Origin of the sequence: Streptomyces sp. NBC_01261, assembly GCF_036226385.1 — a bacterium.
In the GTDB taxonomy this organism is placed as follows: Bacteria; Actinomycetota; Actinomycetes; order Streptomycetales; family Streptomycetaceae; genus Streptomyces.
Map to the genome: position 1 here is coordinate 9298358 of NZ_CP108463.1, position 230686 is coordinate 9529043.

194 protein-coding genes, 7 pseudogenes and 2 CRISPR repeat arrays (2 of these 203 cut by a window edge) are annotated in these 230686 nt (G+C 68.1%); of the genes and pseudogenes, 81 read left to right on the plus strand and 120 right to left on the minus strand.

Going from position 1 to position 230686, the window contains the following annotated elements; all coding sequences use genetic code 11:
* Window positions 1–3741, plus strand: partial view of a polymorphic toxin-type HINT domain-containing protein gene (locus OG226_RS41350; protein WP_329351882.1) — the 3' portion only. Its footprint begins 3267 nt before the window's first position; 3741 of the gene's 7008 nt are visible here — the last part of the coding sequence; its start codon lies beyond the left edge, outside the window; it ends in the stop codon at window positions 3739–3741.
* Complete coding sequence (locus OG226_RS41355; protein ID WP_329351884.1) at window positions 3741–4223, plus strand: SMI1/KNR4 family protein; 483 nt, start codon at window positions 3741–3743, stop codon at window positions 4221–4223. Before OG226_RS41350 ends, OG226_RS41355 begins: the two co-directional genes overlap by 1 nt.
* 191 nt (window positions 4224–4414) lie before the next feature.
* Here the strand turns inward: OG226_RS41355 and OG226_RS41360 are convergent, their stop codons facing one another.
* On the minus strand, window positions 4415–5584 hold the full coding sequence (locus tag OG226_RS41360) for an ISAs1 family transposase (protein WP_329351885.1): 1170 nt from the start codon (window positions 5582–5584) through the stop codon (window positions 4415–4417).
* A 453-nt stretch (window positions 5585–6037) separates the two neighbouring features.
* Window positions 6038–6331 (minus strand): hypothetical protein, encoded by a 294-nt coding sequence (locus tag OG226_RS41365; protein WP_329351887.1) that lies wholly within the window; start codon window positions 6329–6331, stop codon window positions 6038–6040.
* Between the two features lie 48 nt (window positions 6332–6379).
* On the opposite strand from OG226_RS41365, the pseudogene OG226_RS41370 reads away from it, so the two are divergent.
* The 3 genes and pseudogenes from OG226_RS41370 to OG226_RS41380 form a co-directional block, all read left to right on the plus strand.
* Window positions 6380–7147: pseudogene (locus OG226_RS41370) on the plus strand (transposase); the annotation flags it as partial.
* A 258-nt stretch (window positions 7148–7405) separates the two neighbouring features.
* On the plus strand, window positions 7406–7981 hold the full coding sequence (locus tag OG226_RS41375) for a hypothetical protein (protein WP_329351889.1): 576 nt from the start codon (window positions 7406–7408) through the stop codon (window positions 7979–7981).
* A 78-nt stretch (window positions 7982–8059) separates the two neighbouring features.
* Window positions 8060–9181: an IS630 family transposase gene (locus OG226_RS41380; RefSeq protein WP_329348094.1), complete on the plus strand. Its 1122-nt coding sequence runs from the start codon at window positions 8060–8062 to the stop codon at window positions 9179–9181.
* A gap of 30 nt (window positions 9182–9211) precedes the next feature.
* Here OG226_RS41380 and OG226_RS41385 read toward each other — a convergent pair whose 3' ends face one another.
* From OG226_RS41385 to OG226_RS41410, 6 genes are all read right to left on the minus strand, one after another.
* A complete protein-coding gene (locus OG226_RS41385) occupies window positions 9212–9529 on the minus strand; it encodes an Imm51 family immunity protein (RefSeq protein ID WP_329348095.1) in 318 nt (105 codons plus the stop codon).
* A gap of 110 nt (window positions 9530–9639) precedes the next feature.
* On the minus strand, window positions 9640–10278 hold the full coding sequence (locus tag OG226_RS41390; protein ID WP_329353663.1) for an IS630 family transposase: 639 nt from the start codon (window positions 10276–10278) through the stop codon (window positions 9640–9642).
* Window positions 10164–10721 carry a helix-turn-helix domain-containing protein gene (locus tag OG226_RS41395; protein ID WP_329351499.1) on the minus strand — a complete coding sequence of 186 codons (558 nt, stop codon included), beginning with the start codon at window positions 10719–10721 and terminating at the stop codon, window positions 10164–10166. The genes OG226_RS41390 and OG226_RS41395 overlap by 115 nt, the downstream gene beginning before the upstream one ends.
* A 120-nt stretch (window positions 10722–10841) precedes the next feature.
* The gene (locus OG226_RS41400) at window positions 10842–11762 is read right to left on the minus strand and encodes a PIN domain-containing protein (protein WP_329351891.1); all 921 of its coding nucleotides are present in this window, start codon (window positions 11760–11762) and stop codon (window positions 10842–10844) included.
* Window positions 11763–12093: 331 nt separating this feature from the next.
* Window positions 12094–12357 (minus strand): hypothetical protein, encoded by a 264-nt coding sequence (locus tag OG226_RS41405; protein WP_329351893.1) that lies wholly within the window; start codon window positions 12355–12357, stop codon window positions 12094–12096.
* Window positions 12358–12460: 103 nt separating this feature from the next.
* Entirely contained in the window at window positions 12461–12817 is a 357-nt protein-coding gene (locus OG226_RS41410) for a DoxX family protein (protein WP_329351894.1), read from the minus strand.
* A 1333-nt stretch (window positions 12818–14150) separates the two neighbouring features.
* On the opposite strand from OG226_RS41410, the gene OG226_RS41415 reads away from it, so the two are divergent.
* Window positions 14151–14819, plus strand: coding sequence for a TetR/AcrR family transcriptional regulator (locus OG226_RS41415; protein WP_329351895.1), 669 nt, complete (start codon window positions 14151–14153; stop codon window positions 14817–14819).
* Between the two features lie 159 nt (window positions 14820–14978).
* Here OG226_RS41415 and OG226_RS41420 read toward each other — a convergent pair whose 3' ends face one another.
* The 5 genes from OG226_RS41420 to OG226_RS41440 all read right to left on the minus strand — a co-directional run bounded on the left by OG226_RS41420 (window position 14979) and on the right by OG226_RS41440 (window position 20212).
* Window positions 14979–15785 carry an amidohydrolase family protein gene (locus OG226_RS41420; protein WP_329351897.1) on the minus strand — a complete coding sequence of 269 codons (807 nt, stop codon included), beginning with the start codon at window positions 15783–15785 and terminating at the stop codon, window positions 14979–14981.
* Between the two features lie 13 nt (window positions 15786–15798).
* Window positions 15799–16977: an alpha/beta hydrolase gene (locus OG226_RS41425; RefSeq protein WP_329351899.1), complete on the minus strand. Its 1179-nt coding sequence runs from the start codon at window positions 16975–16977 to the stop codon at window positions 15799–15801.
* 464 nt (window positions 16978–17441) lie between these two features.
* Entirely contained in the window at window positions 17442–18074 is a 633-nt protein-coding gene (locus OG226_RS41430; RefSeq protein ID WP_329351901.1) for a TMEM175 family protein, read from the minus strand.
* A gap of 126 nt (window positions 18075–18200) precedes the next feature.
* The gene (locus OG226_RS41435; protein WP_329351903.1) at window positions 18201–19703 is read right to left on the minus strand and encodes an FAD-dependent monooxygenase; all 1503 of its coding nucleotides are present in this window, start codon (window positions 19701–19703) and stop codon (window positions 18201–18203) included.
* Between the two features lie 263 nt (window positions 19704–19966).
* Window positions 19967–20212, minus strand: coding sequence for a hypothetical protein (locus tag OG226_RS41440; protein ID WP_329351904.1), 246 nt, complete (start codon window positions 20210–20212; stop codon window positions 19967–19969).
* Between the two features lie 287 nt (window positions 20213–20499).
* On the opposite strand from OG226_RS41440, the gene OG226_RS41445 reads away from it, so the two are divergent.
* The 4 genes and pseudogenes from OG226_RS41445 (at window position 20500) to OG226_RS41460 (ending at window position 24158) form a co-directional block, all read left to right on the plus strand.
* Window positions 20500–21360: a rhamnogalacturonan acetylesterase gene (locus OG226_RS41445; protein ID WP_329351906.1), complete on the plus strand. Its 861-nt coding sequence runs from the start codon at window positions 20500–20502 to the stop codon at window positions 21358–21360.
* 67 nt (window positions 21361–21427) lie between these two features.
* Window positions 21428–22459: a pectinesterase family protein gene (locus OG226_RS41450; RefSeq protein ID WP_329351908.1), complete on the plus strand. Its 1032-nt coding sequence runs from the start codon at window positions 21428–21430 to the stop codon at window positions 22457–22459.
* Between the two features lie 245 nt (window positions 22460–22704).
* A pseudogene (locus tag OG226_RS41455) lies at window positions 22705–23611 on the plus strand (N-acetylneuraminate synthase family protein).
* A gap of 37 nt (window positions 23612–23648) precedes the next feature.
* Window positions 23649–24158 carry a hypothetical protein gene (locus tag OG226_RS41460; protein ID WP_329351910.1) on the plus strand — a complete coding sequence of 170 codons (510 nt, stop codon included), beginning with the start codon at window positions 23649–23651 and terminating at the stop codon, window positions 24156–24158.
* A 356-nt stretch (window positions 24159–24514) separates the two neighbouring features.
* On the opposite strand, the gene OG226_RS41465 is transcribed toward OG226_RS41460, so the two are convergent.
* The 4 genes from OG226_RS41465 to OG226_RS41480 form a co-directional block, all read right to left on the minus strand.
* Window positions 24515–25885 (minus strand): MFS transporter, encoded by a 1371-nt coding sequence (locus OG226_RS41465; RefSeq protein WP_329351911.1) that lies wholly within the window; start codon window positions 25883–25885, stop codon window positions 24515–24517.
* A 241-nt stretch (window positions 25886–26126) separates the two neighbouring features.
* Complete coding sequence (locus tag OG226_RS41470) at window positions 26127–26825, minus strand: TetR/AcrR family transcriptional regulator (protein WP_329351912.1); 699 nt, start codon at window positions 26823–26825, stop codon at window positions 26127–26129.
* 222 nt (window positions 26826–27047) lie between these two features.
* Window positions 27048–28607: a carotenoid oxygenase family protein gene (locus OG226_RS41475; RefSeq protein ID WP_329351913.1), complete on the minus strand. Its 1560-nt coding sequence runs from the start codon at window positions 28605–28607 to the stop codon at window positions 27048–27050.
* 105 nt (window positions 28608–28712) lie between these two features.
* Window positions 28713–30176: a benzaldehyde dehydrogenase gene (locus tag OG226_RS41480; RefSeq protein WP_329351914.1), complete on the minus strand. Its 1464-nt coding sequence runs from the start codon at window positions 30174–30176 to the stop codon at window positions 28713–28715.
* Between the two features lie 184 nt (window positions 30177–30360).
* Between OG226_RS41480 and OG226_RS41485 the strand changes: the two genes are divergently transcribed.
* The 3 genes from OG226_RS41485 to OG226_RS41495 all read left to right on the plus strand — a co-directional run bounded on the left by OG226_RS41485 (window position 30361) and on the right by OG226_RS41495 (window position 33288).
* Complete coding sequence (locus tag OG226_RS41485; protein ID WP_329351916.1) at window positions 30361–31254, plus strand: nuclear transport factor 2 family protein; 894 nt, start codon at window positions 30361–30363, stop codon at window positions 31252–31254.
* Between the two features lie 39 nt (window positions 31255–31293).
* The gene (locus tag OG226_RS41490; protein WP_329351917.1) at window positions 31294–31902 is read left to right on the plus strand and encodes an NADPH-dependent FMN reductase; all 609 of its coding nucleotides are present in this window, start codon (window positions 31294–31296) and stop codon (window positions 31900–31902) included.
* A 282-nt stretch (window positions 31903–32184) separates the two neighbouring features.
* The gene (locus OG226_RS41495) at window positions 32185–33288 is read left to right on the plus strand and encodes an FAD-dependent oxidoreductase (RefSeq protein ID WP_329351918.1); all 1104 of its coding nucleotides are present in this window, start codon (window positions 32185–32187) and stop codon (window positions 33286–33288) included.
* A gap of 125 nt (window positions 33289–33413) precedes the next feature.
* Here OG226_RS41495 and OG226_RS41500 read toward each other — a convergent pair whose 3' ends face one another.
* The gene (locus tag OG226_RS41500) at window positions 33414–34172 is read right to left on the minus strand and encodes an IclR family transcriptional regulator (RefSeq protein ID WP_329351919.1); all 759 of its coding nucleotides are present in this window, start codon (window positions 34170–34172) and stop codon (window positions 33414–33416) included.
* A 370-nt stretch (window positions 34173–34542) separates the two neighbouring features.
* Here OG226_RS41500 and OG226_RS41505 point away from each other — a divergent pair, with 370 nt between their 5' ends.
* Window positions 34543–35985 (plus strand): carotenoid oxygenase family protein, encoded by a 1443-nt coding sequence (locus OG226_RS41505; RefSeq protein WP_329351921.1) that lies wholly within the window; start codon window positions 34543–34545, stop codon window positions 35983–35985.
* 261 nt (window positions 35986–36246) lie between these two features.
* Here OG226_RS41505 and OG226_RS41510 read toward each other — a convergent pair whose 3' ends face one another.
* Genes OG226_RS41510 through OG226_RS41525 form a run of 4 tightly spaced genes read right to left on the minus strand, consistent with a single transcriptional unit; the run spans window position 36247 to window position 40241 of the window.
* The gene (locus OG226_RS41510; protein WP_329351922.1) at window positions 36247–37035 is read right to left on the minus strand and encodes an IclR family transcriptional regulator; all 789 of its coding nucleotides are present in this window, start codon (window positions 37033–37035) and stop codon (window positions 36247–36249) included.
* A gap of 43 nt (window positions 37036–37078) precedes the next feature.
* The gene (locus OG226_RS41515; RefSeq protein WP_329351924.1) at window positions 37079–37921 is read right to left on the minus strand and encodes a fumarylacetoacetate hydrolase family protein; all 843 of its coding nucleotides are present in this window, start codon (window positions 37919–37921) and stop codon (window positions 37079–37081) included.
* Window positions 37918–39702: a bifunctional 3-(3-hydroxy-phenyl)propionate/3-hydroxycinnamic acid hydroxylase gene (locus OG226_RS41520; protein WP_329351925.1), complete on the minus strand. Its 1785-nt coding sequence runs from the start codon at window positions 39700–39702 to the stop codon at window positions 37918–37920. The genes OG226_RS41515 and OG226_RS41520 overlap by 4 nt, the downstream gene beginning before the upstream one ends.
* Before the next feature lie 44 nt (window positions 39703–39746).
* On the minus strand, window positions 39747–40241 hold the full coding sequence (locus tag OG226_RS41525) for a VOC family protein (RefSeq protein ID WP_329351926.1): 495 nt from the start codon (window positions 40239–40241) through the stop codon (window positions 39747–39749).
* A gap of 575 nt (window positions 40242–40816) precedes the next feature.
* Here OG226_RS41525 and OG226_RS41530 point away from each other — a divergent pair.
* The 3 genes from OG226_RS41530 (at window position 40817) to OG226_RS41540 (ending at window position 46124) form a co-directional block, all read left to right on the plus strand.
* Complete coding sequence (locus OG226_RS41530; RefSeq protein WP_329351927.1) at window positions 40817–42055, plus strand: sensor histidine kinase; 1239 nt, start codon at window positions 40817–40819, stop codon at window positions 42053–42055.
* Window positions 42052–42726 carry a response regulator transcription factor gene (locus OG226_RS41535; protein ID WP_329351929.1) on the plus strand — a complete coding sequence of 225 codons (675 nt, stop codon included), beginning with the start codon at window positions 42052–42054 and terminating at the stop codon, window positions 42724–42726. Before OG226_RS41530 ends, OG226_RS41535 begins: the two co-directional genes overlap by 4 nt.
* 182 nt (window positions 42727–42908) lie before the next feature.
* Complete coding sequence (locus OG226_RS41540; protein ID WP_329351930.1) at window positions 42909–46124, plus strand: efflux RND transporter permease subunit; 3216 nt, start codon at window positions 42909–42911, stop codon at window positions 46122–46124.
* Between the two features lie 520 nt (window positions 46125–46644).
* Here the strand turns inward: OG226_RS41540 and OG226_RS41545 are convergent.
* The 8 genes from OG226_RS41545 to OG226_RS41580 form a co-directional block, all read right to left on the minus strand.
* Entirely contained in the window at window positions 46645–47829 is a 1185-nt protein-coding gene (locus tag OG226_RS41545; protein WP_329351932.1) for an FAD-dependent monooxygenase, read from the minus strand.
* A gap of 29 nt (window positions 47830–47858) precedes the next feature.
* The gene (locus OG226_RS41550) at window positions 47859–48779 is read right to left on the minus strand and encodes a fumarylacetoacetate hydrolase family protein (RefSeq protein ID WP_329351933.1); all 921 of its coding nucleotides are present in this window, start codon (window positions 48777–48779) and stop codon (window positions 47859–47861) included.
* Window positions 48780–48823: 44 nt separating this feature from the next.
* Window positions 48824–49894, minus strand: a complete 1071-nt coding sequence (locus tag OG226_RS41555; protein WP_329351935.1) for a cupin domain-containing protein — start codon at window positions 49892–49894, stop codon at window positions 48824–48826.
* Window positions 49895–50012: 118 nt separating this feature from the next.
* Window positions 50013–50915 carry a MarR family winged helix-turn-helix transcriptional regulator gene (locus tag OG226_RS41560; RefSeq protein ID WP_329351937.1) on the minus strand — a complete coding sequence of 301 codons (903 nt, stop codon included), beginning with the start codon at window positions 50913–50915 and terminating at the stop codon, window positions 50013–50015.
* 98 nt (window positions 50916–51013) lie between these two features.
* Complete coding sequence (locus OG226_RS41565; protein ID WP_329351939.1) at window positions 51014–51181, minus strand: hypothetical protein; 168 nt, start codon at window positions 51179–51181, stop codon at window positions 51014–51016.
* Window positions 51182–51558: 377 nt separating this feature from the next.
* Window positions 51559–51768 carry a hypothetical protein gene (locus tag OG226_RS41570; RefSeq protein ID WP_329351941.1) on the minus strand — a complete coding sequence of 70 codons (210 nt, stop codon included), beginning with the start codon at window positions 51766–51768 and terminating at the stop codon, window positions 51559–51561.
* Window positions 51769–51864: 96 nt separating this feature from the next.
* Window positions 51865–53469: an MDR family MFS transporter gene (locus tag OG226_RS41575; RefSeq protein ID WP_329351942.1), complete on the minus strand. Its 1605-nt coding sequence runs from the start codon at window positions 53467–53469 to the stop codon at window positions 51865–51867.
* A gap of 71 nt (window positions 53470–53540) precedes the next feature.
* On the minus strand, window positions 53541–54152 hold the full coding sequence (locus OG226_RS41580; protein ID WP_329351944.1) for a TetR/AcrR family transcriptional regulator: 612 nt from the start codon (window positions 54150–54152) through the stop codon (window positions 53541–53543).
* A 168-nt stretch (window positions 54153–54320) separates the two neighbouring features.
* On the opposite strand from OG226_RS41580, the gene OG226_RS41585 reads away from it, so the two are divergent.
* Window positions 54321–54524 carry a hypothetical protein gene (locus OG226_RS41585; RefSeq protein ID WP_329351945.1) on the plus strand — a complete coding sequence of 68 codons (204 nt, stop codon included), beginning with the start codon at window positions 54321–54323 and terminating at the stop codon, window positions 54522–54524.
* A gap of 234 nt (window positions 54525–54758) precedes the next feature.
* Here OG226_RS41585 and OG226_RS41590 read toward each other — a convergent pair whose 3' ends face one another.
* Window positions 54759–55589, minus strand: a complete 831-nt coding sequence (locus tag OG226_RS41590) for an IclR family transcriptional regulator (RefSeq protein WP_329351948.1) — start codon at window positions 55587–55589, stop codon at window positions 54759–54761.
* A gap of 162 nt (window positions 55590–55751) precedes the next feature.
* Here OG226_RS41590 and OG226_RS41595 point away from each other — a divergent pair, with 162 nt between their 5' ends.
* The 10 genes from OG226_RS41595 (at window position 55752) to OG226_RS41640 (ending at window position 65401) form a co-directional block, all read left to right on the plus strand.
* Window positions 55752–56639 (plus strand): SDR family NAD(P)-dependent oxidoreductase, encoded by an 888-nt coding sequence (locus tag OG226_RS41595; RefSeq protein WP_329351949.1) that lies wholly within the window; start codon window positions 55752–55754, stop codon window positions 56637–56639.
* Between the two features lies 1 nt (window position 56640).
* Entirely contained in the window at window positions 56641–57534 is an 894-nt protein-coding gene (locus tag OG226_RS41600) for an SDR family NAD(P)-dependent oxidoreductase (protein ID WP_329351950.1), read from the plus strand.
* Between the two features lie 111 nt (window positions 57535–57645).
* A complete protein-coding gene (locus OG226_RS41605) occupies window positions 57646–58764 on the plus strand; it encodes an LLM class flavin-dependent oxidoreductase (RefSeq protein ID WP_329351951.1) in 1119 nt (372 codons plus the stop codon).
* Entirely contained in the window at window positions 58761–59744 is a 984-nt protein-coding gene (locus OG226_RS41610; RefSeq protein WP_329351952.1) for an alpha/beta hydrolase, read from the plus strand. The genes OG226_RS41605 and OG226_RS41610 overlap by 4 nt, the downstream gene beginning before the upstream one ends.
* A gap of 385 nt (window positions 59745–60129) precedes the next feature.
* A complete protein-coding gene (locus tag OG226_RS41615) occupies window positions 60130–60651 on the plus strand; it encodes a flavin reductase family protein (protein WP_329351953.1) in 522 nt (173 codons plus the stop codon).
* 16 nt (window positions 60652–60667) lie between these two features.
* Window positions 60668–61450 (plus strand): IclR family transcriptional regulator, encoded by a 783-nt coding sequence (locus OG226_RS41620; protein WP_329351954.1) that lies wholly within the window; start codon window positions 60668–60670, stop codon window positions 61448–61450.
* A 376-nt stretch (window positions 61451–61826) separates the two neighbouring features.
* Complete coding sequence (locus tag OG226_RS41625; protein ID WP_329351955.1) at window positions 61827–62984, plus strand: hypothetical protein; 1158 nt, start codon at window positions 61827–61829, stop codon at window positions 62982–62984.
* Between the two features lie 188 nt (window positions 62985–63172).
* Window positions 63173–63874 carry a hypothetical protein gene (locus tag OG226_RS41630; protein ID WP_329351956.1) on the plus strand — a complete coding sequence of 234 codons (702 nt, stop codon included), beginning with the start codon at window positions 63173–63175 and terminating at the stop codon, window positions 63872–63874.
* Between the two features lie 145 nt (window positions 63875–64019).
* Window positions 64020–65201: a cytochrome P450 gene (locus OG226_RS41635; RefSeq protein ID WP_329351957.1), complete on the plus strand. Its 1182-nt coding sequence runs from the start codon at window positions 64020–64022 to the stop codon at window positions 65199–65201.
* Between the two features lie 5 nt (window positions 65202–65206).
* The gene (locus OG226_RS41640; protein WP_329351958.1) at window positions 65207–65401 is read left to right on the plus strand and encodes a ferredoxin; all 195 of its coding nucleotides are present in this window, start codon (window positions 65207–65209) and stop codon (window positions 65399–65401) included.
* 87 nt (window positions 65402–65488) lie between these two features.
* Here OG226_RS41640 and OG226_RS41645 read toward each other — a convergent pair whose 3' ends face one another.
* The 5 genes and pseudogenes from OG226_RS41645 to OG226_RS41665 all read right to left on the minus strand — a co-directional run bounded on the left by OG226_RS41645 (window position 65489) and on the right by OG226_RS41665 (window position 70631).
* The gene (locus OG226_RS41645; RefSeq protein WP_329351959.1) at window positions 65489–65704 is read right to left on the minus strand and encodes a hypothetical protein; all 216 of its coding nucleotides are present in this window, start codon (window positions 65702–65704) and stop codon (window positions 65489–65491) included.
* Between the two features lie 3 nt (window positions 65705–65707).
* Window positions 65708–66358 (minus strand): annotated as a pseudogene (locus OG226_RS41650) (ISAs1 family transposase); the annotation flags it as partial.
* Between the two features lie 298 nt (window positions 66359–66656).
* A complete protein-coding gene (locus OG226_RS41655) occupies window positions 66657–67571 on the minus strand; it encodes a PDR/VanB family oxidoreductase (protein WP_329351960.1) in 915 nt (304 codons plus the stop codon).
* A 301-nt stretch (window positions 67572–67872) separates the two neighbouring features.
* Window positions 67873–68952, minus strand: coding sequence for an MFS transporter (locus tag OG226_RS41660; protein WP_329351961.1), 1080 nt, complete (start codon window positions 68950–68952; stop codon window positions 67873–67875).
* A gap of 239 nt (window positions 68953–69191) precedes the next feature.
* On the minus strand, window positions 69192–70631 hold the full coding sequence (locus OG226_RS41665) for a carotenoid oxygenase family protein (RefSeq protein ID WP_329351962.1): 1440 nt from the start codon (window positions 70629–70631) through the stop codon (window positions 69192–69194).
* 249 nt (window positions 70632–70880) lie between these two features.
* On the opposite strand from OG226_RS41665, the gene OG226_RS41670 reads away from it, so the two are divergent.
* From OG226_RS41670 to OG226_RS41695, 6 genes are read left to right on the plus strand one after another with little or no spacing between them, the layout of a single operon-like run.
* Window positions 70881–72110: an aromatic ring-hydroxylating oxygenase subunit alpha gene (locus tag OG226_RS41670; RefSeq protein WP_329351963.1), complete on the plus strand. Its 1230-nt coding sequence runs from the start codon at window positions 70881–70883 to the stop codon at window positions 72108–72110.
* The gene (locus tag OG226_RS41675) at window positions 72110–72445 is read left to right on the plus strand and encodes a hypothetical protein (protein ID WP_329351964.1); all 336 of its coding nucleotides are present in this window, start codon (window positions 72110–72112) and stop codon (window positions 72443–72445) included. The genes OG226_RS41670 and OG226_RS41675 overlap by 1 nt, the downstream gene beginning before the upstream one ends.
* A 42-nt stretch (window positions 72446–72487) precedes the next feature.
* Window positions 72488–73852 (plus strand): Rieske 2Fe-2S domain-containing protein, encoded by a 1365-nt coding sequence (locus OG226_RS41680; protein ID WP_329351965.1) that lies wholly within the window; start codon window positions 72488–72490, stop codon window positions 73850–73852.
* On the plus strand, window positions 73849–75084 hold the full coding sequence (locus OG226_RS41685; protein WP_329351966.1) for a M24 family metallopeptidase: 1236 nt from the start codon (window positions 73849–73851) through the stop codon (window positions 75082–75084). The genes OG226_RS41680 and OG226_RS41685 overlap by 4 nt, the downstream gene beginning before the upstream one ends.
* Window positions 75085–75103: 19 nt before the next feature.
* Entirely contained in the window at window positions 75104–76447 is a 1344-nt protein-coding gene (locus OG226_RS41690) for an MFS transporter (RefSeq protein WP_329351967.1), read from the plus strand.
* Window positions 76448–76464: 17 nt separating this feature from the next.
* A complete protein-coding gene (locus OG226_RS41695; RefSeq protein WP_329353667.1) occupies window positions 76465–77859 on the plus strand; it encodes an aldehyde dehydrogenase family protein in 1395 nt (464 codons plus the stop codon).
* A gap of 223 nt (window positions 77860–78082) precedes the next feature.
* Here the strand turns inward: OG226_RS41695 and OG226_RS41700 are convergent, their stop codons facing one another.
* From OG226_RS41700 to OG226_RS41720, 5 genes are read right to left on the minus strand one after another with little or no spacing between them, the layout of a single operon-like run.
* Window positions 78083–78910, minus strand: a complete 828-nt coding sequence (locus OG226_RS41700) for an SDR family NAD(P)-dependent oxidoreductase (protein WP_329351968.1) — start codon at window positions 78908–78910, stop codon at window positions 78083–78085.
* Window positions 78907–79896 (minus strand): branched-chain amino acid ABC transporter permease, encoded by a 990-nt coding sequence (locus tag OG226_RS41705; RefSeq protein WP_329351969.1) that lies wholly within the window; start codon window positions 79894–79896, stop codon window positions 78907–78909. Before OG226_RS41705 ends, OG226_RS41700 begins: the two co-directional genes overlap by 4 nt.
* 11 nt (window positions 79897–79907) lie before the next feature.
* Entirely contained in the window at window positions 79908–80771 is an 864-nt protein-coding gene (locus tag OG226_RS41710; protein ID WP_329351970.1) for a branched-chain amino acid ABC transporter permease, read from the minus strand.
* Between the two features lie 31 nt (window positions 80772–80802).
* A complete protein-coding gene (locus OG226_RS41715; protein ID WP_329351971.1) occupies window positions 80803–82002 on the minus strand; it encodes an ABC transporter substrate-binding protein in 1200 nt (399 codons plus the stop codon).
* Window positions 81999–83657: an ATP-binding cassette domain-containing protein gene (locus tag OG226_RS41720; RefSeq protein WP_329351972.1), complete on the minus strand. Its 1659-nt coding sequence runs from the start codon at window positions 83655–83657 to the stop codon at window positions 81999–82001. Before OG226_RS41720 ends, OG226_RS41715 begins: the two co-directional genes overlap by 4 nt.
* Window positions 83658–83796: 139 nt before the next feature.
* On the opposite strand from OG226_RS41720, the gene OG226_RS41725 reads away from it, so the two are divergent.
* Together OG226_RS41725 and OG226_RS41730 are read left to right on the plus strand one after the other, a co-directional pair.
* The gene (locus OG226_RS41725; RefSeq protein WP_329351973.1) at window positions 83797–84582 is read left to right on the plus strand and encodes an SDR family NAD(P)-dependent oxidoreductase; all 786 of its coding nucleotides are present in this window, start codon (window positions 83797–83799) and stop codon (window positions 84580–84582) included.
* Window positions 84583–84632: 50 nt separating this feature from the next.
* The gene (locus OG226_RS41730; protein WP_329351974.1) at window positions 84633–85220 is read left to right on the plus strand and encodes a hypothetical protein; all 588 of its coding nucleotides are present in this window, start codon (window positions 84633–84635) and stop codon (window positions 85218–85220) included.
* Here the strand turns inward: OG226_RS41730 and OG226_RS41735 are convergent.
* The 3 genes from OG226_RS41735 to OG226_RS41745 all read right to left on the minus strand — a co-directional run bounded on the left by OG226_RS41735 (window position 85183) and on the right by OG226_RS41745 (window position 89629).
* Window positions 85183–86841: a sodium:solute symporter family transporter gene (locus OG226_RS41735; protein ID WP_329351975.1), complete on the minus strand. Its 1659-nt coding sequence runs from the start codon at window positions 86839–86841 to the stop codon at window positions 85183–85185. The genes OG226_RS41730 and OG226_RS41735 overlap by 38 nt on opposite strands.
* Window positions 86838–87203 (minus strand): hypothetical protein, encoded by a 366-nt coding sequence (locus OG226_RS41740; RefSeq protein ID WP_329351976.1) that lies wholly within the window; start codon window positions 87201–87203, stop codon window positions 86838–86840. The genes OG226_RS41735 and OG226_RS41740 overlap by 4 nt, the downstream gene beginning before the upstream one ends.
* Window positions 87204–87580: 377 nt before the next feature.
* Window positions 87581–89629 carry a streptophobe family protein gene (locus tag OG226_RS41745; RefSeq protein WP_329351977.1) on the minus strand — a complete coding sequence of 683 codons (2049 nt, stop codon included), beginning with the start codon at window positions 89627–89629 and terminating at the stop codon, window positions 87581–87583.
* Between the two features lie 189 nt (window positions 89630–89818).
* Here OG226_RS41745 and OG226_RS41750 point away from each other — a divergent pair, with 189 nt between their 5' ends.
* The 5 genes from OG226_RS41750 (at window position 89819) to OG226_RS41770 (ending at window position 96338) form a co-directional block, all read left to right on the plus strand.
* Window positions 89819–90235 carry a hypothetical protein gene (locus OG226_RS41750; protein ID WP_329351978.1) on the plus strand — a complete coding sequence of 139 codons (417 nt, stop codon included), beginning with the start codon at window positions 89819–89821 and terminating at the stop codon, window positions 90233–90235.
* 198 nt (window positions 90236–90433) lie between these two features.
* Window positions 90434–91741: a bifunctional glycosyltransferase family 2/GtrA family protein gene (locus OG226_RS41755; protein ID WP_329351979.1), complete on the plus strand. Its 1308-nt coding sequence runs from the start codon at window positions 90434–90436 to the stop codon at window positions 91739–91741.
* A 19-nt stretch (window positions 91742–91760) separates the two neighbouring features.
* Window positions 91761–94031, plus strand: a complete 2271-nt coding sequence (locus OG226_RS41760) for an ArnT family glycosyltransferase (RefSeq protein ID WP_329351980.1) — start codon at window positions 91761–91763, stop codon at window positions 94029–94031.
* Window positions 94032–94059: 28 nt separating this feature from the next.
* Complete coding sequence (locus OG226_RS41765) at window positions 94060–94803, plus strand: response regulator transcription factor (RefSeq protein ID WP_329351981.1); 744 nt, start codon at window positions 94060–94062, stop codon at window positions 94801–94803.
* Entirely contained in the window at window positions 94800–96338 is a 1539-nt protein-coding gene (locus tag OG226_RS41770; protein ID WP_329351982.1) for a sensor histidine kinase, read from the plus strand. Before OG226_RS41765 ends, OG226_RS41770 begins: the two co-directional genes overlap by 4 nt.
* A gap of 110 nt (window positions 96339–96448) precedes the next feature.
* Here the strand turns inward: OG226_RS41770 and OG226_RS41775 are convergent, their stop codons facing one another.
* Entirely contained in the window at window positions 96449–97045 is a 597-nt protein-coding gene (locus OG226_RS41775; RefSeq protein WP_329351983.1) for a TetR/AcrR family transcriptional regulator, read from the minus strand.
* 102 nt (window positions 97046–97147) lie between these two features.
* On the opposite strand from OG226_RS41775, the gene OG226_RS41780 reads away from it, so the two are divergent.
* Complete coding sequence (locus tag OG226_RS41780) at window positions 97148–98221, plus strand: alpha/beta hydrolase family protein (protein WP_329351984.1); 1074 nt, start codon at window positions 97148–97150, stop codon at window positions 98219–98221.
* A gap of 57 nt (window positions 98222–98278) precedes the next feature.
* Here the strand turns inward: OG226_RS41780 and OG226_RS41785 are convergent, their stop codons facing one another.
* The 7 genes from OG226_RS41785 to OG226_RS41815 form a co-directional block, all read right to left on the minus strand.
* Entirely contained in the window at window positions 98279–99520 is a 1242-nt protein-coding gene (locus tag OG226_RS41785; RefSeq protein ID WP_329351985.1) for an MFS transporter, read from the minus strand.
* Complete coding sequence (locus OG226_RS41790; RefSeq protein ID WP_329351986.1) at window positions 99517–100830, minus strand: amidohydrolase family protein; 1314 nt, start codon at window positions 100828–100830, stop codon at window positions 99517–99519. The genes OG226_RS41785 and OG226_RS41790 overlap by 4 nt, the downstream gene beginning before the upstream one ends.
* Complete coding sequence (locus tag OG226_RS41795; RefSeq protein ID WP_329351987.1) at window positions 100827–101141, minus strand: hypothetical protein; 315 nt, start codon at window positions 101139–101141, stop codon at window positions 100827–100829. Before OG226_RS41795 ends, OG226_RS41790 begins: the two co-directional genes overlap by 4 nt.
* 310 nt (window positions 101142–101451) lie before the next feature.
* Window positions 101452–103026 (minus strand): MFS transporter, encoded by a 1575-nt coding sequence (locus OG226_RS41800; protein WP_329351988.1) that lies wholly within the window; start codon window positions 103024–103026, stop codon window positions 101452–101454.
* 11 nt (window positions 103027–103037) lie between these two features.
* Entirely contained in the window at window positions 103038–104087 is a 1050-nt protein-coding gene (locus tag OG226_RS41805; protein WP_329351989.1) for an amidohydrolase family protein, read from the minus strand.
* A 277-nt stretch (window positions 104088–104364) separates the two neighbouring features.
* Entirely contained in the window at window positions 104365–105153 is a 789-nt protein-coding gene (locus OG226_RS41810) for a 2-keto-4-pentenoate hydratase (RefSeq protein WP_329351990.1), read from the minus strand.
* Window positions 105150–105782 carry a TetR/AcrR family transcriptional regulator gene (locus tag OG226_RS41815; protein WP_329351991.1) on the minus strand — a complete coding sequence of 211 codons (633 nt, stop codon included), beginning with the start codon at window positions 105780–105782 and terminating at the stop codon, window positions 105150–105152. The genes OG226_RS41810 and OG226_RS41815 overlap by 4 nt, the downstream gene beginning before the upstream one ends.
* Before the next feature lie 87 nt (window positions 105783–105869).
* Here OG226_RS41815 and OG226_RS41820 point away from each other — a divergent pair.
* From OG226_RS41820 to OG226_RS41830, 3 genes and pseudogenes are all read left to right on the plus strand, one after another.
* Window positions 105870–107063 (plus strand): annotated as a pseudogene (locus OG226_RS41820) (bifunctional 3-(3-hydroxy-phenyl)propionate/3-hydroxycinnamic acid hydroxylase); the annotation flags it as partial.
* A gap of 381 nt (window positions 107064–107444) precedes the next feature.
* The gene (locus OG226_RS41825; protein WP_329353668.1) at window positions 107445–108317 is read left to right on the plus strand and encodes an alpha/beta fold hydrolase; all 873 of its coding nucleotides are present in this window, start codon (window positions 107445–107447) and stop codon (window positions 108315–108317) included.
* Window positions 108314–109336 carry a VOC family protein gene (locus tag OG226_RS41830; RefSeq protein WP_329351992.1) on the plus strand — a complete coding sequence of 341 codons (1023 nt, stop codon included), beginning with the start codon at window positions 108314–108316 and terminating at the stop codon, window positions 109334–109336. Before OG226_RS41825 ends, OG226_RS41830 begins: the two co-directional genes overlap by 4 nt.
* A 185-nt stretch (window positions 109337–109521) precedes the next feature.
* On the opposite strand, the gene OG226_RS41835 is transcribed toward OG226_RS41830, so the two are convergent.
* Window positions 109522–109695 carry a hypothetical protein gene (locus tag OG226_RS41835; protein WP_329353760.1) on the minus strand — a complete coding sequence of 58 codons (174 nt, stop codon included), beginning with the start codon at window positions 109693–109695 and terminating at the stop codon, window positions 109522–109524.
* On the opposite strand from OG226_RS41835, the gene OG226_RS41840 reads away from it, so the two are divergent.
* Window positions 109615–110190: an LmeA family phospholipid-binding protein gene (locus OG226_RS41840; protein ID WP_329353670.1), complete on the plus strand. Its 576-nt coding sequence runs from the start codon at window positions 109615–109617 to the stop codon at window positions 110188–110190. The two genes, OG226_RS41835 and OG226_RS41840, sit on opposite strands and share 81 nt — an antisense overlap.
* 36 nt (window positions 110191–110226) lie before the next feature.
* On the opposite strand, the pseudogene OG226_RS41845 reads toward OG226_RS41840, so the two are convergent.
* From OG226_RS41845 to OG226_RS41920, 16 genes and pseudogenes are all read right to left on the minus strand, one after another.
* Window positions 110227–110511, minus strand: a pseudogene (locus OG226_RS41845) (IclR family transcriptional regulator domain-containing protein); the annotation flags it as partial.
* Between the two features lie 183 nt (window positions 110512–110694).
* The gene (locus tag OG226_RS41850; RefSeq protein WP_329351993.1) at window positions 110695–110847 is read right to left on the minus strand and encodes a hypothetical protein; all 153 of its coding nucleotides are present in this window, start codon (window positions 110845–110847) and stop codon (window positions 110695–110697) included.
* A gap of 185 nt (window positions 110848–111032) precedes the next feature.
* Window positions 111033–111701: a response regulator transcription factor gene (locus tag OG226_RS41855; RefSeq protein ID WP_329351994.1), complete on the minus strand. Its 669-nt coding sequence runs from the start codon at window positions 111699–111701 to the stop codon at window positions 111033–111035.
* Window positions 111698–113062 carry a sensor histidine kinase gene (locus tag OG226_RS41860; RefSeq protein ID WP_329351995.1) on the minus strand — a complete coding sequence of 455 codons (1365 nt, stop codon included), beginning with the start codon at window positions 113060–113062 and terminating at the stop codon, window positions 111698–111700. The genes OG226_RS41855 and OG226_RS41860 overlap by 4 nt, the downstream gene beginning before the upstream one ends.
* 25 nt (window positions 113063–113087) lie before the next feature.
* Window positions 113088–113969 carry an ABC transporter permease gene (locus OG226_RS41865; protein WP_329351996.1) on the minus strand — a complete coding sequence of 294 codons (882 nt, stop codon included), beginning with the start codon at window positions 113967–113969 and terminating at the stop codon, window positions 113088–113090.
* Window positions 113969–114901, minus strand: coding sequence for an ABC transporter ATP-binding protein (locus OG226_RS41870; RefSeq protein ID WP_329351997.1), 933 nt, complete (start codon window positions 114899–114901; stop codon window positions 113969–113971). Before OG226_RS41870 ends, OG226_RS41865 begins: the two co-directional genes overlap by 1 nt.
* A gap of 1319 nt (window positions 114902–116220) precedes the next feature.
* Complete coding sequence (locus tag OG226_RS41875; RefSeq protein ID WP_329351998.1) at window positions 116221–116427, minus strand: hypothetical protein; 207 nt, start codon at window positions 116425–116427, stop codon at window positions 116221–116223.
* A 285-nt stretch (window positions 116428–116712) separates the two neighbouring features.
* A complete protein-coding gene (locus OG226_RS41880) occupies window positions 116713–117273 on the minus strand; it encodes a hypothetical protein (protein ID WP_329351999.1) in 561 nt (186 codons plus the stop codon).
* 436 nt (window positions 117274–117709) lie between these two features.
* Window positions 117710–118537: an IS21-like element helper ATPase IstB gene (istB, locus tag OG226_RS41885; protein WP_329348409.1), complete on the minus strand. Its 828-nt coding sequence runs from the start codon at window positions 118535–118537 to the stop codon at window positions 117710–117712.
* On the minus strand, window positions 118538–119818 hold the full coding sequence (gene istA / locus OG226_RS41890; RefSeq protein ID WP_329348410.1) for an IS21 family transposase: 1281 nt from the start codon (window positions 119816–119818) through the stop codon (window positions 118538–118540). It abuts the gene before it with no gap.
* Between the two features lie 148 nt (window positions 119819–119966).
* Window positions 119967–120566, minus strand: coding sequence for a hypothetical protein (locus OG226_RS41895; protein ID WP_329352000.1), 600 nt, complete (start codon window positions 120564–120566; stop codon window positions 119967–119969).
* Between the two features lie 173 nt (window positions 120567–120739).
* The gene (locus OG226_RS41900; RefSeq protein ID WP_329352001.1) at window positions 120740–120916 is read right to left on the minus strand and encodes a hypothetical protein; all 177 of its coding nucleotides are present in this window, start codon (window positions 120914–120916) and stop codon (window positions 120740–120742) included.
* Window positions 120917–120948: 32 nt separating this feature from the next.
* Window positions 120949–121509: a hypothetical protein gene (locus OG226_RS41905; protein WP_329352002.1), complete on the minus strand. Its 561-nt coding sequence runs from the start codon at window positions 121507–121509 to the stop codon at window positions 120949–120951.
* A gap of 245 nt (window positions 121510–121754) precedes the next feature.
* Window positions 121755–122219 carry a hypothetical protein gene (locus tag OG226_RS41910; protein ID WP_329352003.1) on the minus strand — a complete coding sequence of 155 codons (465 nt, stop codon included), beginning with the start codon at window positions 122217–122219 and terminating at the stop codon, window positions 121755–121757.
* Window positions 122220–122372: 153 nt separating this feature from the next.
* Complete coding sequence (locus OG226_RS41915; RefSeq protein ID WP_329353672.1) at window positions 122373–123041, minus strand: hypothetical protein; 669 nt, start codon at window positions 123039–123041, stop codon at window positions 122373–122375.
* Window positions 123042–123149: 108 nt separating this feature from the next.
* Entirely contained in the window at window positions 123150–129632 is a 6483-nt protein-coding gene (locus tag OG226_RS41920; protein WP_329352004.1) for an RHS repeat domain-containing protein, read from the minus strand.
* Window positions 129633–130591: 959 nt separating this feature from the next.
* Between OG226_RS41920 and OG226_RS41925 the strand changes: the two genes are divergently transcribed.
* Both OG226_RS41925 and OG226_RS41930 read left to right on the plus strand, forming a co-directional pair.
* Window positions 130592–135571 (plus strand): LamG-like jellyroll fold domain-containing protein, encoded by a 4980-nt coding sequence (locus tag OG226_RS41925; RefSeq protein WP_329352005.1) that lies wholly within the window; start codon window positions 130592–130594, stop codon window positions 135569–135571.
* 2016 nt (window positions 135572–137587) lie between these two features.
* Window positions 137588–137770 carry a hypothetical protein gene (locus OG226_RS41930; RefSeq protein WP_329352006.1) on the plus strand — a complete coding sequence of 61 codons (183 nt, stop codon included), beginning with the start codon at window positions 137588–137590 and terminating at the stop codon, window positions 137768–137770.
* Window positions 137771–137945: 175 nt separating this feature from the next.
* Here OG226_RS41930 and OG226_RS41935 read toward each other — a convergent pair whose 3' ends face one another.
* From OG226_RS41935 to OG226_RS41945, 3 genes and pseudogenes are all read right to left on the minus strand, one after another.
* The gene (locus OG226_RS41935; RefSeq protein ID WP_329352007.1) at window positions 137946–138404 is read right to left on the minus strand and encodes an SMI1/KNR4 family protein; all 459 of its coding nucleotides are present in this window, start codon (window positions 138402–138404) and stop codon (window positions 137946–137948) included.
* A 137-nt stretch (window positions 138405–138541) separates the two neighbouring features.
* A pseudogene (locus tag OG226_RS41940) lies at window positions 138542–138967 on the minus strand (IS5 family transposase); the annotation flags it as partial.
* A complete protein-coding gene (locus OG226_RS41945) occupies window positions 138946–139080 on the minus strand; it encodes a hypothetical protein (RefSeq protein ID WP_329352008.1) in 135 nt (44 codons plus the stop codon). The pseudogene OG226_RS41940 and the gene OG226_RS41945, both read right to left, overlap by 22 nt.
* Before the next feature lie 575 nt (window positions 139081–139655).
* On the opposite strand from OG226_RS41945, the gene OG226_RS41950 reads away from it, so the two are divergent.
* Entirely contained in the window at window positions 139656–140141 is a 486-nt protein-coding gene (locus OG226_RS41950; RefSeq protein ID WP_329352009.1) for a hypothetical protein, read from the plus strand.
* An 821-nt stretch (window positions 140142–140962) separates the two neighbouring features.
* A complete protein-coding gene (locus tag OG226_RS41955; protein WP_329353673.1) occupies window positions 140963–142354 on the plus strand; it encodes a tetratricopeptide repeat protein in 1392 nt (463 codons plus the stop codon).
* 21 nt (window positions 142355–142375) lie between these two features.
* Here OG226_RS41955 and OG226_RS41960 read toward each other — a convergent pair whose 3' ends face one another.
* Complete coding sequence (locus OG226_RS41960; protein ID WP_329352010.1) at window positions 142376–144130, minus strand: helix-turn-helix domain-containing protein; 1755 nt, start codon at window positions 144128–144130, stop codon at window positions 142376–142378.
* 2492 nt (window positions 144131–146622) lie between these two features.
* Here OG226_RS41960 and OG226_RS41965 point away from each other — a divergent pair.
* Window positions 146623–146844, plus strand: a complete 222-nt coding sequence (locus tag OG226_RS41965; protein ID WP_329353675.1) for a DUF397 domain-containing protein — start codon at window positions 146623–146625, stop codon at window positions 146842–146844.
* A 249-nt stretch (window positions 146845–147093) separates the two neighbouring features.
* Window positions 147094–147921: an SAM-dependent methyltransferase gene (locus OG226_RS41970; protein ID WP_329353676.1), complete on the plus strand. Its 828-nt coding sequence runs from the start codon at window positions 147094–147096 to the stop codon at window positions 147919–147921.
* A 25-nt stretch (window positions 147922–147946) separates the two neighbouring features.
* On the opposite strand, the gene OG226_RS41975 is transcribed toward OG226_RS41970, so the two are convergent.
* A complete protein-coding gene (locus tag OG226_RS41975) occupies window positions 147947–148930 on the minus strand; it encodes a helix-turn-helix transcriptional regulator (protein WP_329352011.1) in 984 nt (327 codons plus the stop codon).
* Window positions 148931–150568: 1638 nt separating this feature from the next.
* Between OG226_RS41975 and OG226_RS41980 the strand changes: the two genes are divergently transcribed.
* Window positions 150569–150709: a hypothetical protein gene (locus OG226_RS41980; RefSeq protein WP_329352012.1), complete on the plus strand. Its 141-nt coding sequence runs from the start codon at window positions 150569–150571 to the stop codon at window positions 150707–150709.
* A 293-nt stretch (window positions 150710–151002) separates the two neighbouring features.
* On the opposite strand, the gene OG226_RS41985 is transcribed toward OG226_RS41980, so the two are convergent.
* From OG226_RS41985 to OG226_RS42010, 6 genes are all read right to left on the minus strand, one after another.
* A complete protein-coding gene (locus tag OG226_RS41985; RefSeq protein ID WP_329352013.1) occupies window positions 151003–151356 on the minus strand; it encodes a hypothetical protein in 354 nt (117 codons plus the stop codon).
* Window positions 151353–151841: a hypothetical protein gene (locus OG226_RS41990; RefSeq protein ID WP_329352014.1), complete on the minus strand. Its 489-nt coding sequence runs from the start codon at window positions 151839–151841 to the stop codon at window positions 151353–151355. The genes OG226_RS41985 and OG226_RS41990 overlap by 4 nt, the downstream gene beginning before the upstream one ends.
* Before the next feature lie 151 nt (window positions 151842–151992).
* Entirely contained in the window at window positions 151993–152364 is a 372-nt protein-coding gene (locus tag OG226_RS41995; RefSeq protein WP_329352015.1) for an NUDIX hydrolase, read from the minus strand.
* 261 nt (window positions 152365–152625) lie between these two features.
* Entirely contained in the window at window positions 152626–153849 is a 1224-nt protein-coding gene (locus tag OG226_RS42000; RefSeq protein ID WP_329347261.1) for an IS110 family transposase, read from the minus strand.
* A 559-nt stretch (window positions 153850–154408) separates the two neighbouring features.
* The gene (locus tag OG226_RS42005) at window positions 154409–155080 is read right to left on the minus strand and encodes a hypothetical protein (RefSeq protein ID WP_329352016.1); all 672 of its coding nucleotides are present in this window, start codon (window positions 155078–155080) and stop codon (window positions 154409–154411) included.
* Window positions 155070–155279 (minus strand): hypothetical protein, encoded by a 210-nt coding sequence (locus OG226_RS42010; protein WP_329352017.1) that lies wholly within the window; start codon window positions 155277–155279, stop codon window positions 155070–155072. Before OG226_RS42010 ends, OG226_RS42005 begins: the two co-directional genes overlap by 11 nt.
* Window positions 155280–155813: 534 nt before the next feature.
* On the opposite strand from OG226_RS42010, the gene OG226_RS42015 reads away from it, so the two are divergent.
* The 9 genes from OG226_RS42015 (at window position 155814) to cas2e (ending at window position 168548) form a co-directional block, all read left to right on the plus strand.
* Complete coding sequence (locus tag OG226_RS42015; protein ID WP_329352018.1) at window positions 155814–156374, plus strand: hypothetical protein; 561 nt, start codon at window positions 155814–155816, stop codon at window positions 156372–156374.
* Window positions 156375–156468: 94 nt separating this feature from the next.
* A CRISPR array of direct repeats spans window positions 156469–158876; the repeat unit is 29 nt; unit sequence CGGAACACCTCCGCTCGCGCGGAGCTGAC.
* Window positions 158877–159092: 216 nt separating this feature from the next.
* Entirely contained in the window at window positions 159093–161948 is a 2856-nt protein-coding gene (locus OG226_RS42020; RefSeq protein ID WP_329352019.1) for a CRISPR-associated endonuclease Cas3'', read from the plus strand.
* Window positions 161949–162178: 230 nt separating this feature from the next.
* Entirely contained in the window at window positions 162179–163753 is a 1575-nt protein-coding gene (gene casA / locus OG226_RS42025) for a type I-E CRISPR-associated protein Cse1/CasA (RefSeq protein WP_329352020.1), read from the plus strand.
* Between the two features lie 42 nt (window positions 163754–163795).
* Entirely contained in the window at window positions 163796–164482 is a 687-nt protein-coding gene (casB, locus tag OG226_RS42030; RefSeq protein ID WP_329352021.1) for a type I-E CRISPR-associated protein Cse2/CasB, read from the plus strand.
* A 67-nt stretch (window positions 164483–164549) separates the two neighbouring features.
* Window positions 164550–165722 carry a type I-E CRISPR-associated protein Cas7/Cse4/CasC gene (cas7e, locus tag OG226_RS42035; RefSeq protein WP_329352022.1) on the plus strand — a complete coding sequence of 391 codons (1173 nt, stop codon included), beginning with the start codon at window positions 164550–164552 and terminating at the stop codon, window positions 165720–165722.
* Window positions 165719–166549, plus strand: coding sequence for a type I-E CRISPR-associated protein Cas5/CasD (gene cas5e, locus OG226_RS42040; RefSeq protein WP_329352023.1), 831 nt, complete (start codon window positions 165719–165721; stop codon window positions 166547–166549). Before cas7e ends, cas5e begins: the two co-directional genes overlap by 4 nt.
* On the plus strand, window positions 166546–167217 hold the full coding sequence (cas6e, locus tag OG226_RS42045) for a type I-E CRISPR-associated protein Cas6/Cse3/CasE (RefSeq protein ID WP_329352024.1): 672 nt from the start codon (window positions 166546–166548) through the stop codon (window positions 167215–167217). The genes cas5e and cas6e overlap by 4 nt, the downstream gene beginning before the upstream one ends.
* The gene (gene cas1e, locus OG226_RS42050) at window positions 167214–168200 is read left to right on the plus strand and encodes a type I-E CRISPR-associated endonuclease Cas1e (protein WP_329352025.1); all 987 of its coding nucleotides are present in this window, start codon (window positions 167214–167216) and stop codon (window positions 168198–168200) included. The genes cas6e and cas1e overlap by 4 nt, the downstream gene beginning before the upstream one ends.
* A gap of 36 nt (window positions 168201–168236) precedes the next feature.
* Window positions 168237–168548 (plus strand): type I-E CRISPR-associated endoribonuclease Cas2e, encoded by a 312-nt coding sequence (cas2e, locus tag OG226_RS42055; RefSeq protein ID WP_329352026.1) that lies wholly within the window; start codon window positions 168237–168239, stop codon window positions 168546–168548.
* A 501-nt stretch (window positions 168549–169049) separates the two neighbouring features.
* Window positions 169050–172861: a CRISPR direct-repeat array (repeat unit 29 nt; unit sequence CGGAACACCTCCGCTCGCGCGGAGCTGAC).
* Between the two features lie 328 nt (window positions 172862–173189).
* On the opposite strand, the gene istB (OG226_RS42060) is transcribed toward cas2e, so the two are convergent.
* Together istB (OG226_RS42060) and istA (OG226_RS42065) are read right to left on the minus strand one after the other, a co-directional pair.
* Entirely contained in the window at window positions 173190–174017 is an 828-nt protein-coding gene (gene istB / locus OG226_RS42060; RefSeq protein WP_329348409.1) for an IS21-like element helper ATPase IstB, read from the minus strand.
* Window positions 174018–175298, minus strand: coding sequence for an IS21 family transposase (istA, locus tag OG226_RS42065; protein WP_329348410.1), 1281 nt, complete (start codon window positions 175296–175298; stop codon window positions 174018–174020). It lies immediately after the preceding gene.
* Window positions 175299–175359: 61 nt separating this feature from the next.
* Between istA (OG226_RS42065) and OG226_RS42070 the strand changes: the two genes are divergently transcribed.
* Window positions 175360–175935, plus strand: a complete 576-nt coding sequence (locus tag OG226_RS42070; RefSeq protein WP_329352027.1) for a CRISPR-associated endonuclease Cas3'' — start codon at window positions 175360–175362, stop codon at window positions 175933–175935.
* A 121-nt stretch (window positions 175936–176056) separates the two neighbouring features.
* Here OG226_RS42070 and OG226_RS42075 read toward each other — a convergent pair whose 3' ends face one another.
* Entirely contained in the window at window positions 176057–177247 is a 1191-nt protein-coding gene (locus OG226_RS42075; RefSeq protein WP_329352028.1) for a tyrosine-type recombinase/integrase, read from the minus strand.
* A gap of 202 nt (window positions 177248–177449) precedes the next feature.
* The gene (locus OG226_RS42080) at window positions 177450–178460 is read right to left on the minus strand and encodes a tyrosine-type recombinase/integrase (protein WP_329352029.1); all 1011 of its coding nucleotides are present in this window, start codon (window positions 178458–178460) and stop codon (window positions 177450–177452) included.
* Window positions 178461–178914: 454 nt separating this feature from the next.
* Here OG226_RS42080 and OG226_RS42085 point away from each other — a divergent pair, with 454 nt between their 5' ends.
* Window positions 178915–179145, plus strand: a complete 231-nt coding sequence (locus OG226_RS42085; RefSeq protein ID WP_329352030.1) for a helix-turn-helix domain-containing protein — start codon at window positions 178915–178917, stop codon at window positions 179143–179145.
* A 439-nt stretch (window positions 179146–179584) separates the two neighbouring features.
* On the opposite strand, the gene OG226_RS42090 is transcribed toward OG226_RS42085, so the two are convergent.
* From OG226_RS42090 to OG226_RS42130, 9 genes are all read right to left on the minus strand, one after another.
* A complete protein-coding gene (locus tag OG226_RS42090) occupies window positions 179585–180589 on the minus strand; it encodes a restriction endonuclease (protein ID WP_329352031.1) in 1005 nt (334 codons plus the stop codon).
* Window positions 180590–180781: 192 nt separating this feature from the next.
* Window positions 180782–181093 carry a hypothetical protein gene (locus tag OG226_RS42095; RefSeq protein ID WP_329352032.1) on the minus strand — a complete coding sequence of 104 codons (312 nt, stop codon included), beginning with the start codon at window positions 181091–181093 and terminating at the stop codon, window positions 180782–180784.
* Window positions 181094–181211: 118 nt separating this feature from the next.
* Window positions 181212–181370, minus strand: a complete 159-nt coding sequence (locus OG226_RS42100; protein WP_329352033.1) for a hypothetical protein — start codon at window positions 181368–181370, stop codon at window positions 181212–181214.
* A gap of 710 nt (window positions 181371–182080) precedes the next feature.
* The gene (locus tag OG226_RS42105; protein ID WP_329352034.1) at window positions 182081–182797 is read right to left on the minus strand and encodes a ParA family protein; all 717 of its coding nucleotides are present in this window, start codon (window positions 182795–182797) and stop codon (window positions 182081–182083) included.
* 186 nt (window positions 182798–182983) lie between these two features.
* Window positions 182984–183553, minus strand: a complete 570-nt coding sequence (locus OG226_RS42110) for a helix-turn-helix domain-containing protein (RefSeq protein WP_329352035.1) — start codon at window positions 183551–183553, stop codon at window positions 182984–182986.
* Window positions 183550–184851: a helix-turn-helix domain-containing protein gene (locus tag OG226_RS42115; RefSeq protein ID WP_329352036.1), complete on the minus strand. Its 1302-nt coding sequence runs from the start codon at window positions 184849–184851 to the stop codon at window positions 183550–183552. The genes OG226_RS42110 and OG226_RS42115 overlap by 4 nt, the downstream gene beginning before the upstream one ends.
* 834 nt (window positions 184852–185685) lie before the next feature.
* Window positions 185686–187575 carry a phospholipase C gene (locus tag OG226_RS42120; protein WP_328684787.1) on the minus strand — a complete coding sequence of 630 codons (1890 nt, stop codon included), beginning with the start codon at window positions 187573–187575 and terminating at the stop codon, window positions 185686–185688.
* Window positions 187576–187764: 189 nt separating this feature from the next.
* The gene (efeB, locus tag OG226_RS42125) at window positions 187765–188985 is read right to left on the minus strand and encodes an iron uptake transporter deferrochelatase/peroxidase subunit (RefSeq protein ID WP_328684788.1); all 1221 of its coding nucleotides are present in this window, start codon (window positions 188983–188985) and stop codon (window positions 187765–187767) included.
* Window positions 188982–190277, minus strand: coding sequence for an EfeM/EfeO family lipoprotein (locus OG226_RS42130; RefSeq protein ID WP_329352037.1), 1296 nt, complete (start codon window positions 190275–190277; stop codon window positions 188982–188984). Before OG226_RS42130 ends, efeB begins: the two co-directional genes overlap by 4 nt.
* A gap of 642 nt (window positions 190278–190919) precedes the next feature.
* On the opposite strand from OG226_RS42130, the gene OG226_RS42135 reads away from it, so the two are divergent.
* A complete protein-coding gene (locus OG226_RS42135) occupies window positions 190920–191153 on the plus strand; it encodes a hypothetical protein (protein ID WP_328684790.1) in 234 nt (77 codons plus the stop codon).
* A 99-nt stretch (window positions 191154–191252) separates the two neighbouring features.
* Here the strand turns inward: OG226_RS42135 and rocD are convergent, their stop codons facing one another.
* From rocD to OG226_RS42150, 3 genes are all read right to left on the minus strand, one after another.
* Window positions 191253–192479, minus strand: coding sequence for an ornithine--oxo-acid transaminase (rocD, locus tag OG226_RS42140; RefSeq protein ID WP_328684791.1), 1227 nt, complete (start codon window positions 192477–192479; stop codon window positions 191253–191255).
* Window positions 192476–193288: a dimethylargininase gene (ddaH, locus tag OG226_RS42145; RefSeq protein WP_328684792.1), complete on the minus strand. Its 813-nt coding sequence runs from the start codon at window positions 193286–193288 to the stop codon at window positions 192476–192478. Before ddaH ends, rocD begins: the two co-directional genes overlap by 4 nt.
* Before the next feature lie 123 nt (window positions 193289–193411).
* Window positions 193412–193915, minus strand: a complete 504-nt coding sequence (locus tag OG226_RS42150) for an Lrp/AsnC family transcriptional regulator (RefSeq protein ID WP_328684793.1) — start codon at window positions 193913–193915, stop codon at window positions 193412–193414.
* A gap of 77 nt (window positions 193916–193992) precedes the next feature.
* Here OG226_RS42150 and OG226_RS42155 point away from each other — a divergent pair, with 77 nt between their 5' ends.
* The 4 genes from OG226_RS42155 to OG226_RS42170 all read left to right on the plus strand — a co-directional run bounded on the left by OG226_RS42155 (window position 193993) and on the right by OG226_RS42170 (window position 198095).
* On the plus strand, window positions 193993–194742 hold the full coding sequence (locus tag OG226_RS42155) for a LytR/AlgR family response regulator transcription factor (RefSeq protein ID WP_329352038.1): 750 nt from the start codon (window positions 193993–193995) through the stop codon (window positions 194740–194742).
* A gap of 2 nt (window positions 194743–194744) precedes the next feature.
* Complete coding sequence (locus OG226_RS42160) at window positions 194745–195104, plus strand: hypothetical protein (RefSeq protein ID WP_328684795.1); 360 nt, start codon at window positions 194745–194747, stop codon at window positions 195102–195104.
* 5 nt (window positions 195105–195109) lie between these two features.
* Window positions 195110–196822, plus strand: a complete 1713-nt coding sequence (locus tag OG226_RS42165) for a sodium/solute symporter (protein ID WP_329352039.1) — start codon at window positions 195110–195112, stop codon at window positions 196820–196822.
* A 67-nt stretch (window positions 196823–196889) separates the two neighbouring features.
* Window positions 196890–198095, plus strand: a complete 1206-nt coding sequence (locus OG226_RS42170) for a sensor histidine kinase (RefSeq protein WP_328684797.1) — start codon at window positions 196890–196892, stop codon at window positions 198093–198095.
* 6 nt (window positions 198096–198101) lie between these two features.
* Here OG226_RS42170 and OG226_RS42175 read toward each other — a convergent pair whose 3' ends face one another.
* The 7 genes from OG226_RS42175 to OG226_RS42205 form a co-directional block, all read right to left on the minus strand.
* A complete protein-coding gene (locus OG226_RS42175; protein WP_019070924.1) occupies window positions 198102–198260 on the minus strand; it encodes a hypothetical protein in 159 nt (52 codons plus the stop codon).
* A 13-nt stretch (window positions 198261–198273) separates the two neighbouring features.
* Window positions 198274–200115 (minus strand): serine/threonine-protein kinase, encoded by a 1842-nt coding sequence (locus OG226_RS42180; RefSeq protein ID WP_329352040.1) that lies wholly within the window; start codon window positions 200113–200115, stop codon window positions 198274–198276.
* 25 nt (window positions 200116–200140) lie between these two features.
* Window positions 200141–201418, minus strand: coding sequence for a PASTA domain-containing protein (locus OG226_RS42185; protein ID WP_329352041.1), 1278 nt, complete (start codon window positions 201416–201418; stop codon window positions 200141–200143).
* 77 nt (window positions 201419–201495) lie between these two features.
* Complete coding sequence (locus OG226_RS42190) at window positions 201496–202446, minus strand: cytochrome c oxidase assembly protein (protein ID WP_328684800.1); 951 nt, start codon at window positions 202444–202446, stop codon at window positions 201496–201498.
* Window positions 202447–202609: 163 nt separating this feature from the next.
* Entirely contained in the window at window positions 202610–203635 is a 1026-nt protein-coding gene (locus OG226_RS42195) for a 6-phosphofructokinase (RefSeq protein WP_328684801.1), read from the minus strand.
* Window positions 203636–203837: 202 nt separating this feature from the next.
* Complete coding sequence (locus OG226_RS42200; protein WP_328684802.1) at window positions 203838–204566, minus strand: type 1 glutamine amidotransferase; 729 nt, start codon at window positions 204564–204566, stop codon at window positions 203838–203840.
* Between the two features lie 21 nt (window positions 204567–204587).
* Complete coding sequence (locus tag OG226_RS42205; RefSeq protein ID WP_328684803.1) at window positions 204588–205826, minus strand: Mur ligase family protein; 1239 nt, start codon at window positions 205824–205826, stop codon at window positions 204588–204590.
* Between the two features lie 154 nt (window positions 205827–205980).
* On the opposite strand from OG226_RS42205, the gene def reads away from it, so the two are divergent.
* A complete protein-coding gene (gene def / locus OG226_RS42210) occupies window positions 205981–206526 on the plus strand; it encodes a peptide deformylase (RefSeq protein WP_329352042.1) in 546 nt (181 codons plus the stop codon).
* Window positions 206527–206879: 353 nt separating this feature from the next.
* Here the strand turns inward: def and OG226_RS42215 are convergent, their stop codons facing one another.
* Window positions 206880–207524 (minus strand): TetR family transcriptional regulator, encoded by a 645-nt coding sequence (locus tag OG226_RS42215; protein ID WP_019070916.1) that lies wholly within the window; start codon window positions 207522–207524, stop codon window positions 206880–206882.
* A gap of 171 nt (window positions 207525–207695) precedes the next feature.
* Between OG226_RS42215 and OG226_RS42220 the strand changes: the two genes are divergently transcribed.
* Window positions 207696–208925, plus strand: coding sequence for an acyl-CoA dehydrogenase family protein (locus OG226_RS42220; protein WP_033278259.1), 1230 nt, complete (start codon window positions 207696–207698; stop codon window positions 208923–208925).
* Between the two features lie 136 nt (window positions 208926–209061).
* Here the strand turns inward: OG226_RS42220 and OG226_RS42225 are convergent, their stop codons facing one another.
* Genes OG226_RS42225 through OG226_RS42235 form a run of 3 tightly spaced genes read right to left on the minus strand, consistent with a single transcriptional unit; the run spans window position 209062 to window position 211874 of the window.
* On the minus strand, window positions 209062–209583 hold the full coding sequence (locus OG226_RS42225) for a cupin domain-containing protein (protein WP_328684805.1): 522 nt from the start codon (window positions 209581–209583) through the stop codon (window positions 209062–209064).
* 7 nt (window positions 209584–209590) lie between these two features.
* Window positions 209591–210805: a cytochrome P450 gene (locus OG226_RS42230; protein WP_329352043.1), complete on the minus strand. Its 1215-nt coding sequence runs from the start codon at window positions 210803–210805 to the stop codon at window positions 209591–209593.
* 4 nt (window positions 210806–210809) lie between these two features.
* Window positions 210810–211874, minus strand: a complete 1065-nt coding sequence (locus OG226_RS42235) for a type III polyketide synthase (RefSeq protein ID WP_328684807.1) — start codon at window positions 211872–211874, stop codon at window positions 210810–210812.
* A gap of 182 nt (window positions 211875–212056) precedes the next feature.
* Between OG226_RS42235 and OG226_RS42240 the strand changes: the two genes are divergently transcribed.
* Window positions 212057–212563 carry a transcriptional regulator gene (locus OG226_RS42240; RefSeq protein WP_329352044.1) on the plus strand — a complete coding sequence of 169 codons (507 nt, stop codon included), beginning with the start codon at window positions 212057–212059 and terminating at the stop codon, window positions 212561–212563.
* A gap of 132 nt (window positions 212564–212695) precedes the next feature.
* Here OG226_RS42240 and OG226_RS42245 read toward each other — a convergent pair whose 3' ends face one another.
* From OG226_RS42245 to OG226_RS42265, 5 genes are all read right to left on the minus strand, one after another.
* Entirely contained in the window at window positions 212696–212932 is a 237-nt protein-coding gene (locus OG226_RS42245; RefSeq protein ID WP_067428106.1) for a DUF6213 family protein, read from the minus strand.
* 25 nt (window positions 212933–212957) lie between these two features.
* On the minus strand, window positions 212958–214343 hold the full coding sequence (locus OG226_RS42250) for an NADP-dependent succinic semialdehyde dehydrogenase (RefSeq protein WP_329352045.1): 1386 nt from the start codon (window positions 214341–214343) through the stop codon (window positions 212958–212960).
* 74 nt (window positions 214344–214417) lie between these two features.
* Window positions 214418–214894: an NUDIX domain-containing protein gene (locus OG226_RS42255; protein ID WP_328684810.1), complete on the minus strand. Its 477-nt coding sequence runs from the start codon at window positions 214892–214894 to the stop codon at window positions 214418–214420.
* A complete protein-coding gene (locus OG226_RS42260; protein ID WP_328684811.1) occupies window positions 214891–216429 on the minus strand; it encodes an ATP-dependent DNA ligase in 1539 nt (512 codons plus the stop codon). Before OG226_RS42260 ends, OG226_RS42255 begins: the two co-directional genes overlap by 4 nt.
* Window positions 216430–216458: 29 nt before the next feature.
* The gene (locus OG226_RS42265; protein WP_328684812.1) at window positions 216459–217433 is read right to left on the minus strand and encodes an NAD(P)/FAD-dependent oxidoreductase; all 975 of its coding nucleotides are present in this window, start codon (window positions 217431–217433) and stop codon (window positions 216459–216461) included.
* 46 nt (window positions 217434–217479) lie between these two features.
* Here OG226_RS42265 and OG226_RS42270 point away from each other — a divergent pair, with 46 nt between their 5' ends.
* The 6 genes from OG226_RS42270 (at window position 217480) to OG226_RS42295 (ending at window position 222883) form a co-directional block, all read left to right on the plus strand.
* Complete coding sequence (locus OG226_RS42270) at window positions 217480–218061, plus strand: helix-turn-helix domain-containing protein (protein WP_328684813.1); 582 nt, start codon at window positions 217480–217482, stop codon at window positions 218059–218061.
* A 191-nt stretch (window positions 218062–218252) separates the two neighbouring features.
* On the plus strand, window positions 218253–219230 hold the full coding sequence (locus tag OG226_RS42275) for an NADPH:quinone oxidoreductase family protein (RefSeq protein ID WP_328684814.1): 978 nt from the start codon (window positions 218253–218255) through the stop codon (window positions 219228–219230).
* On the plus strand, window positions 219227–220435 hold the full coding sequence (locus OG226_RS42280; protein WP_328684815.1) for an acyl-CoA dehydrogenase family protein: 1209 nt from the start codon (window positions 219227–219229) through the stop codon (window positions 220433–220435). The genes OG226_RS42275 and OG226_RS42280 overlap by 4 nt, the downstream gene beginning before the upstream one ends.
* Window positions 220432–221505 (plus strand): acyl-CoA dehydrogenase family protein, encoded by a 1074-nt coding sequence (locus OG226_RS42285; RefSeq protein ID WP_329352046.1) that lies wholly within the window; start codon window positions 220432–220434, stop codon window positions 221503–221505. Before OG226_RS42280 ends, OG226_RS42285 begins: the two co-directional genes overlap by 4 nt.
* A gap of 179 nt (window positions 221506–221684) precedes the next feature.
* Window positions 221685–222548 carry a phosphatidylinositol-specific phospholipase C/glycerophosphodiester phosphodiesterase family protein gene (locus OG226_RS42290; protein ID WP_328684817.1) on the plus strand — a complete coding sequence of 288 codons (864 nt, stop codon included), beginning with the start codon at window positions 221685–221687 and terminating at the stop codon, window positions 222546–222548.
* 140 nt (window positions 222549–222688) lie between these two features.
* On the plus strand, window positions 222689–222883 hold the full coding sequence (locus OG226_RS42295; RefSeq protein ID WP_328684818.1) for a hypothetical protein: 195 nt from the start codon (window positions 222689–222691) through the stop codon (window positions 222881–222883).
* Between the two features lie 26 nt (window positions 222884–222909).
* Here the strand turns inward: OG226_RS42295 and OG226_RS42300 are convergent, their stop codons facing one another.
* From OG226_RS42300 to OG226_RS42315, 4 genes and pseudogenes are all read right to left on the minus strand, one after another.
* Window positions 222910–224061: a phosphodiester glycosidase family protein gene (locus tag OG226_RS42300; protein ID WP_328686582.1), complete on the minus strand. Its 1152-nt coding sequence runs from the start codon at window positions 224059–224061 to the stop codon at window positions 222910–222912.
* Window positions 224062–224223: 162 nt separating this feature from the next.
* The gene (locus OG226_RS42305; RefSeq protein WP_328684819.1) at window positions 224224–224583 is read right to left on the minus strand and encodes a DUF779 domain-containing protein; all 360 of its coding nucleotides are present in this window, start codon (window positions 224581–224583) and stop codon (window positions 224224–224226) included.
* Between the two features lie 106 nt (window positions 224584–224689).
* Window positions 224690–225073, minus strand: coding sequence for an ABC transporter permease (locus tag OG226_RS42310; protein ID WP_329353678.1), 384 nt, complete (start codon window positions 225071–225073; stop codon window positions 224690–224692).
* Window positions 225074–225169: 96 nt separating this feature from the next.
* Window positions 225170–225760 (minus strand): annotated as a pseudogene (locus tag OG226_RS42315) (ABC transporter ATP-binding protein); the annotation flags it as partial.
* A 199-nt stretch (window positions 225761–225959) separates the two neighbouring features.
* Between OG226_RS42315 and OG226_RS42320 the strand changes: the two are divergent.
* Complete coding sequence (locus OG226_RS42320) at window positions 225960–226349, plus strand: DUF7134 domain-containing protein (RefSeq protein ID WP_329352047.1); 390 nt, start codon at window positions 225960–225962, stop codon at window positions 226347–226349.
* A gap of 101 nt (window positions 226350–226450) precedes the next feature.
* Complete coding sequence (locus OG226_RS42325; protein ID WP_329352048.1) at window positions 226451–227026, plus strand: prolyl oligopeptidase family serine peptidase; 576 nt, start codon at window positions 226451–226453, stop codon at window positions 227024–227026.
* Between the two features lie 46 nt (window positions 227027–227072).
* Here the strand turns inward: OG226_RS42325 and OG226_RS42330 are convergent, their stop codons facing one another.
* Window positions 227073–227567 (minus strand): peptidylprolyl isomerase, encoded by a 495-nt coding sequence (locus OG226_RS42330; RefSeq protein WP_328684822.1) that lies wholly within the window; start codon window positions 227565–227567, stop codon window positions 227073–227075.
* Window positions 227568–227814: 247 nt separating this feature from the next.
* Between OG226_RS42330 and OG226_RS42335 the strand changes: the two genes are divergently transcribed.
* The gene (locus tag OG226_RS42335; protein ID WP_329353679.1) at window positions 227815–228441 is read left to right on the plus strand and encodes a GntR family transcriptional regulator; all 627 of its coding nucleotides are present in this window, start codon (window positions 227815–227817) and stop codon (window positions 228439–228441) included.
* A gap of 15 nt (window positions 228442–228456) precedes the next feature.
* On the opposite strand, the gene OG226_RS42340 is transcribed toward OG226_RS42335, so the two are convergent.
* The 3 genes in view from OG226_RS42340 to OG226_RS42350 are tightly spaced (at most 43 nt apart) and all read right to left on the minus strand, a layout consistent with a single transcriptional unit that may run on beyond the window.
* The gene (locus OG226_RS42340; protein ID WP_329352049.1) at window positions 228457–228795 is read right to left on the minus strand and encodes a cupin domain-containing protein; all 339 of its coding nucleotides are present in this window, start codon (window positions 228793–228795) and stop codon (window positions 228457–228459) included.
* Window positions 228792–229583, minus strand: coding sequence for a carbon-nitrogen hydrolase family protein (locus OG226_RS42345; RefSeq protein WP_329352050.1), 792 nt, complete (start codon window positions 229581–229583; stop codon window positions 228792–228794). Before OG226_RS42345 ends, OG226_RS42340 begins: the two co-directional genes overlap by 4 nt.
* 43 nt (window positions 229584–229626) lie before the next feature.
* Window positions 229627–230686, minus strand: partial view of an MFS transporter gene (locus OG226_RS42350; protein ID WP_329352051.1) — the 3' portion only. It continues 338 nt past the right edge of the window; the window shows 1060 of its 1398 coding nt (coding positions 339–1398); its start codon lies off the right edge, out of view — the gene reads right to left on this strand; it ends in the stop codon at window positions 229627–229629.

The following is a 230686-nucleotide window of genomic DNA, read 5'->3' on the forward strand; positions in this document are numbered from 1 at the left end:
AACGCCAAGTCGCAGTCCATCTACACCTACACCGACTACGCCTCGGGCCTGCCCACCAAGGTCTACGACGTCAACAACAAGATCACCGAGACCAGCTACGACGCCTTGGGCCGCAAGACCGCCACCTGGCTGCCGAACCGCTCCCACTCCGGAAGCCAGACCCCGAACTACACCTACGCCTACAGCGTCACCAACAACGCCCCGTCCTGGACGTCGATCTCGACCCTGAAGGCCGACGGAACCACCTACAACACCACATACTCCATCTACGACTCCCTCCTGCGCCCCCTGCAGACCCAGTCGCCGACCCCCGAAGGCGGACGTCTTCTCACCGACACCCGCTACGACACGCGGGGTCTGGCCTACAAGACCTACGCGGACGTTCTCGACTCCGCGAAACTCCCCAACGGCACCTACGCACGGGCCGCAGACGGCGGCGCGCCGAAACAGACCGAGACGGTCTTCGACGGTGCCGGCCGGGCCACCAGCAGCAGCCTGTACGTGTACGGCGTCAAGAAGTGGACGACGAGCACCAGTTACACCGGTGACTCCACCGCGACCACTGCACTGAACGGCGGCTCGGCGGTCCGCACGATCACCGACATCTTCGGCAACACCGTCGAGAAGCGCGCCTATGCGGGCACCGACCCCGCTGACGCCGCCTACGGCGCAGGGACCGGAGCCGCTTACACATCCACCAAGTACACGTACACCCTGGACGGCAAGCCCTTCACAGTCACCGGACCGGACGGCGCCCAATGGTCGTACGTGTACGACCTGTTCGGCCGACAGGCCTCGGCCACCGACCCGGACCTGGGCACCACGACCACCACCTACACGTCCCTGGACCAGACGGACACCACCACCGACAACCGCGGCACCCAACTGCTGTACGGCTACGACGTCCTGGGCCGCAAGACCGACCAGTGGCAGACCTCCAAGACCAACGCGAACAAGCTGGCCCACTGGGACTACGACACCCTCGCCAAGGGCCAGTTGGACGACTCCATCAGCTACGTCGGCGGCACCACCGGCAGCGCCTACACCCGCACGGTCACCAACTACGACACCCTCTACCACGCCACCGGTAGCCAGCTGACCCTGCCCTCCAGCGACCCGCTGGTCACCTCGGGCGCGATCGCCTCTGCGACGCTGGCCACCACCTCGTACTACAACATCGACGGCACCCAGCAGTACTACAAAGAACCCGCGGCCGGCGGCCTCAGCAGCGAGACCGTGGACTACGAGTACAACGACCTCGGAATGGTCACCAACGTCGGAGGTGCCACGGGCTACCTCCTGGCCACGGACTACAACGCGCTGGGCCAGGTCAACCGGTACATGCTGGGCACCTCCGAGGACTCCACCGCCAAGAAGGCGTACATCACCAACACCTACGAGCAAGGCACCGACCGGCTCACCCGCAGCCTCACCACCGACGCCAGCCGCAGCGTCCAGGACCTGAACTTCACCCACGACGACGCCGGCAACGTCACCTCCACCTTCGACACCGCCAACCTCTCCGGCACCGGCGCGACCGACTACCAGTGCTTCACCTACGACGGCTACCAGCGCCTCACCGACGCCTGGACCCCCTCCACCGCCTCCTGCGCCACCACCGGCCGCACCACCACCAACCTCGGCGGAGCCTCCCCCTACTGGACCTCCTACGGCTACACCAGCAGCGGCCTGCGCACCACGGAAACCGCCCACACCGGCACCGGAGACTCCTCCCGCACCTACTGCTACAACAACACCAGCAACCCCCACCGCCTCACCGCAACCACCACCGCCGCCTCCTGCACCGGGGTGAGCGCCACCTACGTCTACGACAACATCGGTGACACGACCACCCGTCCCAACGGCACCGACACCCAGTCACTGACCTGGAACACCACCGGAGCCCTCGACACGGTCACAGAGAAGTCCAGCACCGGCACCACCAAGAGCACGACCAGCCACGTCTACGACGCCAGCGGCACCCTCCTTATCCGCCGCAACACCAGCGGAGAGACCGTCCTCTACCTGGGTGCCACCGAGGTCCACCTGGACACCTCGACCACAACGGCCAAGTACTGGGCCCAGCGCTACTACAGCACCGGAAGCGCCACCATCGCCGTGCGCACCAACAAGAGCGGCACCCAGAGCCTCTCCTACCTCTCCGGCGACCCCCACGGCACCTCCACCCTCAGCCTCGACGCCACCACCCAGGCCGTCACCAAGCGCTACCTGACCCCCTTCGGAGCCGCACGCACCGGCGGCACCGGCGTCTGGGCCGACGACAAGACCTTCCTCGGCAAAACCACCGACCCCACCAGCAACCTCACCTATATCGGCGCCCGCGAATACGACACGACCACCGGCCGTTTCCTCAGCGTCGACCCCCTCCTCGACACCAGCGACGCCCAGTCCCTCAACGGCTACGCCTACGCCGACAACAACCCCGTCACCGGCAGCGACCCCACCGGACTGATGAATGTCCCGGATCCCGGGGGTGACAGCATCGGCCGCGCCGACGGGGACAAGCCTGCGGACACCAAAAAGAATTCCCACGGCAGCGGCACTGCCTCCTCCAACAGCCAGGGGGACGTCAACGACGGCGGGGGTGGCGCCTGGGGCTGGGTCAGTGATGTCGGCAAAACCATCGTAGGCCAGGCCAAATCGACCGTCGTCACCATCTTCGAAGCTCCCGTTCAGCAACTCATCACCGACAAGCACTGCTTGGTCGACGGTGACGGCTGCGCGGACATGCTCACCCAACTGCTCATGAGCTCCAATCCCGCCCTCGCCGGCGCGGCAGCGGTGACATCGCGCGGCAAGGAGATATACGGCGACTACGCGGACGGAAAGAGCGCTGAAGGCACCGGAAAGCTGATCTTCGACATAGCCCTCCTTCTGGGAACACGAGGCGCCGGCGCCGAAGCCGAGGGCGAAGTTGGTGCCAGCAGGGCGACAGAGTGCATGTTGAGTTTCACTCCCTCCACCCCTGTCCTGATGGCCGATGGCAAGAGCAAACCCATCGGCGACATCAAGACCGGCGACCAAGTCGAGGCCGCGGACCCCTCCAACGGCAAACACAAGGGCCCCCGTACGGTTACGGCCACGCACATCAACCACGACTACGATCTGGTCGATCTCAAGATCCAACTGGATAGCGGCAAGACGGAAACCCTCCACACCACGTTCAAACACCCCTTCTGGGATGACACCCTCCACACCTGGGTGCCTGCCGGCCAACTCGCCGCAGGCCACGCACTCAACACGGTCAGCAACCACCACGTCCACGTCACCGCCGTCACCCCACGACCTGGCGACCGCGACATGTACAACCTCACGGTCGAAGACCTGCATACGTACTATGTGCTGGCCGGGGCCACTCCAGTCCTGGTCCACAATTGTGGCGGAGCTGTCACGGGACACCCGACAACATGCGATTGCGCTAATGGTGGGGTACCGAAGGTGCGGAACGGCAAGCTCGCCGGAGATACCCATCCGAACACAAGTGTCCCGTTCGATGCGGATGGCTTCCCTGACTTCTCTGCATGGCGTCACCCGCAAGTGCCAGACGTTCGGATTCAGCTCACCGGTAGTCGATCGAAGGACTTCAGACTATCCAATCAGGCAGCAGGACTGCCTTCGACTCCGCCGGGCTACACGTGGCATCATCATCAGGACCCTGGGCTCATGCAGCTCATCGAGAGGCAAATCCACGCCGACACCGGGCATACCGGAGGTTTCTGATGGTGGATGTGTTTGAAGATAGCGACTACTACACCGGACCTCCGCTCGACGGCGACATGATCCGTCGAGCCGAGGACGACCTCGGCGTGCGCCTTCCTCGCAGCTACGTGGAGGTGCTACTCCTGCGGAACGGAGGAACCCCGCGACACCGCTGCTACCTCACTTCGTTTCCGACATCCTGGGCTGACGATCATTTCGAGATCAGCGGGATTCGAGGAATCGGCGGAACCTGGGGAATCGACTCATCATCTGGTCGGGGAAGCTCATATTTGATCGCCGAGTGGGAGTATCCGGAAATCGGTGTAGTGATTTGCGATACGCCTTCAGCCGGCCACGACACGGTAATGCTCGACTATTCCGAGTGTGGCCCCGAGGGCGAACCTGCCATCGCGTACATCGATGAAGACCGCGTCCCTCGGCGTGTAGCACAATCGTTTGGCGAGTTCCTCGCACGGCTAGTTCATTGCGGTTCGATTGATTAAGGTCGGACGAAACTGGACCGTAAAGAACTGGCCGACCATTCATTCGGTCGGATAACCGAAGGCCCCCTCCGCAATGCTGTTGCGGAGGGGGCCTTCGGTGTTTTGACGGCAACGGTGACGGCAACGTCAGCGGACGACTTCTGCGGCGGGTGGGTCACCAGGGTCTTTGCGTGAAGTGATCTTGTCCGGGTTCATCCGGTGAGGCCGAGGGCGGTCAGGGGTCGGAGTTGGTCGCGGGCGGTCTGGCGGAGGGCTGCGGCGATGTTGGTGTGGCCGTCCTGGCGGTGGACGCTGATGGCGAGGTTGCGCAGGCCGGCCATGGTGCGGGGCAGGGCGGCGGTGCGGACTTTGGACTCGTCCTCGCGAAAGGTGCGGTCGCGGACGTGGTGCAGCAGGTTCTCGATCGTCCAGTGTCCGCGGATCCAGGCAGCGAGTTGGGCGCCGGTTGCCGTCCCGGGCGGCAGGCTGGTGATCAGGCAGACGCGTTCGATGGTGAGCTTTCCGCTGGTGAAGTCCCGTCTCCAGCGCACGACTTGGAGAGCCTGCTTCGCGTCGGGGTAGTCGATGTGGGCGAAGGCGGCCGTCTTGAGCCTGCGGATCTCCTGGCGGTGGTGGGCGCGGGTGCGCTCGTAGTGGTCGAGGGTGATCTCGAGCCAGGGCAGGCGGCGGACGCGGTCGAACAGGCCGGGGTGGTTGGCCTTGACGTGGGCGATGTAGTGGGTGCCGCGCTCGCGCAGGTAGGTGCCGTGGGCGTGCTGGGTGTGCAGGGCGTCTGCGGTGATCACCGTGCCGGTCAGGTCGGGAGTGTCCAGCAGCGGGGCGAAGGCGGGGATCTCGTTGCTCTTGTCGGCGACCTGACGCTGGGCGAGGACGTCTCCGGTGTGGGTCATGGCGGCCAGCAGGGCGATGGCCGGCGAGGTGGCGGTGCGCGAACCGCGTACGGTCTTGCCGTCCACGGCGATCGGCCGCAGTACGTTCCCCGTGTCGGCGGGGCCTGTTCGGGCGGTGAGGAAGGAGCCGATCGCGGCGTCCAACGCGTCACCGTCCAGGCGGGCCGGCAGCCGGCGCACGGTGCCCGGGTGCGGCACCGGGATCCGGCCGGTCAGCGGGTCGGGCACGAAGCCCAGGGCTCGCAACGCCCAGCGCGGAGCGTCGGCGAGCCATTCACCGATCGCGGTCAGCGACCGTGCACCGGCCAGGACGCTCGCCGCGGCGGCCGACAGCAGCGGGACCAGCGGGTACAAACGGCCCCGGCGCCCCCTCGGGTCGGGCACGAGGGCCAGGTAGTGATGCAGGCGCACGGCATCAGCGACGGGCGCGGCAGCTTCGGCGCGGGCCAGTTGCTCCAGCGCGCTGGGCATGGGAGATGATGAGGGGGCAGGCACGGTCTCGCTCGGTTCTCATGGGTCTCGACAACCACATGATCACCGGCGCCGTGCCTGCTCTGTTCCCGCCCCCAGACCTGGACATGACGGCACGTCACGGATCAGCGCACCGAACCCGGACCGATCCGCTTCATGCAATGCCCTTGCTCCAACGCCGCTTCGTAGTACGCCGGAGGCTCGGGGCGGGGAAAGCGGGGATGGGCCGTGTGATCGGGCAACCAGTCCACGCAGATCCAGAATCCCTCTACCAGCCACCGCGGCAAGTCCTGCTGATCGCGTTGCTCGAACGTCTCGCATACCTGCCGCATGGCCCGCTCCAGCCTAAGAGTTGTCCCGCAACACCGGGCTCGACCGCAGTGACTGCTGCGCTGCCGACTCCCGTCTCTTCGCGCTGGGCCTCCAGGAAGATACGCGGCGCGTGGGAGGTGCTCAGTCCAGGGCATCGGTCACTGCCTCTGACACCATCAGCCCCGCTTCCTGGATCCGTTGACGCATGTCTCCTTCGTAGAGCCAGGCGCACGCCTCGATCGCTGGGTGGAGTTCGGCGAGGATCAACGCCGCACGCTTCGGTACGTGGGGTTCTTTCCTCCATGCCGTCCCGCAGCGATCGATCTCCTCCTGCAGCCGAAGAAACGCCTGCTCATCGAACCCCTCGTTCATACGCAGGGGGACCACGAACCGTGTGGCCGCCTCGTCCAGGCGACTGACCAGATCTGTCTCCATGTGTGCCTCCGTCTCGGGCAGGTTGCAGCGCGGTGGGACGATCTTCTCGTGGCTGGTGTGATCACGGCGTCGCAGCCGTCCTGGATAGGCCCGTTCACCGGGCTGAGCCCACGCTGCTTCGGCAAGCTGGTGACCGCCGTGCGCCGCGAGGGAGCAGACACGGTTCGCCGAGGCCGGCCGTGGAGCCTGCCCTTGGAGGACCGCGTCCTGCTGGTTGCGGCGTACTGGCGCACCAACTTGACGCTGCGCCAGCTCGCGCCGCTGTTCGGGATCTCGAAGTCAGCGGCCGACCGCATCATCAACCGCCTCGCACCCCTGCTCGCACTGCGGCCCCGCCGACGCTTCCGCAAGGACACCGTGCTCATCGTGGACGGGACCCTGGTGCCCACACGGGACCATGCGGTGGCGGAACAGTCGAAAAACTACCGGTACTCCACCAATCACCAGGTCGTCATCGACGCCGATACCCGGATGGTCGTCGTGGTTGGCCGGCCTCTGCCCGGCAACCGCAACGACTGCAAGGCATGGGAGTTGTCCGGAGCGAAGGCCCTCGTCGGCAACACCACAGTCATCGCTGACGGCGGCTACCGCGGCACTGGCCTGGTGATCCCTCACCGCCGTGAACCAGGCCAGTCAGAACTGCCAGCCTGGAAAGAGGAGCACAACCGCTTACACCGCAAGGTCCGTGCCCGCGTCGAGCACGCCTTCGCCCGCATGAAGAGCTGGAAGATCCTCCGCGACTGCCGGCTGAAGGGCGACGGCGTACATCACGCCATCCTTGGCATAGCCCGCCTGCATAACCTCGCGCTCGCTGGACAGACCGGCCCAAGTCGGGCATCCCCGACGCTGACCATGCCAAGGCAATTGATCATTGCGGGACAACCTTTAGAGAAGGCTTGCTTGTCCCAGTTCTGGTCACGGATCACGATTGCGAGAAACGCGTCGTCATCCTCCGAGAACTCACGCCGCAGCAAAGGGAGATCATCCATCGCTTCATGATGGCGGTCCCCACTGACAATCCCTGTCCGACGATCCACGGAGGACGCCCCCCTTCACTGACCGTGACGGCTCCCCGTGATCGCTGACAGACCCACGATTCACCCGTCGCCGACACCGGCGTGGAGCGGCAACGAGATCGCGATCTTCGGCGGCCCCAGCGAGGACGAACTGACTCTCGCAGGCAGCTACCAGACGGTTGGCGAGGTTCTCGCCAACCACTACTTCCAGATACGCCAAGACGACGGCCTTGTACTGCCGATCCTCTACAACTACCGGCACAGCCTGGAACTGGCCCTCAAGTGGCTCATCCGCATGGCGGCACGTTGCGCACTGCGGGACGGCTACCAGGGGGAGGAGAACCTGAGCGCGGCTCGGGTCGAGGAGCGTCTACGGAGGCTCGGCCACAACCTCAAGGAGCTGGCCGAGCGCCTCGACCTCTACATGAAACTGCTGATGCGCTTCGGACCGGAGAACGAACTCGATGCCGACTCCCTGGATCTGCTCAGAAAACTGTACGCCGAGGACGAGTGGGGCGACGCGTTTCGGTACGCGATGATCGGTCGACCCCCGAACGCGATAAAGGTGCGTCCTCTGACAGAGGTCCGTGAGTTCTACACCGAGGTCAACGAGCTGCACCGGCTAGTGCTCTGACCGGGAAGGTTCGCCGGGTTGGTGGTCGCGGCGGTTGGATGTCCGGTGACATCCGTTCGTCCGATCGCTGGGGGTGTGGTGGCTGAGCCTGTCCGTGTGCGCAGGTTGACCGACCAGGAGGGGCAGAAGCTGCAGCAGATCGTGCGCCGGGGCAGCACCAGTTCGGTGCGCTACCGGCGCGCGATGATGCTGCTGGCCTCGGCCGGCGGGAACCGGGTCCCGGTGATTGCCCAGCTGGTGCAGGCCGATGAGGACACCGTCCGGGATGTGATCCACCGGTTCAACGAGATCGGCCTGGCCTGCCTGGACCCTCAGTGGGCGGGAGGCCGTCCCCGCCTGCTCAAGCCTGACGACGAGGACTTCGTCGTCGCGACGGCCACCACCCGCCCGACCAAGCTCGGCCAGCCCTTCACCCGCTGGTCCGTCCGCAAACTTGCCGCCCACCTGCGACGCGTGCACGGTCGGGTGATCAGGATCGGCCGCGAGGCGTTACGGTGCCTGCTCGCCCGCCGTGGCATCACTTTCCAGCGCACCAAGACCTGGAAGGAATCACCCGACCCCGAGCGGGACACCAAGCTCGACCGGATCGAGCACGTCCTGGAGCGGTTCCCGGACCGGGTGTTCGCGTTCGACGAGTTCGGCCCGCTCGGCATCCGCCCCACCGGCGGTTCCGGCTGGGCCCCTGCCGGCCACCCCGAGCGGCACCCCGCGACCTACCACCGCACCCACGGCGTCCGCTACTTCCACGGCTGTTATTCGATCGGCGACGACACCCTGTGGGGCGTCAACCGCCGAAAGAAGGGCGCCGCGAACACCCTGGCCGCGCTGAGGTCGATCCGCGCGGCCCGCCTCGACGGCGCCCCGATCTACGTCATCTTGGACAACCTGTCCGCGCACAAGGGCGAGACGATCCGGCGCTGGGCCAGGAGGAACCGGGTCGAGCTGTGCTTCACGCCCACCTACGCATCCTGGGCCAACCCGATCGAGGCCCACTTCGGACCACTGCGGCAGTTCACCGTCGCCAACTCCAACCACCGCAACCACACCACCCAGACCCGGGCTTTGCACGCCTACCTGCGCTGGCGCAACAAGAACGCCCGACACCCCGACGTGCTGGCCGCCCAGCGCAAGGAGCGTGCCCGGATCCGCAGTGAGAAGGGCATCCGCTGGGGCGGACGCCCACTCAGCACAGCATCCTGACCCAACTGGTGTTGCTATCCGGTTGGATCTCTAATCGTCGAACTCGAAGCCCGAAGTCTCCGCCCGGGCGATGATGTCGCGGACTGCCTCGGGGCTCGTGATGACTGATTCAACGGCCGTCTTGAGAAGCGCGAGGTCGCTCGGACTCCCGACCGCGCAAAACATGCCGGCCTCGCTGTCGAAGTCGAGGCGCTCGGCGATGTCTGGCCAGGCAAACCGCACGAGACCTTCCCAGAAGTATCCGTTCGGCTCGTGTTCTGCATCGACCACTGCGGCATCAGCAGCCAGGTCGCCGACATCCAACGTCAGCGAGTGTTCGCCGTCGAAGTCATGAAGCTTGATGGTCACGGCCGCGATCCTCTCACGCCTGTCCCACACGGGCCGTCCACTCCCTCCAGAGGCTCATGCGCTCCCGACCCCGGTGAACCTTTCCGGGCACAGCACTAGTGCTGGATTCCTCATTGGATGTACACATATCGGCGTCGTAGTTGGCGGGTGGGCGGGGTCGGCCGGCCCCAGATCCAGGGGCGGGCTCGGGCGTTGAGTTGCCGGGTGGCCACGGCGGTGGCCTGGGTGATGTCGTCGGGGTTGGCGAAGGACCGTCCGGCCAGGGCGGTCTTGCGGAAGATCCGCCACCAGCCTTCCTGCAGGTTCAGCCAGCAGGCACCGACCGGGATGAACGCGTGGTGGATCCGGGGGTGGTCCTCCAGCCAGGTCCGGGTGGACAGGCTGTTGTGGGAGGAGAGGTTGTCGGTGACGATCCAGATCTCACCCGTCGGGTTGGCGTCTTCTACCAGTTGCAGGAACTGCTGGTAGAAGACGCTGTTGCGGGAGGATGCGGCCATGGTGATTTGCTGGCCGTCCCGGACGCGTAAGGCCCCGTAGACCCAGGTCTTCTCGGGCCCGCGGCTGTAGTCGAGCTCGGACTTAATGCGGTGCCCGTCCGGTGACCAGCCCGGCGCGGGCGCGAAAGTGCGCGGGATCACTGGCCCCAGTTCGTCGGCGCAGAGGACCGTCGCGCCGTCGGGCGGCTGGGTGTAGAGGCCGATGATCCGCGTCCTTTTCCCGCGAAGTCCGGGTCCTTCGAGCGGGTCCAGGAACGGGTACGCCGCCAGCGCACACCCTCAGCGATCAGGATCCTGCGCACCTGGGAACGGCCGACCTCGATACCCAACTGCCGGGCCTGGGCGGCCAGGGAGTCCAGCGTCCACTCGGCCGGCCCTGACTCGTCGGCCGCCCACAGATCCCCGCCGGGCTGCACCTCCAGCCGGCCCGGCGGCACCTGTTTGACCAGGGCGATGATCCGGGACCGCTCGGCCTCGGTGATCCGCCGCTTGCGGCCCTGCCCACCCAGGTCCTCCAGCCCCTCCAGCCCTAAGCGGTTGAAGCGGTGAAGCCAACGCCGCACCGTCTTCTGGCCGCAGCCCACCTCGCCCGCGATCGCCGGCACCCGCAGCCCTGCCCAGCTCAACTCCACCATCCGTGCCCGCATCACCACATCCCGCGGCGCCTTGCGGGCCCGCGACAGCCGACGCACCACTGCCCGCTCATCCTGATCACGGCTTGGCCGTGCCCGTAACACCACCGTCCAGCACCCGCCCCCGAGCACCCGAACCACCCCGCCACCAGGACTTATACCCAGGGAATGAGGAATCCAGCACTAGCTGACGCCTCCGGGCTCCGCAGAGGCCGTGATGGCCGCCAGGTACTCGGTCTTCTCCTGAGCACCGATCCGCTCGATCCTGTACTTCTCAGGCAGCTTGCCGGCTTCCAGGCCCCAGGCGAGTGCCCGGGCCCGCATGCCGTTGTCCCCCGTCAACACGGTGACCGGGGTCGGCGCGATGGCCTGCTTCAGCTGGCAGGCCCGGGCCACGATCTCATCGTCGTTGTTCGGCAGCCGCACATGACCTGGCTCATCGAGCAGCACTTCAACCCTCGCGCCACCGGCCACTGCATGCCCGTCGTACTGTTCGGCGAGCGTCTGCTCCAGGAGGGCGAAGACGCCTCGGGCCCGCTTGCGGATGGTGTCGCTGGTGGCGTACGACTTCTTGTCGATCTCGTCGACCACGACGTGTGGGATCACCACCACCGCGCCCTTGCCGTACAGATTGGTCCAGGGGATCTTGTCGTAGCGGGAGAAGTGCAGGAGGTCATTGGTGTCCAGGACGACAGTCCGGCCTCGGTGGTGTTTGTGCTCCTCCTGGAGCTGACGCAGTTTGTTGGCCAGTTCCAGGAAGTAGGTCCGCAACTCCTGCAGTTCGAGATTCAGCAGCTGTGCCTGGCGCCGCGCGGTGAAGTCGCCGTACACGATGTTGGAGTAGCGCTCGCCGCGCATCCGTGCCGGGATGGATCGGTCGGCGAACACTTCCGACAACTCGGTAGTGGCGGTGAGCGTCCACTGGTCGTACTGGTACACGGTATGGCGCAGAGTTTGGATCTTCTCGCTGCGTACCGAGGCGTCTTCTTCGCCACCGTGCAGCAGATGCGGCACGGCATTCTGCACAGCGGTGAGCCCCTGGTCCGTCAGGACCGCCAGGTACCTGGTCGCTTCGTCGCAGGTCGTACTGGGTCTCAACAGCATCAGTCTCTCCTTCGGCGCGGAGGCTGCGGGTCCGTCACCTGCCAGCTCCCGCCCGCATCGTGACAGACCCACGATCGGAAAATGTGGTCCGGCCATGCAGAGGCAGAACCAGGCATCCGGAAGCATCGGCAGACTGCGCAGCACGACCTTCGATTGGAGGAGGTCGGCTTCGCCGGCATCGAGCACCTGGAGTTCGGTCTGTTGGCGGTTGCCCGAGCGGCCCGCGAGCCCGGACCAGGCGTTGGTCCGGGCTCGCTCGTGTACCACCGTGGGGCCAGTCACAGCGTCGGCGGCTATCTGCCCATCAGCTTGTTGAGCAGGCCAACGACGATCACGCCGACGCCGACTGCCGCTCCGACCCAGGAACGGGGCGACGCCGATACATGCGGTCCAGGCCGCCGAACCACTGCTCCAGCCATGTTGGCCGGGTGGCCAGCACCAGCGTGCACGACATCAGGTACGCGGCGAACTCGCCGATGAAGTAGACGGTGCTGATGCCGTCCGAGCGGAGCCAGTCCCAGGCGATGCAGAGGACATCGGCTCCGGCCGCCACTGCCGGCGGGCCGGCGTGGTGCTTCTTCAGACGCACGTCCATGGGGGCACATGCGATCCGGACGGCGTAGAACGCCATCGCGATCAGAAGGGGCACAGCTGGCCTCTAAAGGATCTGGAAGGGTTGTGAGCGCGTCGTCCCAGGCTCATCCGGTCGCGCCCAGGTGGGCGGCCAAGTAGACGATGACGAGCACTGCCGTCACGACTGCGGCGGCGTACTTCTGAGGCCCGTCGCCCCGGCGCACGTGGATGATGACAGCGCCGACGAGCAGGGCCAGCAGCCCGGTACCGGCGGCGGTACCGAGGATCGGTACCGCCAGACCGAGCAGCACCCCGGCTGCGGCGGCGACCTCCAGCGCCCCGATGCGTCGGTAGGCAGTGGTGGACATGCCGGACTCGGCGGCCAGCACTCGCATCGGAGCCAGGGCCAACAGCTTGGCCAGGCCAAGCGGAGCGAAGAACACCGCGAGGAGCACGGCAAGGACGATCGATACGACGTTCATGATGTCTCCGGCACTCGGTGTCGAAGGTTCTTGTTCATCCGACTTCCTGACGAGGGGAGTAGTGCCGACCAGGTCATCGCGCTGTCGTCGGCGGCCACCGTGGTCTCGGCAGCTTCGCCCTGCGTAGGAGCGTGCAGCTCATTTCGGCCGCCTCGGCGTCGGCGAGGGGTTCGGTATCCATTCTAACGGATACGTCGTGACCGTTAAAGGGGTGTGCCGGGTGGCCTCGCGAGCGTTGCCTCAGAGGGGTCCCGCGGCCACGAGGTGCGTAGGCGGTGCCGGGCAACACCCGACGCCTCCTGTCGCGGCCCTTCCGGCCTGCGGGTTCACGACAGTCGTCGCTCACTGGCCGTTGGCCCGCAGGCGTGCCCGCGCGCTCAAGTGTCTGATCGCCGGCCCGGTCATCGAGCGTTGGGTGTAGCGGGGCATGGTTCTTCCTGGGTGATGCCAGGCAGCCGCTGGTTGCTCCTGCGTGCTCGCGCCGTCGCATCGGCCCGTCAGGCAAGTCGATCCTCTTCGGTGTCGGACCAACGTCGAGCCGACCACACGTGTCCGGCGATGCGGTCGTTGTCGAAGCGGATGCGAGGTGCTCCGCGGCGGGCCGGCTGGACGTCATGGTGATCACTTAGGCGCCGCGCGGGAGGATGCGGCTCGTTTCGGTCACCTCGACGGGACCGAGAGGGTTCGGCGCCCTCGCTTTCTGTCGGTGAACGCTGCCCCGAGCCACTGTCACTGCCAGTGCCGCGTCGGCAGCGGCCTCGTAGGCGACAGCTCACGTAAAGGTGGTTGGGCCACCAGGCCAGGGGGAGGGATCCGGAGTCGTTGATGAAAGCGCGGGCCAGATGGGACAGCCACAGGTTGTGCACAGGGGCGTAGCCACGCAGGGGCGGTGAACGCTCGTTCTCTGTCGATGCTCTGGCGTGGGGTGAGTTCGTCCTCGGCTTGTGGGCATCGGCAGGGCTTGGGCGGCCCTGAATCCGTTGTGATCGTTCGCTGTGACGAAGCGCGGCCAGTGGTGGACCTTCCGGGTCACGTCGTGGACGATCACGGATGCGCCGGTGCGGTAGCACTAAAGGCGGGGGGCTTCGTCGTTCTCGCGTGAGACCGTTCGCATCAGTTCCTGATACTGCGGCCAGGTGCCTGGTGGGCGTGACCGCAGCGACATGTAACGGATACGATGACACCGATAATCATGTTTCTGAACATGCCCGACAATCGGTCCGGCTGAGAGGGTGATCGCTTCATGGCTTCGGAGATGCCGCCGGCGCCGGGTAGTCCGGCCTGGTGGGCGAGTCGAACACCGGCCCCCGCGTACCGGCGCGGACGTCCCCCGATGGACGTCGGGCGGATCGTCGACACCGCCCTGAAACTGATCGACGAAGTCGGGATCCAGGCGCTGACCCTGCGTATGCTCGCCGATGCTCTGGAATCGGGCACAGCGACGCTCTACCGGCATTTCAACGGCAAGGACGAACTCCTCGCATTCGTCGCCGACAGAATGCTGGGCGAGGTTCGCGTAAACCCCGAGGAGTTGGACGGCCTGTCCTGGCGGGAAGCCGTGACCGTGTCGGCGGAGACGCTCTACGACACGCTGGGCCGGCACCCCAACGCGCTTTCCCTGCTGGCGGCCCAGGTTCCCGTCGGCCCCAACGGTCTCCGCGCCAGGGAACGGCTCATCACCCTGTTCCTGAGTCACGGCTTCTCGGTCGGTCTGGCTGCCCGCGCCTTCACGGCCATCGGCCACTATGTGATCGGCTTCGCCATCCAGCAGCACGGCCCCGGGACGCCACGCCCCGAGGACCAAGTACGTCTGCGGGACTACTACAACTCCCTTGATCCTGCCGCCTATCCGGCCACGACGGCCGCGTCCCACGAGCTGACCTCGGTACCGCCGCACGAGGAGTTCCGGTTCGGGTTGGACCTGCTCCTCGACGGGTTGGAACAGGTCAGGCTCAACCTGTCGCAGCAGGCCGAAGAAGCGACGGGGCACCGAGTCACGTAGCGCGGGCCCTGATCGGTTACTGGTCTCGTGGGCCTCGCGGCTCGGCGTGTGCGGATGTGCGACATCGTTGCGGTGCTGGTCTCAAGCCGGCGAAGACCGTTGCCCGGAGGGGCAACCTTCCCTCCGGGCAACGGTGTCGCGATGGCTTCCCGGGCTGCCTCAGTGCCAGCCGATCCAGTCGGCCAAGGCACGGCCCATGACCAGCTCCAGGTCGTGGCCGTGCAACCAGGGCAGTTCGTCGGTGAACATCGTTACCGCCTCGCGCCACGAGCAGTGCAGACGCGTGATGTCGGTGCCCCAGAACATCCGCTGGGGGCCGTACGTGTCGAAGACCTGCCGCAGCACACCATGGGTGCCGGCGAACGGGTAAGCGTCCGTCGCCATGCTCGGTACGGCCGTCGCCTTGACCGCGATGTTGGGGTGGCGCGCGAGGCTGAGCAGGGTGTCGAGATGAGCGATCGCTTCGGGCAGCTTCTCGAAGGGGCTGACCCCGAGGTGGTCGATCAGTAGTCGCATGTTCGGGTATCGGGCGGCGATGTCACCGACGGCGGGCAAGTACGGGGGCATCACCATGACCCCCATGGGGATGCCGCGCCGGTCGGCGGCCGCCCACAGCCAGTCGAGCCCGCCCGAGGCGAGGCGGTCGGCCAATTCGGGCGCGGCCAGCATGAAGCGCAGGCCCAGCATGCCGGGTTTGTCGAGCCACGCATCGACAAGGGACTCGTCCGCGGCCTCGTCGAGGGGGAACCAGCCGAGGGTCGCGAATCGCTCGGGGTACTGTTTCGCCGCCTCTACGGCGTAGTCGTTCGCGCCGGCGTCCCAGATCGCCGGGCAGTTGACGGCGCGGTCCACGCCCGCCTCGTCCATGTCGCGCAGGGCTGAGTCGACGGTGTACGGCGCGCGCCAGTGGTGCGGCGGTGCGCTCTCGCCCGCCCAGAGGTGGATCTGTGCGTCGGTTATCTGCACGGGGCTCTCCTCCTCAGTTCGTGAATTCAGGGCTCGGAAGTCCGCACAAGCGAGCCGTCATCCAGTCGGCGATGAGTGCGTCGCGGTCGTGTTTGTGGTTGTAGACGCAGTGGTTGCCGTCGGAGAAGACGACCATCTGCTTGTCGTCCGTGGGTGCGCCCTGCAGAAGGATCTGCGCGAGGTCCATCGAGATCATGGGGTCCTGGCCGCCCTGCACAACCAGCAGCGGGTAGCCGGCGTTGGGCCCGTCGGCGAGTGGGTTGACGGTCTTCCATACGTCCACCGCCCGGTCCGGGTCTCCGGTTCCGCAGGTGGCCACCATCTTCGAGAAGAAGGTCCCCATGCTCGGCGGCACCAGCCATGGGGCGTGGATGCCGCCGTTGCCGACACACGCTCGGATCCGGGTGTCGTGTGCCGCGACCGCCATGGCGACGCTGCCGCCCATGCTGTTGCCGATGAAGCCGATCGGGCGGCCCGGAGAGCGCTCGTCGAGGTGGTCGACAGCTCGCTCGTACGCGTCGCGCCACTTGGTGGTGAGGTAGTGCTCGTGCGTGAGCCGGGTTTCGCCCTGCCCCGGGCCGTCGAGCAGTAGCGCGTCGATACCCCGTGCCGCGAGTGCCTCGCCGAGGCTGTCGAAATCCATGGCCCAGCCTTCGACGCCGCCGATGACGATGGCCGAACCGACCGCGGTGTCGCCCGCAGAGACGAGCCAACCCGCCAGGGGGCCGCAGTCGGTATCGATCGTGACGCGCTCGCGGTCACCACTCGACTCGGTGGCCTGTGCGTACAGTTCCGCGGCCCGCGCGAAGATCGCCCGGCGCTCGGTGGAGTCGGTCAGCGTCATCATCTGGCTCATGCGCAGCAGGGCGGAGGCACGGCGCTGGTACGCGACTCGCGTGGGCCTCCCGGTTGTTCCCACAGCGCCCTTGACGCGGCGCAAGCACACCTCCGCCAACTCCGAGGCGACCGGGAGCCAGTCGTGTCCCTCTATCACGCGGCCACGCAACTCGACGGCGTCCGCGTAGTCGACGCCGTAGCCGGTCATACGCTCCAACGAGAACTGGCGCAGTGCGGCCTGCGATTCGACCGAAAGCTTCGATGTGGCCTCGTCCGTCTCCGTGCGGCTCCCTGTGAACGCCAGGGTCACCACGGGGGCCGAGAGGCCGTCGGCGACCTCCTGCTGTGCTGACATTCCTGAAGCTCCTCCTGTTCGGCCTGGCGCAAAGGGGTGTGCCAGGGAGGCTGTCCGGTGAGCTGTGGCAGCGTGGGATGTGACTCCTCGGGGGTACGCAACCCGACCATGAGCTGGAATCCGGCGCCGTTGGGGAGAGAGCACAGCATCAGGACGTGGTCCGTCCCGAACGGGCAGCCCATAATTTCGAATACAGCGTATCCGTAATGCTGGGTCGGCACAACGGACGAAGGCAGCCAAGGCGCTAGGACGGCCCGGTCGGACAGGCCGACCGATCGTGGTCCGACGTCCTCGACCACCTCGTGGCGCAATGGGTGACACGCGCGGGGTGATCGCAGTACTGCGGCGGGGCGTCGAACGACGTGGCGACTGACGCGTGCACGACGACGAACTCCGGTGGCCAGGGTTTCGGCGTCGCCGACGAAGGCGCCGCGCTCCCGTGCTTGGTTCCGGTCGCTGCCGATTCAGGGACGCGCACTGCCCGGCGACTGCTCACGGTCCGGACGTGCCCCTGGGTGGGTTGCCCACCGGGCGGCCAGTGCGGTGAGCGTGAATACCACTGCCCAGCTGTACTTGGCGCCGCTGAGGCTGACGAAGGCGATCGGGATCGACAACAGGAACGCGACGGTCGGGAAGGCAAGGAACAACTGGAGACGCCGCGTGACTTCGGGCTCGGCGTCAGGCCGCAACAGGCCACGGGACCAACAGTGGTTCACCGTGTTGATCAGAGTCAGCCCGGTGCCCCCGACGACGGTGGCGTAGAGGACTCTCGTCGCGAACGGGACAAGAATGATCCCCGACAGCCGGCTGAAGGTGAGCCACGGCAGCCGAGGACTGAACCCGCCGATGCGGCCGAACAACCACTTGTGCGCCACCCGGAATGTGGCAATGACCGCGAAGCTCAGCAGAAAGGTCGCATGGTCCGGGAGGTGCTCCCGGAACGCCCGCCACACGTCGTCGTCGCTTGCCCCGTGAGGCGTCGGAAGCTCCAGCGCGAGAAGGGTCAGGGCGATCGCGACGACCGCGTCACTGAAGAAGACCAGCCGCTCGTTGTCGGCCCTGGCGTTGCCGCCGATAGCGCCATTCACCTCTGCCATGCCGACTTCCTGGTGTTGTCGTGCGGGTTCGAGCCGCGCGCCGAGACCAGGACCTCCAGGGGACGGGCAGGGCTCGACGCGACAACCCCGTTGCTGGCAACGTCACTTCGCTGAGCGCGAGGCGAGTCACCTCGGTGTGAACGCCTTGGCCGCGGCTGCGAAGGAGTCGGCCCAGTCGGTCGTGATGATGGCGCCGATGTAACCGTCGGGCCGGACCAGGACCAGTGCGTCGCCGTCCACGCCGTAGATGTCGGCCAGTCGGCCGGTGTCATCGGTGATGCGGTCACTGTCGATGCCGTGCCCGCCGCGGACGGCGTAGCGGTGCAGTTCGGCACCTTCGGCCGGCCACATCAGGTTCGGCAGGGCCTCAGTGGCGTTGGGGCCGAAGGCCAGCAGGGTGAAGTGCGGCCCTCGGTAGATGTCGAAGAGCCGCCTGGTGCCGGGTGCGGTGCACGGCGCGTCCGGTGCCCGGTCGCCCACATGCAGGGTCTTGGTGGCCGGGGCGTCGGCGGGGGCGAGCGGGCCGCCCGTATAGGAGAGCCCGAGCTGTCGCTCCTCGTCGCCGCGCTTGAGGCCGGCGACCCTGTGCTTGCTGAGGCTCTGGTAGAGCTCGCTGGACTTGCCGAGCACACCGGCAGCGATCGGGAGCCGCTCGGCCTCATAGCTGTCGAGCAGGCTGTCCGGCGCACCGGCGATCACCTGAGCGAGCTTCCAGCCCAGGTTGTAGGCGTCCTGCACACCGGTGTTGAGCCCCTGCGCGCCGGCGGGCGTGTGTACGTGGGCGGCGTCGCCCGCCAGGACGACCCGGCCCACGCGGTAGTGCTCGACGAGCCGTACGTTGGGCCGGAACGCAGACGTCCAGGTGATGTCGCGGAGCTTGAGACCGGTGAGCGCGTGGAACCGGTCGGCCAGGGCGGCATGTTCGAGGTCCGGAGTGTCGCCCGCCTTCAGCCTGATCATCACCTGGAACTGGTCGGAGTGCGGCAGCGGGCACGCTCCCGCGGACGCGCGGGGCCACATGTGCCATCGGTCGCGCGACAGGCCGTCGATCGTGCAGTCGATGATGAGCGTCTTGTCGGTGTCGTCCGTGTCCCCGACGAATCCGAGACCGGTGGCCATTCGGACGGCGCTCGCGCCTCCGTCGGCGCCGACGAGGTACTTGCTGCGCACCCGCTCGCCGGTGGAGAGCGTCGTCGTGACGCCGTCGGCGCCCTGCTCGAAGCTGGCCAGGGCGACCCCGTACTCGATGTCCAGACCGAGGCGGGCGAGAAGGCGGTGCAGGATGGCGTCGGTGCGGTGCTGCGGCAGCAGCAGGATGTTCGGGTAGGGGACGTCCGGGGTCGGCTTGCTCCGCTGCTGCATCTTCCACGGCGCTGTGACAGGTCCGAGGTGGAGCCCGGCCAGCGGGTAGGGGCCGCCCTCCGCATGTGCCTCATGCAGAACGCCGAGGTCCTCGAACACTTCCTGTGTGCGGGGCTGGATCCCCTTGGCGCGGGAGCCCTCGAAGGCGTGCGGAGACTTGTCGACGACGCGGACTCGAAGCCCGCGCCGCAGGAGGTCGGCCGCCAGGGTGGAGCCCGTCGGGCCGGCGCCGGCGACGAGGACGTCGATGTCCTGAAATTCGGTCATGGTGATCGACCTCAATCGATTCTCTGGAAGAAGGCGGCGAACGGCCGCACTTTGCTACGGGGTGCTCGAACTGGTCTTTCGGGGTGGGACCTGTGTGGGAGCGCGTTCGTATCCGACGGCAAGTTCTGATCCTGCTGCGTCTCGCGAACCCGCAGTCGAACCCCTTGGGTATTGGCCGCGGTGTAGACAAATTCTTATTGGATACAACGTAGCCGTTTATCGAGGATGGGGCAAGCCGGGCGAAGTGAGCGCCGCGTGGTGCGTCATGCGGCTGGATGGCGAAGCCGTTCACCTTGTGGCCGGTGGCGGCGAATGCCCAGGCGGTCGCGGGCCGGGACGGTGGTGCCGATGTCCCGCCACGGTAGGTGCACGGCGCCGAGCGGCCGGTCGGCCCGCCCGTGGTCGCCGTGGCAGGTGGTGATCCAGGCGAGCAGGTCGGGTTTCGGCGCTGTCCCGCCACAGTCGCTGAAGCTCTTCTCGATCTCCAGGGCGTTCCGGACCGGCTCCAAGGTCGCCTCCAGGGAGCGGGGCGAAGAAAGGCCGGCCTCCGGCCCGTCGCGCGGACCGAGTGCGGCCGACTCACATACCTGATCCTGCGTCAGGCATCGAACCCCGTGGCGCACGGCTACGTGTTGGTCGGTAGGGGAATGGGGCGCGGGCTCACGCGTCGGCTTGAGCCTGAAGTGGAAAATCTTCATCCCCGGGCATGGCAAATTTCGCGCGACAGGCTGCCCATCGGCCGAACGAAACGATGTCCGCTCCCGCCGCACGGCGGCCTGTCGAAAGGAGTGTGACCGTGAGCCATAGACCTCGTTGGCATGCTGTTCCGCGCCCCTGGCGCGCGCTGTTGGCCCTGGCGGTGTGCTTGGGTGCGCTGCCGCTCGTCATGTTGGGCCGCAGTACGACCGACGCTTATGCCGCGACCCCGGTGCACGTGTACGTCGCAGGCGACTCGACCGCGTCGACCTACACCACCAGTCAGGCGCCCCGGACCGGTTGGGGGCAGGCACTGCCCGTCTTCCTCAACTCCAACGCGGTGGTCGTGAACGTCGCCAAATCGGGTGCCAGTTCCAAGAGTTTCATCGACCTCGGCCGGCTCGACCACATCCTCGGCCTCATCACCAAAGGTGACTACCTCCTCATCTCGTTCGGGCACAACGACGAAAAATCCGACGACCCCACTCGCTACACGATCCCGGCGACGACGTACAAGTCCTACCTGTCGCAGTACATCGACAAGGCGCGGGCCAAGGGAGCGAACCCGGTCCTCATCACGCCGGTCGAGCGACGCCGCTTCAACAGCGCCGGCGTCATCACGCCCAGTCATGGCGCGTATCCGGCCGCGATGATCGAACTCGCCACGGCCAAAGGTGTGCCGCTGATCGACCTGACTGCATCGAGTACGCGGCTGTGGAACGCGCAGGGGGTCGAGGGCACCAAGAACTACTTCATGATCCTGTCAGCCGGGGAGTACCCCAACTACCCGGACGGAATCGCGGACAACACCCACTTCCAGGCGTACGGCGCGATCCAGGTTGCCCGCCTGATCGCCCGCTCGCTCAGCAGCGGAGCCGTCATCCCCGCGGCCGACTTCCAGAAACTCGACGACGCGATCCCCACCAGCACGATCGTCTGGCCCACCACCGCACCCTACTGAGGGCCCGTCGCCCCTTCGGCTCATCCGTCTGCCGCGCCTCGGCCCGGCCAAGAGAAAGCAGCCCCACATGCCCTTTCTTGCCAGACGCGTCGCCGGCCGCCGATTCACGAGCGCCCGCGCCGCTGTCGCCGCCTTGGTCACCGTGGCCACAGCCGTCACCGTCGGCACCGACAATGCCGCTGCCGCCACCACGATCACGGTCGCCGCCGATGGGTCGGGCAACTACACCACCATCCAGGCAGCCGTCGCTGCCGCCTCCACAGGAACCGTCATCACCATCAAGGCCGGCACCTATCAGGGGCAGGTGTCCATTCCGTCGAGCAAGTCCGGCATCACCCTGCAGGGTGCCACGGGCACCTCGACCGACATCGTGATCACCGGCAGTGCCCCGGCCTCCACCGCCGGGACGGCCGGCAGCGCCACCGTGCTGAACCTGGCCGCGAACACCACGATCAAGGGCCTCACGATCGCCAACACCTACGCTGCCCACGACAGTCAGGCCCTGGCTCTGTACGCAGGCGGCGACCGGCAGTTCTACCGTAACGTCCGGTTGCTCGGCTACCAGGACACCTTCCTGTCCTGGGGCGGCACGGGCAGTTCCCAGGTCCGCCAGTACGTTTACAAGAGCTACATTGAGGGAGCCGTCGACTTCATCTACGGCAACGGGGCTCTGGTGATCGACAGTTCGACAATCCGCTCGCTCGACCGCGCCAGCACCAACAACGGGTACATCACCGCGGCGGCCACCAACACCAGCAACAAGTACGGCATCCTGATCACCCGGTCGACACTGCTGAGCGCCGCCGCCTCGCAGACGGTGGCGCTGGGCCGCTGTTGGCACGCTGGCGGCGCCGCGGACGCGACAGGCCAGGTGCTCGTCCGGGACTCCACGCTCGGCGGCCACATCCGGCAGGCCGGCGCCTGGCAGGACATGGGCGGCTTCTCCTGGAAGACCTGCCGGTTCTCGGAGTACAACAACACCGGTTCCGGTGTCACCCAGGGAACCAGCGACCGACCGCAGATGAGCGCCTCGACGGCCGCGAGCTATACCGCCCAAAACTACCTGGCCGGCAATGACGGCTGGAACCCGGTGCCGTAAGAGAACCGGCTGCGGCGAAGCGGCCACCGGCGAGTCATCGGTGTGGAGGGCTTCCGGTCTGTCGGTCTGTCCGGGACGAGTCCGACGGGTACCCGTACATCGTCGTCCGGAAGAAGGAAGAAGGGCGTGATCGTCTCCGGCGGTTACAACGTGTATCCGCGCGAGATCGAGAAAGCCCTGCACGAGCGTCTTCTGTCGCCCTGGCCGTGGTGGTACCGCGGCCAGGGCACGTAGGCCTGCGTGAAATGAGCCAGGTTCAGGCGAACGTGGGTGTCCGCACTCGCAAGATCGGTGACCGGTTGGTCGGTCCCGGTCACCCGGTGTGCGTCGTCGGTGAGATCGGTATCAACCACAACGGCTCCTGGTGGATGCCTTCGCGCTCATTGACGCGGCGGCGGAGGTGGGTTGCGACGCGGTCAAGTTCCAGAAGCGCACCCCGGAGATCTGTACCCCGCGCGACCAGTGGGACATCGAGCGGGACACCCCGTGCGGGCGCATGACGTACCTCGATTACCGTCACCGCGTCGAGTTCGACGAGGACGACGGCGAGTAAAGGCATCGACTGGTTCGCCTCGCCGTGGGACGCGCCCAGCGTGGGGTTACTGGAGCGCTTCGAGAACGTCAGGGCGCACAAGGTGGCCTCCGCCTCGCTGACGGACGACGAGTTTCTTCGCACTCTGCGGGCCACCGGCAAGACGATTGCCTTGTCCACGGGCATGTCCACTCCGCAGCAGATTCGGCACGCCGTGGAGGTGCTCGGTTCGGCCAACATCCTTCTCTGCCATGCCGTTTCGACCTACCCGGCTCCCGCCGGTGAGCTCAACCCGAGTGTCCTGGGCACGCTGGCCGGCTGGCACCCGAACGTGCCGATCGGCTACTCCGGCCACGAGATCGGCCTGCGTACCACGCTCGCCGCCGGCGCCCTCGGCGCCTGTCGTCGAGCGGCACATCACTCTCGACCGTTCCAACTGGGGTTCGGACCAGTCGGCGTCGGTGGAGCCGCACGGCCTGGTCCGTCTGGTGCGAGACACTCGGCTCATCGAGGAGGCGCTGGGCGACGGGGTGAAGCGGGTCTACGACTCCGAACTCGGCCCGGTGAAGAAGCTGCGGCGCGTGCGACCTACGGACGCCGCACTGCCCGTCGTACCATGAGCGGCACCCTCGCGCTCGTCGAGTCTCCCGCGCCCCGATGCTGAACCTGCTGGAGTGGGCACTCGGAGAGCGCGACGGGGAACCGGACCCGGCCCGCTGCGAGGGCCTGGTCGTCAGTCTGTACGACGTCCGCAGGATCCCGTTCCGCCTCACCCGTGCCGTGACCATGCTGGCGCCGAAACTGGCCGGGGCCGGACGGCTCGTCGTCGGCGACCCGTTCTCGCGGATCATCCAGCGGCTGTTGCCGCTGTCGCGGGCCCGGGACAGCATCCTGGTCGACGAAGGCATCGCCGCTCTGGAGCTCTCCGGGGAACTCCTCGCCGGCCACCCCTTGGTCCACCGGCATTGCACGGCGGTGCGTGTCCCGTCCGCAGCGGCCTGGGCAGGCCGCCGGATGACGCCGGGCGGCGGCCGCTGCTGCCCAGAAGTGTTCTCTTGCGTGACAGCGGCCTGCAACTACCGCCTGGCGGGACCGCGTCCAGGAACACCTACTCCTGGTCCCGGCAACGCTTCGGTTTGCCCGAGGTCCGCCCCGGCACCGATGTGATCGATACGTCACTCGCGGGGACGGGACTGATCGACCCGGCCCGGTACGTCGACGAAGTCGCCTTGCTGGCCCACGGATGGAACGCCGAGCGTTACTACGCCCACCGCCGGGAGCCCCCGGAGAAACTGCGCATGCTCGCCGAGCAGTCGGAGATGGAGATCGTACGACCCGAACTGCCCCTGGAACTGGAGCTGTTGCGAGGTCCAGTGGCCGAGTGCCTGATCAGCCTGCCGTCCCTCGTGCAGCACACCCTGCCGTTCGTGCCGGCCGGGGCCGGGGCCGGGGTGGAGATCATGGTGTGCGCGTACGGCACCGGCTGGCTGAAGCCGGACGCGTCCGAGCGGTCAGGCGGGACTTCATCCCGTGGTCAACGCCCGGTCCGGCTGTTGCTCGCCGGTGTCCGCGACGTCGCCGTCGGCCGGATAGCGCGGCAGCAGGAAGAGCAGGCTAAGGGTGAGTGCCCCCGCCAGGCTCGCGACGACCAGTGCGGTGCCGTATCCGCCCGTTCTCTCGGCCGATGCCTGCGTCAGGATTGGGAGAAGGCCGATGCCGACGAAGATGACGATTCCCAGGGACAGGCCCTGGAGTTGGGCGAACGCCCGCAGCCCGAAGTAGCGGGCCACCAGGTACGGGCCGACCGTGGATTCCGCACCCGTCATGAGTCCCAGGAGTGCCATGGAGAAGTAGAGCGGCCACACGCTGCCGTTGGCGACGAAGATCGAGACCGTGCCGACCAGGAGGCACACCGAGTACGGGACGAAATCGCGGGCGCTCGTCGACCGGTCAAGAGTGAAACCTGCGAGGAACTGCCCGACGATCGATGCCACGAGCAGGACCGACACCGACAGTGACACGGTGGTCGCCGAGTAGCCGCGTTCGTCGAAGAGCGACACGGCGTTCAGGCGGACGCTCATCGCCACGCCGGCCGACAGGGTCAGGATGACGACCATGAGCAGCCAGGCGCGAGTGCGCAGGGCCTTGCCGAGCGGCATGCCCGCTGCCTCCGGTGCCAGCGGAAGGCTCGGTCCGGGCTGGTTCTCGGCTGTCTGCGCCGCCCGCTTCGGCTCGGTGAGCAGGAACACCTGGGCGGGGAAGACGATCAGCAGGACGCTCGCGCCGAGCACCATGTAGGTCGCCCGCCAGCCGATTCCGTCGATGGACAGCTGGGACAGGGGCGAGAGCACGGCGCCGCCCAGACTGGACGCGACGCCGATGAGCAGTGAGTAGCCCGACGCACGGTGGCGGGGAAACCATTGCGAGACGACCTTGTAGACGACGCCGAGGATGGCGATGTACCCGGCGAGATTGGCCACCAGCAGGGCCAGGACCAGTTGCACGGTGCTCGGACCGACGATGCCGACCGCGCCGGTTCCGAGCGCGTACACGGCGACACCCGGTATGGCGATGACCCGGGCGCCCCAGCGGTCGACGCAGCGGCCGGCGAACGGCAGGGCGAACGGGGCCATGATGGTCGGGATGCTGAAGGCGGTCAGGGTCTTCGACTGCGACCAGCCGAAGTCGCTGGACATGGGCTCGACGATGAATGTGACCGTCGTGCCCAGGGCTACCGGGCTGAGGATCATGGCGAGCACGCAGGCGACTGCGGCTTTCCATGCCGCTGCTGGATAGTGCCGGAGGTCGGAAAGGTACTCCCGCAACGAGATTTTGGTGGGGCGGGGAGGCTTGTCGACCAGGAGGGGATCGGGGCTGGGCCGGGTAGGGGACATCGGCGTCCTTCCTCGCGCGGGCACGGCGTCGTCGCCGTGCGGCCAGGCGTCGCGGCCGACTGTGAACGGCTCGCAGGCTGTGGTGAGCACCGCAGCTTTTGAACTGTACGGTGCAGTGCAGTGTCCGGGTCAAGGTCCCTGCGTCAGGCAATCTGATGCGGAGGTGACCAGGGGCCGCCCGGCGTTCGTCGGACCCGGCCGGGGAGGAGGGGAAGACCGGACGGGCGCGAGGTGGAGAGGATCAGGTGGTCCCGCTCGGTGTCCAGGGGAAGATGTGGGTCAGGGCGGGGGTGTCGGGCAGGTCGCCGGCGTCCAGGGCGCGCAGGGCGCGAAGGAAGAGCGCCGTCGTCCAGCGGGCGTGTGCCAGGAGCCGTGCGGAGCCCTGGTCGGCCTCGGGGTCCAACAGGGCGTCCATCTGGAGTCCGGCCGCGGCCATGCGCGTGAAAAGCACGGCGTACGCACTCGCGTCGGGCAGCGTGTAGCCGTGTCGGTGCGCGTCCTCCTGGAGCGTGGTGGCGACCACGTCGATGACATGAGGGCTGCCGAGCGAGTGGAGGGCCGCAGTCAACTCGGGGCGCCGGACGGTCTCGGTGGCCATCACCCGGACGAGGGCCAGGTACTGCGGCGAGGTGGTCGCCTCCAGGAGCTTGAGGATGATGCGTACCAGCCGTTCCTCCGGGTCGTCGACGGACGAGAGCATCGCCTGGTCGAGGTCGAAGTCGAGGTAGGAAGCACCTCGTTCGATCACCGACCGAAAGAGCTCCACCTTGTCGCCGAAGTGCGCGTAGACGGTTGTCTTCGACACGCCGGCCTGCGCAGCCACCGCGTCCATCGAGGTCTGGTCGAACCCACGGGCGAGGAAGACCTCGACGGCCGCGTCGAGAATGATCTCCCGCTTGCCCCGTGGAGCTCCTGTGCGAGGACATCCCTTGACAGCCATCTCTCCCCTTCCGGTGCGCCGGACCTTGCGACGCCTGGCATCCGCCCGTTGATCCCGCGCGGAACATTACCGTGCGGTCGCATTCGTACTGCACGGTACAGTCTGCCGCGTTGCGGGACCCCGGAAGGGGAGGAGACAGGCATTCTGCCTCATGATTCCGATGCGAGGCGGCGGATCTCTCCGTCGCCGCGCACCTAGCCTCGTGGGGTGTGCTTTCCGGTGTCAGGCGGTGTCGCCTGGCAGGTTGGTGACGGCGCGGTCCAGGGTCGCGCGGTCGGCCCAGTTGCCGTGGAAGCCGAAGGGGACGCGGCTCGGGAGCCTGACCCGGGCGAGCGGGATGCGGCGCAGGTCGGCGGCGTCGTGGATGAGCAGCTCGGTCAGCCCTGTGAGGCGGTTCCACCACAGGGTCAGCAGGTAGCCGTCGTCCTCGGAGGTGGTGTTCTCGCGGGCCACGAAGACGGGTTCGCCGGGGCTGGTCAGAGCCTCGGGGCCCTCGACCACGGTGGTGGCGTCGCGCAGGTAGTCGTGCTTGGCCAGACCGTCGCTCATGGTGTCCGCGGCCAGCGAGCGCGTGGTGACGAAGTAGCCGTAGCGGTGCTCCCGGCCCGTGTAGGAGTCGTTGATCCTCGGGAATTCACCGGCGACGCCGCCGGTCATCTCCTCCGTCGCCTTGCCGGTCGCCAGGTCGACGCGCCAGCGGTGGGGAAGGGACGGCGGGAACCAGGAGTGCGAGGTGACCGGCGTGTCGAGTCGGTCGGCCGGAGTGCCCAGGCGGGTGATGCGGTGCCCGTCGACAACGACCTGCCCGTCGCGCTCGTAGGCGTTGTAGAAGTGGGTATTGGCCCAGTGGCCGCCCACCTCGTGCCAGGTGACGGCGTGGGTGCGGCGGTCCATGAGCACGATCTGTACTCCGTGCGGGAGCGATGCCTCGTCCCAGACGACCCCCGGTTTGCCCTGCATGATGTGGTCGAGCCGGAACTGGGCCGGGGTGACGAAGAAGATCGCGTAGTTGTCGCTGACGGCGAAGTCGTGCATCAGCACGGGGACCTTGATGTCGAGGCTGTGGCTGTCGACGACCTGCCCGGTCTTCACGTCCGCCCGGTACCAGGTGATGACAGGCCCGGTCGCGGCGAAGAAGAGCATGTCGCCGCTGTCGGGGTCGGTCTTGAAGTGGGCCGTGCACAGCACGTCGATGCCGCCGTGGAAGTCGTGACTGCCGTACGTCTCCAGGGTCTCGGGATGCATCGCGTACGGGAGACCGCCCTCGTAGTAGACGAGCAGGTGGTCGTCGAAGACGCCGACGTTGGTGTTGGCGACGTTCTTCGCGGGTGGGGCGCCCTGGGGGAGCGGACCTGGGGTGCCGCCGTTGGCGAATCCGCTGTAGACGGCCTCGCCCTGCTCCACCTCGAACTTCATGGAATCGGTCGTCACCCAGCGGGTGCGGTAGGCGGCGCGGCCGTCGCGCAGGTAGATGCCGCACACCATGCCGTCGCCCTCCCACCAGTGGTAGCGGTCGGCGTCGCGCGGCTGGAATCGGGGGTTGGACGAGATCCGGAACAACGCTCCGGCGAGATCGGCGGGGATCTCCCCGTCCACCTCCACGTCGTAGGCCTCGTTCTCCTCGGTCCAGGGGGTGAAGGGGCCGTTCAGGAACTTGTTGCCGGGCGCCCAGTCGGTGGCGTCCTGCGCCAGCCGTGGCGCCGGCGGCCGGGCTGCGGCACGCGGGGCGATCGTCATCGGGTCGGGCGGGACCAGACCCGGTCTGGGGGTGACTGAGGTCATCGGAGTGCTCCAGGTACACGTGGGCAGGGCGGTCAGTGGCGATGGATGCCGACCTGACGGGTTGCCGGCTTCCCTGGCCTGGCCACCAGGCCAGGGAGGCCTCGATCAGAACGGATAGCTGGGGATCTCGTTGCGGATCGTGACCCACTGCTGTTCGGTGAACGCCTCGATGTTGGCGACGGTACCCCCGTGACGGGAGCCGTTGCCGGAGTCGCCGACCCCGCCGAACGGGACGGTCGCCTCGTCGTTCACGGTCTGGTCGTTGATGTGCACCAGCCCGGACGGGATACGGTCGGCCAGTGCCAGGCCCTTGCCCACGTCGCGGGTCAGGATGCCGAGGGAGAGCCCGTACCCGGTGTCCGAGGCCAGCCGGGCGGCCTCGTCGAGATCGTGGAAGGCCACCACGGGTGCCACCGGGCCGAAGATCTCGTCCGCGTAGGCGCGGGCGGTGAGCGGCACCTCGGCCAGGACGGTGGGTCGGTAGAACAGGCCTTCGTGGGTGCCTCCCGCAGCGAGCCGTGCACCGGCGGCCAAGCTGTCGGAGACGATGGCGTGGGCGGCCTGCAACTGGCGTTCGTCGATCATGGGCCCCATGAGGACCGTGCCCGTCATCGGATCGCCCACAGGCAGCGCGTCGGCGTGCTCGGCGAGGCGGGCGGTGTACTCCTCGGCGACCGAGGCGTGCACGAGGTGGCGGCTGGAGGCCATGCAGATCTGCCCGGAGTGGTGGAACGAGCCGAACGCGCCCGCGGACACTGCTTTGTCCAGGTCGGCGTCGTCCAGGACGATCAGCGCCGAGTTCCCGCCCAGCTCCAGGTGCACCCGCTTCAACCGCTGCGCGGCTGCCGTCGCGATGGCCTTCCCTGCCGCGGTGGACCCGGTGAAGGCGATGACGGGCACTCGCGGGTCGTCCACCAGGGCCGCACCGACGTCGGCGCCACCGGGTAGGACGTGCAGGAGACCGTCCGGAAGTCCAGCTTCCTCGAAGACACGTGCGATGGTGACGCCTCCGCAGATCGCGGTGCGCGGATCGGGCTTGAGGACGACCGCGTTGCCGAGGGCCAGCGCCGGGGCCACCGCCCGCATGGCCAGCACCAGCGGCGCGTTGAACGGGGAGATGACCCCTACGATGCCCACCGGGCGTCGCCGCGAGAACGAGAGGCGGTCCTCGACGGACCGAAGCACTTCGCCGAAGGGAGCCGCGGCGAGCGACGCGGCCTCGTAGCACTCCTCGGCCGCGCCGTTCGACGTCTGGATGTCCGCGAACGGCCGCAGAGCGCCCGACTCGCGCACGATCCACTCCGCGATCTCCGGGCGGTTCTTCTCGAACAGGGCCGCGGCGCGCCGCAGGACCTGCGCCCGCTCGATGTACGGGAGCGCCGCCCATATGCGCTGCGCGTGCTCCGCGTGCGTCACGGCCCGGTCGAGATCGGCGGGCGTGGCCGCACCGACACGGCCCAGCGTCTTGCCGGTCGCCGGCTCGGTGGAGTCGTACGGCTCGCCGGAGCCCTTGATCCATCCCCCCGAGAAGATCCGACCCTGCCAGTCGGCTGCGTCCAGAAAAGTCATGATGTTCCGTTCCATGCGGCTGAAGTGGGAGGGCCGACGACGGCTCGGCGCTCCCGCGGGTTGACTGCACTGTACCGTCCAGTTTAGATTTTCGAGGGTGCTGACGCCAGAGGTGTCGCGCACCACGAGACCCGACCGGGTCGCCCCGTCCCAGGCGACGGGATCAACAGAAGGGGGTGCCCTCATGGCCACCTCACTCGACCCGGAGATCAGTGCCGGCAAGCGGCTGGTCACCGGCTTCCTGACGGACGTCATCGCCGCGCGCAGCCCCGGCCGGGTGGGGGACTACGTCTCCCCGGACCTCGTTCAGCACGGCGCCGACGTGACGGACGGTGCTGACGCGTTCGCCGAGCATCTGCGCCGGGAGTTCGAGCGCGAGGACGCGGAGCGGACGGAGGGGGGCGCCGCGACCGACGCGTCCGTCCCGCAGGAGCCCGTCTTCGTCGTGGCGGAGAAGGACCTCGTCTGCGTCTGCGTGTACCTGCCGCAGCCGGACCCGCACACCCCCGGAGCCACCGTCGACCACTACGCGTTCACCACCTATCGGATCCGCGACGGGCGGATCTCCGAGCGATGGCCGTCCATCAACAAGGTCGCACCGCCGCGGCGGCCCGCGCCGGGCACCCCGTCGCGGACGGTCTCTGTATCGACATCTCCGGAGATCGACACTGAGGCGAACAAGCGGCTTGTGCGCGACTTCTACCGCTGTGTGTTCGACGCGCAGAATCCGGACGCGGTCAAGGACTTCGTCGCCGAGGACTACCACCAGCACGTCGCCCACTACCCGACCGGTCGGGCGGGGATGGAGGAGTTCGTGCGCACCATCTTCCCGAACGGCCCGGTGCTGACGCCGCCCGAGCAACTCGGTCCGCCGGGGCTGCTCCTGGCCGAGGGCGACATCGTGGTCCTCGCCGGACTGCTGCCCCAGCCCGAGCCCGACGGCAGCGGTGCCATGTACCCCTACTACGTCTATGACGCCTACCGGGTGCGCGGAGCGCTGCTGGCGGAGCACTGGAGCGGCATCACCATGGCGGCTCCGCCCAAGCACCCCGGACCTCCTCCCGTGCACCCGTCCTGACTCCTCGATCGCATACCCACGGACAAGAAAGGCCCCCCAGTGCCGAAACTTCACGTCGTCATCGGCAGTACCCGTCCTGGCCGTCTGGGACTTCCCATCGGACAGTGGGCGGCGGAAGCCGCCGGCAGTCACGGCGGCTTCGATGTCGAACTCGTCGACCTGGCCGAGGTCGGGCTCCCGCTGCTGGATGAGCCCATACCGCCGCGGATGGGGCACTACACCCAGGAGCACACCCGTGCGTGGAGTGCCACGGTGGAGGAGGCCGATGCCTTCGTCTTCGTGACGCCCGAGCACAACTACGGCCCACCTGCCTCGCTGCTCAATGCCCTTTCCTTCCTGCACCGGGAGTGGCTGTACAAGCCGGCCGCGTTCGTCAGCTACGGCGGTGCGGGGGCAGGGCTGCGCTCGGTGCAGGTTCTCAAGCAGGTCCTGACAACCCTGAAGGTGATGCCGGTTCCGGAGGGCGTGGCGATCCCGTTCGTCTTCCAGCTGGTGCAGGACGGAGCCTTCCGGCCCAGCCCGCAGCACGAGACGGAATCCACGGCCATGTTCGACGAGCTGCTGCGGTGGACCGACGCTCTGCAGAACCTGCGCAAGGACCCGCCGGCGCCGACTTTCGCGATGCCGCCGGCGCCCTTGGCTCCGTAGCTCCGGAGCCGACGGACGGTGTTGACGGCTCGGCCGCTGCCGTATGCGTGCTGCCCGGAGCGTCATCAACCCTCCTGCTCTTCATGTCCCGAGTTGCAGGACGTATGCAGCGATTAATAGGACACTCGCTTGCGGGGCGTTAGATGTCAAGAGGGCGAAGGCGGGCGCTGGGGGCTCGCGATGGCGGGTCCCCGGACCGTGGTGTCCGACGCTCACGTTGCCGGAACGAACCGGCGGCCCGCCCCGCCGGCGGGACCTGACACAACCGAACTGGAGAAGCGCGTGACCACTGGACGAACAGCAGCCACCGTCGCCGTCGTCGGAGCGGGTATCGGCGGGCTCGCAGCCGCGATCAGTCTGCGTCGGGAGGGCTTCCGGGTCGAGCTGTACGAACAGGCTTCCAGCATGCGGGAAAACGGGACGGTCATAGGGAACCGGTCGCGGACGGTGGACATAATCCACAGTTGGGGGCTCAGGGACGCCTACGAACCGCTCACACTCCAGATCCGCACTATTCGGATGGTCAGTGGCGAGACGGGGGAGTACCTCGGTGAGATCGAACTACTCGACGAGGACGAGGATCCGGCGGACGCCCGACACCATGTCATCCGCCGCCAGGACCTGCAGCGGTTGCTGGCCTCGCAGCTTCCCGCCGAGTCGATCCATCTGTCGCACAGGTGCGAGACCATCGTCGACCACGGGAACCGGGTCGAGATCCGTTTCACCGACGGAAGCGTCGCCCACGCCGATGCCGTCGTCGGCGCCGACGGCATCCACTCGGTGGTCCGCCGGTTGCTTCATTCCGACAGGCCCGTCTACTGCGGCATGCACAGCTATCCCGGTGTGGTGGAGGCGGACCGAGTGCGTGATCTGATGCCGGAAGGTGCCACGTCCCTCATGTGGCAGCGTACGCAGGGGGTCGGCGCCTTCATCGCGATGACCGCACACCAAGGCAAGTACGTGGGCTTCGACGCGGTACTGCCCGTCGCCGAGGCCGGCGACGACTCATGGCGGACCACCATTCCGCGCGACGAACTGGTGGAAAAACTGGACGGGTTCCACCCCGACGTGCTGGAGATCGTGCGGCGCAGCACCGACACCGAGGTGATCGCGTTCGGCATGCACGATCGCGAGCCGATCCATGACTGGACCAGCAACCGCATCACTCTGCTCGGCGACGCCGCGCACCCGATGCTGCCGGCCGAGGGTCAGGGTGCCAACCTGGCCATCCAGGACGGCGCCGCCCTCGGTGAGTTCCTCCGCGGTGCCGACGCCGACGGCATCCCCGCCGCACTACGCCGCTACAGCGACGCGCGTGCCCCGATTGCGGCTGCGATCCAGCAGAGGTCACGGGATCTTTCTCCGTTCAGCCGGTTGCAGAACTGACCGGCACGCAGCGCGGCCCCAGGGTGGCCCGGCAACGTGGCCAACAGGTCGCGTCGCCGGGCCGCCTTCGACATGGGCCGACGCGGCGTGCCTACCCTCGCCAGGCGCGGGTGGAGGCACGCGGCTCAGGGAGAGAGGTGACGGCCGCGAAGCTCCCGCTGGATGAGTGCGGCCGCGTCGACCAGTGGGCCTACGACCTCCACGATCTCCGATCTGGTGGACAGTCGGGGGGCGGCGGCGACGACGCTGACCGACGCGACCGATTCGCCGCTCGCTGTCATGATCGGCGCACTGAGCCCGTTGACCCCGCGCTCGCTCTCGCCGATCGATGTGCCCCAGCCACGCGTTCGGATCGTGTCCAACTGGCACATGAGGGTGCCCCAGTGAGTGATCGTGCGGTTGGTGGCCCGTGCCAGGCTGCGTCCGGGATACCGATGGGCCAGATCCGTCGGAGAGCAGAATGCGAGCATGACCTTGCCGCCCGCTGCGGAGTGCGCGGGGACAACCCTGCCCAGGCGCGAGGCGAGCGGGCGCGTACCGCCGCCCTCCAGGGATGCGACGAACCGTACCGAACGGCCTTCGAGGATCCCCACGCTGGTGGTGAGCTCCAACTGCGCCCGCAGGTTGCTGAGGATCGGCGCGACCATGTCGTGCACGCTCGCGACCGAGGCCATTCGCAACGCCACCTCGTGCAGGGCCGGACCTGCGACATAGCGACTGCCGGAATGTTCCTGGCGCACGTAGCCGGCGGCTGTGCAGTTGGCCAGGACGCGGTGTGCGGTGGAGCGCGGTATCTGAAGCTCGCTCGCCAGCTCGGCCAACGCCACACCGCCGCGCTGTGCGACGAGTTGAACGGCTCGGAGTGCCATTTGTCCCGAGTTCACGTCGAATCCCTCCTTGGCGGCAGGGGCGCTGGAACACCCTACGGATCGAGCCGCTAAGAGCGATGGTCCGGGTGTCGTGTCCCTGGTCGGAGCTTGACGGTCATGGGATGGACGGTTCCGTCCTTCGGTACGCCACGCTACGCTAATGTTGCAGTGACTGCAGTATTTGCATGTCATGCAATCAACTGTACGGTTGCACTGAGGGTGTGGAGATTCGAGCCCACTCGCGGCACATGTGCTGTCTCAGCCCCCGCCGCGAGCTCCTCGGAATGCCGCGCGCTGGCGTGGCCCCTGGTCGCGATGTCCAGGCGTGAAGCCGCGCCCTTCGCCAGACAACCGAGGACTCATAGGAGAAAGCGAGAAGGCGCGTATGTGGGACACGGACAACATGTTTCTCAACGGCCCGTTCGCGCCGTGGCGCGAGGAAGGTGAGGCCTTCGACCTGGAAATCGAGGGCGAGCTGCCGCGCGAGCTCAACGGCGTTCTGTACCGAACCGGGTCGAACCAACACTTTCGGCCGCCGGACCCCGACCGCTACCACTGGTTCGAAGGCACCGGCATGATCCACGCGGTCTTCATCCGTGACGGCCGCGCCACCTACCGCAACCGCTACGTCCGCACCGAGGCGCTCAAGCTGGAGATGCGGGAAGGAGGGCCAGTGCTGGGGGGCATGATGCGCGGCGGCGACCTCGCGGACCTGCCTGAAGGCGCGCCCATGTTCAGGGATCCCGCCAACACTCACGTGACCCTCTTCAACGACCGACTGTTGGTCTTCTCCGCGGACCTGCCGCACGAACTGCGGCCCGACACCCTGGAGACCGTGGGCAGGTACGACTTCCATGGCGGTCTCACCAGCCCGGGGCCGGGGCCGATGGGACTCACGCCGCACTTCAGGATCGATCCGGGCAACGGCGACTTGCTCTTCTTCGTCTCCATGGGCAACGACATGACCTGGTATCGGGCTGACCGGTCCGGCAAGCTGTGCGACGTCCACCACTTCGACATGGGTGTCCCGAGCTGGATCCACGACTACGTGGTGACTCCCGACTACGCGATCTTCCTGATCTACCCGATGTTCTTCCGGATAGAGAACGCCGTGAACGGACTGCCACCCCTGATCTGGGACACGGACACGCTCGAAACCTGCCGCTTCGCGGTGCTCAACCGTCACACCGGCGCGGTTCAGTGGATCGACGCCCCCGACGCCTTCGCCCCGACCCACTTCTTCAACGCCTACCAGGACGGCTCGAAGGTCATTGTCGACGGCGAGCGCGTTCCCACCATGGGCACACTCTTGCAGGACGTCGACTCGTCGGCGTCAGCCAAGGAAGACATGAAGGCCGGCACCGTGTGGCGGTGGGAACTGGACCTCGAACGCGGCGTCGTCGGCGGTGGCGCGGTCACTGACGTGGGTTCCGGGTTCCCGCGGATCAACGACCAGCTTGCCGGCCTGCGGCACAACTTCGGCTACTTCGCCAGCAACCGCGGCCTCAACGAGTGGATCACCGACGGTGTGGCCAAGGTCGACTTCACCAGCGGGAAAACCGAGGTGCAGTCGCTCGACGGTGTGGTCACTTCGCCCAACGAACCGGTGTTCGTGCCGCGCGAGGGCGCCACGGCAGAGGACGACGGCTGGATCCTGACGATCTGGTGGGACCCGACCACCGACCGCAGCGAGGTGGTCATCCAGGACGCCCGGGACTTCACCGCGGCACCGGTCGCGCGGATCAAGCTCAACCACCGGGTGCCGCTGGGCTTCCACGGAAGCTGGGCCTCCGCCGCCGAACTGGATGCCGCAGTCCGTCAGGGCTGACCGGAGTGACTCTCGCCCCGGGGCCGGGGCTGGACGGAGGACCGCATCACGGAGACAGCCGAGGGCCATCAGGACCGCAGTCGGCGGTCCTGATGGCCCTCGCGCTGAGGCCGACGTCCGTCGGCGGAGGATGCGGAGCTGCCACGCAGTTGAGAGGTGCGGCAGCCACTTGGTGGTCCGGTCCTGACCGACGACCCGACCAGGCCTCTGGCCCGTCGGCCGCGCAGACGCGAGGGGCCTCCGCAGGCCTGGCCACGGGTGTCAGCCTCCGACAGTGATCAGCCGGTCGCCGATCTCCTGTGCCGTCTCCCTGACCTTCCGGGCAAGCTCCGCCTCGGCCTCGGGGAACACGCGGGAGGCCAGGGCCGCGATGCTGACCGCTGCCACCACTTGCTGCTGCTCGTCCCGGACGGGAGCGGCGATGCCCAACACCTCGGGGTCGAGCTCGCCACGGGTGACCGCATAGCCGGCCCGCCGGATGTGGGTCAGCCGCTTCATAAGGGTGTCGACGTCCGTGAGGGTGGCGGGAGTGAAACGGCGCAGGTCCGTGGATTCCAGAAGCTGCCTGGCCTCTTCTTCGGGCAGCCAGGCCAGCAGGACGAGCGCCGCCGCGCCGGCGTTGAGGGGGAGTGTGCTGCCCCGCTCGTAGGAGATGCGCACGGCACCCGTCGCGGCTTCCGCCCGGTCGACGCACACGACGAGTTCCCCGGTTCGCCGTGTCAACAGAACCGTCTCGCCCGCGTCGTCGGCGAGCGCCGCCATCACCGGAAGCGCGACTTCCGACAGGCCGTAGCTGCGTCGCGCCAATCGGGCGATCTCCAGGACGCGCAGCCCGAGACGGAAGCCACCTCCCGGAGCCTCTTCCAGGAAGCGGCTGCTCACGAGGCTCTGCACGTAGCGGTAGGCGGTTGAGCGGGCTACGCCGAGCCGTTCGGCGACGGCGCTGCCGGAGATGACGAGCTGGGTGTCCGTGAACATGAGGAGAATGTCCAAAGCTCGGTCGGCCGTGGAGTTGCGCTCACGGTAGCTGGGGGACCCTGATCCTGACATGCGAGACACCTTAACTTGTCGGAGACCGCGGCGCGCCCCTGCCTCACAACTCTTCTCTGGCCACGATGTTGCGCAGTTCGCCCACCCCTTCGACGACGGTGACGAGTTCCTGCCCCGGCTGGAGGAAGACCTTGGGATCACGGCCGGCACCCACACCTCCGGGGGTGCCCGTGGCGATCAGGTCGCCGGGCTGCAGCGTGATGATGGTGCTGACGTACGCGATGATCGAGGCGACGTCAAAGAGCAGGTCCGACGTGTTGGACTTCTGCATGGTGTGACCGTCGACGCTGCAACTGATCGCCAACCCCGAGGCGCCGCGCGGCAGTTCGTCCGGGGTGACGAGCGAGGGACCCACCGGAGTGGTGGATTCGAAGGTCTTGCCGGACAGGAACTCGCGAGTGCGGTGCTGCCAGTCCCGGACGGTGACGTCGTTGACGACGGTGTACCCGCCGACGTAGGCCAGAGCCTTGTCCGCGGTCACATGACGTGTGCGGTGGCCGATCACGACCCCGAGTTCCGCCTCCCAGTCAAGTTTGTCGCTGACCGTCGGCATGACCACGTTGTCGTTGGCGCCGACGAGGGAGCCGTCGTACTTGGCGAAGAGGGTCGGATGGGCCGGGGTCAGACGGCCCATCTCCTTTATGTGCGTGGCGTAGTTGAGGCCCAGGCACACGATCTTGTTCGGGTGAGGGATGACTGGAGCGAGCGAGGCGGTGCCGAGGGGGATGCGCTCACCGCCCTCGGCGGCTGCCCGTTCGGGCCAGTCGTCGCCGCTCGCCAGGAGCTCGCCGACGTCGGAGTACGGCAGCAGCACGAGCTCGTCTCCTTCCAGGCGTGCTGCGGCGGTACCGCGCTGGTTGGGCAGGCGGACTGTGCTGAGCCTCATCGGGGCCCTCCTTGAGTCTGGGGAACACTCTTGGTGCCGGGTCCGGCGACGGGGCGATCGGGTTGGGCCGTTTGCTGACCGGCGTTCTTATGACCGATCCATGTGGAGTGTTCCGTCGGCGGAACACATGGGTCAGCGCTCGGCCGCGGCGCGAACCGGCCCAGGCTGTGAGAGACGCGGTCACTCTGGTCGGGCTCGAACACGGCGGCGATCAGCCGGTCAGGGCGCACGAGCACGAAGCGGCCGTCAAGTCCGCCGAAGGCGGCGTCCAGTCGGCCGTCGGCGTCGGCTATGCCGGTGCGTCCAGGATGGTCACGAGGGGCGCGGTCGTTGAGGACGACGTCCACGCGGGTACCGGCAGGGAGACCGGCGCGGGCGGCGGCGGCCCAGTCGGCGTCGGTGAGACCTACACCCAGCAGGCTCCAGCCACGGCCCAGTACGTCGTCGAGCCAGGTGACCCGGTGGTGCGGGCCGTGGAGGACACGAGGCTGCGGAAGCGCTCTGCCGATCGGCGACTGGGCCTGGCCGTCCAGGGGGGCCACCGCGCCCGAGCGTATGCGGATGTTCGGCCGGTAGCGCATCTCGGTGAGGTACCGGCGTCCCCAGGGCGTGTGCATGGCGATGCGTACCAGCAGATCGCGGAGGTGTGCCCGGAGACGGCTGGTCGTCATCACGATGAGGCCGAGCCGGACTGAGAGGTTGATCACCGCTTGAGCGTGTGGGCGGCGCTCACTGTCGTAGGTGTCGAGCAGTGCGTCCGATGCCCGTCCGCCCAGGACGTCGGCGATCTTCCAGCAGAGGTTTGCCGCGTCCCGCACGCCGGAGTTGAGTCCCTGACCGGCGAACGGCGGCATCATGTGTGCGGCGTCGCCCAGGAGGAAGCAGCGTCCGTCGCGCAGGCGATCGGCCAGCAGTGCGTGGAACGTGTACGTCACGGAGCGCTCGACCTGGTCCGGGGTGATCTCGCGGTACGGCCGCAGCAGTTCGCGCACCAGCTCGAACGGTGGCGGATCACCGGGCTTTCCCTCCCCGGGGTGCAGCAGGAACTCGTAGCGGCACCGACCGGCGCCGCCCGGGACGATGACCGTGGGACGGCGTGGTTCTCCGCGGTGCATGCCGTAGCGCTGGTCGTGCGGATCCCCCAGGGTGTCGGCGACCAGCCACATGTCGGGGAAGGATTCCCCCTGCATGGGGATGGACAGCAGCTCCCGGACGGTGCTGCGGCCGCCATCGCAGCCCAGGACGTACGAGACGTCCAGGTACTCGGTGGGTCCCTTCTCCTGGCTCGGCCCCACTCCGACCCTGACGTGGTCGTCGTGTTGCTCCAGTGAGAACAGCTCTGTGGCGAAGCGGGTATCGACGCCGGAGCGACGCCGCAGCTCCTCAAGCAGCACCCGTTCAAGGTCGGGCTGGGCGAAGGAATTCTTGAACGGGTGCCCGAAGCGCTGGTCGCCGGGGCCGCGGGCGTGCACAAGGCCCCGGCCGTCGGCGCCGAAGTACTTCGTTCCGGTACCGGGCACGATGATTGGGTAGACCGCGTCTGAGACGCCGGCTGATTGCAGGGTGCGCAGCGATTCGTCGTCCAGGCTGATGGCCTTTGCATCGTCGCTGGTGGTCGGATTGCGCTCGACGAGCAGGACGCGTACGCCGAGCGAGCCGAGGAGATGGGCCGCCGTGAGTCCCGTGGGACCGGCGCCGACCACGAGGACGTCGGCTTTCATCGGGCCGGCGGAGGGGGGTCTGTGCCGGGGGTCCTCGTGCGGTGTCAGTGGCTCGCTCATGGGCGGGACTCCATTGGTCTACGGCGAGTGCGGGGCAGGGTGGGCTAGTGGACCGGCTGGTATGCGGGGCCGCCCTCGGTCAGCAGCCGCTCCGCATCGGCGAGGATGTCGGCGGGGTCCTGGTCGAGGTTGAGGGACTTGCGGAACGGCTGCGGTACGTCGCGATCCACCCGCAGGTACACCTCGTTGCGGTTGCCCTCCGGGTCGAAGAAGTAGATGCCGATCGCGTTGCCGTGGGTGACTTCCTGCTGCACCTTGATGCCCTCGGTACGGAACCGGTGGTGGAATTCGACGATCGACTCCAGGGAGTCCACCCGCCACGAGACCTGATGGGTGAGCTTGGCGCCGGGGGCGGCCGTCCGGCCGAGCTGGAGAACGAACTCGTGGTGCTCCTCCTCGGGGCGTGCGGAGAGGAAGACGATGCCTCGTGCGGCGTCCTCGTCGGTGACCGTCAGGCCCAGGACCCGCGTGTAGAAGTCGCGCATCGTGGCAAGGTCGTCAACCCAGAAGCCGGTGTGACCGAGACCAGTGATCGCCATTATATGTCCCTCTTCTCAGGATTGGAGTTTCGCTTTATAGGACTATAGGCAAGCGATGGTGAGGGCGTCTACCGACAGCAGCGTGAGATGTCCAGACTTGCGTCGGCGAACCCTGCCTTTATGTCCTGCCATGTAGGATTAGATCTGCAAAATAGAACAAATCGCTGCGGTGTGCTCCTCGGCACCTCCTGAGGGCCGGATCTCCTCCGGCGAGTGGATCCATGGTTCGGGGGGACTGTCCGTCGATCGAACCGGCGACGGCGAGGAACTGGCCGGACTGGGCGAGGCACGCAGGGCGACGTCGCCACAGTCGTCGAACGGGCTGTGCAGGTCGGCAACTTCGGCAGCGGCTCCCGCCGTGGGGTGCTACCGCCAACATGGATGCCTTCACGGAGCAGCAGCGGGTCACGCTGTGCGGCGAACTCCCGCGTCGTTCCTTCTGGTGTCCTTCTTCGCGGCCTTCAGAGACGACGGCAGTGCTAGGGCCCGTGTCCATCGCCTACCGCGATCGCGGTAGTGGTCAATGCCACGTTCAGGCGACGAGCGAGGGCTACACCGGTGCCTACGCTGCAACCATGACAACCAGTGGCCGATGGGGCCGGGTGACTTACCACGCCCGCAAGGCAGGGCGTGTTCGACTGCGCGAGCCAGCCCTCATAGGTGGCGTGATCGTTGTGTCCATACTGTCCGCGTTTGGCGATCCGGTCGCCGGGGGCCTACGACGACCGGGTGCCCTGGGTATCGCCTTCGCGGTCGCGTATGGCACGGTCCTACTGGCCCGGCGGCGTGCGCCGATGATGACAGTCGCCGGCCTGTCGGCCCTGACCTTTGTCCATCAGGCGTGTGGTGGCACCCCCACGCCCGCACTACCTGCCCTCATGGTCAGCTTGCACGGTCTGGCGCTTCGCATGGGACGGCGACCGGCGCTGATCGTCGCCGCTCTCGTCGCCACCAGCACGGTCGTGGCAGCGACGCTCTTTCAACCGGGGCCGGTGTTGGGGCCGCAGCGGGTGGGCGCCGTGGCGTGGATCGGGCTGGCCACCGCGGTCGGCGACGCCGTCCGTAACCGTCGCGCCTACGTGCGGGCACTGGAGGAACGAGCCGATCGCGCCGAACGGACCCGTGAGGAGGAGGCCGCCCGCCGGGTGGCAGCTGAACGGATGCGTATCGCGCGCGAGTTGCATGACGTTGTCGCCCACGAACTGACCCTCATCAATGCGCAGGCCGGGATCGGCGTTCATATAGGACGGAACGACCCGTTCCAGATGGCCGAGCTGCTCACCGCCATCCGCGACGGGTCGAAGGGAGCACTCGGCGAGCTGCGCGCCATCGTGGGGCTCCTCGCGCAACCGGAGGAGGCTGCGGCACCGCTGGAGCCCGCTCCCGGGCTGGGCAGGCTCGACGATCTGGTGCTCTCGTTCGAGCGGGCAGGCCTAACGGTGGAGGTCCTCCGTCAGGGCGAGGGATATTTCATCCCCGCGGCCGTGGACGTGACCGGCTACCGGATCATTCAGGAGGCACTGACCAACGTGCGCAAACACGCCGGGGTGGACACCGCACGAATCGGAATCGACTTCCGCCATGATTCCTTGTCCATCACGGTGGACAACGAAGGGCTCGGCGGACGACGTCCACCGAACGGGGGCGGGACGGGCCGCGGTCTGGTCGGGATCCGGGAGCGGGTGGCGGCCGTCGGCGGCATCGCCGAGATCGGTATACGACCGCAGGGCGGGTTCTCTGTGGTGGCCCGGCTGCCACTGAGTCGAACCGTGAGTGCGCAACCCGTGGGCGAGGAACACAAGGACCTCCCATGACGATTCGCGTCCTGCTGGCCGACGACCAGGCCCTGCTGCGTGGCATGCTGCGGCGGCTCCTCGACAACACGCCCGGCATGGAGGTGGTGGGTGAGGCAGCGGACGGTGCCGAAGCCGTCGCCCTGGCGGGTGCACACCACCCCGACGTGGTCCTGATGGACATCCGGATGCCCGGCACGGACGGCATCGAAGCGACCCGGACGATCACCGCAGATCCGAACCTCACCGGGGTGAAGGTGTTGATCCTCACGACGTTCGAGGTCGACGAGTATGTCGCTGAGGCGATCGGCGCCGGAGCCCGGGGGTTCATCGGCAAGGGCACCGATCCGGAGGAGCTTCTGGACGCCATCGAGACGGTTGGCGCGGGCCGGCCCCTCCTGTCGCCGGCCGCGACGGCCGCCCTCATGGCCCGCTTCCGGGTGGGATCGACCCGGACCTGGGACACGGAGACGCGGCTGCTGGAGGAATTGACACCGCGGGAGCGGGAAGTGCTGACGCTGCTGGCGACCGGGCTGACCAATGACGACATCTCCGAGCGATTGGGGCTCAGCCGACACACGGTCAAGACGCACCTCAACCGTGCCATGGCCAAGCTCGGCGTCAGCGAGCGCGCTCAACTTGTGACCATCGCCTTCGAGAGCGGTCTGGTACGGCCCGGCGAGACACCGTGAGTCTCCGCGGACGCGGTACTCGACCCGCCGGATAACGCGACCGCGGTACGCGGAAACCACCGCGGCCGGGCGACGACGGCCGACGGGGCAGGCGGGCAGGGTGGGACACACCGTCCCGGGAACCCCATGGCCCGGGGCGGTTCCTCTTCTTCCGTCCCACCGCAGAAGTGAGACCCTCCAGAATGTCCTGGCTGTCCAGGCTGAGCCTCGCTAATCGCAAGCTGGCCGCCCTCATCGCATTGATCGTCATCGCCCTGGCGACCTACGCAGTGCCGTCCCTCAAGCAGCAGCTGCTGCCCGACCTGTCCTTTCCCGCGATCACCGTGACCGCCACCTATCAGGGCGCGTCCCCCGACGTTGTCGAGGACCAAGTCGCCAAGCCCATCGAGGACGCGGTGAAGAGCGTCGACTCGGTGCAGTCGATGACCTCCACCTCGCGGACGGGCTCGGCGACAGTGCTCCTGCAGTTCGACTTCGGCGTCGACACCGACACGAAGGCGAGCGAGGTGCAGCAGGCCCTCGACAAGGGCACCGTGAACCTCCCGGACGGCGTCGACCCCCAGGTCGTCACCGGCGGCACCGGCGACCAGGCCACCATCACTTTGGCCGCGACCTCCGACGCGGACCAGCAGCAGCTCGCCGATGACCTGTCGGACAAGGTCGAACCTGAGCTGAAGACCGTCGACGGCGTGAACCAGGTCACCGTGTCCGGAGAAACTGACCAGGTCGTTTCCATCACGCCCGACTCCGACAAGCTTGAGGAAGCGGGCCTGACCGTTCAGTCGATCAAGACTGCGCTGACCTCGAACGGCAGCACGGGCGCCGGCGGCTCCGTCGACTCCGACGGCAAGAGCCTGAGCATTGAAGTCGGTGGTTCCATCACCTCGGTGCGGCAGGTCGAGGACCTGTGGCTGACCGCGTCGTCCGGGTCGGGTGCCAGTGCTGCGTCCGGCTTGGGCTCAGCCCTCACGGGAGCCGTCGGAAGCACCGGCACAACGTCCGCCGGCTCGGGTTCGCAGGACCCGGTGCAGCTCAAGGACGTTGCCTCGGTGAAGGTCCAGGACGCCGAGGCGACGACACTGACGCGGACCAACGGCCAGGCCAGCCTGGGTATTTCCGTCACCATGGACCACGGCGGCAGCTCGGTCTCCATCTCCGACGACGTCCGTGCCAAGATCCCTGGCCTGGAGAAGTCCCTCGGCCACAACGCGAAGCTCACGGTCATCTCCGACAACGGTCCGCAGGTGAGCAAGTCGGTGAACGGCCTCGTCGAGGAGGGCGCCCTCGGGCTGCTCATGGCGATCCTCATCATCGTCCTGTTCCTTCGTTCGATCCGTTCCACACTGGTGACGGCGGTTTCCATCCCCCTGTCCCTGCTCATCGCGCTCATCTCGCTGTGGTACGAGGACTACTCGCTCAACGTCCTCACGCTGGGCGCCCTGACCATGGCCGTCGGCCGGGTCGTGGACGACTCGATCGTGGTCCTGGAAAACATCAAACGCCACCTCGGATACGGCGAGGAGAAGCGCGCCGCCATTCTCACCGGGGTACGCGAGGTATCGGCCGCAGTCACGTCCTCCACACTCACCACGGTCGCGGTTTTCCTGCCGATCGGCCTGGTGAGTGGCATCGTGGGCGAACTGTTCTCCTCGTTCTCCGTCACGGTGACCGTCGCGATGCTCGCCTCGCTGGTGGTGTCCCTGACCATCGTGCCCGTCTTGGCTTACTGGTTCCTCAAACCCCCCAAGGAGGCTGTGGGCAAGGACCCGGAACAGTTCCGCGCGCTCGTCGAGGACGAGGAGCGCAACGGACGTCTGCAGCGCATGTACGTGCCTGTCATCGAATGGGCCACCCGGCGCCGGAAGACCGTTCTCGGCCTCGCCGCGGTGCTGCTCGTGGTGACGTTCAGCATGGTCTCCGGGCTGAAGACCAGCTTCCTCGGCGATTCGGGGTCGGATTCCCTCAGCGTTACCCAGACGATGCCGGCCGGGACCAGCTTGAACGGGACCAACCAGGCCGCGAAGAAGGTGGAGGGCGTGCTGTCCGGTGCGGACGGCGTCGACTCTTATCAGGTCACGATCGGCTCGTCGGGCGGCTTCATCGCATCGACCTCGGTGTCGGACAGCGCCACCTACAGCATCGCCCTGACGGACAGCGCCGACTCCTCCACGGTGGAGGACACCCTGCGTGAGAAGTTCGACAAGCTCAAGGGTGTGGGCGACCTGACTTTCAGCGCGAACACCGGCTTCGGCACCAGCAGCGATGTTGAGGTCACTCTCAAGGGCGACGACGACGCGGCACTGAGCAAGGCCACTGCCAGCGTCGTTAAGGCGCTGAAGACGGTCGACCAGGTCACCGCGGTCACGAGCGACCTCTCCCAGGAGGCACCTCAGATCACCGTGCGGCCTAAGGGCGAGGAGACGTCAAAGCTCGGGCTGACCGAAACGAGCATCGCTTCGTCGGTTGCCGAGGCGGTCCAGGGTTCCACGGTCACCCAGATCACCGTCGACGGCACGCAACGCGATGTGGTGCTCAAGACGACCTCCAACGCCCCGAACTCCGTCAGCGAACTGCGCGCGCTGAAGATCTCCACGTCTTCCGGTGATGTTCGGCTGGACAAGGTCGCGACAGTCACGCAGACCGAAGAGCCCGTCGAGCGTGCCCGTGTCGACGGCACCGAGTCCGTCACCGTCTCGGGGACCCCGGTCGGAGACAACACCGGCGCCGCGAGCACAGCGGTTGAGGACGCGGTGAAGAAGGCGGCCCTCCCCTCGGGCGTCACCTACGAGATGGGCGGTGTCACCTCCAGCCAGAACGACGCCTTCAGCCAGCTCGCCCTGGCGATCGTGGCGGCCATCGCCATCGTTTTCCTGGTGCTGGTCGCGGTGTTCCGCAGCATCCGCCAGACCCTGATCCTGCTGGTGTCGATCCCCTTCGCCGCCACGGGTGCCATCGCTCTGCTGCGAGCCACCGACACCCCGTTGGGCGTCGCGGCCCTGATCGGCCTGCTCATGCTCATCGGCATCGTGGTGACCAATGCCATCGTGCTGATGGACTTGATCAACCAGTACAGGGCCCGGGGCATGGGCATAGAGGAGGCGGTCCGAGAGGGCGGCAGCCGTAGGCTGCGGCCCATCCTGATGACGGCGCTCGCCACCATATTCGCGCTGGCTCCGATGGCACTCGGTATCACCGGCTCGGGCGGCTTCATCTCCAAGCCCCTCGCCGTGGTCGTCATCGGCGGACTGTTCAGCTCCACCCTGCTGACGCTCATCCTGATCCCGACCCTCTACACGATGGTCGAGACCCGGCGGGAGCGCCGTGCCGACCGCCGGGCCAGGCGGAAGCAGGCCCCAACTCCCAAGACCGAGGAGGCAGTGCTCCAGCCACAGGCCTGACAAAGGCGGCCTGACACGGGCTCGACTCCGGATCCGCCGGAGACTGAATGTACGGTCGGCCGCATGCCAACGGAAGGCATGCGGCCGACGCGTGGGCCAGGGGTTGCCGGGGATGATGATCAGGGCTCGCGGGGGCGTTGTAAACGCGCGCCCCCGCCTGGCTTAAATGGTGCCGTCCGCCAGGCCTGCCGAGGTCCCGCGAGCACGAAGCCGGCCAACACGTCGGTCTTGAACTGCTTCAGCTCCTCCGTCGAGACCGGACCACGGAACCCGCGCAGGTCGTGAAGGCTGCCCGAGCCTCCTCGCCTTTGCCCCGATCGCAGATCGATCGGACGGCGTGAGAACGCTTTAAGAGTCCTGAAGCTACGTCACCGGATCAAAGAGCACTCCAGGGAGGCCGAACACCCTGGCGACGGGGGACAAGGACTCAGCAAGGCTCAGGGGAACTCACGGGATGTCACACCGCGCTTCGTCCCAGGTCGGGCAAAGGCCCCGGTACTGGTGTGGAGATCTGACGAGGTCACACGGCGGCCGGGAGGTACAGCCAGTCCGTGTGGGTGTAGTCGTCGTCGGCGCGACTGGTGAGGATGTGGTTGCGCAAGGTTCTGCCGATGCCGTCTATGTGCCAGATCTCGCCCCAGCTCCGGGCGGTGGTCTGGCACTGGGCGGCCCGGGGCACCCGCTCCTGCTCGTACGCGGCGAGGACCTTGGCGTAGTCGTCACCATGTTCTGCGAATCCGCGCCCAAGGGCCTCGGCGTCCTCCAGGGCCTGACAGGCGCCCTGCCCCAGGTACTGGAGCATGGGGTGGGCCGCGTCACCGAGGAGGGCTACCCTGCCGATGGTCCAGCGGTCGAGAGGTTCGCGGTCGTACGTCTTCGCGTGCCGGCCGCGGTCGACGAGTGCCACGCCGCGGCGCACTTCGCCGCACGCGGTGGCGAAGCGGGCATCCAGTTCCGCGGGGCCGCCCCAGTCCTCTTCGCCCCGCTGGAAGGCGTCGCTGCGGAACACGGCGACGGTGTTGTACAGCTCGCCACGTCGGATCGGGTACTGGATCATGTGCATTCCGGGCCCGATCCACAGCACCACGTTGTCGCCGTCGATACTCGCACCGATGTCGTCCACCGGCATGGTGCCGCGGTAGGCGGCATACCCGGAACACACCGGATCGTCGTCGGAAAGCAGTTTGCGCACACGGGAGTTGAGACCATCTGCGCCGATCACGGCGTCCGCTTCGTAGATGCATCCGTCGGCGCACTCGACACGCACGACGCCGCTGCTGAGTTCATGGACGTCGGTGACCGTCCTGCCGTTCTCCAGGGCGATCAGGTCGCTGGCCCGGCAGGCGTCGAGCAGGATGTCGAGCAGGTCGCTGCGGTGCATCACCGCGTACGGTGCCTGGTAGCGCTTGCGGAAGGCGGGACCGAGGTCGAGTGAGGTCAGGTACGTCCCGGTGACGGCGTCCATGAAGATGCCGCGCTCAGGGAAGACGGCGATCTCCTCAATGCGCTCGTACAGGCCCAGGTTCGTGAGGACCCGGACGGCGTTGGGGCCGACCTGGAGGCCGGCACCGATCTCGGTGAAGGCGGGGGCGCGCTCCAGCAGGCGGACCGGCCGCCCGGCGCGGGCGGCGGCGAGAGCCGTGGCCATGCCACCGATGCCGCCGCCGATGACGAGCAGCCCCGCTCGTTGAGTATGGGTGGCCATGGGTCTCCGTAAGCCTCAGAGGTCGCAGGTCACTTGCTGCGCTCGGGGGCAGGCGGCGGCACGGGCCCGCGGCTCGCCCCTCCGGTCGGGCAGGGCACAGCGCCCTCGCTGGTCACTTCCACGGACAGGCGCCCGATGCCACCCACGGTCAGCTCGACACTGTCGCCGTCCGCGATCGGGGCGACGCCGGCAGGGGTGCCCGTCGTGACCACGTCACCGGGCTCCAGCACGGTGACGGTGGAGGCGTACGCGAGGAAGCGCGCCGCCGACCAGATCAGGTCCCGGGTGTTGGCCTTCTGCCGAAGCTCGCCGTTGACGGTCAGCTCCAGCTCCACGTCCTCGGGCGAGCCGAGTTCGTCCGGGGTGACGATCCACGGCCCCAGCGGGGTGAAGGTGTCGAAGGACTTGCGGGTGGAGCGGTCCTCGCCGCCACGCATGGTGATGTCCATCAGGCCCGTGTAGCCGAAGACATGGTCCAGGGCCACTTCCGGGGTGATGTGGCTGGCGCGGCGGCCGACGATGAGCGCGAACTCCGCCTCGTGGTCGAAGCGCCGGTCCGTGTAGGGCAGGCGGACCGTGCCACCGGGGTCGAGGATCGAGGACGGCGACTTGAGGAAGAAGCCGAGCGCGCTGATATGGGAGGCGACGTTCATCTCGGACTGGTGGTCGCGGTAGTTCACCGGCGCCGCGACGATTTTCGTCGGGTCGGTGACGGGGGCCAGCAGCCGGACGTCGTCCAGCGGACGTCCCACACCCTGGCCCAGTTCGGCGACCAGCTTCTCCAGCAGCGGCCGTACCGCGGTGAAGTGAGTGATCAGCCTCCGGGTGAGGCTGTGGGGGGCCCGGTACGGGGACGCGGCGAGTTGAGCGGTGATCTGGTCGGTGACGTCGAGGACGCGGTCGTGGACGACGACGCCAATACGGTCGTCGTCGAAGCGTGCGATGCGCATGGGGTCTCCTGGCTGGTCAGCGGTGGGCGTGGGGGAGAGGTGGCTCAGTCGCCCCTGGTCTCGGTCCGGTACAGGGCCAGGGCCTCCAGGACGGGGGTGTCGCTGACCGAGAAGAGGTCCATTGGCTCGTCCGCGAGCACACGTACAGAGGTCCACGAGGGGATCGCGACCAGATCGCCGGGGGCGAGGGAGTGCAGGACGCCGTCCAACTCGACGGCGCCCGCGCCGCGGAAAACCGCGACCAGCGCCGAACCGGTGTGCCGCTCTGCCGGGGCGGTGTGCCCGGGCAGATAGCGGTGCATCTCGCACCGCATGGTGGGCATCACGTCCCGCCCATTAGTGGGATCGGCGAAGCGGACGTGCGCGTGCCCTGTCCGCTCGGCGCCCGTGCCCGCCTCTGCGAGCTGCCCTGCGAGGGCCCGGTCGGTGTCCGCCCACTGGTAGCGCAGCAGCGGGGAGTGGGCAGGGGCGGGCGCGGAGGCACCGCCGGGCAGCAGGCCCGGCCCGCCGCCGAACCGGATCTCCGACGTGGAGCGTTCGGCGGTCCCCGACGGGGCCGGACGTCCTTCGCCCGGTTCGAAGAACATCGCGTCCAACGCCTCGACGAGTGGCAGGTCCAGCGCGTCGAACCAGGTCATCGGCGTGTCACCGGGGTTGTGGTGCTCGTGCCAGGTCCAGCTCGGGGTGAGGATCAGGTCTCCGGCGGACATGTGCAGCGGGTCGCCGTTAACCAGTGTCCACACGCCCTCGCCGTCCAGTACGAAGCGCAGCGCGGCCGGTGTGTGGCGGTGGGCGGGGGCGGTCTCGCCGGGGCCGAGGTACTGCACGGCGCCCCACAGCGTGGCGGTCGCATAGGGAGCGCCGCCGAGTCCGGGGTTGCTCAGCGACAGCACCCTGCGGTCGCCGCCCCGGTCGATGGGGACCAGCTCGCCGGCCCGCTCGCCCAGCTCGCGCAGTTCCTCGCCGCGCCAGCGGTAGGGCACGGCCTGGACCTTCGGGGCAGGGGTGAGCAGTCCGCTCAGCTCCCACAGAGGCTGGAGGTCCTTGTCCGCGATGTCATCGTAAAAGGTGTTCAGGGAGGCGTCGTCGGGTGCGTCGAAACGACGTGTTGCCATTTTCGCTCCTCTTTCCTTGGTCTCTTACGGTCCTTGTGGGAAAACGAAGGAGACCGCCATATAGTTCGTGCAGTGACTAATTGAGGAGAAGGGTCGCACCCCGCTCCCGCTCAGAGCCCTATGCCTGGCTCATTCGTCCGAGCAGGCCGAGCAGTTCGTCGAGTTCGTCCGCTCGAAGGTCCTGCGTCAGCCTGCGCTGGACGTCCAGGACGGCGGGCATCACCTTGTACAGCACCTGGAGTCCTTCGTCCGTCAGGGTGAGCAGCTTGCGACGACCGTCGTGCGGGTCCGTCGTGCGCCGCACCTCACCGCGAGAGACGAGTCGCCTGACGATCTCCCCCGTCGGCGCCTTGGCCAGGGCCACGCGCGCGGCGAGTGTCGTTTGGTCTATGCCCGGCTCACGGGCGAGCCGGTAGAGCACGCCGTACTGCGGAGAGGTCAGTCGTGTGCCCACGGCATCCGTCCAGTACCGGGTGTGCTGCTGCTGGGCGACCCGGATCAGGTGTCCGGGGATGTGCGAGGGGTCGGCGGGCAGGCCGATCAGCACCACCGCGGGTGCTGTGGAGATCCAGGCGCCGGGAGCGACACCGGCGACCGTCCGCATGAGGTGCAGGAACCGGCCGGCCTCCTCCGGGCTCAGAGCCGCGCTGAGATGCAGTTGTACCTGGGCGACCCACGGGGCCAGATCCAGAAACGCGGCTCTGCCCTCGTCGGTGAGCCGGAGCGCATTGCGGCGGGCGTCGTCGGCGGCCCGCTCGCGGGCGACCAGGCCTGCCTGATCCATCCGGGTCACGAGCTCCGCGACGGTGGCCTTGTCCAGGCTCAGCGCCTCGCAGAGGGTGCGCTGGTCGATACCCGGACGCATCCGCAGGCGATGCAGTACGGCGAACTGCGGCGAGGTGTACCCGTCGGGCACCAGTTCCTGCCACAGTCGGTTGTGGACCTGCTGCGCCGTGCGCACCAGACCGCCCGCGGCGAAGACCGCCTCGTCCGGGATCGTGCCTGCCGGACCGGGTACCACTGCCCCACACCCTTCTGTCCCGCGCTCGCCGGCTGCGACGCCTACGTGAGCGGCAGGGTAGCGGGCCGGCCACGGGGAGAGCCGGGTGGTCGCACGCGTCATGGCGCGACCGCCCGTGGTGTACGACGTTCGGGGTCGGTCGTCCGGGCCAGGGTCCGCGGCCCCAGCTCCTCGCTGCGCGCCGCCGCGTGCCAGCCGCTGGCGGGCCAGCCGAGATTGGCGAACGAGTCGACAGCCTGGACTGGTAGCGCTGCGGTATGAGACATGGAGCGCCTCCTTGCCGTGTGTCGTCGTCGGGACACGGCCGCGCATTCACGATACGACAGTTCGTGCCATTACAACTATTGGTGGGCTGCGCTGCAAGTACGTCAACCCCGGGAACCTGGTGAAGAAAGGGTCGGGGGAATTCGGTACCGGCCGTATAGCAGGCCGTCGCATCTTTGGACTGCGGGGCCGGTCCCCTCGTCGGCGGCCCGCCTCGTCGTGGGCCTCCCAGGGTGTCCACCGGAGACTTCCCTTCACGCCCGCGCACAACGCGTTCGCCGTCCCCGATGAGCACATGGCTCCCATCGACTGCACATCCCGCTGCCAGCCCGGCTGAGCGGATCCCTTCACGGTGAAAGTGGCTGATGATGGAGCTGCGTTACGACACCTTCTTCGTCGGCGGAACGTGGACGACACCCAGCACGGAGCGCGCGATCGTGCCGGTCATGCCAGCACCGAGGAGCCGCTGGGCCGAGTGCCCGAAGGTGCCGAGGGAGACATCGACGCGCCGTGGCCGCCGCCCGTCGCGGGTCCGGCGAGCCAGGTGGTTTGAGGCGTTGGTACACCCGCCGAGAGCCTGCGTGGCCAAGCCCTGTTCGTGGTTGGTGACTTCGACGGTGCGGGCCGGACCATCGGGTTGCGGCGATGGGTCGGCTCTCGACCGGCCTACGGACCGGCGGAGGTGTTAGGTGCGGGTGGCCGTCCTGTCGCTTTCTTGTGACTGCGGTGGGGCGGCCGAGAGGCTGGCGCTCATGTCGGAGTTGGTGAGGGCGAGTTCCTTCTGCGGGAGGGCGAGGGCCAGCAGGACGCCGACGACCAACAGGGCGGCTACGTACCCGAAGATCGGGGTCAGTGCGTGCTGGTATGCGTCGATCACGGAGTCCTGGAGCTGTTCCGGCAGCGAGTGCACCAGTGAAGGTGTGAGGGAGTTGCTGTCGCCCAGGCCACTGACGGAGCTACTCGCCAGCCGGGCGGAGAGCTGGTCCGTGAGCCGTTGGGCGAAGGCCGCTCCGACGACCGCTGTGCCGATCGTGGCGCCGATCTCGCGGAAGAAGTTGTTGGCGGAAGTGGCTGTGCCTACCGCGCTTGTGGGGAACGCGTTCTGCACGGCCAGGACCAGGTTCTGTATGACCAGGCCGACGCCGGCGCCCAGCAGGAAGGTGTATCCGGAGACCACCGTCACTGGAGTGTCGACGTCCATCGTGGACAGCAGTACGGCGGTGATGGTCACCAGAAGTGAGCCGATGATCGGGTAGATCTTGTAGCGTCCGGTTCGACTGATCAACAGCCCGGAGGGGATGGCGGTGCCCATGAGGCCGAGGATCATGGGGACGAGCAGCAGGCCGGACTCGGTTGCGGAGACGCCGTACACCATCTGCAGGTAGGTGGGCAGATAGGCGACGACCACGAACATTCCGACGCCGACCACGATCAGGCCCGTCAGCGTGGCGATGTTGAAGATCCGGCTGCGGAACAGCCACAACGGGACGATCGGCTCCGCGGCGCGGCTCTGCGAGGAGAAGAACAGAATCCAGGCAACGACGGCGCCGACGGCCAGGCCGAGGACCAGCGGGTCCGTCCAGCCGTATTGGTTGCCGCCCCAGTCCGCCACCAGCACCGTGGCGGCGACGGCGACGGCCATCAGGGTGATGCCGAGATAGTCGATGGTGACCTTGCCGGACTTGCGCGGCGTGCGTAGGGCGAAGGCGCATACCGCGAGGGCGGCGGCGCCCACCGGCAGATTGATCCAGAAGCACCACCGCCAGGAGACGGTGTCGGTGAACCAGCCGCCGAGAAGCGGCCCGCCCACGGAGGAGAGGCCGAACACCGCGCCGAGCGGGGCCATGAACCGCGCACGTTCCCGCGGTGGAACGAGCTCGGCGATGATCGCCTGAGAAGTGATCATCAGACCGCCGCCGCCCAGCCCTTGAACAGCTCGACCGATGATCAGCATGGTCATGCTGGACGCGGCTCCGGCGAGTATCGATCCGGCGATGAAAACACCGATGCCGCCGAGGAGGAGTGCCTTACGGCCGATCAGATCCCCGAAACGGCCGTACAGGGGCATGCCGATCGTGGCGGCCATGATGTAAGCGGTGGTGACCCACGCCATGTGGTCCAGGCCGTGCAGTTCGCCGACGACGGTGGGCAGTGCGGTGGAGACGATCGTCTGGTCGAGAGAGGCGAGCAGCATGGTCGTCATCAGGCTGGCGAACAGCAGGCCGAAGCGCTGGGGCAGGGCCGAGGAGTCAGGCTGCTCTGCCTTCGTAGTGGGGGAGGGGTCGGTCACAAGATGCTCCAGAGGGGTGATGTCGTGCTGGCGGCCGAGGCATGGGGAACCGACGAGGAGCCATCCCGGGGTCAGGAGCCGAGGAGGGAGCGCAGCAAGGCCATCACGCGCTCCACGTGCGGCATCGGGCTGTCGTCCTGCTCCTTGGGGCCGTCGGCAACCCAGCTCTCCATACCGGTCCTGAGGGCGGTCATCGCCAGGGCGGCGATCAGGCGAGGTGACTCGTCCTGCGGCCGTTCCCCCGTGCGTGTTGCCACGGTTTCGGCCAAGTACTGCTCGAACGCCCCGAAGCTCGCCAACAGCGCGGCCAGTACGGGTGGGTACTCGCGGGCCAGCGAGAAGGTGGCGGAGAACTCGTCTCGCTGTGGTGGCTGCTCGGCCATGTCCCGCAAGAGCAGCGCGGTCAGTTCCGCCAGGACTTCGCGGGGGTGCGCGGGGCCGGCGGCGGTGAAGGCCTCGACCTCGTCGTCCGGCAGCTTCGGAGGCGCCTGGACGACGGCCGCCTCCTTGTTCGGGAAGTAGTTGAAGAAGGTGCGATGAGAGACGTCGGCCTCAGTGGTGATCATCTCTACGGTGACCTTGTCGAAGCCGTGTTCTGTCGCCAAGCGCAGTGCGGCGGCCCGGATCTCCTGCCGCGTTTCACGGCGCCTGCGCTCACGCAGTCCTTCTTTCCTACGAGTCATGCACTCCATGATTGCAGTCTGTGCATATTTTCTCAATATGCATACTTTGCAGAAAGTGCAATATTTGGTCATCGCGATGCTGCGCGAAGGCTGCGCCGCGGTTTTGTTCGGCGGCGGTTTCCCGCCTCGGACGGCAGCACGCGCCTGTGCGATTCTCGGTACTACGTCATGCGCTTCGCGATCCGGCTCAAGGGGCGGGGCAGCACGGACCGGGACGACGCGTCGGCGTCTGCCGGCTTCCGCGAGGTGGGCCCTCCCCGCTTCTCCGTGACGGCAGCGGTCGCCCCCTCGCCGGTGTCGTCGGAGGACGAGTTCTCTTTCGGGTTGGATCTCGACCTGCGCGGACTGCGGCAGCCGAGAGATGGCGAGTAACGGCGGGTTGGAGTGCCGGAGGGTGAGGGGGTCTTGACGGGGCCGTCGCGTCGTAGGGGCGGGGCAGACGATCGGACCGCTGCTGCGGCGAACATGCTGTCGCAGCGATCGGCGTCCCCGACGAGGAAGCGGTCGCAATCGATGTCAAGGCGCTGTGGGATCTGGCGAGTTCACCTGGGCGCGGCCCACTGCGATGGGCGGGTGATGGGTCGGTGTTTGCGGTGCCGCTCCCCGTCACGGGGGGCTCTGTGCGCTGCCTGAGTCGGTTTCGGACAGCATGTCGACCGAGGACAAGGACACGGCCTGCTCGCGTGCAGTGTTGAGCGCGGTGGTGATGTCTCGCTCGCGGTCCTGGAAGCGAATGGTGGGCATCGGGACACCCAGCGCTGCCAGAGTGCCGTACGGATCCTGGACAGCGATGGCGCTGGCGGAGATCCCGGGAGTGCTTTCTTCCCGATCGAAGGCGATACCGGTACGCCGAACCTTCGCGAGTTCGTCCAGAAATGCCGCCCGGTGCGTGATCGTCGCCGGTGTGAAGCGCGTCAGTCGGGCAGGTAGGACGCGCGCGACCTCGGCGTCGCTCAACTTGGCGAGGAGGGCTTTGCCGTTGGCCGTGCAGTGCAGCGGAATGGTGGTTCCCACCACCGACACGGCACGCAGGAGGTGTTGGCCCTCGATTGAATCGATGATCCGCAGTCGTCCGGGTTCCATGACCGCGAGGTCGACGGTTTCCCCAAGTGTCTGGGCGAGATGCTCCATCGCTGGTCTGAGATGTGCACGGACATCAGGTCGGCCGGCTTCGGCCACCCGCACCAGCTCGGGACCGATACGTACGCGACCGGTGGTTGACGCGGCGACGAGCACACCCTCGACCTCCATGGCGGAGACCAGTCGGTGAACCGTCGAGCGCGGCAGCCCGGTGTTTTCGGCGAGTTGGGAGAGGCTGAGTCCCTCCCTTTCTCCGGCGAGCGCCCGGAGCACCGCCACGGCGCGTCCGATGATCTTGATTCCGGCGTCGCCGCCGTCCCGCGAGGCGGGTTCCACATCTGAACTGTTGGACGTCACGTGCTCAGCATAGCGACCGTTGTACGGGACGGTGCTGTCCCGTGGCATGGGTATCGACGCTTGACGACTCCGACTTCCTCGGCTTCACTTGTCCTGCAACGCGGCATGGCTGTCCGAATATGCAGGACACGGTGAGGCGCTTGGCGAGGAGGTCATGCACAGATGAGGGATGTTGCAGGCAAGGTGGCGCTCATCACCGGAGCGGGCAGTGGCATCGGTCTCGGGATGGCGCAAGCGTTCGCGGAAAGCGGGATGAAGGTCGTCGTCACTGACGCCCGCGAGGATCATCTGGGCCACGCCCGTGAGTTCCTGAGCCCGACCGGCCACTCCTTTCACTTCATCCGTCTGGACGTCACCGATCGTGCCGGTTGGCTGCAGGCGGCGGATGAGGCCGAACGTATGTTCGGGCATGTCCACCTCCTGGCGAACAACGCAGGGATCAGCGCGTTCGGACGTATCGCCGAAGCGAACTATGACGACTGGGACCGAGTCCTCGGGGTCGACCTGGGAGGGGTGGTCAACGGTGTGCAGACCTTCCTGGGCAGGATGCTCGCGCACGGCCAGGGCGGACACATCATCTCCACGGCGTCGATGGCGGCGCTGACACCCTTGAGCAACTCCGGGATCTACTCGGTGGCCAAGCGCGGGGTGCTGGGCATGATGGAGGCGCTGCGCGCCGAGCTGCTCGATTCCGGCATCGGCGTGTCGGTCCTCTGTCCCGGACTGACGCGCACCGACACCTGGGGGAGCCGCCCCCAATTCCCGGCGAACGGGGAGGGCGGCCCGCCGATGGACGCAGGGATGGATGCGTTCGAGCTCGGGCGGCGTGTGCTTGAGGGGGTCCGCCGCAACGATATGTACGTGCTTACCCACGCCGAGTTCGGCGACGAGATCGCACGGTATTTCGAGCCCCTGCTCGTGGCCTGTGACGCCGCACCCGATCGAGCGATGGCGATGCCGGGCGGCGGACCGCCGCCCGGCATGGACGGCGCGGTCTACATGTTGGAGGGGCGAACCGGAAATCGCGGTCCGGCCGGGAGAGGGGCCTGAGGTGCGGGACTTCTCCGGGAAGGTCGCGTTCATCACCGGTGGCGCGTCCGGCATAGGCATCGGCATGGCGAAGGCTTTTTGCCAAGCGGGCATGAAAGTAGTCGTCGCGGATATCAGGGACGACCATCTGGCGGCGGCCGAGGAGACTCTGGCGCGATCGGGATCGGAGTTTCACCTGGTCAAACTGGACGTGGCCGATCGCGAGGCCTGGTCCCGTGCGGCTGATGAGGCCGAGCGGGTCTTCTCCCGGATCCACGTGTTGTGCAACAACGCGGGAATCGGCGTCCTCACCTCCATCGCACAGGCGACCTATGAAGACTGGGACTGGTTGCTGGGCGTCAATCTCGGTGGGGTGATCAACGGTGTCACCACCGTCCTGCCGCGCATCCGAGCGCACGGGGAGGCCGGCCATGTGATGGCTACGGCCTCGTCCGGCGGTATCGCGGTGGCCAGTCACGGCGGTGTTTATTCGACCACCAAATTCGGTGTCGTCGCGATGATGGAATGTCTGCGCGAGGACTTGTCAGCCGAGGGTATCGGCGTCACGGTGCTCTGCCCTGCGGCGGTCAATACGAATATTCACGATCACGCCGACATGCGACCGGAGCGATACCGCGGAGCCGGTGCCGAACTCGGGCCTCACGGCATCGGCATGGATCCCGACATGGTGAAGGGCATGCTCGCCTTCGGTAGAGATCCGTTGGACGTCGGTCGACAGGTATTGCACGCCATCCGTCACGACGAACCCTACGTTTTCACCGAACGCATGAACAAGGCGCAGATCGAGCTCCGGCGGGAGGCGATCCTCGCCTCGATGCCCGATGAGGAACCCGACCTCAAACGTCTCGCGGCCGATATGGCGATGCGCCGTGCCATTACCGAATTGCTCGGCTGAGCAGCGACTCACACTCCTTCTTTTCGGCCTGGCTCTCATTCTGCTCATTTTGAGCTTTCAGATCCCGTGAACGTCAACCAATTTCCTGGAGGAATCACTATGCACGTCGGAATGGCCACAGGAGTTCAGCATTACGGTCTGGATTGCGAGGAGGCCGACTTCTCGGACAAGCAGTTCGTACGCGAGGAGCTTGAGCGGTGGGTGCTCGCGGAGGAGTTGGGCCTGGACTCAGTGTGGATCACTGAGCACCACTTCACCCGCCACTCCCTCGCGCCGGACCCCCTGATGTACCTGTCCTACCTCGCCGGCCGCACCCGGCGGATCCGGCTCGGCACCCAGGTGCTCGTCCTGCCCTGGCACGATCCGGTCCGGGTGGCCGAGCAGATCATTCTGCTCGACCACGTGTCCAACGGTCGCGCGATCATCGGATTCGGGCGGGGCATGGCGCCGCGGGAGTACCGGGGGCTGCGGATCGACCAGGCAACGTCGCGAGAGCGCTACGACGAGATGCTGGAGCTCGTCGTGCAGGGACTGCGGACGGGTGTTATGGAGGGCGGTGAGCTCTTCCAACAGCCGCGGGTGGAGCTGCGCCCCCGGCCGAGCCACTCCTTCGAAGGCCGGTTGTTCGGGGCCTTCGGCTCACCCAGTTCTCAGCAGCAGGCGGGCAAACTGGGTATGGGACAGCTGGTGACCAGCACGCTTCCGTTCCCGCTGCCCCCAGGCGGTTTTCCGAAGGACGCCTACCTGGAAGCATGGCGGGAATCGCAGGGCCCCGACAGCCAGCCTCCGGCACCTTTCGCATCGAGCGTCGTCGTCGTCGACGAGAGCGCGGACCGCGCGCAGGAGATCGCCCGCCAGTACGGCGGCAACTCGCTCCGCGTCGGCATCTGGCACTACGAGCAGCGCGGCCGTCCCGCCTTTGGGCCCATGCCGCCGATGGAGACCGATGAGGACGTCGAGCGGGCGGTGGACGGCTTCGTCTCGCAGATCATCGCGGGCACACCGGACCAGGTGCTGAAGCGTCTGGAGGAGGTGCGGGACCAGAACCAGCCGCAGGGGCTGTTCCCGCAGCTGTTCTTCGGCGGGATGCCCAACGACGAGTCGGTGCGCAACATGCGGTGTTTCGCCGAGCACTGCGTGCCGGAGATCAAGAGCTGGCCCGCGCCCAGCAGCATCGACGTGGACGCCACGGAATCCTCGGCGGTCGCCGGCGGCGAGGGGTCCCGGTGACGACGCCCGGACCGGACCAGGAGAACGGGCTCGACGTGACGTTGTTCCGAGCGGATGCGATCACGCCCGAGACGGCTAAGTTCAACCAGGAGTTCCGGGAGCTGCTGAAGGATGTGCCCGGTCCTGGGGCGGGCGGTGGTCCTCCGATGCCTCCCGTGGAGCCTTCGGAGCGTGCGCGCGTCATCCGGATCACGGGACAGGGTGGTCACGAACTGGCTCTGCGGGTGATCGCTCCCGACCGGCCCAAGGGCGTCTACCTGCACTTCCACGGCGGGGGTTTCGTCGGGGGCAGCGCGGCGCAGTCGGACCAACTGCTGGAGCGGATCGCGCGGAACACCGACCTCGCCTGCATCGACGTGGACTACCGGCTGGCACCCGCGCACCCTCACCCTGCGGCATGGGACGACGCCGAATCCGCGGCGTTGTGGCTCATCGATAACGCCCGGTCGGAGTTCGGCACCGACGCGCTCGCGATCGGCGGCGAGTCGGCGGGTGCGACTCTCGCGGCCTCCGTCCTGGTCCGGCTGCGTGAGCGGCGCGGGTCCACCGGGTTCCAGGCGGCGAATCTGGTCTTCGGGAACTATGACCTCTCGATGACCCCGAGCCAGACGCTGCTGGGCGTCGACGCGATACCGGTTTCCACCGACATCATCCAGGCGTGTACCGGTGCGGTCGCGCCCCGGAGCGAACAACGCCAGGATCCGGATCTGTCGCCCCTGTTCGCGGATCTGCGGGATCTCCCGGCGGCGTTGTTCACAGTGGGCACCCTGGATCCGTTCCTGGACGACTCGTTGTTCATGCATGTCCGCTGGCTCGCAGCCGGCAGCCCGGCCGAGCTGGCCGTCTATCCCGGCGGCACGCATGCCTTCACGGGCTTCCCCATCCCGCTCGCGGATCAGGCGAACGATCGCATCGACGGCTTTCTCCGCCGGGTCGGGCGAGGATCAGCCGAGCCCCCCAGGGGAGTGCGTTCCCGGTGAAGAAGTCCCTGTCGACGAGCCCGGGGCAGCCGCTGGCGAGCGCCATCGCCTGCCTGCCCGGCGGAACAGCCCCCACGCTCATCGCGGTGAGCGTGGGCCTGATCCCTGTCGGGCCTGCCGGACCGAACTCGCCCGGGCATGAGGCAGGGCCCGACGACAGGGGCTCGACGTCTTCCCCGTTCGGGCGTGGGCATCGGCCGTGGCGAAAGGGCGTCAGCAGCCGCAGTCCCTCGGCCCGGATCCTGACGCACGGACTGCCCTCGTGCTCGGTCCCAGTCCGGCGTCTTCCCAGGAGTCCGTGCGGCGGAGGCGCTCGCCGCGCGGACGCAGGTCCCGCCATGCAGGTCGATACCGAGTTTGAACACGCTCACCCGGAGGCGATGTGATGACGACCCCTTCCGCGACGAGCCCTTCCGATCTCGACTCCCTGTCGCGGACGTTCCGCGACGTCATGGCCGGAGTCGCCTCACCGGTGACGGTCGTGACGGGAATCCAGGGGGGAGTGCCGCACGGCACGACGGTCAGCGCGTTCATGTCCCTGTCAGTGGCTCCCCCGATGGTGCTCGTCTCCCTGGACCGGACGAGCGAACTGCTCAGCATCGTGCGCCTGTCCGGCCGCATCGGCGTCAACGTGCTGGGTTCGACGCACTCCGACGTCGCCCTGCGCTTCGCCCGCAAGGGCGGAGCCGCCAAGTTCGCGGACACGCGATGGACGCTTGACCACGCACTGCCGCGGCTGCCGACCGCGCTCGGCTGGCTGGCATGTGAGGTCGAGTCGATGGTCGAGGGCGGGGACCACGTGGTGCTGCTGGGCAAGGTGCTGCACGCCGACCACTGCGACGGCGCGCCCTTGACCTACTACGCGCGGAGGTTCGGCACCCACAGAGCTTTGGACGACGACGCCTGATCGGAGCGGAACCGGAGTGAACTCCGCGCAGATGACCCTTAGGGCCGTTCAGCTCGTCGCGCAACGTGGTGGTGTCGCGGTCACCGAACTGGCGAGCGAGCTTCAGGTGGCCCGGTCGACCGCACACCGCGTCCTGGCCAACTGCGTGGCCACCGGCTACGTGCGCCAGGAGCACTCCGGCGGTCGCTACGTCGCAGGCCCCGCACTGTACGAGGTGCCTCTGCGGATGTCCTCGGCCGTGGCCATCCACGATGTGGTCGCGCCGATCCTGACCGAGCTGCGCACCGAGCTGGACCTCACCACCAGTATCGGGGTTCTCGAAGGTCGTTCGGTGCGGTTCGCGTCGTTCGAAGGACACGGCGTCCAGCCGCTCGGCTCGCGGCTGGGCCAGGTGCGCCCGGCGCACTCCGTCGCCGGCGGCAAGGCGATGCTCGCGTTCTGTTCTTCGGACGAGTTGGCCCGCCGCTATCCCGGGCGGGACCTCACTCCGGTCACCGAACGCACGATCACCGAGTGGGACGAGTTCCTGCATGAGTTGCGCATGGTGCGAACACGCGGGTGGGCCACGTCTGTCGGCGAGAGCGAGCCCGTGGTCAACTCGGTGGGCGTGCCGATCATGACGGCGAGCGGTGACTCGGTCGCAGCCATCAGCGTCGCCGCCTACGCCCCTCGTCTGGGCACGGACTCAGAGGTCCTGCAGGTAGTGCGCCCACTCGTCGGCGCGGCCTCCCGCCTGCAATGGCTGCTGTACAGCAGCCGACTCCCGGCGCCGCAGTTGCCGCACGACGGATCCGTCTGATTCCGCAGCGGTCCTGGCGGTCGGGGGACCGGGTAGTCCGTCGTTTCGTCCACGTTCTGGTTCCGTCACCGGCGGGTGTCACGCCAGGCGGCACACCCGTGCTCGCGGTCGTTCGCCCACGGAGTTCCACATAGAGGAACGCGGTTGCGGTTGCCTTGCTGAGCACGCGGGGTCCGAGTGTGATCGACCCATACCGCGCGGCCGGCGGAACGGATCAGTGGGAGCGGACACGCAAGGTGTGTGGTCCCCCTGCCATCGAGATGTAAGCACGAGGAGAACGATGACGACTAACACAGATGTCAAGATCGCGCCGCCGGAGCCGGACCTGCTACCGGAGGACCTCATCCGCCGGGCCCGCGAACTGCGGCCGTACCTCTTGGAGGAGCAGGCGGCGACCGAGGAGCGCGGGACCTATTCCCAGGAAACCCACGAGCTGTTCCGCGAGGCGGGCTTCTATCGCACTTTCCTGCCCCGCCGTTTCGGTGGCTATGAGTTCGGCCTTCCCACGTTCGTCCGCACGATCATGGAGATCGCTCGCGGATGCCCGAGCAGCGCCTGGTGCCTTGCACTGGCGTCCGGGCACGCGCTGCAACTGGGGAGTTGGTTCTCCGAGTCGGCGCAGATCGAGGCGCTCTCCCCGAACGGCGACTTCGGCGCGCCGTTGCGCGGTATTCCGCACGGCACCGCGGAACGGGTGGACGACGGGTGGCGTATCGAGGGAACCTGGGACTACTGTTCCGGATCGTCGTACGCGTCGCATGCGATGCTCATGGTGCGCATGGTGGACGGCTCCGACGGTCTACCGCAGATCAAGCTCGCGCTCGTACCCCGCGCTGACTGGACGTCCCTCGGCGACTGGCGGGGCCGCGCCTTCGGCATGGGCGGCAGCGGATCGGACAGCATCCGGGTCGACGGGGCCGTGATACCTGATCATTTCGTTGTCGATGCCCAGATCGCGTTCACCTCCGAGGTCGAAACCCTCGGATACCAGTTGCACGGCAATCCGTTGTACACCGCGAAGGCGTTCGTGGTGTGGCCCCTGGAGATCACGGCGGTGCTGGTCGGCACCGCACGTGCCGCGCTCGACGAGCACGAGCGCCTCCTGCGCACCAAGATGGCGTTCGCCACGCCGTTGCCCGGCTCCCCGCCCGGACCTCCCGCGCCCCTCCACACCGATCAGGACCAGCAGCGCTGGTTCGGCCTGGCCAGTGGCCGGGTCGCCGCGGCCGAAAGCCTCTTGGTGGCTCTGAGCGAGCAGGTGATGCGAGATTGCCAAGAGGTGACGGACGGAGTCAAGAAATACACCTTTGCGGAGGGGATCGAGTTCGGCCTGGCCCGGCAGCAGGCCCTCAACCTGGGCTGGGAAGCGGTGGATCTGCTGTACCAGGCATCGAGCACCAGCGAGGGCGGGCGTAAAGGCTCACGCATGAACCGCTACTACCGCGACTACTCGATAACCCGCACGAACCTCCTCGTCAATGAAGACAAAATGGCCGCGATGTACTCCCAGCAGTACTTCGCGGCGAACCCGTAAGCGGCTGAGGGAAAGCACCCCGCAGGCATGACGGCCGGAGAAAAGCCGGATCGATCCGCCAAACCGTTGTGGATCTTTCGCAACGTCTGGTGCACCCCTCATCGAGACCCTCGACGTCGGGGCGGCGACATGTGCTTGCTGAATTCTTCCATCAGAGATCCGACCCCCGCAACGAAGGTGTTGTGACTATGACCGATCGCACCACACGCGACCAACTGGAGCGCAACAAGCAGGCCGCCGGTGAATTCCACCGGGAGCTGGAGCCGGAGTTCATCCTGGCCGAGGACGACCTGGTGACGACCTGTTACTACGTGCCCCAACCGGAGCCGGAGAACCTGGCGGCCAGTTACGACTGCTACGCCTTCGACACGTACCGGTTCCAGGACGGGCAGGTCGTGGAGCACTGGTCCAGCGACAACAAGATTGCCCCCCTGACATGGCAGCGAGCGAGGCCGAAGGCGCACCAACTGATCGACCCGGGCCCGCCGGTGAGCAAGGAACAAATAGAGGCCAACAAGCGCCTCGTCATTGATTCCTACCGATACGTCTTCGACGCCGAGAACCCGGCGGCGATCAAGGACTTCTTCGCCGAGGACTACCAGCATCACTACCCGCAGTTCCCGCCCGGGCGCACCGGATTCGACATGTTCGTGAACATGCTGTTCCCCGACGGGCCCCGTCCGGTACAGCCGGAACTGCTCCGGCCACCCACGATCCTGATGGCCGAAGGAGACATGCTCATCTACGTGGCCGACCGGCCTCAACCGGAGCTGGACGATCCGACCAGCAAATTCACCTTCCTCATCTACAACGCCTTCAAAATCCGGGATGGCATGCTCGCCGAACACTGGAGCGGAGTGAACATGGCCGCCCCACCCAACCTGGACTGACAGCCCCAGGCAGGAGGACCTGGCGCGGCGCCCCGTGGCGCCGGGCCAGGTCACGATCGCCGGCCCCCCGACACGGGATAGAGCCGGCGCGACAACCCCGGGTTGTCGTCGCCCGGCCACCATCCCTGCGGATCGGAGTGGAACCATGAGCACCACGCCAGTCATGCCCGTCGTCCGGAAGTGCCCCTACGTACCGCCGGAGGAACACGTCCGGCTGCGCGAGGAGGAACCCGTCGCCCACGTCACGTTCCGCAACGGCATGACGGGGTGGGTACTCACCCGGTACGAGGACATCCGTAGGATGCTGACCGACCCCCGCTTCAGCTCTGACCTGCGCAAACCGAACTTCCCCCTGCTGCAGCCCGGTGGGCCGCCTCCGGGCGACTTCAGGCCCTCGCTGATCGCCATGGACCCGCCTGAGCACGGGGAGGCCCGCAGGGCGGTGCTCGGTGAGTTCACCGTCAAGCGGCTGGCCGCGCTGCGCCCGCGCATCCAGGAGATCGTCGACCGGTACATCGACGCGATGCTGGCCGGTCCGCGCCCGGTCGACCTCGTGGAGGCGCTGGCGCTACCCGTGCCGTCCCTAGTCATCTGCGAGCTGCTCGGCGTGTCCTACGACGACCGGGACTTCTTCCAGTCCAGGGCCACCACGATTCTGCACACCGCCACCCCTCTCGACGAAAGGATGAACGCCAACATCGAACTCTTCACCTTCCTGGACGAGTTGATCACCAGGAAGGAACAGGAGCCGGGCGATGACCTGCTGACCAGGCAGCTCGAAAAGACCACGAACCGCGGGGAGTTGATCGCGCTGGCCGCCCTGCTACTCGTCGCCGGGCACGAGACCACCGCGAACATGATCTCCTTGGGCACGATGACCCTGCTTGAGCACCCCGACGCGTTGGCTGCGATCCGCGAGGAGCCGGCCAGGACGCCCGGCGCGATCGAGGAACTGCTGCGGTACTTCACCATCGCCGAGTCCGCAGCCGCCCGCCTGGCGACGGAGGACATCGAGATCGGCGGCGTGACCATCCGGGCAGGAGATGGCGTCGTGGCGTTGTCCAACACCGGCAACCACGATCCGGCCCGCTTCGACAAGCCCGACGAGTTCGACATCGAGCGCGAGGACGCCCGGCACCACATCGCCTTCGGATACGGCGCACACCAGTGCCTCGGGCAGAACCTGGCCCGACTGGAACTGCAGATCGTCTTCGGCACGCTCTTGCGGCGGATCCCCGCCCTGCGCCTGGCCACCCCGTTCGACGAACTGCGGTTCAAGGACACGGCCGGCGTCTATGGCCTCCACGAGCTGCCGGTCACCTGGTAGGGGAGATGACGCGGATAATCGCCGATCTCGATCGCTGCGTCGGGACCGGGCAGTGTGTCATGACGGCCCCGGAGGTGTTCGACCAGAGCGATGACGACGGAACCGTCATGGTGCTCGAAGGCCACCTCGCCGACCCGGCGAAACTCCTCGCGGCAGCGAGCCTGTGCCCGGGACAAGCGCTCTCGGGGATAGAGGACTGAAGCCGACCGCACCGCAAGCGAACTTCACGCCTGGCCAACGGGCGTTCAGGGCGATTGCAAAGTCTGATGGCCTTGGGGCGACGCTGGTCAGCTGAGTCCGAGGAGGGTCAGCGGCCGCTCGAAGGGGCGGAGGGACATCTCGCGGAGTCCGGCTGCGATATTGGTGTGGCCAGCAGTGCGGAGTTGGTTGATCGCAAAGCTGCGGAGGGTGGCCATGTTCTCCGGTCCGTGTCCGGTGCGGACCTTGGAGGCGTCTTCGCGGAAGGCGGTGTCCCGCACGAAATGGAGCCGGTTTTCAATCACCCACTATGACCTCACGGCCTTCGCGATCTGTTCGGGGGAGCCCTGTCGGCTGGTCAGGTCGGTGATGACGTAGACGGTCTCGCGGATGCGTCTGCCGGTCCTGGCCGAGGTGCGGTGCCGCACGATCTTCGCGGCCTGGGCGGCGTGCGGGAAGTCGACGCCGAGGTCGGTGACGGTCAAGGCCTGCACCACGCGGGTCTCCAGGCGTCCGTGGCCGGTGGAGCGGTCGTAGAACTTCGCTGTCGCCTCACCCCAGGGCAGGGCCCGAAGCTGGTCGTACAGGCCCTTCTGGTTCTTCTTCACGGTGAACGCGTAGTGCGCCTTCTTGGCCTGGACGAGGAAGCGGGCGTGGTCACGCTGTGTGTGGAGAGCGTCGACGGTCACCGTCACCCCGGTCAGGTCGTAAGGCTCCAGCAGGGCGGCGAAGCAGGTGATTTCATTTGTTTTATCCGGTACCCGCAACTGGGTGACGGTCTGGCCGGTGCTGGTCATCGCAGACAGTAGATGGGCTGCCGGAGTCGCGCCACGGCACGACATGGACGGAGTCTTGATCGACTGGTGCGCACCGCTTTGCGCGGCTGGAGAGACCCCGGACGGCGTACCGACCGGAATGGACTGTCCGCCGGCGTAGATACCGAAGGGGCATGGTTCGAGAGTGTCAACGGTCATTGAGATGCCCAGGTGGGTGGCCGTTGGATGAGCCAATTCCGGTGGCCATCAGCCTGGACTCAACTGGCCGCACACCTGGACTTTGCCACGGCCGCCGTCAGAGGGCGCGTTCAATGCAGGGGGCGTACAGCATCCCGATCGGTAGCGGTGGCTGTCTCCAGCGACTCCACTAGGCACCCAACTCGCCGATCCGCGCCTACCTGGGGAAACACCATGTCAAGGCGGTCATCTTCGAGAAGGGGGGCAGCCGGTATGGGGTGATCGACCTGTACCGGACCCACTTCTAGAGGTCGAGGGTCAGCCGCGGGGTCCGTGACCGGGAGACGCAGACCATCAGGGTCTCACCGGTGGCCCGCTCCTGTGGTGTCAAGATGCTGTCGCGGTGGTCGGCATCGCCGGCGAGAAGGCGGGTTTCGCAGGTGCCGCAGATGCCCTCGGTACAGGAGTACGGAACTTCCACGCCCGCTGCCAGCAGAGCCGTCAGGATCGACTCGTCCGCAGAGACGGGCAAGATCCTGCGGGAGTGGGCGAGTTCGATCTCGAAGGCGTTGTCGGCGCCCGTGTTCGTCACGCACGGAGTGAAGCGCTCGATGCGCAACGACTCCGCGGGGACGAGGGACTCGACCGCCTCAAGCAGTGCAGAGGGGCCACAGGCGTAGACGAGTTCGCCCGGGCGCAGGTCCGTGAGGTGGCCCCGCAGATCGAGGATGCCCTCGTGGAGGAGAACGCGACCAGCGGGATGACGGGACGCCAGCTCCTCTGTGAAGGCCATGGTGTCTCGGGAACGCCCGCCGTAGAGCAGTGTCCACGGTGCTGGGGAGGCGGCGTCGAGCATGGGGAGAATCGGTGTGATGCCGATGCCGCCGGCTATGAAGCGGTAGGCGGGCGCGACGTCCAGAGGGAAGTGGTTGCGGGGGCCACGGGCCTGTACCCGTGTTCCGGGCTGGAGGACCCTGTGAACGAATTCGGATCCGCCCCGCCCCGCAGGCTCGCGCAGTACAGCGATGCGCCATGAATGTGTGTCGCCGCCGCACAGGGAGTACTGGCGTTCCAGACCGGCTGTGAGCCCGAGGTCGATGTGGGCACCAGGTTCCCAGGCGGGAAGTGGAGAGCCGTCGTAGGCACGCAGGACCAGGGATACGACGCCGAGCGCTTCCTGGCGGCGATCGGCGACGACGAGGTCGAGCATGTCGGTCATGGAACGAATCCTTTGGTGGACGTCGGCGGTCGAGCGCCGGATCATCAGTGCGGTCGTGGGATGACAGGAGGGCTGAGAGAAGGCCCGGTTTTGCCCACCTGGCTGGAGTCACAACCGGTTGGAGAATGAACTCTCACAGGAAGCCGTTCGCTCGGTCATGGCACGGTGGACTGTGGGCTATTGGGCGAAACTCCCTTAGCTGATTCCCCTGGTCACGGACACCGGTGCGCAGGGAAGCTGCCGTCTGGCCATCCGGGTACATCTGGACTGATCGCCCGAGTGGGGCGCCGAGATCTCACCGTCACCCTTCGGAGCCAGGGCGCAGCGGCTGTGGCACCGGTGCGATGTGACCGTCTGCCTGGGCTTTGGGGCGGGGAAGGGCTTCGAACACGCCTGGCGCCACACTGAGCGCAAGTGCCCGGCAGTAGCCGTCGACGATCCACACACCGATCAGCATCAGGACGAAAGCGGTGTTGTCGCCGGGGGCGACGAGGTTCAGTACCGTGATCAAGATCGTGATGAAGGTAGGCGGGTAGATCAGGACGAATGCGGCGGTGGCCCGAACGGTCCCCGAGAGGGAAGTAGGTGTCTCGGTCCGGTGGATCGCGAGGCCTGCCGCGGCGAAGATCGCTATGAACGCGCCTGCGTTCAGTACTGCGTTGAAGCGCAGGTCAGTGGATGTGAGTCCGGTAAGGCCTGACCAGGCAATCAGGTTCGCTCCGATCAGGCCGATGCCCGTCCACATGGCCATGCGCGGGATCGGATTGAGGTGCCCCGCCTCATGACCAGCCAATCCGGACATGCCGGTGCCGCTTGGCAGCAGCCACAGGGACAGGGCAAGGGCGATGATCCCCACGCCCGCCCCCACGGCCGTCAGGAGACGCCAAGCGCCCTCGACCGGCAGTCTGGTCACGATGGACTGGGCGATGATCGCCGCGGCCGGCATTCCGAACAGCACGGTTCCGAGCGCGCGCTTGGATCTGGTGGTGGCGTCCTTGGCGAAGCTCAGGATCAGGGGCATGGCGACGCCCATGCCGATCCCCGCGAGCATCCTGAGAAACCCCAGTTGCCAAGGGATGACGGCGACCGCGCAGGCCCCGGACCAGAGCGTGAGCCACAGGACAGCAGCGAGCGTCGCATTCCTGCGCCCGAGGCGCCGAGCCAGCGGCCCAGCGGCGGCGGCCCCTGCTGGCATTCCCAGGTAGACCATGCTCCCGATCAGACCCGCATCGCTGGGTGACAGGTGCCAGCCGGGCTCGGCGAGCAGGGATTTAAGGAAGTTGGGGAAGACGACGAGCTGGAAACTCTGTGCGGCCACGAGGACCACTCCGAGCAGAGCCAAACTGCGGCCTACCGGGGGTGTGACGGTGCCGGACGACATTGTCGGGCCTCCAAGCGGAGAAGGGGAGAGGGACGACCGGCAAGGGAACGGAACCAGGACCTGGTGAAGATCTCTCGCGGTCCGGAGGCGTATTTGCCGTGTACCGAGAAGGCACGCAGGACCACAACGTCGGTGGGCCAGGTGTCTGCGAGGAAGCTGCTTGGGGGGAACCGAACGGGGACATCCGTGGGCCGACGGGGGCGCTTCGTCACCGCGTCGGCCCACTCACTCGCCGGGTCTCAGACGGCGTCGAGGGCGGCGTCGAGTTCGGCGGCATCGGACCAACTGCCGTGGAATCCCAGGGGGACACGATGGTTCAGCTTGATGCGGGCGACAGGGGACGCTGTGAAGTCCTGCGCCTCCTGAACGACGACCTCGCTGCGGTCGGTGGCCGGGTCCCACCAGATCGACAGCAACCAGCCGTCGTCCTCGGCCGTGGCACCGGGGCGGGGCACGAACTGGGGTTCGCTGGGCGACGTCAGTGAACCGTCAAGTGTCTGAATCCACGTGTCGCCGGTGAGGTAGTCGTGCTTGGCCAAGCCATCGGTGAACCAGTCGCCGGCTCCTCGTGTGGTGGCGTAGTAGCCGTACCGGTGGGAGAGGCCGGTCCGCTGATCATTGATCTGCGGGAACTCGCCGAGGATATCGGTGACTTGACTGTCTTTCATCGTCCCGGTCGCGAGGTCGAGCTCCCAGCGCCAGGGGGTGGCGACCATCTTCTTGAACCACCAGTTCCAGTCTCCGCCCGGGGGCGGTGACTCCAGCTCCTTCCAGGTGGGGCCGAAACGGTCGACGCGGTGCCCGTCGATGACGATCCTGGTGCCGTCCTGGTAGGCATTGAGGAAGTGGGTCGGGGCGTAAGCGTCGGGGGCCTCGAACCAGTGGACCTTGCCGGTCCTGCGATGCAGGGCGGCCCATCGGCAGGTCTCCAGCGTCTCCGGTTCCCAGACAGACGACGGTCGGCCCTGGAGCATGCTCTCGATACGGACCATCGTCGGGTTGACCAGGAAGATCGCGTAGTCGGTGGTGACGACGTAGTCATGAGTGAACGTGGGGACGCCCAGATCGACCGAGTGACGGTCCACGACCTTCCCGTGGCGGTCGGCCCGATACCACGTGACCGCACCGTCGATGTTGCTGAAGAAGAGCAGATCCCCGTTGGCCGGATCGACCTTGAAGTGAGCGGTCGTGGGACCGGCGATCGCGCCGCAGAAGTCGTAGCGCTGATTGACCGTCTCCAGCGTGTCCGGCCGCAACTCGTGCGGCACGTCCCCCTCGCAGAAGGCCAGCAGGCGGTTGTCGTAGAGGGCCACGTGCGTGTTGGCGGGGTTCTTCGGGAACGTGTCGGCGGGCAGCGGGGTGTCCCTGCCGTTCATGAAACCGCCGAAGATCGCCCGGCCCTGCTGCTTCTCCAACTGCAGGCCGGCGGTCTCCACGTAGCGGTTGCGATAGGTCGCCCGGCCGTCGCGCAGGAAGACGGCGTGGACCATGCCGTCCCCCTCGAACCAGTGATACCGGCTCGGGTCCTCCGGGCGATAGAACTGGCTGGGGCCGATGCGGTACATCGCACCGTGCAACTCGTCCGGGAGTCGGCCCTCGATCTCCAGATCGAAGGCTTCGCCCTGCTCACGCCAGGGAGCGTAAGGCCCGTCGAGAAACATGTTCACGGGGTTCGGCATGGACACCCCTCCTTACCGTTAACGATCGATGTCCTGAATATCGGGAGCGTATTCTATAAGTCGGGACTGTATGTCGACCGTATAGCCGCAACTTGGGGAGGTCAAGCTGGGTGCAGGTCGAAGACTTGAGAGGTGTGAGGTTGGCTCGGTGAAGTGTGGGTGCGATTGGGGAGCACCCCTTGTCAGGCGCTGGTTTTTGGGCCTACGGTCCCTAATAACAGGACTACCGTCCTAACTTATGGAGACCTTATGGCTGATGCACCTGTCCGTCTCGCTTCCGCGGCCCCCGGCGGGCCTCCGCCGCCCAATCCGTTCGCGGGCCTGCGGGATGTCGTGTCCGTCAAGGACAAACTGACGGCGGAGTACCACGACGCCGTCGTCGAGAAGGTCTTCCGCCCGTCGTGGTACCTCGTCGGAAACGTCAACGACCTTCCAAAGCAGGGCAGTTACTTCGTCCTGGACGTGCCCACCTTCAACATCTCGGTACTCGTCCAGCGTGGCCGGGACGGGGAGGTGCGCGCGTTCCACAACGTGTGCCGACACCGCGGAAAGAAGGTGATCCCCACGGCCTGCGGATTCGCTGAGGGGACCTCACCGGCGCACACGTGCTGGTTCCACGGCTGGTCGTACACCGGCGAGGGAACCCTGCGTTCAGTCCCGGACGAGCAGCAGTTCCGCTCCGTCGACAAATCCCGCCTCGGCCTGGTGCCGATTCACACCGAGGTCCGGTACGGGCTGATCTACGCCAACTTCAGCGAACAACCCGAGCCGCTCGACGACTGGCTGGGGGAACTCGCCGAGGGCTTCGACGGCTACTACAGCGAGATGGAGAAAATCAGCTGCTTCTCCATCGACGTCCGGGCCAACTGGAACATCGCCATGGACTCGTTCTCGGAGGGCTACCACACCGTCTTCCTGCACCGCCGCACCCAGCCGAAACTGGCCGGCGCGAACAACCCGCTGCGGCACAAGCCCGTGATCGACATGTACGACCGCCACATCCGCACCAGCACCCCGGCCAACCCCGACTACGTCAGCCCGCCCGTTGAGGACGCCCTGTACAACCTCGGGCGCAAGCTCACCCCGGCGGTCGAGACCGACTTCTCCATGCTGCCGCCGGCGGTGAACCGCACCGGCCACCGCCCGTGGTTCTTCGACATCGTGTGGCAGTTCCCCAACGTGGCCGTTCTCAACGGCTCGCACTGGTACAGCACCGTCACGGTCTGGCCGATCGACCGCAACCACTCCCGCCTGGTCTTCGACAGCTACGCCCGCAAGGCCCGGCACGCCGGCGACCGCCTGGCCCAGGCGTACACGCGGGCCCTGCAGTACACGGTGGCCAGGGAGGACCTGGCCGCCATGGAGGACGTGCAGCGCGGCCTGGAGTCGGGTGCCATCGGCGAGATCTACCTCTCCCTGCAGGAGTTCGCACTCCAGCACCGCTATGGGCTCGTCGACGAGCTGATCGGAGCCAAGTGATGGAACTTCCCGAGGAATTCGCCGACCTGGAACGCTTCCTGGGCCGGTGGCGCCTGCGCGACTCACAGGAGCGGATGGCGGCGATGGCCGCCGCCGACATCGATGAGCTGCGCGAGCTGTGCGCCGCCGTCCTTCCGCGCATCGAGGCCGTCGTCAGCCATCTGAACGCCTTTCCCCTCGACAACATGCCGCCGCGGGAGCAGGCCCTCTACGAGCTGGCCCTGACCTTCGCCGAGGTCACCCATCCGGTCGACCTCGGCTGGGCCACACCCGAGGTCAGCGACCTGTTCCCGAACGACCGGATGAACCTGGTCGGGCCTGCCCTCGCCTGGTGAGCAGGGCGAACCCATCGATCCCGCACAGAGACGGACCGCTTCATGAGCACTGACACCTTCGCCAAGCTGACTCAGGTCGGCCCCGGCACTCCGACCGGAGAGTTCTTCCGCCAGTTCTGGATGCCGATCGCCAGGTCCAAGGAGTTCGAGGCCGAGGGCGCCCCTATCCGCCTGATGGCCTTGGGGGAACGACTGGTCGGCTTCCGCGACAGCGACGGCCGGATGGGCATCTTCGACCACCGCTGCCCGCACCGCTGCGCGTCGCTGTTCTTCGGCCGCAACGAGGAAGGCGGCCTGCGCTGCTCCTACCACGGCTGGAAGTTCGACGTGGAAGGCCGTTGCACCGACGTCCCGAGCATCGCCGGGGGAGGCGTCCCCACCCGGGCACGGGCCAAGGCCTACTCGGTGCGGGAGCGCAACGGCATCGTCTGGATCTACATGGGTTCGCGTGAGACCCCGCCGCCGCTGCCCGAGGTCGGCGTGGTCGCCGACGAGGACGAGTTGGAGATCCAGATGTGGCTGCGCGAGTGCAACTGGCTGCAGGGAATGGAGGGTGACATCGACGCGGCTCACCTCGCCTTCCTCCACCACGGCGGCCACGAGCCCGAGGAGGTCGGCGAGCACTTCATCATGAAGTGGCTCACCAGCGGCAGGGCCGTCGAGACCAACGTCGTCAACACCGTCGCGGGCACCATGGAGGGCCACCGCAGGCCGGACAGCTTCGCTCCCGACTACCGGCATTACACCCAGCAGTTGCTGCCGTCCTGGACCGTCCCCGGCCAGAGCTCCTTCGACGCGGAAGAGCCCGTCGTGCGGTTCTGGCTGCCGATGGACGACACCCACTCCATGATCTTCCAGCTCAGCCGACCACGGGCGCTGGTGGACGGCAAGTCGATCTTTCTGGCCCCCCTGGAGAAGCTGCCGGGCGTTGTGGTCCGGATGGCCGACCTGCTCCAGCCCGCCACCGACGACTGGTACGGCAGGGGGCGGCTCACCCCGGCCGAGGAGAACGACTACTTCCTCGACCGGGACGCCCAGGCGAAGGGCAACTACTCCGGAGTCCAGGGCATCCAGATCCAGGACAAGATGATCACCGAGAGCATGGGACCGGTCGTGGACCGGAGCTTCGAGCACCTGTCCGTGTCGGATCTGATGATCAGCCGAACCCGGCGCCGCCTCCTCAAGGCCGTCGAAGTGTACGAGGCGACCGGAGAGCTGCCGGCCCACCTGGACGACCCCGCGATCACCCGCGGCACCATGGCAGGGGGCGGTCACGTCCCCGAGGGCACCGACTGGCTGCAGTACTACCGGGACGTGGCCGAGGCAGCGGGCGCCGATCCCAGGATCCTGGAGAGCGACCTCGCCGAGGCTGTCGGCGGAAAGTCCGCCGAGGGGGCAGGCGCATGACCGCGAAGAACTATCCCGTCCTCCCCTTCACCGCCCGGGACCTGCGATGGCAGCGCACTCGTGCCTTCATGCGGGACAAGGACCTCGAGTGTCTGCTCGTCTTCGGCCTCAAGGGGCGTGAACGGTACGAGGGTTACCTCGCCAACGAGGTCCTCGACGGCGTGATCGTGTTCTTCGCCGACCGTGACCCCATCCACCTCACCTGGACGCACCATCGCTACACCCGACGCCTGGCCGCGAACATGCGGGACGTGCGCTTCTGGATCGACGACGTACGCGTCGGTCCGTTCGGCCGCGGGGTCGTCCAGGCACTCACCGAATACGGAAAGACATCTAGCCGTGTCGGCGTGGTCGGCCTGACCGGAAGCTCGGCGGGGGAGATGGAGGGCCTCATCACCCACATGATGTGGGACCACGTCCTGAAGAACCTGCCCGAGGCCGAATTCGCGGACGTCTCCCTCGACTTCGCCCAGACGATGCTGCCCAAGACGCCGCAGGAGCTGGAGCTGGTCCGCCACTCCGCCCGGGCGGCCGAGGAAGCGTGCCAGACCATGCTGGAGATCACCCGGCCGGGGATCCGCGAGGCCGAGATCTACGCGGCGGTCGTGGAGGTGCTGCATCGCAACTCGTGCGTCACCACTTACCCGCACGTCATCATGAGCGTCGGCGCCGACGACCCCGGTTGGGCACCGCCCTACTGGACCTACGCCGGCGGCCCCTCCCGGGTGGTGCAGCCCGGCGACCTGGTGCAGGCCGAGATCATGTCCTGCTACGGCGGATTCGAGACACAGGTCCAGATGGCCGTCGCCATCGAGCCTGTGCCGAAGGTGCTGCATACGCTCCACGACGTCGCTCGCGACTGCTACGACGCCGGCCTTCAGGCTCTGCGCCCGGGAGCCGGCTTCCTCGACCTGGCCAAGGCCATGAGCGAGCCGCTCCTCAAGGCCGGCCACTACAACATGACACCCCTGGTGCACAGTCTCGCTCCCGCGGCCTTCGCGGGGCACATCGCCCTGAACGCCGAGCAGATCCCCGGCCAGGACGCCCGTCGTGTCTTCCGTACCGTCGAGCCGATCAGAGACCTGGAACTCGTCCCCGGCATGGCCTTCGCCTTCGAGCCCAACGCCTGTACCGGACAGCACCGCGTCAACATCGGCGGCACCGTCGTCGTCGGCGAGAGCGGACCCGACGAACTCAACGTCATCCCCTGTCACATGCACACAGTGTCCTGACGTACTAGGAGCGGTTCCGATGTCGCAACTGCCCGAAATCTCCAGACCCAGCGGCCCGTCAACGCCCTCCGAGAGCGAGTCGGTCACCCACCCCAAGGAGGCGCGGCGGGTCGCAATGGCCTGTGCGGTCGGCACCACCATCGAGTTCTATGACTTCGGCCTGTACGGGCTGCTCAGCGGCACGGTCTTCGGCCCCCTGTTCTTCCCCTCCGGCAACGCCATAGCCAGTCAGCTCGGCGCCCTCGCCACCTTCGCCGTCGGCTTTGTCGCACGTCCCGTGGGCGGTGTCGTCGCGGGCCACTTCGGCGACCGCTTCGGCCGCAAGCGCACGCTCGTCGTCACCTTTGTGGTGATGGGCACGGCCACGACTCTGATGGGGGTCCTACCCACCACTGACAGGATCGGCGTACTCGCACCGATCGCGCTGGTGCTGCTGCGCCTGATACAAGGCATGGCGGCAGGCGCCGAGTGGGGCGGTGCCCTACTCATGGCAGTCGAACACGCCCCCTCCCACAAGCGGGGACTGTACGGAAGCGCCCCGGTGCTCGGCACGCTGATGGGAGCCGTCCTGGGGCAGAGCGTCGTCCTCGCCTGCTTCGAGATCTCGCCGAGCGGGTTCACCAGCTGGGGCTGGCGCGCGGCCTTCGGGGCCAGTCTCGTCCTGGTCGTGGTGGGCGTCGTCATCAGGACCCGGCTGGCCGAAAGCCCCCTCTTCGAGGCCGCCGTGCGCCGCGACCCGCCGCGGGTTCCCCTCGCCGCCCTGCTGCGCGACCACACCTCCGCGGTCGGCAGGGGCATCGCCCTGTTCTCCGCGCCCGCAGTGCTCGCCTACATGATGACCACATACGCGCTCAGCTACGGGACCACCGAGCTCCACTACGACTTGGACACCCTGCTGATCGCGTTCCTGTCGATCACACCCGTGTCCCTGGCGGGCCTGTACGCGGCCTCGGTGCTTGGCGACCGTTGGGGCAGACGACGGACCGTGATCGTCGCCGGATGCCTGCAGATCGTCGTGGCCCTGTCCTTCTTCCCGCTGTTCGAAGACGGCTCCGTGGCGCTCGTCGTCCTGGCCCTCGGCCTGGCGAGCGTCGCGAACTTCACCCTGGCCGGACCGGCCGCCACCGTGCTGGCCGAGCAGTTCCCGGCCCAGGTGCGCTACACCGGCGTGGGCCTCAGCTACGGCATCGCCTACGTCATCGGCGGCCTGGGACCCGTCGCCGCGACCTCGCTGTACGCCGCGACCGGAACCACCACCTGGACCGGGGCCGCCATGGCCGTACTCGCAGCCCTCGCCATCGCCGCCATGCTCCTCACGCCAAGGACGGCGCCGGCCACCACCGCCCTCCAGGAGACACCGTGACCCAGTACATCCACCCGATGACCGTGAACGGCAAGGAAGTCCACACCAGCGACACTTTCGGAGTGGACAACCCCGCCACCGGCCGGGTCTTCGCCCAGGCGCCCGACTGCTCACCGGACCAACTGGACGACGCGCTGCAGGCGGCCTCCGACGCCCTCCCGCTTTGGCGTGACGACATCGCTGCTCGCCGCAGCGCGCTCCTCGCCGCCGCCGCACGGATAGAGGAGAGCACCGAGGAACTCGCCACCCTGCTGACCCTGGAGCAGGGCAAACCTCTGCCGGATGCCCGTTTCGAGGTCGGGCTGACCGCGTTGAGTCTGCGCACCACGGCCCCCCTCGACCTGCCACGGGAGGTGATCCGGGACGACGACAAGGAGCGGATCGAGGTGGTGCATCAGCCCATGGGCGTGGTCGCCGCGATCACCCCGTGGAACTTCCCGTTGGCCCTCGCGGCCCTGAAAATCGGGCCGGCCCTGCTGGCCGGAAACACGGTGGTCCTCAAGCCTTCACCCTTCACGCCGCTGTCGTCCCTCGCACTCGGAATCGTCCTTCGCGACGTGCTCCCGCCGGGTGTGCTGAACGTCATCAGCGGCCGGGATCCGTTGGGCGCTCGGCTCGCCGAACACTCCGTACCCCGCAAGGTGTCGTTCACGGGCTCCGTCGCCACCGGCAAGCGCGTGGCCGAGGCGACCGCGCCCGACCTCAAGCGCCTCACCCTGGAGCTGGGCGGGAACGATGCGGCCATCCTCCTCGACGACGTCGACCTCGATGTCCACGCCGACAGCCTGTTCTGGGGCGCCTTCGCCAACTGCGGGCAAATATGCGCGGCGATGAAACGCCTCTACGTCCCACGCTCCCGGTACACCGAGGTGGTCGACGCCCTGGCGGACCGGGCACGGTCGGTCCGAGTCGCCGACGGCATGCTTCCCGGCACCCAGCTGGGGCCACTCGCCACCGCGCCGCAGTTCGCACGTGTCCAGGAGCTGGTGGGTGAGGCGCTGGCCGGCGGCGCCACCGCGGCCGCCGGTGGCCGGCGCCTGGACGGTGACGGCTACTTCTTCGCGCCAACCATTCTGAGGGACGTCGAAGACGGCGTGCGCATCGTCGACGAGGAACAGTTCGGGCCCGTTCTACCGGTGATCCCCTACGACGACGTCGAGGAGGCGTTGGCCCGGGCCAACGGTACCCACTTCGGACTCGACGGATCGGTGTGGAGCGCGGATCCCGAACGGGCCGCGGCGCTGGCCGCCCGGTTGGAGTGCGGTACGTCCTGGGTCAACACGCACGCCGTGCCGACGCCGGGCGTGCCCCTCGGCGGGCACAAGTGGAGCGGGTTGGGCGTCGAGGGCGGACTGGCTGGTCTGTTGTCGTTCACGGAGACCAAGGTGCTGCACGTCATCCGCAGCAGGTGAGTCTCCGGATCGGCGGGTGTGGTTCGCGGCTGCCTTTGCCGTGACGGTCACATCGGGACGTCGGTGATCCTATGAATTCTCGGCGTTCTTGCCCGAATCCTTCTCGGCAGGCAAGGGACGTGTTGCCTGCCGAGCACCCCGGGCCGTTACCTTCGGCATCTCCAACGAGCGGTCTGCGGCCCCGGCGCCCTGCCGGGGCCGCAGACCGCTCCGGGCCTACTGTTCAGGGGTGCGTTCTCCCGCCGTCGCCCGACACGGGGGGCATCAGTCCCGTCAGGCTCAGGTCGGCGGCGGAGACGCCCGCGTCGGCCATCAACACCGCACCGGTCACGACAGACGAACGACGGCTGGCCAAGAAGGCGATGACCTCGGCCACCTCCTGCGGATCCGCCGGTCGGCGCAAGGGGGTGACTGATGCCGCACGCTCGTAGGCGCTGTCCCGGTCGAGGCCGGCCCGGCCGCCGATCGTATCCATCACCTGATCGAGCATCCCGGTACGGGTCTGCCCGGGACAGACCACATTGGCCCGGACTCCGACGGGGCCGAAGTCGACCGCCAGGGAGCGCGTCAGACCGATGAGAGCATGTTTCGCGGTGGTGTACGCGGCCGACCCGGGGACCGCGACAACTCCGGCCAGGGACGAGACGAGCACGATCGATCCGCGCGAGTCCATCAGTGCCGGCAGACAACGCCGGGTGGTGACGTACGCGGTGTCGAGATTGGCGCGCAGTGCCGCGTACCACTGCTCGGAGTCGTCCAGGACCGTCCCGAAGGTGCCCACGCCGGCACAGCACGCGACTGCTGTCAGCCGGCCCCATCGGTCGAGCGCAGTGTCCACCGCACGCCAGACGTCGTCCTCGTCCGCGGCATCGCCGACGACCGCGACCGCTCCTTCGAGGTCGTGCACCTTGGACAGTTGAGCTGTGTCGGGGCCGAGGGCCACGACAGACGCCCCCCGCGCAGACAGTAGCGCTACGGTGGCGAAGCCGATGCCTCCTCCTCCGCCGGTGACCAGGACGACGTCACCCTCGCATTCTCTCTGTTCCGTCACACCTGCTCCAGGGTTCGTACGTCGTTGTCGGTGTTCGAGAGGGCCGTCGGCCCCCTGCGGCGGGTGGTCAGCCGTCGAGCGCCTCGGCAGAGCAGGGGCCAGGCTCCCTGTGGCGCGAAACGCACGATCAGGATCAACAGGACTCCTTCGATGACGAGAGACAGCGTCTGCTGGTCCTGAAGGGCGCGGGTCAGTCCGTAGTAGACGATCCCCACCCCGACGACGGGCCCGAGGATCGTGCCGGCGCCGCCGACCACGGCCATGAGGACCGCGTTGAGGCTCCAGTTGACGCTCGCTACGCCGTCCGGCGAGATGACGACGAACTGGAAGGCGATCACCGCGCCTGCCAGGCCAGTGATCGCGCTGGTGGGCAACAGCGCGGCGAGGCGGTGCCGGTACACCGACACTCCGAGTCCTGCGGCGGCGGGCTCGTTGTCCCGGACGGCCGTGAGCCGCAGACCGAAGGCGCTGTGCCGGACGTACAGCGCGAGGGCCATGGCCAAGGCGGCGACGATGACCGAGATCTGGTAGAGGTTGCCCCCGCTGGGGACCCTTTCCACGGGCAGGGTGAGCCCGCTGGCGCCGCCGGCCCAGTTCCAGTTGCTGAGCAACGCCTGGACGGCGATGGAGATGGCCAGCGTGCCGACGGAGAAGTAGTCGCCGCGCAGCCGCAGCAGCGGCACCGCCAGCAGCAGAGCGAGGAGCGTGGCGCCGACGCCCGCGCCGATGAATGCCAACGGCCAGGCGAGACTCGTATGGAGCAGGATCAGGGCGGTGGTGTAGCCGCCGGTCGCGATGAACGCAGCGGCGCCGAGGGACACCTGGCCGCTGTAACCGGCGAGAACGTTCCACGCCTGGGCGATCGCCAGATAGGTGAGCAGAGTGACGCCGAGGTCCAGCTGTCCGAGGCCGAGAGTGGGAGCGAGGGCGAAGGCGGCGACCGTGAGCAGTGTGAGAACGGCCGCGGGCCACAGGCCCTTTGGCATCGACCGCGGCTTCATCCGGTGGCCGCCTTTCGGAACAGGCCCTGGGGGCGTACGGCGAGGACGAGGAAGAAAGCGAGGTAGACGACGACGTCACGCAGTCCGCCGCCGAAAAGGGCGACACTGACCGACTGCAAGACCCCGAGGGTCAGTCCGGCGAGGAAGACGCCGCCGACGCTGCCGATGCCCGCCATGGCCATCACAGCGAAACCGGTGAGCAAAAACGGCAGCCCACTGCTGGGCGTGAAGCTCTGGGCCACTCCGGTCAGTACCCCGCCGGCCGCGGCGAGTGCCGCGGCGCCGGCGAAGGTCGTCGCGTAGACCTTCGCCACGTTGATACCTAGGACGGCTGCGGTGGCGGGGTCCGCCGACGCCGCGCGGACCGCGCTGCCGGCGCGGGTGCGCGTGAGGACGAGATGGGTGACGGCGCACAGCAGGATCGTGAGACCGAAGGCGATCAGGTAGATCGTCTGGATACGCAGGCCGAGGAAGGACAGGCCAGAGGTGGCGTAGGAGGCGGGCAGGGTTTTCGGATGGGTGCCGAACGCTCCTTGGAACAGTGCCTGGGCGAGCAGCGACAATCCGAAGGTCGCCACGAGTGGCGCGTTTCTGCTCCCCTGGAGCAGCGGGGTGAGCAGGTACCGCTGGAGCGGATAGGCGATCAGGGCGACGCCCGCCATGGCGAGTGGCAGTGTCACCAGCGGGTCCCAGCCGGCCTTCAGGACCAGCAGGGAGGCGAGGTAGGCGCCGCCGATGACGAGTTCGCCGTGCGCCATGTTCATCAGGCCGAGTACGCCGAAGACCAGGGAGATGCCCAGTCCGATGAGGGCGTACAGGCCGCCGGCGAGGACCCCGGCGGCCAGGACGTCGAGACTCACGTGGTTCTCCGTTCGTTCGCGCTTTGACGGGTCAGTTGAGCCCGGACAGCGGAAGGAGATCCTTGGCGCCCTTGGCCGGCCAGACCTGCTGGATGGCTCCGTTCTTCCATTGGCCGATGAAGGTGGGCGTCACGCTCTTGTTGTCCACGAACTTCACCGAGCCGAGTGCGGACGTGGTGTCGCTGTTTGCCAGTGCCGTGTTGATGTCGGACGCCTTGGTGCTGCCCGCATCGGAGATAGCGTCGAGGAGGATGGTCGCCTCGTGCAGCCCGGCGGCGACCGAGCCCAGATCGGTGAGGTTGGTGTACTTCTTGCCGTACTTGCTGACGACGAGGTCGGTGTCGGGCAGGTTGGCGGTGTCGGACCAGTTGAGCTGCACGAGGGTGCCGTCGCCGAGAGAGCCGAGATCGCCCCAGCCGGGGGTCTGGGCGCACTGGAGGCCGATGGCGACCTTGGGTTTGTAGGCCAGGGCCTTCATCTGCTTCCACATGGCGAAGCAGTCCGACGGGGTCATGGAGGCGATCAGAACCTGGGCGTTGGCGGACTTTCCGGCCTGGATGACATTGGAGAAGTCGGTGGTGCCGGTCGGCACCGCCTTGGTGGCGCTGATGGTGAAGCCGGCCTTCTTCCCGGCGGCCCCCCACTGCTTGCCGGTGGAGGTGCCCTGTCCGTCGTTGTTGGTGACGATCAGCGTCTTCTTGTTCGTCTTCGTTCCCGCGGCGACCTGGTAGAAGCCCTTGGCTCCGTCGGCGAGCGACTGGAAGGAATCCCAGGCGTAGCCCTTGCCCTTGGGCAGCAAGTCCACCGGGAGGGCACCCATCACCAGAGGGGTCTTGAGCGCGTCGGCCTGGCCCTGCATGTCGATGTTCTGCTGGCAGCAGGAGCCCAGGAGTCCGACGGCGTGCTTGGTGAGCACGAGATTACGGACCTGCTGGACCATGGTGTTGGTGTCGCTGCGGTTGTCGAGCACTTTCAACTCGACCTTCCGCTTCTTGCCGTCCACTTCTATTCCGCCCTTGGCGTTGACCTGCTGGACGGCGAGTTGGTAGCCGTCGCGGATCTGAGTGAGGACGGTGTTGCCGGACAGCGAGATGCTGGTTCCGATGACTATGGGGCCGTCGTCGCTTGCCGCGTTGCCGCTGCTCGAGGCGTTGCCCGCACAGCCTGCGGTGAGGGCGAGCAATGCGCCCGTGGGGAGGGCGAGGCTGCGGAGCGCGATGGGTCTCCTCATGATGGGTCTCCTTCGGATGTGCTGAGGGAAGTGGAGGGGGTCGGGCGGTCGTCGGCCGTGCCGAAATAGGCTGCATCCAGGGCGTCGTCACCGAGCAGGCCAGCAGGATCGCCGCTGTACGAGATCAGCCCTCGGGACAGGACGACCGCGTGGTCGGAGATACCGAGCGCCCGTTTGACGTTCTGCTCGACCAGGACGATGGCGACGCCTTGCGCATTGATCTCGACGAGTGCGTGATACAACGCGTCGATGGCCACGGGCGCGAGGCCGAGGGAGATCTCGTCGCAGATCAGCACCTGGGGGTCCGCCATGAGGGCGCGCCCCACGGCGAGCATCTGTTGTTGTCCGCCCGACATGGTCCCGGCCTGTTGGGTGGCACGTTCGGCGAGTACTGGGAAGACGGCGTGGACGCGTTCCATACGTGTCCGTACGTCGTCCTTGGCCAGAGCCAGCGGGGCACCGAGCGCGAGGTTCTCGGCGACGGTGAGAGCGGTGAAGATCCGCCGGCCTTCCTGGCAGTAGGCGATGCCCAGCCGAGCCCGCTCGTGGGTGGGCATCCGGGTGATGTCCTTCCCGAACGCGTGCAGGGATCCTGACCTGGAGGGGACGGTGCCCATGACCGTGGCGCAGAGCGTCGATTTACCGGCTCCGTTGGCACCCAGGACACTCACGATCTGCCCGGGAGCGACACGCAGTGAGAAGTCCCGCAGGGCAACCATGTCGCCGTAGCCCGCGCTGACACCGTCCAGCGTCAGTACGGGTTCCGTGGGTGCGGTCGTGGTCGCGTCCGTTGCCGGAGCCCGGGCGGGCGGCGCTGCGGACCGGTCTCCGTCGCCGAGGTAGACGGCCCGTACTTCCTGGTTGGCAGCGATCTCGGCCGGCGTGCCTTCGGCGATCGACCTGCCCCAGTTCAGTACCAGGACGCGATCGACTAGTTCCCGTACGACCCGCTCGATGTGTTCGACCAGGAGCACGGTGATCCCCCGGTCGTGGATCTGGCGGATGAGGTCGATCGCCTCGTCCAGCTCACGGCCGACCAGCCCGGCCGCGACCTCGTCGAGCATCAGCACCTGAGGCCGGGTGGCCAGGGCCCGCGCTACCTCCAGCCGTTTCAGGTCGAGGACACGGAGGGAGTCGGCCGGGCGGGACGCCTTGGTGTCCAGTTGACACAGGGCGAGAATTTCCTCCAGTTCGGCCCGGTGCATCTGGGGCCGCCCCGCCATGGCTCCGACGCGTACGTTGTCCCTGATGGTGAGGCCGTGAAAGGGCCGCGGAACTTGATGGGCCAGGGCGACGCCGAGCCGGGTGATGCGGTGCGGCGGCATCCGGGCCAGCTCGTGCTCACCGAGCCGGACCACTCCCGCACTGGGGCGGTGCACGCCGGAGATCAGTTTGAGCAGGGTGCTCTTGCCGGCGCCGTTGGGGCCGATGACAGCGACCGCTTCGCCCGGGGCTACGGCGAGGTCGACGTCCTGCAGCGCTGTGACACCGCCGAAACGCTTGCCGAGCCCGCGGACTTCGAGAGCGGCGCCTGGTGACGCGTTCGGCCAGTCTGCGGAAGCGGTGGACCGATGAGATCCGGCCACTGATCGTGGGCCCGTACCGGCATTGCCGTCCCGTTGGTGGGTCGTCGCCCCAGCATTCAGTCTGTTCACGCTGTGACTCCTCATGGCCGCGTCGGGAATGTCCTGTGATGTCACGCGGCGAGTAGTTGACCGTAACTGGCGCAAAGCGTACGGTCCCCTATGTTGAAACACTAGTCCTGGAACATAGGACATTTTGGGAGGTTGGTCGATGCCCTTCATCGGACTGTCGGGACGAGTGGCCGTTGTAACGGGTGCGGGTAGTGGCATCGGGGCGGCAACGGCCCGTCGGCTCGCCGCTGAAGGATGCCCGGTGGCTCTCGTCGACCGCGACGAGTCCGCGGCTCGGGCCGTGGCGAACGAGTGCGACGGCGAGACCCTTGTAGTACGCGCGGACGTCTCGGATGAGGCGGACACCTCCGCGTATATGGCCGCGGTCGCGGCCCGCTTCGGTCATGTGGACCTGATCCACCTCAATGCGGGGATCTCCGGCCCGTTCGGTTCCTTCGTGGCCACGGACGCGACCGACTACGACCGAGTCATCACGATCAACCAACGCGGTGTGTTTCTGGGGCTTCGTGAAGCCCTGCGCTATTTCCGGGACGCGGACCGCCCTGGAGCGGTGGTCGTCACGAGTTCCCTGGCCGGGCTGCGTGCCAGTGCCGCCATCGTGCCGTACACGGCGAGCAAGCATGCCGTGATCGGCCTTGCCAGAAGTGCGGCCATTGAGGGCGCGCCTCATGGCGTACGGGTGAATGTGGTGGCACCCGGCCGTATCGAAACCCCGTTGCAGAGCCACGCCCTGGACGCCTTGGACGACCCGGATGCTGAGTGGTCGCTGCGCACCCACAGCCCGCTCGGCCGCATGGGTACGGCGGACGAGGTGGCTGCTCTGGTCGCCTTCCTGCTGAGCGACGAGGCGCCCTTCATCACGGGCGGAGTGCACGTCATCGACGGTGGGGTCGACGTCAGCGACCCCATGCGGATACAGGCGTGAACGACTCGGCCCGATCCGCCCATCGAATCATCGGCGAAAGGACAACCGCCATGGACGTTTTCGACGTACGTAACGTCGTCAAAGAACCCGACGCCCTGCTCGCGGTGACCGAGAACCCCCGGCATCGCGCGATTCTGCTGAACTTCCGCCGGCACGCGCTGCTTGAGGTGACCGGCCGTTGGCGGGAGATCCTTCATCCGGACATGGTGGTGGAGGAGCCGTTCTACCGGATCAACGAAAACGGCGCCTCCCTGCATCTGCGCGGCAAGGACGAGATCGGCCGCTTCTACTCCGGCCTCACGGAAGCGGGACTCAACGTTTTCGGCCCGATCAGCGAGAACATCGCTGTGGCCGACTGGGGCCTGGCCATCGAGTCCTACTTCGGCAACCACGTACCCGGCCGGGTGCTCGCCGAGCAGGGCGAGGACATCGACGACCTCGACGCCTACTACCAGTTGACCCACTACATGGCGTCCTTCTGGCCGTACGACGCCGACGTCCGACTGATCGGGGAACACATCTACGAGGACGTGGCCAGCAGACGCATCGAGAAGATGGACCCGGCTGACGTCATCACACCCGCGCGATCACGGGAACTGCTCACTCCGTTGCTCGACGCTCAGCCGTGGGCAGCCTAGATGTGGTCGCGTCGGCCCGCAGGTCGGTGAGCAGGATTGTGTCGGTGACGGACGCGTTCTGTGCCGGGTACCTGTGGATACGGCGGCGCCCCGCCAGGCTGCCGGCCCAGCCCAGCAGGAAGGCGGCAGGGACGGAGATCAGAGCGGGGGTGCTGTGCTCGAACCAAGCGAAGTCGGCGTTTGGGAAGAACGCCTGAGGGCTGCCGGAGACCGAGGGTGCGAGCGCCTGCAGCCCCACCGTCAGGATGGTTCCGCCATACACGGCCCATAGCAGGCCCGTACGGTTGAAGCGGTCCCAGTAGAAGGAGTAGAGGAGGGCCGGGGCAATAGTCGACGCGGCCAGGGACAGGGCGAGTTGGGCGAGGAAGGCGGCGGAGCGTCCCTGCGCCAGTACGGCGAGCAGGATGCCGAGGCTGCCGAAGAGCAGGACGGCGACGCGCGCCACCAGCAGTTCACGCGGTGGGCTAGACCGCCTGCCCTGGGCGAGGTGGCGGTACAGGTCTCGGGTCAGGGCGCCGGCCGCCGCCAGAGTGGTGCCACCGACGACGGCGAGCACGCTGAGAAAGACCGCGCAGGCGAGCGCGGTGAACAGAACCCGGCCCACTCCTCCTTCCAGGCTGTGCACCAGAAGTATCAGGGAGTCGTCCCCGCTGGGGTTGGCGTCGAGGATGGACCGAGCGCCGACTCGTGCCGCTGCCCCCATCCCCAGAATGACCACGGTGACGCACACGAGGGCGACGACGCCGGTCGCGTAGCGGACGGAGCGCCGTGCTGTGGCGGTGTCTTTCGACGCGGAGACGCGGTTGAGGACGTGGGGCATGCAGGCGCCTCCGAGGATGGTCATGATCTGACCTGCGACGAAGTCCAGACGCGGTGTTGCTCCAGTCTCGAAGAGACCGCCGGAACTCAGGTATCGGCCGGGGCGGGTGCTGTGCGCGTCCGCGGCGGCCAGGAGGGCTCCGAAGTCTCCGTGGAAGAGGCGGACCACGGCCAGTGAGGCCATGGTCATGGCCCCGAGCGTGATGGTCGCGGCGAGTACCTGTACGACGCTGATCCCCTTGGCGCCGCTGAGCATGCCGCAGGTGACCACCAGACCTCCGATCAGCACGGTGCAGATCTTCTGGACCCCGAGGCCGGAGAATCCGAGCAGGGCCGCGGTGACGTTTCCCGCTGCGATGAGCTGAGCCACGAGGTAAGGAGCGGTGACCGCGAGGGTGGCCACCGCAGCGGCCACCCTCGCGGCCGTTCCCGGGGCCCGGAGTGAGAAGAGGTCGCCGAGTGTCTGGGAGCCGCTGAGCTGAACAGGCCGTGCCAGCAGAAGGAGGAAACCCAGCGACAGGACCACGTTCGTGGCCGTGGTGATGCCGTCGAAGCCGACAGTCGCCACGACACCGGTCACGGTGAGCAGCAGGGATGTGGAGATGTAGGTCTCGGCCAACGCCAGGCCGTTCTTCAGCGCTGCCCCCTGCCGGTCGCCGATGTAGAACTCCTTCGGAGTATCTCCGTCGAGACCGGCGAAGACCGAGCCGAAGAGGGCGATGGCCATGAACAGCATGAAGCACGTCAGGACCAGGACCTGAGGTTGACCAGCCGCCAGGAAGAAGGTGCTCTTGTGAGTCACCTTCCGCCCCGGAACTCTCCGGAGGACGTGGTCGACACGCTCTCCATCACGAGCGTGTTCTGCAGCGGATCCAGCAGCCGTGCACAGCGGCGGTCGAACCGGTGGGCCGTGGCGACCAGGACAACGGCCTGGAACAGGTACAACGACAGACCCAGGGTCACGGCGGTGTCGAACAGTCGAATGGCCAGCACGTCGCCAGGGGCCGCCCCGAGGGTGACCGTGACACCGAAGCACGCGGTGTTCGGCGCGAAGAAGGCCCAGTCAAGGCGCAGTTTCAGGCTGCGCGCTGAATCGGTCGGTGACTGGGCGGGGCCGTGACCGGAGCGCCTGTGGCTCTGGGACGGGTGAGGAGTGTCGTGCATGAGCTACCTCCACGTACTGGTCGGGCCTGTGCCGGCATGCGGCAGTTCTGGGCGCCGAACACGAGCTGTGAGGGAGCGCCCGGTGACCAAGGCGTAGCGGGGGAGCGCTGTCGTCGCGACGCAGGCCCGCAGCGTCGGCGCACGGTTCGGCATCGCCGACGATCTGCCGACGCAGGCGCTGACCCTACCGGAAGGCAACGCCGATGTCCTCTCTAGTGAGATCCTAGTTCTGTTATGCGGGACAATGATCTGTGGCTGAGACGGTGAGGCGTTCCTCGTGTGGGGATTGAGCGCGCCCTGGGGTTCGCCGGCTGGTTCGGGTGTGAGCCGCCACGGCCAAGGGCGGTAGGGAAGCCGGGGGAGTCGACGGGCCTGCGTCAGGGAGCGCGGTGGGCGACAGCCCGGCCCGTGCGCTTGGCCGTGCGTGTGGTCGGTTGGGCCGGCGTGCGGCGAGCGGAACGCAGCGTCTGCAGGCGGCTACCGGTGTACGCACATACGGCGGCCAGCGCGAATCCGGTGAATCCGGACAGGAGGACCGATGAGTCGAGCCCGGCCGTAATGCCTCCCATCTCGCTGCCCATGGCGCTCATGTCGATCCGCACCGATCCCTGCGCCGCCAGGCACAGCAACAGCGTCGTGGCGGCGACCGCGGCCCCGGTGCGAAGAGCGAGCTCCACGTGGCGACCCAGCAGCGCGTCGGCTTCCGTGCGTGCCGTACGCACCGGTGTACGGATTGCTGTCAGGTAGCCCGTGAATGTCAAGAGGCACAGCAGGCTGATCAGGCTGATCAGCCAGAACGGCAGCCCGGCTCCGGACCAGCCGCCGACGTCGATGGAGCGGTCCACGCCGCCGCCTCCCAGAGGTGTTCCAGTGCCCCCGAATCCGCCTGCCGCGGCCGATCCTGCTCCGGAATCACTGCTGGCGTCGCCGCCGAGCGCGCCCATCATGCCGCTGCCTTCGCCCTGTTGTTGCTGTATTGCTCCCTGCCAGGAGGAGCCCAGGCCGGAGGTGAGCGCCACGGCCAGCAGGTTGGGGCCGACCAGTAGCAGCGCGCCCGCCGCCTTGGCCGCCTGGGGCGGGCCGATCAGCGCGGCCCCTGCGGCCAGGGCACCCAAGGCCAGGGGGATGCAGCACAGTGCGGTGAAGGTCCCGGCGAGCACGGATGTGACGGGATGCCACTTCCGACGCAGGCGGCTGAGGGCGAGAGGACGAGGCAGCATCGTACGCCGGGCTGCCAGGCACCCGATCCCGAGAATGAGGACCACCCACAGAAATGCGAAGAAGGCGGTGGACGCGACGTCGGTCTGGAAGCCCACTGAGGTCAGACTGCCCATCGGAATGCCGCCGCTGGTGCCCGAACCTCCGGGTATGCCACCGCCAGACCCCCCGGCCCCCGTCCCCATGCTCTGCGTCAAGCCTTCGGGGACATGCACCGTGCCGCGGCCTAGTGCCGCCGAGGCCGTGAAGAGGAGCAGGGTTGCGGCCAGCGCCCCGCCGCATCGGGCCCACAGCCGGTCTGGCGTCGGTCTGCGTCGGCGGTGCAGAGGCCGGAAGAAGCCGACCGCGAGGACCACTGTTCCCAGGAACGTCAGGGTCAGTGGCACCGCCGACACCTGGCCTCCCAGTTCGAGGGTGAGACCGCCGCTGGACGAGTCGCCCAGTGCCCCGGCCTGACCTGTGCCGTTGCCGGCCGAGCCGGACGCGAGACTGATGCGGCCGCCGACGGCCATACTTACCAACGCCGGGGCCAGTCGGGACAACGGGGTACTTTCCTGGGCTCCAAGCGCGAGCGACGCGATGGCCCCGCAGGCGGACATCACCATTACCGCGGCGGTGACAGCGAGCCCGCCTTCGAGGGCGTGGCGTCCGACCCCACCGGACGGTCGGGGTGTCGGCGAAGACGAAGCGGGCATCAGATTGTTCCTCCGAAGACAGGAGACCGGCTCGTGGCCATGGCGAACGGCTCCTGACGGGTCAGTGCGCAGTGAGGCGCCGCATGACAGCCCTCGTTCATGAGAGGTGACCGGCACCGAAGTGGCGCAGAGCCTGGCAGCCCCTGCTGACCGTTTCGCGGGAGATCCGTGGGAGATGGCTGAGAAGGCAGGCGTTGTATGGCTCGGAAGGACAGCGCGAACCGCGGCCGGACCTCGGTGTCGTGTCGCGGTAGTGGTCGCAGCGGAAGGCGGTGATGTGGCTGGCCTGGGCGTGTGGTGCGGCTCGGCTCTGGCTCTGCCCGGCGGAACGTGAGGTCTTGATCCCCTGTACTCGACACCCGGCCCGGTGAGGGCTTCGAGCTTCTCCTGACGTATGCGACGGAGACCGCTGCGGGAGATGCGGCAGATCCGGGAGACGCGCCGGTGTCGGTGAATCGATCTTGACGCGCCAAATTGTAATGGATATGTTGTATCCGAAAAATCTGAATTCATTTACTCCAAGAAACTCGACTCATTCGAGCCAAGAGGCACGGGAAGCGACGCGCGATGCTGCTACCCCTCGCTTCGGAGCCGTTTACGGCCCTCGGTGACCGCGACATGCTCCTGTCGGAGCGGTGGGAGCTCGTGCGCACGCACCGCACGTGCGCATTCGGCCATCGGCGTCGACACGACGGTCCGGCCATGTCGGTCGTGTTCTGCATCCCCGCTGATGACGATGAGTTGCTCGTGTCCGCGATGGCTGGGCGCGGCAAGCGGTGCGTCGTCCAGCGCGATGGCGAAGTCGGCCGCTGTGTCCTCGATGGGCGCTGGCCGTGCGCCTGTATGCAGGTGTACGCCGACGCGGTGATCGAACGGGGCCGCGACCTCGTGATCGACGTCACGAGGTCGGTGGGCGGGCGCATGTCGGGACAGCCGATGGGTGGCGAGGCCCGCCCGTTCGTCGAAGCCATGGCCAAGGAGGAGCCGGTCGTCATCCACTGTCGCCCCTGCGCCACCTCCGCCAGTCCGCCGCGCCACCTGCAGAGCAACGATCAGAAGGAAGAGATCAGCCGCTGGTTGTCGGGCTCCGTGCCGTGGGGTGCGGCTGACCATGCGTGACGGCGGGGGAGCGGCAAGTGCAGGCCGCGATGGTGACTCCCGGGGATGGCGCTGTTATCAGGCCATGAATATCTGACTCTCCGTCAGTTCTCGCTTTCCTCTCCTAGGTCTCCCAGGCGCGTGGGTGAGAGTCATGACCTGTTCGCGATCAAGGCAATGGAGTCGCCCCCCTCGTGTCCCTTCTCGTCTGAGGAAACCATGTCGCCCACCCCCCACAGCACGGGTCTCACCCACCCGCCCGGCCGGACCGTCGCCTTCCAGCCTCCGAGAGGGCCCGCGCGCGCCGACTCCGGCACGGCGACCGTGGAGATCGTCGTCCCGGTCTACAACGAGGAACGGGCCTTGCCCGGCTGCCTGCGTACCCTGCACGCCCGGTTGGCCGAGGAGTTCCCGTTCCCCTGGCGCATCACGGTCGCCGACAACGCCAGTACGGACGCGACGCTTGCCGTGGCTCACGGCTTGGCGGAAGAACTGCCCGGCGTCGATGTCGTGCACCTGGACCGCAAGGGCCGGGGCCTCGCCCTGCGCGTTGTGTGGGGTTGCAGCGACGCTGACGTCGTGGCCTACATGGACGTGGACCTGTCCACCGGCCTCGACGGGCTGCTGCCGCTCGTCGCCCCGCTGGCCACCGGGCACTCGGACATCGCGATCGGCAGCCGGCTGGCACCGGGTGCACGCACCGTGCGCGGGCCGCGTCGCGAGTTCATATCCCGCTGCTACAACGGGATCATCCGGCTCACCCATGGGGTGCGTTTCACCGACGCCCAGTGCGGATTCAAGGCCGCCCGTACGGAGGTGCTGCGGCCTTTGCTGAAGGTCACCCGTGACGACGCCTGGTTCTTCGACACCGAACTGTTGTTGCTCGCCGAGCACAACGGGCTGCGCGTCCACGAGGTGCCGGTCGACTGGGTGGAGGACGTCGACACCCGAGTGGACGTGGTGGGTACGGCCACCGACGACCTCAAGGGGCTGTGGCGGATGGCGCGGTTGAAGGCGTCCGGCGCCGCTCGCGTCGACCTGCCTCGCCGCCCCGCACCGGCCGCCGAGCACCCGGACGCCGTCCTGGCATCGCCCACGAGGCGCGGCGTGCTGTCGTGGGAGGTGGGCTGCTTCATCGCGATCGGTGTCGCCTCCACCGTCGGGCAGGCACTGCTGTACTGGCTGCTGCGCGGCTGGTGGCAGCCGGCGGTCGCCAACCTGATGTCGCTGCTGGTGCTGACGGTGCTGAACACCGAGGCGAACCGCCGCCTCACGTTCCGGCACGCGGACGCCCGGCCCGCGCGGGCCCACCTGGGCGCGGGCGGCCTGTTCGTGCTCGGCTACCTGGTCACCTCCGGCGCCGTGCTGTGGTTCAAACACGCCGATCCCGGCGCCTCGGCGGCTGCTGAAACCGCGGTGTTGGCCATCGCGTCCGTCGCGGTCACCGGCGTCCGCTTCGCCGTGCTGAGGCTGGCCGTCTTCCGTAGCACGGCCGCCGGACCCAAGCCCCGCCACCACGACGTCTGACGAGAGCTGATTTCCTTCCATGAACGAGTCATACCGGATCCAGTCGGTGGCGTCGGTCCCCAGCGGTCCCTCGGATCCCCCTGCCCGCTCCCTGCCTGCCTGGGCCGCACCGGCCGCGCTCGGCGCGATCCTGTTGCTGGCGACCGCGTTGTACGGCTGGGCGCTAGGGTCGTTGGACTGGGGCAACGGCTACTACTCCGCGGCGGTGAAGTCGATGGGGAAGAGCTGGACCAACTTCCTCTTCGGCGCCTACGACCCGGCCGGAGTCGTCACCGTCGACAAGCCGCCTGCCGCGCTGTGGCCCCAGGTCGTCAGCAGCAAGATCTTCGGGCTGCACGGATGGGCCCTGATCCTCCCGCAGATGATCGAAGGCGTGGCGACGGTGTTCGTACTCCACCGCACCGTGCGCCGATGGGCGGGGGAGGGAGCCGCGCTGCTCGCGGCCCTCGTGCTCACCCTCACCCCCATTACCGTGGCCATCAACCGGGACAACAACCCGGACACGCTGCTCGTCCTGTTGCTGGTGTCGGCGGCGTACGCGCTCACCCGCGCTCTGCGGGCCGAGGGCCGGGCGGCGACCTGGTGGCTGTGCGCGAGCGGGGTCCTGATCGGGTGCGGGTTCCTCACCAAAATGCTGGCCGCCTGGATGGTGGTCCCCTCGTTCGCCCTTGCCTGGCTCGTGGCGGGAAGCGGTGCCTGGGCTCCCCGCGTAGGGCGGTTGCTTGCCGCGGGGGCCGTCCTGGTGGCGTCATCGCTGTGGTGGGTCGCCATGGTTGCGCTGTGGCCGGGGGAGCGGCCTTACATCGGCGGCAGCACGGACGGCTCGGCATGGGACCTGGTGATCGGCTACAACGGGTTCGGCCGGATCTTCGGCTCCAGCGGAGGCTCGTCGCAGACGATGCCCGGTATGAGCGGCAGCTTCGGTGGTGAGGCCGGGCTCGGTCGGATGTTCAACACACAGATCGGCGGGCAGATCAGCTGGTTGCTGCCGGCCTGCGCCGTGGCTCTGGTTCTCGGGGCTGGATGCGCGGTGCTGCGCCGCCGTGGGCGACTGGCTCCGTCCGGTGTGCTGCCCGACTCGGGATGGCTGCTGTGGGGGTCATGGCTGATCGTGTGCGTGGCGGTGTTCTCCACGCAGAAGGGCATCTTCCACCCCTACTACACCACCCAGTTGGCTCCGGCGATCGCCGCACTGTGCGGTGGGATGCTCGCAGCCCTGATCCGTGTCCACCGGGCTGGACTGTCGTGGGCTCCCTGGGCCGGCGTGGCGGCCGTGACGGTGACGGTCGGCTGGGCGCTGGTTCTCGTCCGACGTAGTCCGGACTGGAACGGGTGGCTGGTCTGGCCAGTGCTGCTGACCGGCTGCGCGGCGATCGCGCTCCTGGTGGCCCGGCGCAGTGGACGGCTTCTCCTGGTGGGGGCGGCGGCTGCGGTGGTGTCGATGCTGGTGGTGCCAGGAGCGTGGGCGATGAGCGAGCCGGCCTCCTCGGGTTCGTCGAATCTGCTGGGTGGTACCAATCCGTCAGCCGGTCCGGCGACCGCACTGGGCTTTGGAGGCGGCGGTATACCGAGCCAGGGCTCTGGCGGAGGCCAGGGGTCATCGGGCCTGCCCTCCGGGATGCCGTCGGACATGCAGGGCTTCCCCGGTGGAGACACCGGTTCGGCACAGGGCGGGCTTCCCTCGGGAATGCCCTCCGGCATGCCCGGCTCCGGTGAGGGTGGTCTGCCGAGTGGTTTCCCCAGTGGCATGCCAGGCGTGTCCGGTGGTTCCGGCTCGGCTTCCGGCAGTGAGGAGTTGCCGTCCTTCCCGGGCGGCTCCGGCGGGAGCCGGAGCGGACTCGCTGGCTCCGGCGGCTCGGAGCTCACTTCCGACCAGCGCAAGATCCTCGACTACGCCGTGAAGCACGCTCGGAAGGCGCGGATCAAGCTCGCTGTGTCGGGCGGGGCCAACGCCACCAACGCGTTCATCCTGAACAGTGACGAGACGGTGATCGGCATGGGCGGCTTCCTCGGTTCCGACGACGCGCCGTCGGTCATCCAGCTCAAGAAGTGGACCAAGGACGGCGAGCTGCGGTACATCCTGGGATCGGACGACTCCAGCGGAGGCGCGATGCAGTTCCCGGGCGGTACGTCGGAAGGCCCGAGCAAGCAGCGCTCCGACTGGATCTCCAAAAACTGCACCAAGGTGTCCGCGTCGGCCTACGGAGGCAGCACCACGTCTCAGCAGAACGCCGGCAGTGCGGCGCTCTTCGGCGGCAGCACCGTGCTGTACGACTGCGCCGCACGGTGAACAGCGACAGAACGGACCGCACAACACGATGAATGAGCAGCCCTCTGACAGGCAGCGGTACAGGCTCCTCGTGGTCGAGGACGAACCCAGTATCCGCACCCTGTTGGAGTCCACCCTCCGTCTCACTGGATACGAGGTGAGCGGAGCGGAGGATGGTCGGTCCGCCCTCGTCGAGATCGAACGGCGGGAACCGCACCTGGTGCTGCTCGATGTGATGCTCCCCGACCTGGACGGCTTCGAGGTCACACAACGGCTGCGGGCGGCCGGGAACGGCGTACCCGTGCTGTTCCTGACCGCCCGTATCGACGTCGACGACCGGATCAAGGGCCTGAGCTCAGGCGGCGACGACTACGTGACGAAGCCGTTCAACATCGAGGAGGTGCTGCTGCGTATCGAGGCCATCCTGCGCCGCACTGCTGCCCAGGGAACGGAACTCCTCCTTCCGGAGACTGTGCTGGGCTACGCGGACCTCGAACTCGACGAGGGGGCGCACGAGGTGCACCGCGCAGGGCGCTACGTTCCGCTGTCGCCGACCGAGTTCAAGCTCCTTGCCTATCTGATGGCCAACCCGGGCCGGGTGCTGAGCAGGGCCCAGATCCTCGATCACGTATGGAGCTACGACTTCTCCGGGGACGCCCGCATCGTCGAGACGTACGTCAGGTACCTGCGCAAGAAGATCGACTGCTTCGAACCGCCGCTTATCCATACGGTGCGCGGAGTCGGCTACTGCCTGCGGCTGCCACGCGGGGCGGGCGAGGCGGCGGACCAGTGAAACCGTTGCTTCCCCGACCGCCCGCATCCCTGCGTCGGCGCCTGATCCTGGGCGCCACCGCGCTGGCGACGGTCGCGGTCATCGTCTCCCAGGTCTTCGGCTTCACGGTGCTTCGCTCGTGGCTGCTGGACCGCGTCGACCAGCAGCTCGCCGACTTCCACCCTCCTGCCCCTGCTTACTTCGACGCGAGTAAAGGGGGTATTCCCAGCGGACGGCTCGGCGTCCTGCCCTCGGACTTCCGCGTCTATTTCTACGATGCCTCCGGTCTCCGTACGGACGCGTCGCTCGGTGCCGATGACACGCCGGGGCCGCGGATCGCGGATTCTGTGGCGGGGCTCGGTCTGCGGGACGGTCACCCGGCGACCGTGGATGCCGTCAGCGGCGGCAACCGGTGGCGGGTGTTGCTGAGCTCCGGTCCTGGCGACATGCACGCCGTGGTGGCGCTGCCGCTGGATACGGTCGACGGCGCCACCTCCAAGATCCTCTGGCTCAACGCCGTGCTGCTCGTCATCACAGTCGCCGCTCTGCTCGCACTGGGCCGCTGGGTCGTACGGCTCGGCCTGCTCCCGCTGACCCGCATGGAGCGCACCGCCGAGCGCATCAGCGCGGGGCAGCTCGATCTGCGGCTCCCCGACACCGATCCGCGGACCGAGATCGGGCGGCTCGGCCGGGTTCTGAACTCCATGCTGGAGCGGCTGCGCCAGGCGCTCGGGGAGCGGGAGGCGTCCGAAGCGCGCATGCGGCGGTTCGTCGCCGACGCCGGACACGAACTGCGCACTCCGCTCACCGCCATCCAGGGCTACGCACAGCTCACACTGCGCCGTGAACGCCTGTCGGCCGACGAACAGAGCGAGGCCTATCAGCTCATCGCACAGAACGCGGAGCGCATGGGCCTCCTCGTGGACGACCTCCAACTCCTCGCCCAGTTGGACAGAGAACCGTCGTACGCGAGCGACCCGGTGGACCTGCTCTCCCTGGCGGCGGACGCCGTTGGGACCGCCGCCCTGCATGGGGCGGGCCATCCGGTCGACCTGGGCCCGCTGCCGGGCCCGGTGGGCAGCGGTGAACTGGACGTGGTCGAAGCCAGCGGCGATCCCCACCGGCTCAGACAGATCGTCGAGAACCTGCTCTCCAACGCCCGCCTGCACACCCCGTCCGGCACTCCGGTCCATGTCAGGGTGGGCGAGACCCGGGTCAGCGCGGACACCTGCGGAGCGGATCGCCCGGGACGCATCAGCGCGTCGCCACCCCTGCCGCCCGGCACGCCCGTCGCCGTCGTCGAAGTAGCGGACGAAGGGCCCGGACTGGCCGCTCGGAACGCCGAGCACGTCTTCGAGCGCTTCTACCGTGTCGACACCTCCCGCTCCCGTGCCCACGGTGGCAGCGGCCTGGGCCTCTCCATCGCCGCCGTGATCGCCGAGGGCCATGGCGGCCGACTGGAGCTCGACACCGCGCCGGGCAAGGGGTGCACCTTCCGTCTCGTTCTCCCCGTGCAGCCTCCGGACGGTCGGTCCGTCGGCACGTCATTCCGATGACCGCCGACGTGCCGTCTGCCCGAGATCGTCCAGGCCACGGACGTCTCGCCGCGCATGGGCACCACAAGGAGCGCTCGGTGCAGGTTGCCGGCCGAGCGAGCGCGGAATGGCTACCCGCCCCCGTTCACCAGCCCGTTCATCAAAAGGTCGACGATCCGCTCCATGTACTGGCCGTCGACCGGCCGACGGGTGAGCAGTACCTGGAAGTGGACCGGCGCGAGGAGTACCTCGAACACGAGATGTGCGTCAGGGGCTGTCACCAATTCACCGCGCGCGACGGCGCGGTCGATCACGACGCCGGCCGAGTCCAGCCGCGTGTTCCAGAACTCATCGCGCAGCCGCGCGAGATCGGGGCTGTCGTCCGTGGCCGCCATCGCGCGGATCAGAGTCGCACCGAGCGGCGAGTTCACCATCCGGACCATGGATGTGGCGTACGCGGTCAGATCGGCGCGCAGGGATCCGGTGTCGGGTACCGGGAGCGCCTGCTCGCTGTGGGCCAGGAGGGCAGCCACGATCAGGCCTTCCCGCGTCCTCCACCGGCGGTAGATCGAGGTCTCGTGCACATCTGCGCGGGCCGCCACGTCGGCGATGCTCAGCTTCTCGGCCCCGTGTTCCGCCAGCAGGGCCAGGGCCGCATCCAGCACCGCCACCCGGACGCGTGCCGAACGGCCTCCGGTACGGCGCTGAATCTCATGATGGTCGCTCACCTGAGCAGGGTAACTCAAGTTTCTTGCGTTAATTATCCAGGCTGATTACGGTGCTTAAAGCAGATGTCTTGCGTTAAGGCAATGGGAAGTAGGTGTGCGCGTATGCCCTACCGGTGGAAGGTCGCTCCCGAGGAACTGTTCGTCGAGCGATACCGGCAAATGGTGAGCGGCGGCCTGTCGGTCGAGGATGTCGACTCGGTCCGATTGGCGGTCGCCGAAATGTGGCCCGACCGGCCGGGCGGATGGGCGTACGAGTGGGCACGGCTGGCCGCCGGGCACGCCGAGCGCGGCCGGCACCGACTCGCGGCGCTCGCCTACGGGTGGGCGAAATTCCCCGCACTGGCCGACGATGCGAAGCGCACCGCCCTGGAGCGGCAGCTCGAGCAGTACCTGCTTGCCGCTCCCGGCCTCGAGGTTGCGTTCGAGCGCCGTATGGTCGACGTGCCCCAAGTGGCCCAAGTGGAGGGGGTCACCGTCCTGCCCGTGCACCTGCTCACCCCGCGGGGCTGGTCCGGTGACACCCCGATCCTGCTCGCCAGTGGGGGAGTGGACACCTGGAAAATGGACTTCCACGCGCTCTTCGAGGCCATCGTCCTGCGCACCGGCATGGGCGTGCTGGCCTTCGACATACCTGGCACCGGTGAATGCCCGGGCCCCCTGAACTCGGAGGACGGCGCCGATCTCGTGCGCGTACTGGCGGCCGAGGCTCGAGTGCTGGGCAATGGGCGCGTCCTGCATCTGGGCATATCCATGGGCGGGCACTTCTCGGCCTGCTCGGGTCTGGCCGGTGACGTCGACGCGGCGATCGTCATCGGCGGTCCCGTCGAGGCGGCCTTCGCCCCAGGCCGGACCTTCGCCTTCGGCATGGACGGCATCGTCGGCAACGCATTGGGGTTCGACCACGAACCGACTCCTGCGGAACTGGCCCAGAGCTGGCCCTCTTTCGACCTGCGCCCGCTGATCGACCTCGACGCCAACGTGCCAATGCTCGTGATCAACGGCGCCGACGACGTCCACGTTCCTCAGGAGGACACCCTTGTCTTCGGTGGCCGTCGGGACACGGAAGTACATCTGCTTCCCGACACCGGACACTGTGCTGTTTCCCGGCTGCCCCAGGTGCTCCAGCTGATGTTCGAGTGGATCGAACGTGACCGGCTGTCGACTGTCGGCAGCTGACGCGAACAGTGGCGTTCGAGGCGGCTGCCCGTGCCGGCGCGGTCAGCGCCCCGTCCTTCAGTGTTCACGTCGTCCCCGACGTAGTGCCACCAGCGCGCTTATGGCCAACAGGGTCACCGCCACGCCGAAGCTGATCCCGGCAGTTCGAAGCCCCACCGCGTCGGCTGCAAGCCCGACGCCCACCACGGGCACGGAGATCGCGACGTAGAGCACTGTGAAGTACGTGGAGGCGACCTCCGCCCGCTGCCCACTGGGCGCTTCGGCGTTGATCGCGGCCAGTCCCGCGCGGAAGCTCACCCCCTGTCCCAGTCCGGCCGTCACGGCGGCGCCCAGCAGGAGCACCAGCGATCCGGCGGCGAGTCCCGCGATCAGCAGGGCCATGCCCGCGATCAGTAGACCGCACCCGGCGGGCAGGGCCGCTCGGCCCAGTGGTCGTACGAGCGTGATCTGACCGATGGCCGAGGCGGCGAACACCGTGCAGACCACGGAACCCGACAGCGCGGGATCGGGCAGGTGGAGCAACTTCCCCAGGAACGACGGTGCGACCGCCGTGAACAGCCCGAGCACCGAGAAGCCGGCGAAACCGGCGATCGACGCCCGTAGGAAGGTGGCCCGTACCTGTTCGGGCACTCTCGGGCGGGTCAAGCACAGCCGCAGCCGCCCGGTGACCTCGACCGGCTCCGGCATCAGCCATACGCCTGCCGCGGCCACGGCGAGCATCCCTAGGTGTACCTCGAACGGCAACCGCAGTGGAGCCGGGGCGAATTGGGCGAGCAGCCCGGACAAAAGCGGTCCCGCTCCCAGACCACCCATGTTCGCCACCGTGGCCACCAGGGTGGCACGTTCCCCCGCGTCCTCGTCGGCCAGGTCGACCAGTGTGGCGGTCGCGGTGCCGGTGAAGATGCCCGCGGACAGACCCGAGAGCACGCGGCCGGTGATCAGCAGGGGCAAGCTGTCCGCAGCCAGGAACATCAGCGCGCTGAGTATGGCGAACACGAGTCCGGGCAGCAGCGAGCGCCGCCGTCCGATGACGTCCGAGACCCGTCCGAACAGCACCAGAGCGGTCAGGACCCCCACCGCGTACGCGGCGAAGATCACTGTGCTCATGAGGGTCGAGAAGCCCAGCCGATGCTGGTAGAGCGTGTACAGCGGGGTCGGCAGGGTGGTGCCCAGCATCGTCACTGCGAAGGCCAGGGCCACCAGCCAGAACGTCGCACCCCGGGGTACGGCCGGTCGGCGTGGGCGCTTGCTGCCGGGTGGGCGCCCGAGTGTCGCGGTCAGTCGGGTGCGCGTTCTCACGTAGCGTCCATCGAGTGGAGGAGCCGCTCGCCCGAGTCCAGCAGCCGGTCCTTGATCTCGGCGAGGCCGCAGTCGAGCAGGGTGTGGTCGCGTTTGCGCCAGCGGCCGGCGACCATGACGGCTTCGATGTTCGCGATGTCGGAGTGCAGGGCAGCGGCGATCGGGTTGTGGGCGGGCCACAGGTTGAGGGCACGGGTGTCGACGGCGACCAGGTCGGCCTGCATGCCCGGCTCGATGCGGCCGACCTGGTCGGCCAGGCCGAGTGCCTTTGCTCCTTCCACGGTGGCCCACGCCAGGGCCTGCTTGGCGGTGACCGACGGCGCCTTGGCGTGTGTGCCGGTGTTCTTCCGGTGGCGGGCGTGATCCAGGCCGCGCTGGTGGGCGAGGGCGATACGGGCGGCGGTGAGGACCTGGCCGGGTACGACGGTGTCGATGTCGGTGCCGAGAGAGGGGGCGGCGCCGAGGCGCAGCAGGGAGCCGGTGACGGGGGTGCCGTGGCCCTGGCCCAGTTCGTTCTCGGGTGTACTGGTGAAGGTGACGCCAGCCTCGACGAGCGACCTGACCCAGTTGTCGGGCAGGTCGGAACCGTGCACGACGTTGGTGCGGGGGCTGAACAGCCCGGCGGTGCGTAGGGCGTCCCAGCCGGGCGCGAGCTCCCCGCCGCTCTGGTGGAGGGATACGACAAGATCACGTTCGGTTGCGGCCCGGAAGTCGGCCACCGCGGTGTCGGGGGAAGAGTACTGCGGTCCTTGGACGGCCATGCCGAGAGTGAGGAGGGCATGGTCGCGGACGGGCCCGTCCAGCAGGCGGTCGATCTCGGCGAGCGGATGGGGCAGGTCCGGATCCCGGTAGGGGGTGCCGTGCAGGAAGACGGCACGGATACCGGCCCGCACGAGCCCTTCGACGGCGGCGTCGGCGTGCTGGGCCGTCAGGCTGTTGTGGCACCAGTCGCCGAGCGTGGTGGTACCGCAGTTGATCTGGTTCAGCGCGCCGGCGAGATTGCTGACGTACATGTCGTCGGGCGTGTAGTGCCGCACGACGCCCCCGTGCAGGTGGGTGAGGTACTCCATGAGCGTCCAGTCGACGCCCACGGCACGTAGTCCGGTCTGCCAGGTGTGCAGATGGGCGTTTACCAGGCCGGGGATGATCACACGGCCGGTGAGGTCGACGATTTCGGCGTCCGGCGCGTCCAGGTTCTCGCCGATCGCGGCGACACGCTCGCCGTCGACAAGGACGTCGACGCGCTCGGCGTCGGGCTGGCCCGGCGCCATGGTGACAACGCGCGCGCCACGCAGCAGTACGCGGCTCATCCGACGGTTCCTGTCGTGAGCGAGGCTTCTGACACGGTGCGGCTCCCTGCGGCAGCCGTCATCGCATGGACTGCGGTGCGGGTGCTGGTGAGAAAGCCCTCGGTCGCGACGTGGCCGATGCAGCCGCCGCGACGGCCGACGTCGTAGGACGACGGCAGCAGGGCCGTCACCCCTTCGAAGTGGTGCAGGCACGAGGCACTGCCGTGCAGCGGCACGGCCGTGGGCTTAGGTCCGGTGCGTGCGTAGCGGACTTCCAGGTCTCCGATGGCTGCGAACAGTGAGCCGGACTGGGGTTCGGGCCAGATGTTCATATCGGTTACAGTGTTGCCGTTATCGGTCGCCTGTCAAGCGGGCGGACTTTCCACAGGTCGGGAAGGTGTAGTCGGATGCGGGCGATGAGGTCGGCGACATATGTTCCCCTGCGCCTCTGTGCGCGGGGCCGCCGGCGGACAGTCTTGTTTCGTGTGCGTGGCATGAGCTCAGTACGACGTCATCCCGCTGTCCGGCGCACTGGTTGCTCTGCCGGTGGGGACGTGGCCGGCCACGACATCCACTCCGCCGGCGGTGTGGTCCGCCGGCAAGGCGAGCAGGCCCGGGGTCTTGTGAAGTGTCCGGGGGTGCTCAGTCCGAGGAAGGCGGTGTTTTCGGGGCGCGGAACAGGCATCCGATCGCGGCGGCGAGGACGATGACGCCGACGGCGATCAAGGAGGCGGACAGCCCGTCCATGAAAGCGGACTTGACGCCGTCGGCCAGGGCGGGGCCCCGCGCACCGAGGTGTTCGGCGACGTTCAGGCCGGCGGCGGCCGAGTCGCGTACCGATTCGGCGGTGTGGGCGGGGAGGCGGTCGACGGTGCCGGGGAGGTTGGAGCGGTAGTGGCTGCCGTAGATGGAGCCCATGAGGGCGATGCCGACGGCCGAGCCGACCTCACGGGTGGTGTCGTTCATGGCGGAGGCAACGCCCTGCTGGCCCCGGCCGAGCGAGCCGGTGATGGCCGAGGTGCCCACCGCGCCGGACAGTCCGATGCCGAACCCGGCCAGGACGAGCCCGCCGAGGAAAGGCAGGTAGCCGGAGCCGACGTCGAGCCGGGCGATCACGAGCAGACCGGCTGCGAGGAGAAGGAGTCCCGTCGCCATGACGGCCTTCATGCCCAGGCGGCGTACCAGGTGAGGGGTGGCTTGGGAGGTGGGCAGGACGACCACGGCGACGGGGATGAGGGCGATGGCCGCCTTGAGGGGGCTGTAGCCGAGGATGAGCTGTAGATACTGCAGGCCGACGAAGAAGAAGCCGAAGACGGCCATGAACTGCACGAGTACGGTGATGACGCCGGCGCGGAATCCGGGGATGCCGAACAGGGCGGGGTCGAGCAGCGGATGTTCGTGCCGGAGACCGAGCCAGGCGTAGGTGGCGAACGCCAGCACGGTGACGGCCAGGGCGCCGATCACGGCGGGTTCGCTCCAGCCCTGTTCGTTGCCCTCGATGATGGCGAAGACCAGTGTGCCGATGCCCAATGCGGTGGACACCGCTCCGGGCACGTCGGGTGGGGAGGGGTGCTCGTCCTTGGTGTTAGGCGCCAGGGCGACGGCGGCGAGGCCTGCGAACAGGGCGACGACGGCACTCGCAACGAATAGCGAGCGCCAGGAGAACCACTCCAGCAGGGCGCCCGCCGCGAGCATACCGAGGATGGCGCCGGCGGCGGCGAACCCGGACCAGACGGCCACACCCTTGGCGCGTTGTCGCGCGGGGAAGGCGGCCGTGATGGTCGACAGGGTGCCTGGCATGATCATCGCCGCGCCCAGGCCCATGACGACCCGCCACACGATCAGCGTGGTGGTGGAGTCGGCGAAGGAGGCGGCCAGCGAGGCCGCTCCGAAGACCACGGTGCCCGCGACGAGGATATGACGGCGGCCGATCCGGTCGCCGATCGCGCCGAGCGGGAGGACGAGGGCGGCAAGGGCGACGGTGTAGCCGTCGGCGATCCAGGTCAGCGAGGTGTTGGACGCAGACAGGTCGATGGAGAGGTCGGGCAGGGCCAGGTTGAGGGCGGAGACGGACGCGACGACCAGGACCAGGGACAGACACATGGCGACCAGCACGCCCTGGTGGCCGGCCCGGCCGGTCGCGACCGCGACTTCGCCGTCCTCGTCTCGATCGATCATGGGGTCGGTGCCGGGGTCGGGGACTGGGGTTGCAGACATGGTGTCCTGTTTCAGTTGGTGCCGGGCTGGACGAGTTTGAAGACGAAGCGGGCGGCGGCGCGCTGGGCGGTCTGCCGCAGGCGTATCGCGGCCGGCCGGACCGGGACCGGTGCGGGAGCGCCGGAGGACAGACGGGGGAAGAGCGCCTCGGCGTTGGTGTGGTTGACCGCCTTGAGCGGGCTGGGCTGGAGGAAGGCGTCGAGGCCGTTGGTGAAGTACTGGCCGGCGGGGGTGGGGGCGAAGGGCCAGTCGCTGCCGAACAGGACATGCCCGGGGCGGGCGAAGGCGAGCAGGGTGGGCAGAGCGGCGGGGCTGGAGGACAGGGCGGTGTCGAAGTAGAGGGAGCGGAAGTCGTCCAGTACGTCCAGTGGGCTGCGCCCTGTGTCGTTGGCGATGGTGACGGCCATACGGTGGGAGGCGTACGGGACGAAGCCGCCGGCGTGGCTGAGGATGAACCGGACGCCCGGGTAGCGCCGGACGATGCCGTTACGGACGAGCAGGTAGGCGGCCCGAGTGGTGTCGAGGAGGAAGTCGGCGGCGAAGGGCGGGATGCCGTCGACCGGGGGAGCGGGCAGTTCGGCGGGATGGACGAATGCCACGGCACCGCGCTCGTCCAGGGCACGCCACAGAGGTTCCTGGCCGTCGGTGCCGAGGTAGGTGCCCCGGTTGTTGGCGAGCAGCGTGACGCCGTCCGCCCGCAGGTCGTCCAGTGCCCGAACGGCCTCGGCGGCGGAGTCGGCGGCGTCCGGCATGGGAAGGGTGGCGAAGAAGCCGAAGCGGCCGGGACGGTCGCTGGTCAAGGCCGCCGAATGGTCATTGAGGCGGCGCGCCAGATCGGTGGCCGTCTCCTGGTCGGCAAGGAAACCGGCCCCCGGTGTGGAGACGGACAGGATGGCCGTGCGGGTACCCAGCAGGTCCATCAGCTCCAGCGCCGACTCGGCAGACCAGTTGGGCAGGGGCCGGCCGCCGGCCTCTCCGATACCCGCCTTGGTGAGCTCGTCGCGGTAGAACGCGGGCACAATGTGCTGATGGACGTCGATGCGCTGTGCCGAGAGGGTCATTGAGCGGCCTTTCGTGAGCGTGCGCGGACTACGGCTTCGTCGACGTGCTCTTCGCTGCACGCTGCTTGCCGCTCCGCGCCGCCGGTCGGCGTCGGGAGCAGGGTAGGGCGTTGTCGTCGTCGGAAACGCCAACGGCTCCGGTGTGGCGCGCAGAAGCGGTAAGCGGTGGTGTGGAGGGAATGAATGCGAAGTGCCCGTCGGAGCGGAGGACCGAGACAGGGGATCTCGTGCCGTGCTGCTGCCGGACGCGGAAACAAGTCATGCGGTCGGCCGAGATTCAGACGAAGGACATCGACACCGGGCCCAGCACCCTGAAGCGTGCCTCGGCTTTCTGGCCGGCCTTTACGAAGGGAGCGATGGTCATGGCGCCGGACAGGACTACGTTCCCGGCCTCCAACTGCGCGCCGTGAGCGGCGAGGGTGTTGGCCAGCCACGCGACTGCGGCGGCCGGATGCCCCAGTACGGTCTCTCCGCTGCCCGTCGCGACGTGGTCGCCATCGAGGAACAGGTCGACGGTGACCGCGGCGAGATCGGGGGCGCGTTCGAAGGGCGTCCAGGCTCCGCAGACCAGTCCCGCGGAGCCGACGTTGTCGGCCACGGTGTCGGCCAGGGTGATCCGCCAGTCCCGGACCCGGCTATCGACGATCTCCAGTACGGGTGCGACCGCTTCGGTGGCCGTCAGCACGTCCAGGGCGCGGACACCGGGCCCGCGCAGCGGCCGGGCTAGTCGAAAACAGATCTCGGGCTGGACGCGCGGACTGCAGTACCGGGCCGTACGCACAGTGCCGCCGTCGCGATGGAGCGTGTCGTCCAGCAGATGGCCGTAGGCGGGCTCGTCGATGCCGGGGCGCGTGTGCATCGCGGCGGAGGTCGGTTCCACTTTGTATCCGACCAGGCGGGCGCCGGCTGCGAGACGTTGTGTGACGTTGTCCTGCTGGACGGCGTAGGCGTCGGCGAGGTCCAGAGCGGGCAGTAGGGCCGTCAGCGGATCGATCGGCGTTACGTGTTGCTCAGCCTCACGGAGCAGCCTGCCCGCTGCTTCCCGCTGCCCGGCGGTCGCGCTCACTGCGTGCCCCCCGTCGCCATGCGGAGTGCCGCCTCATGCACCAGCTGGGCGTGCAGCTCGAACATCGCCACCAGGTCGACGGTGTCCCCGTCGATCTCCCGAAGCACGAACAGGCCGTCCGCCCCTGCCACGGCATACGCGGCCAGCGTATGGAGCGCGCCCTCGTCCAGTTCCGGGAAGAGGGTCTGGGTGATCTCGATCATCTTCTGGCGAGCGGTCTTCCTGACCTGGAGGAAAACGGTCCGCCCCCGGGGCTCGTCGGGCCGCCGCTCCAGGGCGAGCATGAGGCCGAGGCGCAGGAAGTCGGGTGCGTCGATCAGTGACTTCGCCACGTTCGCGGCCATGACGGTGACTCTTTGCAGGGATGTGCCCGCTTCCTCCACCGGCAGCTCGACCGCGGCAAGCCAGGTATCGAAGCTGCGCTCGATGACCGCAGCGATCAGGTCGTCCTTGTCCTTGAAGTGCCAGTAGATCGAGCTGGCGGGCAGCCCGCACTTGGCGCTAACGGCTGCGATGGACGTGCCCTCGTACCCCCGTTCGCCCGCGATCTCCACCGTGGCGTCGAGGATGCGCTGCCGCGACTCCACGCCGTTCGCGCGCTTCTTGCGTGTCGCCTGGGGCCTGGTCATGGGGTCTTCCCTCCTGTCGCGCCGGCCCTTGACCGTGTCCGGCGCCAGGATTACCGTAGCATTCATTCCAATTGGAGTGAACGCTACATGAAGCCAAGAGCCGCGACAGAACGACAGCGAGGTGGCCTGGTGGAAGAGATACCGGCCGGGGACGACACGTACGACGTGGCAGTGATCGGCTACGGACCCACAGGAGTGACGGCAGCGAACCTGCTGGGCGCGATGGGGCTGAAGGTCGTCGCCCTCGATCGCGACGCCGAGATCTTCTCGCGCGCCCGGGCCATCTCCACCGACGAGGAGGTCATGCGGATCTGGCAGCACGCGGGCCTGGCCGAACGGCTCAAGCAGGACATGCTGACCGAGCGGCCCGTCGACTTCGTCGACGCGCACGGCCGCCCCTTCCTCAGCGCGCGGCCCACACCGCGCGGCCACGGCCATCCGCCGCAGATGTTCATCTACCAGCCGGTGCTGGAGCAGGTCCTGCGGGACGGCGTCGACGGCTACCCGAACGTGCGGGTGCTGCTGGGGCACGAGTGCCTGCGCCTGCACCAGGACGCCGCCGGCGTGGAGCTGACGCTCGTCGGTACGGACGACGACACCGTCCACCGGCTGCGTGCCACCTACGTCATCGCGGCCGACGGCGGCTCCAGCCTCACCCGCGCCCAGCTCAACATCGGCTACGAGGGCACGACGTACGAGGACCGCTGGGTGGTCATCGACACCAGGATGCTCAAGCCCTGGCCCGACCACGACAGACTGCGCTTTCACTGCGATCCGGCCCGCCCCGCCGTGGACTGCCCGACCCCGCTCGGTCACCACCGCTGGGAGTTCCCCATCCTCCCCGGTGACGACGAGAAGCAGCTGACCACCCAAGACGCCGTGTACCGGCTGGTCGCGCACTACGGGATCAGTCGGGACAGCGTCGAGGTCGTGCGGGTCACCGTCTACAGCCACCACGTCCGCCTCGCCTCCCGCTTCCGTGCCGGCCGGGTCTTCCTCGCCGGCGACGCCGCCCACGCCATGCCGCCGTGGATCGGCCAGGGCATGGCCGCCGGAGTGCGCGACGTCGCCAACCTCTGCTGGAAACTCGGCGCCGTGCTGCGCGGCGAACTGCCCGAAGGGGTCCTCGACAGCTACGAGACCGAACGCAAACCGCACGTCAAGGAGATCACCAAGCGTGCGGTGTTCGTCGGCCGCATCATCACCGAACGCCGTCCGGCGGTCGCTCGCGTCCGCGACCGCGCCCTGCGGGCCCGGCCTCCAGGCCCGCCCCCGCACCAAGGCGTCCGGCCACCAGGTACCCCAGCCCTGGGTGACCGGGCCGGACGGCACACGTCTGCGTCTCGACGATGCCCTCGGCGGACGCTGGCTGCTCCTGCAAGCCCGTACGGCTGTCTCCCAGCCGGGTTGGGACCGGCTGGGAGTGCCCTCGCTGACCGTCACACCGGCCGGCTCCCGGCCGGCCGAGGGCACGCTCGTCGACAGCGACGGCGTCCTACTGCCCTGGATGACCGCCCGCCGCGTGGCCTGCCTCGCTCTGCGCCCCGACGCCTACGTCTACGCCGCCGCGCCAACCGGCAGCCCGCTTCCCCCTCCACCGACCGGCTTCGCTCCGGCCGCCACCCCTCGCCCGACCGCGACCACCGCCCAGTGAGGTACGACATGACGACACCGACCGGTTTGCCGACGCTCCAGGAGACGACGTACGACACAGCCGGAAGGAAGATCTTCGTCGCGGAGACGGGCGACGGCCCGCCGGTGCTGCTGCTGCACGGCGGCGGCCCCGGCGCCTCCGGTGTCTCCAACTACGCCCGCAACATCGCCGACCTGGCCAAGGAGTACCGGGTCATCGTGCCCGACCTGCCCGGCTACGGCCGCAGCACCAAGGGCGTTGACCCAACCGACCCCTTCGGCCATCTCGCAGACGGTATCCGCGGACTGCTGGACGAACTCGGCCTGGACAAGGCCCACCTGGTCGGCAATTCCTACGGCGGGGCCTGCGCCCTGCGCCTGGCGCTGGACACCCCCGACCGGGTCGACCGCATGGTGCTGATGGGGCCCGGAGGTGTCGGTACCACCCGCGCCGTGCCCACAGCGGGGCTGAACAACCTGCTGAACTACTACACCGGTGACGGGCCGTCCCGGCTGAAGCTGGAGAGGTTCATCCGCAACTACCTGGTCTTCAACGCCGCCGACGTCCCCGACTCCGCCATTGACGAGCGCTACCGGGCCAGCATCGACCCCGAGGTCGTCGCGGCACCACCCCTCAGGCGTCCCTCCGGTCCAGGCGTGCTGCGGACCCTGTGGAAGATGGATTTCACCCGCGACCCACGCCTGCGCCGACTGCCCGTGCCCACCCTGGTGCTGTGGGGTGCCAAGGACCAGGTCAACCGGCCCTCCGGCGGACGCCTGCTGGCCGAGCGGCTGCCCGACTGCGATCTGTACCAGGTCGCCAACACCGGCCACTGGGTGCAGTTCGAACGCGCCGAACTGTTCAACCGCCTGTGCGCCGACTTCCTGGCAGGCCGGCGATGACCGCGCATGACGGGCACGACGCCCCGTCCGTCTTCGGCGCCGTCCACCTCGGTTACGTCGTCATCGAGACCAACCGCTTCACCGACTGGCGCCGCTTCGGCACCGACGCCATCGGCATGCACCACGATGCCCTCACCCCCGAGCTGATGCGCTTCCGCCTCGACGACCAGGAGTGTCGCTTCCTGCTGCGCCGCGGTCCCGCCGAGGACGTCGTCGCCATCGGCTGGCACCTCGACGACCACGCCACCTTCGAGCAGATCGAGGCCCGCGTCCGCGCCCACGGTGTACCCCTCGCCGTCGGCACCGACGAAGAAGCCGCCCTGCGAGGCGTCGAACGCCTGCTGCGCTTCCCCGGCCCCAAAGGCATGACCCAGGAGATCTACACCAGCCCGGTGAAGTCTGCCGAGCCCCTGCGCATGCTCGCCTCCGGCTTCGTCACTGGCGACTCCGGCATGGGCCACGTCGCACTGACCTCCACCAGGCCGACGCAGATCCGCGGCTACTTCAACACTGTCTTCGACGCCCGCCTGACCGACTACATCGACGAGACCATCAGCGGTGTCAAGCTCAAGATCCGTTTCCTGCGGGTCAACGAACGTCACCACTCCATCGCTGTGGCGGCCACCCGCGGCCTGCCGATCGACCCGGTCCCCACCCGTGTCCAGCACCTCAACATCCAGACGGCCACCCTCGACGACGTCGCCCAGAGCTACCGGCGCGTACACGAACTCGGCTTCGACATGGCTCTGTCCGTCGGCCAGCACACCAACGACCGTGAACTCTCCTACTACGCCCGCACCCCGTCCGGATTCGAGTGGGAAGTCGGCTGGAATCCCGTCCTCATCGACGAAGCGACATGGGAGCCCAGCACCCACCAGGGCATCAGCGTCTGGGGCCACCTCCCGGTCGGACAGACCATCGTCGAAAAGCTCGCCCAGTTCCGGGCCGGCGCCCGCTCCCTGGCCCGTCCGGAGAACACCGTGCCCGCGCTCAGCGGCTCCGGCATCGCCGACGACTGACAGACCTCACGCCGCCGTCCGCGGTGGGCGCGCGGAGAACCCTGCGCCGGAGCGGCACCTCGACGCGGGAGAGCCATGCACCGATCACAGCAAGACGTGGTTCCCGAGGGGCGGACTTGGCACTCGGACAAGGCAGCTGCCATCGCGCCTACCCGACGACGCGGAGCCGGATACTGGTCGCCGTGTCACTGGCAGCGCTGCTGATGGGTGCCGTCGCCGTGGACCGCGGAGCCGCAGACCGCGTGGAGGGCCGCACTGTCCAGGCCTTCCAGGAGGGCATGGGAACGTCCGAGCGGCCTGCCGTGCATGTCACCGGCCTTCCCGTCCTGACCCAGTTGGCGGAAGGCACTCCGCGACACGTCGACATCACGGCCCACGACCCACCCGCGCAAGGGACGATCCGGTCCCTGCCGGTCACCAAGCTGACCGTGGACCTCGACGAGTTGAAAGTGTCGGGAAGCGCCGACGAAGCCGACGCAGGCAGCGTCGAGGCGACCGCGTACCTGTCGTACGAAGATCTGTCGGACGCGCTCGACGTGGGCATCTCCCGAGGCGACGGAGAAGACCGGGTCAACGTGCGGAGCGGCCTGCCGCTCGCCGGCGACGTGAGCGTGGACGCCAGGGTGTCGGCGGCCACCGGTAACCGGATCGCCTTAAAGGATGTCCGTGTCACCGAAGGTGTCTTGTCCCCTGCCGTACGGGCGTTGCCCGTCCCTGCCCTTGAAGAGCCCGTACTCTTGCGGAACATTCAGGAGGGCCTGCGGTTGCGCTCGGTCACCACGACGGCGGAAGCGAACCGCGCCGACTTCACCGGTTGGGCGGTCACTTTCCGGCCCGACTCGCGCTCTGCTTGATGCCGATGGCCGGAAGGAAGCGAACCCCGAGCGTTCTCACACGTTCCTGCCGGAGCGCAGCACCCGTGACAGACCGAGGGCCGCCGTGCGCACAGCAGGTGCCAGCTGGGCCGGGTGGAACCGGGCCAGCGGCACGGCAACGGACAGGGCGGCCACGACTGTAGCTCCGTCGAAGACGGGCGAGGCGATGCAACTGACGCCGAGGGCCGCTTCCTGCTCCTCGTAGGCGAGCCCGGACACTCTGGTCTGCTCGACTGCGGTGCGCAGGCGTGCCGGGTCGGTGATCGAGTAAGGCGTCAGCCGGGGCAGGGATTCCGCCAGCATCTTGTTGACCCGGCTTCAGCAACAGTTTCTGCGCGATGGCGTTGTCGAAGAACACCGCGGTGCCGCCGGAGCCGGAGGTGTTGTCGGTGCGGAAGATGCCGACGAGTTTCTTGTGCAGCACACCGGTCCGTCGATGGCCAGCCGGACGGTGTCCGCCCTGGTCGGCGGTGGTGGAGTCCATCAGCACCTTGTCGGGCCCGGTAGGCAGCGGGTGGCGGTCGTCCTTGCCGTCGGCCTGGGGAAGTAGTTGCCCGCCATGGACACGTTGCCCTCGCCGAAGGCGTGGCCGTCCTTCGCGGCCACGGCGGTGAACCCTTCGATGGCGCCGGTCACGCACGAGATGTGGATTTCGGTATTCGTGACTGGCGGGATCGGGTCAGTGATTCCTAATGCCGTGCCGCCCACCGCTCACGCGGCTTGACAGACGGCATTAGGAATCACTGAGTGCTCAGGGTGGCCCGTCGGAGCCGTAAGACGTGGAGATTGGGTGCGCCAGGCGTGTGCCTGGCGCACCGGGGCTATGGCCTCGTCTTGACCAGACCGGCGTCATACGCCGTGATCACGGCCTGGATGCGATCGCGCGCCCCGATTTTGGCCAGGACGCGTCCGACATGTTTCTTGACGGTGGACTCGGTGAGGACGAGTCGTTCGGCGATCTCTGTGTTGGTCCAGCCGTGACCGATGGCGACGAGGACCTCTCGTTCGCGGTCGCTGAGGGTCCGCAGTCGGGGATCCTCAGCCACGGGGGCGTTGACCGGAGCGAGTACCTGGTGGGCGTAGGCGTTCAGCAGGCGTCGGGTCAGGCTCGGGGCCACGACGGCGTCGCCGCTCGCCACCGACTGGATGCCGGCCACGAGTTCTTCGGGGCGGGCGTCCTTGAGCAGGAAGCCGCTGGCTCCGGCCCGGAGACCTTCGTAGGCGTATTCGTCGAGGTCGAAGGTGGTGACGATGAGGACGCTGGTGCGGCCGCCGGTGGCGATGATGCGGCGGGTGGCCTCGATGCCGTCCATGCCGGGCATCCGGATGTCCATGAGGACGACGTCGGGGCGCAACTGCGCGGTCAGGCGGACGGCTTCGGCGCCGTGCTCGGCCTCTCCGACCAGCGTCAGGCCCGGGGTGCCCTCGATGAGCATGCGGACGCCCATGCGCTGGAGGGGTTGGTCGTCGGCGATCAGCACGGTGGTCATGGCAGCTGTTCTCCGGGTGCAGGCGGGGCGGTTGCTGAGGGTACGTCGAGCACGACGTCCACGAGCCAGCCGTGGCCGGTGTCGCGCGGCCCGATGATCACGGTGCCGCCGTACATGGCGGACCGCTGGCGGATGCCGACAAGGCCGTGACCGGGGTCGTTGTTCTGGGATACGGGCTTTGCTCGCGGAGGCGCCCCTGGCGGTAGACCAGTGTCAGCGACCTGGATCCGCACCTGGCCCGCCTCAACGGCGATGGTGACTTCGGCGGATGTGCCCGTCCCCGTGTGCTTGAGCGTGTTGGTCAGCGATTCCTGGACAATGCGGTAGACGGTGAGCTGTACGCCGCTGCTCAGGGAGCCGAGGTCTCCGACGGTCCGGTAGGTCACCGTCAGACCCGCCGCGCGTACCCGCGTCAGGAGTGCGTCGAGATCCCCGATGTCAGGCTGCGGGCTGAGCATCCGTTCACTGTTCTGCTCTTCACGCAGGACGCCCAGCACGCGTCGCAGTTCGCTCATGGCCTGGCGGCCTGTGTCGCCGAGGATTCGCAGGGCCTCGGTGGACTGTTCGCCCCGGTTGGCGGCGAGGGTCGCGGCGCCGTCGGCGAGGCTGACCATGACGGAGAGGTTGTGGCCGACGATGTCGTGCATCTCGCGGGCGACCCTGGAGCGTTCGGCTGCGGCGGTGAGCCGGAGGCGTTGGTCCTGCTCGATCTCCAGGCGCTTGGCGCGGTCCTCCAGCGCCGACAGGTACATCTGACGGATCCGCAGGGTCAGGCCGACGGCGATGGCTGCAGTCGCCGTGCCGAGGAGGAAGAAGCCGGCCAGCAGTGGATGTTCGATCGGCACAAGGACGAAGACGGTCAGTAGCAGTTCGATGACGGTTAGTGCCGCGGCCCAGCCCAGAACCCGCAGGGAACCGCTCCGTGCCAGGGTGTAGAGGGCGATGAGCGCCCCGATCCCCGCTGGCAGCCAGAGGCCGAGTGACCACTGGACGAGCGACACCGCCGCGATCACGAAGTACGTGACGGCAGGGGACCTGCGGCGCCACCACAGCGGGATGGCGAGTGCGGCGCTGACGGCGAACGGTACGGCGGAGGGCAGCTCGTCCCGTGCGTCCGTGTCCCCGAAGGGCGAGGCACCGTTGCCCCAGAACAGGTCGGGCAGACTCACCGCCACGACGATCAGTACTACAGCGGTGTCGAGCAGCCACGGATGTTGGCGGTCCAGCCGCTGCCTGCGGCTCTGATCGCGCAGCAGCCGGCCCAGGAGCGGATGCGCCCACGCGGCGTCGAACCCGAGGGGCTGCGGGGCTGCCTTCCCCGGGGTGGTGTCCGCGGTGGCTGCCGCACGGTGCGGACTCATGGACACCATTGTCCTCGTGTCCAGCTCAGGCGTCGGTCTTGACGAGGCGGTAGGCCGCCCCGGCGAGGGCAAGGGCCACCCAGCCGGCGAAGACCGCGAGCCCCGCCCCGGGCGAGAGGGCGTCCGAGGACTGATGCAGGGCGTAGACAGCCGACCCCGCGTTGCTGGGAAAGTAGGGCTTGAGCGTGTCGTACCAGGAGTCGGGCAGCAGCGAGGCCAGGCCGGGCAGGATGAGCAGGACCCCGACCAGGGCGGCGATGGCCCCGGCGGAGGAACGCAGGAGCACGCCCAGCGCCACCCCGAACACGGCGACCAGACCCAGGTAGAGGCCCGCGCCGGCGAGGCTGCGCAGTACGCCGTCGTCGCCCAGGGACAGGGCGATCCTCTGGCCGTCCAGGCCCGGGGTGCCCAGCTGGAACGCGGCCAGGGCGCCGATGGCGGTGAGGACCAGGGCGATCGGCCCGATCACGGCGGCCTTCGACCACAGGACGGGCAGTCGGCGCGGCACCGCTGCGAGAGTGGAGCGGATCATGCCGGTGCTGTACTCTCCCGCGGCCAGCAGCACACCCAGCACGCCCACGGCGAGCTGCGCGAAGGACACGCCGGTCAGCGCCAGGCTGATCGCGTCGCTGTCACCGGAGCTCGGTCCAGGCCCGCCGGTCGCCACGGTGTCGGGACTGTAGGTGTAGCTGGCGATCGCCCCGAAGAGGACCAGCAGGAACACTGCCACGCCCAGGGTGATCCAACTGGACCGCAGGGACCAGAACTTGGCCCACTCCGAGCGCAGCACCCGCAGGCCGGTCACCTTGTACGTCGTGGGGGAAGTGGGTGTCTTGGAGCCGGGTGCCGCGGAATGGTTCGGGCGCTTGCCCGGTCGCTGGATGCGGCGGAGTGCGGTGGTGGGCATCAGGCGGCCTTTCGTTCGGAAGCGTCCGCCGGACCACTGTGGTACTCGACGACATCGCGGGTGAGGTCCATGAAGGCCGCCTCCAGGGAAACGGCCTGCGGGGTGAGCTCGTACAGGGTCACTCCGTGCTGGGCGACGATCGCGCCGATTTCCCGGGCATCGCGTCCGGTGACCAGGAGTTCCTCGGCGGAGGAGGAGGTGATCGTGACGTCCGGTCCGGCCAGCAGTGAGCGCAGCCGTGCGGCCTCGGTGGTAGCGACCTTGACCCCGCCGCCGCTGGCCTCCCGGGTGAAGTCGTCGACGGTGGTGTCCGCGAGGAGCCGGCCGCGGCCGATGATCACCAGGTGGTCGGCGATCAGCGCGGTCTCGCTCATCAGGTGCGAGGAGAGCATCACGGCCCGGCCCTCGTCGGCGAGCCCGCGCAGCAGGTTGCGCACCCACAGCACGCCCTCGGGGTCGAGGCCGTTGACGGGTTCGTCGAGCATGACGATCGCCGGGTCGGCGAGGAGTGCGGAGGCGATGCCGAGTCGCTGGCCCATGCCGAGCGAGAAGGCGCCGACCCGCTTGTCGGCCACGCTGGTCAGGCCGGCGAGCTCAATGACCTCGTCCACCCGGCGGCGCGGAATGCCGTGGGTGTGGGCGAGCGCCATCAGGTGGTTGAACGCGCTGCGCCCAGGGTGGACGGACTTGGCCTCCAGCAGGGACCCGATCTCGTGCAGCGGCGCGCTGTGCTTGGCGTAGGCGCGGCCGTTGATGGTGACCGAGCCCTTGGTGGGGGAGTCCAAGCCGATGATCATGCGCATGGTGGTGGACTTGCCTGCGCCGTTGGGGCCGAGGAAGCCGGTCACCTCACCGGCCTTCACGGTGAAGCTCAGATTGTCGACGACCGTCTTGTCGCCGTACCGCTTGGTCAGCTCGCGCGCTTCGATCATGGGAGTGGGCCTTTCCTGCCTCGAACTCGGCCGCGGGTGCACCGCGGTGTCTGCATTCGAAACTAGGAGCGCGGCGGGCCCGATCCATGGGACCCCGGGGGAATCTTCGGAGGGGACTGGTACTGGGGTACCACTCCCGCCGGCGCAGAGATCGTGATGCCCGCTACCGGCGTTGCCGTGGTCAGTAGTACCGCAGTACCACCGGCCTCTCGCATTGCCGTCCTGGGTACCAGGGTCTGCGGTCCATTCGCCCCTAAAGTGCGTTGCAGAAGGCCGTGAGCAGCTCGTGGAGAACACCTCCACCTCGGCCCTGTCCGGTACCCGCTACTACTCGGTCGGTGGCGCGACGGTTCACCCGCGAGCATCCACCCCCACGTTGTCGGCGAGAAACGGCAGCCCTTCACGGTGGCCTTCGCGATGCCCACGCCGCCGAGGTACCGGAGGTACCGCTCGACCGCCGCGGTGTACTACGGCGGCAGGGCGGACCGGGGTACCTCCTGAACGCGAGACGGTCGGAGCGTGCCCCCGCTCCCCGCTCTGGTCACCACTCTCGCCCTGCCTTTCCCGCACCGTCGCAGCAGATGGGTACACCGCGCCCCACAGCTGGAACGGGTCCGCCGCATGTCGCGGTGATCACCGTGGAGCTGCCGTCGCGGCAAGTCCGGTATTGACGTCAGCGGGGCCTCCGGCTTGCCGGTGTCCACCCGGGCGGTCTCCGCCGACCGGGGCGCAGGACGAAAGCCGAGCACCTCCGCTCCCTCGGCTGCGTGCCGGTTGCCGAGCGGATGATCAACGCCCCTCCATCGCTGGCGATCGACGTCGCCGAACTCACCTCGGACCAGACCTGCGTCCTGTTCTCCCGGATGTGCGTCATCGAACACGCCGCGATCACTCACCGACGCCGCTCACGCTGGTCGTCAAGGAGGTGATGGCGCTGCTCCGGTAGCACCCGCCCGCATGCACGGGCGCCTTGGCGGCTGGAGTCTGATCGTGTGGAGTTCCCTGTCGATGTCGCGCTCGCCGAGTTCGTCCAGACCCTCCCGGTCGGGACGAACTGGCGCTACGAGCCCAAGTTTTGAGCAGGGTTTGAAGTCGTCCGGTGTCCGCAGCTGAATACGGCGCCGCGATTTGGGACCACCAATGCGTCTCGAATCGGCCCTGCTCGATGAAGATCACTACTCGCGAAGACGGTTTGAACCAGGCTGACTTGACCACCTCCACTGCACCTCATGCGCGCAGACGGCTGGTCACACTCCGCGCTGGCTTCGCTTACGTTCGCCACGACTTCGGGAGCCCCATGTCGGGCTTGTTTCCGGTGTTCATGTGGTGGTTTCTTCGCGGATGAGGGGTGCGGGACGGGAGGTGAGCAGCCGGGTCAGTAGGGGGAGTGCTTCGGTCGCGGTGCGGGCTTGGGCCGTGGGCAGGTGGGCGACGCTGTCGGGCAGGGTCGTGGCCGAGCGGGGGATGGCGAGGACGTGCATGTCGGCGGCGATGGCGGAGCGGATGCCGGCCGGGGAGTCCTCCACGGCCTACCTCCCGGTCACTGGCCCCCGCATCGATCAAGTCAGCTGCCGCGAGCCGCACTTGCTCACGCCGATCATGCTCCTCGGCCGTCAGCCCATCCCCATCGGGATACCTCGTCCCTCCGGCATAGCGCGGCCCCCACCAACCATCACGACCCGACGTAACCCACACCGTTAAAGATCTCCAGACCCTCAGAGGGAACCCAGTGACGGACTTGATACCGCTCCAACGGCTCTTCTGCAGCTGCGGACCCAACGCTTGATCGCTGGCGAATCCGGGCGTCCGGGTCACCAACCCGACTGGGGTTCGCCTAGCGGAAGTCCGCAGTCGCGGCGCCAGTTCTCGCCTTCGGTCGTCCAGGCGATGCGGTTGCCGAGGGAGATCCAGACGCCGAACTCGCCGGGCGACGGCACGGCGATCTGCCGCGTCCAGACACTGTTCAGGCAGAGTTGTACACCGCAGTCCTTGGACTCGGACAGGCCGCGCCAGCCGCAGTCCCAGTCCACGTTCAGAGACAGCGGTCCGAGGACGGAAACCATGTCATTCAGTTCCTCCTCGGTGCAGTCGGGGTCGGGCTCGCTGTAGGGATCGCCGAAGGGCGAGGTCGAGTCCAGAGTGAGAGTCAGTTTCTCGGGCAGCGGCCAGAGGTCGATCAGGTCGGGGCGGAGTATCGCGTAGCCGGCGAACGAGGAGTTCGGCTCTTCGTTGTCGAACGTGACGACGGTGCGGCGCCGCAGTTCGTCCAAGCAGGGTCCGACGCCGGGTTCTGCCTGGTTCCCGTAGATGCGGGCGGTGTCGAAGGCGGAGAGGGCGTAGGCGTATTGCTCGGCTGTGGTGACCGGCTCCATCCGGGGCGTGGGGCAGGATGTCCAGTCGGCCAGTTCGCTCGCGCGCGAGTCAGCGCGCTCGGAGCGTCGGGAAAGGATTCACACACTCGATAGAGCGACGAGGACAAGGAACGTGCCTTTCCGACAGGGGCGGGGGCGGACTCGTCCCGACGGTACGCATCCGCCCCTGCTCCGGGTTGCAGCCTGGTGTCAGCCAGCGGCAGCAGGCGCATCAGTAGGAGTACTCGCTCGGTGAGTAACAAATGTGTCTCTCGACATGGCCTTCGGCGGCGGCGCTGCCGAGATCGCCCGCCAGACGGCCTGCCCAACCACAGCTACTTCACGCGCATGTTCCCCGCTGCCCCGCGCAGTGGCGCGCACGCTGTCGGCGGCGGTTGAACGCGGACCCACTCTGGTCGGTTGAATCGTGACCCGTGTGGCTTGTGGTTGGTGGTGTTCAGTCGGTTTCTGTTGTGGCGGTGGGGACGCGTCCGAGTTGCCGTCCGCGCATCCGGTAGGAATCGCCTTTGAGGGAATGGACCTCGGCGTGGTGGACGAGGCGGTCGATCATGGCGGCGGCCACGGTCTCGTCGCCGAAGACCTCTCCCCAGCGTCCGAAGGGCTTGTTGCTCGTGACGATCACGGACGCGCGTTCGTATCGGTTCGAGATGAGCTGGAAGAACAGGTTCGCGGCCTCGGATTCGAAGGGGATGTAGCCGACCTCGTCGACGACGATCAGCGGATAGCGGGACAGTTTGGTGAGCTCGGCCTGGAGGTGTCCGGCGTGGTGGGCGGCGGCCAGGCGGTCGACCCATTCGGCGGCTGTGGCGAACGCGACCCGGTGGCCGGCCTGGCAGGCGCGGACCGCGAGTCCGATCGCCAGGTGTGTCTTCCCGGTCCCGGGCGGTCCCAGAAAAACTGTGTTCTCTTTGCCGGTGATGAAGTCCAACGTGCCCAGATGCGCGAGCTGTTGGCGCGTTATGCCGCGCAGATGGGTGACGTCGAGTTCCTCGATCGTCTTGATCGCGGGGAAACGGGCGCCGCGGATGCGGGCCTCGCCGCCGTGGCTCTCACGGGCGGCGACTTCGCGCTGCAGGCAGGCGACCAGGAACTCGGCGTGGGTCCAGGATTCGGTGCGGGCCCGCTCGGCGAGGCGCTCGGCGGCGTCCAGCAGGGCCGGGGCCTTCATCGCGCGGGAGTAGAAGGCCAGGTCGGACGCGGTCTGCTCGCCGGTCCGGCCGCTGCCCGTCTTCGTAGTGACCGGTTTGATGGCGGTGCGGGCCATTCAGGACACCCCGTCCCCGGTCTCGTTGCGGCCGGCGTCGCCCTCGATGAGGGTGAACACCCGGTCGTAGTCGGTCAGTTCGCGTTGCTCGACGTCGACCAGGCGGTCGGCGGCGGCCGTGGCGCGGAGTCGGGCGGCCTGGGCCGCGGTGTGGTGGCGGTACTCACCGCGCAGGGCAGCGGCGGTGCGGGCGTGATCGGGATCGGTGATGGTCTGGTGCTTGGCCCAGCAGCGGGCATGGCGGGCCACGACGGCCCCGCCGGGAGTGAGGATGGCGATGACCTCCTCGATGCTGGTGGTGACCTGGACTTTCTTGCCGATCGCCAGGGGGTGCACGGAGTAGTCGCAGGTGTCGACGCGGATGTAGTGGTCGCGTCCGATGCGGGTGAAGAAGCGCGACCAGCGGGGCGGATCGACGGGCGGGAGGGCGAGCATGCCGGCCCGGTCGGCCTCCCACCGCTCGATGGGACGGGTGCCCAGGGTGCGGTGGATGCGCCGGTTGGCGACGTGCAGCCACCGTTCGAGCTGGGTGTTGAAGTCGCCGGGTCCGCTGAAGGTGCGGCCGGGCAGAAAGCTCGTCTCGAGGTAGCCATTGGCCCTCTCGACCAGCCCCTTCGCTTCTGGATCACGGGGCCGGCAGAGGAAGATCTTGACCGCGAGGAGTCCGGCGAAGGCGGCGAAGTCGACGGTGACCCTGCCCTGGCCGATACCGGCCTCGTTGTCCCAGACCAGCATTTTCGGCACCGCATTCCAGCCGGTCAGCAGCTGCCAGTGACCGTCGATCAGATCGCCTGTCATCCGGCTCGGCAGCATCCGTGCAGCGATGATCCTCGAGTAGCCCGAGACCATCACCAGCACCGGTGGCCGCCCGGACTGGCCATAGCCGAGCGGGATGTCCACCGGCGGGAACCACAGGTCGCACTGAGCCAGTTCGCCGGGCTGATACGTCGTGCGCGAGACCGGATCGACAGGGAGGTAGGCGGGCCGCAGCTCGCGGACGCGGTCCTTGAGAATCGTCATCCCGCGGTCCCAGCCGATCCGCTCCGCGATCACCGTCGCCGGCATCGTCGGGGTCTGTTTCAGCAGCTCACGGATCTGCGGTTCGACCGCGTCGACCGCCGAGCCCTTCAGCGGCCGGGAGTACACCGGCGGCCGGTCCGTGGCCAGCGCCCGTTTCACCGTGTTCTTCGAGATGCCCAGGTGCCTTGCGATCGCCCGGATCGGCATCTCCTCGGCCCGGTGCAGCCTGCGGATCTCTGCCCAGTCCTCCACTTGGATCACCCTCTCCTCCCGATCTCCAATCAAGATCAGGTTGGTATGGATGCCACGAAGTGAGTCAGTTTTGATCCGCCGTCAGAGGGTCACCGTTCAGACGACGCCGACACACGCCTCACCTCCATCGGAGCGTAGGAGGCTCGGAGCGTCCGGGTCACTCCTGTTGTGCTTCGCCCAGCAGGAGTCCCGAGTCACGGCGCCAGACTTCGCCCTCGGGCGACCGGGCGACGCGGGAGCCGAGGGCGATCCAGACACCGAACTGGCCGGGGGACGGCTCGGCGGCCTGATCCAGCCAGACGCTGTTCAGGCAGAGTTTCACACCGCTGCCTTTGAACTCGGGCACTCCGCGCCAGCCGCAGTGCCAGGAGGCGGTCAGCATGAGCGGGCCGAGCACGGCCACCATCCGGTCCAGTTCCTGCTCGGTGCAGTTGTCCTCGGGCTCGCTGTCGGGCCCGCCAAAGGGCGGGGTCCGGGTCAGACTGAGGGTCACGCTCTCGGGCAGCGGCCAGAGATCGGCCAGGTCAGGGCCTAGCCGCAGGTCCGCCATGAACATTCGGGAATACGGCTGTTCCGCGTCGAACGTGACGACACCGCGGCGCCGCAGCTCGGCCAGGAACGGTACGGCGCCGGGTTCCCTGTCCCCGACGATGCGGGCGGTGCCGAAGGAACGGAGGGCATGTGCGTATTGCTCGGCTGTGCTGACTGGCTCCAGTTGGGGCCAGGGAATGCTGTTCCAGTCGGCCAGATCACGCATGATCGTGCGCGCCCGCGACAGCGCACTCGCGGCGTCGGGAAAGGATTCGCACACTCGGAAAAGCGGCAAGGAACGTGCCCTTCAGCCAGGGACAGGGGCGGACGCGCCCTCACGGTACGCATCCGCCCCTGTCCCGGATTACAGCCTGATGTCAGACAGCGACAGCAGGCAGATCAGTAGGAATACCCGTTCGACGAATAGTAGGTATGTCCCTCGACGTGACCTTCGTCGGCGTTGTTGCCAAGGTCGAAGTCGCCCAGATTGCCGCCGCCTTCGCTGTAGACCCGCAGAGGGAAGCCAGTGACGGACTTGATATCGCTCCAGCGGCTCTTCTGCAGCTGCGGACCCACTGCTTGATCGCTGGCGAATCCGGGCGTCCGAGTCACCAGCCTTGCTGAGGTTCGCCCAGCGGAAGTCCGCATTCGCGGCGCCAGGCTTCCCCCTCGGGTGTCCAGGCGGCGCGGGGACCGAGGGAGACCCAGACGCCGAACTCGCCGGGGGATGGCTTGGCGATCTGCTCCAGCCAGACGCTGTTCAGGCAGCGTTGCACGCCGCAGTCCTTGAACTCGGGGAGGCCGCGCCAGCCACAGCCCCATCTGACGTTCAGGGTCAACGGCCCGAGCACCGAGACCATCTGGTCCAGCTCCTCCTCGGTGCAGTTCTCGTCGGGCTCGCTGTAGGGATCGCCGAAGGGCAGGGTCGAATCCAGGGTGAGGGTCAGCCCCTCTGGCAGCGGCCAGAGTTCGGCCAAGTCGGGGCGGAGCCTTACGTACCCTGCGAACCAGGAGTTCGGCTTCGCCTTGTCGAACGTGACGACACTACGGCGCCGCAGTTCGTCGAGGGCGGGCCCGACCCCGGATTGTCCTTGGTTCCCATAGATTCGGGCAGTGTCGAAGGAATGGAGGGCATGTGCGTACTGCTCGGCTGTGGTGATCAGCTCCATTTGGGGCCAAGGGTGGGCAGTCCAGTCGCCAGATCTCCCATGATCGCGCGCGCCCGCGACAGCGCGCTCCGGGCATCGGGAAAGGATTCGCGCACTCGATGGAGCGTCGAGGACAAGGAACGTGCCTTTCGGAAACGGACAGGGGCGAACGCGCCTTCACGGAATGCGTCCGTCCCTGTCCCGGATTACGGCCTGAGGTCAGACAGGGGCAGACGGTTCAGTAGGAGTACCCGTTCGATGAATAGTTAGGTATGTCCCTCGACATGACCTTCGTCGGCGTTGTTGCCCAGGTAGAAGTTGCCCAGACTGTCGCCGCTCTTGCTGTAGACCCGCAGACGGAACCCGCGGACTGAGTCGAGGCTGCCGTTGTTCTTTATCCGCAGAGCCCGATATTGGCGGACCCACCCCTTGACCTCCGAGGCATCAACCAGGTCCGGGACCTGTATGAAGACCTCGTTGACCTCCGTACCTCCCGCCCAGTCCTGGCGCCAGCGCAGCTGCTTGACAGCCTCTCTGAGCTGGCCGTTGAAGCTCTTGAAGCTGTTCTTTATGATCGTCTTGATCTCGCCGTAGCCGGCGATGTTGCCCTGCTGGTCGAGGTACTCGATGTCCGGGTTCTCCACCCTCTCGCCCGGGATGAGCACGCCGACCGTCTTCTCGATCTGGCGCTCGGGCGCCTGAAGGAGACTGGACTTATGCGCGCGCACCACTCACCGAGTAGCGCCTCACCGATGCCGGCCAGCTGACGAAAGCATCCGCTTACCAAGATCTCCCGCCCGATCGGCCTGCCCAGCTCCGGCCGCTCCGCGCGAGTCGCGCGTACGCCTCGCCTCCACCGGGGCGCAGGGTTCCGGGCGTCCAAGTCACCAGCCTTGCTGGGGTTCGCCTAGCGGAAGTCCGCAGTCGCGGCGCCAGTTCTCGGCTTCGGTCGTCCAGGCGATGCGGTTGCCGAGGGAGATCCAGACGCCGAACTCGCCGGGCGACGGCACGGCGATCTGCCGCGTCCAGACACTGTTCAGGCAGAGTTGTACACCACAGTCCTTGGACTCGGACAGGCCGCGCCAGCCGCAGTCCCAGTCCACGTTCAGAGACAGCGGTCCGAGGACGGAAACCATGTCATTCAGTTCCTCCTCGGTGCAGTCGGGGTCGGGCTCGCTGTAGGGATCGCCGAAGGGCGAGGTCGAGTCCAGAGTGAGAGTCAGTTTCTCGGGCAGCGGCCAGAGGTCGATCAGGTCGGGGCGGAGTATCGCGTAGCCGGCGAACGAGGAGTTCGGCTCTTCGTTGTCGAACGTGACGACGGTGCGGCGCCGCAGTTCGTCCAAGCAGGGTCCGACGCCGGGTTCTGCCTGGTTCCCGTAGATGCGGGCGGTGTCGAAGGCGGAGAGGGCGTAGGCGTATTGCTCGGCTGTGGTGACCGGCTCCATCCGGGGCGTGGGGCAGGATGTCCAGTCGGCCAGTTCGCGCGAGATCTCCCGCGCCCGCGCCAGCGCATTCGGCGCGTCAGGGAAGGACTCGCGCAGTCGGTAAAGCATCGAGGACAAGAAAGGCGCCTTTCGGACAGGGGCGGGGCGGACGCGCCCTCGCGGTACGCGTCCGCCCCGCCCCGGATTACGGTCTGAGGTCATTCAGCGCTGGGCGGTTCAGTAGGAGTACCCGTTCGATGAATGGTAGGTGTGGTCCTCGACATAGCCTTCGTCGGCGTTGTTGCCCAGATCGAAGGTCCCCAGACTGTTGCCGCTTTCGCTGAAGACCCGCAGACGATACCCGCTGATCGACTTCACTCCGCCCCTGCGAGCATCCCGGTAGCTCTTGACCCAGCTCTTGACCTCCGGAGGATCGGCCAGGTCGGGGACCTGGATGAAGATCTCGTTGACCTCCGTGCCGCCCTTCCAGTCCTGCCGCCAGCGCAACTGCTTGACGGCACTGTCAAGTTGCCCGTCGAACTTCCCCTCGTCGGCCTCTCCGATGGTCTTGACCTCGCCGTAGCCGACGATGTCACCCTGCTGGTCGAGGTATTCGAGGTCAGCGTTCTTGACCTTGTCTTTCCCCTTGGCTCCTGGCTTGCTCGTGAGCTCGTTCTCCTTGGGCATCACCCGGGCTCGAGTCCCCTCCGGAGCGCCGTCCAACGAGCGGTAGGCATTGTCCAGAGTGAGCTGCGGCTCACGGTCCTCGCCTTTGTGTTCCAGCCGCAGAGACTGCGCATCCCTGTCCCGGTCCGAATCCTCCGAGGACGAGCCGTCCGACCCACCCCCGTCGTCGCTGCCCCCGCCGCCATCGCCGTTCTGGACGGCGAAGGCGATGTTGGGCGCGGCAACCGCACCGGCCACCGTGGCGCTGCCGGACACGGCGAGCACGGACCCTGCGGCGATCAGTGCCTCGCCCGGTCCGAGCGCCCCGATGCCGCTCAGCATGAGCGCGCCGCCCAGGCCGTCCGCGGCTCCGCCGAGCAGCAGTTCCCCGACGCCGAGTGCGGCCATGGGGCCGTTGGTCCGGTCGATGACCTGTTGGGCGGTGTCGGCGAAGCTGGAGACCGCGTTGGAGAGGGAGCTGAACCAGCTCTGTCCGGTCGGGTCGCTGCCGGTCACCGGATTGTTGGCGGCGTAGTCGTAGCCCGTCAGCTGCGAGGGGTCGGTGGCCTCCAGTTGCGGGTCGCGGCTGACGAAGCGGCCGGTCTGCGTGTCGTACTCGCGCAGACCGAGGTTCACCAGGCTGGTGGCGGTGTCGGTGGTGCCGCCGACGTAGCCCTTGTCGCCGAGCCAGGTGGCCGGGGCCGTGCCGCGGGTCCCGCCGAAGGGCAGGTATTGACGCCGTGTCACCGCCTGGGTCTGGTAGTCGACGGACAGGTAGTCGGTGCCCTGCCGGTTGGGGATCAGGTACTGGACGTTCCCGCTGCTGGAGCGGGCGGCCACGGTGGTGCCGTTGACGGAGTAGTAGCGGGTGCCGGTCACCGCCTTGGTGGCGGTGTTCTCCACCAGTTCCTCGTCGCCCAGGTAGAGCGTGGCCTGGGTCGGGTCGGTGCGCAGCACCAGGCCGCCGTCGAGGCCGTAGAGGTAGCTGGTGGCGCCGGCCGACGTGGTGTCGGTGTCCAGCCGGTTCTGGTGGTTCCAGGTCAGGATCTGGTCGCCCAGTGCGCCGCCCTGGATCGAGGTGGTGTTGCCGGATGCGTCGTAGTGGTAGGACGCCGTGTTCGCGGCGGTCGCCGGGCCGGTGGCGGTGGTGCTGCCGAGGGTGTGCGGCTGGTCGGTCGCGGAGCCCGGGTCCGGGTAGTGGTCGGTCGTGGTGGTGTCGTCGGCGCTGTTGCCGGAGGTGTCGTGGTCGGTCTGGGTCTGGCGCTGGCCGTCGGCGGCATAGTTCCACGTCTGCCAGTAGGGGTTGGTGCCGCCGACGGTGGCGCTGCTGCCGGTGTCGGGTGTGGCGGCGCAGTTGTCGGTGGCGGTCCAGGCCGAGGTCAGGCGGGCTGCCCAGTCGTAGCCGAAGCACTGGGTGTCCACGACCGAGCCGCCGCTTTGGCTGTCGGTGGTCGAGGTGAGCAGTCCGGCGCCCTTGGAGGCGGCCGAGTTCCCCCAGGTGTAGCTGGTGTCGTCGACGACCGTGGCGCTGGTGGAGTCGGTGGTCTTGGCGTCGGTGGGCTGGCCGGTCTGCGGGTCGTACTTCAGGGTCAGATCGACCCAGCTGGTGGACGGGCCCATGGAGTACTGGAGCGGGTCACCGTACTCGTCGTAGCCGATGGCGGAGACGTACGTCCAGGCGGCGGTGCCGGTGCTGCCTACGCTGGTGGGCTGACCGTACTGGTCGTAGCCGTAGTTGACGGATTCCGCGGGCAGTCCGCCGCCCGCCGGGTCCTGCTGGCTTGCCAACGTACCGGTGGTCTTGTACGTGTAGGCCTCCGTGTAACCGGCGGACGGCGCCAGCGCCGCCAGGTTGCTCGGCAGATTGGCCAGCGTGGTCTTCGAGGCGGCGACCTCGCCCATGCCGGTGTAGGCGAGCACCGCGTTGGTGACAGAGGCACTGCTGGTGCCCAGCTGGTACGAGGTGGAAGAAGTGAGGTACCCCTTCTTCAGCGTGTCGTACGTCCAGGCCGCGACCTGGTTGGCGGCGGACGCGGTGGCGTTGCCAGTGATGTCGTAGGCCGCCGTCCTGCGGCCGTCCTTGTCGTAGATGTAGCTGGCCTGGTCGCCCCGGGCGTCGGTGGTGGTCTGGAGCTGGCCGGCGTTGTCGTAGCTCGCCGAGGAGGAGCCGGCGTCGGGGTCGGTGGCCGAGACCTGGTCGCCGAGGAGGTTGTAGGTCCAGGTCCAGGTGTTGCCTGCCGGGTCGGTCTGGCCGGCCTGGTGGCCGTCCGGGTAGTACGTGTAGTGCGTGTCGGAGTAGTCCGAGGCGGCGGCGTGGACCGGGTCGGCCGCGGCGCCCGCGTGGTACTGGTACAGGTCGGTCTGACGTCCCCGGGCGTCGGTGACCGAGGTTTCGGCCACGCCGCCCTTCGGGGGCACGGTGGTGGTGAAGTTGCCACCGAAGACGGTCGTGGTGTTCCAGGTGGCGGTGCCTAGCGCATAGGCGGTGGACACGGTCTTGCGTCCGGCACCGTCGTAGGTGAAGCCGGTCTCCGACGGGATGTCACCGTCCTGCGCCTGCACCAGCGTCGAGCTGGGGGAACCGCCCGCGTAGTAGGGGGAGGTGGTCTTGGCCACCCATCCGTTGGTGTCGTAGACGGTGTCGGTGACGTCCCGGCCGCCGTCGACGGTCGCGATCTGCGTCTCGCGAGGCCGCAGCAGCGCGTCCATCAGCAGCTCACTGCTGCGGTAGCTCCCGTCGTCGTTCAGTGTCTGGGTGACGACGGAACTCGGCTTGTCGGCGGCGAGCGCGTAGCTGTACTTGGTCGTGGCGTCGGTGATGCCGGGCCGGAACACGGCGGTGATCCGCCCCAGCGCGTCATACTGCGCCTTGGTGACGTAGCCGGCCGCGGTGGTCTGCGTCAGCATCAGCCCGCGCAGCGGGTCGTAGGTCTGGCTGAGCGTCTGCTGCAGCGGATCGGTGGAGGCAACTGCGGTGGGTGCGGCACCTGTTGTGGGGGTGTAGCTGATCGTGGTGGTCCGCTGGTCGGCGTCGGTGCTGGTCAGCGTCCGGCCGTAGACGTCCGTCGTGAGCGACGACATGGTCGAGTAGACCGGGGTGGACCCCTTGTATGAGGTGGCCTGCTCGGTCGAGGTGGGGTCACCGACCGTGGGTGCGGCGCCCAGGGTGCCGGAGCCGTCGTAGTAGACCCGCTTGTCACTGACGGCGTCGTCCGGCAGCGTCGGGGTGGCCGAGCAGGTGACGGACACCGTCTTCGTCTCGTCCACCAGGTCGAAGATCCAGGCGGAGATGTTGTCCGCGTAGCTCGCCGTGGTGCACAGGTCGTCGCTCGCCGTGGAGACGTCGCCCTTGTCGTCAGCCTTGGTGACGCGGCCATGGGAGTCGTGGGTGTAATCGGTCTCGGTCTCCCGGGTGGACCCGGACGCCAGTGGCGTGAAGACCTCGACCGCGCTCTGGCCGGTCAGGAACGCCTTCTGCGCCGGCAGCCCGCCGGACAGCGCGTGGACCGCGGTGGCGCTACTGCTCCAAGGGGCGGTGATCGTGTCGTTGACGACCTTTCCGCTGTTCAACCCGTTGTAGAGGATCGCCTCGTAGGTCAGACCGGCGTACTGGACCGCGTCGGTCACCGGAGGGTCGCCGCGGGAGTCGGTGACGGTCGCCGAGCGGGTGCCGCTGCCGGACAGGGTGTCGCCGTCCATGCCGCGGAAGTAGGTGTAGTCGGTCTCGGTGACCGGGTCGGGCGCGGTGCCCGTGGTGACCTTCATGCCGCCGTAGCCGCGCCACTGGTCCCAGGTGCGCTGAGCGGTGGCGGTCAGCGGATTGTCGTCGTAGTGCCAGGCAGGGGTGCCCACGGGGAGGTAGCGGGTGACGATGGCGTCGTTGACGCCGCCGCCGGTCGGGTCCTGCTGGGTGACCGCAGTGACGATGTACTTGTTGAACCAGTCCAGCATCGGGCTGGTATGCCCGGTGGGAGTCCAGTAACCGGGGTAGCACAACGAGGTGTTCTGGCCGGCGTCGCTCGGGGTGCCGCTCGCGCAGGCGGCGGTCGAGTAGCCGACGCTGATGATGCCGCCGGACTCGGTGGTGATGGTGTTGAGCCGGTAACGGGTGATCGGCGGGTAGCCGTTGGTCACGTTCACCCGGTTCGACAGCGGCGTGCCGGAGAAGGTCACCTTCGGCATGGCGAGCGCCGACGCGGAACCGCCGGCGGAGGTGTCCTGGCCGGTGCGGGTCACCGAGTTCAGCCACAGCGAGGGCGTGGTCGCGTCCCCGGTCGGGGGGAAGGAGTAGGTGAACGCCCAGGAGTCGACGTTCGTCTCGGTGGAGCCGGCCAGCACCTGGGTCTGGATCCCCGTCAGCTCGTTCTCGCTCCAGAACGTCGGGGAGTTGGCCGAACAGGTGGCCCCGCTGGCGCAGTTCAGGTCGAACGGTACGTCCGGCCACTTGGACGCGGTGGAACTGGTCAGCGTGGAGGTGGCGCACCCGGTGGCCGAGGTGTTGCACCGGCCGTTGTAGGCGAAGGTGACCTGAGCGGCGGGGCTGGTGGAGTACACCGAGCCGTCGCGCTGGCCGTACTGGATCTTCGCGAGCACCGCGTCGCGCACGTAGGGGGTGTCGGCGGTCTTGCCGAGGTTACGGGCGTAGTAGGCGGTGGTCGGCGTGTAGAAGGAGGACATCACGTCGCCGTGGGTGTCCTTGACGTAGTCGAGCATCCAGCGGTAGCCCTGCTGGCACCAGGAGTTGGCCCAGGTGGCGTTGTAGCAGGTCTGGGTCGAGTCGGTGGTGTAGACGGGCTCGGTCAGCACCGAGTTGGTGGTCGCGTTCCCCGACGCCCACCCCGGCAGCCTGTTCAGGCCGAACGTGTACTGGGTGCCGTTCGACGTGGTCACCCGGAAGTACTCGCCGCTCTGGGCGCCGTTGGTCGCGCCGGTCAGCCGCTCGACGCGCTCGTCGGAGTCGCCCTGGGCCCGGAAGGTCCCTGTGGTGTCGTCCTTGATCAGAGTGGTGGTGGTGCCGTTGAGCGAGAGGGTGAGCTGGTTGTCGGACGACCAGCAGTTGTCCCACGTCTGGGTGGTGCCACTGGGGTTGTCGTGGCAGGAGGCGTAGGAACGCTCAATGTAGTTGCTCGGCAGCGAGAAGCCGTCGCCGACGACCGAGGCCTGGTTGTTGGTGGACGAGGTCAGGCCGTCCACGCTCTGCGAGTCGTAGCCGAGTGAGAGATTGGGGGTCAGTCCGCCGGGAACGCTGGGCCCGGTGATCGGGTAGGACCAGGTGAACGCGTCGGTGCTGCCGCCGGCCTGCCAGGAGCCGGAGGGCTTCAGCGAGGTGGCGGCGAAGTCGCCACCTCCTCCGCTCGGTGCGGCGGTGGCCGCCAGTACCACGCTGTTCTCGGCGAGGGTGAGCGGGGCCGAAAGGGTATGCGCCGTGGCGCTGTTGGCCGAGACGACAGGGGTCTGGGTACGGCAGGCGGCGAGTCGCGGCGTGGTCAGGGCACAGTCGGGCAGCTTCACGAGCCGCAGCCGCGAGCCCCAGTCGGCACCGAACGCGGCAGAGAAGTCCCGGTAGTCCAGGCCGACTTGAACCTTGCCGTGGCTGCCGCTCGGCAGCCCGGACAACTTGAGCAGCACTCCGTCTACACCGGCCGACCGCCCGGCCCCCTGCGGCAGGATACGCACCGCGGCGTGGTCGAGGGCGAGACCGGAGGAGGGTGCCAGCCAGACCGGGAGGCTGCCCGCCCGGAGCCGGGCGCCGGATGCCGCATGCGTGTTCGCGGCAGTGCCGCCTGTTGCCGTCGGGGCCGCAGCGGTCGTCGCGGTGGCAGCGAAGACGGCGGTGCCGCTGGGCCATTTCACCTTGGGCGAGGGCGAGTTGGCCAGGTGCCGGACGGGGCCGTAGTGGGAGCGTACGGCGGTCACCGGGACCGGCTTGACCTGCGTGAAGCCGGGCTGCCGGTGGTTCGGGACCGCTTCGGCCGTACCGGTGAGGCCCACCATCACGGAGATCGCCGCCGTCATGGCGGTCAGCCCGCGTATCAGAGGGCCCTTGGGTCTCATCCGTCCGTCCGTCCGCTCGCGTGAACCTGTCGTCCTTGGCAAGAACTTGCTCCTTCGTACGACGATGAAGTCGATGAGTCGATCTTGAAGACGCAACGGAAAGCACCCAGGACGACCATCCAGGAATTGCCGCCCGAGAACCCAGATTCACGACATGGACATGCCGCTACTTTTCGGACGGCCGGTCGCGTAGGGGGTCGGCTTGCTGAATTGATCTTTGCGGGGTCCCGGACGGCCACTTGCATTCGCCGCCAGGTCGGCCCTCCGGCCGGGATCCGGCGACATGAATCCGATGTCCATACCTCGCGCACGCGGCGTTGCGCCTCGCTGCGGTCTTGGCCGGGCCTATCCACACCAGGAGCGATCCGGCGCGTATCGCGGTACCGGATGCCTGCTTCGTTTTCGCCCGGCCCCGCTCAAGGTGACCTTCGCCGTACCGGAGGGCCATGAGACGTGCGGGGGCCGGTAGGCCAGCATGGGCTGGTGGTAGTGCGAGGCCACGGCGGTGACCAGTACCGGCTTGTCGTGGGCGGGGGTGGGCGCCTGGTGCCGAGTGACCGCGACGGCCGGCGCGGTCTCCAGGGTGCCCCACATAACGCCACCGTGGCGAGCGTCGCGGCAGGAGGGCGCAGTGCAATGCGGCTCAGCCACGAGCGTGCGGCCTGGCCCGCTCCGACTGCCTTGCTGCCCCGATGTCCGCCAGAAACCACGGCACTCCGCCCCCTCAGCATCCGTAATGATCACTCGATCCGACCGGACGCTACCCAAGGACTGACGTTCAACGAACCCCCCCACTGGGTCATGGTCAGACCTTTACGTCGCTTACATGACAACATTCTGTGGGCAATCGGGGGGAATGATCGCCTCCAGCCACCCGTCCCTCTGGCCAGAGACGGCGGCGGACTCCTAGCGTCGTGAACGACTGGATCTTCAGGTCATCAGACAGGGGGAGTCTCCACATGCGACGGCACCACATATCCGACGCACGCAGAACCACCAGGCGCAGCAGAGCCACGGTCACCGCCGCGCTTGCCCTGCTCGCCGCCACAGCGGGCCTGCCCCCCGCCCATGCCGACATTTCGGGGGATGTTGCCGGGGGCGCGGCCGTCTACTCCTCCGGTGCATCCGCCCCGGTCGCCGATGACACGCCCGAGCAGTCGGATCTGCCGCAACTGTCGAACGGATACGGCCCGTCAGCCGCTCAGAGCGAGGCGATGGAGGCCGCTGCGGCAACTGCCAGGAAGACCGGGAAGGCCGTCGCTGTCAGCTCGTTGACAACCCCTGTCCAGCAGGTGACCGCCAGTCCCAACGGCGGATTCCAGCTGTCTGCCAACCCAGAGCCGGTGCGGACCAAGCAGCACGGCAGTTGGGTCGCCGTCGACATGACACTGCATCACAACAGTGACGGCACCTGGTCTCCGGCCGCGACCGCGTACGGCACGGTGTCCTTCTCCGGTGGTGGCCACGCCCCGTTGGTCACCACCCATTACGACGGCGTGAGCATGGTGGTCTCCTGGCCGGGCACGCTGCCCGCTCCCGTCGTCAAGGACGGATCCGCGACGTACCGGTCCGTGCTGCCCTCGGTGGACCTGGTGGTCTCGGCCACCGCCGCAGGCGGCTTCACCGACATCCTGGTCGTCAAGTCCCCTACCGCCGCCCGAAACCCGGCGCTTGCCTCCCTCCGGCTGGGCACCCACGTGTCCGGCGGCCGCCTGACCCAGGGCGATGCGGACAACCTCGCGCTGCGTGACACCCGTGGCCGGGAGCTCATGGACGCGGCCAGCCCGCTGATGTGGGACTCCAACACGGTGCTGCCGACGCCGGCCACGAAAAAGGCGCGTACGGCAGGCAGGGCCAAGGTCGCCGCCGACTCCTCGGACGCCGCGCATCCCGGGCTGGCCGCGCGTGAGGCGCCGGTGGGTACCACGGTGTCCGCCGCGCAACTGTCGCTCGTGCCGGACTCGCGGATGCTGAAGGCCCGCTCGACCGTCTTCCCGGTCTATATCGATCCCACCTTCAACTGGCACCCCTACGATCCCGCTGCCCCGGCCTTCGACGAGGTCAAACAGGGCTGCCCCAACAAGTCCTTCTACAACCAGACCGGTTCACTCGCGGACAACGGGTACCTGGGGGTCGGCTACAACGGCTGGCAGGAGGGCTCCTGCTACACCGGCAAAGAGCACGCGATCTACCAGTGGAAGCTGTCCTCCACCCTCTTCGGCGCACACATCAACACCGCCACCGTCAACGCCACGGAGATCTACTCCGCGTCCTGCTCCAGCTCCTACACCGTCAATCTGCACTGGTCCGGCGGCATCGGATCGGGCACCGACTGGAACAACCGGCCCGGCTACAACAGCTACTCCACCTCCGCCGGCTTCGCTCGCGCCTACAACCCGACGTACTGCCCCTCGAATGGTTCGGTGACCCACGGTCTGAGCGTGCTCACCCCGATCAAGCACAACGCCGCCGGTCACTCCGCCACCTTCACCGCCACACTCAGCGAGGACTCCGCCGAGGCCGGCCATGACGACGGCGGTTTCTCCCGCTTCTCGCACAACCCCAGCCTGGAGATCTTCTACAACATCCCTCCCGCTGCCCCTTCCAAAGCGACGATGGCAGCGGTCGCCGGCGCGGACGACGCGGCCTGCGACACCACCGGCCCCGACTACCCGTACATGGGCAAGACCATCGCCAGCACCCCACCACTGCTGAGGACGAAGGTCTCCGACGCCGACGGCGACAAGCTGCAGGCGACCTTCCAGTACTGGATCAACGGCTCCACCACCCTGCACACCGGGCTCAGCGGCGACAACCTGGCCAGCGGCACCTACGCCGCCTACAGCCTGCCGGCGAGCTTCATCAGCTCGCTGACCAGCGGCCAGATCGTGGACTGGCAGGTCAAGGTCACCGACGGTGAGGACTCCACCGCCTACACCCAGTCCCCGACCTGCCACTTCGTCGCCGAACCCACCGCGCCGAGTTCCCCCACCGTCACCTCGAAGAACAACCTTTACCCCAACACCGACAACGACGGGAGCGCAGGCGCCGCGGCAGGCACCGCCGGCACCTTCAACGTGGCTACCAGCGGCGGGGCCAGCGCGACGAAGTTCGTCTACTCCGTCGACGTACCGCCCACCACCGTCAACCCGCCCGCTTCCCAGATCGTCACCGCTTCGGGCAACGCCGCCGCGGTGACCATCACTCCCTACTCGCCCGGCCCGCACACCCTGTGGATGTACGCCATGGACGCCGCGGGCGACGACTCCGGCACCACCGGCTACCCGTTCCTGGCCACCGGGGACCCGAACACCACCTGCGCCAGCCTGTCCGCGTGCTTCAACAACACCGGCATCAGCGCCGACGCCACCCCCAGCCAGGCCGACCTGGACGGCAGCGGCGACAGCTACTCCGCCACCGACCTCGCCACCGCAGGCTGGGCCAGCGCCGGCAAGGTCACCATCGACGGAGCGACCTTCACCCTGCCCGCCTACGGGGCCGGACAGAAGGACAACGTCCTGGCCGCCAACCAGACCATCACCTACAACGGCTCCGGAAACGCGCTGGAGTTCCTGGCCACCTCCACCTGGTCGGGGCTGACCACCCCTGGCGCCATCGCCAACGACGACACCGCGCCCTACGTCCCGGCCGAAACTGCGGTGAGCGGTTCCTACTGCTTCTCGGGCACCGACCCGACGGGAGCCTGCGCAGCCACCGGCACCATCAGCTACACCGACGGCACCACCGCGACATACGACCTGACCGTTCCCGGCTGGACCGTCAGCGCCGACTCCATCGCCGCCGTGGTCCTGCCCCACCGCAACAACACCTCCGGGCAGACCACCACCCCGCACCGGCTCTACGCCTTCTCCGCACCCATCGACCCGGCCAAGACCATCGCCTCGGTGACGCTGCCCGACGTGGGCAACCACATCGGCTACCACACCCAGTCCCTGCACATCTTCGGCATGGCCACCCGCAACACCACCACAGGCACACCCGAGGCCAAAGGCGCCACAGCCGCCGCACCGGCCGGCCAGAGCTGGACCGGCGCCTGGGCCAACCCCAACGAGGGCCAGTACAACTTCCAGGGCGCCAACTTCTCCAACCAGACCTTCCGTATCGCCCTGCCCGCCTCGATCTCCGGCAACACCGTCCGCATCAAGCTCGACAACGCCATCGGCTCCAGTCCGCTGTCCATCGGCCACGCCACCATCGCCCAGGCCTCCGGGTCCGGTGTCATCTCCGCCGTGCCCGCCGCCACCCCCACCACCCTCACCTTCGGCGGCAGCCAGGCGGTGGCCATCCCAGAGGGCGGTTCCGTCTACAGCGACCCGCTCACCTTCCCCGTCACCGCCAACCACTACCTCCTCGTCTCCTATCAGCTGACCAACTCCGTGCCGTACCTGGTCCAGCACTCCTTCGCCAACAACGCCTACCAGTACGTCACCGTCAGCGGCGCCGGGGACAAGACCACGGACACCACCGGCACGCCCTTCGCCGGCACCACCGGAACCCTGCAGGGCTATTTCACCGACCTCGTCACCAACGTCGACGTCACCACCGGCCACACCCCGACCCAAGCGGTGCTCGGTGACGGACTCATCGACGCCTTCCAGCCCAACACCACCCCCATCACCAGCGGAAACCGTGTCTCCGACACTCTGGAAGGTGCCGAACCCACCACCCCCACCCCCTACGGCACCATCGCCGAGGGCATCGAATCCAACGACCTCATGACCGACAACCCGCAGCTCTACAACTCCAAGATCCTCGGCGGCCCCTCAGCCCTCTCCCGCATCGACCGCGACATCCTCGACCAGCCCGGCATCAGCAGCGTCGTGGTCTACGAAGGCCTTGAAGACCTACTCGGCGGCAGCACCCCGGACGAGTTGGAAGCCAACGGCTACACCGCCCTCGTCCAACAACTCCAGGGCTGGGGCATCTCCACCACCCTGACCTCCCTCACCCCCTGCGACGGTTTCAGCGGCGACGGCGCCACCGCCAACGACCCCTGCACCACCACCGTCGACGCCAACCGCACCGACGTCAACGGCTGGCTCGACGACATGGATCTCGGCAGCCCCTGGTCCACCCCGCCCGTCTACTACGCCGACTTCGACACCGCCCTCGCCGTACCCGACACCAGCAACGGCGAGAACAAACTCGCCACGGCCGCCGACACCGGCGACCACGTCAACCTCACGAACTCCGGGTACGCCGCCGAAACCCTCGCCATCCTCTCCCCACACGACACCTGGGCCCTCGACGACGGCGACGGATTCACCATCGCCAACGACACCGCCCCCACCGACACCCCCTACACCGTCAACGACACCACCGGCGTCGGCAGCAACACCCTCACCATCAACGGCACCACCACCTGGACCAACGACACCACCCGCGGCGAAACCCTCTCCCTCGACGGCGCCACCGGCTACGCCGCAGGCAGCGGGCCGGCGCTCAACACCGCCGCCAGCTACTCCGTCTCGGCTTGGGTGAAACTCTCCTCACTGCCCACCCGCAACGCCACCGTCGCCGCCCAGGACGGCACTCAGAACAGTGCCTTCTACCTCCAGTACGACTACGCGGACACCGGCAGCCCACGCTGGGCCTTCGCCTTCGCGAACGCCGACACCGCCGACCCTGCCCTCACAGTGGCCGGTTCGACGACGGCGGCCACCGCCAACACCTGGACTCACCTGGTCGGCACCTACGACGCCACCACAAAAACCGCCCAGCTCTACCTCAACGGCACCCTCGCCGCCACCGCCACCGGCGTCACATCCTGGAACGCCGCCAACGCCTTCACCATCGGCCGCAGCCTTCACAACGGCAGCAGCAACGACTTCTTCCCCGGTCTGATCAGCACCGTCCAGGCCTGGAACTACACCCTCACCCCCAACCAGGTCACCGCCCTCTACCAGCAAATCCCCTGATCCCTCCCGCCGTGGGTGCTTCCAACCCGACAGACAGGAGCACCCACGGCGGCGCACCACATGAGCCCCAAGTCCTGCTGAGTAGCTGTTGTCGTTCCGAATCTGAGGGCGGTGTTTCGCTGGTCAGACATGGGGCCGGTGATTCGGTGGGAGTGGTGGCGTGTTGGGTCGTCGCTCCCCGGGAGGTTGCGGATGCTGTCGGGTGGAGTCCGGGCCCGCAAGGCATCGGCGGCCTCGCACCGGACAAGAGACCGCGCCTGGAGTAGGCGGCCGGTATTTCTGGCGTACCGGCGCGTTGGTCCCGGTGTCCGGGACGGCATGGAACTGGCACGTTGAAGGGGGCGTGTTGTGTCACTCCCGGGGGTGAAACGGGCGCTATTAAGGAACCTGCTGCCGGTACGCGGAGTCCACACAGACATGTAGCAGGTCATCTCGTTGGACTTCGGGTCACAAAAGATCCTGATTACCAGTGCTGAATTCTTGAGCGCAGGCGTGCCGGGAGTGCTGGGGCTATAGATTGTGGTTCCCGTCCGTGCGCGGCTGTCCTACGGGGCCGATGACCGGTACAGCGCACGGACAGGCGGCGGTCAGGAGATTGCCGCAGGCTGCGCCTGGTGTGTCTGCGTCGCGCCTGCGACCGGTGGCTGAGAAGCCGCCCGGTGCGGCGGAGGTGGCGCGTGCTGCTTCATGTTGGTGTGTATCAGTCAGGAGTTATCGGTGCCCGATCCTTTTCTCCCGGCACCGGGCACGCCTGAGTACGGTGCCGGAACGCCGGATATCCCGCCGCAGAGCGGGGCCCACCCGAATGGAAGCCACGCTTCAGGGCGACAGGGGGCGACGCGCGGATCTTCTGCGGATGATGCAGATATCTACGACCGGAGAACCAGTACGGAAAATGATCGTTCGAATACTCCGCCTGCAAGCATTCTGGATTTTCTGGACCGTCTTTCGGCCCGGCTCATGGCAAAGAACGACACGGCGTGGCCTGCGGTGGTCCAGTTCAGCCTGCTCATGGTGCTGTTGCCGGTGCCCGTGGTCGCGACGGTGATCGCGAGCGGGATGGCGGTCCATGCCGCGGGTGTTCCCGGCTGGGCGCTCGCCACAGGGACAGTCGCATCGGCCGGCGGGGCGGGTGCGATGACCGTGAGCCGCCGCCGCAAGGCTGAGCAGTCGGGAACGGACCAGGAGCCGGGGCCGCAGGGAGGCGGCTCACGGTCTAGCCGGCGTCAGGGATCGCACCGCCGCCGTTGACCGTTGCATCCTGGTGTCCGCCGGCCGCAGTCCAGTGAACGCCGGGCGGAGCATCTGCCGTACGGCGTGTGCGGCGCATGAGCCCCAGGGCCGCCCCCAGGAGGGTGACTCCCAGCTGTACGGCCAGGAACACCGCTGTACGTCCGGAACGGGGTGCGGCGAGAGCTGCCGTAGTCGCCACGGCGAGACCGAGGGCGGTACAGGCGGCCACAAACACGACGGACGACGCGGTCCGGCCATCCCTGGAACGAGGGCGGCGGTGTCCGCCGCCCTGGTGGTGCGCAGAGGAGTGGTGCGGAGGAAGTTCCTCCGTCTGATCGGTTTCCTGTGCGGTCATCGCAGCCCCCACCGGCATCGCCCCTCTTCACTTTCCGTCACTGGCTAGTTACCCATAATCCAGGGTCCAGGCCATGCTCCGCTGGATATCGGCACATGCAACAACGCAACTTTTGTCCAATCGGTTATCCCACGGGGCCTCAGCAGAATCTGCGGAGGCCCCCCAGGCTTGGGCAACAGCAGCCGACCGACCGGAGTGAGTGGCGCGGTGCCCGGCGGCGGCCCCTCTGCTTGCCCTTGGCGAGCTGGTCGACACGCGGGACGGACAGGCCGATCTTCTCGGCGACCTTGGCGAGGGTGAGTGTCTGGCGCAGTTCGAGTACGGCGCCCTGCCGGACGGCTTTGGCCTGCGTGAGCGGTTCGGCGATCGCCGCGGTGAGGGCGTCCTGGAAGTCCCGGGCAACTCTCTCCCGTGCGACGGGGTCGGTGATGGCCGTGATGGCCTCGCCGATGGCAGCCGTATTGATCAGATCATCGCTACCGTTGGAGGCGTCCTGTCAGGAGTTGCTGCCGCTCGGCGGGAGGGTTCCTCTCAAGCCGGTCAACGAAGATTTCCAGGATGTTGAGGATCTCTCCGTCTGTCGCGCCCAGGAGTTCTCGTTCCTGGCATGAGGCCGATGGAGCGGTCGCGGACGCCGAGCAGGGTGTCGGGGACGGCGGGCACAACGGCGCGCAGGTGCTCGATGAGCAGCGCGGGCGCGGGGCCCCGGCCGCGGACCTCGTCGGTCTTCTCTAGTGCTGTGACCGCCTAACAACGGCTAACACAAAGACGAGCCGGGAACTGTACCTATAGGTATCCCGGCTCCCCGTTGGCCATGAACCGTGTCAGGGATTGCTCCAGCAGCTCCAGAAACTGCCGCAGATCATCAGCCACCCTGTCGAGTTCGGGTTCGTCCAGTGATGCTGTGCGCGTCCGGTAGACCACCCCGCTGGGGCCGGTGACGTAACACAGTCCGCCACCGTTCGAGCCGATGACCAGGCCACGAGCCTCCTCACCCGTGCCGTCGCCGACAGCGCCGTACTCCTTGAGCCGCAGAAGGACGTCAGGTATCGGGTCGACGAAGTAGCCGTTGCCGACGTCCGCCCAGGCGATGTCGGCGATGCTGTCGTAGAGGGTGACCAGGTCGGCGGAGGCGAGATCCAGTTCGGCCAGAGCGCGTGTCGCCGTCTGCTCGTCGGGGTCGGCCGACCGGACCTGATTGGTGCCCGTGGGATACCCGTGCCGGCGCTCGAACTCGGCTGTCATGGTCTGCAGAGGGCCTGAGACCCTGCTGATCCACGCGGCCAGCCAGGCAGGTGACAGTGAAGGTCTACTCATGAAGCCGGATCATCGCACGCGCCCCGGACGTCAAGGCGACGGCCACCAGATGTTGCTTCCCGGGATCAACACAGGGACTTGGGTTGTCGGTGGGTGATGAGACAGCAGGCGAGTTTGAGGAATGCTTCGTGGATGTCGGCTCTGCGTTCCCAGCGGATGCGCAGGCGGCGGAAGCCGTGCAGCCACGCGAAACTCCGCTCCACCACCCAGCGGTAGGTGCCCAGTCCGGTGCCGTGCCGGGTGCCGCGGCGGGCGATGGCCGGCACGATGCCGCGGGCGCGGACCTGGTCGCGGTAGATGTCGTGGTCGTAGCCCCGGTCGGCGAAGAGCGAGTCAGGTTTGCGGCGGGGACGGCCAACCCGGCCGCGGACCGGCGGGATCGCGTCGAGCAGGGGAAGCAGCTGGGTGACGTCGTTGCGGTTGCCGCCGGTCAGCAGGACCGCGAGCGGAGTGCCATGGCTGTCGGTGATCAGATGACGGCGGTGGCGTGGTGTTCGCCCTTGCCGACGTCCAGGCCGAGATAGACGTCGATGTCGCCGGTCTCGATCACGTGCATCCTCCGGTCGTGCTTCTGCCCGGCCTCGTCCACGGCACCGATCGCCACATCCACATTACGAAGAGCCTCCCGACCTCCGAAGAGTCGGTGGTCAGGTCATGCCCCTAATCAGCGGTCAGTCAGTGCCTCCGGGCTCGGTGACACCACCCCCCGGATCATGGGTAACAAGGGGGGGAAGTCATGCCGGGCCCGGAGGCCGGTAGCCCCGTTGCGGGGCCACCAAAAAGGTAATGGGGGGGGGCGTACACCTGTTGTGGCGGCGACCAATCCTCCGGCCACCATGAAGCTGGTCTGGCATGTTCTGGAGCCGGCGGACCAGGAGGCCGGGACGCGGGACATGAACGCATCCGGGGTGGCGGCCATGCGATATGTGGTGAACGAAGAGCCGAAGACGCAGGCTGAGGGGAGCTGGCAGAGGCTGGCGGCCACGATGACAACCACAGCGAGAGTACCGGAGGGTGTCAGATGCAGCAGGATGCCTGTGGGCCGTAAGGGACATCACTCACGGCTAAAAGGCTGTTCACGATGGATGATCTGGCGATGCAGGAGGCATGCATTGGTAGCGGGCCCTTGAGGCCCGGCCGCGAATCGGATGAAGGTTTTGCATCAGGGGGACGCCAGTGATGAGCGAAGGCATTGCGGCGTTAGCCGCTGCGGGGGGAGCCGCGGTGGTGCAGGCCGCGGGTACGGACACGTGGGAAGGCGTACGTACGTTAGTGGCGCGATTGCTGGGACGAGGTGATCCGCAACAAGAGTCCGCCGAGCTGCAGTTGCTGGATCGAACACACAGCGAACTGGCTGGGTTGGGCAGTGATCAGCTCGCCAGCCATGAGAGCGGACGCTGGCAGGGCATTTGGCAGACTCGGCTGGAGATGCTGATCGCCGGCGTTTCGGAGGGAGAGTTGGGCCCTTACGTCGATCAACTGCAGCGCGTGATCGCACTGGCCCAGGCTCAGTCGGCTGGCTTCGAGCCACAGAGCGTCACGGCGGGGCGGGATCTGTCGGTCAGGTCCGACCATGGGTCGGTGGCCGGAGGCATCGTCAGTGTGGAGGGTGATCTTCGGGTTGAGCGCCCTTTCCCGCCGCCCGTTGGGGAAGGGAGCCCTTGAGAGCCTCGCTCGTGGCTGGGTCCGCTCCGGCCAACGGAGTGCTCGCCCAGGACGGCTCTCTGGCTGCGGGAAGCATCAAGATCGAAAAGGTGGTCCTCGGAGGCGCGCGGCATCGGCTCCCGGATGGCCCTGTGACACTTTCGGCGCCTGTAGGCGATCGGGACGGTACGTACCCGCTGAGGGGACGTGATGACCTTGTGGAGACCCTCCTTACTCTGTGCCGAACTGGGGGAGAAGGGCGCTTGCATGTACTCCATGGGCTTGGCGGATGCGGAAAGACTGCCATCGCGCTGGAACTGGTCCATCGCCTTCTCCAACGCCCGGCGGACATACCTGTGCGGACTGTCTGGTGGATAGATGCGCGCCACGGTGTCTTAGTGGACAGTGCGCTTCGGGCCCTTGCCTGGCAGGCGGGTCTCGGCCGTGAGCAGGCAGCGGCTGGCTGGGTTGCGGATGCACTGTGGGAACGCCTGTCCCGTTCAGGGCACGAGTGGCTTCTTGTCGTGGATAACGCGGACGACCCTCGAGTGCTGGACGGTCCGGGCCGGTTGGCAGCGGGTACGGGATGGCTGCGGCCGCATTCCGCGCCATCCGGGCTAATTCTGATCACGACACGTGATGGGGCTCCCAGGCTGTGGGGGCCTTCCGCAAGGCTTCACCCTGTACTCCCGCTCTGCGAAAATGCGGCTACGCAGGTTCTGATCGACCATGCTGGCCCTGCGGCAGGCTCCACGCGTGCAGCTCAAGCCCTCGCCCGACGGCTTGGGGCGCTGCCGCTGGCGTTGCGGCTGGCCGGGGCCTATCTAGCTGAGGTGAACGAGATGCCCAGAGCCTTCAGGGAACCGCAGACCCCTACCGACTTCACGTCCTACCGCGAGGCCCTCGACAGCTCCCAGAGCGCACAGCTCAAACCCTCGCAGGCGGTAGACGAGACGTGGCGTGTGTCGGTCGAGTACCTGCATGAACACGGATACCCCTGCGCAGGCACCCTGCTGGACTTGCTGGCCACCTTTGCCGATGCGCCGATCCCCTACACCCTCCTGCTGCGGCCTGCGGCTCTCAACAACGTCGTGGATGATTTATCGCGAATCGGCGGCGCCGAGTTGTGGGCGACGCTGGTCGAGCTGTCGGCTCTTGGCCTGCTGGAGCTTCGCGACCCGCACGACGGTCTTCCCACCGTCTCTCTTCATCCGCTGATCCGTGACGCAAGCAGGGCCCGGAAGAGGGTTCTCGATGTTGCCGGACTGATGGGGCATGCCCAGCAGTTGGAAGAGCTGGGCAAACCAGAGGAACCACAATTCTGGAAAGCCTGGGAGGCAGTCGTTCCGCACGCCCTTGGTCTGCTGGGATACGCACGAGATACCGCCGGCGACGCCTCCTTGCGGACGGTCTTCGCCGATGGAGCCGAGTCGGCGGCGCGCTATCTGCGGGCGCGCGGAATGCTGCACGAGGCGGCAGCACAGTTCAAGGAGATCGTCGCCATCCGGCTGGCGTTCTGGGGACCGCACGACCCCGAGACACTCGCAAGCCAGCAGCATCTGGCCCGTGCGATGCACGATCTCGGAGACTTGGACACGGCGCGCCGTCTTTATCAGAGGGTGTGGCACGGCACCTGCGAGCTGCTGGGCGACCAGCATGAGCACACACTCATCGCACGCCATGAACTGGGCAGATTCCTGCACGACACCGGCGACCTGGTGACCGCGCGGCATCACCTGTCGTCCGTACTCGACATACACCTGCGACTCCGCGGCGAAGATCATGCCTACACACTCACTGCGCGCCATGAACTGGCGCGGATTCTGCACTCCGAAGGACAACTGCAGGGTGCCCACAGCGAGTACACGTCAGTGCTGGCTGCTCGGCAGCGCCTGCTCGGTAACGAGCATCCCCGCACGCTGAGGACCAGGCACAACCTTGCGTGCGTACTCCATGATCTCGGCCGGCATGAGGAATCCCTGCGGGAGTTTGAGGCTGTGCTGGCGGCCCGCCACCGACTACTGGGCAACGAGCACCCTGCAGCGCTGGTCACGCAGTACAGAGTCGGATGCGTGCTGCGCTCCCAGGGAGAGCGCAGCAGAGCCCGAGCCCAGTTCCGACTGGTGGAGGAAATCACCGAACGTACGCTGGGAGCGGACCACCCGCACACACGCCGAGCGCGGGAAGCAGCCTGCGCACTCGAGGGGCCGCCCCCGGATGAGCACGTGGGGTGATCCCAGTCCTGGCGCCGGTGTTCAGAGCTTGCCCAGGGCCCGGGTCAGGCTTTGAACGCTGCCGACAGTTGCTGTGACGCCGGCCTGCCGCAACATCCTCAACTGCCGGGGTGATGATGCGACTCCTATGAACGACACTCCGGCTGACCGGGCTGCCAGGAAGTCCGCAACCGACTCACCCAGCAGGACGGTCCTTGAGCGGACGCCTTTCAGTTGCGACGTCGCCAGCGTGACGACGTGCGGGTGCGGCTTGAGCACCCGAGGATCCTGCGACCGGCCGAACACTCTGAGCCGGCCTGGTGCAAGGCCCGGCCCGAGACGGCTCAGGAATGTCTCGACGGCGTCGGTGGCATGGTCGGTCACGACAGCCGCGTTCCATCGTTCCTCGTTCATGACGTGCAAGAACTGAGAAACTCCCGGCAGCGGACTGGCTTGCGTTGCTGCTGTCACTTCCATGGATGTAAGAAGCGAATCGAACCGGCGAAGTTTGGCAGACGATCCGTTTCGGACTATGGAGCGCAACATGGCTACAGGATCGCTCTGCGCCTGAGAATCGAGCGGTACGTTCAGATCGTGCGCTACGTTCTTCAGTTCGTGCGAGACCACGTGGCGATTGGTTGGCCATAGCCTGCACAGCAGTCCGTCGAAGCTGAGGAGAATGGTGTCTACTTCCGAGAAGCGTCGCCGAACCTCAGCAAGTGGGAGATGGCCGTTCGCCGGAACGCCGCGGATTCGGAGGTATGGGCGAGTGTGTGGGTAGAGGGCGTCATACCAGCTCTGGTACTGCTCCTGGTGTCTGATGCCGTCCTCGGATATCGCGTACTTCTCCTCTCCGTCTGTAGCTTCGCGGGCAAATATTTCAATCAGGTGGGCAGGAATCGTGTTGAGTGTCTCAGCCGGTGTGGTGAGCTGAGTCGCAGTCAGCGGGACCCCGAGGGTCCCGGCGACTGCCGCCAGATGCGCAAGGGCCACAGAATGCTCGGCTGGCAGAGTGCACCGGAAAAAGGTGTCCAGGCGCCTGGGGAGAGTTGAGATCGCCTTGTCTATCGCGGCCTCTTGCGACTCAAGGCCCTGGAGGGCTTCTGCCTGCTCCGCCGTGGTGGCTGCAAAATCGGCCGCCGCCTGCAGGGCTGCCTTCCTGCGGCGAAGAATCCGCAAGGCAGATATTTCCTCACTGACAAGACTGGCCACGGTCGCCGGTGATCTCCCGAACAGGGAGGCGAGCGTGACCACTTGAGGATCCTTGGGGTGCGGCTGGTCGAGTCGTCTCGCGTCTGTGTGGCGGTCGATCAGAGAGTTAAGCGGTTGGGCCGCATTGCGTAACCGCTCCTGGGTTCTGGGTGATCGGGAGATGATCTTCTCGATCTCCGTCACGTCAACCCCCAACTCCTCGGCCAGGTCGGCCAGCAGGCTGAACTGGCCGGCGGGGGAGAGCCCTTCGCGTTCCAAGCGGCCGTACGCGCGTACGGACAAGCGGAGCCTGTGCCTGAAGTCCTGCAGGCGATAGCCGTTGACACGTCGCAGGTCCGCCAGGGTCCACTGATTTCTCGTGCCGGCGTCTGCAAAGGATATGGGCGCAACATTCAAGGCTTCAGCGAGTCGGCGGATGCGCGGGGCTTCTGGACGGCGCTGGCGTGTCTCGTACAAGACGATCTCTTCCTTGGAGGCGCCGACCGCTGTGGCCAGGGCCGCAACACTCAGTCCTGTCCCGTTGGCGGTCTCACGCGCCTGCCGTAGCCGCCGACCGTCAAAAACGGTTGCGAGTCCCCGCGCCATCGTCCGCTCCCCTCCCGAGCCCGGACACCCATCCTAAAGATTCGTCAGGTTCCCCCGTTGGCGCGAACTTGTATTTGCGTCGACTGTGCTGAGCTGCTGTCATGTCATTTAAGGGTGCACCGGCAGGCGGTACCCCTGCGGCCTCGCGGCATCGGGTGCCAGTGTGGGTGCCGTGAGAGCGAGGACTCGACGCTGTCGTACGACTGCGGTGGGTCCCGCACCCCGGGTTGCCTTTCTCGTATCGGGGTGCGGGACCGGTTGAGGTTGGCGACGTGTATCTTGCGCTCTCCCCGATGGCACGGGGGGAGCCCCTGCTTGCTGATGTGCAGTCAGCTTGCTGGGCCCGGCGTGCTGCCGTGCAAGATCTACGTGTCCTCGTCGTCGGGATCCCCCGGGCCCATAGAGGGGTCTGGCATGGATCCTCCTTCCTTCTCGGTCGGCTGACGGCTCTCGAGATCGGCTGTGCGCCACGAGAGCTCTCGGTCGGCCGAGAAGGAGCTCTTACATTACCGGTCGCTTCTCACTCTGTTCTCCCTGCCCTCCGAAAGCGACTGAAGCCCCAACTGCCGCTCACGGCAGGGGCATACGGGTGTTTGCCGCGTTTTTCTTGGAAGCCGCGCCAGATTCGTGAGGTGATGGCCCAGGGCAAACTCCCTGTGATCTCGCCCACTTGTTCCCGGAGGGTCCGGATACTGGGCGGACACTTCCGGTTGGCGGAACAGAAAAGTGAGCACTGCTAGTTCAAGAATGGAGGACTGGCGTTCGTTGTAACTCGCGGCCACCCGTTGGCCATTGATCTCCTTCCGGTTGCTCCCACGCTCCGAATTGCCGCGGGCCGATCGTATGATGATCGGTGGATCTTGTTGGCAACCTCTGTCCTCCGAAGGTTGCGAGCGCGGCACGTAGTTTCTGATGCCGGTAGCCCCGATGTGCCTGCTGTCATTCGAGGGCGAAGCCTGTTCGGATCGGTCCGAAACCGCTGGAATTGTTCGGTTCGCTGTTCAATCTGAGGTTCTAATCGAGCGCCCGCTTTCTCCGCATGGAGGTTGTCGCGGACTGCCGTTGGCCGGCTGATGCCACTGGCCGGGCACCGACGCCGCTCCACAGCGATCGCCGACCGGACCGTGGCCGCCTGGATCTGAGCGCCGGGCCGGACGGTGTAGGCGAGAGCGAGGCCAGCCGAACCGAGCGCCCGTGCGCTCCTCCTGTCCCGTACAGGGCCTCCATTTCTAGTACTCACGAACCTCACGGAAGGCTCCGCGACGGCAGGACGATCGTCGGCATCCACCGCTTCCCCAGTCCGATCCGCCGGCGGGCAACCGCCAGGCCCGGTGTGGAAGTTCGAGCAGATGCGGCAGCGCACCTGCGGCGAAGGACCGACGGCCTCGACCGCATGCTCCTCTGCAGCTTCGAAGCGGACCAAGTCCCGAGGACGCCCAGAAGGGGCCAGGCGCCCGGTGCCGCACCTGAGCCTGCCCCCCCCCGCAAGTCCAGGACCTCCTGGCGCTCCCGCTCAAGTACAGCCGGAATGGAGAGGGCAGGTGGCGATGCACAGTCGATACAGAGATCGGCATGCCCCTGGGTGTCGTCGTAGCCGAAGCAAGGCTTGTGGCACTGGGACCGGGGCAGGTCGCCCTGCCGCTGCGCCTAGTCGACACGAAGGTTCCGGGTCATGCGGGATGCGGGCCCGCCGGTCCGGGAGTGCTCGGCGTCCGGGTCGGCCAGGAGATTGACGCTCGGTGTCCAGCTGGCGAGGCTCTCCAGATCGCTGACAGGAACTGGAGATAGCGGGATATCGAAGGAACGTCAGATGGCTGGCCGGTCCGACTGTGGGCTGCACACACTCGCCAAGGCATGGCTCGTGCGCGCCGGCGAGGGCCGTGGTGCAGGGTCGGGCGCGGCGCGGTTTGCGGCGTCGGCGCCGAGGAGAGAGGCCCACTACGGTCTCCTGAAGGGGGTCGTGGACACGGACCCCGGCGGAGCATCTCAAAACTCTGGTGCTGGGGCTTTGCGCCGCCCGGCTTCTCTAGCCGAGCGCGAACGACGCTAAGCGGAACGTAATCGGACGTCTTGCGATTCTCCGTGCTGGCGTGCGTACCTGCCTGCCAGAACCGTTCCGGAATCTGCCTCTTGCGGCGGCGAAGCCGCTGTGGGTGTTCGACTGCGGAGGGAAGTCCGAAGGTTGAGGACTCCCCTGTATGCGCTGATGGGGAGCACCTGGTACCGGCATCCGGCGGACATGCGCGGGGGGCGTGTTCGGATATGCCATTCACAACCGGGGCGCGCTTGTGAGGCGGTCCGCCTGTGGGATAAATGCGCCGACCGCTTCCACGCATTTGCATCCGCCTCAGCGCTCAAAACGAGACATTGTCGCCTCAAGCGTGCATACGTGGCGTGGCTGCGGCGATCCTCCTGACGTCGGACCGAAATGCAATTGCATTCGGGCAACGGGGTGTTCGTTCACCGCAGGAGGTTGTTCGGTGGAGAAACCGGTGAAGGCGTTCAGTTCCCTCGCGGGCCATGTCGGGTGTGCTGGAACCCGGTGGCGAAAGAGTTCGCACAGCACTCCACAGGGGTCGTGCGTGGAAGTGGCGGAGCCGCTCGGGACGCAGGTCAGGTTCCGTGACTCGAAAGATAAGAACAGCCCTGTGATCACGGTGTCCAGGCTGGCTGCGGCCGTTTTCACCTCCGCCGTGGGGCGCGGCGAGGTGTGATCTGCTGACAGGGCAGACCAGGTCCCGCGATGTGTGCATCCGCAAGGAAGCACATCCGGGCCGCGGTTGGCCCCTGGCCGTCTGCGGAATACACAGTTCCGCGGGCGTCGGTGCCGGAGATGACCCTCAGGCGAAAAAGGTCATCCAGTGGTGGACATCTCCGGTGACCGATCAGTAAGTATGAGCACAATGCAACTGCATCCCGGCGCTGACGTGGGCGGACGGGCACTGGATGTGGGGGAGAGATCTATGGGGGAGCAGTCCGAACCCAGGCAGGGCAAGGACATGGATTTAGGGCAGGACGCGCCGCACAGTGCGCGCATGTACGACTATTTCCTCGGCGGGAAGACCAACTATGCCGTGGACCGCGAAGCCGCCGAGGCTGTGACCCGTCTCTTTCCGGCAGTGGGGACCGCAGCCCGGGTCAACCGGGCTTTCATGCGCCGTGCGGTGCGCACTCTGGCCGAACTGGGGGTGCGGCAGTTCATCGATGTGGGGACTGGGATCCCGACGTCTCCCAACCTGCATGAGGTCGTCCAGGCGGTCGCACCGGAGAGCCGGGTGGCGTATGTGGACAACGACCCGATCGTGCTGGTCTACGCCGACGAACTCCTGGACGGGAGCCCCGAGGGTGAGACCTGCTACGTACAGGCGGACGCCACACGACCCGACGAGGTCATCGCCGCGGTGAAGAGCAGAGAGGTCATCGACTTCGGGAAGCCGGTGGCGCTCAGCCTGAACGCCCTGCTGCATTTCATGCCGGGCGAGGACGAGCCTTCCCGCATCGTAAACGGGCTTCTCGGCGAACTCGCCCCAGGCTCCTACCTGAGTGTGTCGCACGCCACGGGCGACTTCGCACCGGAGATCCTCCAAGCCATCGTCGACACCTACGCAGAACGCGGGACTGCCGTCGAGGTGCGCACCAGAGCGGACGTCGAGCGGCTCTTCGACGGGTTGGAGATGGTCGATCCTGGCCTGGTTGTCGCACACCAGTGGAGGCCCGAGCCCGGGAGTGGGCCGGGGGTGGTGAGCGACGCCCTGGCAAACCTGTACGCCGGCGTGGGCCGCAAACTGTAGGAGTGAGCGGGCGGCCCGCCCGCGCTCAGCGACGGTAGCTGCGCATCAGGATGTCGCTGATCTTGCGGGCCGTCGGGTGGGGCGCCAGCGAGGCGACCCGCAGGGCGTCGAACGCCTTGCTGCGGTTGTCCACGTCCTTCTCGTCCTGGATGATCAGTCCCCCGTCGTACCCCTCGGCGTAGACGAGGGTGGGCAGGATGCCCTCGAAGTCGAAGATCGTTGTCGGTCCCAGGTCGACCGGCAAGTCGTAGCGGCCGAGTTCGGCGAGCCGGAACGCATAGCGTGGGTCGTCGGACAGGTTGAGCAGGTGTTCCAACTGTTCGCGCATGACGGACGGGGACCCGACGGGCCGCCGGAGGGTGACCTCGTCGATGATGACGATCAGACGCTTTCCCTCGGGGAGGAGGGAGAAGCGTGCCTTGCGTTCCTCGCGCAGTTCCGTGAGGGCGTCGCGTTCCTTCCTACTGCCCGGGCCACGCTCGATGACTGCTTGCGAGTAGGCCCGCGTCTGGATCAACGCGTGGAGCTGAAGCGGCTCGTATGACCTCATCCTGGTCGCCATGTCCTCGAAACTGACCACGGCCTGCAAGAACTTGGGGGCCGCCCACGACCACGGCTGCCACCAAGCGGGCTCGTTGGCCGCCGCTGCTACCTCGAGCATCCGCTCTTGCTCGGTCGGATCGGTGATGCTGTACATCCTGAAGAACTTCGCCAGATCGTCTTCCTTGAACTGGTGATGCCCGCTCTCGATCCGACTGACCTTCGACGAAGAGCCGGGCAGGCGGTAGGCAGCCTCCTGCTGGTTCATACCGAGGCTGGTCCGCTGTCGGCGCAGCGTATTGCCCAAGATCATCCGCTGTGCGGACGGTGCGGCCTCATTGCGCAGGTACCGCACCCTGCGGCCGGCTCCCGGGTTATCCCCGGCGCCCGGTTCCCCGGCCGATGCCAACTGCTGGACCACGTTTGCTCCTCGACCACTGTGTACGGAGGTGATGCTGTCGGCGCCCATGCTGCACGAGTCGACCGATTCCGTAGTCGGAACTGTAAAAAAGTCGAATATCGTTGATGTGTGTGGCTGAACCGCAGCCTTTGCCACCGCAGCAGTCCACGCCACACGACGCGGAGGCGCCGCTCCCTGCCTACAGCTGGGACCTGGTGCGTGCCGTCCTCAGCCGCTTCGACCCCACCCAATGCCACACAGGACCAACGGTTGGAAACATCGCCAGGAGGATCCCATCCCGAGGACGACCTGAAACCGACAAGCAAAGAGCCCCCGTCAACGACGAGGGCTGATGCACGATCGCGGCAACGTGCACTCTTCCATCTGGGAACTGGAAGAACAAATGCCTGCCTGGCTTTCGGCCCATTCCATGCGGTCAGCGTATGGACCGGCCTGTTCCCGGCATGTAGTTCGGCGATAACACTATGGAGCCGAGTGGTCCTGTGATAACTCAGCTGAACAGTGGTGGAGTTGCAGGGTCTAGCCGATCTTGTGCATGGCCGCCGAGCGGTGCCGGCTGACGGCACCTCCGCTCGCGGAGCTGACCTCATCGAGAACGACAAGGGGCACAAGACCCGCGGAACACCTCCGCTCGCGTGTAGCTAACATCGACCGCGTGCGGCAGCAGATGCGGGGCTGACGAACACCTCCGCTCGCGCGGAGCTGACTACTGGAGTGGCCCCTTCGGCCGCAGACCAGCCGGAACACCTCCGCTCGCGCGGAGCTGACGACCAGTGGTTGCGCAGACGGATGACCGTGCGCGGAACACCTCGGCTCGCGCGGAGCTGACGACGTGTACGACGCCGTCGCCGTCCCGGACGCCGGAACACCTCCCCTCGCGCGGAGTTGGCTCGACGAAACCCCCGACTCGCCGGACTGGTGGCGGAACACCTCCGCTCGCGCGGAGCTGGCATCGGCGTCGGCGAAACCTGCCTCGGCGTCAGCGGAACACCTCCGCTCGCGCGGAGCTGACGAAGCTGGCGGCGGTCACCACCAGCGGGATTCCGGAATACCTCCGCTCGCGCGGAGCTGACACCGTGCCGACGGTCAAAGGGAACACCAACACCGGAACACCTCCGCTCGCGCGGAGCCGACGTGCCGACCTGAACCGAAACGGACCGTACAGACGGAACACCTCCGCTCGCGCGGAGCTGACGACAACAACGGCCGCTGGTACGCCTGCCGCGACTTCCCCGACCTCTACCCCAGTCTGCGGTGGCGAGCAAGCGGATGGCGCGTGCGATGACGTCGCGTTAGTGACGTGATCTCGGCCTGTGCGCGTTCGAGGCGGCGCCGGAACGTGACCAAGCCGAAGCCCACCGTCCGCACCCCGAAACCCAACCAGCATGAACGCGCCCAACGTGCCGCCGCAATCGACGCACTCCTCCAACGCGCTCTCCGCGGACTGCTCACCATCCCCGAAGCGGCCGTCCTCGCCCACTACTGGCGACAGGAGCAGCAGCTTGCCGAGAAAACCCGGCGCAGCCTCAGCGACACCACCCGAGCCCTGCAACGCCACCGGGAAGCCGCTGATGCGGAGATACGGCGGCTCGAAGAACTCATCCCCGACCAGCAGCAGGAGGCGGCATCACCGAGCACCCGACCCGTTCCTACTCCGACGAGCTGCGCGAGCAGGCCGAGACCGACATGCTCGGCGTCTACCCGCCGGCTGCTGACGACCCGGCGCCCGACAGCCCGGCGGCCAGCGGCGACACGACCGGCCCGAGCATCGCCGAATGCGCGCGCGACGACCGGCGCTGGTTCGACGCCGAGAAGGGCGGCGCATAGGCGCCCCACCCCAGACACCAAGACCCCCTACCGGGATCCGGCAGGGGGTCTCGCATTCCCACTCACGGCCCCCGTTCGCATCGGGGGCCTCGTCATGAATGGAGAATCGGGTGCCGAGCCATCGTTGCCGCCTGGCTAGGCATCACGGCCATACGTACGGCCCGGTCGCAGGACCTCGGCGAAACCCTCAAAGCAGTAGCGGATCTTGTGGCGGCAGCATTTCGCATCTGGAGTTAGCAGCAGGCAAACGGCGCCCGCCCCGACCCGGGGGCGGGCGCCGTTCCAGTGTGCGGCTACTCGGTTTCGGACGGATGCCCCACCGAAGCTTTCGTCAGCCAGACGATTCTTCGTTTGCTGTCCAGCAGGTACCAGACGCGCCCGCCGCCGGTGACTTCGATCTGCCACTGGGGAAGATCTTTGCCGTCCCGGTTCTGAGTCGAGAGCGATCCCTTGAGCTGGTGATGCCGCTCAGTCTCGGGATGAGGGCACGGGTCGGTGCGCATCGCTTCCCAAGCCTTCGCGGTATTACCCGGTGCCTTGTTTCCGAGCTCGCGCCATCCATCGACGACGGCGCGGGAGTCGTACTTGATCAGGTACTCGTTCTTGCCCGGAGGCGGAGCTACCGGGTCGCCTTTCTTAGGCGTCACTCGCTGGGAACCTCCGGCGGTTCGACAGGGCCGTAGTCGCCACCTTCGGGCTGCTTCAGGGCGGCGAGCAGATCCTTATCAGCGTAGACCTCTGCGGTCGACTTCCACGCCGCAATGAGGGGGATTAGCGGGCCGAGCGTTCCGAGGTCGGTCGCGGCGCGAGCTGTCTCCATGAACTCGACCAGGAACGCCCGGATGTCCTCCTCGGGAAGGAAGCGAACCCAAGGGAACGCCTCAGGGAAAACCCTGGTCAGCATGGCTACGGCGTTCGGGTCGGTCTTCATCATGGCCACGAAGAGCCGAGTGGTGGAGTCCACGACCTCCGTCACCGCGGCAGCACGCTCGGCGGTTGTGAGGTACAGGTCCTCGCCGTCGCGCCGGTGCAGATGCAGTCCCTTGCGGGTGTTCTGCTGCATGCGGGCGACGGTGTCCTTCGGCTTCTGGATCAGCTCCGAGAAGTTCGCTTCTGCCGGCATCGTCGTCATGACTTCAAAAGTAGTTCAGAAGTGTGTCGTTGTCTAGCGTTGCGTGCCGTTGTCTGCCGCCCCGTTCCGTCCCGTGCTGTTCTGTGCTGTCACGTTCGGCGTGAACAGCCGCCTTGACGCGACTCACACGGCGGTGCCCACTGCGGCGTCGTCAATCCTCCAGCACCTCGTCCAGCCACGCCCGCACCGGCCCGAACACCCCGCCCGGGATCAGCCCCGGCAGCTCGCCGAGGCTCGCCCAGCGCACCTCCGCCACCTCCCGCACGCTCGCCGCAAGCGCGGCCCCGGAGGCCAGCCGGCAGGCGACGTACGCCACCCGCCAGCCCGTCACCGGATGCACCCGCTCACCCAGGACTCGCAGCAGGGCCACCGTCACGCCTGCCTCCTCCAGCGCCTCATGGGCCGCAGTAGTCGGCGAGGGCTCGCCCGGGTCCACCTTGCCGCCCGGGAACGTCCGGACCGGAGGGCCGGCCGGAGGGCGGCGGCTGACGGGGCAGTGCGACCGCCGCCCATCTGAATTCACCGTTCTAACGCCCCAGAGTGATCCCTTCGGTACCCTCTGTGAATGGCCCAGTAAGAGGGGGTGCCCCTATCTGTTTCGTCAACCCTGGTGGGGTCGGCTTGTAGGGGTTGATCCTGGTTTTCGGGAAGGTCCCGCGAAGCGGGATGTTCCCGGTGGATCGGGTGGCTGATGGGCAGCCCGGTAACCGGCAGGGCCGCAGTGGCCGTGCCGGTGCGTGGGCGTGGGCGTGATGGGGCCTGGAGGGTAGGGGCGGTGGAGTCGTCAGGCAGCGAGGTCGACGTCGCCCGGGGTGCGTGCTTCGTAAAGAGCCCCGGTGCGGATCATCGCGTGGATGACGTTCACGCGCTGGCGGGCCAGGCGGAGGATCGCCTGGGTGTGGGTCTTGCCGCGTGCGCGTTGACGGTCGTAGTAGATCCGGGAGGACGGGTCGGCTTTGCAGCCGATCGCCGCGAACGCGGCCTGGAACAGGGCGCGTTTGAGGAGCCGGTTGCCGCGGTGGGGTGCGTGCTCGCCGCGGATCGAGGTGCCGGAGGACTTCGTGGCCGGGGCGAGCCCGGCGTAGGAGGCGAGGTGTCCGGAGCTGGGAAAGCCGGTGCCGTCACCGATCGCGACGATCACGGCAGCCGTGGTCCTGACGCCCAGGCCGGGCAGCGACGTCAGGAGGTGGAAAAGAGGGAGGGCCTCCAGCAGGGCGGCGATCTCCTGCTCGGCCTGGCGGCGCCGGGTGTGGGCGGCGGCGAGCTGAGCGGCCAGGCCGGGCACGATCAGCGCGGATGCCTCGGTGCCGGGAACGACGAGGGTCTGCTCGGCGAGCGCGTCGAAGATCTCGGTGGTGAGGTGGTGGGCCTTGCGCGAGCCGTGTGCCTTGAGCAGGGCCTCGCAGCGGGACCGGCCCAGTTTCTTCAGCCTGGCCGGGGAGCCGTGGCGCTGGAGGAGGGCCTGGATGTAGGGGTAGGCCAGGCGGGGGCCGAGGACGCGTTCGAGGGAGGGGTGGATCTGGGAGAGCAGGCCGCGCAGCCGGTTGGTGGTGCGGTTGACCTCGCCGGCCAGGTCGTTGTCGTAACCGGTGAGCATCGTCAGCTCGGCCAGCACCTCGTCGTCGCGGTCCACCGCCCGCAGGGTGTGCGGCATGGTGCGGGCGGTCTCGGCGATCACGAACGCGTCGCGGGCATCGGTCTTGGCCTCGCCAGGGTGCAGGTCGGCGGCCCGCCGCATCGACAGCCCGGGCAGGTAGGCCACTCGACAGCCCGCCGCGCGGGCCACCGTCAGCGGCAGCGCACCGATGTTGGCGACCTGGTCCACGATCACCAGAACGGTGCCGAACTTCGCCACCAGCCTGGTGAACAGCTCCAGCAGTCTCGGCTCGGTGTTGGGCAGCCGCTTGTCGTGCACGGTTCTGCCGTCCTGGGTCCGGCCGTGGGCGTGGTGGAACTCCTTGCCCAGGTCCAGACCGAGGAAGAGATCTATCGCGGTCGTGTCGACCATCCGCGTGTGCCCCTCGCCACTCGTCTCCTGAAACTCCCGGCCGTCCCTGCGGCACCACACGCCGGCAACCACGTTACGCAGACATGCCGCCCGTGAAGCGGCCCGGCATTGCGCCGGACCAAGCGGTCGTCAGGCCCCTCATCAGCGGTCAAGCGGTGCCCCGAAGCCCGGCGGCAACACCCCCCAGGTCATCGCCTTCGACAGGGGGCACACAGCCATACCGGACCCGGGGGCCAGGCGCCCCATTGCGGGGCCACGAGAAAAGTAACGAGGGGCTATGGCATGCAGCTACTGCCATGGACGCGACTGGTGCCCGTACTGCAACGGCGGGCAAACCCGGCCAGCAGGATCAGCATCGGGATCCGGGAACTGCCTTAATGTCATCGGGTGGGTGATGGTCATCATGAGCGTCGTCTGGTTCCTCACACAGCACCATCACCTGCCGCAGCCGCTTGGCAAACTGCAAGACCTTCAGCACTGGCTAACCACCCGCCTACCGCACACGTAGACGCCGGTCGCACGGCGAAGGCCCCGCCAGATCAACCGGCGGGGCCTGTCTCTACTGTCCGTCCTGCTCCCGTTCTCGCTCTCGCAAGTACTCCTCGACCACGTCTGGGTTGCGGCGCATCGCGGCCAGCAACTGACGGCGACGGTAGTGGTTGCGACTCTCGTCTAGACGCTTCTGCCAGTCCTCGCGCCCCTCGGCCAGCCGCTCCGTCACCAGGAACTCGATGGCGTCCTCGATGCACGGCCGGAACCGTTTCCCGCCCACCGGGATGTGCAGCTTCTCCAGCGGGCGCTTCCGGTCGTCGCCCTCATTGAGGGCTTCCAGGGCTGGCGAAGTCCCGTACACCTGCACGTGCGCGCTTGGATAGCGATCTTTGCCACGTTCGTAGTCCCAGTGGCACAGGCAGGTCTTCAGCTCGGGGTCCGTGAAGATCCCACAGTACGAGGAATGCACCGTGAGATATCGATCTTCCGAATCCATGCGTACCTGGAATGACAGATTCATCCAGGCGCGGGGCTTCCTCAGGTTGATGCTCAGCGGAAATGCCTGCGGCTGAGTCACGTTGGTTTTGGTTAGGCCATGGCCCACGGTGAACACGGCACCCGCTGAAGAGCGCGGGCGGAGCACGGCACGCATACGGACATGCTGCGTGATCGTCCCGTTGAGGATGTCGGTGAGTTCCTGGGCGAACCGGCTGGCCTGACCTTGCAGGTCAGAGGTCAACCGTGCCACCGATCGACACCCACAGGGCGTGGGCGGCCGACGAAGAGAACTCGCTGCGGCGGGCCTGGTCTTCGAGTTCGGCGTAGGTGAGTTCGAGTGCGTCGAGCGCCCGCTGGGCGTCATGCTGGAATTCCTCGTCCGTCACCACGATCACAGTGTCGTCATCGTGATCCGTAATCGCCTGCTCGTCGATAGTCACACTCATCGTCTACCCCCTGGACGGCGTGTGGTCTGGTTCACATCGCTGAAAGCATCCCGCATTCAGACCTGCGCTTGCAGCTATATGCCCCGATTGGCTGATCGCTTACCGTCCAACTAGTGACCAACCGCATCCGTGATCGAAAACGGTCACCCGTTACCAACAACACGGACGGACCGCGGCCAGGGTTCAATCAGGCCAAGGGTGAACGCTACGTGCACGCCGTCACCGCAAAGCAACCCGTCGGTAACAAGCGGATGAAGGAACCCCAGCCGCACCCCGCCACCCGCAGCTCCTCCGGTGCTGCGGGTGGCCCCGGCCCGCCCTGCCGCTCCATGACTCGCCAAGGGCAGGCCGGCGACCGGCCGCGGCACTAGAGCCGACCAGGGCAGCTCGGTCGGCTGGCAAGGCGCCGGCAGCGAGGGCATCGGCGCTGACCCTCGGCCCGCGTGCGGGGTCACCGTGGCGGCGATCGTGGGGGCGTCATTCGGCACGGAACCTCCAGTCACCGGTCGAGCCCGGCAGGATGCCGGCATGAGTGAAGCATGGGCAGCGGTCGTCGCAGCGGTGGCCGCGGGATTCTTCGGCATCGGCGGCATCCTCACCGGCATCATCGTCGGCCGCAGACAGACCACCGACCAAGCCACGGTTGAACATGGCCAGTGGCTACGCGGACAACGGCAGCAGGCGTATCTCGCATTCCTCAGTGCAGCCGGGACCGGGTTCAACGCGCTCGCACACCTTCTGGTGGAGCTTGATCAACGTCTACCTGCTCCCACCGACAGCCGCGGAGTAATGGACTTCGCGCTCCGCATCCAAGAGATCACCCTTTCCGCATCCAAAGCCGAAGAAAGCATCCAGCTACTGGGGCCGACCAGCGTGGTGGGGCCAACTGAAGACTGGGGGATGCTCATGTACCAGCTGAGCGAAGAGCTCCGGCAGTATGCAAGGACGCCGCACTCCGACGAAGAGGTTGAAGCCAAGAGTCGGGACCTACTGAACCGGCTGACATCCCTGCACCTCAAAAGGCAGACCGTCTTCGAAAGCGTGCGTCAAGTCCTCGCCGCGCCGCCCGTACCCACGCTGGAAGCGTGACCACACCAAACCGGCGCTGCAGTGAATGCGGCATCCAGCAGCCACCGAGAACGAGTAGTGAGCTCAGAAGGCCCCCGGCCGGCGGCCGGGGGCCTAGAACACCTCCGCTCGCGCGGAGCTGACATCGGAGCGGAGGGAGACGCCATGGTGATGCCCGGAACACCTCCGCTCACGCGGAGCTAACAGAACGAGCAGGAACGCGAGGAGAGCGACGAACGGAACACCTCCGCTCGCGCGGAGCTGACTACTCATGCCGTGCCCCGCTCGCCCGGGTGACCGGAACACCTCCGCTCGCGCGGAGCTGACGTCAGCCGCCACCAGTGCCCGTTCTGCCGCCGCGGAACACCTCCGCTCGCGCGGAGCTGACGCTGCGGCCTGCTCCCAGCGGCCGGGCGGCGGCGGAACACCTCCGCTCGCGCGGAGCTGACGGCACAGGGACCTCGGCCCGGTCCGGCAGGTCCGGAACACCTCCGCTCGCGCGGAGCTGACCGAGTTGGCGTTCCAGTAGGACGCCCAGCCGTCGAAACACCTCCGCTCGCGCGGAGCTGACATGCTGAGCAGGACGAGCACTGGGCCACCCGCCGGAACACGTCCGCTCGCGCGGAGCTGACGCCCACCGACCACCGGAGCCTGTCGAGAACGCCGGAGCACCTCCGCTCGCGCGGAGCTGACCTGCGCCGTTCGCTGGTCGTGGAGCGGTTCGGCGGAACACCTCCGCTCGCGCGGAGCTGACGTCTTGCCAGTATCAGCCGTGGGCGGCCATGCCGGAACACCTCCGCTCGCGCGGAGCTGACTGCTCCGGGGCACCTCCGCCCTCGTCATGATCTGGAACACCTCCGCTCGCGCGGAGGTGACAGCCAGGCAACCCAGCGGCACCTGCAGACCACCGGAACACCTCCGCTCGCGCGGAGCTGACCCCTTCAGGAACGCGGCGATCACGGCGACGATCGGAACACCTCCGCTCGCGCGGAGCTGACGCCGCACCAGGCGTCTCGGCCGGTGGCGCAGACGGAACACCTCCGCTCGCGCGGAGCTGACCTGCCCCATCGCGCTAATGCGAGCCGGAATCACGGAACACCTCCGCTCGCGCGGAGCTGACTCCGGGGTGACGACCGCGAACGGGATGCGCCGCGGAACACCGCCGCTCGCGCGGAGCTGACGAGTAGGCGCCCTGCTCGATCCGGTTGATCGTCGGAACACCTCCGCTCGCGCGGATCTGACGACGGCACCGACATCACCCTGACCATCGCGGACGGAACACCTCCGCTCGCGCGGAGCTGACTGGGCAGCCTGGCGGGCCTCGGGCAGTCTCGGCGGAACACCTCCGCTCGCGCGGAGCTGACGGCACCGAGTTCCGTGAGGGCATGGTCGGCTGCGGAACACCTCCGCTCGCGCGGAGCTGACCGGAGGGGACGTGGGAGCACGGAAGCGACCGGCGGAACACCTCCGCTCGCGCGGAGCTGACCGGTCCGCCAGTTCGACGATCGCTGCACTCTGCGGAACACCTCCGCTCGCGCGGAGCTGACCGGCGGAGGATCTTGCCCTCCCACGGCTTGCACGGAACACCTCCGCTCGCGCGGAGCTGACGACGGCAGCGACTTCACGCTGACCATCTCGGACGGAACACCTCCGCTCGCGCGGAGCTGACACGGCCAGGAACCAGACGATGGCGGTGGGGTCCGGAACACCTCCGCTCGCGCGGAGCTGACGTGTTCCTCGGGTCGTTCAGTTCCTGGTCTTCCGGAACACCTCCGCTCGCGCGGAGCTGACACCGCGGTGACCGGCCACCGGGGCAGCACCAGCGGAACACCTCCGCTCGCGCGGAGCTGACGCCCGAGGAAGTCGTCGACAAGCAGCTGCTGCCGGAACACCTCCGCTCGCGCGGAGCTGACCCGGACTCGCTCCGGATCGAGCGGAACAGCGGCGGAACACCTCCGCTCGCGCGGAGCTGACATCATCAAGGGCATGGCGGGGATCGTCGACGCCGGAACACCTCCGCTCGCGCGGAGCTGACGACGATGGAGGCGATCGCGTCCCCAAGCGCGTCGGAACACCTCCGCTCGCGCGGAGCTGACGGTGGGGGGTGCGGCAGCGTGACCGTCGTAGACGGAACACCTCCGCTCGCGCGGAGCTGACTATCCGAAGCAGTCGTTCGCGGACGGTGGCATCGGAACACCTCCGCTCGCGCGGAGCTGACTCGGACTCAGCCGGCGCCCTCCGCTACGACGACGGAACACCTCCGCTCGCGCGGAGCTGACCGTGGAGCGGCGGCGGGTCAGGTCCCGGATGCCGGAACACCTCCGCTCGCGCGGAGCTGACTCTTACACCAGCCCGTCAACCGTCTCCCGTTACGGAACACCTCCGCTCGCGCGGAGCTGACAGAGGACGCAGGTCGATCAGGGCGCCGTGGGCCGGAACACCTCCGCTCGCGCGGAGCTGACGCCAGCTCGGTCGCCTCGTACATCAGCCACTGCGGAACACCTCCGCTCGCGCGGAGCTGACACTTCGCCACCTGCAATGTTAGAGGGTTTTTGCGTTTCCTTTACCGTCTCTGATGCTCTGGATCTTGGCCTTGTTGAGGGAGGGTGCGGGCGCGGAATTGGAGTCCTGGTTGGGTGGCATTCCTGTGATTGAGGGTAACGGCTCCCAGGTGTAGGTGACTTGGGGAGTCCGCAGGTCGGATGGTGTTGTCAGTGGCTGGTGCTAGAACACCGTGCCATGGACGATGTGGATGCTCCGCAGGTCGATGTGCGGTTGTGGGGCAAGGAACGCGAGTTGCCGTATCCGTACCCGGTGATCTGTCATCTGCTGGATACCGCGGGGGTGTTCGGGGCTCTATGGGACGTTCTCCTGAGTGATCAGGTACGCGGGAAGATCGCGGGGGCGCTGGGGCTGAGGGGGTCCGAGGCTCGGCGGGTGCTGGCGTTCTGGGCGGGGCTGCACGATCTGGGGAAGATCACTCCGCCGTTTCAGGCTCAGGTTCCTGGGGCGTTCGCGGCGGTCCGGGACGACTCGTTCTACGTGTCCGCGCCCGGGGCGGAGCGGGAGCGGGCGTTTCGTCATGAGATGGCCACTCACTGGGCGCTGGTGCGGCTTTTCGAGGAGGCGGGTTATCGCGGCGACAGCCGTTCGATGCGGTCTGCGGTGAGCCACCAGGTCGCGCAGCTGCTCGGCGGCCACCACGGGTGTTTTGGTGCCGTCCTGCTCGCCAAGCATGTCGTACACGGCAGTGCCTATCAGCCGGGGCTCGGCGGGAATGGCTGGGCGGCTCAACGGCGTGCGCACTTCGGGGAGTTGCAGCGCGTCACAGGTGCATGGGCAGTGCCGGAGAGAGGGCTGCCGGCGGAGCTGGCGGTCATCGTGACGGGGCTGGTGGTCGTGGCGGACTGGCTGGCGAGTCAGAAGGAGGCGATCATCCCGCTGCTGCCGCCGGTGGGTTGGCAGGCGGCGCGGGAGGAGATCAACGCGCACTGGGAGCGTACGCAGAAGGCGGCCCCAGGACTGGTGACAGGAGCGCAGCTGGGGCGGGCCCGGTTTGATGCCGAGCGCTTTGAGGACATGTTCCCGTTCACGCCCAACACCCTCCAGAGTGACCTTGTCGCGCATCTGCCACGCATGCTGAAGGGGAAAGGAGCGGGGCTGCTGCTGATCACGGCGCCAACGGGGGACGGGAAGACCGAGGCGGCCTTGTATGCGGCGTCGGTACTGGGGCGTGCGGCGGGGGCGCGGGGGCTGTTCTTCGCGTTGCCGACGATGGCCACCGCCGATGCCATGTACCCGCGGGTCAGCGCCTTCGCGGAGCATTCCCTGGGCGGTGAGCGGGCCTTGACGTTGCTGCACTCCATGGCCTGGCTCAGTCCCGCCTACTCCACGGGGCAATCCGGCGAGGAAGCACCGGCGGCAGGTGAGGTGAGTGCCGACCCGTCCACCGCGACCGAGGCCGGGGCGTGGTTGCGGGGGAGGAGGCGGGGGCTGCTGGCCCCGCTGGGTGTGGGCACCATCGACCAGGCGCTGAGCGCGGGGCTGCCCATCACCTATAACGTGCTGCGGTTGTTCGGGCTGTCGGACAAGGTGTTCGTGGTCGATGAGGCGCATGCCTACGGGCCGTGGATGCACCAGCTGCTGACCCGCTTGCTGGAGTGGCTCGGCGCGTTCGGCGCTCCTGTGGTCCTGCTGTCTGCGACTCTGTCCGGCCGCACAGCCTCCTCCCTGGTGGACGCCTACCGTCGTGGGGCCGGGTTCCTCGAACCGTGCGCCGTCAGCCCGTGCTACCCGGGCTGGGTGTTCACCGATGCCGGGAGCGGCGAGGTCTGCGCGCCGCGTGAGGTCGCCAGCGAACGAGAGCGCATCCTGGACGTGCAGCTGCGGCACGTTGTATGGGATACGGCGGCACCGGTCGGCGGCGCCGTACAGAAGGGAGGCCGCCGCCAGGCTTTGCGGGTGGCGCTGGAGCCGGTCGCCGCGCACGGCGGGACAGCGCTGGTGTGTTGCACCACGGTGGCCGAAGCCCAGCAGACCTTCCGTGACCTGTGTGCCGCCTTCCCCGAACTCGCCGAGTGCGAGGGCGGGTTGCGGCTGCTGCACTCGCGCTATCCGGCCCACGCCCGACAGCGCATCACCGCCGAATGCGAGTCGGCATACGGCAAGCCCCGTTCGGCCACGGACGTCGCCGGGCCGCGCCCGTCCTCCATCCTGGTCGCCACTCAGGTGGTGGAGCAGTCGCTGGACTTCGACTTCGATCTGATCGTCAGCGACCTTGCCCCGCTGGCGCAGCTGCTGCAGCGCGCCGGGCGTGGACGCCGCCACATGCGCGGCACCACAGGGCGTCCGCCGTGGGCGCTGCCGGAGGACGCGCCGCGCCTGGTCGTCCTGGAACCGGTGGACGAGAACGGTGTCACCCTGGTGCCGCGCACCTGGGGGTCCGTGTACGACGCAGGGCTGCTGCAGCGCACGGCGCACCTGCTGCGCGAGCGGGCGCAGACGGGCATCGCGGTTCCGGGGGACGTCCAGGACCTCGTCGATGCCGTGTACGCGGAGGACTTCGTGGACCACCTCGACGGGTCGGCGCAGCGAGAACTGCGGCGGATGGACGCCGAACGTCAGGCGGACGAGGCAGCTGAGGCACACATGGCCGACATGGTCGCCATCTGCGCCCCCGCCGATGTGGCCGGCAACCTCTACGAGCTCAGCCGCCGGGAGGCCGGGGTCACCGAAGAGCTGCTGACCACCAGGCTGGGTGCGGATACCGGACGGGTGCTGTGCCTGTACGAGCAGCCGGACGGCACGCTCACCCTCGATGAGACCGGCATGCTTCCTCTGCCCGCCAGCGACCAACACGGGCTGAGACACGTCACGTTGGCTCAGGTCATGGCGCATGTGGCGCCGGTGCCGGGCCGCTGGCTTCGCGGAGCCGAGGGGCAACCGGCGCCGAAGGGCTGGGAGAAGCATCCGGTACTGCGCGATGTGGTCCTGCTCCGGATGCAGCCTGCCGACGACGGCAACGACCCCGCGTGGACCTGCAGCCACGGGAAGCGGACGATCAGCATCTCCCACGTTGGGCTGGAAGCCGATTAACCCATTCGAGTGACCCGTTGCGGAGTCGCCCCGTGGGGCAGCCCACTTACCTAGGTTGGCAACAGCCGTCCCGGCATAGAGGGTTCTCCGGCACCGCTGCCGGGACGGCGTCCGCCCGCTGACGCGGGCAGGGGGAGAGATCCACATTGCCCCGTGGGCAGCCCATGGCTCACCTCCGCGCGAGCGGAGACCCACCCCATTGTGACCGGCAACCCGGCGACAGGAGTCCGATGCCGACCAGCATTTACAACTTGTTCGACGAGCCCTGGATCCCGGTCCGGTGGGCCCCCGGCACACCGGAAGACCGCCCCGGGCAAGTCGGGCTACGGGACCTGCTGCTGCGCAGCCGCGACATCGCCACACTCGCGATCGCCGATCCTCCCGCGCACTCCGCGCTGCTGCGCATCCTGTACGCCCTCACCGCCCGGATGACCGGTCTGGACGAGGCCGGGCCCGGCACCTGGACAGGGCGGCGTCTGAGAATTGTGGATGCCGGGCAGCTCCCCGTTGAGGGGATCGACGCCTACATCGCCCGCTACCGGCACCGGTTCTTCCTTCACGACCCTGAAGGCGGCCGCCCGTGGATGCAGGACGCGCGGCTGGCCGAGCAGTGCGACGCGGACAACACAGCCGGGGTGAACAAGCTGATCGTGACGCGTCCGGCGGGCAACGCTCATGCCTGGTTCCGGCACGGCAGCGACGCCCGTCCTGACCTGCCCGCGGCGGCCGAGGCGGTGCTGAATCTGCTGGTGTGGCACTACTACGGGCCCTCCGGGCGCTGTTCGGCCCGCAAGGTGAATGGAGTCAAGACCGCCAGCACCACCGCCGGCCCGCTGCGTACCGCTCTGTCCTACCACCCCGAAGGAGAGACTCTCTTCGAGACACTGCTGGCGGGCCTGGTCCAGCCCCCGCAGACCGTACGACGGGAGGACGATCCCTGCCCCTGGGAATGGGAGGAGATGCCCGACCCCGACGAGGCACCGCGCCTGCCGACCGGACCTTGTTCACGACTGACCGCCTGCTCCCAGCACGCCCTGCTCCTCGTCCCGGACGACGACAACCCACAGCTGGTGCGGGATGCCTACATCACCTGGGCATATCGCACCGGCCGCATCCCCCGCGACGACAACTACCTGATCTGGCAGATCAGCCAGCAGGGCAACCGCTATCCGCGCCCGGCCGACGCCCGGCGCGCGCTGTGGCGGGACCTGGACGCCCTGCTCCTCACAGAGCCCCCCGGCACGGCCCGGCCTGAACGCCCGAAGGTGTTCGAGTACGCGAGCGAAGTGTCCGAGGACCTGCGGGTACGGGCACTGGGCTTCGAGCAGGAAGGCCAGGCCAAGGACACCCAGTTCGTCGACGCCGCCACACCTCCCGTACTGGGCCTCGTAGAGGAGGAAGCGCCGGCGACCGCTCCGGCCGTGGGCCGCATGCGCCAGCTTGGCGAGCTGTACGGCCGCCGTCTGGAGCGCGCGGTCAAACGCGCCTGGGCCGAGTACACCAACGACGCGAAAGCGAACGGCGACACCTGGGCCGCCGAGGCCGCAGCCCGCTACTGGCCCGGTGCCGAAGCCGAGTTCTGGCACCGCTTCCGCCGGCTTGATCGTACCGGCCAGGAACCGAACGCCGGTTTCGACTCCGCCACGGCCCGCGCCGCGTTCCTGTGTCTGGCCGCCGACACGTACGAGACGGTCACCGCCTCCATCACCCGGACCCAGCGCGGCGCGAAGGCCGTCTCCGACGCCCGCATCGAGCTGTTCGGCGGCGTACGCAAGAAGAAGACGGCGGGCACACCAACCGCCTGACGGCGAAACCCCCGCCATCCCCACAGCCCAGGAAGGCTCTCCATGACCGCCCAGACCGTCACCGACGACCCAACTACCGCCCGGAGAAGGCGACTTGTCGCCTACACCCGCTGGATCGAGGAGCTGTGCCGGGACGATCCCGGCGCACGCACCGCGCTACGCAGCGGACTGCGGCGTGACCTCGACGACGTGCCGCGCATGCACCGCTTCGTCGCCCCGTGGCTGCCCCGCAAGGGACAGGGGCCCCAGTCCGAGCAGCGGGCGTACTACGCGGTGGCCTCGATGATCGCCGCACAGCCCCGCAGCAGCTACGCCGCCCCGGAGACGGAAGCCGCCGCCGATCCGGATGCCGCAGCCCCCAACGAAGCACCCCCACCTCGCTACGGCACAAGCCTGGGCCACACGTTCGCGCTCGCGGTGACCGAAAGTCCAGGCCGGGAACGGGAGATGCGGGAATCCACCGCCGAATCACGTCTGAACCTCCTGACACGGCAGAGCAGCAACGGGCTGTACCGGCACCTGCCCGCCGCCGTCGGCTACCTGCGCGAGATCGGCGTACCCGTCGACTGGGCGCAGCTGCTGTCCGACCTGATCACCTGGCCCACCCACTCCGGGAAGATCTCCCGGCGCTGGCTGCAGCACTACTACCTCCAGCGCACCCGCGCCCTGCGCGAGTACGCGGATCTCACCGACCAGGACGAGGCCGACAACCCCAGCGCCGGCACGTGACCGGACAGTAAGCCCACCCGCCAGCCGGCCCCACACCTTCACCCACTCAAGGAACGAGGAACCCTCCATGCCCGCACCGGCCCGCTTCATCGACATCCACGTCCTGCAGTCCGTCCCCTTCGCCAACCTCAACCGCGACGACACCAACTCCGTCAAGACCGTCCAGTACGGCAACACCCTGCGCACCCGCGTCAGCAGCCAGTCCTGGAAGCGCGCCATCCGCAACGTCTTCGAAGACCACATCGGCGACGCCGCCCTGCGCACCCGCCGCATCGGCGAACGCGTCACCCGCGAACTGGAAAACCGCGGCTGGCCCACCGAGCTGGCCCAGCGGGCCGGCGGCCACACTGCGGCGGCCAGCGGCATCAAGTTCGAACTCGCCAAGACACCCGGCGACACCAAGCAGACCGTCCCCAACAAAGTGCTCACCAACGCGATGGTCTACGTGCCCGAAGCCGCAGTCATCGAACTGGCCGACCTCGCCGAACAGCACCGCGACGCCCTGGAGCAGGCCAACGACATCAAAAAGCCCGCCGACAAGAGCATCCTGCCCGCGAACAAGGTGGAAGCCGTACTGCGCTCCCGCAACGGCGTCATCAACCTCTTCGGACGGATGCTCGCCGAGATCGACGACGCCGGCGTCGACGGCGCCGTCCAAGTCGCCCACGCACTCACCACACACGAGACCGACGTCGAACTCGACTACTTCTCCGCCGTCGACGACGTCACCGCCCTGTGGAACGACGCCACCGGCAGCGGCCACATGGGCCACGCCGAGTTCAGCGCCGGCACCTTCTACCGCTACGCCACCCTCGACCTGCGCGACCTCATGGCCAACATCGGCGACGAACCCGCCGCCGCCCGCGAGCTGACCGCCGCCTTCCTGACCTCCTTCATCACCTCACTGCCCCAGGCCAAAAAGAACTCCACCGCCCCGCACACCATCCCCGACCTGGTGCACCTCTCCGTACGCACCGACCGCCCCCTCTCCTACGCGGCCGCATTCGAAAAGCCCGTCCAAGCAAGCCCTCAGGGCGGCTTCGCCGACGTCTCCCGCACCCAGCTCGCCGCATACGCCCAAGCCGCCAACACCCTGATGGGCACCCGCGCCATCCTCACCTCCGGCTGGGCCAGCCTCGAGACCAAGGACCTCACCGGACTCGGCGAGCGCCGCGACTCCTTCGACGACCTCATCACCACCGCCCTGCACGCCGCCCTCACCCCCAAGGCCGCCGCGTGAGCGCCACCGCCGAACCAGGCATCCTGCTGCGCCTGACCGGGCCGCTGCAGTCCTGGGGCGAGCGCAGCCACTTCAACGAACGCGACACCGCCCTCTTCCCCACCCGCTCCGGCGTCATCGGCCTGATCGCCGCCGCCCTGGGGCGCCGCCGCGGCGAGAGCCTCGACGACCTCACCCGCCTGTCCATCACAGTCCGCACCGACCGGCCCGGCGTCCTCCTGCGAGACCTGCACACCGTCGGCGGCGGACTGCCCGCCAAGGCCACCGTCACCACAGCCGAGGGCAAGAAACGCAGCGGCGACACCGGCACCCTCCTGACCCACCGCAACTACCTCGCCGACGCCGCCTTCACCCTCGCCCTCACCGCCGACGACACCGCCCTGCTCACCGACGCCGCGACAGCCCTCGCCTCACCGCACTGGCCCCCCTACCTCGGACGCCGCTCCTGCCCACCCGAAGGACCCTGCCTCCTGGGCCACTTCGACGACGTCCTGCACCACCTCGTCCACCTCCCCATCGCCGCACCCCCACCCCCACACGACACGCACGGCACCGAGTTCCTCTCCGACCGCCCCCTCGATGGCCTGCCCGCGCCCCAAGGCAGCACCCGGCCGGACACCGAAACGGGCGCCCACCCGGCCAGCGACGTCAACGACCAGCCACTCACCTTCCACCCCCGCCACCGCGCCTACCGCGCCCGCCCCCTCTACCGGCGCACCCTCCACCTCCCCGCACACCAGCACACCGGCCTGGGCACCGACCATCTCCGCACCCTCACCACCTACCTCAACGAACACCTCAACCAGCCCCAAAGGAGCCCCCGTTGAGCGTCTGGCTGACCCGCATCATCCCCAACCCCCGCGCCCAGGAGGCCCGCCGCGACCTCACCGGCAACACAGCAGCAATGAACCTCCACCGCCGCCTCATGTCCCTGTATCCCTCCGCCGCCGGTCCCGACCCCCGCGCCCAATTCGGCGTCCTCTTCCGCATCGACGACACCCCCGCCGGACCGCACATCCTCCTGCAAAGCACCCACCAGCCCGACCTCACCCAACTCCCCGACGACTACGGCACCACCCAAAGCCGCCCCCTAGACCCCCTCCTCGACGCCCTCAAACCCGGCCTGACCATCCGCTACCGCTGCGCCGCCAGCCCCGTACGCAAACCCGGCGCCACCACCCGCGCCCTCTACAACCTCCCCGCCGTCATCCCCCTCACCGGCGCCCACGCCGACGAATGGTGGACCCGCCAAACCGACACCGCCGGCCTGAAACCCCTCACCCTCAACTCCCACCCCCTTGACGCCGCCCACGCCACCCGCACCCCCACAACAGGCAGCCCGCAACGCATCCGCCACACCCGCACCCGCTTCGACGGAACCGCCACCATCACCGACCCCGACCTCCTCCGCCAGAAAATCACCGACGGCATCGGCCGCGGCAAGGCCTACGGCTGCGGCCTCCTCAGCATCGCCCCCACACGGAACACCCCATGAACCAACCAGCCCCCGCCCGCACCCCCAGCCAGGCACGACGCAAACTCGCCGCCCCCACCGTCGCGATGCTCCCCCGCATCGCCGACTCCCTCTCCTTCCTCTACCTCGACATCGTGCGCATCCACCAGGACGACACCGGAGTCCGCGCCGAGGTGACCAGCGAACAACGCGGCACGGAAACGGTTTACTTACCCACCGCCGCCCTGAGCTGCGTCCTCCTCGGTCCAGGAACCTCCATCACCGCCCGCGCACTCGCCACCTTCGCCCGCCACGGCACCACGGTCGTCATCACCGGCTCAGGCGGCGTCCGCACATACGCCGCAGCACTCCCCGACTCTCTGACCACCGCCTGGCTCGAACGCCAGACCCGGACCTGGGCCGACGACAACCGCCGCCTGGCCATAGCCACCGCCATGTACGAAAAACGATTCGGAACCGGCACCGTCCCGCCCGGCACAAGCCTCGCCCAACTCCGCGGACTCGAAGGACAACGTGTCAAAGCCCACTACCGCCTCCTCGCCCAGCAATACCGCATCGGCCGATTCCGCCGCGCCTACGACCCCGCCTCGTGGGACACCCAGGACCCGGTCAACCTCGCCCTCTCCTCCGCCAACACCTGCCTCTACGGCATCGTCCACGCAGCCATCCTCGCCCTCGGCTGCTCACCAGCCCTCGGATACGTCCACAACGGAAACCAACAGGCCTTCGTCTACGACATAGCCGACCTGTACAAAGCCGACCTCACGATCCCTCTGGCCTTCTCCCTCCACAACTCCACCAACCCAGAAGCCGAAGCCCGACGCTCCTTCCGCAACGGCCTGCGACTGTTCAAATTGCTCCCCCAGATCGTCACCGACATCCAGGAACTCCTCGACCCCGGATCCGGCCGGGAAGTCCCCGACCCCGAGGAGCAACTCGTCGACCTGTGGGACCCGGTGGCCGGCCCCGTCCCAGGCGGCATCAACCATGCAACCGAGACATGACAACCAAAGCCGCCCGACGAGGAAGAGCGCACCGCCATGCCCTCCATGATCACCATCTCCGCCACCGCCGTCCCAGACCACCTACGCGGAGCCCTCACCCGCTGGCTCATCGAAGTAACACCTGAGTTGTACGTAGGCACCGTCTCAGCCCGCGTGCGGGACGAACTCTGGTCATCCGTGGCCGCGTGCACCAGTGACGGGTCCTCAGTCCTGATCTACCCCAGCGACAACGAACAGGGCTTCGAAGTCCGCACAGCCGGAACGCGACGCCGACGCCCCGTGGACTTTGACGGCATGACACTGGTCGCCTTTCAAGCGATAGACAAAGATACTGCAAAGTCATTCTGAAACCGCAGGTCGGGAAGTGCTCTCCGTGCAAGCGGAGGTGACCCGCGGTGGGCCATGGCCTCTTGCTCTCCGGAGCGGTGCTCTCCGTGCGAGCGGAGGTGACCCGGCGGCAGGCCGGGACATCGAGACCCCGCAGTGGTGCTCTCCGTGCGAGCGGAGGTGACCCGGACAAGGACACCTTCGCCGACGTCGTGTCGGGGTGCTCTCCGTGGGAGCGGAGGTGACCCACCCCCGGGTGGAACGTCGTGCCGTACGAATCCGTGCTCTCCGTGCGAGCGGAGGTGACCCGGTGAGGTAGGTCCATCCGGCGGTCGTCGACCCGTGCTCTCCGTGCGAGCGGAGGTGACCCGCCCAACTCGACCGGCTCACCAAAGAACGCGTCGTGCTCTCCGTGCGAGCGGAGGTGACCCGCCGGGTGCTGAACGACTTCGCGTGCAGGTCGAGTGCTCTCGGCCCGCGCGGAGCTCACCGCTTCGCGTGGGCCCGTACCTCGCCGAGCGACGGAACGCCTCCACTCGCGCGGAGCTGACCGAGGAGCAGCTCGACGCTCGGAAGTCGGTCGCCGAACACCTCGGCTCGCGCGGAGCCGACGCCACCGCGCGATTGGCCGGCCCCGCTCTCGGCGGGACACCTCCGCTCGCGCGGAGCTGACGTCGCGTACCGCAGCAGCGACCACGCGATGTACGGGACACCTCCGCTCGCGCGGAGCTGACGCCGCGCAGAAGGGCGCCGACCTGGACGAGGACGGAACACCTCCGCTCGCGCGGAGCTGACGCGCAGGTCCGCGAGATGTACGCGGAGCACGTCGGAACACCTCCGCTCGCGCGGAGCTGACGTTGGTGTAGCCGTTCGCGGCCAAGGCGAGGACGAAATACCTCCGCTCGCGCGGAGGCGACTCGGCACACACCAGCATTCCCGCGACTTCGGACGGAACACTTCCGCTCGCGCGGAGCCGACGCCTCCGTCCTGGGTATCCTGACCGCGCCGATCGGAACACCTCCGCTCGCGCGGAGCTGACCCAACCCCATGTGGACCCGCGGCCTACACCGCCAGCACACCTCCGCTCGCGCGGAGCTGACTCTGAGTACCCCAGCGTCGGCGCCGAGGTGAACGGCACACCTTCGCTCGCGCGGAGCTGACGCCTCGTGCACCGGGTTGTAGACCTTCACCGACGGCACATCTCCGCTCGTGCGGAGCTGACCTGGAGTGCCTGGACCGCGAGTGCGACGAGTACGGCACACCTCCGCTCGCGCGGAGCTGGCATCAGGTCGAACGTAAACGGGCCGCTCTTCGGCGGAACACCTCCTCTCGCGCGGAGCTGACTCGCTCGGCGTACGCAGGCTCCGGGCAGGTAGCGGGACACCTCCGCTCGCGCGGAGCTGACGTGCCCCTGCTCCTGCACGTCTGCGCGTGCGTCGGGACACCTCCGCTAGCGCGGAGCTGACTCCTCGCACAGGCGGCACACGGTGCGGCCGTGCGGAACACCTCCGCTCGCGCCGAGCTGACCTCCAGCTCGACCCCAACGCGACGTACCCGAACGGAACACCTCCGCTCGCGCGAAGCTGACGCGGCCTCCATGACGTCGGGCCAGTCGTCGGACGGAACGCCTCCGCTCGCGCGGAGCTGACGACATGCCCAGGCCGTGCATGTCCGCCGCAGACGGAACACCTCCGCTCGCGCGGAGCTGACGAGCCCTGACTCCATTGAAGCGCCCGTTCCAGCGGAACACCTCCGCTCGCGCGGAGCTGACAACATCGAGGAGCGCCACGACGAGTACGGCGCCGGAACACCTCCGCTCGCGCGGAGCTGACGACGCCACCGTCGGCAACGGAACCGTGCTGAACGGAACACCTCCGCTCGCGCGGAGCTGACCAGCACGGTGTCGAGGCGCAGTCCTGGTACCGCGGAACACCTCCGCTCGCGCGGAGCTGACCTTCAACCCCAACCTCTGGCCCGAGCGGCAGGCGGAACACCTCCTCTCGCGCGGAGCTGACGATCACCCCGCCGATCGCGCTCGCGGTCGACATCGGAACACCTCCGCTCGCGCGGAGCTGACTCGACGCCCGTGTCGGACAGTTTGACGTCCAGCGGAACACCTCCGCTCGCGCGGAGCTGACGGGCCCGGCACCGTCTACCCAGGCCTCGACATCGGAACACCTCCGCTCGCGCGGAGCTGACAACCTCCGCCGCAACTCGTGGCTGCTGAACAACGGAACACCTCCGCTCGCGCGGAGCTGACTCCGTCCCCGGAGTTCAGGCGTCGGCCGCGGACGGAACACCTCCGCTCGCGCGGAGCTGACAGGCGGCGGACGATCCGCCCGACGCGGGTGAGCGGAACACCTCCGCTCGCGCGGAGCTGACGTCCGAGGCCGCGACGACGATGTGCCCCAGCGCGGAACACCTCCGCTCGCGCGGAGCTGACCGCGTACTCACCGGAGTGCCCTCGTAGTGGACCGGAACACCTCCGCTCGCGCGGAGCTGACGTGACCGGGCTGTCCCCGAACACGTCGTATTCCGGAACACCTCCGCTCGCGCGGAGCTGACAACCTGCGCGTCATCCTCGACGGCCCCTACGACGGAACACCTCCGCTCGCGCGGAGCTGACGTCGAACGTGAACTTCTCGAAGCCGGGCTGGCCGGAACACCTCCGCTCGCGCGGAGCTGACGCGGTCTGGGCGCTGCCGAGGGCGGCGAGGAGCGGAACACCTCCGCTCGCGCGGAGCTGACCGCAGCACCACGTCCAGCTGCTCGTTGCTGAGCGGAACACCTCCGCTCGCGCGGAGCTGACGCCATGGGTCAGCCCCGCAGCTTGCTGAGCAGCGGAACACCTCCGCTCGCGCGGAGCTGACGATGAACTGGCGCCCGTTATCCCGTTCGATGACGGAACACCTCCGCTCGCGCGGAGCTGACACGGTCACGGTGGCCATGGGGCCGCCGCGGTGCGGAACACCTCCGCTCGCGCGGAGCTGACGTGATCGAATTCCTGCGCCGCTCCGACGACGACGGAACACCTCCGCTCGCGCGGAGCTGACTCCTTGACCAGGTCGGCCGACGTCGACTTGATCGGAACACCTCCGCTCGCGCGGAGCTGACGGGTTGCAGCAAGCGCTCAAGGCGAGCCAGGGCGGAACACCTCCGCTCGCGAGCAACTGACCGGTGGCGAGGTAGGCGAGCGCGATCATGCGACGGGACACCTCCGCTCGCGCGGAGCTGACGTCACCTACGAAGCCCCCCTCGACACCGGTGACGGGACACCTCCGCTCGCGCGGAGCTGACTTGACCACCCACGCCGCGCCCTCCGAGAACGACGGGACACCTCCGCTCGCGCGGAGCTGACCGCAGCGGCGGAGTCGCGTTCGACCTCGCCGCCGGGACACCTCCGCTCGCGCGGAGCTGACGAACACAACGAGACCACCACTATCGTTCACGGCGGGACACCTCCGCTCGCGCGGAGCTGACTGCACGAGACCCTTGATGAACTGGCCCGGCACCGGGACACCTCCGCTCGCGCGGAGCTGACCGCGCGGCGACGTTCTCCGGCGGCACAGTCGACGGGACACCTCCGCTCGCGCGGAGCTGACACGGCCCGCCGCACGGAGGCGCCTTGGGCACGGGGGACACCTCCGCTCGCGCGGAGCTGACATCAACGGCGACAAACAGGGGTTGATGGATGCCGGGACACCTCCGCTCGCGCGGAGCTGACTCCTGCTCCTCGCCCCAGTTCTCCGCCAGTACCGGGACACCTCCGCTCGCGCGGAGCTGACGCCCGACAGATCCCGGACAGCAGCAACATCGCCGGGACACCTCCGCTCGCGCGGAGCTGACGTACCGCAATCCCGCGACCGAGGCTATTGGATCGGGACACCTCCGCTCGCGCGGAGCTGACGACAGCTCGGACAGGTACCGCTCGGCGGTGCGCGGGACACCTCCGCTCGCGCGGAGCTGACCAGGGGCTTGGGAGTTTCTCCGGCAGTCAGTCCGGGACACCTCCGCTCGCGCGGAGCTGACTCCGGGACCGGGGCCACCAAGTGGGCGAACATCGGGACACCTCCGCTCGCGCGGAGCTGACCCTTCAAGGGCGGCTTGAGAAAGTTGCCGCGACGGGACACCTCCGCTCGCGCGGAGCTGACCTCCCCTTGGGGATGGAACGGAAGGCCAGTGGCGGGACACCTCCGCTCGCGCGGAGCTGACTACTCGGCGTTCGGGTCGGCCACCCATGTCCCCGGGACACCTCCGCTCGCGCGGAGCTGACTCACCGACGGTCGGGTGCATCGCGGCGATGTACGGGACACCTCCGCTCGCGCGGAGCTGACACTTCGCGACCTGCAATGTTAGAGGGTCTTTGCGGTTTCTTTGCTGTCTCTGATGCTCTGGACCGTGGCCTTGTTGAGGGAGAGTGCGGGCGCGGAATTGGAGCCCTGGTTGGGCAGCAAGCGTGTGATTGAGGGTAACGGCTCCTGGGCGTAGGCGACTTGGAGAATCTGCAGGTCGGTTCGTGTTGTCAGTGGCTGGTGCTAGAACACCGTGCCATGGACGATGTGGATGCTCCGCAGGTCGATGTGCGGTTTGTCGGCGGCGGTTGAACGCGGACCCACTCTGGTCGGTTGAATCGTGACCCGTGTGGCTTGTGGTTGGTGGTGTTCAGTCGGTTTCTGTTGTGGCGGTGGGGACGCGTCCGAGTTGCCGTCCGCGCATCCGGTAGGAATCGCCTTTGAGGGAATGGACCTCGGCGTGGTGGACGAGGCGGTCGATCATGGCGGCGGCCACGGTCTCGTCGCCGAAGACCTCTCCCCAGCGTCCGAAGGGCTTGTTGCTCGTGACGATCACGGACGCGCGTTCGTATCGGTTCGAGATGAGCTGGAAGAACAGGTTCGCGGCCTCGGATTCGAAGGGGATGTAGCCGACCTCGTCGACGACGATCAGCGGATAGCGGGACAGTTTGGTGAGCTCGGCCTGGAGGTGTCCGGCGTGGTGGGCGGCGGCCAGGCGGTCGACCCATTCGGCGGCTGTGGCGAACGCGACCCGGTGGCCGGCCTGGCAGGCGCGGACCGCGAGTCCGATCGCCAGGTGTGTCTTCCCGGTCCCGGGCGGTCCCAGAAAAACTGTGTTCTCTTTGCCGGTGATGAAGTCCAACGTGCCCAGATGCGCGAGCTGTTGGCGCGTTATGCCGCGCAGATGGGTGACGTCGAGTTCCTCGATCGTCTTGATCGCGGGGAAACGGGCGCCGCGGATGCGGGCCTCGCCGCCGTGGCTCTCACGGGCGGCGACTTCGCGCTGCAGGCAGGCGACCAGGAACTCGGCGTGGGTCCAGGATTCGGTGCGGGCCCGCTCGGCGAGGCGCTCGGCGGCGTCCAGCAGGGCCGGGGCCTTCATCGCGCGGGAGTAGAAGGCCAGGTCGGACGCGGTCTGCTCGCCGGTCCGGCCGCTGCCCGTCTTCGTAGTGACCGGTTTGATGGCGGTGCGGGCCATTCAGGACACCCCGTCCCCGGTCTCGTTGCGGCCGGCGTCGCCCTCGATGAGGGTGAACACCCGGTCGTAGTCGGTCAGTTCGCGTTGCTCGACGTCGACCAGGCGGTCGGCGGCGGCCGTGGCGCGGAGTCGGGCGGCCTGGGCCGCGGTGTGGTGGCGGTACTCACCGCGCAGGGCAGCGGCGGTGCGGGCGTGATCGGGATCGGTGATGGTCTGGTGCTTGGCCCAGCAGCGGGCATGGCGGGCCACGACGGCCCCGCCGGGAGTGAGGATGGCGATGACCTCCTCGATGCTGGTGGTGACCTGGACTTTCTTGCCGATCGCCAGGGGGTGCACGGAGTAGTCGCAGGTGTCGACGCGGATGTAGTGGTCGCGTCCGATGCGGGTGAAGAAGCGCGACCAGCGGGGCGGATCGACGGGCGGGAGGGCGAGCATGCCGGCCCGGTCGGCCTCCCACCGCTCGATGGGACGGGTGCCCAGGGTGCGGTGGATGCGCCGGTTGGCGACGTGCAGCCACCGTTCGAGCTGGGTGTTGAAGTCGCCGGGTCCGCTGAAGGTGCGGCCGGGCAGAAAGCTCGTCTCGAGGTAGCCATTGGCCCTCTCGACCAGCCCCTTCGCTTCTGGATCACGGGGCCGGCAGAGGAAGATCTTGACCGCGAGGAGTCCGGCGAAGGCGGCGAAGTCGACGGTGACCCTGCCCTGGCCGATACCGGCCTCGTTGTCCCAGACCAGCATTTTCGGCACCGCATTCCAGCCGGTCAGCAGCTGCCAGTGACCGTCGATCAGATCGCCTGTCATCCGGCTCGGCAGCATCCGTGCAGCGATGATCCTCGAGTAGCCCGAGACCATCACCAGCACCGGTGGCCGCCCGGACTGGCCATAGCCGAGCGGGATGTCCACCGGCGGGAACCACAGGTCGCACTGAGCCAGTTCGCCGGGCTGATACGTCGTGCGCGAGACCGGATCGACAGGGAGGTAGGCGGGCCGCAGCTCGCGGACGCGGTCCTTGAGAATCGTCATCCCGCGGTCCCAGCCGATCCGCTCCGCGATCACCGTCGCCGGCATCGTCGGGGTCTGTTTCAGCAGCTCACGGATCTGCGGTTCGACCGCGTCGACCGCCGAGCCCTTCAGCGGCCGGGAGTACACCGGCGGCCGGTCCGTGGCCAGCGCCCGTTTCACCGTGTTCTTCGAGATGCCCAGATGCCTTGCGATCGCCCGGATCGGCATCTCCTCGGCCCGGTGCAGCCTGCGGATCTCTGCCCAGTCCTCCACTTGGATCACCCTCTCCTCCCGATCTCCAATCAAGATCAGGTTGGTATGGATGCCACGAAGTGAGTCAGTTTTGATCCGCCGTCAGAGGGTCACCGTTCAGACGACGCCGACACAGTTGTGGGGCAAGGAGCGCGGGTTGCCGTATCCGTATCCGGTGATCTGTCATTTGCTGGATACCGCGGCTGTGTTCGGGGCGCTGGAGGATGCGTTGCTTGACGGTGGCGCACGTCGGCGGATTGCTGCGGAGCTGGGGTTGGATGCGGAGGCCGCCCGGCCGGTGCTGTCGTTGTGGGCGGGGCTGCATGATCTGGGGAAGATCACGCCTCCGTTCCAGGCGCAGGTGCCGTCGGCGTTCAAGCCGGTTGCCGGCGATGCGTCGTATGTGGCGGCTGCGGGTGCCGAGGGTCTGCGTGGATTCAGGCATGAGCTGCCGACGCACTGGTCGTGTCCGCTCCGCTCCCGCAGAGGTGTACCGGAGTTGGCCGACTTCAGCGAGACGACGGTCTGGTCTGCTCGGCTGCAGCAGAGGTGTCCCGACGTACGGCCTCCCCAGCGATTTCATCTACGCGCCCGCTCCGTTCACGCGGAGGTGTTCCAGCTCAGCAGGAGGACCACGACGTCCCCGTTTTCCGTTCCTGGACTGTGATGCCGGCGCCGTCCGCCTGCCTGCTCCGCCCACGCGGAGGCATTCCACCGTCACCTGCATCCAATCTATCCGCGGCCTCATATCTGGCCACATCCACTACACGAATATTCGCTCCTGCCCGTCAGGAGGTGGCGAATGTGCTGCTGAACAAAGTGATTTTCTCGGTTTCTGGATCAGTCAATGGGTGAATGTACCTCAAGGTGGTGGACAGCCATTTGTGACGGGCAAGGAACTGGACGGATTTCATGCTGTAGCATCCCGACTCGCCAAGTGTCGAAATGTAGAAATGTCTGAGCCTGTGAAAACGCGTGAGTGGGGAAAGGTCGGCCTCGGAGATCGCCTTTCGCCATCGTCGGCAGAACGTGGAATTATTTGCCGGCAGGCCGCGATAATCCGTCAGAACCCAGTCGCTGTCTTTTGAAATGCGTGAAGAAATTATGCGATGGGCTTTCAGCTTGTCGGAGAGGAATGAGTCAATAGGTAGAGTTGCATAGCTGCTCTTTGATTTCAGGGGGTAGGTGGTCCCTCGATACACCTGTTGAGTGACGGACAGGAGGTTAGATTGGAGATTGATACTTTCCCATGTCAATCCTAAAACTTCACCAAGCCGCAATCCGGCGCACGCTGCTAGCCAGACTGCAATTTCGTATTCTGGTTGGATGCGTCGCAGGGTCGAGGCGACTTCGGCTACTTTCTCTGCAGTGAAATATGGTTGGGTCGATACTACCTCCGGAGGAAGTTTGATACGGGAAATAATATTCGATGGGAGAGGTACTTCCTTATCGTTCATATGATCGACAAGGCTCTTCCATGTACTGAATACGCAACGGACTGAGCTGGCCGAGCGCAACTGCGGACGTGAGGTGAGGTAATCACGGAAGGAACAGGAGTCCGAACGTGTGAGGGATGAAGCGACACGGGATCCTGCAAAGGGAATGACGTACATGCGCAGATGGCCCTCCTGTTGCCTCAATGTCGCCTCTCGCAAACCCAGCAGCCGCCTCCTCCGGATCATCTCGCGTGCATAAAAGGACACCGTGTGAGGCTCATCCCTTCGGTCTGGAGATTCTGCAGCAGTTTTTCTTGACGTATCGATCAAATAATCGATGGCCTGATCCCAAGTTCCATGATTACGCCTGCGCAACGTGCCCGTGTCATCGGTGTACCTTACACACCATCGGCTTCCGCTGCCGTGAACCGAAGAAGGGTAGAGCGGATTTTCCAGCGAACCGCAACCACATGGCTTATCATCCGCTTCGACTTTTCGGTGAGGTTTGTGCCAACGGTCGTAGGGCAAGCGGAGTTGTGCCAAGGGATGCCTCCATTTAAATCGGAGCCGCCAAATACGCTTTGACCCGCCGTCGGAGGTCGGCGAGCGGTGGACCTCATGGGTACGCGCCTTCGGCTTATTTCAACGCTCGGTACCTGGGCGACTGCGGTCTTGCCGGAGCGGTGCTTCACCTGCCGGAATCAAACCTGAGGTCGCCCGCTCGAAGCGAGTAAGCAGCTGGAGTCTAGAAAGTCTCACGGAAAGCCTCGGTGAAATCATCCACTCGTGGCCTGGTGGCGGCTCGGCGAGGACGTGCATAGGTGTCCCAGGTGCAGGAGAACCTGGCATGCCTGGCAAGAAGCTGAACGGTCTTCGGATCGTGCCGATACGAATTTCCGAGCGTCGAAATGTAGAAGCGCCGCAAACTGAGTAGGGTCGTTCCTTTCGGAAGTCCAGTATTGCGAACCGCCTTGTTCCATTGATGGCCGAACTTTCCATAAGGGACCGGGTTTCCTCCTTTGTCGGAAATCACGTGCTCTTCCAGTGGCGGAAATATTTGGGGTACGGAGATGTCTACTACCTCTTCCAGGGGTGGAGAATGAGGCAGTCGCAGGTGGTCTTTCAATCTTTCCATCAAGAATGTATCAACTGCCAGCGTCGCATAGCTTGATCTTGTTTTCAAAGGGCCGGATGTTCCTTTCATGAACTGCTCCTCGACAGACAGCATGTTTCGTTGAAAGTCGATGTGGCTCCATTTCAAGCCGAAAATCTCGCCTGTGCGGAGTCCTGCACAGGCGCCCAGCCAGACGGCGATCTCAAAGCACGGTTGAAGCTCTCGTATGGCGGAGGCGATCGAAGCCACGTCCGCCGGCGAAAGCAGTACATCCACCGGTTCAGGCACATGCGCCCGCTTGATGCGGGACACAATATTGGGAGGCAATGAAACGTTCTCGTCGACAATGAAATTCATTAGATTCACCCACGACTGGAACACGCCATTCACGCTGTGAGGTGACCGGAGTGTCGGGCGTGTCAGAAGGTAGTCCAGAAACGCCAAGGAGTCTGAGCGGCGAAGAGATGCGACCATGCGATGGCCGGCGTACGGGAGGACGTACAGGCGAATGTGTCGCTCATAGAGGTCGATGGTATTTCGTCGAAGCTTCCTCCATTGCATTCTCTCGACCATCCGCAGGGCATAGAACGCCAGAGTAGGACCGTTACCTGAAAGGGCATGATCGACTTCTTGGTCGGCCATGTGCGCTGCGGCTTCGTCCCAGGTTGCGAAAGAGACTCGTTGCTCCCTCCCGAAATGGTCGATGCCGCGTGCCTGCCATCGCTTCCCGCGGCCATGATCAGATGAGGGATAGAGCGGATGCCTCGGGTTTCCGCACCGGCAAGGCCTGTCACCCTTATGTGGTTTCGGATGCTTCTTGTGCCAGCGGTCAAACGGGACGGATGCGGTCGCCATCGTTCCTCACGCGTTCAGATTCGGCAGTAGCGGTGCTGCGCGCAGCCGGGTGAGCCATCCTGTGGGCGGGGTTTCGTTCGCAGGCGTTCGAGCTGAGCCGTCGATTGCCAGCGCCATCAGACTTTCCATCACGGACAGTGTTTATGCACAGCTGTTCATGGAGTTTTTCTTTGGATCCACATGGTGTCGCCGTGTGGCACCACATGAAGCGTCGCCAAACCCGCGACTTCACGCCCTGGGTATGCAGATCCGCAGAATCAGAGAGGAGCGCGGCTACACCATCGAAGAACTGGCAGCCCGAAGCGGGCTGAGCTTCAGAGGCCTCATCTACATCGAGCACGGCCGACGAAACCCCAGTGTCCTCACGCTCCTCGACATCGCCGAAGGCCTCGGCGTGACACCAGGCAACCTCGTCAACCACCTCGACGACGCGCCGTCATCCGCTCCTCCCGCGAGCCAGAACGACGGATGATGCGCAGGCAAGGTCTCCGAACGCGCAGTGACATCGACCAGTCCACAGGGCAACCGTGGGACGCTGCACGGAATACGACGTGAGACCCACACCCTTGACGCTGCTGCCAAGACGCGGCAGAACAGAGCGCGGGAACGAGATGCCCGCGCCGGCATGACACGGCGGACACCCCGGGCCCTGCGACCATCCAGCTGACAAGCGTGAGGTGTCCGCAAAATGGGAGTATGGAACATCCCGGATCTCGGGCGCTCCGGAACCGCCCATGCCACACGCTGGTTCTCCAGGCCCGATCACGCCAGGGCACGTCGGCCGAACGACTGACCTCGGAACTCCCGAGAACAGCAAGAAGCTACTGCCAGACGCAGAGGAGTTCAACGGTGCCCGCGTAGAGGTGAACTGGGTCGAGCGCAGGTGCCCTCGACCCACCCGGACAGCTTGATCAGGACGTAGTCCCCAGAGAAGTTGCACCGGGGATGCCCAGGACCTCGTACAGGGAGTCTCCCCAGGTAGCCCAGCGCTCTAGCTCCGTCGGGCCGATCAAGTGGATAGCGTGATCTCTGGCGAAGTCGCGTGCCGGTTCGGAGAAGCCACCGTTGGTGACCATCACAGCAACGTCAGCCTTGTGCTCAGGACGAGCTGTCCCATTGAACGTCTGGACGTTGGTACTGGTCACACTCTGCTTGGCGGCACGCCCGGTCTGCTTGCACTGCACCACCACACGCCGCCCGTCCGGCGTTTGGGAGATGACGTCCGCACCGCGGTCCCCGGGGCCGCCATGCGCTTGGATCACCTTCAAACCATCCCGCGCGGTGAGCCACGAAACGAGAATCTCGAAGTTCTTGCTGTCGAACTCCTGAATGCGCCGCAGGGTGTAACTCTTCTGGCTCTGGGCGAAGATGCCCCGCCGCTCGTCGACACCGGCCAGGCGATCCATCTCCGCGAGCGCCCAGCTCTGCTTGGCCATGTAGCGTTCCGAGCTTGGAGGTATCTCGTCCCACAGATGCATGATCATGTTCAACGGGGAGTCGACTCGACCCGGGCGGTAATGGTCGGCCAGGTCGCCTTCGGGAAGTGTGCTGAGTTCGTCAAACGCACCGCTTGCCTTCTGCGTGCACTCTCCGATGAACTCGACGTCGTCCTTCACTGCAGCGATGAACGAATCGAAAACCGTATCTAGTTCGGCCCGAGTGAACTCCCAGCTGCGCCCACGCAGGCGCGGGCTGCTCCGGAGCTTCTCCAGCTGTCCAAGATTCCTGCGAAGTGCTTCATCTTGCACTCGCAGCTCAGCGCAAGCGTCACGACCGATCAAAACCTCTTTCACCCACAAGTACGCGGCAAGCAGGTCGGCTTCGTCGGCCTTCCCTAACGCATCGCCGATCCATCTGCGCACGTCGCGGTCCGGGTAACGGGGAGGCACGACACGAGCGGCACGGTCAATAATCACCGAGGGAGCGTATACGCCCCCACTGACAACCCTGTGCGGCCGGGATCCCACGGCTTGTGGCCACACACGTTCCTTCTCCGTGACACGGGTGCCCCAACGTTCCTCTGACCAAAGGCTCGAACGATCGGCGCCCCGGCTGCCTGCGGGGGCACAGAGTGAGCGACCCGCGCGATGGGTCGCTCACCTGATCGGTCATGCCGACGTCTTCCTGACAGAAGTCCCATTCGGCGGGTACCCCATCACGCGGAGCCAGGTGTCAACTGCCATGGTCACAACGTCTCCGTGCGGCACACCTGTATCGGCGTGGTACTGGCGGACCCGGCGCTGAAGCTGCAGAACCTCGGGAACGGCATAGTTGAACTGCCCGCGCTTGGTGTGCCGGTTGTTGATGACGTCCAAAGTGTCCGGATGCGGAGTCAGGCCGTCATCGGATGGCGGGCGCATCGCGTCGAGTGCGTCGGCGATCTCACGAAGACGGCTGGCGTAGGAGGAATGATCAGGCACGAGAGGTGCTCCGGTCTGGTCAGGTTAGGCGGATAGCCACCCGCCTAGTGATGTATCGGAATAGTCGGCGCGAAGGGCGGCCAGCCCCGAGGGAGGCCGCCCCACGCTGCGACCGTGTTCAGAACCCTCGGGCAGTGAGCCACTCATCCAGCGCGACCGAGACGATGTCACCGATCGGCAGATGATCGAGCTCGTTGTCCAACGCGAAACGCTTGATCCGCTTCTTCAGCTTCAACGCGGCTGGGACCGACGAGTCGAGGCTCTCGCGTGCGATCACACGCCGGTTGAGGACCACCGCAACCTCGGGAATGTCCAGCGGACGGCCAGGACCGTGTGCATAGGGCGTTCCCTCGTCGGCCCCTTCATACGAGTGCGAGTCCTGCTCCTCATGGGATCCCCGACCATCAGCCCTTACCGGGAACGCCGCACCGCTCCCCACCCAAGGAACAGCGGACCGAAGCCCCAACTCAGTGCCAGGCGACGCGGCAAAGGAAGACGCCGCACCTGCCGACGGGTCATACGCAGCATCAGGCCCAGCCACCTGCCCAGACGGCACCTCCCGCGCCACAGCGTCCACGATCGGACGCGACTGTGACGCAACCAGCCCCTCATCCTCACTCGCGGAACCTGCCTCCTCCCGGGCGACATCCACCCGGCGGATCCCCTGAGTGACGGCATCCTCCTGGTCGGGATCATCCGCCGCGTCCCCAGACGACTGGGCTGGGATCACTGCGACGTCAGCCGTCGACCCACTCGACTCCCGTCCCGACACTTCACCGAGCGCGGCAGACGGAACAGACTCACCGCGCGGGGCATCCCCAGCGAGCCGGGCGACAGCCCGGGCAGCAGCCTCCTCAGCTGCCAACTGCTCAGGAGTGAGCTCCGCAGCCGGAGGCGACGGCGGCGGGGTAGATGCGGACGTCGTCTTCTGGGCACCGCCCAAGGGACGGCCACCCGTGCGGCGGGCCGGGGGCTTCATTCGATCGCTCATGCCTCGGTCAGCTCCTTCATCAGCTGGGCGTATTCGCTCAGGTCGGTGGGAATCTCGCCGAAGGCCTCCATGTAGTGGACCCAGGCGTGGATGGCGGTCTCGGCCAGCGGGAACGGCTCGTCACGGTCAGGGCCGATGCCCTGGCCCTCACCGGGCTCCAGGAGGTTGTCGCGGGCGGTGCGGGGGAGGCTGGTGCGGTCGTCGGCCTTGACCATCACGACGTGGGCCGTGACGCCGTACTCGTTGCGGGCGGCGGCCCGTTCGGCCTCGTCGAAGGTGGCCACGAGCTTGCGGCGCTCGATCTTGGTCGGGGCGACCGGCACGAGCAGCAGGTTCGCCTCGGTGACAGCCTCGTGGAACAGCTTCGCGCTGCCGCCGCCGGCGTCGACCACGATCGCGCCGAACTCGGCACGCTTGTCACGGATGTACTCGGCGAGGTCGTCGAACGGGTACCGCTTGACGACCAGGTTGGCGGGGATCTCGAAGCCTGCGGCCCGGGCGACCTTGAACCAGTCGTAGGCGGACTGGCTGGTCGCATCCGCGTCCAGCAGCAGAGTGGGCACACCGAGGACGACGGCGTAGTAGAGGGCGATGAACCAGGCGGAAGTGGTCTTGCCGGTACCGCCCTTGAGCATGCCGACGACGATGACGAACGCGTCCCAGACGGCAGCCGTGGTCGTGGCCAGATTCTTGTGGCGGGTGTTCTCGTTCACGTGGAGCTGATCTCCTCAACTAGGAAAAGACATCGGTCTTGTGCGGGCAGCCGACGGCGTCGACATGCGCCCGGAGTGCTGCCGGGGGAGGGGCCCTCGGCGCCGAGCCGAAGCCGGGATCGTCGACAGGTGAACCCGTGAGGCGAAGCGCTCCACGGCGCGGATCGGTGAGGCGGCAGGTGTGGGTCACTGCTTGCTCACCTGGCCGGCGGGGCCGTGACGGTGCTGGGCCCGCATGCGGGTGCCCGCCTGACGCAGCAGCCGATAGACCGTCCCGACCGAGTAGCCGCACTCCTTGGCCAAAACCGGGACTGTGGCGCCCGCCTCGTACTTCACCCGCAAGGACCGCGCGAGTTTCTGCCGCTCGGCCGCGCGCCCTGCGGACCGGAGGCGCAGCGTCTGCTGCGTCGTGCGCACGGTGCCGCCAGCCTCGACGAGGAGGCCCCGGGCGACGTTCCGTGACTCACCTGACGCCGCGGCGAGTTCGTTGAGGGTTGCGCCGTGCTCCTCGTAGAGGGTGCGCAGATGCGCGGCGAGACGCCGGCGCGCTTCGGGGTCCGCCCGCATCCGGCGGGTCTGCCACGAGGTACGCATCACGGTCCCGGCGCTCTTGAGCCGGTTCAGGAGCGTTCCGTAGGACAGGCCGCTGACGGCCATGAGCTCCTCGACGGTGGCTCCGGACTCGTACTGCCGCCGCAGAGACCGCGGAGTCGGCCGGTCACCGCCGGGGGAGGGGACTTTGGGGCGTGGGGTCATGCAACGGACTCCCATTCACTGAGTGCTTCGGCATGGGCAGCGGCCAGCTCGTCGTAACTGCGCCGGTCGGCAGGGGTGATGAGGATCAGGCGGCCATCGGTCGCGATCCGCCAGTCCGCAGCGGGCCGTCCGGTGACCGGATCGAGGACGCATCCGTTCCGGACCTGCACCAAGGGCGGGACCTCGTCGGGGCGCGGCGCCGGAACGAGGACCTGGCGGCCGTCGCGGACGATCACCACAGCTGTGCTGCGGTGTCCGGCAAGCCGCTCCAGCACCGCGCGGTATGCCGTCCGCTCGGCCGCGTGCAGAGTCCGTCGGCGTGCGGCCAGGCCTGCGGTTCCGTGGATGGTGGCGACCGTGTCCCAGCCGTGTGAGAGCACGAGGTGTGGGGCGGTAACAGCCTCCGGAAGGCTGTTACCGAAGCCTTCAAGGGCGCGGGGGGCGAGGATCCAGGTCTCGCCGATGCGGCGTACCAGACCGTGGCGGGCGAGGCGGTCGAGACTCCTGTAGACGGTGGCGCGGGAGACGGACGAGGTGACCACGAGTTCACCCGCCGTCTGGGCCGGGCGGGCATGCAAGGCCCCGATGATCATGAGGGCAGAACTGCCCAACGCCCCGTGGGCGAAGGCGTCATGGGCCATCAGGCGGGAGATGACAGTGGAGTCGACATCCGCCGAGAGGGCCGTCTCAGGAGTGGACCACTCCCCAAGTGCCGGGGCGGGGGGGAACTGAGTGGTCCGTGTGTGAGAAGTCCAGCCGCCTTCCGCACTGTTGAGACCGTTACCGAGATACCAGGAGGAGCCCTCCTTGCCGCGCCCGACCTTCAGCCGGCGCAACCACCCACCGGGCTTCAGGACCCTCTCGTAGGCGAGGCGCAGCGTCTGCCGGGAGATCCCGGCCTCCTCCGCGGCCTGCCGCTCACTCGCGGCGTGCAGACGGCCGCCGGCAGCCTCCGCGAAGTTGAGATGCGCCCGCAGCACCCGCAGCGCGGTGCGGCCCCGCTCCCCACGCCAGGGTGTGACCTCGATGCGGTCCCGGAGGGCAGCGAGGTCTTCGTACACGTCCTGGCGCGACGCGACCCTCACGCTGCTGGTGACCGTGGCGCTCGCGTTCCTCCACACGCGCTCGATGTATGCGAGGGCGCGGGCCTGGCCGGAGCGGAGGGCGATGTACTGGGTGTGCCTGCCGCCCTCGTGATCCGGGTGCAGGAGGAGCTGTGTCAACTCGCTGACGGTGCCCCCGAGCCGGGCCACATGGCAGGCGATCGCCGCGGTGATGCGGTGACCGTGCTCGGCCATGCCCGCCCGGACCTGACGCGGGACTACCTGACCCTCACGATCGAGCCGGCTGTAACTCCCCGCCGCGTAGCGACCGGTGAGGTCTCCGACAAGGACCAGGTCAGCGACTGCTGGTGGGAGCTTGGCGAGCCCCTGTCGAATGGTTTGGTTGCCTGTGACTGCCTCTGGCTGGGGTGAGGCATGCAGCAAGTAGTGCGAAGCCGGTATGTCGTATGGCATTGTGGAGTCGTCTCGCACAGACGTGGACGCCACCCAGGGCCCGCTAAAACCACGGGTGGTGTCCGGAACCGACCTCCAATCGGTGCCACACGAAGCCTCCAGGATGTGCCGTCCTGGAGGCTTTCGTATGCCTGGCCCCGGATGGGAGGCAGACGTCCCCATCACGACTCGACCGGGGCGAAGCGAAGTGCGCCGAGGTTGGCGCCCTGATCGAGCCGGCCAACTCGGGTCCACTCGGAGCCAGAATCAGAGGGATCGCCTCTGACTGCCTCTTAGCGGCCCGGGCCGAACCGGGGTCGAATCAGAGCGTTTTCCTCTGACTGCCTCCGATCGCCTCTGCAACCCGTCCTAGCAGGTCACAGCCGTTTCGGCCTTCATAAGTCCAGGTCAGAAGGGTGCGGGAGAATTACAGGAGGTAGTAGAACAAGGGGGGTCGCTCCTCACTCCGGCGGGTCGGCTCGACCGACCTGTTCTCGCAGGTCACCCGGTACCTCGTGAGCTGCCAGTGTAGGGGCAGGTGTCGCCGCGTGGAACCGGTGGCGATCAGGCCGCCGCCGGGCACGACGGAGGGCGGCGAGACCTCCTCGCCGCCCTCCAACGCTCAGTGGAACAAGGTCACATGGACGCGGTCATGCCCCTGGCGCGCGACCGGCGCCGGTACAGGGCGAAGGCCGTGGTCGACCCGACTGCCGTGACCAGACCGGCTCCTACGGCGACCGGCAGGGCCATGGCGGACGTCGTGCTGTCCGCGACGTCCTGCGCCTTCAGGTCCTGGACGTACGCCGGGTAAGGGGCCTTCGTGGCCGTCGACGACGCCTGCGTGTAGTGCGGGATCCGCTTCACCGACTTCACGGAACCATTCGAATTCAGCAGCACCTGCTTGTCGTTGGGGTGCCGGAAGTCGAACATGCCGCCGAGGGTGCCCGCCCGCCGGTCGAAGGACGCGTCACCGATCCGGCCCGTGTGCCAGTTGTCCTCGATGAACTGCGTGATCGACGCCTGCTCGGTGGCCGTGTGGTCGATCTTGTCGACCTTGCTGTACGGCGAGATGACCAGCAGCGGCTGCCGGGTACCGGGACCGCAGCGGTCCGCGTAACCGCCCTTCGCGGCCGGACCGGACTGGCAGGCCGGGCTGTCCGTGGCCTTGCTGTTGGAGCCGACGGTCGAGTCCTTCGAGCCGTTCAGCACCTTCGAGGAGACGTGGTCGTACCAGCCGTCGGAGTCGTCGTAGGCGAGCACGACCGCCGTCGACTTCCACTCGGGCGACTTCTGCAGGGCGTTGATCTCCTTGATCAGGAAGTTCTGCTCGTCGGCCGGGTCCGAGTAGCCGGCGTGCCCGTCCTGGTACTCGGCCGCCTTCAGGAAGCTCACCGCGGGAAGGTTGTTCGCCTTCAGCGCGGCGTCGAAGTCGGTCAGGTCGTAGTTGTGGTTCGCCCGGCCGCTGTGCCCGATCTCTGCGACGGACTTCGGCGCCAAGTGGTGAGGATTCGCCGTCGACTTGTAGTACTCGAACGGCTCGTGGTGCGCGCTGTAGTCCTCCGACGCCGCGCCGCCCACATTGGTGTGGGTGGTGCCGGCGCACCGCGCGTAGTCACCGCTCTTCCCGTCCCACGCGGTGCTGGGCCGGAAGCCGCCCTGGAACCAACCCCAGCTCACGTTCTTGGAGTTGAGCAGGTCACCGATGTTCTTGCCCTGCATCTCCGCGAGCGCGCTGGTAGCGGTGTGGTCCTTGTCCGAGCAGTCGTCGAAGGCCGGGTCGGGGTCGTTGATGACCGTGCCGACACCCTTGGCGTTCGGGGAGACCACGGCGTACGAGTCCGGGGTCGACGTCTGCTTCGGGTTCTCGGTGCCGGAGGCCGGGTCGACGGAGATCACGCCGTGCGTCTGACCCGATATCAGGTTCAGCGCGCCGGGCGTCGAGGGGCCGTAGTTCGAGCTGAACGAATGGTCGTTGAGGGCGTACTGCTGGGCGTAGTTCCACATGCCGGTGACGGTGTTGCCGTCGTAGTAGTCCATCACCAGACCGGGTTCACCGAAGAGGCCGGTGCACTTGTTGACCTCGGTGTTCTCGACGTACTTGTCGGCCTTGCCGCCGTCGGCCGCGTACTGCTCGGGGCCGTAGGAGTGGTTCTGGTCGCAGGTCATCACCTGCGAACTGCTCAGCCGCGTCGGCGTGTAGAGGTTCGGGTTCTTCTTCAGCAGCCCGGCGTTGAGCAGGTTGTCGGCCTTCGGCGTGTGCGCCGCGGCCTTGAACTTCGTGCCGTCGGTGTTCGCGGCCTGGGGGTAGGTGGCGAAGTAGTGGTCGAACGAGATGTTCTCGTCGTAGATCACGACCACGTGCTTGATCGGCGTCGACGTGTGCGTGCCCCCCGAGGGCTGGTGGCCGTGCGGGGCCGCCGACGCGGGCACGGCCCCGCCCGCGGTGGCCAGGGCCGCGGCGCCGAGCAGGGCACCCACGCGCGTCAACCGGCGCCGTGCACCGGGGTTTCTTCCTTTGCCGATCATGCTGTCTCGCCTTCCGGGAGCAGTGGTTCTGCTGCCACACCGTCCATGGCCGTGGCACCTACCGCCGTAGCCTGGGCAATGGTGGCGGCGGGGCGGGGGAGCGGCAATGACGTGGGAGCGAACGCCGGGTCAGGAGATTCTCATGGTCTGTTGGCCTGTTCTTGACCCGTGTCCCAGATCGGCGGTCTCTCAGGTCAGCAGGGTGCGGCCGAGCCAGTCGGAGGTGTCCCGCACCCCGGGCAGCGCGAAGAAGTAGCCGCCGCCGTACGGCGAGATGTAGTCGACCAGTGGTTCACCGGCCAGCCGCTTCTGCACGTTCTCGAACTGCCGGGCCAGGTCCTGCTGGTAGCAGCAGAACAGCAGGCCCATGTCGAGGTTGCCGTTGCTGTCCATGCCCCGGTCGTAGTTGTAGCCCCGGCGCAGGATGCGCTGATCGGCGCTCTGCGTGGTGCGCGGGTTGGCGAGCCGGATGTGGCTGTCGAGCGGGATCACATCGCCCTGCGGATCCTGCGCGAAGTTGGGCGTGTCCTTCTCGTGCCGCCCGTCCAACGGGGCGCCGGTGTCCCGGGCGCGGCCGAACATCCGCTCCTGCTCGGTGATGGAGACCCGGTCCCAGAACTCCACCAACATCCGTATCAGCCGTACGACTTGATAGCTGCCGCCGGTCGCCCAGTCCGGTTCGTCGCCGCTACCGCCCACCCACACAAGGTCGTTCATCGCGCGGGTGTCGGTCACCTCCGGGTTGGCGATGCCGTCCTTGAACCCGAGGTGGTTGCGCGGGGTGCCCGACGGGCGCGGCGGACTGATGAACCCGTCCGTCCGCCAACGGACTTGGAGCCCGCCGCGCGTGTGCCGGGTGACATCGCGCAGCGCGTGCAGCACGGTGTCCGCGCTGTCCGCGCAGAACTGCACGCTCAGATCGCCGTGACACCAGGCGGAGTTGAGATCGTCGTCCGGGAACGACGGCATCGCGGTCAGCCGACGGGGCGTGAGCTTCGCGAGCCCGTAGCGGTCGTCGAAGAGGGACGCCCCGACGCCGACCGTGACGCTCAGCCGGTCGGCCGGGAGATCCGGACCCAGCGTGCCGGAGTCGGAGGGCGGGGCGGTGATGCCCAGGTCCTCCGGGCTGCCGCCGGTGGTGAGGAAGCGGGCCCGGTCGGTCAACGTCCGCAGCAGGTCGGTGAGTTCGGACTTGTTGTCCGCGGTGGTGTCGAAGGACACGAACGCGGTGGCGCGCTGCGCCGGGGTGACGATCCCGGCCTGATGGACCCCATGGAAGGGCACGGTAGCGGCCGGCGTCTGGGCGGCAGCTACGGCGGCACCACGATCGGCGGCGACAAGACCGCCACCGGCCACGGCCGCCGCACTCGCCAGGAAGCCCCGACGGCCCACCTCGTTCACGCGCTTCACGCGGTCCTCCGTACGTCCGTGAGGGCGGCCACGTCGGCCAGTCGCTCGACCAGTCCACCGAGGTCGGCGTCGACCTTCTCCCGCCGCGGACGCGGGAGTTGGGGGAGCGGTGTCCACTTTCCGGAGTGGTCGAGGCCGTCCAGGGTGTGCTGCGCCCGGTCCATCCAGTCGCCCAGTTCGGCGAACCCCGCGTCCCGGGTCTTCAACAGCGGCCGCAGATACCCGAGCAGTACGCGGGTGCCGTCGAGGTTGGCGCGCGCGGTGGCGAGGTTGGTGCCGCTCCCGTAGTCGGTGCGGCCGGTCAGCTCGAACTGCACGGTGTTCTCCAGGATCTCGTGCGCCCGCAGCCCGGTGTCGGCCGGATCCATCCGTTGGGAGGGCCAACTGCTCTCCAACGCGTGGACATCCTTGGCGAGTTGATCGACGGGACCACGCAGCCCGCTCGCCGACTCACCGTGCCACAGCCCGTACTCGACCCGGTGGAACCCGGTGAACCCGGCGTCGTGCACCCCGCCCGCGAGCCCGGCCGTGGTGCCGTTGATCGCCCCGTCGGAGTCACCGAACGTGCCGTAGGCGGCGCCCATCCGCTCGTAGACGAGATGCGCGGGCAGCCAGGCCCTGCGGGCGGCGGCGAGGTCACCACGATCTACGGCGGCCCGCAACACGTCGGTCTTGTGGGCGAGTTCGACGGTCCGGGCCTGAATCCACTTCTGGTAGGCGAGCGTTGGCGGGATGAGCTCCTGCTGAGTGATCGGTGTGGCCGCGGGCCCGCTCTTCACCTTCGAGCCGCTGATCCGCACGGTGGGCCCGGTCACGGCGTCGGCGTCGTCGGGCAGACACTTGAAGGCGTACGAGCCGTTTCCGAGGGTGACCCCGAGCGGCCGGACGGTACCCGGCGCCAGCCCTTCGACCTCGCCGTAAACGGCGCCGGTCTTCGGGTCGGTGAGGTACACCTCGGCAGCCGTACTGGACGTGTTGTGCAACTCGAAGACCTGGTGACCGGCCTGCGGGTGCGTCCAGCCGCTGCCGCACCCGGAGGTCGCGACCTCGACGGCGGTGTGCGGGAGCCCGCCGGCGGCAGCGGCGGCCCTACCGTCCGATCCGGACCCGCGAGCGGTGAGCACTCCGGCTCCCAAGGCCGCTACGGCGACCAGGGCACCGGCCGCGAGCAGCACGGTGCGGCGACGGTGGTCGCTCCGGGGGTCGGGCGTTGACGAGGTCAGCGCCGAGGCCGGCGCCGCACCAGGCTCGGCATCGGCATCGGCTTCGGCGCCGCGCGCGGATTCGGGCACGCCGGGCCTCCAGTGGGAGTCGTACGAAAGATGGCGGTGCCAGCGATCTTATGAGTGCGCTACGGCCCCCACCGCGTCCCTTGACCCTGTTCTGACCGGAGGGCGGGCGAGAATTCGCCCGGGGTTCACCGGACGGTTCGGGACCGCCACGGTGGGGTGGGTGGGGGTGCACGGTGGGCTACGGGATCGGAGGATGTGGGTCGACACCGGTCGGGGACTGCGGTGGGGGGCGGTACCGGCGGTGCAAGGGTTCCCGGTGGAGGGGGACGAGGGTGCGATGCGGGCGCGGGCGAACCCGCTGCGTCGCGCGCTGTGGCAATCCGGCCGGAGACATCGATATGAGACGAGGCCGGTGCTGTTGCAGGTGCTGCACGGGCGTCGTCACGCGGCTCGCTGCCGTGTCCCTCGCCCCGAACCGGCCCGGAGTCAGGACCTGGGCCGGTGGAACCATGTCCGGGCCCCGCCGACGAGGAGCAGCCGTACCTCCCGCCGATCCGAACGGGTGGCGGCACCGGTCCCCGGGAACAACCCGGGCCCGTTCGGCGCTGCTCCTGATACCTCGCCGGGTACTCAGGGAAGGTCGTGGAGGAGATGAATCGGTCAGGGCAGGAGCCGCTCCCGCCGTCAGGTGAAGCACCGTTGGTGACCACCTGCGGGCGACAGGTCGCGGTAAGGCGACTGTTGTTGGCGATCCCGGAACGCCCGATCAGCCGGGTCACCCTGGACGTGGGTCCGGTCGTGCGCGGCGAGCCCGGACTCTGGGCCTCCCTCACCGTGGCCGAGGCCCGCGACCTGGCCCGCCGACTCCTCGCCCAGGCAGCCCTGGCCGACAGCGGAACCGGCACTCCCGCGGAACAGGGCGCGGCGGGCAAGTAGCCGCCCCCGCAAGGGAGTTACCCGCCTCGCCACGGGCCTGGCTGGACCGACGACCACCCCCGTCCGCCGATCCAGCCAGCCCCCACAACTCGCGCGGGCCTACGCCCCCTGCGTCAGTACCTTCTCCAACGCCCCCACAGCGGACCGGAGTTCATCCGCCGTAATGGTCAGCGGGGGCGCCAGCCGAATCGTCGAGCCGTGTGTGTCCTTGGCCAACACGCCCTCGCGCATGAGGCGTTCGCTGATCTCGCGCCCCGTGCCGATCGCCGGGTCGACATCGACGCCCGCCCACAGGCCCCGCGCGCGGAAACCGACCACGCCCTTGCCGACCAGCTCGGTCAGGCCGTCCCGCAGGATCACGCCCAACTCCGTTGCCCTGCGCTGGAATTCGCCGGTCTCCAGCAGCTCGACGACCGCCGTGCCGACCGCGGCGGCGAGCGGGTTGCCGCCGAACGTCGAACCGTGCTCGCCCGGGTGCAGTACCCCCAGCACCTCCCGGCGCGCGACGACTGCCGACACCGGTACGATGCCGCCGCCCAGCGCCTTGCCGAGCAGCAGCACGTCCGGGACGACACTCTCGTGGTCCACCGCCAGCGTGCGGCCCGTGCGGCCCAGCCCCGACTGGATCTCGTCCGCGATGAACAAGCAGCCCTTGCGGAGGGTGAGTTCACGCACACCGGCCAGGTATCCCGCGTCCGGAATGATCACCCCGGCCTCGCCCTGGATGGGCTCGATCAGGACCGCCGCCGTGGTCTCGTCGACCGCCGCCTCCAACGCGGCGAGGTCGTTGTACGGCACGATCCGGAAGCCGGGAGTGAAGGGACCGAAGCCCGCCCGTGCCGTCTCGTCCGTGGAGAAGCTGACGATCGTCGTCGTACGGCCGTGGAAGTTCTCCGCCGCGACGACGATGGTCGCCCGGTCGGCGGGGACGCCCTTCACGTCGTAGGCCCATTTGCGGGCCACCTTGATGCCGCTCTCGACCGCCTCCGCGCCGGTGTTCATCGGCAGCACCATGTCGAGGCCGGTCAACTCCGCGAGCCGCTCGGCGAATTCGGCGAGCCTGTCGTTGTGGAAGGCGCGGGAGGTGAGGGTGAGCTGGTCGAGCTGGCGGTGGGCGGCCTCGATCAACGCCGGGTGGCGGTGGCCGAAGTTGAGGGCCGAGTAGCCCGCGAGCATGTCGAGGTAGCGGCGGCCCTCGACGTCCTCCACCCAGGTGCCCTCGGCGCGGGCGACGACCACGGGCAGCGGGTGGTAGTTGTGCGCGAGGACCGGTTCCTCGGCGCGGATGAGGTCGGCGGACGTACGGGCGCTGGCGGGTGCGGTCATGAGCGGATCTCCTGGGTGCAGCACTTGATGCCGCCGCCGGCCTTGTGGAACTCCGACAGGTCGACGGGGACGGGGACGTAACCGTGGTCGGCGAGGCGCGAGGCGAGCGCCTCGGACCGGGGGGAGATGAAGACATGACGGCCGTCGGAGACCGAGTTCAGGCCGAACGTCATCGCGTCCTCGCGGGTCGCGAGCACCGCCTCCGGGTACAGCCGCGCGAGCACCTCACGGCTGCCCGGCGAGAACGCCTCCGGGTAGTACGCGATGTTGTCGTCGTCCAGGACGAACAGCGCCGTGTCCAGGTGGTAGAAGTACGGGTCGACCAGCGTCAGGCTGATCACCGGGACGCCGAAGAACTCCTGCACCTCGCGATGGGCCTCGCGGGTCGTACGGAACCCGGTGCCGGCCAGGACGTAACGGCCGGTCGGGATCAGGTCGCCCTCGCCCTCGCTCACCGACTCGGGGCGGTGGACGTCGTAGCCCGCCGCCTTGAACCACATGTCGTAGTGGTCGGACTCGGGGCGCCGCTCCGGCGCGTGGAAGAGGGAGCCGAAGACGCGGCCGTCGACGACGACCGCCGAGTTCGCGGCGAAGACCATGTCCGGGAGACCGGCCACCGGCGCCACCGTGTCGACGGTGTGGCCGTGCGAACGGTAGGTGTCGATCAGTGTCCGCCACTGCTCCTGGGCGAGATCGACGTCCACCTGGGTGTCCGGATGCATCCAGGGGTTGATCGCGTACTGCACGGCGAAGTGTCTGGGTTCGCAGACGAGAAAGCGCCGCCGGCGCCGCACACGGGTGTCAGGCACAGAGGGGTCCCTCCGCTTCCTGTGATGACGACTGGGGTTGACACCACGGTAGAAAGAGACCAATACGCGCGACAAGCGATAAAGGCTGCGTGTCTGCGCAGGAATGCTGCGTCTTTGACGGCGTCAGCGCAGGTCTGATGCGTCGTCCGGTGCGGGATGGGTCGCGCCCGCCTCCGGGCTTTCCGGGAGGAGGTGGGACAGCACCATCACGCTGATCGTCTTCCGGATGAACGGCTCCTGCCGGATGCGCTCCAGCACCGCCTCGAAGTGCACCACATCGGTCGCCCGCACATGCAGCAGCGCGTCCGCGCCCCCGGTCACCGTCATCGCCGCGGTGATCTCCGGATGGTTGCGCACCACCTCCGCGAGCCGCCTGGGGGGCGCGGCGCCCTCGCAGTACACCTCCACGTACGCCTCCGTGCGCCAGCCGAGCGCGGACGGCTGCACCGTCGCCGTGAAACCGGTGATCACCCCCGTCTCCCGCAGCCGGTCCACGCGCCGCTTCACCGCCGTCGCGGAGAGCCCGACCGCCCCGCCGATCTCGGCGAAACTGGTCCTGGCGTTCGCCATCAACGCGGTGATGATCTTCCGGTCGAGTTCGTCGAACGGGGTGGTCCTGCTGTTCATGTCGGCACTGTATCCAGCGCGAACGTCCACGCCGGGTACATGTCCAGGCGTACGAATTGCTCCTACACTCCACCTTCATGCTGCGCGCCCTCGCCGTCGACGACGAACGCCCCTCGCTGGAGGAGCTGCTCTACCTGCTCAACGCCGATCCACGCATCGGCAGCGCGGAGGGCGCGGGCGACGCGACCGAGGCGCTGCGCCGTATCAACAGGGCCCTGGAATCAGGCCCGGACGGCCCGGAGGCGATCGACGTCGTGTTCCTCGACATCCAGATGCCCGGCCTCGACGGGCTCGACATGGCACGGCTGTTGACGGGGTTCGCGCAGCCGCCGCTCGTCGTGTTCGTCACCGCGCACGAGGACTTCGCCGTACAGGCCTTCGATCTCAAGGCAGTTGACTACGTGCTGAAACCCGTCCGCAAGGAACGGCTCGCCGAGGCGGTGCGCCGGGCGGCCGAACTCGGCGGCTCCGCACCGCGGATACCCGTGCACGAACCCGACCCCGACCACATCGCCGTCGAACTCGGCGGCGTCACCCGCTTCGTGGCCGTCGACGACATCACCCACGTCGAGGCCCAGGGCGACTACGCCCGCCTGCACACCGACCGGGGCAGCCACCTCGTCCGCATCCCGGTGTCCACCCTGGAGGACCGCTGGCGCGCCCGCGGCTTCATCCGCATCCACCGCCGCCACCTCGTCGCCCTGCGCCACATCGGCGAACTCCGCCTGGACGCGGGCACGGTGAGTGTTCTCGTGGGCGGCGAGGAACTCCAGGTCAGCCGCCGCCACACCCGCGAACTGCGCGACCTGCTGATGCGGAGGTCCTGACGGTGCCTCAGGACCCCACCGAACGCAGGGTTGTTGTCACCGCCCCGCCCCGCCGCACCCGCCGCGCCTCCGGCTACTCCCGCCCCCGCACCGAGATCGACGAACAGACCACCCTCGGCCACACCTACGTCCGCTCCCTCATGCGCACCCAACTCCGCGCCGCCCTCACGGTGTTCGCGGTCCTCGTCCTCCTGGTCGGCCCGCTGCCCCTCGTCTTCGCGGCGACCCCGGACTCCCACCGCCTCGAATGGCTCGTCCTCGGCTTCTGCCTCTACGCCCCGCTCGTCCTGCTCGCCCTCTGGTACGTGCGCCGAGCCGAACGCAACGAACGCGACTTCGTCCGCCTCGTCGAGGACCGCTGAGCCGGGTGAACTCCGGTTACGCGGTACCGGCGGTCGCCCTCGTCGTCGTGGTGACGGTCCTCGTCGGCGCCTTCGGCCTGCGCATCTCCCGCACCACCTCCGACTTCTACGTCGCCTCCCGCACCGTCGGCCCCCGCCTCAACGCGGCCGCCATCAGCGGCGAATACCTCTCCGCGGCCTCGTTCCTGGGCATCGCCGGCCTGGTCCTCGTGCAGGGCCCCGACATGCTCTGGTACCCGGTCGGCTACACGGCCGGATACCTGGTCCTCCTGCTGTTCGTCGCCGCGCCCCTGCGCCGCTCCGGCGCCTACACCCTCCCCGACTTCGCCGAGGCCCGCCTCGCCTCGCACGCCGTACGACGCCTCGCGGGAGCCTTCGTCGTCGGAGTGGGCTGGCTGTACCTGCTGCCCCAACTCCAGGGCGCCGGGCTCACGTTGACGGTCCTCACCGGCGCACCCGACTCGCTCGGCGGACTGATCGTGGCGGTCGTCGTGGTCGCCACCGTCGCGGCCGGCGGCATGCGCAGCATCACCTTCGTGCAGGCCTTCCAGTACTGGCTGAAGCTCACCGCGCTGCTCGTCCCCGCCCTCTTCCTGATCCTCGCCTGGCAGAGCGACGGAGCACCCCGGCACGCCTTCGAGGAACCGGCGACGTTCCGCGAACAGCGGGCGGTTCGGGTCGACGAGACACTCGACCTCAGGCTCGACCGACCCCTCACGGTCACAGTGACCGGCAAGGTCGACGGCCACACCCACGACGACGCGAAGCTCCAACTCCCCGCCGGCACCCACCACATCGAGCGCGGCACCCGCCTCACCTTCGCCAAGGGCGCCCCCGTCCCCGTCGCCGACCGCGGCACCAACGGCGGCATGTCGACTTCATTGGCCGCGAGCCGCGAGGAACGCCCGCTGTACGCGACCTACGGCCTCATCCTCGCCACCTTCCTCGGCACCATGGGCCTGCCGCACGTCGTCGTCCGCTTCTACACCAGCCCGCACGGCGTAGCCGCCCGCCGCACCACGGTCGCCGTCCTCGGCCTGATCGGCGCCTTCTACCTCCTCCCGCCCGTCTACGGCGCCCTCGGCCGCCTGTACACCCCCGAACTCACCCTCACCGGCGACGCCGACGCGGCCGTACTCCTGCTGCCCGACCGCATGATCGGCGGCGTCGGCGGCGATCTGCTCGGCGCACTGGTCGCGGGCGGAGCCTTCGCCGCGTTCCTGTCCACCGCCTCGGGACTGACCATGGCCGTCGCCGGGGTCCTCACCCAGGACGTCCTTCCGTCGCGCGGCGTACGGCACTTCAGGCTCGGCACGGTTCTCGCCATGGCCGTACCGCTGGTGGCGAGCGTCCTCGTCGGCGGGCTGCCCGTCGCCGACGCGGTGGGACTCGCGTTCGCCGTGTCGGCGTCCTCCTTCTGCCCGTTGCTGGTCCTCGGCATCTGGTGGACACGGCTCACCCCGCCCGGTGCGGCGGCCGGGATGCTGGTCGGCGGCGGGTCGGCGTTCGTCGCGGTGGCCGCGACCATGGCGGGCTTCCCGGGCACCGGCCCCCTGCACGCCCTGCTCGCCTGGCCCGCGCTCTGGTCGGTGCCGCTGGGGTTCCTCACGATGGTGCTGGTGTCCCTGGCGACCCCGGGCCGGGTGCCGACGGGAACGGCGGCGATCCTGGCGCGGTTCCATCTGCCGGAGGAGCTGAGGGCGGAGGTGAAGGCGTGACGGAGTCCGGGCGCGGCTTCGGCGCCGCCATGGGTGGATCGTCCAACTGCCTTGCGGAGGAGGCCACATGAGTGGATTCCTGGCCGGCCTCTGCGTCGCCGTACTCCCGTTGCTGGCCGCCGGGTTCTGGCTCGGCCGGCACACCGCACGCCCCGAGAGCCTCGGCGGGCTCGGCACCCCGGTCGAGCACGCCACCTTCCAGACCCTGCACACCGCGTCCCTCGCCGCGCCCCCGCTGCGCGCAGGCCTCACCGAGGAGACGGCCCGCCGTTCCGCCCGGAGACTGCGCACACTGCTCGGCACCGACGCGCTGTGCCTGACCGACCAGAAGCAGGTCCTCGCCTGGGACGGCGTCGGCGACCATCACCGGGCCGAGATCATGGAACGGCTCGCGGGCCCGCTGGAGACCGGCCGGGGCGAGGCGTTCCGGCTCAACTGCGACGCCCCCGACTGCCCGTTGCGCTGGGCGGTGGTCGCCCCGCTCACCGTCGACGACCGGGTCCACGGCGCGCTGGTCGCCGGTGCACCGCGCGAGTCGGCAGTGCTGGTCCGAGCCGCCGGAGAGGTGGCCCGCTGGGTCTCCGTACAACTTGAGCTGGCGGATCTGGACCAGTCCCGCACCCGCCTGATCGAGGCCGAGATCAAGGCACTTCGGGCCCAGATCTCCCCGCACTTCATCTTCAACTCGCTCGCGGTGATAGCGTCCTTCGTCCGCACCGACCCCGAACGCGCCCGCGAACTGCTCCTGGAATTCGCCGACTTCACCCGCTACTCGTTCCGCAGGCACGGCGACTTCACCACCCTCGCCGACGAACTCCACGCCATCGACCACTATTTGGCGCTCGTCCGCGCCCGCTTCGGCGAACGCCTCTCGGTCACCCTGCAGATCGCGCCCGAGGTACTGCCGGTAGCGCTCCCGTTCCTCTGCCTGCAGCCCCTGGTCGAGAACGCCGTGAAGCACGGCCTCGAAGGCAAGGCCGACAAGAGCCGGATCAGCATCACCGCGCAGGACGCGGGCGCCGAGGCACTCGTCGTCATCGAGGACGACGGCACCGGCATGGACCCCGACCTGCTCCGCCGCATCCTCGCGGGCGAGGTCAGCCCCTCGGGCGGCATCGGCCTGTCCAACGTCGACGACCGGCTCCGCCAGGTCTACGGCGACGACTACGGCCTCGTCATCGAGACCGCCGTGGGAGCGGGCATGAAGATCACCGCCCGGCTGCCGAAGTACCAGCCGGGCGTGCACTCGGCGAGCCGGCGGAGTGAGCCGTAGCGGGGGTCAGGTGCTGCGCGTGGCCACCATCCCGAGGGTGATCAGCCCGAGCACGACCCAGCCGAACCACAGCCAGCCGTTACTCCCGAGCGCCACCGTGTAGGCCGTCACCACCACCAGACCGCCGACGGTGATCACCCCCATGGTCTTCGTGGAACCGGGCATCGCAACACCCTCCTCATGGTTCGTTCCCCTCCATGGTGCCCCCGTTCTGCCTCCGAACGGCGCACACGACGAAATGTGTGCCCGACTTCCACGGTCCCTGACTCGTCCAGGAGGCCGCCTCGTAGACCGACGGATCGAAGCCGTAGTCGGCCGGCGGGACGTCCCGGGCACACGCGGCGTCCGATTCCGTACGCGCCTGGGCCAGCGTGACGCCAGCGCCCAACCGGGTGAACCCGAGCACTTCCTGATCATGCTCACCGGTGCAGGAGACCAGGCTCGCGGCCCGGTCCGAGGGCACGGCCAGACAGTCCCGCTTCTGCATCGTCGACGTGTCCGCGAACGCCGACCCGAAGGCGCGACGGCTGCCGAGCGGCCCGTAGACCGGCCCGTGCGCGCCCAGCACCAGACACGCGGTGCGATGCCCGGCCGCCTCGAAACCCGCGTCGGTCGGTACGACGGCGAAGCCCCGCACGTCCGCGAGCTTCTCCCGCATCTCCCGCGTCCGCTGCGCACACCGGTCCGCCCCGACCTCGCGCGCCTCGCCCGCGGACGCGGTGGGGACCAACGCCATCACCTGCCCGTCGGGCACCGAGTTCCGACAGGTGGGGTCGACGGCGAGCCGTGGCGTCCTCTCGAACCGCTTCCCACCGGGCCAGTCGGCGGTGACACAGTCGCCGTCCTTGAGCGCCGCGGAGAGCCCGACGGTACTGCCGTACGGCGAACTGTCCTTCTTCGCGCTCGTGTTGTCGCCGGACGACTGGTGGGCCATGGCGTACCAGACGCCGCCCAGGGCGAGGGCGAGCCCGAGCAGGCACGCGAGGGCGGCCTGGAGGAGCCGGGGACGTGGGCGACGGCGTCGGCCGCCAGGAGAGTGCGAGGGAGGCGGCCCGGCGACGAACGGCGCCGCTCGGCCCTCCCACGGCGACTGCGAACCCAGGTCGGTCTGGGTCCGGGCATACGATCCCGCCCCCGCCCCCGGGTCCGTCCGCGGCGTAACGATCCGCGCCAGCGCCGCCTCGGCCTCCGCCGCCGGAATCCGCCGTAGCGGATCCTTCTCCAGCATCGCGTGGAGCACCGGGGCCAGGGCGCCCGCGCGGACCGGGGGCAGCGGGTCCTCCATGACCACCGCGGTGATCTCCGCGAGCGGGGTCTCGCGCACGAAAGGGCCGTGGCCCTCGACGGCGTGGTAGAGCGTGCACCCCAGCGAGAACAGGTCGGCGGCGGCGGTCGGCGGCCCGCCCGTGGCCCGTTCCGGCGCCAGATAACCCGCCGTACCGACGAGCACGGACGTCAGCGTGTACCGCGTCTCCCCGGCGTCCGGCTGCACGGAGATGCCGTAGTCGGTGAGCAGGACGCGGGCGTACGGCGAACCGGTGCGGTCCGGCGCGAGCAGGATGTTCGCCGGTTTCACGTCTCGGTGCATCACGCCCCGCTGGTGCCCGGCGGTCAGCGCGTCGAGTACGGCGAGCCCGATGCGGGCGCACTCCGCCGGGGCCAGGGAGCCGTACCGGCCGACCATGTCGCGCAGGTCCACGGCGTCCGCCACGTACTCCATGACGATCCAGGGCAGCCCCTCGTGCTCCAGCACGTCATGGACGGTCACCACATGGGGGTGTCCGCGCAACCCCGCCGCGTTCCGTGCCTCGGCCCGGGCACGCGCCACCCGGGCCTCCCGTTCGGCGTCGGCGTAGGCCGGGTTGCTGAACACGATCTCCTTGAGCGCGACTTCACAGGCCAGCCGCTGGTCATGTGCGAGCCACACATGTCCCATCCCGCCACTGCCCAGCCGGTTCAGCAGGAGATAACGGCCGGCGATGACCCGGCCCACCCCCGAGGTCGGCGATCCCTGTGGCATCCGGACTCCTCCTTCCGGGGCTGCGTCACGTCTCGGTCGTGGTGGCGGTGGCGGCGATGGGCGTGCCGGTCGTCATGGAGGCGCCGGCGGTGACGGGCGCGCTGCTGGTGACCGGTGCGCTCGGCGGGGGCGAGTGGGACACCACCGAGGGCGAACCGGTCGTAGGCGAACCGCTCGACGGCGGCGGGTCGTTCGTGGGGGAGGACGGTGGCGCCGACGAGGACGTGGGCGGTGCTGGTGCGGTCGTCGAGGGCGGTGCCGCGGACGTCGGTGGAGCCAGCGTGGGCCCGGAGGTCGTCGGACCCGGGGGAGTGGAAGGAGCGCCCCCGCTCGTCCCACCGGCCACGCTCAGCAGCACGTACTCCCCGAACCGCATCTCGGTCCCGGCGGGCGGATCGGTAGCCGTGACCCGCGCGTCGTCGGGCGGCGGTGCACTCCCGCTGTATCCGGTGGCCAGCCCCCTGCTCACCAGTTGCCGCCGCGCGTCCCCGAACGTCGCCCCCGCGAGGTCGGGCACGGCGCGCTGCTGCCGGGCGTCGAAGGTGGTGTCGTGCCTGCCCGTCGTACCGACCGGACGCGTGATGCCGGTGTCGGGATCGTCGACGTCGACGAGCGCGAGCCCCTCCACCTTCCGCGGCGCCGGACGCACGGCCACGACCGAGGACGGGTGATATCCGTTCCACTTCTCGTTGCCGTCCGCGAACTTGACGGAAATGCGGCTCGCGTCGCCCTTGAAGGGGCGCAGTGGATTTCCGCAGGAGCACTTCGCGGCGGGTTCCCCCTGCTCGTCGACGAGAATCGCGATTCCCGCCTGGAGAAGGGAGTTGTAGGGCGTGGCCTTTCCCTTTTTGTAGTCGTGGTTCTGTACGAGAGTGTCGTGACGCAGGAGTACGGGTGTGAGCCGATCCAGATAGGCCGGTATCCGGTCCGTGGTGATACCCAGTACGCCCGACCAGGCAACGGCCTTCGGACGATTCGCGGGATCGGTCAGAAACCTCTTGAGCTTCGCCACGTCACAGACGGTCGGCTTCTTGGTGCCCCCGTACAGCCCAGGCGTGTCTCCCTGCTGCAAGCTGCCCCGCACGGGCATCGAGCGCACTGCGGCGTCCTGACCCAGTCCCTGTTTCTCGTCGAAGAAAGGCGCGAGTGACGGAACTCGGGCGGCGACCGCCTGCACGGCGGACGAATGTGCGCCCCCGCCGCATCCGCTCAGCCCGCTCACGACCAGCACGCAGCCGAGCAGCAGGGCGATCCTGCGGACGATCGAAATTCCGGTCCTTTGCAGAACAGCGCGAAATGTCATTACCGCTCCCCCCGGTGGCGGTTCCCCCATCGCGCTCATGCTACTGAACGAAATTTCCGTTCAGTTGCCGCATGTGTTCAATTGCTTCGTGTGTTCAATGAGGCCAAATAGGCGTTGTACGCCTCAAGTTCCTTGTCGCCGTCCCGGTCGGCGGCCCGGTCCTGGCGCTTGGCCTGCCGCTGTTCCGAGCTGTACCACTGGAACAGCAGGGCGATCAGCACCAGCACGGACGGGACCTCGCTGAACGCCCAGGCGATACCGCCGGCCGCGTTCTGATCGGAGAGCGCGTCGATGCCGAGCGAGGCGGGCGGGTTCTTGAACGTCTGGACCATCGGCTCCGACGCCATCATCAACGCGATGCCGAAGAACGCGTGGAACGGCATCCCGGCGAACAGCTCCAGCATCCGCATCAGATAACCGGGCCGACTCGGCCCCGGGTCCACACCCATGATCGGCCAGAAGAACACCACACCCACGGCGAGGAAGTGCACCATCATCGCGATGTGCCCGGTCTTCGACCCCATCAGGAAATCGAAGATCGGCGTGAAGTACAGCGCGTACAGGCTCGCGATGAACAGCGGGATCGTGAACGCGGGATGCGTGATGATCTTCATGTACCGGCTGTGCAGGAACATCAACAGCAGCTCGCGAGGCCCCTTGCGACCCCGGGCCGCCGGGGGCAGCGCGCGCAACGCCAGGGTGACCGGAGCGCCGAGCAGCAACAGGATCGGCGTCAACATGCTGATGACCATGTGCTGCACCATGTGCACGCTGAACATGACCATGCCGTAGTCGTTGAGCTTGGTGCACATCACCAGCCCGATGGTCAGCACACCGATGACGAAGGAGATCGTCCGCCCCACAGGCCACGAGTCCCCCCGCCGCCGCAACCGCACGACCCCCCAGCCGTACAGCCCGAGCCCGACCAGGCAAGCGGTGAGGAAAAACGGGTCGGCCGACCACTCAAGCCCGCGCGCCAAGGTGAACGGCGGCAGATCCATGGTCATACCGTGCCCGCCGTGATCCATCGAACGGCTCCTGATTCGTGGGGGTGTGGGTCATCTGTCCGCACCAGAGTAGAACCGCCCCCGGTCACCTCTGTGACCGGGGGCGGTGTGACTCCCTGGGGGCGCGGGGAACTGCGCGACCAGCCCCCACGCACCCGCACCCGACGAATCACCTAAAAAACGCTCAGAGCACGCACTCGGCCTCTTCATACCGATCAGCGGGCACGGTCTTCAACGTCTCCACCGCATCCGCCAACGACACCATCACGATGTCGGTCCCCCGAAGCGCGGTCATCTTCCCGAACTCGCCCCGATGCGCGGCCTCCACCGCATGCCACCCAAACCGAGTGGCGAGCACGCGGTCGTACGCGGTCGGCGTACCCCCACGCTGCACATGCCCGAGAATCACCGGCCGCGCTTCCTTGCCGAGCCGTTCCTCCAGCTCGATGGAGAGCTGCCGCGCGATCCCGGCGAAGCGCTCGTGACCGTAGACGTCCTTCTTGCCCTCGTCGAAGTCCATGGACCCCGCCCGCGGCTTGGCGCCCTCCGCCGCGACCACTATCGCGAACCTCTTGCCCGCTGCGAAGCGTTCGCCGACCCGCGCCGCCAACTCCTCGATGTCGAAGGGCCGTTCAGGTACGACGATGGCGTGGGCGCCGGCCGCCATGCCGGAGTGGAGCGCGATCCAGCCGGTGTGGCGGCCCATGACCTCCACGACGAGGACGCGCTGGTGGGACTCGGCGGTGGTCTTGAGCCGGTCGAGCGCCTCGGTCGCGACACCTACGGCCGTGTCGAAGCCGAAGGTGACGTCCGTGACGGCGATGTCGTTGTCGATGGTCTTGGGGACGCCGACGACCGGGAGACCGGCGTCGTACATCAGCTTGGCCGCCTTGAGCGTGCCCTCGCCGCCGATCGGGATGATCGCGTCGAGGCCGAGTTCCTCGACATGGCCTCGGGCCCGCTCGACGCCGTCCCGGAGCTGGGAGGGCTGGACGCGGGAGGAGCCGAGGATGGTGCCGCCGCGAGCGAGGATGCCGCTCACCGCGTCGAGGTCGAGCTTGAGGTAGTCGCACTCCAGGAGGCCTTTCCAGCCGTCCCGGAAGCCGATGACCTCGTCGCCGTGGTCGACGACGGCGCGGTGCACGACGGACCGGATGACGGCGTTCAGGCCGGGGCAGTCGCCGCCGGACGTGAGGACACCAATGCGCATAGCCCGAAAGAACCTTCTCGACGTGGACCGGGACCGGACCACGTTGTCCGGTATGAACCCCGCCACCCTAGCGGCAGAAGGGGGCGGGGTCGTAGCGTGCGTCCGCCTGCTGGACGACCCCGCTCACCTGCGCGGACGAGCCGTCAGACGGGCTGGTTTCCGGTATCCGAAGAGGAGATGGACACCCGCCCTCGGACCGGGGTCAGGCAGGCTGCTGAGCTGCGCTGATGCGCTCCTTGCGGAGCGCCTCGTACCAGCGGTCGTCGATGGGCGGCAGCGCGTTGACATCGAGGGCCAGCTTCAGCAGCAGGTCCGCGATCAGCGGGTTGCGGGCGAGCACGGGCCCGTGCATGTACGTCCCGAACACCGTGTCGTTGTACGCGCCCTCCGTGCCGTCGCCCGTGCCGTTGCCCTTGCCCAGCCGCACCTGCGCGAACGGGCGGGCGGTGGGGCCGAGATGCGTGACGCCCTGGTGGTTCTCGAAGCCGGTCAGCTGGGGCAGGCCCAGGCGGGCGTCGATGTCGCCGAGGACGTCGCCGACGCACCGCTCGCCCTCGCCGCGCGTCGACACCACGTCGAGCAGGCCGAGGCCGGGCTCGCGCTGGCCGAGGTCGTTGATGAACTCGTGGCCGAGGATCTGGTAGCCGGCGCACACCGAGAAGACGATCGCGCCGTTGCCGACGGCCCGGTGCAGGCCGCCGTCACGGCGCAGGCGCTCCGCCGCGAGGCGCTGCGGGCGGTCCTCGCCACCGCCGATCAGGTAGATGTCGCCCGAGGTCGGGATGGGCTGGTCGCTGCGCACGTCCAGCCGAGCCACGTCGAGACCGCGCTGCCGTGCCCGGCGTTCCACGACAAGGGCGTTGCCCTGGTCGCCGTAGGTGCTCAGCAGGTCGGGGTAGATCCACACCAGACGCAGCTGGTTGTCGCTCATGGTCAATTCGTCCTCTGAGTGTCAGTTGCCGACGCGGCGGCGCAGGTCCTGGAACGCGGTGTAGTTCGCGATGACCTCGATCCGGCCGGGCGGCGCCTGCTGCACGGCCTGGTCGAGGTTGTCGCAGACCTGGAAGTGCTGGTTGGCCACTTCCAGGCGGACCGCGAGGTCCAGCTTGCGGTCGCCCACGACGAAGATGGGGTGGCCGGTCAGTCGGGTGTAGTCGACGTCCCAGAGCCACGAGGTGTCGGTGCCGTCGGCGCCGCGCGCGTTCACCGAGAGGATCACCGGGGTCGGCGGCGGATCGATCAGGCTGAACGTTTCGAGCCAGCCCGCCGGGTTCTTCGCCAGCAGCAGGCGCAGGTCGCGCTGCAAGAACTGGACGACGTCATAGCGTCCGGCGACGGCCTGCACCCGGTACATGCGCTCCAGGGCGACCTGCGGCGGCACTCCGAAGACGGCGGCGACCGCGGCGGAGGACGCGGCGTTGGCCTTGTTGGCCCGCCCCGGCAGCTGGAGGTGAATGGGCCAGGCGGAGCCGTGCGGATCGAGGACATGGTCCCCGGACAGCGCCCAACTCGGCGTCGGCCGACGGAATCCGCACTCGCCGCAGAACCAGTCGTCGCCCGGCCGCTGCATCACGCCACCGCAGGACGGGCAGGACCAGGCGTCGTCCTTCCACATCTGCCCGGCGGCGACCCAGATCACGTTGGGGGAGGAGGAAGCGGCCCACACGACCAACGGGTCGTCGGCATTGGCGACGATGACGGCCTTGGAACCCGACAGCCCCTCACGCCAGTTCTCCGCGAGCATGCGGGTCTCGGCCGCGCGGTCCAACTGGTCGCGGGAGAGGTTGAGCAGGGCGATGCACTTGGGGTCGGTGTCACGGGCGACGCCGGCGAGGTACTTCTCGTCGACCTCGATGACCCCGAACTTGGCGTCCGAGCCACCTGCCAGCGCCGAGGTGATGCCGGCGGGCATGTTGGCGCCGAGCGCGTTCGAGACGACCTCGCCGGCGGCCCCGAGGGCCTCGGCGATCAAACGCGTCGTCGTGGTCTTGCCGTTGGTGGCCGAGACGAGCGTCACGTCCAGGTTCTGTGCGAGCCGGGCGAGCAGGTCGGGGTCGAGTTTGAGTGCCACTCGGCCGCCGATCACCGATCCGCTGCCCCGCCCCGCGGCACGCGATGCCGCCGCGACCGCCTTGCCCGCCGTCACGGCCAGCTTGGCCCGCGGCGTGAGCGGGTCCGAGTTGCCTGCCATCAGTTCTCGATCCTCCTTGCGTACGCGCCGCGCCTCTGCCTCCGGCAACGTGGTGTGGACCTCAGCCTATCGAGATCCTTATCGGTGCCCGAACCGCGGCACCGCGAACCCCTCGCGGCGGGCGTGCGCCGTAGAGAACCGTACCCTTGCGCCCATGCGATACGGCTCCATCCCGGGCGCCCGCGGGCGAGTCCGTCCCCTCACCCTGCTCGGCGACCCCCTGCTCCATACCCCGTGCACCGAGGTAACAGACTTCGGCCCGGAACTCGCCTGCCTCGTAGAGGACTTGTTCGCGACGATGTACGCGGCCCAGGGGGTGGGCCTCGCCGCGAACCAAGTAGGCGAGTCCTTGCGGGTGTTCGTCTACGACTGCCCCGACGACGAGGACGCCCGCCACCTGGGCCATGTGGTGAACCCACGCCTGGTGGAGGCGGACGGTGTGGTGCTGAGGGGCCCGGAGGGCTGCCTCTCGTTGCCGGGCCTTGAGGCGGGAACGGAGCGCTACGACCATGCCGTGGTCGAGGGCTTCACGGCGACCGGAGACCCGATCACCGTCCACGGGACGGGCTGGTTCGCTCGCTGCCTTCAACACGAGTACGACCACGTGGAGGGAACGGTCTACGCGGACCGCGTAACGGGCTGGCGCCACAAACGCTTGATGCGGCAGGTGGGTGGGGCTTCTTGGCACCGGCCAGGGTGATGCCCTTTTTACACGTGGGCGCGACCAGTTGCCGATAGCGGTGTGGCTGAGGCTTTTGGGGGCGCGGGGCTGTGTTGATGTGCGGCTCCGCCGCGTGGGCGCGACCACCTCTCAGCACCGGTGAGCGAGGTTCTTTTGGGGCGCGGGGCTGTGTCGATGTGCGGCTCCGCCGCGTGGGCGCGACCAGCTGCCAATAGCGGTGTGGCTGACGCTTTTGGGGGCGCGGGGCTGTATCGATGTGCGGCTCCGCCGCGTGGGCGCGACCAGCTGCCAATAGCGGTCAGGCTGACGCTTTTAGGGGCGCGGGGAACTGCGCGACCAGCCCCCACGCACCCGCGCTGTGAATACGACCGTCAGAACCCCGGTCCACCGACCTTGTCCCCGGCGGCAGCCAACCGCCCCCACAACAGATCAGCCAGACTCCGCACCAACTCAGCCCGGGAGCAAGGCCGTTCACCCAGCCACCAGTCACCCGCCGCGTGCATCATCCCGACAATCCCATGCCCCCACACCCGAGCCAGCTGCTGGCTGTTGGGTCCAAGATCCACCCGCTCCTCGATGACCTGAGCCAACTCCTCGCCCATACGCCGGAGCAGCGGAACGGAGTGATTCCCGGTGTCGAACCCCTGATCCGCGGTCTGCCCACCCTCCACGGGATGCATCAGGAACCGGTACACCTGAGGAAGCGCCTCGATCGCGGCGAGGTAGGTGTCGAGCGTGGCCTCAACCCGCTCCCGACGCTCAGCGGGCGCATCCAACGCCGCCCGCAGCGAGGACAACAGGGCATCCGTATGCCGTTTGGCAAGGGCCGCGTACAGTCCACCCTTGTCCCCGAAGTGCCGGTACAGAATCGGCTTCGTAATACCCGCTTCCGCGGCGATCGCGTTCATCGAGGCCTGCGGACCATCACGCAGCACCACTCTGTCCGCCGCCTCCAACAACTCCCGCCGTCGGCGGTCGGCGGACCGCTGTTGATCGGTCCGCTGCGTGGTGTCCATGATCTCTCCCCACCCGTGCTGAATCGGTGACGCCTGCGCAAACTAACACTCAACGGCCCCAACGCCTCGAACGGGCTGCCGAGTGGTCATCGGGAGTTGACTTTTCCTACCCGTCGGTAACAGACTCTGTCGTTACCGCAAGTAACATGCTAGTGCGCTGCTGGAGGAGTCATGGCCGAGTTCACCATGGAACTCAACGACGAACAGAAGGAGGTGCGGGACTGGCTGCACGGCTTCGCCGCCGACGTCATCCGCCCCGCCGCCGCCGAATGGGACGAGCGTGAGGAGACTCCCTGGCCGGTCATCCAGGAGGCCGCGAAGGTCGGCATCTACTCCCTGGACTTCTACGCCCAGCAGTACTTCGACCCCACCGGCCTCGGCATCCCGATGGCCATGGAGGAGCTGTTCTGGGGCGACGCGGGCATAGCCCTCTCCATAGTCGGCACCGGTCTCGCCGCGGTCGGCGTCCTCGCCAACGGCACCGAGGAGCAGATCGGCACCTGGATTCCCCAGATGTACGGCGACGCCAACGACGTGAAGGTCGCCGCCTTCTGCTCCTCCGAACCCGACGCCGGTTCCGACGTGGCCTCCATGCGCACGCGTGCCGTGTACGACGAGGCCAAGGACGAGTGGGTGCTCAACGGCACCAAGACCTGGGCGACCAACGGTGGTATCGCCAACGTCCACGTCGTCGTCGCGGTCGTCGACGCGGATCTCGGCTCCAAGGGCCACGCCTCCTTCATCGTCCCGTCGGGCACGCCGGGCCTGTCCCAGGGGCAGAAGTTCAAGAAGCACGGCATCCGCGCCTCGCACACCGCCGAGGTCGTCCTGGAGGACGTACGCATCCCCGGTTCCTGCCTGCTCGGCGGCAAGGAGAAGCTCGACGAGCGCCTCGCCCGCGCCCGTGAGCGTGCGAAGGCCGGCGGCGGCGAGCGGGTGAAGAACGCGGCGATGGCCACGTTCGAGGCGTCCCGCCCGGCCGTCGGTGCGATGGCGGTCGGCACGGCCCGCGCCGCGTACGAGGTCGCCCTCGACTACGCGATGACCCGCGAGCAGTTCGGCCGCCCGATCATCGACAACCAGGGTGTCGCCTTCCAGCTCGCCGACATGCGGACGTCCATCGACGCGGCGCGGCTGCTGGTGTGGCGGGCGTCCTGGATGGCCGTCAACGGCAAGCAGTTCACGGCGGCCGAGGGGTCGATGTCGAAGCTGTTCGCGAGCGAAACGGCGAAGAAGGTGACCGGCCAGGCCATTCAGATCCTGGGCGGCAACGGCTACACCCGTGAGTATCCGGTCGAGCGGATGCACCGGGATGCCGCGATCTACACGATTTTCGAGGGCACGAGTGAGATTCAGCGGCTGGTGATCGCGCGGACGTTGTCCGGGATGCCGATTCGTTGAGTTTCGGGTGCGGCCCGGTGGGGGCTGGTCGCGCAGTTCCCCGTGCCCTTTAAAACACGGGTGCCCAAGCGGTTTTAGGGGCGCGGGGAACTGCGCGCTCAGCCCCACCGGGCCGCAGACAGAGAACCGACGAAAATCACCGGTGTTTCAACGGCGTCAGCTGCTCGATGTCGTACCGCCCCCGCAACTCCTCGATAGCCACAAGATCCGGCGGCCCCCCACCCCCGAGAATCTCCAACAACTCCTCGAAATACCGCTCATGATCCGGCGGCGGAGACGCCTGGAAAAACATCTTCGCCGCCGTCTCCGTGGGGTTCGAGAACGCGTGCGGACACCCGGGCGGTACGACGATCACCGTCCCCGGAGTCGCCCGTACGACCCGCGTGCCCGAACTCGACTCCCACCGCTGCCAGTTGTCAGGGGTCCGGATCCGCGGCTCGAAGGCGAGGACATCCAGCTCGCCTTCGAGCACGTAGAACAACTCCTCGCTACGGGTGTGCACATGGGCCCCGACATCGAAGCCCGGCGGCACCACCACCTCGAAGGTCGACGCGGTCCGAGAGTGCGAGCCGGTCACCTTGAACGTCACGTGCTGCGCCGGCGTCTGGACGACCCGGCCGTGACCCGGCGGCACCAGCAACCCCTCCGTCGCGGTCATCGACACCTCACCACGTCACCGGCAGTGACTCGGGCCCGCGGATCAACGCGCCCTTCTTGAAGGGGACTTCATCGGCCGGTACGGCGAGCCGCAACCCCGGCAGCCGGTCCAGCAGGGCGTCCACCAGCAGTTCGGACTCCAGCCGCGCCAGCATGTTGCCGGGGCAGAAGTGCGGTCCGAAGCCGAAGGAGACGTGCGGGTTCGGGCTGCGCGTGAAGTCGATCCGGTCCGGGTCCGGGAACACGTCCGGGTCCCGGTTCGCGGCCAGGTACGACACGTAGACCGGGTCGCCCGCCCGCATCCGCACCCCGCGGATCTCCACGTCCTCCATGGCGATCCGGGACAGCCCGACCGCGTTGCGGTGCGGGATGTAGCGCAGCAGTTCGTCGATGGCCTGGGGCCTCGACCCCGGCTCGGCGCGCAGCCGTTCGACGAGATCCGGGCGGGTCAGCAGCAGGTAGAACATCTGCCCGCTGTTGTTGGTGACCGCCTCGCCGCCGATCTGCAGCAGCACCGCGAGCCCGACCGCCTCCTCCAGCGTGATCTCCTCCCGGCCCACGGCGGCACCGAGCAGCGAGGCGACGTCCTCGCCGTCGCTGCTCTCCCGCAGACCGATGAGGTCGCCGAAGTACGCGCCCATCTCCTGCTTCGCCTGCTCGCTGACCTTGGCGCCGTGCGAGGAGGACAGGATGAGCTGGGTCCAGGTGTGCATGCCGTGCCGGTCGGCGGCCGGGACGCCCATCAGCTCGCAGATCACCGCGATGGGGAAGGGGCTCAGCACCGTCTCGGTGAGATCGGCCGGCGGTCCGTGCTGGAGCACGTCGTCGATCAACTCGTCGAGCAGCAGCCGGGATTGCTCCCGCACCCGCTCCACTCCGCGCGCCGTGAACGCCGGGGCGACCGAGCGCCGCAGCCGGGTGTGGTCCGGCGGGTCGAGGAACCCGACCGCGCCGCGGGCCGGGATGAAGTGCGGGGCGAGCCGGGTCACCGGCTGGTCCATGACCGCCTCGCGGCTGAACCGGGGATCGTTGGTGACCATCCGCACGTCGTCGTGCCGGGTGACCAGCCAGGCCCAGCCCTCGCCGTTGGGCAGCTTGATCCGGTTGACCGGACCCTCCCGCATCAGCTTGGCGAGGACCGGGTCGAAGTCCACCCCGGTCAGGTCGAGGGCCGGCCAGGGCCGGATGGGGGGCAGGGTCTCGGTGAGCGTCTCTTCAGTCACGTACTCACGCCGTCTCTCGGTCGTCGTTGTGCCAGCGGCCCAGGGCCATCTCGGCGGTGATGCCGGGTCCGAACCCGGCGAGCAGCCCGCGTGCCCGGTCTTCGGCGCCGCCCTCGTCGAAGAGCCGGCGCAGCGCGTCCAGGACGACGGCGCTGGCGATGTTGCCGTACTCGGTGAGGGTGGCCCGGCTGAACCGGAACGCGTGCGGGTCGACCTGCAGGAACTTGCTCAGGTCGTCGAGTATTCGGGGCCCGCCCGCGTGGACTATGTAGAAGTCCAGGTCGGCCGCGTCCCAGCCGTGCAGACCCGCGAGCTCTTGGAGCGCCGGCGCGAGGGGCTCCATGGTGGCCGGCACCCGCTTGTCCAGCAGGAAGTGGAAGCCGGTGGCCCGGACGTCGTACATGATCCACTCTTCGGTCTTGGGGATCAGGTACGACCCGTTGCGCTCCAGCTGGATGCCCGTGCCGCCGCGCCCGCGCACCACCGCGGCGGCGATGCCGTCGCCGAACAGGCCGTTGGAGAGCAGGGAGCCGATGCCGAGGTCGGTCGGCTGGTAGCACAGCGAGCAGAACTCGCAGGCGACGATGAGCGCGTTGGCGTCCGGGTAGGCCGTGCAGAAGTCGTGCGCCCGGTTGATGGCCGCGCCGCCGGCCGCGCAGCCCAGCTGGGCGATGGGGATCTGGCGGGTGGTGGCGTCGAACGCCATCTCGTTGATCAGCCAGGCCGTGAGCGACGGCATCATGAAGCCCGTGCACGAGACGTAGATGATCACGTCGATGTCGGTGGTGAGGAGCTCCGCCTCGTCGAGCGCGCGCTGTACGACCGACGGGACCCGGGCCTTCGCCTCGGCCGTGTAGATCCGGTTGCGGTCCTCGAACCCGGGGTGCTTCAGGGTCTCCTCGATGGGCTGCACGATGTGCCGGGTGCGCACACCGGTGTTCTCGATCAGCCGGAGGGCCAGCGGCAGGTTGGGGTGGTCCGCGTGACGGGAGCGCGCCAGCTCCAGCGTCTCCTCCATCGTGATCACGTGCTCGGGAACCGACACCGAGGGCTTGCACAAAGTCGCCATGAACCGTCCCTGCTTTCGCCTTCCGGAAGGCCTTCGCCCGCCGGTCAGAAGGTGGTTCACCTCAGAGGGTGGTGCACCCACGATCACCCGTGAGGACGACGATCTCGCGGTGGACTACTCCAATTCAGGGACCCTGTGTAAAGGTCGGATCAGTATCCGGACCCCGGCCGAAGAAGGACGCGATGGCCATCAACCCTTTGGTAGCCCGGATCGAGACCGGTGCCGCCCCCCGAGAAACCCTCGCAACCCTGGCCCTGGAACACCGGGTGATCCCGGCCGACCGCCGCGCCTTCCTGCATCTGGCGCAACGCCCGGAGACCACCCCGCAGGCAGCGGATTTCTTCGAGTTCCTGGCGGCGGGCGAGACAATGGCAGGGGAGCGGCTGATCGCGTTCGCGGACGCGTGCGGCATGAGCGAAACCCGGCTGACCAGCTACGAACCCTCGCCGGGCTGTCAGTCCTATCCGGCGTATGTCGCGTGGCCGGCCCTCAACGCGGACCCGACGGACGTGGTACTCGCCCTGACATCCAACTTCGCGGAATGGGGCGGCTATTGCGCGACAATCGCCGCTGCCTGGCGCGAGCACCACGCCTTCACGGAGGAGGCCTGCGGCTTCTTCGATCTCTTCGCCGAGCCTCGCCGGAACTGGGGCGAAAGGCCACGGCGGCGGTACAGGCGGGCAGCGTGAACGAGGATGTGGTGAACACGTACAGCGTGCTGCTCAGGACCTACGAGGCGAGCTTCCGGAACACGCTGGGAGCAACCCCTCAGGGGCGCGGGGAACCGCGCGACCAGCCACGACGGCGCCGCACTCAGCCACCTACGGCGCGCCCCCACTGCTATGCGCGATACACGCAACGTCGATCCGATCAGCCAACTTCGCCAGCTCGATCGTCAACGCAGCCACCGTGTCCTCATCGAGCCCCTCCTCACCGGCCTCGACAAGGTGCAGCCACCGCCCACCCACGGTACGCAAAAGCTTGCTGACATCCGCGGCAGCCACCTGCAAGGTCCCGCGGTCGTCGACGATCAGAGGCAGAGTCACTTCGCGGTTCACAGAGGGGATCGTAGCCGCGGAACGCTCACGCTCCGTGCCATACCGTGGTGATGTTGCAGAACTCGCGGATTCCGTGCCCCGACAGCTCCCGCCCGTACCCGGACCGCTTCACCCCGCCGAACGGGAACGCCGGATGCGACGCGGTCATCCCGTTGAAGAACACCCCGCCCGCCTCCAGGTCCCGTACGAACCGCTCGACCTCGGCCGCGTCCCGCGTCCACACGTTGGAACTCAGCCCGAACGGCGTGTCGTTGGCGAGGAGGACGGCCTCGTCCAGGTCGGCGACCCGGTACAGCGTGGCGACGGGTCCGAACGTCTCCTCGCGGTGGATACGCATCTCGCGGGTGATGTCGGTGAGGACGGTCGGCGGGTAGAACCAGCCGGGCCCGTCCGGCCGCTCACCCCCGCACAGCACGGTCGCCCCGCTCTCCACCGCGTCGTCGACGAGTTCCTCCAGATCACTGCGGCCCTGCTCGCTCGCGACCGGTCCGACCTCGGTCTCCTCCTCCAGCGGATCACCGACCGTGAGCGCCTTCATCCCGGCCACGAACCGTTCGGCGAACGCGTCGAAGACATCCGCGTGCACGATGAACCGCTTCGCGGCGATGCACGACTGCCCGTTGTTCTGCACCCGCGCGGTCACCGCGATCCGCGCGGCCCGCTCGATGTCGGCGGACGGCATGACGACGTACGGGTCGCTGCCGCCCAGTTCCAGCACCGTCTTCTTGACCATGTCCCCGGCGACGGACGCGACCGCGCGCCCGGCGGGTTCGCTGCCGGTGAGGGTGGCGGCCTTGACCCGCTCGTCGCGCAGGATCTCCTCGATCGCGCCGGAACCGACCAGCAGGGTCTGGAAGGCACCCTCCGGGAAGCCCGCGCGCTGGAACAGGTCCTCCAGGTAGAGGGCGGTCTGCGGAACGTTCGACGCGTGCTTGAGCAGACCGACGTTGCCCGCCATCAGCGCGGGCGCGGCGAAGCGGATCACCTGCCACAGCGGGAAGTTCCACGGCATCACCGCGAGGACCGGGCCCAGCGGCCGGTAGCGCACCAGGGCCCGTGAACCGCCGGAGTCCTTGACGTCGGCCGCGGCGGGCTGTTCGTCGGCGAGGAGTTCCTCGGCATGGTCGGCGTACCAGCGCATCGACTTCGCGCACTTGGCCGCCTCCGCGCGGGCCTGCCCGACCGGCTTGCCCATCTCCGTGGTCATGATCCGGCCGATGTCCCGCTGGTCCTCGTCGAGCAGGTCGGCGGCCCGGTGCATGAGCCGGGCGCGCTCGGCGAAGGCGGACGTCCGGTACGTGCGGAACGTGGCCTCCGCGAGCTGCAGCCGGCGCTCGATCTCCTCGGCACCCATGGCCTCGTACGTCTTGAGCGTCTCGCCGTTCGCCGGGTTGACCGTCGCGATGGGCATGCCTGACCTCCTGGAGCGGGCTGTGCTTCGACCTTCCCGCGTGGCACGGGTGACCGCAACGCGTACACGGTCCTTCAGCCCGAGTGCTCCGTCAGCCGGTCGAGAAACGTGGCCTGCGCGGTGACGACGACCTCCCGCGCCCGTTCGAGGCTCAGCCACTCCACCCGGTCCAGCTCCGGGAACTCCTGGACCTGCCCGGACTTCGGCGGCCACTCCATCCGGAAGGTGCCGGGAACCATGGCCGCCGGGTCCAGATCCGCCTCGATCGCCCACGCGGTGACGACCTTCCCGTTGCGCTGCCGCACCTCGCCCAGCTCGATCGCCTCACCCTCGGGCGGCGCGAGCCCCAGCTCCTCCTGGAACTCACGCCGGGCCGCGTCCCAGGCGGTCTCGTCGGGCTCGTACTCGCCCTTCGGCACACTCCACGCCCCCGCGTCCCGGCGGGCGAAGAGCGGGCCACCCATATGGCCGAGCAACACCTCCAGCCCACGTTCGGTGTGCCGGAACAGCAACAGCCCGGCACTCCGCTTCCCCCTCGCGTCCCCACTCACGGCTTCACCTCCGGATGTGCCGCCAACAACGTCTCCACCGAATCCGCCTCCTCCGCCCGCTTGTCCTCCCGATACCGCACGACCCGCGCGAAGCGCAGCGTGACACCGGCCGGATAGCGGGTCGACTTCTGTAGTCCGTCATACGCGATTTCCACGACGAGTTCGGGCCGTACGGTCACCACGTGGCCGTCGCTCTCCACGGCCAGCTCCTGGAGACGCTCGGTCTGCCAGGCCAGCACGGCGTCGGTCATCCCCTTGAAGGTCTTGCCGAGCATCGCGAAGGAACCGTCCGAACTCCGGGCGCCCAGATGGAGGTTGGAGAGTTTGCCGGTGCGGCGGCCGTGCCCCCACTCGGCCGCCAGGACGACCAGGTCCAGGGTGTGGACGGGCTTCACCTTCAGCCAAGAGGCGCCTCTGCGGCCCGCGTTGTAGGGAGCGTCGAGACCTTTGACTACGACCCCCTCGTGGCCGCGCTTCAAGGTCTCGGCGAGAAAGGCCTCGGCTGCCGGGACGTCCTCGGGGCCGGACACGAGAGCCCGGCGGACGCGCATCGGTTCGGGCACCAACCGGGCGAGTTCCGCGTGCCGTTCGGCGAACGGCAGGTCCAGCAGATCGCGGCCGTCGACGGACAGTACGTCGAAGAACACGGGGGAGACGGGGACCGTCTCGGCGGCCGTGGCCACGTCCACCCGGGAGCCGACCCGGCCCGCCGTCTCCTGGAAGGAACGCGGTCGCCCGTCCGCGTCGAAGGAGATGACCTCACCGTCCAGGATGAACCGCTCGCCTCTCAACTCCAGCGCGGCGGCGGTGAGTTCGGGCAGGCGGTCGGTGATGTCGTCGAGGGTGCGGGTGTAGAGCCGTACGACCTCGCCGTCGCGGTGGACCTGGACGCGGATGCCGTCGAGCTTCTCCTCGACCGCGCAACCGCCGAGCTTCTCCACCGCTTCCGCCACGGAGGCGGCGCTGTGCGCGAGCATCGGCAGGACCGGGCGCCCCACGGTCAGTCGGAAGCGGTCGAGGGAGGTGGGCCCGTCCGCGAGCAGGGCCTCGGCCACCGTCTGGAGCGAACCGGCCAGCATCACGGCCCGCCGAACGTCCGTCGCGGGCGCGCCAGTTGCCTCGGCCAGCCCCTCCACGGCGACCGCGTCCAGGGCACCCTGCCGGACCTCACCGGTGATCAGGCCGAACAGGAAGCGCTGTTCGTCGGCGGTGGCCGCACCCATCAACTCGCCCACCAGACGGGCGCGTTCGGTCTGCGAACCGGCGCCCGAAACCTTGCCGAGGTCGGTGAGCCGGGCGTCCACCTCGCGCACGGTGAGAGTGGGTTCCGAGGCCGGTTCGACTTGCCGACTCAGCACCTTCCAGCCGATGCCGAGCCGCCCCTGTGGCAGCCGGCCCGCCAGATAGGGGATGACGATCGGGACGTCGTCCGGCGCCGCGTCCCGGAAGAGCTCCGCGAGCAGGGCGATCTTCCGGGACCGCGCCGAGGTGGCGGCGACCTCCTGGGACACATGCGCGAGCCGGGTCAGCAGCATGCAGCCATCGTGCAACGGAGCCGGCCGGTCTACACCCGGACGGCCGCGTCGAGATCGCTCATGAGCAGCTCGCCGTTGATCGTGGCGCCCGCCCGGTACCCGGCGGAGGCCGCGTTCACGACCTGCTCCCCGAAGCCCATCGCGTTGCCCACGGCCCACACCCCGGGCACGGTCGTCAGCCCCGTCGGATCGACCACGGGGTACGCGCCGAACGGGGTCTCCTGCAGCTCGGCGCCCAGCTTCTCCAGGAGCCCGGTCTGCGGGACGGCCCGAGGGGCCACGAACACGGCCTCGCGGGGGTGCGTGGTGCCGTCCGCGAGGCGGACGCCGGTGAGCCGGTCGTCCTCGACGGTCAGTTCCGCGACCTCGCCGGGGACTACCGCCACTCCGGCCGCGGCCAGCCTGCGCAGGTCGTCGTCCGCCAGCTCGGACTCGGCGACCGTGTGCAGGAACAGGGTCACGTCCTTGGACCACTGCGACACGATCAGCGCCTGGTGCACACTCATCGCCGTCGTCGCGAGCACACCGAAGGCCTGGTCACGGACCTCCCAGCCGTGGCAGTACGGGCAGTGGATCACATCCCGCCCGAAGCGCTCGGCGACTCCGGGGACGGCGGGCAGCTCGTCCTTGAGACCGGTGGCGACGACGATCCGCCGCGCGTGCACGGTCTTTCCACCGGCCAGCGCCACGGCGAAGTCCTCGCCCTTCGTGACGTCCACCGCGCGGTCCCGGACCAGGTCGACGCCGTAGCGCGCGATCTCCTCGCGGCCCAGGGCGAGGAACTCGGCGGGTGACATGCCGTCCCGGGACAGGTAGCCCTGCATGTGCGCGGCGGGCGTGTTGCGCGGCTCGCCGGCGTCGACGACCAGTGTGCGGCGCCGGGACCGGCCGAGGACCAGCGCGGCGGAGAGCCCCGCCGCTCCGCCGCCGATGACGACCACTTCGTAGGTTCCGGTACGTGTCTCGGTCACGGTGACCACCTCCACCCCCGAAGGTCGCCCCATCGCTGCCGTATTGACAAACGTGTTTGCCGAAACTGCAATATCGGTCATGGACGACGACACGGACGAGGTTCTGGCGGAGGTCGGCCCGCGACTGCGGCGGATCCGGAAGGAGCGGGGCGCGACCCTCGCCGGGCTCTCGGAGACGACCGGCATCTCGGTGAGCACGCTGTCCCGCCTGGAGTCCGGCCTCCGCAAGCCCAGCCTGGAACTGCTGCTGCCGATCGCCCGGGCCCATCAGGTGCCGTTGGACGAACTGGTGGGGACACCGCCGGTGAGCGATCCCCGGGTCCGGGCCGAGCCGATCCAGCGGCACGGCCGCACCTACTGGCCGCTCACCCGTCAGCCGGGCGGACTCCAGGCATTCAAGGTGCTGGTCCCGCAGCGGAAGGAGGAACCCGACCTGCGCACGCACGAGGGCTACGAGTGGCTGTACGTGATGGCCGGCCGGCTCCGGCTAGTACTCGCCGAACACGACGTGGTGCTCGCGACGGGGGAGGCCGTCGAGTTCGACACGCGGGTGCCGCACTGGTTCGGGTCGACGGGAGAGGGCCCCGCGGAGTTCCTGAGCCTGTTCGGCCCGCAGGGGGAGCGGATGCACGTAAGGGCAAGACCAAAGCGCGGCCAGTGAACATCGCGGCCCCCTGGAGCGCCCTTTTTCAGGGGCGCGGAGAACTGCGCGACCAGCCCCCGCTCGGCCGCGGCCAAAGAACGACCCGCACCCACCGGCCCGTGACGAACCCGACGGTTCCCTGATCGGCAAGCGACCGCTTAGTATGCAATCGACCCCGGTCAGTCAGAGCAGTCCCGTGGAGGCCCCGCATGCAGGCATGGCAAGTGCACCAGAACGGCGAGCCGAGCGAGGCGATGCGCCTGGAGGAGGTGCGGCAGCCGACCCCCGGTGCGAGCCAGGTCCTGCTGAAGGTGCGCGCCGCGAACATCAACTTCCCGGACGTCCTGATGTGCCGAGGCCACTACCAGGTCAAGCCCCCGCTCCCGTTCACCCCCGGCGTCGAGATCTGCGGCGAGACCGAGGACGGCCGCCGCGTGATCGCCAACCCCGCGCTGCCGTACGGCGGTTTCGCCGAGTACGCGGTCGCGGACGCCGCCGCGCTGCTGCCCGCCCCCGAGTCCCTGGACGACGCCGAGGCCGCCGCACTCCACATCGGCTACCAGACGGGCTGGTTCGCCCTCCACCAGCGCGCCCACCTGGAGGCGGGCGAGACCCTGCTCGTGCACGCCGCCGCCGGCGGGGTCGGCAGCGCGGCCGTACAGCTCGGGAAGGCAGCCGGTGCCACTGTCATCGGTGTCGTCGGCGGTGCCGAAAAGGCCGTCGCGGCAAGGGAGTTGGGCTGCGACGTCGTGATCGACCGGCGTACGCAGGACGTCGTCGCGGCCGTCAAGGAGGCCACCGGCGGACGCGGTGCCGACGTGATCTTCGACCCGGTCGGCGGCGACGCCTACACGCAGTCCACGAAGGTCGTCGCCTTCGAGGGCCGGATCGTCGTCGTGGGTTTCGCGAGCGGCACGATCCCGAGCCCCGGCCTCAACCACGCGCTGGTGAAGAACTACTCGATCCTGGGCCTGCATTGGGGCCTGTACGCCATCAAGAACCCGAAGCTGATCCTCGACTGCCACGAGCGGCTGACCGACCTGGCCGCGCGCGGCGCCATCAAGCCGCTGGTGAGCGAGCGCGTCCCGCTGGCCGGTGCGGCCGCAGCCGTGCAGCGGGTCGGCGACGGTGTCACCACCGGCCGGGTCGTCGTCGTACCGTCGTTGGAGAACGGAGCCGCCGTATGAGCGAAGAGACCACGGGAGCGGCCTCGGTCGCGGCCGAACTGCGTCGCCGTACCGAGGAGTTGCTGGCCGCGCACCCGCCGCTGGAGACCGGCCGGCTCGACTTCCTCAAGGCCCGTTTCGACGCCGGGCTCGCGTGGGTGCACTACCCCGAGGGGCTCGGCGGGCTGGGTGCCCCGCGTTCTCTCCAGGCCGTCGTGGACGCCGAGTTGGAGGCCGCGGGCGCTCCCGACAACGACCCGCGCCGGATCGGTATCGGCCTCGGCATGGCTGCCCCGACCGTCCTCCGCTTCGGCACCGAGGAGCAGAAGCAGCGCTTCCTCAGGCCGCTCTGGGTCGGCGAGGAGGTCTGGTGCCAGCTCTTCAGCGAGCCCGGTGCCGGGTCCGACCTGGCCGCGCTCGGCACGCGCGCGGTGCGTGAGAGTGGGGGAGAGTGGGTCGTCAACGGGCAGAAGGTGTGGACGTCCAGCGCCCACCTCGCCCGCTGGGCGATCCTCATCGCGCGCACCGACCCGGACGTGCCCAAGCACGCCGGCATCACCTACTTCATCTGCGACATGACCGACCCCGGCGTCGAGGTCAGGCCGCTGCGCCAGATCACCGGCGAGGCCGAGTTCAACGAGGTCTTCCTCACCGATGTCCGCATCCCCGACGCCCATCGCCTCGGCGAGATCGGCGACGGCTGGCGGGTCGCGCAGACCACGCTGATGAACGAGCGCGTCTCCATCGGCGGCATGCGCGTCCCGCGCGAGGGCGGCATGATCGGCCCGATCAGCCAAACCTGGCGCGAACGCCCGGAGTTGCGCACGCACGACCTCCACCAGCGCCTCCTCAAGCTCTGGGTCGAGGCCGAGGTCGCCCGGCTCTCCGGCGAGCGGCTGCGCCAGCAGCTCGTCGCGGGCCAGCCCGGCCACGAGGGCTCCGGCATGAAGCTCGCCTTCGCGCGCCTCAACCAGGAGATCAGCGGCCTGGAGGTCGAACTCCGCGGTGAAGAGGGCCTGTTGTACGACGACTGGACCATGCGGCGCCCGGAACTGGTGGACTTCACCGGCCGCGACGCCGGCTACCGCTACCTCCGCTCCAAGGGCAACAGCATCGAGGGCGGGACCAGCGAGGTCCTGCTGAACATCGTCGCCGAGCGCGTCCTTGGCCTCCCGGCCGAGCCGCGCACCGACAAGAACGTCGCGTGGAAGGACCTCTCCCGATGACAGATCTTCTCTACTCGGAGGAGGAAGAGGCGCTGCGCGCCGCCGTCCGGGATTTGCTCACCGACCACTGCGACGCGGCGAGCGTCATCGTGCGCACCGAGTCGGACACCCCGCACGACCTGTCCCTCTGGAAGTCCCTCGCCGACGGCATGGGCCTCGCCGGCCTCCTGGTGCCCGAGGAGCGGGGCGGCCAGGGTGCCACGCACCGCGAAGTCGCCGTCGTCCTGGAGGAGTTGGGCCGCGCGGTCGCCCCCGTCCCGTACCTCACGAGCGCGGTCGTCGCCACCGAGGCACTCCTCGCGTGCGATGCGGACGACCTGCTCGCCGAGCTGGCCTCCGGGCGGAGGATCGGCGTGCTCGCCGTCTCCCTGAGCGTCGCACCGGGCGGCGCCCACAAGGCCGTACGGCAGGAGAACGGCTCCCTGCACGGGGAGTTGACCGGCATCGCGGATGCGGCCGCCGCCGATGTGCTGCTGGTGCCAGGTGCGGACGGCGGGCTGTACGCCGTCGACGCCGCCGCCGTGACCGTCGTACCGCAGGTGTCCCTGGACCTGACGCGGCCGTTGGCGCGTGTGGTGTTCGACGGGGCCGCGGGGCGTCGGATCGGGGACGCCGAACCCGCCGTACGGCGTGCTCTGCGGGCCGGGGCCGGGCTGCTCGCGTCCGAGCAACTCGGGCTCGCCGACTGGACGTTGACGGAGACGGTCCGGTATCTGAAGGAGCGCAAGCAGTTCAACCGGCCCGTCGGCGGGTTCCAGGCGCTGAAGCATCGGCTGGCGCAGTTGTGGCTGGAGGTCGTCAGCCTGCGGGCCGCCGCGCGCAACGCGGCCGACGCCCTCACGACCGGTGACGACACCGACGTGGCGGTCGCCGTCGCGCAGGCCTACGCGGCGTCCGTCGCCGTCCACGCGGCCGAGGAGGCCGTCCAGTTGCACGGCGGCATCGGCATGACGTGGGAGCACCCGGCCCACCTCTACCTGAAGCGGGCCAAGGCCGACTCGATCGCCTACGGCACGGCGGGCGCCCATCGCGAGGCGCTGGCGGAACTGGTCGATCTGCGGGCTCCCTGACCGCCGGTCGTCCCTTCGGGAAAGCCCGTCCCACCTGGGGCGGGCTTTCCCGTGCGCCCCCGCCGAAGGAGTGAACGAACGAGGGCGGTCCGGCCAACTCCTGGCATGTACAGGTTCCTTGGAGTGCTCACCGCCTCATACTCCCTGTGGTTCGAACCCGCCCCACAGGGAGGAACACCATGGCCCTCATCACCCGTCGCAGAGCCCTCACCGGACTCGGCGTCACCCTCGCGGCAGTCCTCGCCCCGCCCGCCGGCAGTGCCTTCGCCGGCGAACAAGGCCACCGGAAGCGGCCGTTGTGGCGTGCCCACGCCCACAACGACTACGAGCACCCGCGTCCGCTCTTCGACGCCCTCGACCACCGGTTCGGCAGCGTCGAGGCCGACATCTTCCTCGTCGGCGACCAGCTCCTCATCGGTCACTCCGCGTCCGAACTCGATCCGAGCCGCACGCTCGAATCCCTCTACCTCGATCCGCTCGCCGCCCTCGTGAAGGCCAACCACGGCTCGGTGTACCGGGGTTGGCGCCATCCGCTGCAACTCCTGATCGACATCAAGACCGAGGGCTCCTCCACGTACCTCGAACTCGACCGCCATCTCCAGCGCTACAAGCACCTGTTCACGACCTGCGCCCACGGACGCGTCCACCCGGGCGCCGTCACCAACGTCATCTCCGGCGACCGCGCGGCCCGAATCCCCATGGAGGCACAGACCGTACGACGTGCCTTCTACGACGGTCGGCTCGCCGACCTCGGCAGCCCGGCGCCCGCCTCCTTCATCTCGCTCATCAGCGACGACTGGCAGGCCAACTTCACCTGGCTCGGCACCGGCACGTTCCCCGACGCCGAGCGACGGAAGCTGCGCTCGATCGTCGCGCAGGCTCACGCCCACGAGCAGACCGTGCGGTTCTGGAATACTCCGGACGTGGCGGGCCCGGCCCGTGACGCACTGTGGGACGAACTGTTCGCCGCCGGTGTGGACTTCCTCAACACCGACGACCTGGCCGGGCTGGAAGCGTTCCTGGACGCGCGCCGCACGGTGTGACACCACATGTGGTGACGGCACACGTGCTGACACCACACGTTCGGGGGACACGTCAGTAGCCTGGACGAACCCTCCGCTACGCCACACTTGCGGCCGAACGCCGTGAAACAGACATGGCGGCGTGGCGGAGGAGGGTGACGATGGCGATTTCCATCTCTGTGGTGCTGCTGCTCCTGATCCTTGCGGTGATCTTCATGCGCGGCGGCGGGCTGAAGCTCTCCCACGCGCTGGTCTGCGCACTGCTCGGATTCTTCATGGCGAGCACCAGCATGGCGCCCACGATCCACAGCGGCCTGACGGCCACCGCGGATCTGGTGAGCGGCCTGCATCCGTGAGATCAGCCGGTCGATCGGTCGGCTGATCAGCTGGTCGAGAAGACTCCGACACCGTTCGGTACGGGACGTTCGGCGCTGCCGCTGGGGTGGTTCCGTACCGTGACGGCGCTCGCGCCGGGTGCGCGGGCGACCAGGGTCGTCGAGCCGCCGCCGTCCAGGCTGAAGGCGTCGACCGAGCCCAACTCCCGCATCCGGGTGGCGACTTCGGCGATCGTGAGGCCGCTGCGGTAGGCGACCGCGCCGTCCGTCGCGAACAGCAGCAGACGGTGGCCGTGGTTCGCGATCCCCACGGCGGTGCGGACGGCCGAGCTCGTGTTGTCGAGACCGGCCAGCGGCCGGCCGTTGCGCAGGACGGGGTAGCCGCCGAGGGCGAAGCGGTACGGAACTCCGGACCTCGACGCCACGAGACGGTGCTTCACCTGGACCCGCTCGCCGGTGTCCAGCTTCCGCAGTCGCTGCGCACCCGCCTCACGGCCGACGAGAACGGTGGTGCCCGCGGCGATGACACCCTTGCCGGGCGTGTTGGACGCCGACACGACGCGACCCCCGCTGACGGTCACCTCATAGGTGTCGGCACTACAGGCTCCGGCCCGGTTCGTGTCCGTGCCACATGTGGCACGCACCCGGGAGGCGCTGCCCCACTGTGTGGTGTACGCACCGATGGAGTTCTCCGGCAGCGCGTACTGATTGAAGCCGCCGAGCGTCAGCCGCCCGTGCGGGGTGTGGACCGACCCGCTGAGGGCGAGGCTGTCCAGCCGGGCCACCCGGTCGACCCCCACACCGAGCACGTTCCGGGTGCCAGTGCCGGGCGGCAGCTCGGGCCCGAAGCGCTGGCCGTCCGGCACCGCGGCCTTCAGCGCGATGCCACTCGCGATCGCCGGTCCGTCGGTGGAGCCGGTGGCCTCGACGCCCGGGTGCTGGGTCTCGGAGATGTTGAAGAAGTCGCCGTTGACGCCCGCGACGGCACCCGCCGAGTCGGCCAGCCGGGAGACGGGCTCCCGGGCCGCCACCGCGCCCGGGTACAGCAGGTTGACGCGCACATGGGCGTTGCGCAGGTCCACGACGACCACATGGGCGTGGGTCACACCCTTGGCCGCCGTGATGTCGAACTGCCGGTAGGTGACACCCGGCGCGAGCTGCGTGGTGCCCGGCACCGCGTTGGCCGGTGCCGCCCCCACCAGGGCCGCACCGGCCAACGCGCCGAGTGCCGTGAGCTGTGCGAGTACGAATCTGCCCGCTCTCAAACGTTTTTGACGGTGCGTCACAGGCTCCCCTGATGTCTCGTCAACTCTCTCAAGTCTCAGGGGAAGTGCAGCAGATGGCGATGACCGGCGGGGCTGCTAGGCGCCGACTACACGGGAACGAGTGAGAAAACGCACCCCCTCGGGTGCTTCCAACGAGAAACCGCTGCCGCGCCCTGCTACGACGTCCACGATCAGCCGCGTATGGCTCCAGACCTCGTTCTGGCTGCGCGAGATCCAGAACGTCACGGGCTCCGGCACGCCCTCGACCACCAGCTCGGCGAGCAGCACGTCCGAACCACCGGTGCGGAACTCGCCCTCCGGGAAGCACATGGGCGCACTGCCGTCGCAGCAGCCGCCGGACTGGTGGAACATCAACGGGCCGTGCTGTGCGTGGAGTTGGCGCAGCAGGTCGGCTGCGGCGGGGGTGAGTTCGACACGCGGGGTGTTGTCGTCCATGTCAGCCGTCCCAGGGAGCCGGGTGGGGGTGGGGTGCGGGTGACCCAGCCCATCACAGGCAAGGTTGCGAGAGGGTTGCGTGCCCTCGTGGCGCATTTGTTGGGCTCTACTCGGCGCGGAGCGCGGTCGTCGTGCGGATGCGTGCCGCCCAGCCGGCCGGCGGCAGGGAGCCGAGTACGGCGACGGCGACACCGGCGAGCCCGAGCAGGACCAGGCCCTGGGCGTCGTAGGCATCGATGACGGAGCGGGGCAGTCGTAGGCCCGCCGCGTGGCCCATCGCGGGGATCACCGCGCCGTGCACGGCCGGGCCCAGGGGCACACCGAGGGCGCCGCCGGCCAGTCCGGGCGGCACGACCGAGCTGACGACCATCGTGACGGTCTGCCGGGGTGTCATGCCGAGCGCCTTGTGGATGCCGAGGTCGTGGACGCGCTCATGGGTGTCGAGGACGACCACGCCCAGCACACCGAGCCCGGCGACGCACACCAGCATCAGGGTGAGCAGCGCGGTGAGCGAGTCGAGGACGGTGCCGCTGCCGTTCGAGGACCTGTCGGTACTCGCGGTGACCCCCAGTGGCTTCAACTCGGCGTCCCTCAGCAGGCGGCTGACTTCCTCGCCGGACGCCGAGTCCAGCGCGCCGGTGGGTTCGTCGGCGAGGAGGAGCGGGGGGCGGTTCATCAACGCCCTTGCTACGGCTACCCGTTGGCGTTCGCCGCCGGACAGCCGGTTCGGATGGGCGCCGGCGTGCCGGGCGATGTCAAGTGACTCCAGCAGCTCGGCCGCCCGGTTGTGTGACTCGCGTCGTCCGAGGCCCGCCAGCCGTGCGGGCAGCGCCACGTTGTCGGCGACCGAGAGATCGTCCAGCAGATGGAAGAACTGGAAGACCATGCCGATCTTCGCCCGCCGGTAACGTGCCGCCCCGGCCTCGCCCAACCGGTCCACCCGCACCCCGTCCACCGTGACGGACCCGGAGTCCGGCCGGTCCAGACCGGCGATGAGGTTCAGCAGCGTCGACTTGCCGCTGCCCGACGGTCCGAGGACCGCGACGGCCTCACCGGCCCGCACGCTCAGCGACGCGTCCTCCGACGCGGGCGGCCCGCTGCCGTAGCGGCGGCTCACATTGAGGAGTTCGATGAGTGATGGTGGTAGGGGTGGTGGCACGGGCAGGGGTGTCGGCATCGGCGTGGTGGCCCTTCTGGATCGGATGCCCCGACGCCAGGAAGGCGACCGGCCCGGGCGCGCCGGTCGGCGGGACCAAATGCCGTACCGCACTGGGGTGATGGGTCACGACGTCATCCTTGAGATGTAGCCGACGGATGTAGGCGGCCCGTCCGCCGGAGGGATTCCGGGCGCCGTCGGTACCCGAGAGAATGGGCCGGTGACGGTGGCAGAGGAAGCTCCGGCTCGACCAGTACCGGATGATCGGCCGTTTCCGGCTCGGCTGCGCCGGGCGGTCGGCTCGTTGCTGCGCCCCGGGGGTCAACTGCCGCGTCCTACGGGGCAACAGCGGCTCGTCGACGCCGCGCTCGCGCTTGTTCTCACCTTCGTGTCGGTGCAGTACGCGTGGGGCGACGGCTACGACGAGGCCCACCGGCACCGCATGACCGGCCTGGTGATCCTGGTGATCCTGGTGTTCCTCGCCTCGGCCTCGCTCGCGTGGCGACGCCGCTACCCCCTCGCCGTCCTGTTGCTCGTGACGGTCGCGACGGCGCTGACCCCGGACGACGTCGCCCGGCCGGCGGCGGCACGGGCGAGGATCTCCTCGTAGCTAAGGTCGAGTTCGGTGGCGGCCCCGATCCGGTAGCGGATGCTGGGGATGACGCGCTGTGGGGAGAGTCGGCCGGGGGCTGTCCGGCCGCGCTGACCGGAGTGCTCGGCGGCCGGTCCCCGCTCGATCCCGCGACGACGGACCCCGAGGCCGCTGGCCAGGCCGTCGTGGACAACTTCGGCGCCTCGGATCTGACCAGGATCGCGGCCGACTCCGACCCGGCGACCCAGGCGGCGTACGAGGGGGCGGACGACATCGCCGCCCTGTTCGTCAACGGCCGTACCAGCGGCGCGTCTTTGGCCGACGCCCCGCAGGCCGCCGCCGAGGCGAACCCGATCGGCCACCTCGACTCCGTGTCCGCGCTGCCCGCCTTCCTGCTCCCGCACGGCACCGCCGACCCGGTCGTCTCGCCCAGCCAGACGCTGCTGCTGCACGAGGCCCTCCGCGCGCACGGCGCCGACTCGACCCGCGTCGCCGTCCTCGGTGCCGGCCACGGCGACCTGGCCGTCCTCGACGACGACGAGGAGGTCGGGCGATCCTGGTCCACCCGCCGCACGATGGACCTGATCACGGACTTCCTGGGGACCGGACCTCGCACGGCTGAGGGCGTATGCCGGCGCCTGCGTGGCGTCCGCCCCGTGGTCCCGCCCCGGACATGCCGCGGGCCCCGGCGATGAAACTTCATCACCGGGGCCCGCGGTCACGATCGTGTACGGGGCTGGATCAGCCTTCGACGACGCCCGACGCCGCGATCTCGATCTTGGCCTTGGTGGAACCCGACTGCGAGCCCAGGGACTCGATCTTGTCGATGATCTCGGTGCCCTCGACGGCCTCGCCGAAGACGACGTGCTTGCCGTCGAGCCACGAGGTGACGACCGTGGTGACGAAGAACTGCGAGCCGTTGGTGTTGCGGCCGGCGTTCGCCATCGACAGCAGGTACGGGCGGTCGTGCTTCAGGTCGAAGTTCTCGTCCGCGAACTTCTCACCGTAGATGCTCTTGCCACCGGTGCCGTTGTGGTTGGTGAAGTCACCGCCCTGCAGCATGAACTGCGGGATGACGCGGTGGAAGCCGGAACCGGCGTAGCCGTAACCGTTCTGCCCGGTGGCCAGCTCGCGGAAGTTGCGGGCGGTCTTCGGGACGACCTCGTCGAAGAGGTTGAAGACGATGCGGCCGGCGGGGGCGCCGTCGATGGTGATGTCGAAGTAGACGTTGCTCATGGTCAATTCTGTCACTTTCGGTGTATTGCACCCTCTGCCTGGTGTGGCCGTGTGCCGAACACCAGGCCGTTACGTCAAAGGGCTCTGATCGGAGTCCAGTCCGTCGAACTCTATCCACTGAGCAGAGCTCGTGCGTCGGCGCCGGCTTCCGGAGGCGGGGTGCGGGCCGACGTCGTGCGGCTCTGGCGGGTGGGAACGCGCGTGGTAGCGTCGGTATACAAACTGTATGCGATGTCTGGGGGTTGCCGTGGCGTCCGGTCGGGAGAAGGCCTACGCGTATCTCAAGGACACGGTACTGACGGACCCCGAGATGCAGGGGGCCTTCCTGTCGGAGCAGGAGCTGGCCGATCGTATCGGTGTCTCCCGCACCCCCATCCGCGAGGCGCTGCTGATGCTCGCCGCGGAGGACCTGGTCGAACTCGTGCCCAAGCGCGGTGCCCGGGTGGCACCGCTGACGGGGCGCGAGGTGCGGGAGCTGATGGAGCTGCGCGGCCTGGTCGAGCGGTACGCGGCCGAGCGGCTGGTCGCGGCCGAGCGGGTGCCCCTGGAGGAACTCGGCTCCCTCCTGGAACAGCAGCGCGCGCTCACCGGCGCCGAGGAGGCCCACGAGTTCATCGCCGTGGACCACCGCTTCCACGCGTCCCTCGTGGCGGCCGTGGGAAACACCCTCCTGGACCGGCACTACGACGGTCTGCGCAGCCGCCAGGTCCGCGCCGGAGTGGTCGCCGTCTTCAACCAGCAGGGCCGGCAGAAGGCCGTGCTCGACGAGCACGAGGCCATCGTCGACGCCCTCGCCGCCGGTGACGCGCAGGCGGCGTGCGCGGCCATCGACCACCACCTGCGGTCGACCCTCAAGGTGCTCCTCGACGGCTGAGCCCCTTCGCGGGAGTCAGGGATACGTGATCACGAGCATCGTCACGCCGTCCACCGAGGTCCACGGCCCGTGCGGCATACCCGGAGGACGGCAGGCGTACATGCCCGCCGTGAAGGTGCGGTCCAGCGTCAGGTCGTGCATCGCTCCCTCGACGAGATAGACCTCCTCCCACACGTCGTGCAGGGCCACGCCCGCGGCCGAGGAGTCCGTACCCGGCGCCCACCGCACGAGCGCGGTGCGCCGCCCGCTTTCCGGGTCCTCGGCCAGCACGCACTCCTCGACACCGGGTCCGGCGCCGGCCGGGGCAGTCCAGGGCCCGTCCGGCCGGTGGAATTCCAACTCGGGCCCGCTCATCGCCACACCTCCGGCCGCCGGTTCGCCAGCACGGACGTCTTCTCGCGGACCGCGCCGACCTCGTCGACGTCCAGGTCCGTCACGAGCAGCTCCGGATCGGCGCCGAGCGAGGCCCGGACGGTCCCGTCCGGGCCCACCACCAGACTGTGCCCGATGCCGGTCGGCACCGGGCCAGGACCGGTGCCGGGATCGGCCTGGCCGACGGCGGCGACCCAGACGGTGGCGTCCAACGCGCGGGCCCGCACCAGCAGTTCCCACTGGTCCAGCTTGCCGGGGCCCGCGCCCCAGGAGGCCGCCAGCAGGGTGCCCACCGCCCCTGCGTCGGCATGCGCCCGGAACAGCTCCGGGAAGCGGACGTCGTAGCAGGTCGCCAGGCCCAGCCGGACACCGTCCACATCGATCACGGCGGGGCGCGAACCCGGGGCCACGCTCTCGGACTCACGGAAGCCGAAGGCGTCGTAGAGATGGATCTTGTCGTACGACTCCTCGACTCCGGATCCCGTGGCCAGCAGGGTGTTGGTCACCCGGCCCTCGTCGGCCGGGGTGAACATGCCGGCGACGACGACCGTGCCGGTCGTGCGGGCGATCTTGCGGACGCCGTCGGCCCACGGGCCGTCGAGGGGCTCGGCGAGCGGGGTCAGCGGGGTGCCGAAGCAGGCCATCGACGCCTCCGGGAAGACGACGACACGGGCTCCGGCGTCGGCGGCGCGGCGCGTCCACTCCTCGATGAGGCGCAGGTTCTTCTCGGGGTCGGGGCCGGTGGTGAGCTGGCTGAGGGCGATCCGCATGGGGCGGTGCCTCCTTGTCTGGGGCGGGTTGGTGTGGGTGGGGTCAGTGGAGGTCTGCCGTGACCGGGGTCTTCGGCGCGGCGAGCTGTTCGTCCTCGTCGACGGCGGCCTCGGGGTTGCGGCCCAGCATGACGCCCACCAGGGAGATCGCGGAGGCGAGGGCGATGTAGAGGGCCAGCGGTACCCAGCTGTCGTAGGCGCTCAGCAGGGTGGTGAAGAGGAGCGGGGCGATGGCGCCGCCGATGATGCCGGCCAGGGTGTAGGCCAGCGAGGAACCGGTGTAGCGCAGCCGGGGCGAGAACTGTTCGGCGATGAAGGCGGCCTGCGGGCCGTAGAGGCAGCAGTGGATCACCAGGGCGACCAGGACTCCGGCGGCGAGCGGCAGCCAGGAACCGCCTGCGGCCATCGGGAAGAACACGAACGGCCACACCGCGGCGGCGACCGCTGAAACGCCGTACAACAAGCGGCGGTTGACGCGGTCGGAGAGGGCGCCGGCCAGGGGCATCAGGAAGACCTGGACCGAGGAGCCGATGAGGACGGCGGCGAGGGCGGAGCCGCGCGACATGTCGAGTTCCTGGGTGGCGTAGGTCAGGACGAAGACGGTGAACATCGCGTAGAGGACGTCCGGTCCGACCCGGCACAGGATCGCGGCGGTCAGGGCGCGGGGCTGGGTGGTGAAGACCTCGCGGATCGGGGTCTGGGGGCGGGACTGTTCGGCCTCCATCGCCTTGAAGACCGGGGTCTCCTCCAGCTTGGCGCGTATCCACAGGCCGAAGCCGACCAGGACGCCGGACAGCAGGAACGCCACCCGCCAGCCCCATGACTCGAACTGCGCCTCGGTGAGCAGGGCGCCGAGGGCGGCCAGCACACCGTTGGCGAGGAGGTTGCCGGCGGGCGGGCCCACCTGTGCGGCGGAGGCGTAGAAGCCCCGGCGGCGGGGGTCGCCGAACTCGCTGGACAGCAGCACCGCGCCGCCCCACTCGCCGCCCACGCCGACGCCCTGGGCGAAGCGCAGCACGACCAGCGCGATGGGCGCGGCCACGCCGATCGTGCCGTAGGCGGGCAGCAGGCCGATGGCGAAGGTGGCCACGCCGATCAGGACG

Excerpts from the sequence above, each read along its gene's own strand:
- OG226_RS41355 (WP_329351884.1), top strand. The coding sequence starts at position 3,741 with ATGGTGGATGTGTTTGAAGATAGCGACTACTACACCGGACCTCCGCTC.
- OG226_RS41360 (WP_329351885.1), bottom strand. The coding sequence starts at position 5,584 with ATGCCCAGCGCGCTGGAGCAACTGGCCCGCGCCGAAGCTGCCGCGCCC.
- OG226_RS41365 (WP_329351887.1), bottom strand. The coding sequence starts at position 6,331 with ATGGAGACAGATCTGGTCAGTCGCCTGGACGAGGCGGCCACACGGTTC.
- OG226_RS41400 (WP_329351891.1), bottom strand. The coding sequence starts at position 11,762 with ATGCTGTTGAGACCCAGTACGACCTGCGACGAAGCGACCAGGTACCTG.
- OG226_RS41405 (WP_329351893.1), bottom strand. The coding sequence starts at position 12,357 with ATGGACGTGCGTCTGAAGAAGCACCACGCCGGCCCGCCGGCAGTGGCG.
- OG226_RS41410 (WP_329351894.1), bottom strand. The coding sequence starts at position 12,817 with ATGAACGTCGTATCGATCGTCCTTGCCGTGCTCCTCGCGGTGTTCTTC.
- OG226_RS41415 (WP_329351895.1), top strand. The coding sequence starts at position 14,151 with ATGGACGTCGGGCGGATCGTCGACACCGCCCTGAAACTGATCGACGAA.
- OG226_RS41425 (WP_329351899.1), bottom strand. The coding sequence starts at position 16,977 with ATGTCAGCACAGCAGGAGGTCGCCGACGGCCTCTCGGCCCCCGTGGTG.
- OG226_RS41430 (WP_329351901.1), bottom strand. The coding sequence starts at position 18,074 with ATGGCAGAGGTGAATGGCGCTATCGGCGGCAACGCCAGGGCCGACAAC.
- OG226_RS41435 (WP_329351903.1), bottom strand. The coding sequence starts at position 19,703 with ATGACCGAATTTCAGGACATCGACGTCCTCGTCGCCGGCGCCGGCCCG.
- OG226_RS41450 (WP_329351908.1), top strand. The coding sequence starts at position 21,428 with ATGCCCTTTCTTGCCAGACGCGTCGCCGGCCGCCGATTCACGAGCGCC.
- OG226_RS41460 (WP_329351910.1), top strand. The coding sequence starts at position 23,649 with ATGCTGAACCTGCTGGAGTGGGCACTCGGAGAGCGCGACGGGGAACCG.
- OG226_RS41465 (WP_329351911.1), bottom strand. The coding sequence starts at position 25,885 with ATGTCCCCTACCCGGCCCAGCCCCGATCCCCTCCTGGTCGACAAGCCT.
- OG226_RS41470 (WP_329351912.1), bottom strand. The coding sequence starts at position 26,825 with ATGGCTGTCAAGGGATGTCCTCGCACAGGAGCTCCACGGGGCAAGCGG.
- OG226_RS41475 (WP_329351913.1), bottom strand. The coding sequence starts at position 28,607 with ATGACCTCAGTCACCCCCAGACCGGGTCTGGTCCCGCCCGACCCGATG.
- OG226_RS41480 (WP_329351914.1), bottom strand. The coding sequence starts at position 30,176 with ATGACTTTTCTGGACGCAGCCGACTGGCAGGGTCGGATCTTCTCGGGG.
- OG226_RS41485 (WP_329351916.1), top strand. The coding sequence starts at position 30,361 with ATGGCCACCTCACTCGACCCGGAGATCAGTGCCGGCAAGCGGCTGGTC.
- OG226_RS41505 (WP_329351921.1), top strand. The coding sequence starts at position 34,543 with ATGTGGGACACGGACAACATGTTTCTCAACGGCCCGTTCGCGCCGTGG.
- OG226_RS41510 (WP_329351922.1), bottom strand. The coding sequence starts at position 37,035 with ATGTCAGGATCAGGGTCCCCCAGCTACCGTGAGCGCAACTCCACGGCC.
- OG226_RS41515 (WP_329351924.1), bottom strand. The coding sequence starts at position 37,921 with ATGAGGCTCAGCACAGTCCGCCTGCCCAACCAGCGCGGTACCGCCGCA.
- OG226_RS41520 (WP_329351925.1), bottom strand. The coding sequence starts at position 39,702 with ATGAGCGAGCCACTGACACCGCACGAGGACCCCCGGCACAGACCCCCC.
- OG226_RS41525 (WP_329351926.1), bottom strand. The coding sequence starts at position 40,241 with ATGGCGATCACTGGTCTCGGTCACACCGGCTTCTGGGTTGACGACCTT.
- OG226_RS41530 (WP_329351927.1), top strand. The coding sequence starts at position 40,817 with ATGACAACCAGTGGCCGATGGGGCCGGGTGACTTACCACGCCCGCAAG.
- OG226_RS41535 (WP_329351929.1), top strand. The coding sequence starts at position 42,052 with ATGACGATTCGCGTCCTGCTGGCCGACGACCAGGCCCTGCTGCGTGGC.
- OG226_RS41540 (WP_329351930.1), top strand. The coding sequence starts at position 42,909 with ATGTCCTGGCTGTCCAGGCTGAGCCTCGCTAATCGCAAGCTGGCCGCC.
- OG226_RS41545 (WP_329351932.1), bottom strand. The coding sequence starts at position 47,829 with ATGGCCACCCATACTCAACGAGCGGGGCTGCTCGTCATCGGCGGCGGC.
- OG226_RS41550 (WP_329351933.1), bottom strand. The coding sequence starts at position 48,779 with ATGCGCATCGCACGCTTCGACGACGACCGTATTGGCGTCGTCGTCCAC.
- OG226_RS41555 (WP_329351935.1), bottom strand. The coding sequence starts at position 49,894 with ATGGCAACACGTCGTTTCGACGCACCCGACGACGCCTCCCTGAACACC.
- OG226_RS41565 (WP_329351939.1), bottom strand. The coding sequence starts at position 51,181 with ATGTCTCATACCGCAGCGCTACCAGTCCAGGCTGTCGACTCGTTCGCC.
- OG226_RS41580 (WP_329351944.1), bottom strand. The coding sequence starts at position 54,152 with ATGACTCGTAGGAAAGAAGGACTGCGTGAGCGCAGGCGCCGTGAAACG.
- OG226_RS41585 (WP_329351945.1), top strand. The coding sequence starts at position 54,321 with ATGCGCTTCGCGATCCGGCTCAAGGGGCGGGGCAGCACGGACCGGGAC.
- OG226_RS41595 (WP_329351949.1), top strand. The coding sequence starts at position 55,752 with ATGAGGGATGTTGCAGGCAAGGTGGCGCTCATCACCGGAGCGGGCAGT.
- OG226_RS41605 (WP_329351951.1), top strand. The coding sequence starts at position 57,646 with ATGGCCACAGGAGTTCAGCATTACGGTCTGGATTGCGAGGAGGCCGAC.
- OG226_RS41615 (WP_329351953.1), top strand. The coding sequence starts at position 60,130 with ATGACGACCCCTTCCGCGACGAGCCCTTCCGATCTCGACTCCCTGTCG.
- OG226_RS41630 (WP_329351956.1), top strand. The coding sequence starts at position 63,173 with ATGACCGATCGCACCACACGCGACCAACTGGAGCGCAACAAGCAGGCC.
- OG226_RS41635 (WP_329351957.1), top strand. The coding sequence starts at position 64,020 with ATGAGCACCACGCCAGTCATGCCCGTCGTCCGGAAGTGCCCCTACGTA.
- OG226_RS41640 (WP_329351958.1), top strand. The coding sequence starts at position 65,207 with ATGACGCGGATAATCGCCGATCTCGATCGCTGCGTCGGGACCGGGCAG.
- OG226_RS41655 (WP_329351960.1), bottom strand. The coding sequence starts at position 67,571 with ATGACCGACATGCTCGACCTCGTCGTCGCCGATCGCCGCCAGGAAGCG.
- OG226_RS41660 (WP_329351961.1), bottom strand. The coding sequence starts at position 68,952 with ATGTCGTCCGGCACCGTCACACCCCCGGTAGGCCGCAGTTTGGCTCTG.
- OG226_RS41665 (WP_329351962.1), bottom strand. The coding sequence starts at position 70,631 with ATGCCGAACCCCGTGAACATGTTTCTCGACGGGCCTTACGCTCCCTGG.
- OG226_RS41670 (WP_329351963.1), top strand. The coding sequence starts at position 70,881 with ATGGCTGATGCACCTGTCCGTCTCGCTTCCGCGGCCCCCGGCGGGCCT.
- OG226_RS41675 (WP_329351964.1), top strand. The coding sequence starts at position 72,110 with ATGGAACTTCCCGAGGAATTCGCCGACCTGGAACGCTTCCTGGGCCGG.
- OG226_RS41680 (WP_329351965.1), top strand. The coding sequence starts at position 72,488 with ATGAGCACTGACACCTTCGCCAAGCTGACTCAGGTCGGCCCCGGCACT.
- OG226_RS41685 (WP_329351966.1), top strand. The coding sequence starts at position 73,849 with ATGACCGCGAAGAACTATCCCGTCCTCCCCTTCACCGCCCGGGACCTG.
- OG226_RS41690 (WP_329351967.1), top strand. The coding sequence starts at position 75,104 with ATGTCGCAACTGCCCGAAATCTCCAGACCCAGCGGCCCGTCAACGCCC.
- OG226_RS41695 (WP_329353667.1), top strand. The coding sequence starts at position 76,465 with ATGACCGTGAACGGCAAGGAAGTCCACACCAGCGACACTTTCGGAGTG.
- OG226_RS41705 (WP_329351969.1), bottom strand. The coding sequence starts at position 79,896 with ATGCCAAAGGGCCTGTGGCCCGCGGCCGTTCTCACACTGCTCACGGTC.
- OG226_RS41715 (WP_329351971.1), bottom strand. The coding sequence starts at position 82,002 with ATGAGGAGACCCATCGCGCTCCGCAGCCTCGCCCTCCCCACGGGCGCA.
- OG226_RS41725 (WP_329351973.1), top strand. The coding sequence starts at position 83,797 with ATGCCCTTCATCGGACTGTCGGGACGAGTGGCCGTTGTAACGGGTGCG.
- OG226_RS41730 (WP_329351974.1), top strand. The coding sequence starts at position 84,633 with ATGGACGTTTTCGACGTACGTAACGTCGTCAAAGAACCCGACGCCCTG.
- OG226_RS41740 (WP_329351976.1), bottom strand. The coding sequence starts at position 87,203 with ATGCACGACACTCCTCACCCGTCCCAGAGCCACAGGCGCTCCGGTCAC.
- OG226_RS41745 (WP_329351977.1), bottom strand. The coding sequence starts at position 89,629 with ATGAATTCAGATTTTTCGGATACAACATATCCATTACAATTTGGCGCG.
- OG226_RS41750 (WP_329351978.1), top strand. The coding sequence starts at position 89,819 with ATGTCGGTCGTGTTCTGCATCCCCGCTGATGACGATGAGTTGCTCGTG.
- OG226_RS41755 (WP_329351979.1), top strand. The coding sequence starts at position 90,434 with ATGTCGCCCACCCCCCACAGCACGGGTCTCACCCACCCGCCCGGCCGG.
- OG226_RS41760 (WP_329351980.1), top strand. The coding sequence starts at position 91,761 with ATGAACGAGTCATACCGGATCCAGTCGGTGGCGTCGGTCCCCAGCGGT.
- OG226_RS41765 (WP_329351981.1), top strand. The coding sequence starts at position 94,060 with ATGAATGAGCAGCCCTCTGACAGGCAGCGGTACAGGCTCCTCGTGGTC.
- OG226_RS41780 (WP_329351984.1), top strand. The coding sequence starts at position 97,148 with ATGCCCTACCGGTGGAAGGTCGCTCCCGAGGAACTGTTCGTCGAGCGA.
- OG226_RS41790 (WP_329351986.1), bottom strand. The coding sequence starts at position 100,830 with ATGAGCCGCGTACTGCTGCGTGGCGCGCGCGTTGTCACCATGGCGCCG.
- OG226_RS41795 (WP_329351987.1), bottom strand. The coding sequence starts at position 101,141 with ATGAACATCTGGCCCGAACCCCAGTCCGGCTCACTGTTCGCAGCCATC.
- OG226_RS41800 (WP_329351988.1), bottom strand. The coding sequence starts at position 103,026 with ATGTCTGCAACCCCAGTCCCCGACCCCGGCACCGACCCCATGATCGAT.
- OG226_RS41805 (WP_329351989.1), bottom strand. The coding sequence starts at position 104,087 with ATGACCCTCTCGGCACAGCGCATCGACGTCCATCAGCACATTGTGCCC.
- OG226_RS41815 (WP_329351991.1), bottom strand. The coding sequence starts at position 105,782 with ATGACCAGGCCCCAGGCGACACGCAAGAAGCGCGCGAACGGCGTGGAG.
- OG226_RS41825 (WP_329353668.1), top strand. The coding sequence starts at position 107,445 with ATGACGACACCGACCGGTTTGCCGACGCTCCAGGAGACGACGTACGAC.
- OG226_RS41830 (WP_329351992.1), top strand. The coding sequence starts at position 108,314 with ATGACCGCGCATGACGGGCACGACGCCCCGTCCGTCTTCGGCGCCGTC.
- OG226_RS41840 (WP_329353670.1), top strand. The coding sequence starts at position 109,615 with ATGGGAACGTCCGAGCGGCCTGCCGTGCATGTCACCGGCCTTCCCGTC.
- OG226_RS41855 (WP_329351994.1), bottom strand. The coding sequence starts at position 111,701 with ATGACCACCGTGCTGATCGCCGACGACCAACCCCTCCAGCGCATGGGC.
- OG226_RS41860 (WP_329351995.1), bottom strand. The coding sequence starts at position 113,062 with ATGAGTCCGCACCGTGCGGCAGCCACCGCGGACACCACCCCGGGGAAG.
- OG226_RS41865 (WP_329351996.1), bottom strand. The coding sequence starts at position 113,969 with ATGCCCACCACCGCACTCCGCCGCATCCAGCGACCGGGCAAGCGCCCG.
- OG226_RS41870 (WP_329351997.1), bottom strand. The coding sequence starts at position 114,901 with ATGATCGAAGCGCGCGAGCTGACCAAGCGGTACGGCGACAAGACGGTC.
- OG226_RS41880 (WP_329351999.1), bottom strand. The coding sequence starts at position 117,273 with ATGGAGCCGGTCACCACAGCCGAGCAATACGCCTACGCCCTCTCCGCC.
- istB (WP_329348409.1), bottom strand. The coding sequence starts at position 118,537 with ATGGCCCGCACCGCCATCAAACCGGTCACTACGAAGACGGGCAGCGGC.
- OG226_RS41895 (WP_329352000.1), bottom strand. The coding sequence starts at position 120,566 with ATGCGTGATCTGGCCGACTGGAACAGCATTCCCTGGCCCCAACTGGAG.
- OG226_RS41905 (WP_329352002.1), bottom strand. The coding sequence starts at position 121,509 with ATGGAGCTGATCACCACAGCCGAGCAGTACGCACATGCCCTCCATTCC.
- OG226_RS41915 (WP_329353672.1), bottom strand. The coding sequence starts at position 123,041 with ATGCTTTACCGACTGCGCGAGTCCTTCCCTGACGCGCCGAATGCGCTG.
- OG226_RS41920 (WP_329352004.1), bottom strand. The coding sequence starts at position 129,632 with ATGAGACCCAAGGGCCCTCTGATACGCGGGCTGACCGCCATGACGGCG.
- OG226_RS41925 (WP_329352005.1), top strand. The coding sequence starts at position 130,592 with ATGCGACGGCACCACATATCCGACGCACGCAGAACCACCAGGCGCAGC.
- OG226_RS41930 (WP_329352006.1), top strand. The coding sequence starts at position 137,588 with ATGGCCGTGATGGCCTCGCCGATGGCAGCCGTATTGATCAGATCATCG.
- OG226_RS41935 (WP_329352007.1), bottom strand. The coding sequence starts at position 138,404 with ATGACAGCCGAGTTCGAGCGCCGGCACGGGTATCCCACGGGCACCAAT.
- OG226_RS41950 (WP_329352009.1), top strand. The coding sequence starts at position 139,656 with ATGAGCGAAGGCATTGCGGCGTTAGCCGCTGCGGGGGGAGCCGCGGTG.
- OG226_RS41955 (WP_329353673.1), top strand. The coding sequence starts at position 140,963 with ATGCCCAGAGCCTTCAGGGAACCGCAGACCCCTACCGACTTCACGTCC.
- OG226_RS41960 (WP_329352010.1), bottom strand. The coding sequence starts at position 144,130 with ATGGCGCGGGGACTCGCAACCGTTTTTGACGGTCGGCGGCTACGGCAG.
- OG226_RS41970 (WP_329353676.1), top strand. The coding sequence starts at position 147,094 with ATGGGGGAGCAGTCCGAACCCAGGCAGGGCAAGGACATGGATTTAGGG.
- OG226_RS41975 (WP_329352011.1), bottom strand. The coding sequence starts at position 148,930 with ATGGGCGCCGACAGCATCACCTCCGTACACAGTGGTCGAGGAGCAAAC.
- OG226_RS41980 (WP_329352012.1), top strand. The coding sequence starts at position 150,569 with ATGCTCGGCGTCTACCCGCCGGCTGCTGACGACCCGGCGCCCGACAGC.
- OG226_RS41990 (WP_329352014.1), bottom strand. The coding sequence starts at position 151,841 with ATGACGACGATGCCGGCAGAAGCGAACTTCTCGGAGCTGATCCAGAAG.
- OG226_RS42000 (WP_329347261.1), bottom strand. The coding sequence starts at position 153,849 with ATGGTCGACACGACCGCGATAGATCTCTTCCTCGGTCTGGACCTGGGC.
- OG226_RS42015 (WP_329352018.1), top strand. The coding sequence starts at position 155,814 with ATGAGTGAAGCATGGGCAGCGGTCGTCGCAGCGGTGGCCGCGGGATTC.
- OG226_RS42020 (WP_329352019.1), top strand. The coding sequence starts at position 159,093 with ATGGACGATGTGGATGCTCCGCAGGTCGATGTGCGGTTGTGGGGCAAG.
- casA (WP_329352020.1), top strand. The coding sequence starts at position 162,179 with ATGCCGACCAGCATTTACAACTTGTTCGACGAGCCCTGGATCCCGGTC.
- casB (WP_329352021.1), top strand. The coding sequence starts at position 163,796 with ATGACCGCCCAGACCGTCACCGACGACCCAACTACCGCCCGGAGAAGG.
- cas7e (WP_329352022.1), top strand. The coding sequence starts at position 164,550 with ATGCCCGCACCGGCCCGCTTCATCGACATCCACGTCCTGCAGTCCGTC.
- cas1e (WP_329352025.1), top strand. The coding sequence starts at position 167,214 with ATGAACCAACCAGCCCCCGCCCGCACCCCCAGCCAGGCACGACGCAAA.
- cas2e (WP_329352026.1), top strand. The coding sequence starts at position 168,237 with ATGCCCTCCATGATCACCATCTCCGCCACCGCCGTCCCAGACCACCTA.
- istB (WP_329348409.1), bottom strand. The coding sequence starts at position 174,017 with ATGGCCCGCACCGCCATCAAACCGGTCACTACGAAGACGGGCAGCGGC.
- OG226_RS42080 (WP_329352029.1), bottom strand. The coding sequence starts at position 178,460 with ATGGCCGACCAAGAAGTCGATCATGCCCTTTCAGGTAACGGTCCTACT.
- OG226_RS42085 (WP_329352030.1), top strand. The coding sequence starts at position 178,915 with ATGCAGATCCGCAGAATCAGAGAGGAGCGCGGCTACACCATCGAAGAA.
- OG226_RS42110 (WP_329352035.1), bottom strand. The coding sequence starts at position 183,553 with ATGACCCCACGCCCCAAAGTCCCCTCCCCCGGCGGTGACCGGCCGACT.
- OG226_RS42115 (WP_329352036.1), bottom strand. The coding sequence starts at position 184,851 with ATGGCCGAGCACGGTCACCGCATCACCGCGGCGATCGCCTGCCATGTG.
- OG226_RS42120 (WP_328684787.1), bottom strand. The coding sequence starts at position 187,575 with ATGATCGGCAAAGGAAGAAACCCCGGTGCACGGCGCCGGTTGACGCGC.
- rocD (WP_328684791.1), bottom strand. The coding sequence starts at position 192,479 with ATGACCGCACCCGCCAGCGCCCGTACGTCCGCCGACCTCATCCGCGCC.
- OG226_RS42150 (WP_328684793.1), bottom strand. The coding sequence starts at position 193,915 with ATGAACAGCAGGACCACCCCGTTCGACGAACTCGACCGGAAGATCATC.
- OG226_RS42155 (WP_329352038.1), top strand. The coding sequence starts at position 193,993 with ATGCTGCGCGCCCTCGCCGTCGACGACGAACGCCCCTCGCTGGAGGAG.
- OG226_RS42170 (WP_328684797.1), top strand. The coding sequence starts at position 196,890 with ATGAGTGGATTCCTGGCCGGCCTCTGCGTCGCCGTACTCCCGTTGCTG.
- OG226_RS42175 (WP_019070924.1), bottom strand. The coding sequence starts at position 198,260 with ATGCCCGGTTCCACGAAGACCATGGGGGTGATCACCGTCGGCGGTCTG.
- OG226_RS42180 (WP_329352040.1), bottom strand. The coding sequence starts at position 200,115 with ATGCCACAGGGATCGCCGACCTCGGGGGTGGGCCGGGTCATCGCCGGC.
- OG226_RS42185 (WP_329352041.1), bottom strand. The coding sequence starts at position 201,418 with ATGACATTTCGCGCTGTTCTGCAAAGGACCGGAATTTCGATCGTCCGC.
- OG226_RS42190 (WP_328684800.1), bottom strand. The coding sequence starts at position 202,446 with ATGGATCACGGCGGGCACGGTATGACCATGGATCTGCCGCCGTTCACC.
- OG226_RS42195 (WP_328684801.1), bottom strand. The coding sequence starts at position 203,635 with ATGCGCATTGGTGTCCTCACGTCCGGCGGCGACTGCCCCGGCCTGAAC.
- OG226_RS42200 (WP_328684802.1), bottom strand. The coding sequence starts at position 204,566 with ATGAGCGACAACCAGCTGCGTCTGGTGTGGATCTACCCCGACCTGCTG.
- OG226_RS42205 (WP_328684803.1), bottom strand. The coding sequence starts at position 205,826 with ATGGCAGGCAACTCGGACCCGCTCACGCCGCGGGCCAAGCTGGCCGTG.
- def (WP_329352042.1), top strand. The coding sequence starts at position 205,981 with ATGCGATACGGCTCCATCCCGGGCGCCCGCGGGCGAGTCCGTCCCCTC.
- OG226_RS42215 (WP_019070916.1), bottom strand. The coding sequence starts at position 207,524 with ATGGACACCACGCAGCGGACCGATCAACAGCGGTCCGCCGACCGCCGA.
- OG226_RS42220 (WP_033278259.1), top strand. The coding sequence starts at position 207,696 with ATGGCCGAGTTCACCATGGAACTCAACGACGAACAGAAGGAGGTGCGG.
- OG226_RS42225 (WP_328684805.1), bottom strand. The coding sequence starts at position 209,583 with ATGACCGCGACGGAGGGGTTGCTGGTGCCGCCGGGTCACGGCCGGGTC.
- OG226_RS42235 (WP_328684807.1), bottom strand. The coding sequence starts at position 211,874 with ATGGCGACTTTGTGCAAGCCCTCGGTGTCGGTTCCCGAGCACGTGATC.
- OG226_RS42240 (WP_329352044.1), top strand. The coding sequence starts at position 212,057 with ATGGCCATCAACCCTTTGGTAGCCCGGATCGAGACCGGTGCCGCCCCC.
- OG226_RS42250 (WP_329352045.1), bottom strand. The coding sequence starts at position 214,343 with ATGCCCATCGCGACGGTCAACCCGGCGAACGGCGAGACGCTCAAGACG.
- OG226_RS42260 (WP_328684811.1), bottom strand. The coding sequence starts at position 216,429 with ATGCTGCTGACCCGGCTCGCGCATGTGTCCCAGGAGGTCGCCGCCACC.
- OG226_RS42265 (WP_328684812.1), bottom strand. The coding sequence starts at position 217,433 with ATGGGGCGACCTTCGGGGGTGGAGGTGGTCACCGTGACCGAGACACGT.
- OG226_RS42270 (WP_328684813.1), top strand. The coding sequence starts at position 217,480 with ATGGACGACGACACGGACGAGGTTCTGGCGGAGGTCGGCCCGCGACTG.
- OG226_RS42275 (WP_328684814.1), top strand. The coding sequence starts at position 218,253 with ATGCAGGCATGGCAAGTGCACCAGAACGGCGAGCCGAGCGAGGCGATG.
- OG226_RS42280 (WP_328684815.1), top strand. The coding sequence starts at position 219,227 with ATGAGCGAAGAGACCACGGGAGCGGCCTCGGTCGCGGCCGAACTGCGT.
- OG226_RS42285 (WP_329352046.1), top strand. The coding sequence starts at position 220,432 with ATGACAGATCTTCTCTACTCGGAGGAGGAAGAGGCGCTGCGCGCCGCC.
- OG226_RS42290 (WP_328684817.1), top strand. The coding sequence starts at position 221,685 with ATGGCCCTCATCACCCGTCGCAGAGCCCTCACCGGACTCGGCGTCACC.
- OG226_RS42295 (WP_328684818.1), top strand. The coding sequence starts at position 222,689 with ATGGCGATTTCCATCTCTGTGGTGCTGCTGCTCCTGATCCTTGCGGTG.
- OG226_RS42305 (WP_328684819.1), bottom strand. The coding sequence starts at position 224,583 with ATGGACGACAACACCCCGCGTGTCGAACTCACCCCCGCCGCAGCCGAC.
- OG226_RS42310 (WP_329353678.1), bottom strand. The coding sequence starts at position 225,073 with ATGCTGGTGTGCGTCGCCGGGCTCGGTGTGCTGGGCGTGGTCGTCCTC.
- OG226_RS42330 (WP_328684822.1), bottom strand. The coding sequence starts at position 227,567 with ATGAGCAACGTCTACTTCGACATCACCATCGACGGCGCCCCCGCCGGC.
- OG226_RS42340 (WP_329352049.1), bottom strand. The coding sequence starts at position 228,795 with ATGAGCGGGCCCGAGTTGGAATTCCACCGGCCGGACGGGCCCTGGACT.
- OG226_RS42345 (WP_329352050.1), bottom strand. The coding sequence starts at position 229,583 with ATGCGGATCGCCCTCAGCCAGCTCACCACCGGCCCCGACCCCGAGAAG.